The following is a 230686-nucleotide window of genomic DNA, read 5'->3' on the forward strand; positions in this document are numbered from 1 at the left end:
CCGACCATTTCGCTGATCGCCAGGCCCAGGGATTCCGGCAGGCCTTGGCCGCCGTGTTCGGCATTGTGGGCCAGGCTTGGCCAGCCGCCTTCGACGAATTGATTGTAGGCTTCCTTGAAGCCGGTAGGGGTTTTCACGCCCGACTCGCTCCAGGTGCAACCTTCCAGGTCACCCACGCGGTTCAGCGGAGCCAGGACCTGTTCACAAAACTTGGCGCCTTCTTCAAGAATGGCATCAACCATATCCTTCGTTGCGTCCTGGCAAGCCGGCAGGCTCTGATAGTGCGCTTCGTAGCCGAGCATCTCGTCACGTACGAAACGAATATCACGCAAGGGGGCCTTGTATTCAGGCATAGCGATAAACCTCTGCTGATGAATCCTGGATGGAGTGACCGCGAGAGACCGGGCAGCACTGGCTGGCATCCGATCAAACAGTTGTTTGAAACATACGTTTACGCCGAAACCTTGTCAAGCGCCGTTCGCGCAACTCATCTGGCGCAAGTCTGAAAAGCGCGCAGGCAAAGGCTCGCAGCGGGACGGCAACGATTTGATGAATACTTGAAGATTAGTCGAAGGCAGGCAGGATGAGCGCCGAGAGCGGCGCCCCCCCGAAGGATAGAGTCAACCGAATCTAGCCAACCAGATTCAGCTCCAGGAGATCCAGCTCCAGGTGAGCAGCCACCGCCTCGGGCGATACCAGCTTGAGTTTTGGCACTCGCCCCAGACAAGGTGCGGGCAGGCGTTCGGCCAGGGTGGCGAGGTTCTCTTCCAGGCGCGAAGTCCGCGCGTCGATGATGTTTGCGACCCAACCGGCCAGTTGCAGGCCGTCCTGGGCAATGGCTTCGGCGGTCAGCAAGGCATGATTGATACAACCCAGGCGCACGCCTACCACCAGAATGACCGGCAGTTGCAGGGCCATGGCCAAGTCGGACAGGTTTGCCTGGTCGGACAAGGGCACACGCCAGCCACCGGCCCCTTCGATCAGCGTGAAATCCGCGTCCCTGGCCAAGATATCGCGCATCGGCCCGAGCAAGGACTGCACGTCCAGTACCACGCCGGCCTCGCGTGCGGCCAGATGCGGCGCTATCGCCGGCTCGAAGGCGAACGGATTGACCTCTTCGTACTTCAGCTTTATCGAGCTTTCGGCCATCAGTGCCAGGGCATCGGCATTGCGCAGGCCCTTGGGGGTGACCTCGCAACCGGATGCCACAGGCTTGGCTCCGAGGGTCGCAAGACCGTTCAGCTTCGCGGCATGCAGCAGGCCTGCTGCAATCGTCGTCTTGCCGACATCAGTGTCAGTGCCTGCGATGAAGTAGGCAGCGCTCATTTCAGCCTCCTTGTTCCAGCGGCTTGTGCAATACGGCATAGACCACCTGGTAGGTCGCCGGCAACCCCTGTGGCTGCCGAAAGCCTTCATAGGCCTGCCTCAGGCCGATCATACGCGCTCTGCCGGTCAACCCGCCGGGCCTTCCCGGATTGAGGTTGTGCGCGCCAAGCGCCTTGAGTTCATGGGTCAACCCACGCAAGTCAGGGTAGTACAGAACATGCGGCCGGGATTCGAGGCTGAGCACCTGCAAACCACTGTGTTCACAAAGCCGCTGATAATCCTCCAGGCGCCGGAAGCGATTGACATGCACCATGCCGTCGACGGCCTGCCAACTCTCGCGCAGCTCATGCAGCGTGCCGACGCAGAGACTGGCAAACGCCATCACGCCGCCCGGCTGCAAGACTCGATGCCCTTCCCTGAGCACGGCTGCAAAGTCGGCACACCACTGTACGGCCAGGCTTGAGAACAGCAACTGGCAGCTCTGCCCCTGCAATGGCAGGCGCTCGGCATCGCCGGCAATGAAGTAATCCGCCCCACCCTGGGGGCGAGCGTGCTGGAGCATGCCTTCGGCGATGTCCAGCGCAATACCCTCACTGTGCGGGTACCGGTTGGCCAATACGCGACTGAAGTAACCGGTGCCACTGCCCAGGTCAAGCCAGCGCTGCGGCTGCAGGCTCTGCGGCAGACGAGCAAGCAGCTCCGTACCGACTGCCCGTTGCAATTCGGCGACGCTGTCGTAGCTGGTAGCGGCGCGGGAAAAGGACGCCGCCACCTGGCGCTTGTCGGGCAAGCTGCCGGGCAGGCCCGGCTGGGAAAGATCAGTCATCACCGGACTCATGCAAGAAGGCCTGGATGGCCGCAGCCAATTCATGGGGAGCCTCCAGAAGAAACGCGTGGGAGGCCTGCTCGATCAGGCCGACTTCGACATCCGGCAGCAGCGTCAGAAGCTCGCCGGCTACCTCGGCAGGGACCAGGCCGTCGGCGCCTGCAAACAGGTGCAGCTGCGGGCCGGCAAAGGCCTGCAATGCATGGCGGGTATCCATTTTTGCCAACAAGGCCAAACCGTGTTGCAGGCTGGCGCAAGGTGTATGCGGTGCGCCGGCGTTGAGCAGGCGCGCCAGCCCGCGGGGGTCCTGGGCACCTTGCGCGCACAGCAGGGCGAAGCGCTTGAGGGTCGTGTGCGGCTCGCTCTGGCAACCTTTCAAAAACGCATCGAAGGTTTCGCTGGCCATGGCATGAGGCCAATCGGCACGCGCGACAAAGCAGGGATTGCTCGCCATTGTAACCACGCCGCAACAGCGATCGCCCCGACGGGCCGCCAGTTCGCTGGCCAGCATCCCACCCAGCGACCAACCGCCAAGCCAGGCATCATCGGGCATCGTTGCGTCCAATTCATCGAGCCAATCCTCAAGGTCGTCGCAGGCAAGCTCCGGCAAGGGCTCGATCTCGACCCGTAGATGCTCATCCAGCCCCTGCAGCGCAGCGGCCAACGGTTCCAGCGGGGAGATGCCCAGGCCCCAGCCCGGCAGCAGGATCAGTCGATCACGCATCGCCTGGCTCCAGCAGCGGGTAACACTCGGCAAGCGCATCCAACAATAGCTGCACTTGCGTCTCGCTGTGGGCCGCCGAGAGGGTTACCCGCAGCCGGGCACTGCCCGCCGGAACTGTTGGCGGGCGAATGGCGGTGACCAGCAGGCCCCGCTCGCGGAGCATCTGCGACAGGCGCAGGGCGCGCTCACTCTCACCGATCATGATCGGCTGGATCGGTGTGAAGCTGTCCATCAGCTCGAGGCCGATCTGCTCGGCACCTGCCCGGAACTGGCGGATCAAATTCGCCAGATGCTCGCGCCGCCAATGTTCGCTGCGCAGCAATTCGAGGCTTTTCAGCGTTGCGCAGGCCAATGCCGGCGGCTGGCTGGTGGTGTAGATATAGGGGCGGGCGAACTGGATCATGCTATCGATCAAGTCGTCGCTGCCGGCCACGAAGGCACCGGCCGTACCGAAGCCCTTGCCCAACGTACCGACCAGTACCGGCACGTCGTCCTGGCTCAGCCCGAAGTGCTCGACGATCCCGCCGCCGTTAGCACCCAACGGACCGAAACCATGCGCGTCATCGACCATCAGCCAGGCGCCCCTGGCGCGAGCAACCCGGGCCAGTGCCGGAAGATTAGCCAGGTCGCCGTCCATGCTGAATACCCCGTCGGTCACCACCAGGGTATTGCCGCAGGCTTTTTCCAGACGGCTGGCGAGACTCTCGGCGTCATTGTGCAGGTAACGGCTGAAGCGCGCCCCGCTGAGCAGGCCGGCATCGAGCAGAGAGGCATGGTTGAGACGGTCTTCGAGCACCGTATCACCCTGCCCCACCAGCGCCGTCACGGCGCCCAGGTTGGCCATGTAGCCGGTGGAAAACAGCAAGGCTCGCGGGCGACCAGTGAACTCGGCCAGCGCTTCTTCCAGCGCATGGTGCGGGCCGCTATGGCCGATCACCAGGTGCGAAGCCCCACCGCCCACGCCCCAGCGCTCGGCGCCGGCACGCCAGGCCTTGATGACCTCGGGATGATTGGCCAGGCCCAGGTAATCGTTGCTGCAGAACGCCAGCAGCGGCTGACCGTCGACCACCACTTCAGGCCCCTGCGGGCTCTCGAGCAACGGCCGCTGACGGTACAGCGCGGCGGCACGACGTTCGTCCAGGCGCGCGCGGAGATTGAAGGTCATGGGCGCCTCAGGCAGAAGCGGCGTTATAGAACATCTCGCTGCTTTTCTGTTCGACCAGCGCCTGTTCGATCGCCGCCTGATGCACTTCATCGGCGTGCTCTTCGCGGGCTTCGGGCAGGATGCCCAGGCGCGAGAACAATTGCATGTCCTTGTCGGCCTGCGGGTTGGCGGTGGTCAGCAGTTTATCGCCGTAGAAAATCGAGTTGGCACCCGCGAAGAAGGCCAGCGCCTGCATCTGCTCGTTCATGGCCTCGCGGCCGGCGGACAGCCGTACGTGGGATTTGGGCATGAGGATACGCGCCACCGCGAGCATGCGGATGAAGTCGAACGGATCGACATCATCGGCGTTTTCCAGCGGCGTACCGGCGACCTTGACCAGCATGTTGATCGGCACCGACTCCGGGTGCTCCGGCAAGTTGGCCAACTGGATCAGCAGGCCTGCGCGGTCGTCCAGCGACTCGCCCATGCCAAGGATGCCACCCGAGCAGATTTTCATGCCGGCGTCGCGTACATAGGCCAGGGTCTGCAGGCGCTCGCCGTAGGTGCGAGTGGTGATGATGCTGCCGTAGAACTCGGGCGAGGTGTCGAGGTTGTGGTTGTAGTAATCCAGGCCTGCTTCGGCCAGGGCGACGGTCTGGTCCAGGTCGAGGCGGCCGAGGGTCATGCAGGTCTCAAGGCCCATGGCCTTGACGCCCTTGACCATCTCCAGCACGTAAGGCATGTCCTTGGCCGACGGGTGTTTCCAGGCCGCCCCCATGCAGAAGCGGGTCGAACCGATGGCCTTGGCGCGGGCAGCCTCTTCGAGGACCTTCTGCACTTCCATCAACTTTTCTTTTTCCAGGCCGGTGTTGTAGTGACCGGACTGCGGACAATATTTGCAATCTTCCGGGCAGGCACCGGTCTTGATCGACAGCAAAGTCGAAACCTGTACGCGGTTGGCGTCGAAATGCGCGCGGTGCACGGTCTGCGCCTGAAACAGCAAATCGTTGAAGGGCTGGACAAAGAGGGCTTTGACCTCGGCGAGGGTCCAGTCGTGACGCAGATTTGCAGTTGTGCTGGCGCTCATGGGCGATTCCTTACTTATGCTTGGACTGGCGCCAGGGGCAGGAAAGCCCACAAGCGCAACACGGATATGCGGCATATTTAAGGAAGAGCCATGCGCTGTCAACCACCACTCAACAAGCTGGTTTACATCTGTACAAAAAATAACCAAGGATGTTTATTGTGCGATGAACACACCGACAACCCTTACCCGCTCTGCGTGCCATGCGAAGCCGAGCTGCCCTGGCTGCATGACCGTTGTCAGGTCTGCGCCCTGCCCTTGCCCCTGCCGGGACTGACCTGCGGGCAATGCAGCAAGCGTCCTCCGGCCTTTGAATTGGTTGAGGTTCCCTGGCATTACGGCTTCCCCATCGATGCGCTGATCACAAGGTTCAAGCACAACAGCCGCTGGCCGATCGGCAGGCTGCTGGCCGAGTTGCTTGGCCACTGGCTTGAACATCGATTCGATGAGGGGTTGCCACGCCCCCAACGACTGCTGCCGGTGCCCATGGCCAGCAAGCGACTGCGCCAACGCGGCTTCAACCAGGCGGCCATGCTGGCGAACTGGTTGAGCGCGAGCCTGAAGCTTCCTTGTGACGAGCGTCTGTTGCTGCGCCCCCGCGAGACCCTCGCGCAACAGGAGCTGGACGCCAGGTCACGCAAGCGTAACCTGCGCAATGCCTTCGCCCTGGCGGACGACGCGCAGGTGAAGGGACAACACCTGGCGCTCGTCGACGATGTGCTGACCACGGGCGCCACGGCCCATGCCCTGGCGCGCCTGTTGATGGAGGCCGGTGCCAGGCGGGTCGATGTCTACTGCCTGGCCCGTACGCCCAAACCCGGCAGCGCTTGACTTGACCGAGGCAGGCGGGCACTTTTCAAGGCAGACACTTCTGGATCCTGCGTCAGCCCATGTCCCTGCCTGCCCTCCTGACTCAACACATCGTCCGCCGCCCGCAGCGCATTGCGCTGCTGCAGCACATCGCCGAACAAGGCTCGATCACCCGCGCCGCAAAAAGTGCAGGCCTGAGCTACAAGGCTGCCTGGGATGCCATTGAGGAACTGAACAACCTGTCGAATAAACCGCTGGTCGAGCGCAGCGTCGGGGGCCGTGGCGGCGGTGGCGCCAGGCTTTCGGCCGAAGGTGAGCGGGTGCTGAGGCTGTATCAGCGTCTGCAGGCATTGCAGACGCAAATACTCGAAGCCACCGAAGAAGCCGGCGACCTGGATCTGCTCGGTCGCTTGATGCTGCGAACCAGCGCCCGCAATCAACTGCATGGCCGGATCAGCGCAATCACCCCCCACGGCCGCAATGATCAGGTCAGGCTGGAGCTGGCGCAGGGGTTGGCCATCGAGGCGCAGATTACTCATCAGAGCACCTTGCGGCTGGAGCTCGAAATCGGTACCCAGGTGGTCGCGCTGATCAAGGCCGGCTGGTTGGAGTTGCTCGCGGCCGATGATGCCGCCAGCCCCGGCAACAACTGTTTGAGTGGGCGGGTGGAGGAGATTCTCGATGACGACGAAGGGCCCAGTGAGGTACGTATTGGCCTGGCCAATGGGCAGACATTGTGCGCGGTGAGCTCGCGGCGGTTGCAGGTGGGCGATGAGGTGAAGGTGCAGTTTGCTCCGTCCTACGTGTTGCTCGGGATTCCTGTTTAGTAGCTGATGGCCCTATCGCTGGCAAGCCAGTTCCTACAGAGTTTGCGCAAGACTCTGTAGGAGCTGGCTTGCCAGCGATAAGGCCATAACAGACAACACAAGAACTGCCATCTAACCGTCACACTTGCCGACTAAGGTGACTGCCAAAACCGCAGGGAGCCTGGCATGAACCTACTAGAAAACAACCAACCCACCGACCTCGAACAGATGGTCGGCCTCAGCCGCCGAAGCTTTATCAGTGCAGGCGCCCTCTGCGGCGCGGCCATGTTCATGGGCGGCAGCCTGCTCAGTCGCAGCGTGCTGGCAGCCAGCACCGGCGAGGTGTCCAGCCAGTTGCTGGGTTTCCAGGGGATTGCCGCCGCCACCGGCGACACCATCAGCCTGCCGCCCGGCTATAAGGCTTCGGTGCTGATCAGCTGGGGCCAACCGCTGCATCAGGACGGTCCGGCCTTCGACCCCAGCGGCAATGGCAGCGCCAAAGCCCATGAGCAACAATTCGGCGACAACAATGACGGCATGAGTCTGTTCCCCTTCCCCGGCGACAACAACCGGGCACTCATGGCCATCAACAACGAATACACCAACTATCGCTATCTGTTTGCCCACGGCGGCCAGCCGACGTCCGCCGAAGAGGTCCACAAGGCCCAGGCCAGCGAGGGCGTCTCGGTCATCGAGGTGCGGCGCAACAACGGTCAATGGCAGTTCGTCCAGGGCTCGCGCTACAACCGCAGGATTCATGGCAATACCCCAATCCGGGTCAGCGGGCCGGCGGCCGGCGATGACTTGCTCAAGACCAGCGCCGACAAGAGCGGCACCCAGGTTCTGGGCACTTTCCAGAACTGCGCCAACGGCATGACCCCGTGGGGTACTTACCTGACGTGCGAAGAAAACTTCACCGATTGTTTTGGCAGCAGCAACCCGGCACAGGTTTTCGATGCCGCACAGACGCGCTATGGCGCCTCGGTCGCCAGCAAGGAAATCGGCTGGCATCACCATGATCCGCGCTTCGACCTGGCCAGCAATCCGAACGAACTGAACCGCCATGGCTGGGTGGTGGAGATCGATCCGTTCGACCCGCAATCCAGGCCCGTCAAGCGTACCGCCCTGGGTCGCTTCAAACATGAAAACGCCGCGCTGGCCGAAACCCGCGACGGCCGGGCCGTGGTGTACATGGGCGATGATGAACGCGGAGAATTCATCTACAAGTTCATCAGCCGCGACCGCATCGACCACTCCAATCCCAAGGCCAACCGCGATCTACTCGACCATGGCACGTTATACGTGGCGCGCTTCGATGCCGGCGACGGCCACCCCGGCCAGCCAAAGGGGCAGGGCCAGTGGCTGGAACTGACCCACGGCAAACACGGGCTCGACGCCGGCAACGGCTTTGCCAGCCAGGCCCAGGTGCTGATCAATGCCCGGCTGGCCGCCAGCGTCATGCACGCTACGCGCATGGACCGCCCCGAATGGATCGTGGTCAGCCCCAAGGACGGACAGGTTTATTGCACCCTTACCAACAACGTCAAACGCGGTGAAGACGGCCAACCGGTGGGCGGCCCCAACCCTCGCGAGAAAAACCTCTATGGGCAGATCCTGCGCTGGCGCGAGAGTGGCGACGATCATGCGGCCATGACCTTTGGCTGGGACCTGTTCCTGATCGCCGGCAACCCTGGCGTGCACCCCGGCAAGCCGAAGGGTGGCTCGGCCAACATCACCCCGCAAAACATGTTCAACAGTCCCGATGGCCTGGGCTTCGACAAGGACGGCCGGCTCTGGATACAGACCGACGGCGACGCCAGCAACACCGGTGACTTCGCCGGCATGGGCAACAACCAGATGCTCTGCGCAGACCCTGCGACCGGCGAGATCCGCCGTTTCATGGTCGGCCCCGTGGGTTGCGAAGTCACCGGCATCAGCTTCGCGCCGGATCAACGCACTGTGTTCGTGGGCATTCAGCATCCCGGCGAGAGCGGCGGTTCGACCTTTCCCGAGCACTTGCCAAACGGCAAGCCGCGTTCGTCGGTGATTGCGATCAGCCGGGAGGATGGTGGGGTCATCGGTAGCTAAACAATCCCCGGCTCACCACGTAACCTGTAGCCGCTGCCGCCAGGCTGCGCTGGAGCCCCGCAGGGGCTCCCCGGCGATCTCGAGATCCTGCGCCTGCTTCGCACGCGAGCTGGTGCGCCACTGCGACAGCCTTCGGCAGCGGCTACAGGGTACAAACGCAGCAACTCCTATACCGCAGCCATCTGCGCTACCATGGGTAGCCGGACGCGGCAGCCTGCCGCGCGCAGGAGTGAGCATGTCCCACCCTTTTGAAACACTGACCCCCGATCTGGTTCTCGATGCCGTCGAAAGCATCGGCTTTCTCAGCGATGCCCGGGTAATGGCCCTCAACAGCTACGAGAACCGCGTCTATCAGGTCGGCATCGAAGACGCCGAGCCACTGATCGCCAAGTTCTATCGGCCCGGTCGCTGGACCAACGAAGCCATCCTCGAAGAGCACGCCTTCACCGCCGAACTGGCCGAGTGCGAGGTGCCGGTGGTCGCCCCCCTGATCCACAACGACGCCACCCTGTTTGAACACGAAGGCTTTCGCTTCACCCTGTTTCCAAGACGTGGCGGTCGTGCCCCGGAACCTGGCAACCTGGATCAGCTTTATCGTCTTGGACAATTGCTCGGCCGCCTGCATGCGGTAGGCTCGACCCGGCCTTTCGCACACCGCGAAGCCCTGGGCGTACAGAACTTCGGCCACGATTCGCTGAACACCTTGCTCGAAGGCGACTTCGTACCGCGCAGCCTGCTGCCGGCCTATGAATCGGTGGCGCGCGACTTGCTCAAGCGCGTCGAAGAAATTTACAAAGCCACCCCGCACCAGAACATCCGCATGCACGGCGATTGCCACCCCGGCAACATGATGTGTCGTGACGACGTGTTCCATATCGTCGACCTGGACGACTGTCGCATGGGGCCTGCGGTACAGGACCTGTGGATGATGCTTGCCGGTGATCGCCAGGAATGCCTCAGCCAGTTGTCCGAACTGATGGATGGCTACAGCGAGTTCCATGATTTCAACCCGCGCGAACTGGCCCTGATCGAACCCTTGCGCGCGCTGCGCCTGATGCACTACAGCGCCTGGCTGGCACGCCGCTGGGATGACCCGGCATTCCCGCGCAGCTTCACCTGGTTCGGTACCGAACGCTATTGGGGCGACCAGGTGCTGGCGTTGCGCGAACAACTGGCGGCCCTCAACGAAGAACCATTGAAGCTGTTCTGAGTCTCCAGAACAGCCGTAACGGTCACAGACAAGAACCACCAGCCTGCCTACAATACGCTGTATTTTTAGTTAGCTGCCTAAGCAAGGATTCTGCATGCAAGCCGCCAACCCGCGTCGCGGGTATATCCTGGGCCTTACCGCCTATATCATCTGGGGACTCTTCCCACTTTACTTCAAAGCCATCGCGGCGGTGCCGGCGGTGGAAATCATCGTCCACCGCGTACTGTGGTCGGCACTGTTCGGTTCGGTGCTGTTACTGTTCTGGAAGCATCCCGGCTGGTGGCGTGAACTGCGCGACAACCCACGGCGGTTGGCGATCCTGACCCTGAGCGGTACCCTGATCGCCAGCAACTGGCTGGTATACGTCTGGGCAGTGAATAATGGGCGCATGCTCGAGGCCAGCCTGGGCTACTACATCAACCCGTTGGTCAACGTCCTGCTTGGCATGTTGCTGCTGGGTGAACGCCTGCGGCGCCTGCAATGGGTGGCGGTTGCCTTGGCTGCTATCGGCGTGGCACAGCAGGTCTGGCAGGTTGGCAGCCTGCCCTGGGTTTCGCTGGTGCTGGCGCTGACCTTCGGCTTCTACGGCTTGATTCGCAAGCAGGCACCGGTCGCGGCGCTGCCCGGGCTGGTGGTGGAAACCTGGTTGCTGGTGCCCCTGGCCATTGGCTGGTTGCTGTTCAATCCCTTGGCTCACAGCGCGCAGGCCAGTTTCTACACCGATACACAAGCGCTGTGGCTGATCGCGGCGGGGCCGATTACGCTGGTACCGCTGGTCTGCTTCAACGCTGCCGCCCGGCATCTGCCGTATACGACACTAGGCTTCCTGCAATACCTGGCACCGACACTGGTGTTGCTGCAGGCTGTGCTGCTTTTTGATGAGCATCTGGCGTCCAGCACCCTGGTCGCCTTCATGTTCATCTGGGCGGGCCTTGCCCTTTATAGCGTCGATGCGTGGGTAAGTTTGCGTCGCCGCAGATGATCAAAAAACGTACAACACCCTGCAGGCCACGATAATCGTGGCCTGCAGAGGTGTCTCCCAAGGTTATCCACAGCTTGATCCACGCAGTTTGTGCACAAGCCCTTGAAATTGCTCGTTTTTTGCTCATATCTCGGAAAGCCGCAGCCGGCGTGCAGTTGAGCCAGGGCTCCCCAGCTTATCCACAGGCACATCCAAGTTAATAAGGGATAACTTGTTACTGCGGTTCGGTACGCAGCACCAACTCGACCATCAGATCATCGGCAAGCTCTTCCAGGCGCGCCTGCAATTGCTCCAGCGGCAAGGTCAATGGCACCGCGAGAATCGCATCGGCGTGAAACAGCGGCTCACTGCTCATCGGTGCCGGGCGAACATCGGTGGTCAATCGTTCGAGGTTCACGCCCTGCTCACTCAACACCCGGGTGATTTCGCGCACGATACCTGGCCGGTCATTGCCGACCAGTTCCATGGCGATCGGTTTCCAGGTGCAGGACGACTCCATGCCAATATCGGAGATCACTACGCGTATCCCTTGCGCCTTTAACTTTTCCAAGGCATCGACCAGTTCGTCATAGGACTCGGCCGCCACGGCCACCCGCACGATTCCGGCGAACTGACCGGCCATGCGCGAAATGCGGCTCTCCATCCAGTTGCCGTTATGCTCGGCGATGCACTGTGCAATCCGTTCGACCTGCCCGGCTTTGTCCGGGGCAAAAACTGTCAATACCAAATCATCCACGCTGCAGCCCTCGCTTGTTGCCAGCGGCAAATACGCCGGGGATCGAGAAAGTATAGGCAAGGCGCGGCAACCTGCCGCAGGCGCTCGGAAAGATAAATCGTGTACTGTTTTAAGATTTATCTGGAACAATCCCCCGCTTTTTTGAGAACATACCACTCCCCAGCGTGACCGAAGAGCTCATGCCGGTCGCGGAACGACGTATTTAGTCTAATTTTCACAACCGCACCTCATCATGTAGTATGCCGCAGCGCGGACTACATAATGTTGCATCGATGTCTGCCAAGGCGCCTGTGAAAACATGGAAACCCCGCCAGCACGCGCTGGCTGGCAAGCCCAGCCGCCCGCGAGGGCATGTTCTGGTACCGTGTTTAGAGAAGCGCTACAGGCTTTAAATAGAAGAGCTGAATAGCTGAGCAGAGTGAGGCAAGCAATGACTGAACACGTTCAAGTCGGTGGCCTTCAGGTCGCCAAAGTCCTGTTCGACTTCGTGAATAACGAAGCCATCCCTGGAACCGGTGTCAACGCCGAACAGTTCTGGGTGGGCGCGGAAAAGATCATCAACGACCTCGCTCCAAAGAACAAAGCGCTACTGGCCAAGCGTGACGACCTGCAGGCGAAAATCGACGCCTGGCACCAGGCGCGTCATGCTTCTGGGAAAGCCGAGGCTCATGACGCAACGGCCTACAAAGCCTTCTTGCAAGAAATCGGTTATCTGCTGCCAGAAGCTGCTGATTTCCAGGCGACGACGCAAAATGTCGATGACGAAATCGCGCGCATGGCCGGCCCACAGCTGGTCGTGCCGGTGATGAATGCCCGTTTTGCCCTCAACGCTTCCAATGCCCGTTGGGGTTCGCTCTACGATGCCCTGTACGGCACCGACGCCATCAGCGATGCCGGTGGCGCGGAAAAAGGCAAAGGCTACAACAAAGTCCGTGGTGACAAGGTGATCGCTTTCGCCCGCGCTTTCCTCGATGAAGCCGTACCATTGGCTGCCGGCTCCCACGTCGACTCCACCGGCTACACGGTCGTCGACGGCAAGCTGGTTGTCAGCCTCAAGGGTGGCAGCAACTCCGGCCTGCGTAACGATGCGCAACTGATCGCCTTCAAGGGCGACGCACAAGCGCCGACCGCCATCCTGCTGAAGAACAACGGCCTGCACTTCGAAATCCAGGTGGATGCCAGCAGCCCGATCGGCCAGACCGACCCGGCCGGCATCAAGGACATGCTGATGGAGGCCGCGCTGACCACCATCATGGACTGCGAAGACTCCGTTGCCGCAGTCGATGCCGACGACAAGGTGGTGATCTACCGCAACTGGCTCGGCCTGATGAAGGGCGACCTGGCCGAACAAGTGTTCAAGGCTGGCGAGACCTTCACCCGGACCATGAACCCCGATCGCAAATACATCGCGATCGACGGCAGCGAGTTGACACTGCACGGCCGTTCCCTGCTGTTCGTACGCAACGTCGGTCACCTGATGACCATCGATGCGATCCTCGACGGCCAGGGCAACCAAGTGCCCGAAGGCATCCTCGACGGTCTGGTCACCAGCCTGGCAGCGATTCACAGCCTCAATGGCAACACCGCGCGCAAGAACAGCCGCACCGGTTCGGTCTACATCGTCAAACCGAAAATGCATGGCCCGGAAGAAGCCGCGTTCACCAACGAACTGTTCGGCCGCATCGAAGAAGTCCTGGGCCTGCCGCGCAACACGCTGAAAGTCGGCATCATGGACGAGGAGCGCCGTACCACGGTCAACCTCAAGGCCTGCATCAAGGCCGCCAGCGAGCGCGTGGTGTTCATCAACACCGGTTTCCTCGACCGTACCGGCGACGAAATCCACACCTCGATGGAAGCCGGCGCCGTCGTGCGCAAGGCCGCCATGAAAGCCGAGAAGTGGATCGGTGCCTACGAGAACTGGAACGTCGACATCGGCCTGAGCACCGGCCTGCAAGGCCGCGCCCAGATTGGTAAAGGCATGTGGGCCATGCCGGACCTGATGGCCGACATGCTCGAGCAGAAAATCGCTCACCCACTGGCCGGTGCCAACACCGCCTGGGTACCGTCGCCGACTGCTGCTGCCCTGCACGCCCTGCACTACCACAAGGTCGACGTATTCGCGCGTCAGGCCGAACTGGCCAAGCGCGCCCGCGCTTCGGTCGATGACATTCTGACCATCCCTCTGGCTGCCAACACCAGCTGGTCGGCCGAAGAGATCCAGAACGAACTCGACAACAACGCCCAGGGCATCCTCGGTTACGTGGTGCGCTGGATCGACCAGGGTGTCGGCTGCTCGAAAGTGCCGGACATCAACGACGTCGGCTTGATGGAAGACCGCGCCACCCTGCGGATTTCCAGCCAGCTGCTGGCCAACTGGCTGCGTCATGGCATCGTTACCGAAGAGCAGGTTCTGCAGAGCCTCAAGCGCATGGCCCCGGTGGTCGACCGGCAGAACGCCGCCGACCCGCTGTACCGTCCGCTGGCACCTGACTTCGACAACAACATCGCCTTCCAGGCGGCGGTCGAGCTGGTGGTAGAAGGTACCAAACAGCCAAACGGCTACACCGAGCCGGTCCTGCATCGTCGTCGTCGTGAATTCAAAGCGAAGAACGGCCTGTAAGACGCAATACAAAAAGCCCCGATCGCAAGATCGGGGCTTTTTTATGCCTGGGGATCGAGGCCCAGTTCCCGGCGGGCCAATGTAATCAGCTGCTTCGAATCGATCGGTTTGAGCAGGAAGTCGACGACGCTCAAATGCATGGCCGCGATGGCATCTTTGACATCCGCATCGCCGGAAATGATCACAATAGGCAAAGCACTGCGCTCGGACTCGCGGATCTGGCGAATCAACTCCAACCCATCGAACGGCCCAATGCGCAGGTCGGTAATCAGCAGGCCAATGGATTTGTCGGCCGCGAGCGAACGCAAGGCCTGGGCGGCGCTATTGGCCGTCAGGCACTGGATGCCATGAAGCTGAAGAATTTCCGCCAGAACTTCCCGCGCCCCTTGATCGTCATCGACGATCAAGGCTTTTAGAGGTAACGCCTCGGGTTCCTGCATGACGGCATTGATTGCTTCACGCTCTTCGTCACTCAAAATATCGTGATCGGACATAACCTTCTCATCATCAATGCCCATGCTGACTACCCTGTCTATTGAGTTCAGACTGCATTGATACAGGTTTCAACCCGCCCTTCGTCGGTTTATCCATAATTCGGATCCAAAATCCGCTGGGTGCCCACGCGCCTGGAGGTTTTTTAGACTTACGTCCAATGGGCACCCCAGCGCCGGGGGTCGACCATGGCAGTTGATAAACACAATGCGGTAGTGGTCATGAGTAAAACGGACGCCTTTGCCCAGGCTGGGAAAACAGCAGTACTGCAGAATATCCACGGCACCATGCAGTTTCTGCAACGCTTTCCACCTTTCAACCAGATGGAGAATGCGCACCTGGCGTACCTGGTAGAACAATGCCAACTGCGCTTTTTTGCCGAAGGCGAAAGCATCATCAAACCTGCCGATGGCGCGGTGGAGCACTTCTATATCGTAAAACAGGGGCGCGTGGTCGGCGAACGACCGCACACCGCCAAACGCGGCACCGAAACCACCTTCGAGATTGCCACTGGTGAATGCTTCCCGCTGGCAGCATTGCTGGGCGAACGCGCGACGCGCACCGAACACCTGGCTGCCGAGGATACCTTCTGCCTGCAGTTGAACAAGCTGGCCTTCATCAAGCTATTCGCGCTCTCGGCCCCTTTCCGCGACTTCGCCCTGCGCGGCGTCAGCAGCCTGCTCGACCAGGTCAACCAGCAAGTCCAGCGCCGTGCCGTGGAAACTCTCGGTACCCAGTATTCGCTCAACACCCGCCTGGGCGAACTGGCCATGCGTCATCCAGTCACCTGCGGCCCGCAAACACCGCTGCGCGAGGCCGTGAAGCTGATGCATGAACAGCAGGTCGGCAGTATCGTGATCGTCGACCAACACAGGGCGCCCCAAGGTATCTTCACCCTGCGCGACCTGCGCCAGGTGGTTGCCGATGGCAGCGCCGACTTCAGCCAGGGCATCGAACGGCACATGACCCAGGCACCCTTCTACCTGAGCCCCGATGCCACGGCCTTCGACGCCGCCATCGCCATGACCGAGCGGCATATCGCCCACGTGTGTCTGGTCAAGGAGCAGCGACTTTGCGGCGTGGTTTCCGAGCGCGACCTGTTCTCGTTGCAGCGGGTCGATCTGGTGCACCTGGCCCGTACTATCCGCCACGCCTCGCGCATCGAGAGCCTGGTGGGCCTGCGCGGGGAGATCCGCCAGCTGGTCGACCGCATGCTGGCCCACGGCGCATCCTCGACCCAGATCACCCAGATCATCACCCTGCTCAACGATCACATGGTCTGCCGGGTCATTGAGCTGGTACTCGAAGAAAAAGGCGATCCCGGCATCCCGTTCAGCTGGCTGTGCTTCGGCAGCGAAGGGCGGCGCGAGCAAACGCTGCATACCGACCAGGACAACGGCATCATTTTCGAAGCCCGCGATGCCGCCCATGCCGCCGAGATCCGCAGTGTGCTGCTGCCGCTGGCGCAGCAGATCAATCAGGGCCTGGTGCAATGCGGCTTCACCCTGTGCAAGGGCAACATCATGGCCGGCAACCCCGAGCTGTGCCTATCCCGCGCCGAATGGGGCCGCCGTTTTGCTGCCTTTATCCGCGAGGCAACGCCGGAAAACCTGCTGGCCTCGAGCATCTATTTCGACCTGCGCGTGGTCTGGGGCGAAGAACAAAGCTGCGTGCAATTGCGCAAGGGCATCCTCGACCAGGTGGCCGACAATCGACTGTTCCAGCGCATGATGGCCAACAATGCCCTGCGCCAACGCCCACCCGTGGGACGTTTCCGTGAGTTCGTGCTGACCCGCCAGGGCAGCGACAAGGCTGCCACGCTCGACCTCAAAGTCCAGGGCCTGACACCTTTCGTCGATGGTGCCCGGCTGCTGGCGCTGGCCCATGGCATCGATGCCAACAACACTCTGGAGCGCCTGCGCCAATTGGTAGCCCGGGAAGTCATTGACCGTCTCGATGGTGCCGCCTATGAGGAGGCCTATCACTTCATCCAGCAGACCCGCATGCAACAACATCAATTGCAGAGCCGGCAGAACCTGCCCTACTCCAACCGGGTCGACCCCGACAGCCTTAACGATCTGGATCGGCGTATCCTGCGTGAATCCCTGCGCCAGGCCCAGCGCCTGCAAAGCAGCCTGACATTGCGGTATCAGCTATGAGCCTGTTTGCCTGGTTGCGGCCCAGCCCACCGCAGCTCACTGCCGAGCAGCAACAACGCGTGCAAGCATTGGCCAGCCCTGGTGCGTTGGCCGAGCACTCTCTGCGCCAGCAGCGCTGGGTAGTGCTCGATCTGGAAACCACCGGCCTGAATATCAACCGCGATCAGGTTCTGTCCATTGGCGCTGTGGTGATCGAAGACGGCGCCATCGACCTGGGGCAGCAGTTCGAGCGCACCCTGCAGCGCAGTGAACTGAAGACCGGCCCCAGCGTGCTGATTCATGGCCTGGGGCCCAGCGCCATTGCTGCTGGCAGCAAGCCCGCCGAAGCCCTGCTGGACCTGATGCAATTCATCGGCGACAGCCCGGTGCTGGCGTTTCATGCCCCCTTCGATCAACGCATGCTCAGCCGCGCGCTCAAGGACAGCCTCGGCTATCGCCTGCAGCACAGCTTTTTCGACCTGGCGGAATTGGCCCCCATGCTTTGCCCGCAAGCAACGCTGCGTGAAGCCGGGCTGGATGACTGGACCGCCTGGTTCGGCCTGCAGGCACACGCCCGCCACCATGCCAGCGCCGATGCCCTGGTCACCGCCGAGCTGGCCTTGATTCTGTTCAGCAAGGCGCGGCGCCAGCAAATCGACAGCCCCCTGCATCTGGAGCATCGCCTGAACCAGTGGCGTCGCCGTCAGCGCACCCACTCATTCTGAGCCTGGCGGTGCACCCGCTTCCCCGGAAACAACCGATGAGCGTGAATTGCGCAGAGTGAAAGGCTCTGCGACAATCGCGAATAATTCTCGTTAGTTTGAACTTTCTTTTCCGGGGAATGCCTTGTCGTCAGCCCAAAGCCCTCACAGTGAGCTGGTCGGTGCGCTGTACCGCGACCACCGCAGTTGGCTGCTCGCCTGGCTCAGGCGCAACATCGCCTGCCCGCAGCGGGCCGAGGACCTGAGCCAGGACACCTTCATGCGCCTGCTCGGCCGTGATGCGCTCACTACGCCCCGCGAGCCGCGGGCGTTTCTGGTCGCCATCGCCAAGGGTCTGCTGTTCGACCATTTCCGCCGCACGGCACTGGAACAGGCCTACCTGTCCGAGCTGATGCTGATACCGGAAGCCGAGCAGCCTTCGCCCGAAGAGCAACACCTGATCCTCGAAGACCTCAAGGCCATCGACCGCCTGCTCGGCAAGCTGTCGAGCAAGGCCCGCGCCGCTTTTCTGCACAGCCGCCTGGATGGCCTCGGCCACGCCGAGATCGCCGAGCGCCTCGGGGTGTCGGTGCCACGGGTGCGTCAATACCTGGCCCAAGGCATGCGCCAATGCTATGTGGCGCTCTATGGTGAGCCGACATGAGCCCGCTCGGTTCAATGCCGGTATCGGCACGGGTACTCGATGCCGCCATTGCCTGGCAGCTATGCCTGGACTCGGGCAATGGCAGCGTGGTCGAGCGCGCCGAGTTCAGCCAGTGGTACGCCGCCGATGAAGAGCATGCGCGCGCCTGGATGCAGTTGGGCATGCTCGACCAGCGCTTCAGTGCCGCCGCCGGCCCCGCACGCAAGGCCCTGATGCAATCGCGCACCAGCCTGCGACGGCGGGTGCGCAAACTTGGCAGCGGCATCGCCAGCGTGATGCTGGTCGGTGGCCTGGCGCTGTTTTTCGGTGATCGCCATCTGCCGCTCAATTACTGGCTGGCCGATCAACGCACGGCCACCGGCGAGCAACGCATGATGCGCCTGGCCGATGGCACGCTACTCAACCTCAACACCCACAGTGCGGTGGATGTGCGTTTCGATGACAAGCAGCGACTGATCGTGTTGCAGGAAGGTGAAATCTTCATCGAAACCGGGCACAAGGATGACCGGCCCTTCATCGTCGCCACCGCCGATGGCCGCCTGCGAGCGCTGGGCACGCGCTTTCTGGTCAAGCTCGAAGAGGACGGCACCCGCTTGAGCGTGCTGCAATCAGCGGTCGCTGCCCAGCCTGAGGACAGCCACGACGAACAGATCCTGCGCGAAGGCCAGCAAGTGCTGATGCGCCACAATGGCCTGAGCGCCACCCTCGCCCTGGCCCCCGGTGCCGACGCCTGGACCCGGGGCATGCTGGTGGTCGACAACGCTCGTCTCGGTGACCTGGTCAAGGAGCTCGGGCGTTATCGCAGTGGCTATCTGGGGGTTAGCCCGGAGGTTGCCAACCTGCACATCACCGGTAGCTTCCCGCTGACCAATACCGACCTTGCGCTGCAATCCTTGGTGCCGACGTTGCCGGTGCAGATTGAGCAGCGTGCGCCTTGGTGGGTTACGGTGGCGGCGCGCAAAGATAAGCCCTGAAGACCCTTTGGGTCTTTATCGCTGGCAAGCGGAACGCCGCCCGGCCAGCTCCCACAGGGACCTGCGCGACCCAAATATTTGGGGCAGGCAGAGGACCTTGTGGGAGCGGGCTTGCCCGCGATCGGCTGCTAAGCAGTCGTATTCTTGATTCTAAATCTAAATTATTTTCGATCAGCCCTATCACTTTCCGCTTTTCGCTCGGCACCAAGGCATTAAGCAACTTTTCCTTCTGGAGCCGCCGCATGTCCCGCCCATTCGAAACCCTTCTGCGCCCCAGCCTCATGGCCGTGGCCATCGCCCTGGCCGCACCGCTGGCGAGCAGCCCGCTGATCGCCGCCGAGCAGGCCAGCAGCGTGCGCACCTATGACCTGCCGGCGGGGCCGCTGTCGACCACCCTCAATCAAATCGCCAGCCAGGCCGGCCTGGCCCTGAGTCTGGACCCAAACCTGGCCAGTGGTCGTACCTCGGCGCCGGTCAGGGGCAAGTTCGATGCCCCTGGCGCCCTGCGCGAAGCCCTGCGCGGCACCGGCCTGCAACTGCAGCAGAGCAGTGTCGGCAGCTACAGCCTGGTTGCCATTCCCGAAGGCACCCTGGCCTTGCCCGAAACCAGCATCAACGCCCGCGAAGCTTATGAAAGCGCCTGGGGGCCGGTCACCGGTTACGTGGCCACCCGCACCGCCGCCGGGACCAAGACCGACACCCCTATCGTTGAAGCCCCGCGTTCGATTTCGGTCGTGACCCGCGAGCAGATGGACGACCGTTCGGTCCTCAACCTCAACGACGCCCTGCGCTACACCGCCGGCGTGATGAGCAGCGGCTACGGCTCGGACTCGCGTGCCGACTGGCTGCGGATTCGCGGTTTCGACCCGACCCAGTTCCTCGATGGTCTGCCACTGCCAAAAGGTTCGTTTTCCAACCCGAAAGTCGAGCCATGGAACCTGGAGCGCATCGCCGTACTGCGCGGCCCGGCTTCTTCGGTGTACGGGCAGACGCCACCAGGCGGCATGCTCGACATGGTCAGCCGTCGCCCCCAGGCCGAAAATGCCAACCAGGTTGAACTGCAGGCTGGCAGCAACGAACACAAACAGATCAATTTCGACAGCACCGGCAAGATCGACGACGAAGGTCAGTTTCTCTACCGTGTCAGTGGCGTGGTGCGTGACAGCAACTCATCGACCGACCACGTGCCGGACAAGCGCTACAACATCGCGCCCAGCCTGACCTGGAACATCAACGACGATACCCACCTGACCTTTATCTCGCAGTACACCCGCGACGATACGGGTATCAGTGGCCAGTTTCTGCCCCTGCAAGGCACCAAGCTCGATTCCCCCGCGGGCAAGATCTCGCACCACAAGAACCTGGGCGATCCGGACTGGGAGTTTTACGACCGCACTTACTACGCGCTCGGCTACGCCCTTGACCATCGCCTGAACGATGTCTGGCAGTTCCGTCAGAACCTGCGCTACACCAAGAGCGATCTGTCGTTTCAGGGCATCAACGTCGCCACCTTCAATACGGTCCAGCCCGATGGCACCGTGAACCGTGAGACCGGCATCGTCAACGAAGACATCAGCCAGTTTGCCGTAGACAACAACTTCCAGGCCGACTTCCAGACCGGAGCGCTGAGCCATACGCTGTTGCTGGGGCTGGATCACCAACGCTCCAACACCAACTACAACTGGTTATATGGCTTCCTCAACGTTCCACCCACCAATGTAAACCGACCGATCTACGGCCAGGACTTCTCCAACGTAGGCTATTTCAACTTCTACGATTACAACCAGAAAACCCGGCAAACCGGTCTGTACATACAAGACCAGATCGCCCTGGACAAATGGCGCCTGACAATCGGCGGCCGTGAAGACTGGGTGCACACCGGCACCAAGTTCTACAACAACAACGAGGCGACCAACACTCAGCGCGACAAGGCGTTCAGCGGTAACGTCGGGCTGAGCCATGTCTTCGACAATGGCATTGCCCCGTACGTCTCCTACACCGAATCGTTCCAGCCGGCCACGGGTGCCAACGTGAACGCGACCGAGTCGTTCGAGCCCACCGAAGGGCGTCAGTATGAAACCGGGATCAAGTACCAACCGCCTGGCAGCAACACCTTGCTGACAGCGGCTGTGTACGATTTGCGCCAGAAGAACGTCAAGGTCACCGAAGGCAATATCACCAGCCAGGTGGGTGAACTTCAGGTTCGCGGCCTGGAGCTCGAAGCCACCACTGAAGTCACGGATAACCTCAAACTGATCGGTTCTTACAGCTACACCGATTCGGAGATCCGCAAAGGCGCCGCCAACGAGCAAGGCAACCGCATGGCCCTGGTGCCGCGCAACCAGGCCACGCTCTGGAGCGATTACACCTGGCACAGCGGCGTGCTCGACGGCTTCGGTGTCGGCGCGGGTGTGCGCTATGTGGGCGATACCTACGGCAACACCACCAATACCGACCTGGGCCATGTCGGCTCCTACACCGTGTATGACGCCTCGGTACACTACGACCTCGGCCGCCTGAGCAACAGCCTCAAGGGTGCCTCGATCGCCGTGGATGCCAAGAACCTGTTCGACAAGGACTACCTGTCCAACTGCGACGGTTACTGGTGCTACTACGGTGACGAGCGCAACGTGGTCGCCAGCGTGAACTACAAGTGGTAAGCCGCTAGGGCCATCCCGTTGTACCAAGGGCCATTCATTGCGCAGTGGCCCTTTGCATTTGGACTGCACATGAAAAGCCAAACCATCCGTCGCTGGTCTTTTATCCACACCTGGACCAGCCTGATCTGCACCCTGTTCCTGCTGATGCTGGCCATCACCGGCTTGCCGCTGATTTTCCATCACGAGATCGAGCATCTGCTGGGCGATGCCCCCGAACTCAAGGAAATGCCCGCCGAGACCCCGCACCTGGACCTGCAGCAACTGGTCGTCAAGGCCCAGGCCCATCGCCCCGGCGAAGTCGTGCAATACCTGGGCTGGGACGAAGACGACGCTAACGGCGTGGTGGCGATCATGGCGGCCACGGCCGGTACCGAGCCCAACAGTTCGCACACCTTCATGCTCGATGCCCGCAGCGGCGAAGCGGTGGAAATGCCCTCAGCCAATGGCGGCTTCATGATGGTCATGCTGCGCCTGCATGTGGACATGTTCGCCGGGCTGCCGGGCAAGCTGTTGCTGGCCTTCATGGGCCTGCTGTTCGTCGTGGCGATCATCTCCGGCGTGGTGCTGTATGCGCCATTCATGCGGCGGATGAAGTTCGCCACCGTGCGCCACGACAAATCCACGCGCTTGCGCTGGCTGGACCTGCACAACCTGATCGGAATCGTCACCCTGAGCTGGGCGCTGGTGGTGGGTGTCACCGGCGTGATCAGCGCCTGTGCCGACCTGGTCATCGCCGCCTGGCGCAACGAAAGCCTGGCGGCAATGGTTGCGCCCTACCGCGATGCACCACCGCTACAAACCCTGGCGCCCGCCAGCAACCTGTTGAAGATCGCGGCCGAGGCAGCGCCAGGCATGCAACCGGATTTCATCGCCTTCCCCGGCACACGTTTCTCCAGCGAACACCACTACGCGGTGTTCATGAAAGGCAGCACCCACCTGACCGCTCACTTGCTGACCCCGGTGCTGATCGACGCCAGCACACTGGAAGTCACCGCCATCGGCGATCGCCCCTGGTACATGGACGCCATGGGCCTGTCGCAGCCGCTGCACTTCGGTGACTACGGCGGTCGGCCGATGCAGATTCTCTGGGCTGCGCTGGATGTGCTGACCATCATCGTGCTCGGCAGCGGGCTGTACCTGTGGTGGGTGCGGCGGCGTGTAAGCGTTTCGGCCAATGCCGGCCAGGCGGAGGTTGCGTGATGGCGAGCAAGAAGAAATCCAGCTTCTGGCCCGTATTCGGCATGCCCCTGTTGATCGCCTTCCTTGGTGCGGCGGGCTTGTTCGCCGCCTTGCTCGGGGATGGTTGGTGGGATGCGCTGGCGTGGGTGGGGCTGGCGGTGCCTGCGGTGCTCGGTTTGCGGGGCCTGGTCGCCCGTTGAAGGCCCTGCGGGCCTTGGCGTCGCAGCGGCGCACCGAGCCTGCGGCAGCGGCTACAACGCGTAGCGCTCGCCAAACTGCCTGACGCTGATTAGGCTAGACGCTCACTGCCGATGAGGGAACCCCATGTCCACCCCCAGCATGACCCTGTTCCACTCCCCCGCCTCGCCCTTCGTGCGCAAAGTCATGGTGCTGCTGCACGAAACCGGGCAACTGGACCGCGTCGCCATCAACACCATTACCCTGAGCCCGGTCAGCCCCGACAGCGGCCTTAACGAAGACAACCCGGCCGGCAAGATCCCGGCCCTGCGCCTGGCCGACGGCAGCGTTCTGCACGACAGCCGGGTGATTCTCGACTATCTGGACCACCAGCATGTCGGCAACCCGCTGATCCCGCGTGAGGGGTCTGCGCGCTGGCGGCGTCTGATGTTGGCCTCGCTGGCCGACGCCATCCTCGATGCCGCCGTGCTGATCCGCTATGAAACCTTCCTGCGCCCAGCGGATAAACACTGGGACCTGTGGCTGGACAATCAACGGGAAAAAATCGAACGGGCCCTGGCCTACCTTGAGCGCGACAGCATCGCCGAATTGAGTTCGGCCTTCGATATCGCCGCCATCAGCGTCGCCTGCGCATTGGGCTACCTGGACTTTCGCATGCCCAGTTTGGATTGGCGCGCCGCCCAGCCACAATTGGCCAAATGGTACGCCGATGTCAGACAGCGTCCGTCGCTCAAAGCCACTGAGCCGCCAACAGCCTGACGATCGATCAGCAGTCGGGTTTGCCAGCGGTGAACCGCCGCGCCGGGTTCACCGCCGCGCCGAACTCGCGCAAGGCCTTGGCGCCGATCAGCAGCGGGTAGTTGAAACTGCTGCGGTCGGTCAGGTTGACCTCGACGGTGCGCTTGACCCCGCCCAGGCACAACTCCAGGTCGACCACGGGGCGCTTGGCCACGGCCGCGCCTTCGCCGTTCTCCTCTTCCTCTTCGTCGGCACGGCTCTTGATCTTGCTGATGCGCGCGATCTTGTGCTCGTACACTTTGTCGTCGGCGTTCTTGGTCGCCAGGCGAAAGCGCACCCAGTCTTCACCATCACGGGTAAAACGTTCGATGTCCCTGGCCGACAGCGAGGCGGTCAGGGCGCCGGTGTCCATCTTGGCCTTGAGGGTCTCGCCGATTTCCGGCAAGCCGATGTATTCATAGCGCCCATAGAGGGTCGGCTCTGCTGCCATGACCGGCAAGGCCAGCAGCGTTAACAGCGCAAGAACGGATTTCACGTCGTGATTACCTCAGGTTGAATGTGAGCGCCCGACGTTAGACTGCCTTTCGCCAGACCGTCCAGAACTGGGTCAACCAGCTCTGGATGGAAAAGGACCCGCGCATCGACGCCTTGCGCGCCGAACTCAAGGGTTGCCGGTAGTCGTCCCCAGGCCCCAGGCGCTGCCCAGGCTCTGCAGCAGCGTGCCGGCGACGCCCTGTTGCCCCAGGAATTGCAGGAGCACGGGGGCGAACATGCCGATCATGCCCGTGTCCATGCCCAGGGCGGTGAACGCGTTGTTCAGGTCGTTGGTGTCTTTCACATTGCCCAAGGCATTATCCAGCGCCGTCTGGTTGCCGCTGCTATTGCCCAACAGCCCGCCCAGGCCTGTCTGCTCGCCACCGCTATTACCCAACAGCCCGCCCAGGCCTGCCTGCTCGCCACCGCTATTACCCAACAGCCCGCCCAGGCCTGTCTGCTCGCCACCGCTATTACCCAACAGTCCGCCCAAACCGCTCAAGCCGCCCAGTGCACTGACACCGGCGAGCAAATCCAGGCCCGGCACAGACTGGCTCAGTTGCGAATAGTCCGTGGGGCTCAGACGGTTCTTTGCCAGGCCCAGCAACGCACCGGTACCCCCAATGGCCTGCTCGGGCGTGATATTGAGTTGAGTGCCCAGGGTATTGAGCAGATTGCCCGCCTCCGGAGCCGCAGCCACGGTCGTATCACTGCTCTGGTTGCCACCCTGCATGGCGGAAACCGCATTGGCGGCGTCACTCAAGTTGAAGGCAAACACCGGGCTCGCGGCCAGGGTCATCAGCGTCGCCAGTGCAAAACCGCGGGAAATCTTCATTCAAACGACCTCTTGAGCCATAAAGCCACCCGAGCGTGCGGGCGGAAAGCAGCAGTTTGACTGAAATGCCGGCAGTTTGTTCCCCCACGCTGACTGTGAGGGCCTCAAGGAGGAGTGAACGCATACGTGTACTGTAATGGGGAGCCGGTTAATCAGATTGATCCTACCGGGGCTCTGACACTGAAGGGCGTTTGCGATTTTGTTAAAAGCCCCACTGCCAATAAGACAGCGGGGCTCAGCCAAAACTCGACTCCGTCAAGCCGCACTAAACAACTTATGCGGATCAATCACAAACTTCTTCGGCACGCCAGCATCAAACTCGCCATACCCTTCCGGCGCCTGATCCAGGCTGATCACCTGCACGCCCACCACTTCAGCAATATTGATCCGATCCCACATGATCGCCTGCATCAGCTGGCGGTTGTACTTCATCACTGGCGTCTGGCCGGTATGGAAGCTGTGGGACTTGGCCCAACCCAGGCCAAAGCGAATGCTCAGGCTACCCATTTTCGCGGCAGCATCGACTGCGCCCGGGTCTTCGGTCACGTAGAGGCCAGGGATACCGATCTTGCCGGCAACCCGCACCACGCCCATCAACGAGTTGAGCACGGTGGCCGGTGCTTCTTCCTTGACGCCGGCATGGCCATGGCCACGGGCTTCGAAGCCTACGGCATCGACGGCGCAATCCACTTCCGGTTCGCCCAGCAGCGCGGCGATCTGTTCGTGCAGCGGGGTGTCCTGGGACAGGTCGGCGATTTCGAAGCCCTGGGCCTTGGCGTGGGCCAGGCGCACCGGGTTGACGTCACCGACGATGACCACAGCAGCACCGAGCAGGCGCGCCGAGGCGGCAGCGGCCAGGCCGACCGGGCCGGCACCGGCGATGTAGACCGAGCTGCCGGGGCCGACGCCGGCGGTGACGGCGCCGTGGTAGCCGGTGGGGAGGATGTCGGAGAGGCAGGTCAGGTCGCGGATTTTCTCCATGGCCTTGTCGCGGTCCGGCAGTTTCAGCAGGTTGAAGTCGGCGTACGGCACCAGCACGTATTCGGCCTGGCCGCCGGTCCAGTCGCCCATGTCCACGTAACCGTAGGCACCGCCGGGACGCGCGGGGTTTACCGTCAGGCAGACGCCGGTGTGTTGCTCCTTGCACGAACGGCAACGGCCGCAGGCAACGTTGAACGGCACCGACACCAGGTCGCCGATTTTCAGGTTCTCGACATCGCTGCCCTTCTCGATCACTTCACCGGTGATCTCGTGGCCCAGTACCAGGCCGACCTGGGCGGTGGTACGGCCGCGGACCATGTGTTGGTCAGAGCCGCAGATATTGGTGGAAACCACGCGCAGGATGACACCGTGCTCGATTTTCCTGCCACGCGGGTCCTGCATTTTGGGGTAGTCGATTTTCTGGACTTCGACCTTGCCGGAGCCGAGATACACCACACCACGATTACCAGACATGCTTTCACCTCGCTGTTTGTTGTTATGTAGCGGTGCAAAGTGCGCTGCCTTGTGGGCAGCGCCTTGTTACTGGAATTCAATGAGTCAGCCCCGGCGCTATCCCTGTAGCCGCTGCCAGAGGCTGCGCTCGACCGCAGAGCGGTCGCAAAAATGTGAGACCGCAGGGAGGCCCTTCGGACCTCAGCGCAGCCTGGCGGCAGCGGCTACAGGTACGCATACCACCTCAAAGGACTACGGTACGGTTAGCGTTGAGGAACACCCGGCGCTCGATGTGGTAACCCACTGCGCGTGCCAGGGTCAGGCATTCGATGTCCCGGCCCTTGGCAATCAGGTCTTCGGGATAGTGACTGTGATCGACTGCCTCGACGCCCTGGGCAATGATCGGCCCCTCGTCGAGATCGTTGTTGATGTAGTGCGCGGTGGCGCCGACCAGTTTCACGCCCTTGTTGTACGCCTGGTGATAGGGTTTGGCGCCCTTGAAACCGGGCAGCAGGGAGTGGTGGATATTGATCGCCCAGCCATCGAGCTTGCGACACAGTTCCGGTGACAGCACTTGCATGTAGCGGGCAAGGATCACCAGCTCCGCGCCGGTCGTCTCGATCACCTCCAGCACCTTGCGCTCTTGCGCCGGCTTGTCATGGGGATCGAGCGGGAAATGGTAGTAAGGAATCTCGTGCCAGCGGGCCAGGGGTTCCAGGTCCGGGTGGTTGGAAATCACCGCGACCACGTCCATGGACAGTTGGCCGATGCGCTGACGATAAAGCAGGTCGTTCAGGCAGTGGTCGGCCTTGGAGACCATGATCACCACCTTCGGCCGGTACTTGGGCGCGGTCAGCTCGAACAGCATGCCGAAGGCATCGCTACGCTCGGTCAGGCCGGCCCGGAACGAGCTTTCGTCGAAACCATCGGGCTGGCGAAACTCGACCCGGATGAAGAAGCGTCCGGACAGCCGGTCATCGAACGAGTGGTGTTCGGTGACGTAGCAGCCTTTCTCGTACAGGTAGCGCGTTACCACGTCCACCGTACCGAGCAGGCTCGGGCAATCGGCATTCAGAATCCATGTATCCGGGGCGCGGCTCATAATTGAAGCTCCAGTTCGCCAGTCGAAGGTTAAGCCTGAATGCTCAACCCGTATTCAGCCGCTGCATCCTGCAGCCACAGCCACCAGTAGTCGGAGAAGCTGCGACGAATCAACAGCTCCCAGGTTTCATCGCCGGTACGGCGAATCACCAGTTGCGACTTGGCGAACACCGTGCCGATCGCCTTGCCCACCGGGAAGTTGTTCGGGTGCACGTCGTAGCTGGTCGATTTCATCAGTACTTCGCGGACTTTCGGCCCGCTGAGTTCCAGCAGGGTCTGGCCGCCGCTGACGTTGATCACGGCGATGTGCTGGCCGGCCAGCGCTTTGCGCAGCTTGTTCTCCACGGCCACTTCCTGGCCGCCGGGGACGATCAGCAGCCACTCGTCCGGGCCCATCCATTGCAACGACATTTCATCGTTGGCAACCACGGTCAGGGCTACGGGCAGTTCCAGGCCCAGTGCCTTGAACACGCCGCCGGCGAAGGCCTGGTCGTGGCCGTTGCCGCGCAGGGTCAGGTGGCCGAGCAGTTTTTTCTCGCGCAGGGTGACACCTGCGTTCTTGCGGCCCTTGCCGACCAGGCTGGCCAGGTCGGCATGCGCCAGTGGCGATTCGGCCTTGGCCCCGTTGGTGGGGCGTTGTTGGTAGACGTTGACTGTGGTCATTGGACACCTGTCTCTGAATTCTGTGAGCTGTCGTGTTGCCAATGCGGGCCTCTTCGCTGGCAAGCCAGCTCCCACAGGTGGCAAGTCAGACTCCCTCTGTGGGAGCTGGCTTGCCAGCGATGGGGGCACCGCAGGCCTCCTGTCGTTACACGTTCTGTTGTTCGCCTTTAGGGTCGAAGAACACCGAGGAGCAAATCTCGGCCTCGATCACGCTGCCATCGGCCAGCGGTGCGAACACACGTTCACCCATGCGCTTGAGACCACCCTTGACCACACCGAGCGCAAACGAATAACCCAACGTGGAGCTCATGTAGCTGGACGTCACATGACCGACCATGCTCATCGGGATCGCTTGGCGAGTGTCGAACACCAGCTGCGCGCCTTCAGGCAGTAACTTGGTCGGGTCGACCGGCTTGAGGCCGACCAGCTGCTTGCGGTTCTCGCGCACGCAGTCTTCGCGATTCATGCCGCGCCAGCCGATCCAGGAGAACGGTTTGGTGCGACCGACACACCAGCCCATGTTCAGGTCGTCCGGGGTCATCGAACTGTCGGTGTCCTGACCGACGATGATGAAGCCCTTCTCGGCCCGCAGTACGTGCATGGTTTCGGTGCCGTACGGGGTCAGGTTGTACTTCTTGCCCGCCTCGGCGATCTTTTCCAGCACACCCATGGCGTAGTCGGCCTGGACGTTCACTTCATAGGACAGCTCACCGGTAAAGGAGATGCGGAACACCCGCGCCGGTACGCCACCGACCTGACCTTCTTTCCAGGTCATGAACGGGAAAGCGTCCTTGTCCAGGTTGATATCGGTCACTTCACTGAGCAGCTTGCGGCTGTTGGGCCCGGACAGGGTCAGGGTCGCCCAGTGGTCGGTGACAGAGGTGAGGTACACCTTCAGGTCTGGCCATTCGGTCTGCTGATAGATTTCCAGCCACTGCAGTACGCGGGCGGCGCCACCGGTGGTGGTGGTCATGACGAAGTGGTTCTCGCCGATGCAGGCGGTCACGCCGTCGTCGAAGACCATGCCGTCTTCCTTGCACATCAGGCCGTAGCGGGCCTTGCCCACATCGAGCTTGGTCCAGGCGTTGGTGTAGATGCGGTTGAGGAACTCGCGCGCATCCGGGCCCTGGATATCGATCTTGCCCAGGGTCGACGCATCGAGCAGGCCCACGCTTTCACGCACGGCCTTGCATTCACGGGCCACGGCGGCGTGCAGGTCTTCACCGCTGCGAGGGAAGTACCAAGGGCGCTTCCACTGGCCGACATCCTCGAATTCGGCACCGTTCTTGACATGCCAGGCATGCAGCGCGGTGAAGCGCACCGGTTCGAACAGGTGACCGCAATGACGCCCGGCGACCGCGCCGAAGGTCACGGGCGTGTAGTTGGGGCGGAACATGGTGGTGCCCATCTCGGTGATCGAGATGCCACGCGACTTGGCAGCGATCGCCAGGCCGTTGATGTTGCCGAGCTTGCCCTGGTCGGTACCGAAACCCAGTGCGGTGTAGCGCTTGACGTGCTCGACCGACTCGAAGCCTTCGCGGGTTGCCAGTTCGATAGCGGCCGCGGTGACGTCGTTCTGCAAGTCGACGAACTGCTTCGGCGCCCGTGCAGTGGATTTGTCGTGGGGCACCTGGAACAGCGCGATCGTCGGCTCTTCCTGGCGCGACAGCGCCTTGGGCATTACCCCTTCGACGGCCTTGAAACCGGCTTCGGTGGCTGCGCGAGCGCCGCCTTCGAAACCATCGGCCAACGCATCAGCCAAGGCATACACACCGTTCACGCCGCCCACGCAAACGCGCTTCTGCGGGGCATCGCCCGGCACGAAGGCGAGGATATCTTCACGCCAGATCGGCTTGCCGCCCAGGTGCGAAGCCAGGTGCACTACCGGGCTGTAACCACCGGAGGTGGCAACCAGGTCGCAATCGAGCCATTCGCCCGGGCTGGTGACCTTGTGCGCCTTGACGTCGATCGCGGCCACCCGCGCCGAGGTCACGTGCTTGCTGCCACGGGTTTCGATCACGGCACTGGAGGTCAGGATGCGAATGCCCTTGGCCCGCGCTTCTTCGACCAGCGAACCGCGTGGGTTGTGCCGCGCATCGGCGACCGCCACGACTTTCAGGCCGGCATCGAGCCAGTCCAGGGCGACCCGGTAGGCGTAATCGTTGTTGGTCGACAGCACCAGCTTCTTGCCCGGTGCCACGCCGTAACGACGGACGTAGGTGGAGACCGCACCGGCGAGCATGTTGCCCGGCACATCGTTGTTGCCATAGACCAGCGGACGTTCGTGGGCACCGGTGGCCAGCACCACGCGCTTGGCGCGGATACGGTGCATGCGCTGACGCACCTGGCCGATCGGCGCGCGGTCACCGAGGTGATCGGTCAAGCGCTCGTGAATGGTCAGGAAGTTATGGTCGTGGTAGCCGTTGACCGTGGCACGCGGCAGCAGGGTCACTTCCGGCATGCTTTTGAGTTCGGCGATGACGGTGGCGACCCATTCGGCTGCTGCCTTGCCATCGAGGTTCTCGCGGCTGTCGAGCAGGCTGCCGCCGAATTCTTCCTGTTCATCGGCCAGGATCACCCGTGCACCGGTGCGTGCAGCGGCCAGGGCCGCAGCAAGACCGGCAGGGCCGGCACCGACCACCAGCACGTCACAGTGCTGGTTCAGGTAGTCGTAGGTGTCCGGATCGTTCTCGAGCGGCGAACGGCCGAGGCCTGCTGCCTTGCGGATGTACTTCTCGTAAGTCATCCAGAACGATTGCGGGTACATGAAGGTTTTGTAGTAGAAGCCCGGCGGCATCAGCTTGCCGCCGACCTTGCCGAGAATCCCCATCACGTCGGTGTTCACGCTCGGCCAGCCGTTGGTGCTGGTGGCAACCAGGCCGCCGTACAGCGCTTGCTGGGTTGCCCGCACGTTCGGGATCTGGGTGGCTTCGGTGGCACCGATCTGCAGGACGGCATTCGGCTCTTCGGCACCGGCGGCGTAGATGCCACGCGGACGCGAGTACTTGAAGCTGCGCCCGACGATATCCACACCGTTGGCCAGCAACGCGGCGGCCAGGGTGTCACCGGCATAGCCCTGATAGCTCTGGCCGTTGAAGCTGAAGCTCAGCACTTTACTGCGGTCGATACGACCGCCGTTGGACAGGCGATTGACCTGGCTCATACCTTTTCTCCCTGACCACTGACAGCCAACTGCGGGCTTGTGCTTTTGCCAGTCACTTGCGGCTTGGCGCCGATCACGTAGGTTTCCAGAATTTCGTAGGTCACGGTGTCACGCGTGGCGTTGAAGTACTGACGGCAACCGGCGGCGTGAATCCACAGCTCGTGGTGCAGCCCGCGCGGGTTGTCGCGGAAGAACATGTAGGTGCCCCACTCTTCATCGGTGCAGGCGTTCGGGTCCAGCGGCCGCGGGATGTGCGCCTGGCCCGAGGAGTGAAACTCTTCTTCGGAGCGCAGTTCGCCGCAATGGGGACAGAAGATGTGCAACATAGGGATTTCTCCTGTTAGTGGGCGACAGCGGCAGCGCCGTGTTCGTCGATCAATGCACCGTTGTAGAAACGGTCGATGGAAAAGGGTTCGGCCAGCGGGTGCATCTCGCCCTTGGCCAGGCTCGCGGCGAAGACGTTGCCCGAACCGGGGTGGCCTTGAAGCCGCCGGTGCCCCAACCGCAGTTGAAGAACATGTTCTTGACCGGGGTTTTCGAAATGATCGGGCAGGCGTCCGGCGTGGTGTCGACGATGCCGCCCCACTGACGGTTCATGCGTACGCGCGACAGGATCGGGAACATCTCGACGATCGCTTGCAGGGTGTGCTCGATCACCGGGTACGAACCGCGTTGGCCGTAGCCGACCCAGCCGTCGATACCAGCGCCGATGACCAGGTCGCCCTTGTCCGACTGGCTGATATAGCCATGCACGGCGTTGGACATGATCACGCTGTCGATGACCGGTTTGATCGGCTCCGACACCAGCGCCTGCAGTGGGTGCGATTCGATCGGCAGGCGGAAACCGGCCAGCTTGGCCATGTGCCCGGAGTTACCGGCGGTGACCACACCGACGCGCTTGGCGCCGATGAAGCCCTTGTTGGTTTCGACGCCGATGACGGTGCCGTTTTCCTTGCGGAAACCGATGACTTCGGTCTGCTGGATCAGGTCCACACCCAAGGCATCGGCGGCGCGGGCATAGCCCCAGGCCACGGCGTCGTGACGGGCTACGCCGCCGCGACGTTGCACGGTGGCGCCGATGATCGGGTAGCGGGTGTTCTTCGAGCAATCGAGGTACGGAATCTCTTCGGCGACCTGTTTGGCGTCGAGCAGCTCGCCGTCTATGCCATTGAGGCGGTTGGCGCTGACCCGACGCTCCGAGTCACGGATGTCCTGCAGCGTGTGGCAGAGGTTGTAGACCCCGCGCTGGGAAAACATCACGTTGTAGTTGATGTCCTGGGACAGACCTTCCCAGAGCTTCATCGCATGCTCGTAGAGCTGCGCCGACTCGTCCCACAGGTAGTTGGAACGCACGATGGTGGTGTTTCGCGCGGTGTTACCGCCACCCAGCCAGCCTTTCTCGACCACGGCCACGTTGGTGATGCCGTGCTCCTTGGCCAGGTAGTAGGCGGTCGCCAGACCATGCCCGCCACCGCCGACGATGACCACGTCATAGACTTTCTTCGGTGTCGGCGTGCGCCACATGCGCTGCCAGTTTTCGTGGTGGCTCAGAGAGTGTTTGAACAGGCCGAAGCCAGAGTAGCGTTGCATAGTCATTACTCCTGAAGCCGATCAGCGGTAAACCGGGAAGTCTGCACAGAGTGCGGCGACATTTTTCGCCACATCGGCCTCGACATCGGCATCGCCAAGGTTGTCGAGGATGTCGCAGATCCAACCGGCCAGCTCCGTGCACTGGGCTACGTTGAAGCCGCGGCTGGTCACCGCCGGGGTGCCGATGCGCAGGCCCGAGGTCACGAACGGCGACTGCGGGTCGTTCGGTACGGCATTCTTGTTCACGGTGATATGGGCACGACCCAGCGCGGCGTCAGCCTCTTTGCCGGTCAGGCCCTGACGGATCAGGCTGACCAGGAACAGATGGTTGTCAGTACCACCGGACACTACATCGTAGCCACGATCGATAAACACGCCAGCCATGGCCTGGGCGTTGTCGATCACTTGCTGCTGATAGGCCTTGAAGCTCGGCTCCAGCGCTTCCTTGAAGCACACGGCCTTGGCCGCGATCACGTGCATCAGCGGGCCGCCCTGGCCACCGGGGAATACAGCGGCGTTGAGTTTCTTTTCCAGCGCTTCGTTGGCCCGCGCCAGGATCAAGCCGCCACGCGGACCGCGCAGGGTCTTGTGGGTCGTAGTGGTCACGACGTCAGCGTAAGGCACTGGGTTGGGGTACAGACCTGCTGCGACCAGCCCGGCAACGTGGGCCATGTCGACGAAGAGGTAGGCGCCAACCTTGTCGGCAATCTCGCGGAAACGCGGGAAATCCAGGGTTTTCGAATAAGCCGAGAACCCGGCGATGATCATTTTCGGCTTGTGCTCGACCGCCAGGCGCTCGACTTCGTCGTAGTCGATCAGGCCGGTCTCGGTGTTGATGCCGTACTGCACCGCGTTGTAAAGCTTGCCGGAGAAGCTGACCTTGGCGCCGTGGGTCAGGTGACCGCCGTGAGCCAGGCTCATGCCCAGCACGGTATCGCCAGCCTGCAGCAGGGCCAGATAGACCGCGGCGTTGGCCTGGCTGCCGGAGTGCGGCTGGACGTTGGCGTAATCGGCACCGAACAGTTGCCTGGCACGCTCGATCGCCAGCTGCTCGACCTTGTCCACATGCTCGCAGCCACCGTAGTAACGCTTGCCGGGATAGCCCTCGGCATACTTGTTGGTCAGGCCGCTGCCCTGGGCCTCCATCACACGCTTGCTGGTGTAGTTCTCCGAGGCGATCAGTTCGATGTGATCTTCCTGGCGTTGCTCTTCGGCATTCATCGCCGCCAGCAGTGCATCGTCATAACCCTGGAGTTGGTCTTGCTTGCTGAACATCGCGGTTCTCCCAGCAGCGGCGTGGCGCCTGTCATATAGGTGAGCGGTCTGCCGTACAGGCAACGCCCTTTGATGCCGATGGTATGGCCGGCGCAGACAGGCCAAATGCCTATGGACGCCACGCAAAGGTGCGTTTACGACATACCCTGGTGCATTGGGATATTTGCGTGCGGGTAATGCCCGGCAAAAATCACCGCAAAGGCCCTAAATTAGCCTGCGCAGCCCCATCAGCAGTAAAAAGTGCAACGGGTAAATCGCGTAGGCCCAGCGACGCATGGGCGGTACGCCGACCGCCGGTGACGTTTTCAGAAGCGACAGGCCCAGCCAGGGCCCGAGCACGCAGGCAGCAATCCCGGCATAGGCCACCGGATCGCCATGCCGGGCCGATGCCAACAGCACGGGCCACACGTTACCGGCCAGGCACAACAGGCCAGGGAGGATGGCCCAATACCCCGGCCGGGACAGGGCAAGCAATGACGCCAACGGCATCAGCACCCCGGGCAGGCCAAACATCAGCTGCCGATGCAGCAGGATGGCCAGTACCAACGCCCCCATTCCAGTCCACAAGGCCTGACGGGTTTGCGCCTGCCAGGCTCTGGCCAGCAATAAGCCGAGGGCCAGCGTGGGCAATACATTCAGTGAGTCGGGTTGCGGCTGGAACAGCCTGTAAGGAATTTCCGAAAGCGCAGCGAACAACAGTAACCAGCCCAGGTAGCGCCAGTGCCGGCTATCGTCAGCCTGACGCCGTGCCAGATTGACGGCGATCGCCAGGCAGAACCAGGGAAACGCCAGGCGCCCCGGCACATAGAGCCATGGCTGCGGCCAGCCGGCATAACGCAGGTGGTCGAGCACCATGAACAGCATCGCCAACCACTTGAGCAGGTCCAGCGCCTGGTCGCGCGTGCGGGTTGTCAGGGCAGTAGCGGCTGAGTGCATACTTTCACCTTAGGTGGTGATTCTTCCTACAGACCAGGGAATTTTTCTTGGTTACAGTGCGCATCATAATCGATCACAGGACCCGGTCATGACAGAACAAAGCCAACAGTTCGCCAGCGACAACTATTCCGGAATCTGCCCTGAAGCCTGGGCGGCCATGGCCAGCGCCAATCAGGGCCACGAACGCGCCTATGGCGATGACCAGTGGACCGCGCGCGCCGCCGACTATTTCCGCAAGCTGTTCGAAACCGACTGTGAAGTATTCTTCGCCTTCAACGGCACCGCCGCCAACTCCCTGGCGCTGTCGTCGCTGTGCCAGAGTTACCACAGCGTCATCTGCTCGGAAACAGCGCACGTCGAAACCGACGAATGCGGCGCGCCGGAGTTCTTTTCCAACGGCTCGAAGTTGCTCACTGCCCGCACCGAAAGCGGCAAGCTGACGCCAGCATCGATCCGCGAAGTGGCGCTCAAGCGCCAGGATATCCACTACCCGAAACCGCGCGTGGTCACCCTGACCCAGGCCACCGAGGTCGGCAGCGTCTACCGCCCGGACGAACTCAAAGCCATCAGCGCGACCTGCAAGGAGCTGGGCCTGAACCTGCACATGGACGGCGCCCGCTTCGCCAACGCCTGCGCGTTCCTCGGCTGCTCGCCTGCCGAGTTGACCTGGAAGTCCGGGATCGATGTGCTGTGCTTCGGCGGCACCAAGAATGGCATGGCCGTGGGCGACGCGATTCTGTTCTTCAACCGCGACCTGGCGGTGGATTTCGACTACCGCTGCAAACAGGCCGGCCAACTGGCCTCGAAGATGCGCTTCCTCTCCGCGCCTTGGGTCGGGCTGCTGGAGGACAAGGCCTGGCTCAAGCACGCCGGCCATGCCAACCATTGCGCGCAATTGCTCAGCCAACTGGTCAAGGGCATCCCCGGCGTGGAGCTGATGTTCCCGGTGGAAGCCAACGGCGTGTTCCTGCAGATGTCGGAACCGGCGCTCGAAGCGCTGCGAAACAAGGGCTGGCGTTTTTACACCTTTATCGGCAGTGGTGGTGCGCGGTTCATGTGCTCGTGGGATACCGAAGAGGATCGGGTGCGGGAGTTGGCGGCGGATATTCGTGAGGTGATGGGGAGCTGACTGGACTCATCGCTGGCAAGCCAGCTCCCACAGGGGACCACAGTCAGACCACAACTCTGTGGGCGACGATTATCTCTGTGGGAGCTGGCTTGCCAGCGATGAAAGCACCACGGTTTAGAGCTTGAACCCCCCCATCTGCCGCGCCAGATCATCAGCCAACCCGCGCAACGTCTGACAATCATCCCGGCACCCCAACACCTCCCCCGCTGTCGCCCGCGCCAGGTCGGAAATACCCTGCACGTTACGGTTGATCTCTTCGGTCACCGCCGACTGCTCCTCCGTCGCGGTCGCCACTTGGCGGTTCATGTCACTGATGTGCTCGACCTGCCCGGTAATCGCCGTCAGCGAGACACCGGTGCGCTGGCTCGATTCAACACCCGTACCGGTCGCTGATTGCCCGGCCTGCATGGACTGCACGGCATTTTCCGCACCGTGCTTGAGGCGTTGAATCATCTGCTGGATCTCGTCGGTGGAAACCTGGGTGCGCCGCGCCAGGGTCCGCACCTCATCGGCGACTACCGCAAAGCCACGGCCCATTTCGCCCGCCCGCGCCGCCTCAATGGCCGCGTTCAGCGCCAGCAGGTTGGTCTGTTCGGAAATACTGCGAATCACCGCCAGCACCTGGTCGATCGAGGCAACCTCGTGGGCCAGCTCGCCCACCGCACCCGCCGCGACGCCGATTTCGGACGACATGCTCTCGATCTGCACGATGGAGCGTTGCACCACCTCGCGCGCTTGCATGGCCTCGTCCCGTGCGGTTTGCGAGGCCAACGCGGCATTGCCGGCATTCTGCGCGATGTCCTGGACCGTCAGGCCCATTTCGTGCACAGCGGTGGCGACCATATCGGTCATTTCCTGCTGCCTGCCGGCACGATCGGCGGTGTTGTCCACCACTTGTGCCACTTGGCCCACCGCCGCGCGCAGCCGCTCGCTGGTGGTCAGTACTTCACCGATCAGCTCACGCTGGCTCTGCAGGAACTGATTGAAGCCGCGCGCCAGGTCACCCAATTCATCGGCCCGTGAGTCATCGAGCCGGTGGCTCAGGTCCCCGCCCCCACTGCCGATTGCCACCAGCGCCCCCGTTACCTGGCGGATAGGTCGCACCAGCCCACGCGCCAACACGACCACCAGCAACAGGCAAACCAACGCCACGGCGCCAGCAATCAGGCTAGTCAGCCACATTGCCTGGCGCGCCTGGGCATAGATCTGCGCTTGAGGTACCTCCGCTACCAGCGTCCAGTCCAGGTCTCGCAGCGGCAGGCTGAACGCCAGAAAGGCCTCGCCATCACGCTGGAACTGGCTGCTGGCCAACCCGCCTTTATGCGCCAATACGGCTTGCGAAGCCGCTTCACCCATTTGCTCGGCCAGCTTGCGCTTGCCACTGAACCTGGCCTCAGGGTGCACCTGGATCAGGCCATCGGAACGCGCCAGGAACACCTTGCCGCGCTCGCCGAAGCTGAAGTTCTGAATCAGCTCCGACAGCTCGCGCATGCTCAGGCCCAGCCCGGCTACACCCACGGGCTTTCCCGCCTGCTCCATGCGCAGGTCGATAAACAACGTCAGCTCGCCGCTGCTGGCATCAGTGTCGATGTTCAAGGTGCGCGGTTGGCCGCTGTCGAGAAACTGATAGAACCAGGCATCCGCCGGATTGCTCCGGCTCAAGGTCCGGTCCAGACCTTTTTCGTTGTAATAGTGGCCGGTCTGGGCACCGGCGATCAGTGCAGTGAAAGCCTTGTGTTCGCTTCGCAGCGCTTCCAGATATGTCACGAATTGGGGCAACTGAGCGCTGCTTTCACCTTCGGCCAGCCATTGCCGCACCATGCTGTTGCTGGCGATGTCGGTCGCTGCCGTTACCGGCTTGACCAGAATCCGCTCGATGTCGTTGCGCATCGCCTCGATGCTGGCGGGCAAGGCAGTGTCCAGCAGATAGCGCTGGGTGAGACGGTTGACCACCGCGGTATAAATGCCGACCACGATCAGAATGCTGACCAGCAGGGCTGTGCCCATGCTCAAGATCAACTGCCATTGAATACTGCGTCGCCAGAACTGCATGGAGAACCCCGCGAGATTGATGGCGGATGGCCATAATAGCCGTGCCAATTGTATACAAGGCTATCGGCGATTGTTCGACAATCTAAAGCGCAGAGGCGTAGAAAGTCCGCCCACTGATCGGTAGACAATCAGTGGGCGAAATAAAAAGGGGGAATGCTGCAGCCGCTATCAGCTCTTGCCGATGGTCCGCGAGATCACATCAACCGTGGCGTTGACCTGCTCTTGGTAACGGTCGAGTTCTTCTTGATGGTGTTGCTTCATTTCGATCTGCTGCGAACACAGGTTCAAGGCAGCCAGCACCAGCAGCTTGTCGCCGATCAGCGTCGGGTATTTGCGCTTGGTATCGGCCAGGGTGGCATTGAGCATCCGGGTCGCGTTGAGCAAGGTCTGTTCTTCGCCAGCCGGGGCCTTGATCGAGTAATCGCTGCCCAGGATCGAGATGACGTTGATCGCCTCTCGACTACTCATGCGCTCACTGCACCGGCGCTGGCGCGCTCAACCAGGGCCTGGATACGGGCGGCGGTGGCACCCTGCTTTTCTTCCTGTTCCATCAGGGACAGTTGCAGGCTTTCGTTCTCGTCCTTGGCCTGGGTCAATTCGGCGATCAGTTGAGCGTTGGTGACGGTCAGGGCCTGGTTCTGTTGTACCAGATCACCGACAAGTTGTTCCAATTGGCTGAGGGATGTTTCCAACATGATGATTTCTCGAGGGATTTTCGAAGGGCGCACACGATAAAGAAAAGTCACCTGGCAAGCCAGGGTTATCCCGTGCATGAGGTTCAGATTGACCCTTCGACAGGCCTTGGGTTCCGCCCCTTCGTCACATCACGAAATCTCGGTTGCGCCAATCGCGGGCAAGCCCGCTCCCACAGGGTAAGTGCCACCACGGATCTCTGTGGGAGCTGGCTTGCCAGCGATGAAGGCGACCCGGTCTATCAGTACTCGATGCGCACATCCCCTTTCGGCACGCTGCAGCACGACAGGATGTACCCCTCAGCCTCATCTTCTTCGGTAATCCCGCCGTTGTGCTCCATCTCCACTTCGCCACCCAGCTTCAGCACCTTGCAGGTCCCGCAAATGCCCATGCCGCAGGCCTTGGGGATCATCAGGCCAAGCTTGGACGCCGCCGCATGCACGGTCTCGCCAGGGGCAACCCGGATGCTCTTGCCGGCGGCAGTGAACTCGACCTGGTGCAGATCGGCGGCATCGACTTGCGGCGCGTCGGCGGCCTGGTCGGCGTGCTCGATGGCGTCGGCCTTGGCCTCGGCCGGCGTCGCCCCGAACGACTCTTCGTGATAGCGGCGCATGTCAAAGCCAACGGCTTCGAGCAAACGCCTCACTGCGCTCATGTAAGGGGTCGGACCGCAGCAGAAGATCTCACGCTCCATGAAGTCCGGCGCGATCAGCTCCAGCAGTTTGTGGTTGAGGTAGCCACGGTAGCCCGCCCATGGATCACCCTGGCCGTACTTCTCGCAAATGATGTGCAGATTGAAGTTCTCGATCCGCGAGGTCATGTGCTCCAGTTCACGGCGATAGATGATGTCTTTCGGCGACCGGGCGCTGTGGACAAACACCATGTCGACATTGCCGTTGGTGTCGTAGAACCAGCGCGCCATGGACATCACCGGCGTAATGCCGACGCCGCCGCTGAGATAAAGCACTTTAGGCGCCGGGAAATCGATGGCGTTGAACAGCCCCACCGGGCCATGCACTGCCAGCTCGTGACCTTCCTGCAGGGTGTCGTGCAGCCAGTTGGAAACCTTGCCGCCCGGTACGCGCTTGATAGTCAGGGAGAAACTGTAGGGCACCGACGGCGAGCTGGAGATAGTGTAGGAACGCATCACCTGGACGCCGTCAATCTCCAGCTCCAGGGTCACGAACTGCCCGGGCTTGAAGAAGAACATGATCGGCTGGTCGGCCATAAAGCAGAAGGTGCGCACGTCCCAGGTTTCCTGGATCACCTTGACGCAACGGACAATGTGTCGGCCATTGGCCCATGTCTGGGTTGTTACCGGATTGAGGAAACTGTTCATGCTCATCTCCACGGCCGACTGTCGGCCTCATGATTGCGATTCTGCTCAAGGTGCCGTGGCCACACTTACCTATCTGCGACATTGACGTGCTTATCGCGACCAGCCGCCAGCGACAAGGGCTTGCGCGTCGGAAACGGATTCGATCATGTCGCCCACGGATAAGGCCAAACCTGCGCGCGAACGCACACTCCATCGCAAATGATCCTGCTGTTTCTTACTAGCCTTGCGTCGCACATAACAACGATTAGCCACCTTTCGCCGGCCACACTGAATGGCCCATGAGGATAAAACGATGGACGTCACCGCAACCCTGAGCCTGGGCGATCCACTGGAACCTGCACGCAAGGCTACCGCCGACATGCTGCAGACCCGCGAACGCACCTTCTCGCTGCCACAACCCTTCTACAGCGACGAGCGCCTGTTCGATATCGATATGCAGGAGATCTTCCAGAAGGAATGGCTGATCGCCGGCATGACCTGCGAGATCCCGACCAAGGGCAACTTCCTGACCCTGCAGATCGGCAAGAACCCGATCATCGTCATCCGTGGCGCCGAAGGCCAGGTGCATGCCTTCCACAACGTTTGCCGCCATCGTGGCTCACGCCTGTGCACCAGTGAGAAGGGCAAGGTCGCCAAGCTGGTCTGCCACTACCACCAGTGGACCTACGAACTGGACGGTCGCCTGCTGTTCGCCGGTACCGAAATGGGCGCCGACTTCGACATGAAGCAGTACGGCCTCAAGCCTGTGAACGTAAAGACCGCCGGCGGTTACATCTTCATCAGCCTGGCGGAAAACCCGCCGGCCATCGATGACTTCCTGTCGACGCTGAACCATTACATGGAACCCTACGACATGGAAAACACCAAGGTGGCGGTGCAAACCACCTTGATGGAGAAAGCCAACTGGAAGCTGGTGCTGGAAAACAACCGCGAGTGCTACCACTGCAACGCCTCGCACCCGGAACTGCTGAAAACCCTGCTCGAGTGGGACGACGTCACCGACCCGCGCGCCGACCAGGCCTTCAAGGATCACGTGGCAGCCTCGGCCGCTGCCTGGGAAGCCGAGAAGATCCCTTACGCCCACGCCAGCTTCGGCCTGCGTAACCGCATCGTGCGCATGCCGCTGCTCAAGGGCACCGTATCGATGACCATGGACGGCAAGCAGGGCTGCCAGAAGCTCATGGGCCGCATCAAGAACCCGGAACTGGGCTCGATGCGCATCCTGCACCTGCCGCACTCCTGGAACCACTGCATGGGCGACCACATCATCGTCTTCACCGTGTGGCCGATCAGCGCCCAGGAAACCATGGTCACCACCAAGTGGCTGGTGCACAAGGATGCGGTCGAAGGCGTCGACTACGACGTGGAGCGCATGCGCCAGGTCTGGGACGCCACCAACGACCAGGACCGTCGCCTGGCCGAAGAGAACCAGCGCGGCATCAACTCCACTGCCTATGAGCCTGGGCCGTACTCGAAGACCTATGAGTTTGGTGTGGTGAACTTCATCGACTGGTACAGCGAGCGGATGCTCAATAACCTAGGGGCGGCGCCTGCGCCTTATCTGAAGGGTGTTGCTGCGCAGTAACTGTACAAAGTTTGATCAAGGGGCGCGCAGGCCAACACCTGCGCGCCCTTTGTCGTTAAGCGAACAACTTATCCACAGAGCGACCCACAGCAATTGTGGGCAAGTACCTTTCCCGCTTTGTAGAAATTCATGAAATTCCGTGACTTATCAAAAACCCTCATTCTTGAATTTGCCTGATCAAATATTGACCACAATGCTGCATGCAGCGTAATACGTGGCCTGTAGTCGAAGGCGAACACCTTATCCACAGATGCGCCAACAGACTTTGGGGGCAACTCGAGGCATCGCTGCTCTCCCTTGTGGAAAACTGCTGAAAGCCTCGGAAAATCGTCTTTCGAGGGAAATATCCGACCTGGAAAAGTCCAATTGATCATTAATCGATCAATTGTGCCGACGCCTTGCAGGACGGGCGCTTCAGCCACACGCGAACAGATTATCCACAGAAGCGCCAACAAGGATTGTGGGCAAAGTGAGAGGACCGGTTTTTCTTATCCACACAGAAAAGCCAGTAAAAACCGCAAGTTAGCTTGATCAATTGTTGATCAATCCACTGCAAGGCACGGTTGACGTGCCTTGCAGCCAGCAGCAAACAACTTATCCACAGTCACGTCAACAGACATTGTGCGCAAGTTGCTAGCGGACCACGCCTTCTTCTATCAACAACTTCAGAATCGCCTCGGCGCCGGCCTGGGGGCTGACGTCCTTGAGCACCTGCCCACCGCCGCCGCTGGCCTTGGCGGTAGCCGCTTTCATGCGGTCGGCACCGCTCTTGGCCTTGATGACCTTGAGGCGCTTGGGCCGGGGCTTGGCCGGTTGCAGCTCGGCGCTTGTGAATAACTCGTCTTCGACGATTTCCACCTGCCGGGCAGCCAGCACGCCACGGCGAGCCGGGCCAAAGGCGCTCTGGCGCGGTTTTGGCGCGGCGTTATCCACAGTCGCCAGCAAGGGCAGGCGCACCTTCAAGCGCCGCCGCTGACCGCGTGGCAGGGCCTGGAGGACCTGGGCCACGCCGTTGCTGATGGACTCGACTTCGGCCAGGCCCACCACCAGCGGCCAGCCCAGTTGTTCTGCCAGCAAAAACGGCAGCATACCCGAGCCTTCGCCGGTTTCGGCCTGGCTGCCGGTCAACACCAGCTGGGCGCCGGCATCGCGCAAGTAGTCGCCGAGCACGCCCAGCGCATCGGCGCCGGCGGGTTGCTCGAGCACATGCAGCTGTTCCAGGCCCATGCCCAGGTAAGCGCGCAAAGCGGGCTCCTGCGAATCTCCGGCGTGCAGCACCTGCAAGTTATCCCCAGCCAGTTGCAGGCCCAGTTCGACCGCACGGGCATCCTGTTCGGCGCGCCGGGCCCGACCGGAAGTCGGGTGGGCGCCAATCGAAACCAGGCTGATGACCTTCGTGTTCATGATTCGACCCCCCAAGATTCTACTGCAGTGTTAAGCGGCATCGCGCTTGGCTTCGTTTCGGTAGGCTTCGACGGCATCAATCAGGGCCTGGAGGATCGCGGCGCTTTCGCCGATCACCGACAGGTCGGCCCGCTTGATCATGTCGCAACCCGGATCGAGGTTGATCGCCACCACCTTGTCGCAGGCGCCAATGCCCTGCAGGTGCTGGATCGCCCCGGAGATACCCACAGCCACATAAACCCTGGCCGTGACCCAGGTGCCACTGGCCCCGACCTGACGATCACGGGCCATGAAGCCATCGTCCACCGCCACCCGCGACGCGCCTTTGGTGGCACCGAGTGCGGCGGCGGTTTGATGGAACAATGCCCAATCCTTGACCCCATTGCCCCCCGAGAAGATGAACTCGGCTTCGGCCATGGGAATCGCCGCAGGGTCGACGGCCACTGCACCGAGGTCCTCGATGCGTGGCTGGCGCAGCAAGAGGGATGTGGATAACTCCACCGGCAAGACTTCGTGACGGGTGTCGCTGACCGGTTCGGCGCATTCCGCAGCAGCCAGGATCAAACGTGGCAGAGCACGGGCCAGGTCTTGCTGACCAGCACCGGCGCGGCCGATGCACTGACCGTCCTTGACCTGCCAGATTCGCGTGGCCGGCCGTTCGCCAAGGTTAGCGGCAAAGCGCCGACCCAATTCGCCACCACCGCTGCGGCTGTCTGGCAGCAGCCAGTGACGCGGGCTGAACTGGTTATCCACAGCCCGCAGGCCCTGGACTCGGTGCTCCGGTGCATAACCACTGAATTCGTCGTCTTGAAGCAGCAACAGCCGATCGACACCGGCAGTGGCGAAGGCGTTTTCCTTGTGCTCACCGAACACCACGGCCATGACCGCGCCATCCGTTCCGGCCAGGCTGTGGGCCAGGCCGAGCAGGTCACGGTCATGGCTGCTCAGGCGGCCACCGACCATGTCCGGCACAACGGCAATGTAGAAGGCCGGTTGCGGCACCTGATGCAGCGGCAACTGTACCTCGGCGGCAGCCGTGCGCTTGACCGCACCGCCCTGCTGGGCACCGCTGCGGTCGATGCGCTTGATCCCGTTGGGGCCGATGAAACCAACCGCATGGGGGTTCTTGCGAATGATACCGTTAGGGCCCATCCACGAGGTCTGGGCCGGTTGCATGGCCGCATGCAGCGGGTGCAGGCGGTTGCGGGCGATCCATTCGGCACGTGGATCGCGACGGATAATATCGCTCATCAGTGCACCTCCGCAGGCTTGCGCTTGTTGGGCGCCGGTTGACTGGCGATCACTTCCTCGACCAGCGCATCGGCCACCAGCTCGGCAATGTCCTTGATCAGCGGCCGTGGTTCGACCACCCCTTCAAGCATCGCCGTGCACTGTGGGCAACCCACGGCCACCAGCTCGGCCTGGGTCTCGCGAATGTCCTCCATGCGCATGTCGGGAATCCGCTGCTTGCCGGGAATATCGGTGATCGGCGCACCGCCGCCACCGCCACAGCAACGGGAACGGAAGCCCGAACGCTGCATCTCCCGAACCTCGATGCCGAGCGCGCTCAGCACATCGCGCGGCGCCTGGTATTCGCCGTTGTAGCGGCCCAGGTAGCACGGGTCGTGATAGGTCACGCTGCCGCCTTTATGCTGGCTCAGGTTCAATTGCTTCGAGGCAATGAGTTCGGCCATGTAGGTGCTGTGGTGCTGCACCAGGTAATTGCCGTCGAACGCGCCGTATTCGTTCTTGAGTACGTGGAAGCTGTGTGGATCGCAGGTGACGATGCGCTTGAAGCTGTACTTGCTCAGGGTCTGGATATTGCGCCGGGCCAGTAGCTGGAAGGTTGCCTCATCACCCAGGCGACGGGCCACGTCACCACTGTCGCGTTCTTCCAGGCCGAGCACGGCGAAGTCGACCTTGGCGGCTTTCAGCACTTTGACGAAGGCGCGCAGGGTGCGCTGGTTGCGCATGTCGAACGCACCATCGCCAACCCAGAACAGTACGTCGGTGGTTTTCTTGTCGCTGAGCAGGTTGAGGTTCAGGTCTGCCGCCCAGTTCATCCGCCCGCCCGGGGCAAAACCGCCCGGGTTGTCGGTGGCGATCAGGTTCTCCAGCACTTCGGCGCCCTTGTTCGGGGTCGCGCCTTTTTCCAGGGTCAGGTGCCGACGCATGTCGACGATGGCATCGACGTGCTCGATCATCATCGGGCACTCTTCCACGCAGGCGCGGCAGGTGGTGCACGACCACAGCGTTTCGGCATCGACCAGGCCGTTGACGATCGGCTGGTGCGGGTTGCCGCCGTGTTCACCAATTGGCTTGCCCCTGCCGTCAAGGGATGGGTACGGGCTGCCAGCGAAGTTTGCATCGGTGCCGCCGGCCAGGCCGACGACCATGTCCTGAATCAGTTTTTTCGGGTTCAGCGGCTGGCCTGCGGCGAAGGCCGGGCAGGCTGCTTCGCACTTGCCGCATTGCACGCAGGCGTCGAAGCCGAGCAATTGGTTCCAGGTGAAATCCTTGGGCTTTTCCACACCCAGCGGCGCCTGGGGGTCTTCCAGGTCCAGCGGCTTCAGGCCGGTCGAACGGCCACCACCAAAGCGCTCGGCACGGCGGTGCCAGGCCAGGTGCAGGGCACCGGCGAAGGCGTGCTTCATCGGCCCGCCCCAGGTCATCCCGAAAAACAGCTCCGAAACGCCCCACAGCACGCCAAGCCCAAGCAGGGCGGCCAATACCCAGCCGCCAAAATCGGCTGGCAGGATCCCGGCCACTGGCAGGGTCACCAGGAAAAAACTGACCGAAAAAGCCATCAGGCTCTTGGGCAGGCGCATCCACGGGCCTTTCGACAAGCGCGCGGGCGGGTTGCGCCGACGGGCATAAACAAACAGCGCGCCAACGAACATCAACACCGAGGCGAACAGCAAGGCATAGCCGAGGATGCGGTTATGCAGGCCAAAACCATGCACCAGAATCGCCAGCACTGCCGCCAGTACAAAGCCGCCGGCGGTAGCCACGTGGGTGTTGGCCATGTATTTGTCCCGCGCCACCACGTGGTGCAGGTCGACCATATAGCGGCGCGGCATCGCCAACAGCCCGCCGATCAGGTCGACCTTGGCCGCACGGCCCTGTCGCCACATCGAGACGCGCCGCAACGCGCCCAGGACAGCCAGGCCCAGGGCGGCGAACAGCAGGATTGGAAGAAGGGTGTTCAACATGTGAGGCTCCCAAAAGACTCATCAAGTCTTGCAAGGGTCAGGCTGTGGGAGCTGGCTTGCCAGCGATGCAGGCAACGCGGGATGTCAGGCAAATCGCGTCGTATTCATCGCTGGCAAGCCAGCTCCCACAAGGGGCGCTTCTGTGCTTTAGAAGTCTTTGCACAACCGCAGCGCGTCATAGATCGCCGCATGGGTGTTGCGCTGGGCTACGCAGTCGCCGATCCGGAACAGCAGGTAGCCGTCGCCAGGCTGGCTCAGCGAGGGTTGCGGCTTGATCGCGAACAATGCCTCGATATCGATCTGGCCCTTGTTGCGCGAACCTTCCTTGAGCGCGTAGTAGATCTCTTCATCCGGCCGCACGCCGTTCTCCACCACCACCTGATCGACTACCCGCTCCTCTTTGGCGCCGGTGTATTCGTTCTCCAGTACGGCGATCAGCTTGTCACCCTCGCGGTAGACCTTTTCCAGCATCATGTCGCCGGTCATGATCACTTCTTTGGGGTACATGCTGCGGTAGTAGGTGGGGAACGACGTACCGCCGATGGCCACGCCCGGCTTGATGTCGTCGGTGACGATCTCGACCTGGCTGCCCTTGTCGGCCAGGAAGTCGGCAACCGACATCCCGGTGAACTCGCAAATGGTGTCGTAGACCAGCACGTTCTTGCCCGGCGCAATCTTGCCGTCGAGCACGTCCCAGCTGCTGACCACCAGCCCTTCGGCGGCGCCCCAATGCTCGTTCTGCTCCAGGAACGGATGCCCGCCCACGGCCAGCACCACCACGTCCGGACGCAGATCCAGGATGGTCGCGGCATCGGCCGCGGTGCCCAGGCGCAGGTCAACTTTCAACCGAGCCAGTTCCAGCTGGAACCAGCGAGTGATACCGGCGATCTGGTCCCGCTGCGGGGCTTTCGAGGCGGTGGTGATCTGCCCGCCAATCGCGTCTTTCTTCTCGAACAGGGTCACGTCGTGGCCACGTTCGGCAGCCACGCGAGCGGCCTCCATCCCGGCCGGGCCGGCACCGACCACCACCACCTTGCGTTTCGGCCCGGTGGATTTTTCGATGATATGCGGCACGCCCATGTATTCACGGGAGGTCGCGGCGTTCTGGATGCACAGCACATCCAGGCCCTGGTACTGGCGGTCGATGCAGTAGTTGGCACCGACGCACTGCCTGATCTGGTCGACCTGGCCCATCTTGATCTTGGCGATCAGGTGCGGGTCGGCGATGTGCGCGCGGGTCATGCCGACCATGTCGACGTAACCGCCCTCGAGAATCCGCGTGGCCTGGTTCGGGTCCTTGATGTTCTGCGCGTGCAGCACGGGAACCTTGACCACTTCCTTGATGCCGGCCGCCAGGTGCAGGAACGGCTCCGGTGGATAACTCATGTTCGGGATCACGTTGGCCAGGGTGTTGTGGGTATCACAACCCGAGCCGACCACGCCGAGGAAGTCGATCATGCCGGTGGCGTCGTAGTACTTGGCGATTTCCTTCATGTCCTCGTGGCTCAAGCCATCGGGGTGGAATTCGTCGCCACAGATACGCAGGCCCACGCAGAAATCCGGGCCGACTTCCTTGCGCACGGCCTTGATCACTTCCAGGCCGAAGCGCATGCGGTTTTCAAAGCTGCCGCCCCACTCGTCGGTACGCTTGTTGACCCGCGGGCTCCAGAACTGGTCGATCATGTGCTGGTGCACGGCAGACAGTTCGACGCCATCCAGGCCACCGGCCTTGGCCCGCGCCGCGGCGCTGGCATAGTTGCCGATCACCCGCCAGATTTCCTCCGGCTCGATAGTCTTGCAGGTCGCACGGTGCACCGGCTCGCGGATGCCGGACGGCGACATCAGGGTCGGCCAGTGGTCGCCATCCCAACGCGAGCGCCGGCCCATGTGGGTAATCTGGATCATGATCTTGGCGCCATGCTTGTGCATGGCGTCGGCCAGGTTCTGGAAGTGCGGAATGATGCGATCGTCGGCCAGGTTGACCGACTTCCACCAGCCTTGCGGGCTGTCGATGGCCACGCTCGACGAACCGCCGCAAATCGCCAGGCCGATCCCGCCCTTGGCTTTCTCTTCGTAGTACTTCACATACCGATCGGTGGTCATCCCGCCGTCGGTGGCATAGACCTCGGCGTGCGCGGTGCTGAGCACACGGTTGCGGATAGTCAGTTTGCCGATCTGAATCGGTTGGAACATTGCTTCGAAAGCCATGGCGGGATCCTCGACTTACAACGGCTTGACGATGAACAGGCCGTCGTCGTGGCCTTCTTCCGATCCGCCGTAGACTTGCTCGGCGACAGTGCGGATCGAACTGCCCCGGGCGGCCAGGATCTGGTCCATGGCGCCGGCAAACCAGCCGGTGAACATGTAATCGACCTTGCGCCCGACCTTGCCATACACATAGACGAATGCCGAATGCTCGAGCTTGACGCTGGCGGTACCCTTCTCCAGATCGATGTCCTGGATCTTGAACAGGCCCCAGCCGCGTTGCGACAGACGCTTCATGTAGTGTTCGAACACCGCGACGCCTTCCAGGCCATGGCATTGGGCTTCTTTCTCGCACCAGTGCCAGGCGGACTTGTAGCCGGCCTTGTAGAGGATCTCGGCATAGGCTTCGGCGCCCAGCACTTCTTCGATGCCTATGTGGTTGTTGACGAAGAAATGGCGAGGTACGTACAGCATCGGCAAGGCGTCGGAGGTCCAGACACCGGTTTCGCTGTCGACTTCGATAGGCAATTGCGGGGCGATCTTGGCCATGGAAACTTAACTCCAGAAAATTCGTTGGCGGCCCCTGCGCGCACGGCAGGGGAAATTGGATAAGGGTTGGAGAGGCTTATTCGCCCCAGACATCCTTGAGGACGTTCACCCAGTTTTCGCCCATGATCTTGCGCACCACGCGCTCAGAGTGACCGCGCTTGAGCAGGGTCTCGGTGAGGTTGGGGAACTCGCCCACGGTGCGGATGCCCAGCGGGTTGATGATCTTGCCGAAGTTGGTCAGGCGACGGGCGTAGCCCTTGTCGTGGGTCAGGTATTCGAAGAAATCCTGGCCGTGGCCCTGGGTGAAGTCGGTACCGATACCGATCGCGTCTTCACCGACGATGTTCATGGTGTATTCGATGGCTTCGGCATAGTCGTCGATGGTCGAATCGATGCCCTTGGCCAGGAACGGCGCGAACATGGTCACGCCGACGAAACCGCCGTGATCGGCGATGAACTTCAGCTCTTCATCGGACTTGTTGCGCGGGTGCTCCTTGAGCCCCGACGGCAGGCAGTGGGAGTAGCACACTGGCTTCTTCGATTCGAGGATGACTTCCTCGGAAGTCTTGGAGCCCACGTGGGACAGGTCGCACATGACGCCTGCGCGGTTCATCTCGGCAACGATTTCGCGGCCGAAGCCCGACAGGCCGCCGTCGCGCTCGTAGCAACCGGTGCCTACCAGGTTCTGGGTGTTGTAGCACATCTGCACGATACCGACGCCCAGTTGCTTGAAGATCTCGACGTAGCCGATCTGGTCTTCGTAGGCGTGGGCATTCTGGAAGCCGAAGAGGATGCCGGTCTTGCCCAGCTCCTTGGCCTTGCGAATATCGGCGGTGGTGCGCACCGGCATCACCAGGTCGCTGTTTTCGCGGATCAGTTTCTGGCTGGCGGCGATGTTGTTGACGGTGGCCTGGAAGCCCTCCCACACCGACACGGTGCAGTTGGCAGCGGTGAGCCCGCCCTTGCGCATGTCTTCGAACAGCTCACGGTTCCACTTGGCAATGATCAGCCCGTCGATAACGATGCTGTCTGCGTGCAATTCGGCTGGGCTCATCAGGCTGTCCCCTTATTAGCGATTCATGCGCCGAATCGTCTGCCGGCGCTTTGGGGCCAGCATATGCCTGAGGGACAGGCGAGCCGGGTGCAAAAACGACAAGGGAATTGCCGAAAGCGTCAAAGGGCGACAAAGGGTGCCCTGCAGCCCACTAACTTCCAACCTGATGGGGCCTGATCGCTGGCGCGCAAACGCAGGCCGGCATCTGTTCTTTGCCCAACACCTAAGCGAGAATCCCCGCCAGGGTTTTGGACGACTGACGGGATGTCGCAAATGAGATCGATGGTAGTGGTGGTGTTGGCAGTGCTGGCGTTCGGTGCTCAGGCTGAAGAAGAAAGCACCCCTTGTGACAATGTGGAAACCACTGAGCAGAACTACGACTGCGTCGTGTTCAACAAGAAGACCGCAGAACGCGAGTTGAACGCTGCCTATGATGAGTTGCTCGACCGGGCAAAATCCCAATATACCGGTAATTCGGCGCAGCTCACCGACTTCACCGCCAGAATCAAGGCCGCCCAGCAACTCTGGATCAAATTGCGCGATGCCGATTGTGCTGTGGAAACGTTCCAGACAACGAAAGGTACCCAGGACTTTGATATGGCGCAGAACACCTGCCTGGCGCAAAGGAGTGATGAGCGGTCGGAGTATTTGCAATCGCTGGGGATGGAATGAAATAAGGCGCCAGGCAGAGCTGTCAACTATCAGAACTGACAGGTACACCTTGACCTGGCGATGAGTGAGACTAGGCTGACTATTGGCCTGCCCCACGGATCGCACTATGCAATCACTCGCCGCCGCCCCCACCTATGCACTAGTGATCTTTGCCGCCATTGTGGTGCTGCTCGAAGTCGGAAGGCGGATAGGCGAACGTCAATTGAGCCTCGACCCCGTAGGCGCCCGCACCGGTATCGGCGCGATCGAAGGCGCGGTTTTCGGCCTGCTGGCGTTGCTCATCGCATTTACCTTTTCCGGTGCAGCCAGCAGGCTGGATGACCGGCGCACCCTGATTACCGAAGAGGTCAACGCCATCGGCACTGCATGGTTGCGTCTGGACTTGCTTCCACCGGCCAACCAGCCAGCATTGCGGCAGTTGATGCGCGACTATGTCGATGCCCGAATTGCCTTCTATCAAGGCCTGACGGACAAGCAAACAGCGGCGCAGGAAAATGCGCGAGCAATGGCAGCACAACTGAATATCTGGAAACAGACTGTGGCCGCAGTACAGCAAATGCCAAGCCCGCCGCTGGGTATAAGCGTGCTACAGGCGCTCAATGAAATGATCGATATCACCACCACCCGCAGTGTGGCCCTCAAGACTCACCCGCCTTTGATTATCTACCTGATGCTCCTGGCGCTGATGCTGGTCAGCGCCCTGCTGATCGGTTTTGGCATGGCCGGCTCAGCCAGGCGTAACTGGCTGCATGGCACTGGGTATGCGCTGGTCATGGTCAGCGTGATGTATGTCATCCTGGATTTCGAATTTCCACGGCTCGGCATTATTCGTGTCGATCAGTTCGACCAAATCATGCTCAATCAACGCAAGAGTATGGATGAAGCAAACGCAATTATTCCCACTCTCATAGAACCGTCGCTCTATCGAAATATATAGTCACCGTCAGCCGTCTTATGCAGACTAAAGCTGTATTTCTGCGAGCTAACAAGGCGTTTCAATGAAAATCTGCGGCATCGAAATCAAAGGCAGCGAAGCGATCTTCGCCGTAGCGACTTTTCAGGACAAGGCGCCTGAACACCTCGCCGTTGCCACCAAAAAAATCGCTCTGGAAGACGACGATGAGGCTACGAACGTCAAAGCCTTCGCCGCACTCGTGGAGCGCTTCGTGAAGGACAACGGCATCGATCGCATCGCCATCAAGAAGCGCAGCAAGAAAGGCGAGTTCGCCGGTGGCCCGACGACCTTCAAGATCGAAGGGGTGCTGCAGCTGCTGAGCGATTGCCAGGTCATGCTGGTTTCGCCGCAAACCGTCAGCGCGCAGAGCAAGAAATTCGACTTTGCCCTGCCCGCGTCGCTGAACAAGTACCAGCATGAGGCCTATAAGACAGCCTGCGCGGTACTGATGAAAGCCTCCGCTTGAAGCACAGTCAGGCTTAAGTCTGGAAGAGTGAAACCGACGTCTGCATGGTCGCCGCCACGCTATCCAGACGCTGAGCCGCCTGCGCCAGATCGCGTGCGGCGCGGTTGTTATGCTGCGACATCTGGGCAATTTGCTCGACCCGTTGTGCCACCTCGCTGCTGGCCTTCGACTGCTCGCCTATGGTCTGGGAGATTTCATCGACCACCACCGCTGCACGCTGGGCGCCTGCGCGAATCTCACTGATTGATTCACCGGCCTGGCGCGCCAGATCGACACCATCATTGACCCGGCTGACCCCGGTTTGCATGCTGTTCACCGCCTGCTCGGTGCTACCGCGGATGCGCTGGATCATCCCGGTGATTTCCTGGGTCGATTGCGCGGTGCGCGCAGCCAGGCTGCGAACCTCATCGGCCACCACCGCGAAACCGCGTCCGGCCTCGCCTGCGCGCGCCGCTTCGATGGCCGCGTTAAGCGCCAACAGGTTGGTCTGTTCGGCGATGCTCTTGATCACCTGGATGATCGAGTAGATCTCCTCCGAGGACTGGCCGAGCGCGGTGATGGTGGACGAGGACTCGTTGACCGCGTCAGCGATCCGGTTCATGCCCTCGACCACCCCGAGAATCACCTGGCCACCACTGCCGGCCAGCTGTTCCGAATGCGCGGAAATGGTCTGTGCACTACGTGCGTGCTCGGCGATCTGGTCGATGTTGGTGATCATCTGTTCCATCGCCGCCGCCATGTTGGTGGCGCTATCGGACTGCTCGCCGGTGTCTTGCACCATGCTTTGCGAGATGTCGTTCAAGGCGTGTGCGGTGTGGCGCAACTGCTCACTTTCGGCACGGATGGTTTCGATCATCTGGCGCAGGTAATTTTGCATGTCCGCCAGCGCCTGTTGCAGATGACCAGCCTCGTCGTTGCTGTCGATGACAATGTTGTTGCTCAGGTTCCCCCGTGCAATCGAGCGAGCCACGGCGATGCTCTGCTCAAGCGGTCGCAGCACCGCCCTCATCAATTGGTGGCTCAACAGACCGAGCAGGCCGCAGACCATCAGTATGCCGATAACCAACCACCAGGCCGATTGCTCCACCGCGGCATCGCTGGCGCTGCGAGTGTGGGCGACTTGCTGTTCGATCCGAGCGCTGAGTGCCTCGTTCTTCTCTTCCAGTTCGCTGAAAACGCGCTCAAAAGCCGGCAGCTCCGCGCGCGCGCCCGTCGGGTCTTTCAGGGCCAGCTCGACAATTCGTTCGGTCTGACCGATATAGGCGGTGAGCGTTGGTTGCAATGCGCCGAGTTCACGCTTGATTTCGGCGTCGAGCGGCAGGTTGGCATTCGTATTCAACACTCGCTGAAAGCGCTCGGCATGCTCGCGCAGATCGCGGCGTACCTGCTCTGCCGAGGCAGCATCGGTATTGCCCGCAAGGAACGCGGTCAACACATCGGCACGCAGGGCGTCGTGCATCATGTCGCCTTCAAGATGGTTGCGTAGCGCGCTGGCATTGAGTTCTGTCTCGGCCAGAGCCGCAGCCAATCGAACCTGCCCCAGGTAGCCGATACCGCCGAGAGTAGCGGCGGCCAGCACACTGACAATGGCAAAACCCATCATTTTCTGGCGAAAGCTCATGAGGTTACCTTTTTTATTTTGGTTGGATGGCCATGGGCAGGCGTCGCTCTGCATGAGTTGCCCAGATTAATCATCGGCCTGCCCGGGTGTTCCTTGAGGTATTTCGTCGCCTCGACCAAGCGCAGCAAAGCCGGCTTCATTTGGGCAAAACGGCACTGTCCATCCCGTCGCGCTCCCGGTGCCGATCCTCCCGCGGGCAGCGCGCATACCGCGCGCGGTAACTGCGGGTGAAATACGACGGCGACTCAAAGCCGCAGGCGATGCTCACTTCCAGCACACTCATGTCGGTCTGGCGCAGCAGCTGTCGGGCCTTTTCCAGCCGCAGGCGCAGGTAGAAGTTGCTGGGGGTGTCCTTGAGGTGCAGGCGGAACAGTCGCTCCAGCTGACGCCGGGTCACGTTGATGGATTCGGCCAGGGCCAGGGTGCTCAAGGGCGGCTCGGTGTTGTGCTCCATCTCGCCAATGACCTGCACCAGCTTCTTGTTGCTGATGCCGTAACGAGAAGCCACCTGCATGCGCTGGTGGTCCTGGCGGGGGCGGATGCGGCCGAGCACGAATTGTTCGGAGACCTGGATCGCAAGTTCAGGGCCATGGGCCTGGGCGATCAGATCGAGCATCAGGTCGATGGAGGCGGTACCACCGGCCGAGGTGATGCGGCGGCGGTCGATTTCGAAGAGTTCCTGGGTCGCGTCCAGCTGTGGATAAGACTCCTTGAACGCATCCAGTGCTTCCCAGTGCAGGGTCATCCGGTAGCCGTCGAGCAGCCCGGCCTCGGCCAGGATGAAACTGCCGGTGTCGATACCGCCCAGCGTCACGCCTTCATGGTCGAGGCGCCGCAACCAATGGTGCAGCGTGGAAGTGAAGGCTTGCAGCGGCTCGAAGCCGGCCACCACCAGCAGGGTCGCGCCTTTGTGCAGGTTTTCCAGCGCCGCATCGGCGTTGACCGACATGCCGTTGCTTGCCAGCACTGCGCCACCATCCAGACTCAGCACATGCCAGCGGTACAGCTCGCCACGAAAGCGATTGGCCACCCGTAGCGGTTCCACGGCAGAAATGAAGCCGATGGCAGAGAAACCGGGCAACAACAAAAAGTAAAAGTCTTGAGACATGCGCTGAACTCGTCGACGACCTTGCAATAAGCACGGAATAGTCCAGTTAATAACGTGCAGGTCGCCACTGTGCAAGTGCTGGTCGCCACTGTGCGATTTTCCGAAGGTTTTACTGCGTAATTTGTCCACACGGTGCACAGACACCGCCCCCCTATAACAATTAGAACTGCCGTTAGAGGAGCCATCATGAAAAGACTGATCAGCTGCTGTCTGCTGATGCTCACCGGTACCACGATGCTCAGCAACAGCGCCGTCGCCGCCGAACCCGCCGAATGCAAAAACGTACGCCTTGGCGTGGTGAACTGGACCGACGTGATCGCCACCAGCGCCATGACCCAAGTGCTACTCGACGGCCTGGGCTACAAGACCAAACAAACCAGCGCTTCCCAACAGATCATTTTCGCCGGCATCCGCGACCAGCGCCTGGACATGTTCCTGGGCTACTGGAACCCGCTGATGACCCAGACCATCACCCCCTTCGTGGAGCAACAACAAGTCAAGGTGCTGGCCGAACCCAGCCTCAAGGACGCACGGGCAACCCTGGCAGTGCCGAGCTACCTGGCTGACAAGGGCCTGAAAACCTTCGCCGACATCGCCAGGTTCGAAAAGGAGCTGGACGGCAAGATCTATGGCATCGAGCCCGGCTCGGGCGCCAATACCCAGATCAAGGAAATGATCGCGAAAAACCAGTTTGGCCTGGGCAAGTTCCAGCTCGTCGAATCCAGTGAAGCCGGCATGCTCTCGGCGGTAACACGCGCCGTGAAGCGCAACGAAGCGATCGTGTTCTTCGGCTGGGCGCCGCACCCGATGAACGTCAACCAGAAAATGACCTACCTCACCGGCAGCGATGACGCCCTGGGCCCGAACGAAGGCATGGCCACGGTCTGGACCGTGACCGCGCCGGACTATGCCAGCCGCTGCCCGAACGTGAGCAAGCTGCTGAGCAACCTGACCTTCAGCGCCGAAGACGAGAGCCGGATGATGCAGCCGCTGCTCGACCACAAGGACGCACTGGAGTCGGCCCGGCAGTGGCTCAAGGACCACCCTCAGGACAAGCAGCGCTGGCTTGACGGCGTGACCACCTTCGATGGCAAGCCTGCGGCCGAAAACCTGAACCTGACCAGCAACAACTAACCCCCATGTAGCCGCTGCCGCAGGCTGCGCTCGCGTGCGAAGCAGGCGCAGGATTTCGAGATCGCCGGGGAGCCCCTGCGGGACTCCAGCGCAGCCTGGCGGCAGCGGCTACAAAACCCCATTCGCCATCTGCGCAGCCTCTTGAGGCTGTGCAACGAACAACAACGCCTGAAGGAACCCAACCATGAACCACGACGTCATCATCACCTGCGCACTCACCGGTGCTGGCGACACCACGGGCAAAAGCCACCTTGTCCCGGTCACCCCCAAACAAATCGCCGCCGCCGCGGTGGAAGCAGCCAAGGCCGGCGCCACCGTGGTGCACTGCCATGTCCGCGACCCCGAGACCGGCAAGTTCAGCCGCGACGTCGCCCTCTATCGCGAAGTCATGGAGCGTATTCGTGAGTCCGACGTGGACATCATCGTCAACCTTACTGCCGGCATGGGCGGCGACCTGGAGATCGGCCCGGGCGAGAGCCCCATGGAATTCGGCCCGAACACCGACCTGGTCGGCCCGCTGACCCGCCTGGCCCACGTCGAAGAACTGCTCCCGGAAATCTGCACCCTGGACTGCGGCACCCTGAATTTCGGCGACGGCGACACCATTTACGTCTCCACCCCGGCACAACTGCGTGCCGGCGCCAAGCGCATCACCGAACTGGGCGTGAAAGCCGAGCTGGAAATCTTCGACACCGGTCATTTGTGGTTCGCCAAACAAATGATCAAGGAAGGCCTGCTCGACGACCCGCTGTTCCAGCTGTGCCTGGGCATCCCATGGGGCGCGCCGGCCGACACCACCACCATGAAGGCCATGGTCGACAACCTGCCTGCGGGCGCGACCTGGGCCGGCTTCGGCATCGGCCGCATGCAAATGCCGATGGCCGCTCAAGCGGTGCTGCTCGGCGGTAACGTGCGGGTCGGCCTGGAAGACAACCTGTGGCTCGATCGCGGCGTGCTGGCCAGCAACGGCCAATTGGTCGAACGCGCCACGGAGATCCTCAGCCGCCTGGGTGCCCGCGTACTGACGCCCGCCGAAGGCCGCGCCAAGATGAACCTGACCCGCCGCTGATCCCGTCACCCACTCATTCAGGAATTCATAATGACTTTTATCACCGAGATCAAAACCTTCGCAGCCTTGGGCAGTGGCGTAATCGGCAGCGGCTGGGTATCTCGCGCCCTCGCCCACGGCCTGGACGTGGTGGCCTGGGACCCGGCGCCCGGCGCGGAAGCGGCGTTGCGCAAGCGCGTTGCCAACGCCTGGGGTGCACTGGAGAAACAGGGCCTGGCACCCGGCGCATCGCAAGATCGCCTGCGCTTTGTCGCGACCATTGAAGAGTGCGTGAAAGACGCTGACTTCATCCAGGAAAGTGCGCCAGAGCGCCTGGAGCTGAAACTGGAACTGCACAGCAAGATCAGCGCCGCGGCCAAGCCCAATGCACTGATCGGCTCGAGCACCTCCGGGCTGTTGCCCAGTGAGTTCTACGAGGGCTCGACTCACCCGGAGCGTTGTGTGGTCGGCCATCCGTTCAACCCTGTCTATCTGTTGCCCTTGGTCGAAGTGGTCGGCGGTAACCAGACCGCGCCCGAAGCGATCCAGGCGGCCATCAAGGTCTACGAATCGCTGGGCATGCGCCCACTCCATGTGCGCAAGGAAGTCCCTGGTTTCATCGCCGACCGTCTGCTCGAAGCGCTCTGGCGCGAAGCGCTGCACCTGGTCAACGACGGAGTCGCAACCACAGGCGAGATCGATGATGCGATCCGTTTCGGCGCAGGCTTGCGCTGGTCGTTCATGGGCACCTTCCTGACCTACACCCTGGCCGGGGGCGACGCCGGCATGCGCCACTTCATGGCCCAGTTCGGCCCGGCACTGCAGTTGCCCTGGACCTACCTGCCCGCGCCGGAACTGACCGACAAGTTGATCGATGACGTGGTCGACGGCACCAGCGATCAGCTAGGCTCGCACAGCATCAGCGCCCTGGAACGCTACCGCGACGATTGCCTGCTGGCCGTGCTCGAAGCAGTCAAAACCACCAAGGCCAAGCACGGCATGACCTTCAGCGAATAAGGCGGACCTCACATGCCAGCACTGATCACCTACAACACCCCAGTCCTGGAGGACTGGGTCGACTACAACGGGCATCTGCGCGATGCCTTTTACCTGCTGATCTTCAGCTACGCCACCGACGCACTCATGGACCAAATCGGCCTGAACAGTGACAACCGCACCGCCACCGGTAACTCGCTGTTCACGCTGGAGTGTCACCTCAATTACCTGCATGAAGTGAAGCTAGGCTCGGAGGTCGAAGTGCGTACGCAGATCATCGGCCATGATCGCAAGCGCCTGCACCTGTATCACAGCCTGCACCTTAAAAACTTCGACGAGCCGCTGGCCGCCAACGAACAGATGCTGCTGCACGTGGACCTCGCCGGGCCACGTTCGGCGCCTTTCAGCGAAGCGGTGCTCAACCGCCTGGCGGCGATCACCGCCGAACAAGTTGATCTTCCAGCCCCCGAATACATTGGGCGCGTTATCGGCCTGCCGACCTGACGACCGCGATGAGTTGCTGTCGCGGATATTGGTACTTCAGCGCTAGGCCTTCTCTCACACTCTCACGCTGCGCGTTAACTAGTGACGCGCAGCGTGAGGACGAAAAAATCAAAGTTCAGTCAGAAGAGCTTCTTTGCGCACCTTCAAGCAACGCATCGATCAACCAGCGATTCAGGCGACGCGGTTTATCTGACTGCCCCGTCGAGGCCTGTGCCAAATTACAGACAAAAAAAGACCCCGGTTAAGCCGTGACAAAACCGAGGCCGAGGTGTGAGCAATTCACGTCGTATAGAGAGGGTGACCAAACCGTCTCAACACATGCTGGATACCAGTGTGCACACTCCTCGTCCTTTCAATTTAGTCGAAAACGACCTGTTCATAGGTATTCGGGCCATTGCGACAATTCGCCCTTGCCGACGTCGTCGGGCGCCACCAGAATCGAGGCACGATCACGACCCTGAATCAGGACAAAAGCCATGATGCATGCGGATTTGATAGACCAGGAAGACCTGCTGGGACAACTGCGAGCCCTGGGTTTCGAGATGCCGGCCGGCGCCACTGCCGATCAGGCGTGCGAATGCGCCGTGCGCGGCTTGAGCGAGGCACGGGCCAAAGCGCTCAAGGGCATGGTCGAGCAGATGCTCACCGGTAACGCGACGATCCTGCCAGTGGTGCGTCAGGCCATTGATAAGCAGCTTTTGCCGGCGCTGGCGCTGTACAGCCAGAAGCACGCCTGACCTGGAGCACTGACGACACCGTGGGAGCGGCCGGGGCCGCTCCCACAGGCTATTTACAGACGCACGCTGGCGAAGGTCGACTCGTTGCGCGCCTGGCTCAAGGCCGACAATGGCCCTGACAGCGGCGACAGCACCAACGCCTGCGGAATCGGCATCATCGCCACCTGTTGCGCGGTGTTCGAACCAACACGCTCGTCACGCGGTGGAATACCGAAGTACTCGCGGTAGCACTTGGAGAAGTGCGGCGTGGAGACGAAGCCACATACCGACGCCACTTCGATGATCGACATCGGCGTTTGCTTGAGCAACTGCCGCGCACGGATCAGGCGCAGTTTCAGGTAGTAACGCGATGGCGAGCAGTGCAGGTACTTCTGGAACAGGCGCTCAAGCTGCCGACGAGAGACTGCGACGTACACCGCCAGCTCGTCCAGGTCGATCGGTTCTTCCAGGTTGGCTTCCATCAAGGCCACGATTTCCTGCAGCTTTGGCTGGTTGGTGCCAAGCATGTGCTTGAGTGGAACACGCTGGTGGTCCTGCTCGTTGCGGATGCGCTCGTAGACGAACATTTCCGAGATCGCCGCCGACAGTTCACGGCCGTGATCGCGACTGATCAGGTGCAGCATCATGTCCAGTGGTGCAGTGCCGCCAGAGCTGGTGAAACGGTTGCGGTCGAGGGTGAACAGCCGGGTACTCATGGCCACCCGCGGGAAAGCCTCCTGCATGGCCGCCAGGCATTCCCAGTGCACGCTGCAATCGAAACCGTCGAGCAGGCCGGCGCAGGCCAATGCCCAGCTGCCGGTGCACACTGCGCCCAGGCGGCGCGACTGACGCGCCTGGCTTTGCAGCCAAGTCACATGTTCGCGTGTCACGGTGCGTTGAATGCCGATACCACCACAGACAATCACGGTGTCCATGGCCGGTGCTTTGTGCATGGACGCGTCCGGGGTGATCTGCAAACCATCACTGGCCCAGACTTGACCGCCGTCCACGCTGAGGGTGGTCCAGCGGTATAGCTCACGGCCGGACAACTGGTTGGCCATACGCAGCGGCTCGACCGCCGAGGCCAGGGAAATCAGCGTGAAATTATCCAGCAGCAGAAAGCCGATGGATTGTGGCGTGCGGTTCTGGGGTTGGGCCCCGGAGTTGTACGACGTCATCGCGGTATCTCCTCACACAAAGCGGGTGATGGCCTCAGGCGGAGGCTCTTGTTATTGCCCCCATTGAAAGGGGGGCTTTGCAAACACAACGCAAATGCCATGCCTAAATTTGAATGGGCATTCAACAAATCCTGAAAACGACGTCGCGCGGTGTCTATATGGCCGCGACATTGGATGTCGCTTCTCTGCGCAAAGGCGCGAGCCAGTCGGCTTGCTTAGGGGAAGTGAGCACTTCGGTAGCACTTGTGTGTACGATGCCAAGAAACGACATGTAGGAGTGTCACCTCAAGCACAGGGGATCAACGGTCAGCCGCACTGTAGGCGGCCGACCGCTTGGGGAATGTCTCAACCGATCAAGCGCGCCAAAAGGCAGCGAGAGAACCCATCGATGGGCAAAAAAGGCGCAGCAGCGTTGATGTGAGTTTCAGCACTCGATGGCGCTGACAGCCAAGCCACCGCGTGAGGTTTCCTTGTATTTGTCGTGCATGTCGGCGCCGGTATCGCGCATGGTGCGAATCACCCGGTCCAGCGAGATGAAGTGATTGCCGTCGCCGCGCAAGGCCATCTGCGCCGCGTTGATAGCCTTGACCGCTGCGATCGCATTGCGTTCGATGCACGGCACCTGCACCAGGCCGCCCACCGGGTCGCATGTCAGCCCAAGGTTGTGTTCCAGACCGATTTCGGCTGCGTTTTCCAGTTGCTCGGGCGTGGCTCCGAGCACCTCGGCCAGACCGGCAGCGGCCATGGCACACGCCGAGCCGACTTCGCCCTGACACCCCACTTCTGCCCCGGAAATCGATGCATTCTTCTTGCAGAGAATGCCCACTGCCGCCGCACCGAGAAAGAAGTCGACGACATTGGCTTCGCTGACCTCGTCGCTGAACTTCATGTAGTAGTGCAGCACTGCCGGGATGATGCCCGCCGCGCCATTGGTGGGTGCGGTGACCATGCGCCCGCCGGCGGCGTTTTCTTCATTGACGGCCAGGGCGAACAGGTTGACCCACTCCATCGCGCTGAGGGTCGAGCCGATCACATTGGGCTTGTTCAGCTCCTGCAGGCTGCGGTGCAATTTCGCCGCGCGGCGCCGCACATGCAACCCGCCTGGCAGGATGCCCTCGTGCTTGAGGCCTTGCTCGACGCAGTCCTGCATGGCCCGCCAGAGCGTCATCAAGCCCGCGCGAATTTCCGCCTCGCTGCGCCAGACTTTTTCATTGGCCAGCATGAGTTCCGAAACGCGCAGGTTGTGGCGTTGGCACAACTCGAGCAACTCGACTGCGCTGTTGAAATCGTAGGGCAGCTGGGTGTTGTCCATGTCCAGCACGCCGCTGGCAGCCTGGGCGGCATCGACGACGAAACCACCACCGACGGAGTAATAGGTATCGCGGTGAAGCTCACCGTTGTCGCCTTCGGCGATCAGGGTCATGGCATTGGGATGGTAGGGCAGGTTCTCGTCGATCAGCAGCATGTCGCGCTGCCAGATGAAGGGCACCGGCAGCCGGCCGTCGAGCTGCAGGGTGTCGGTTTCACGCAGGGTCGCGATGTGCAGGTCGATCTGCGTTGGGTCGATCGAATCGGGCCACTCGCCCATCAGGCCCATGATTACGGCGTTGTCGCTGCCATGGCCGATACCGGTGGCCGACAGCGAGCCATACAGGCGCACTTCGATGCGCCGCACCCGCGTCAGCTCATCCCGTTCACGCAACCCCTGGACGAACAATGCAGCGGCGCGCATGGGCCCGACGGTGTGAGAGCTGGAGGGGCCGATACCGATCTTGAACAGGTCAAACACACTAATGGCCATTGTCGCAAACCTCCTGAATGAGCAGACGCCCGGCGCCAAAACGCCCGGTGACGGAGCTGCTACGCTGAAAGTGCAATCCGCCGGAATGCGCGCATCATCTGCCTTTTGCCAAGGCCTCTTACGTCTGCAACCGACCCACTCTTGCCCACTAACGTCGCCCTGCTGTCGCGGCGTTTTTTGGCCGCTTTCAAACGGTGCAGATAGCCCGAAATCGCATTTGAAGCCTGCAAAAATGCTGTAAACGACCTCATCGACACTGGATGCGACTCTGTCTGTACTGGATACGACGCACCCTGTAGGCGTTTGATTTTCGCTGTTACATGATCAGTCTCGACTCGATTGCAAGGCACTCGTGCTGCGCGGTTGCCCGACCGCCCCGCTGCGCCTCCAACCGCAACCAATAAAAGTGCGGCAGCCCTCGGGACAGCCGCCAAGAAAACACCAGGAGTCCATCCATGAAAGGTTCACCCTCGTTGTTGTTGGCCGCCATGCTGAGCTTGCCGATGCTGGCTCAGGCTGCGGAGCCCGAGTCGTGTCACACCGTCAATTTCTCCGATGTGGGCTGGACCGACATCACCGTCACCACTGCGGTGACCAGCGCCGTTCTCCAGTCGCTGGGCTACAAGACCCGCACCACCATGATTTCCGTGCCGGTGACCTACAAGTCCCTGGCAGACGGCAAGAATATGGACGTATTCCTCGGCAACTGGATGCCGACCATGGAAAACGACATCAAGCCTTATCGTGATGCCGGCACCGTGGAAACCGTTCGTGCGAACCTTGAGAACGCCAAGTACACCCTTGCCGTTCCCGAAGCACTGTATGACAAGGGCCTGAAAGATTTCGCCGACATTGCCAAATTCAAGAAGGAGCTTGACGGCAAGATCTACGGCATCGAACCGGGCAACGACGGCAACCGCATGATCCAGTCGATGATCGACAAGAACGCCTTTGGCTTGAAGGACGCCGGCTTCAAGGTCGTCGAGTCCAGCGAAGCCGGCATGCTTTCCCAGGTCGATCGTGCCCAACGGCGCGAAACCGATGTGGTCTTCCTTGGCTGGGAGCCGCATCCGATGAATACCCGCTTCAAGATGAAATACCTGTCCGGGGGCGATGAGTTTTTCGGCCCCAACTATGGCCAGGCCACCATCTACACCAACACCCGCAAGGGCTACACAGAGCAGTGCAGCAACGTTGGCCAGTTGCTGAAAAACCTGTCGTTCACCCTGAACATGGAAAGCACCCTGATGGGTAATGTCCTGGACGACAAGATGAAACCCGATGCAGCAGCCAAGGCCTGGCTGAAACAGAACCCGCAGGTACTCGATACCTGGTTGGCGGGCGTAATGACCGTTGATGGCAAGCCGGGTCTGGAGGCCGCCAAAGCCAAGCTCACGCAGTAATCACTGACTCCAGGCGGTTCGCCCGCCTGGATCCGTAATCATTTCCTCGCATGTGGACGTTCACTATCATGCTGATCGATCAAAAAATACCTTTGGGCCAGTACATCGCTGGATTCGTTGAATGGTTGACGCAACACGGCGCCAACTACTTCGATGCCTTCGCCGAAGCACTGGAGTTAATGATTCATGGCGTGACCGGCGCCCTGACCTGGTTCAACCCTTTCGTCCTGATCGGCCTGATCGCGGTGATCGCCCACCTGATTCAGCGCAAATGGAGCCTGACGGCTTTCTGCGTGCTGTCGTTTCTGCTGATCTTCAACTTGGGGTATTGGCAGGAAACCATGGAGACCCTGGCCCAGGTGCTGTTTGCGACCATGGTCTGCGTCGCCATTGGCGTCCCGCTGGGCATCGTCGCGGCGCACAAGCCGATGTTCTACACCATGCTGCGTCCGGTCCTGGACCTGATGCAGACCGTCCCTACCTTCGTCTACCTGATCCCGACCCTGACGCTGTTCGGTCTGGGTGTGGTGCCCGGTCTGATCTCGACGGTGGTCTTCGCCATCGCCGCACCGATCCGGCTGACGTACCTGGGTATCTGTGACGTGCCGCAGGAGTTGTTGGATGCCGGCAAGGCATTCGGCTGCTCGCGTCGGCAACTGCTGTCCCGTATCGAACTGCCCCATGCCATGCCAAGCATCGCTGCCGGTGTCACGCAATGCATTATGCTCTCGCTGTCGATGGTGGTGATCGCAGCGCTGGTGGGTGCCGATGGTCTGGGTAAACCCGTGGTCAACGCACTGAACACTGCCGATATTGCTCTGGGCTTCGAAGCAGGCCTGGCGATCGTACTGCTGGCGATCATGCTCGACCGTATTTGCAAACAACCCGATGTGCCAGTAAGGGGTGACGCATGAGCATTATCCGCTTCGACAAGGTAGACGTAATCTTCTCCAAATCCCCGCGTGAGGCCCTCAGCCTGCTGGACCAGGGCCTTACGCGTGAACAGATCCTGAAGAAGACCGGCTTGGTGGTTGGCGTGGAAAAAGCCAGCCTGGATATCAACAAAGGTGAAATCTGCGTGCTGATGGGCTTGTCCGGCTCAGGCAAGTCGAGCTTGTTGCGCTGCATCAATGGCTTGAACACGGTCAGCCGCGGCAAGCTGTTCGTCGAACACGAAGGCTCGCAGATCGACATCGCTTCGTGCACGCCGGCAGAGCTCAAAATGATGCGCACCAAGCGCATCGCCATGGTTTTCCAGAAGTTCGCCCTGATGCCCTGGCTGACCGTGCGCGAGAACATCAGCTTCGGTCTGGAAATGCAGGGCCGCCCTGCCGATGAACGACGTCGGCTGGTGGATGAAAAACTCGAACTGGTCGGCTTGACCCAGTGGCGCAACAAGAAACCCGATGAGCTGTCCGGCGGCATGCAGCAGCGGGTCGGCCTGGCGCGCGCGCTGGCGATGGATGCCGACATCCTGTTGATGGATGAACCCTTCTCGGCACTCGACCCACTGATCCGTCAGGGTCTGCAGGACGAACTTCTGGAACTGCAACGCAAGCTGCACAAGACCATCGTCTTCGTCAGCCATGACCTCGATGAAGCCCTGAAACTGGGTAGCCGTATCGCCATCATGAAAGACGGCCGGATCATCCAGTACAGCAAGCCAGAAGAAATCGTGCTCAACCCGGCCGATGACTATGTCCGCACCTTCGTTGCCCATACCAACCCATTGAACGTGCTATGCGGTCGCAGCCTGATGCGCACGCTGGACAAGTGCAAACGCATCAACGGTTCGGTCTGCATCGACCCGGGCGGCGACTCCTGGCTGGACCTGGCCGAAGGCAACACCATCAAGGGTGCGCGCCAGGGTGCCAGTAGCCTCGTGATGCAAAACTGGGTACCTGGCCAGGCCGTCGAAGGCCTCGGTCGCCATCCGACCCTGGTGGACTCCAACATCGGCATGCGCGAAGCGCTGCAGATTCGCTACCAGACCGGCAACAAGCTGGTGCTGCAAGACAACAACCGCGTGGTCGGGATACTTGGCGACAGCGAGCTGTATCACGCGTTGCTGGGCAAGAACCTCGGTTGATCCAACCAAAGGCAAAGGGGATCGCAAGAGATTGCGATCCCCTTTTTTTTGTGCCCGGGATTTGTACACGACTCAAGACTGCAGGAAGGTCCTGCGGACCTTGGCGCAGGCTATGCCAGCGGCTACAGATACACCGCAGACCATGTAGCCGCTGCCGCCAGGCTGCGCTCGAGCGCGAAGCGGTCGCAGGATTCAAGATTGCAGGAAGGTCCTGCGGACCTTGGCGCAGGCTATGCCAGCGGCTACAGAAGATTGCGCCAGGCACACAAACAAAAAGGGCCCTGCCGATAATCGACAGAGCCCCTTTCACTCTATTAGCAGCTATCAGCTGTAAACCCGGCCAAGAAGCTGCCGATGGCTTTCGAACTGATCGAGCACGTCACGGGTAATCTGCTCTGGCGTGAAACCCATCAGGTCGTACTCCTGACTGCCGTTGTGCAGGTAGACCTCGGCGCGATAGAACCGCGGGCGCACTTCACTCGAATCGGCACCTGCGCTCGGCGCCGCCAGGTAGCCATCCAGGCAGACCTCGTAAACGAACGGGTTCCCCTCTTCCATCTCGATGCGCAGGCCCATGTTCGAGCGCGATTGGCCCAGACGGCTCTGCACTTCAAGCCCCAGGTGACGCAATTGCACCGCAGCTTCTTGCAGGGCCGGGCTGATCTGCTTGTCCATGAAGCGCTGAACGGTTGCCTGGGTGGGTTGCAGGTCCAGTTGGCTCAGGCGCTCGCTGAAACCATGACGACCGCGCGCGGCCAGCTCAGCCTGTTCCTGCTCGATCTGGGTGTCCTGCTTCATGGCCTTGTACAGACCGAACATGAACACGATCAGCACCACCGAGAAAGGCAGGCCTGCCAGCACCACCATGGTTTGCATGGCCGCGAAGTTACCGGCGAACAACAGACCGATGGTCACCAGGGTGATCACCGCCGACCAGAGGATCCGCAGCCAGTGCGGGGCGTCTTCATCGACCTGGCCGCCTTTGCAGGAAAGGTTGGCCATCATCACCGCGCCCGAATCCGCCGGCGTCAGGAACAGCACGAAACCAACGAAAATCGCCACACCGACCACGATCTTCGACGCCGGGTAGTGTTCGAGCAGCTGGTAAATCGACATCGACGGTTGTTCCAGCGCCGTTCGACCCAACTCAACGGCGCCCTGGTTCATTACCAGATCCAGCGCGGTGTTGCCGAAAATCGACAGCCACGCCAGGGTAAAGCCCAACGGAATCAGCAACACGCCGGCCACAAGCTCGCGCACGGTACGCCCACGGGAAATCCGCGCGATGAACATGCCGACAAAAGGTGCCCAGGAAATCCACCAGGCCCAGTAGAACACGGTCCACAGGCCCAGCCAGCGCTCGGACTTGGCGTTGTCGCCCTCATAGACGTACAGGTCGAAGGTCTTCAGCACCGCGCCGTTGAGGTAGTCACCGATGTTCTGGATAAAGCTGTTGAGCAGGTACAGGGTCGGGCCGTTGAGCAGCACGAACAGCAGCAGGCCGCTGAACAGGAGGATGTTCAGGTTGGACAGGCGGCGGATGCCGTTCTCCACGCCCGACACCGCAGCGATGGTCGCGACCGTGCTCATCACCAGAATCACGATCAGCAGGTTGGTATTGCTGTGCTCCATGCCGAACAGGTATTCCAGGCCGGAAGACACTTGCATCGCGCCAATGCCCAGGTTGGTTACCAGGCCCAGCAGGGTCACGAACATGCCGAAACCATCGACGGCGTGCCCGGCCGCGCCCTTGACCCAACGCTCCCCGACCAACGGATACAGCGCCGAGCGCAAGGCCAGCGGCTGGTTGTGGCGATAAGCGAAGTAAGCGACGGCCAGGCCGACCAACGCATAGATCGCCCAGCCGTGCAGGCCCCAGTGCAGGAACGTCAGCTGCAGGCCCTGGCGTGCCGCCAGGTTGGTCGCCGACGCGCCTTCAGGCGGGTTGAAGTAATGGTCCAGTGGCTCGGAAGCGCCGAAATACAGCAACGAAATACCGATGCCGGAGGAGAACAGCATCCCAGCCCAGGCGCCGTAACTGAAGTCCGGGGTGTCGTCCTTGCCGCCCAGCTTGAGCTTGCCGTAGGACGAAAACGCCAGTGCCAGGACGAACAGCAGGTAGCTGCCGATCGCCAGCATGTAATACCAGCCGAAACTGCGCGACAGCCAGGCCTGGGCCTGGCCCAGTACTTCGCCAGCCGTATCGGGCACTGCAATCAGCAACGCAGTCAGCAACAAAATCAACGCGGTCGATGTATAGAACACGACCCCATTGAGCCGGACCCTCTCGGGAGGGGTCTTCATCAGGGAGGCAGAACTCATTGCACAGATGCTCCAGGCAGTGCGAGAGAAAGACACAATCAAACGCATCACCCGCGCAAATGGTGCAATAGCCACACAGCCACGAGTGATATAAAAGCACCTCGAGAGCCCGCGATCCCAGATAATCAGTGGGTTACGAACGTTTTCGGGTGCCAATTGGTGCCAGCTGAACGCGCCCAAAAGCATGTCAATGGCACAATTTGTCGCAGAGCTTATTCTTTGTTGATTGAACGTTCAATCAAAACAAAATAGACTGGCTTACGCCGGGTCGTCGTTGCGACGACTGGTCGCAGGCCTGAGGAGATTTGCAAGATGCCCAAGGTCGGTATGCAACCCATACGCCGCCAGCAATTGATCGAAGCCACGTTGATGGCCGTCGACCAGGTCGGATTGGGGGATGCCAGCATTGCGCTGATCGCCCGGTTGGCCGGCGTGTCGAACGGCATCATCAGTCACTACTTTCAGGACAAGAACGGCCTGATCGCAGCGACCATGCGTTACCTGATGAATGCACTGACTGAAAACGTCGCCGCGCGCAGACTGGCGCTGCGAGACAACAGCCCGCGGGCTCACCTGCAGGTAATCATCGAAGGCAACTTCGATGCGAGCCAGGTCAATGGCCCGGCAATGAAAACCTGGTTGGCCTTCTGGGCCTCCAGCATGCACCAGCCGTCACTGCACCGGTTGCAGCGGATCAACGATCACCGCTTGTACTCCAACCTGTGCTGCGAGTTCCGCCGTGTCCTGCCGTTGCACGAAGCGCGCAGCGCGGCGCGCGGCCTGGCGGCGTTGATTGATGGTTTGTGGTTGCGCGGTGCGCTGTCGGGAGATGCTTTCGACACCGACCAGGCGCAGCAAATCGCTTACGAATACATGGATCTACAACTGGCAAAACAGGCGAGCCCAGGCATACAGAGCCAAGCCCCTGAACAGCCGCGCGCAAAGGTAGCCGAACAGATATAGGCATCGATGCGGCGGTAACCGCCCACCACAATGCACTTGCGAGGACACTATGGCCCGTTTCGAACTGCAAAAACTCTACATCGATGGTGGTTACGTGGACGCGACCAGCGACGCCACGTTTGAAGCCATCAACCCGGCCAACGGCGAAGTCCTTGCACTGGTGCAACGTGCATCGAAAGAAGACGTCGAGCGCGCTGTCGCCAGCGCCGAAAAAGGCCAGAAAGTCTGGGCCGCGATGACCGCCATGCAGCGTTCGCGCATCCTGCGCCGCGCCGTGGAAATCCTCCGCGAGCGCAACGACGAGCTGGCCGCGCTGGAAACCCTGGACACCGGCAAGTCCTACTCCGAAACCCGTTACGTGGACATCGTTACCGGTGCCGACGTGCTGGAATACTACGCAGGCCTGGTACCGGCCATCGAAGGCGAGCAGATCCCGCTGCGCCAGACCTCGTTCGTCTACACCCGTCGCGAGCCACTGGGCGTGACCGTCGGTATCGGCGCCTGGAACTACCCGATCCAGATCGCCCTGTGGAAATCCGCTCCAGCCCTGGCCGCTGGCAACGCGATGATCTTCAAGCCGAGCGAAGTCACCTCGCTGACCACCCTGAAACTGGCCGAGATCTACACCGAAGCCGGCCTGCCCGATGGCGTGTTCAACGTCCTGACCGGCAGCGGCCGCGAAGTCGGCACCTGGCTGACCGAGCACCCGCGCATCGAAAAAATCTCCTTCACCGGCGGTACCGATACCGGCAAGAAGGTCATGGCCAGCGCCTCGAGTTCTTCGCTCAAGGAAGTCACCATGGAACTGGGCGGCAAGTCGCCGCTGATCATCTTCGAAGACGCCGACCTCGATCGCGCCGCCGACATCGCCATGATGGCCAACTTCTACAGCTCCGGCCAGGTCTGCACCAACGGTACTCGCGTATTCGTTCCGACCGCACTCAAGGCCGCGCTGGAAGCCAGGATCGCCGAGCGCGTAGCACGCATCCGCATTGGCAACCCGCAGGACGAGAACACCAACTTCGGCCCGCTGGTCAGCTTCGCCCACATGGAAAACGTGCTGGGCTACATTGCCAAGGGCAAGGAAGAAGGCGCACGCGTACTGTGCGGCGGCGAGCGCCTGACCGAAGGTGAATTGGCCAAGGGCGCCTTCGTCGCGCCGACCGTCTTCACCGACTGCACCGACGACATGACCATCGTGCGCGAAGAAATCTTCGGCCCGGTCATGAGCATCCTCAGCTACGACAGCGAGGAAGAAGTCATCCGTCGCGCCAACGACACCGAGTTCGGCCTGGCCGCCGGTATCGTCACCAACGACCTGACCCGCGCTCACCGCGTTATCCATCAACTGGAAGCCGGTATCTGCTGGATCAACGCCTGGGGCGAGTCGCCGGCGGAAATGCCGGTCGGCGGTTACAAGCAGTCCGGTGTCGGCCGCGAGAACGGCATCAGCTCGCTGGCTCAGTACACTCGCATCAAATCGGTACAGGTTGAGCTGGGCAATTACGGTTCGGTTTTCTAAGAAAGCCTTTCGTCGCCTGCGAAGCCGTCTTCGCGGGCAAGCCCGCTCCCACAGGGTATGCAACACCAACTCACTGTGGGAGCTGGCTTGCCAGCGATCGAGTGCAAAGCACTCGCAACGGCCCGACCTGACCACATTTCAAGAGGGTGCATTCAATGTCCCAAGAATTCGATTACATCATCGTCGGTGCCGGCTCTGCCGGTAACACCCTGGCGACCCGCCTGACTGAAGACGCAGGCGTCACTGTTCTGCTGCTCGAAGCCGGCGGCCCCGACTACCGCCTGGACTTCCGCACCCAGATGCCCGCTGCACTGGCGTTCCCCCTGCAAGGCCGACGCTACAACTGGGCCTACGAGACCGACCCGGAGCCGTACATGGACGGCCGTCGGATGGAGTGCGGTCGCGGCAAGGGCCTCGGTGGCTCCTCGCTGATCAACGGCATGTGCTACATCCGTGGCAACGCCATGGACTATGACGGCTGGGCGAAGTTGCCAGGCCTGGAAGACTGGAGCTACCTGGACTGCCTGCCGTATTTCCGCAAGGCGGAAACCCGCGACATCGGCGCGAACGACTATCACGGCGGCGAAGGCCCGGTCAGCGTGACCACGCCCAAGGCCGGCAACAACCCGCTGTTCCACGCCATGGTCGAAGCCGGCGTGCAGGCCGGGTACCCTCGTACCGTGGACCTGAACGGCTATCAGCAGGAAGGTTTCGGTCCGATGGACCGTACTGTGACGCCTAAAGGCCGTCGCTCCAGCACTGCCCGTGGCTACCTGGATCAGGCCAGACAGCGTTCGAACCTGACCATCGTCACCCATGCCCTGACCGATCGCATCCTGTTCGACGGCAAGCGCGCGGTCGGCGTAGCCTATCTGGTCGGCGACAGCGACACTCGCATCCAGGCCAAGGCGCGCAAGGAAGTCCTGGTCTGCAGCGGCGCGATCGCCTCCCCGCAACTACTCCAGCGTTCCGGCGTCGGTCCGGCCAAACTGCTCAAAGAACTCGACATCCCGGTCGTTCACGACTTGCCGGGCGTCGGCGAAAACCTGCAGGACCACCTCGAGCTGTACCTGCAGTACGCCTGCACCCAGCCTGTGTCGCTGTATCCGTCGCTTTTGCTGCACAACCAGCCGGCCATCGGTGCCGAGTGGCTGTTCCTCGGTACTGGCATCGGTGCCAGCAACCAGTTCGAAGCCGGTGGTTTCATCCGTACGCGTCCGGAGTTCGAGTGGCCGAACATCCAGTACCACTTCCTGCCGGTCGCGATCAATTACAACGGCAGTAACGGCGTCAAGGAGCACGGCTTCCAGGCACACATGGGCTCCATGCGTTCGCCGAGCCGGGGTCGCATCCAGGCCAAGTCCAAGGACCCGCGCCAGCACCCGAGCATCCTGTTCAACTACATGGCTACCGAGCAGGACTGGCAGGAATTCCGTGACGGTATCCGCCTGACCCGCGAGATCATGGCGCAGCCGGCACTGGACGCCTACCGTGGTCGCGAGATCAGCCCGGGCATCGAGGTGCAGACGGACGAGCAACTGGACACGTTCATTCGCGAGCACGCCGAAACCGCGTTCCATCCGTCCTGCTCGTGCAAGATGGGTACCGACGAAATGGCCGTGGTCGATGGCGAAGGTCGCGTGCATGGCATGCAGGGCCTGCGTGTGGTCGATGCCTCGATCATGCCGATCATCACTACCGGCAACCTGAATGCGCCGACGATCATGATGGCCGAGAAAATCGCCGACAAGATCCGTGGCCGCAAGCCCCTGTCGCGCAGCACCGCCAAGTACTACGTCGCCAATGGCGCGCCGGTCAAAGGCAAGCCGCTGCGTGAAGTGAGCAAAGCCGCGCAGTAATCTGCTACACCGCAATATCTGTAGCCGCTGCCGCCAGGCTGCGCTCGCCCTTGCAAAGGGCGCTCGATCCCGAGATCGCAGAGAGGTCCTGCCGGACCTCAGCGCAGCCTTCGGCAGCGGCTACGGGCTTGCTCACCTGCCCGCCACAAGCCTAAGCTAGACCTTCCCCGCCCCCATCCGACACGCTGGCGCTCGCCGGCTTTGAGGCTTACTCATGTTTGATGTCGTTTCTTCGAGCAAATGGCCGACCGGCTACCTGATCAATCCCAACGCCGAACCCCTCGATCCCAAATGGCTGAAGGAATTCAGCAAGATCCCCGCCGCTGCCGTCAGCGATTGTCTGGGCCGCAATGTCGGCGGTCTTGGCCTCAAGCCCTTCCACGGTAGCGCGCCGATGCTCGGCAGTGCCCTGACCGTGCGGGTTCGCCCTGGCGACAACCTGATGATTCTCAAGGCCATGCAGATGGCCCGCCCCGGCGACGTGCTGGTGATCGACGGCAGCGCCGACCTGACCCGCGCCGTTTTCGGCGGGATCATGCGCGCCATGGCGCTCAAGGCCGGGATTGTCGGCGTGGTCATCAACGGCGCCCTGCGCGACCTCGACGAATGGCAGAGCGGCGAACTGCCGGCCTATGCCATCGGCAGCGTGCATCGCGGCCCGAGCACCGATGGCGGCGGCGAAATCAACGTGCCGATTTCCTGCGCCGGCATGCTGGTGATGCCCGGTGACCTGATGATCGGCGACGGTGACGGCGTGGTCGCTGCCGCCCGGTCGGAATTGCCGGAGTTGCTGGTGCGTTGCCACGACCTGCTGGCGCGGGAGAAGGCGACCCTGGAGGCCATTGAGGCCGGGACGCTGGATCCGGATCGGTTTGATGCGATTTTGCGTAGCAAGGGTTGCCCGATTTAACTTTTACGCTTGCGGGCCTCATCGCTGGCACTCACAAGGAGGTTCGCATGTTCGACACCACCGCCCTGCTCAAGCAACGCTTCGCCGCCCTGCGCAGCCGTGCCGAGTTTTTCTCGCTGCGCCATGTTCGTCAGTCCAGCCAGCACCTGTCGGTACGCAAGAACGTCGCCGAACCGCCAAGCCTGAGCCTCGACGAAGGGGCGATGCTGACCGTGCGGTTCAACGGTGTCGAAGCCTACGCAGCCACCGGCGACCTCTCGCAACAGGGCCTTCAGCTGGCCTTGCAGCAAGCCGAAGACCTGGCCGAGCGCATCAGCGCTCATGCACTGCTCGACCTGCGCAATCAGCCAGTGGCCCAGAGCCACGCCGATTACTATTCGCCTAACCTCGACCAGCCTTTCCCGTTGCTGGGCGATTGCCATGCAATGCTCGGCCAGGAATCGGCAGCCGTACCCAAGGACGACCGACTGGTGAATTGGCAAGTCAGCCTGGGCGTCAGCACCGTCGAGCAAATTTACCTGAACACCGCCGGCGCCCAGATCCGCCAAGCCCAACGCTTTGTTTTTCCAGGCCTGAGCGTTACCGCCTACGATGGCCAGGACAGCCAGACCCGCAGCCTGGGCCGGGAAAACTTCGGCCAACAGGGTGGTGCCGATGTGATCGGCCGCTGCGGCTTGATCGGCGCGGGCGCGCAGATCGCCGACCAGGCGCTGCAATTGCTTCTGGCGCCGAACACGCCCCAGGGCACTCGCGATCTATTGCTGATGCCGGATCAGATGATGCTGCAGATCCACGAATCCATTGGCCACCCGCTGGAGCTGGACCGCATCCTCGGCGATGAGCGCAACTATGCCGGTACCAGCTTCGTCAAGGAAGCCGACTTCGGCACGCTTCAGTACGGTTCGAAACTGCTCAACGTCACCTTCGACCCGGAGATTCCCGAGCAACTGGCCAGCTACGCCCATGACGATGACGGCACCCCGGCACACAAGCAGCTCCTGATCCGCGACGGGCTGTTGATCCGCCCGCTGGGGGGCGCCCTCTCGCAGTTTCGCTCAGGGCTGGACGGCGTCGCCAACAGCCGCGCCTGCAGCTGGAACCGTGCCCCGATCGACCGCATGGCCAATCTCAACATCGAGCCGGGCGATCAAAGCCTGACACAGCTGATCGGCGGCATCGAACGCGGCATTCTGATGGCGACGAACCGCTCGTGGTCCATCGACGATGCCCGCAACAAGTTCCAGTTTGGCTGCGAATGGGGGCAATTGATCGAGAACGGAGAGCTCAAGGGCGTGGTGAAGAATCCGAACTATCGCGGCATTTCTGCAGGCTTCTGGCGCAACCTCAGCGCCGTGGGCGATGCCAGCACCTTCCAGGTCCTGGGCACACCCAATTGCGGCAAGGGCGAACCCAACCAGGTGGTTCGCGTAGGCCACGCCTCACCGGCCTGCGTCTTCAGCCAGATCGACGTTTTCGGGGGAGATGCCTGATGCCTGCCGCCATCAATAGCGTGGAAACCTTCCGGGCCCTGGTCGACGAGTTGTTCGGCGCGGTCAGCGAACCTGAACACTTCACCTTGAGTTACAACGCCGAAGCGTCGCACTTCATTCGCTTCAACCATGCCAAGGTCCGTCAGGCCGGGCAGGTGCAGCAAGCCCATGCCACGCTCAAGCTGATCCACGAGGGCCGCCAGGCCGATTTGCAACTGACCCTGAGCGGTGAGTACGAAGTGGATCGGCAACGGCTGACCGACGGTCTGCAGCAGCTACGCGAAATCCTGCCACTCGTTGCGCCGGATCCATACCTGCAACTCAACACCGAACCTTGGCGCAGTGCCACGGTGCAGGACCAGCCGCTGCCAGACAGTGCTCACGTGCTCGAGCAGATCGGCCGTGGCACGCAAGGCCTGGACCTGGTCGGGATCTATGCCGCAGGCCCGATCAGCCGCGGCTTTGCCAGCTCATGGGGGGCGTTCGGCTGGCACCAGGCCAACAGCTTCAATCTCGACTGGAGCCTGTTTCACGCCAACGGGCAAGCGGTCAAGGCCAACTACGCCGGCCAGGACTGGAGCGATGAAGTCTTCGCCCTGCGGCTAGCCAATGCCAACGAGCAACTGGCTTTCCTTGGCCGCCCACTGAAAACCCTGGCGCCCGGGCATTACCGCGCCTATCTGGCCCCCGCTGCGCTGGACGAAATCATCGGCATGCTCTGCTGGGGCGGTTTCTCCGCGCAATCGCTCGCCAGCAAGGACAGCCCGCTGCAACGCCTGTACAGCGACGATGCCCGCCTCAACCCACGGGTGACCATGGCCGAGCAGGTCAGCGGCTCCCTCAGCCCGGCATTTTCCGAGGAAGGTTATCCACGCACCGACCTGACCCTCATCAGTGCCGGCAAGGCCCAGGACCGGCTGATCAACTCACGCAGCGCCGCCGAGTACGGCCTGACCGGTAACGGCGCCAACAGCGGCGAATCGCCCAGCGCCCTGAGCATGGCCCCAGGCGACCTGCCCCGGACCGAGATCCTCGACCGGCTCGGCACCGGCCTGTACATCAGCAACCTGTGGTACTTGAACTACTCCGATCAACCGGCGGCACGCATGACCGGCCTGACACGCTTCGCCACCTTCTGGGTGGAGAACGGCCAGATCCAGGCGCCGGTCAGCACCATGCGCTTCGATGACAGCGTGTACAACCTGTTGGGCATGCATCTGGAGGCGTTGACCCAGGATCGCGAGTTGATTCTGTCGACCGGCACCTACAGCGAGCGGCAGACGTCCTCGACGCAATTGCCCGGGGCGTTGATCAGTCGTTTGACGCTTACGTTGTAGACCGCGACGCAGCTATCGCTTGCCAGCGATAAAGGCGACACGGAATACCTGACAACACAAGGACCCCCATGCCCAACCGCCTACCCCTCGATGCCACCACCGCACGCTGGATACCCTGGGTGGTGGCCATTGCCTTCTTCATGCAATCGCTCGACGGCACCATCCTCAACACCGCCCTGCCCGCCATGGCCCTGGACCTGGCTGAAAACCCACTGCGCATGCAGTCGGTGATCATCGCCTACATGCTCACCGTGGCGCTGCTGATCCCGGCCTCGGGCTGGATTGCCGACCGCTTCGGCACCAAAAATATTTTCTTCGGCGCCATTTTGCTGTTCAGCCTGGGCTCGCTGCTTTGCGCCCTGTCCAACAGCTTGAACATGCTGATTGCGGCGCGCGTCGTCCAGGGCCTGGGCGGTGCGCTGATGCTCCCGGTCGGCAGGCTGGTGGTGCTACGCGCCTATCCACGTTCGGAGCTGGTGCGCATCATGAGCTTCATCACCGTGCCCGGCATGTTGGGGCCGTTGCTGGGGCCGACCATGGGTGGCTGGCTGGTGCAGTACCTGAGCTGGCACTGGATCTTCCTGCTTAACTTGCCGGTCGGACTGGTCGGCTGTTATGCCGTCTGGCGATTCATCCCGGACCTGCGCGGCAGCGAACGGACCCGTTTCGACGGCCTCGGCTTTGTGCTGTTCGGGGCGGCGATGATCCTGATCACCATCGCCATGGAGGGGCTTGGCGAACTGCACCTGCCACATTTGCGCGTCATGCTTCTGCTGTTTGCCGGCATGGCCTGCCTGGCGGCGTATTGGCTACGGGCGGGGCAGGTCGACAACACCTTGTTCTCGCCTCGCCTGTTCCGCACCCGCAGCTTTGCCGTGGGCATCCTTGGCAACCTGTTCTCGCGCCTGGGCAGCGGCGCACTGCCATTTCTGGTGCCTTTGCTGCTACAGGTAGCCCTGGGCTATTCACCGTCCCAGGCCGGCATGAGCATGATTCCGCTGGCCGCTGCGGCCATGTTCGCCAAGTCGGTCGCTCGCCCGCTCATCGAACGTTTCGGCTATCGCAACATTCTCACCGCCAACACCCTGCTATTGGGGCTGCTGCTGGCCAGCCTGGGCCTGGTCGACCAAAACACGCCGTACGCTTTGCTGCTGTTTCAGCTGGGCCTGCTGGGGGCGGTCAACTCGATGCAGTTCACGGCCATGAACACCGTGACCCTGATCGACCTCGACGACGCCAGCGCCAGCAGCGGCAACAGCCTGCTCTCGGTGGTCGCGCAGCTGTCCCTGAGCCTTGGCGTCGCCTGTGCAGGAGCCTTGCTCGGCGGCTTTACCGCGGCGGGTGCAAGCGAAGGCGTGAGCACGACGCTGGAGGCCTTCAAACTGACCTTTTTCACCATTGGCGTCATGACCATGCTGGCGGCGGCGATCTTCATGCAGCTGTCCAGGGCAGACGGAAGGCGTGCCCTTCGTCCGGAACCCAAGATCGAGTCTTAGGGCTAATAGCCATGAGGCTGGTACACTGCGCGACATTTTGTTTTGCAGGCCAGTCTCGTGACCACCATTGCCACCGCTTTTAACACTCTGCCGCTGTCCGCCGCCATGCTGGCTAACCTCGACTCCCTCGGTTATGCCCAGATGACGCCGATCCAGGCGCAGAGCTTGCCGGTGATCCTCAAGGGCATGGACCTGATCGCCCAGGCCAAGACCGGCAGCGGCAAGACCGCTGCCTTCGGTATCGGCCTGCTGAACCCGATCAACCCGCGCTTTTTCGGCTGCCAGGCACTGGTCCTGTGCCCGACGCGCGAGCTGGCCGACCAGGTGGCCAAGGAAATCCGCCGGCTGGCCCGCGCCGAAGACAACATCAAGGTCCTGACCCTGTGCGGCGGCGTATCGCTCGGCCCGCAGATCGGCTCGCTGGAACATGGCGCGCACATCATCGTCGGCACCCCGGGGCGCATTCAGCAGCACCTGCGCAAAGGCTCGCTGGTACTCGACGGCCTGAACACCCTGGTACTCGATGAAGCCGACCGCATGCTCGACATGGGTTTCTACGACGCCATCGCCGACATCATCGAGCAGACCCCGGAGCGCCGTCAGACCCTGCTGTTCTCCGCCACTTACCCGGTGGGCATCAAGCAGCTGTCCTCGAAATTCATGCGCAACCCCCAGCAGGTGAAAGCCGAAGCGCTGCATGACGACACCCAGATCGAACAACGTTTCTACGAGATCGATCCAGAGCTGCGCATGGAAGCGGTGGTGAAAACCCTCGCGCATTTCCGTCCGCAGTCCTGCGTGGCGTTCTGCTTCACCAAGCAGCAATGCCAGGAAGTGGTCGATCATCTGGTCGCCAAAGGCATTTCGGCAGTGGCCCTGCATGGCGACCTGGAACAACGCGACCGCGACCAGGTCCTGGCCATGTTTGCCAACCGCAGCACCTCGGTACTGGTTGCCACCGACGTAGCGGCGCGCGGTCTGGATATCGACGCGCTGGACATGGTTATCAACGTGGAACTGGCCCGCGACTCGGAAATCCACGTGCACCGCGTTGGCCGTACCGGCCGCGCCGGCGAGAAAGGCTTGGCCGTCAGCCTGGTCGCGCCGTCCGAAGGCCACCGCGCCCAGGCCATCGAAGACTTGCAGAAATCACCGCTCAAGTGGGAGCAGATGGATTCGTTGAGCGCCCAGGGCGGTGCCCCCCTGCTGCCACCAATGAGCACCCTGTGCATTGGCGCCGGGCGCAAGGACAAGGTCCGCCCGGGTGACATCCTCGGCGCACTGACCGGTGAAGCCGGCATTCCTGGCGCGCAGGTCGGCAAGATCGCGATTTTCGACTTCCAGGCCTATGTTGCAGTCGAGCGCGGGATCGCCAAGCAGGCGCTGCAGCGCTTGAACAGCGGCAAGATCAAGGGGCGTTCGTTGCGGGTGCGGATTCTCTAATCTGGATCACCACCGCTCACCTATAGCCGCTGGCGTAGCCTGCGCCCGCCCGTGAAACGGGCGCATGATCCCAAGATCGCCGGGAGGTCCTGACGGACCTCAGCGCAGGCTTCGCCAGCGGCTACAGGGTTACAGGCTGCTCACCCTATTCCGAGGAAATTGTTTTGCGCTCTACCGACGTAATCATCATTGGCGCTGGCGCCGCTGGCTTGATGTGCGCCCTCACCGCCGCCGGTCGCGGCCGCAAGGTGATGCTGATCGACCATGCGAACAAGCCCGGCAAAAAAATCCTGATGTCCGGCGGTGGCCGCTGCAATTTCACCAATATGTACGCAGAACCGAGCAATTTTCTCTCGCAGAACCCGCATTTCTGCAAATCGGCCCTGGCGCGTTACACCCAGTGGGATTTTATCGAGCTGGTGAGCAAGCACGGCGTGCCCTACCACGAGAAAAAACTCGGCCAGTTGTTCTGCGATAACAAATCCAGCGACATCCTCGGCCTGCTGCTGGCCGAATGCGAACAGGTCCAGGTCGACCTGCGCATGGAAACCTCGATGACCCATATCGAAAAGCTGGAAGCCGGCTACCTGCTGCAGACCAGCCTTGGCCAGGTGCAATGCGAGTCGCTGGTGATCGCTACCGGCGGCCTGTCGATTCCGACCCTTGGCGCGACCGGTTTCGGCTATCAGATCGCCCGGCAGTTCGGCCACAGTGTCCTGCCGACCCGCGCAGGGCTGGTGCCGTTCACCATTACCGACCAGCTCAAGGAACTGTGCACCGAGCTGTCCGGCACCTCGGTCGATAGCCTGGTCAGCTGCAACGGGCAAAGCTTTCGCGAGAACATCCTGTTCACCCATCGCGGCCTCAGCGGCCCGGCGATCCTGCAGATTTCCTCGTTCTGGGAACCGGGTGACAGCGTCGAAATCAACCTGCTGCCCGACCATGACGCCCTGAGCTGGCTGCAACAGCAGCAGGCTGAAAGGCCGAACAGCGAGTTGAAGACCCTGCTTGGAGAAATCTTTACCAGGAAGATGGCCAACCTGCTGGCCGAACAGTGGTTCGTATCCAAGCCAATGAAGCAATACACCCCGGCCGAACTCGACGACGTCGCGGGCAAGCTCGCCAGCTGGCAAGTGGTACCGGCCGGCACCGAAGGCTATCGCACGGCAGAAGTCACCCTGGGCGGGGTCGATACCCGAGAAGTCTCGTCCAAGACCATGGAATCGCTGAAGAGCCCAGGCTTGTACTTCATCGGCGAAGTGCTGGACGTCAGCGGTCATCTGGGCGGTTTCAACTTCCAGTGGGCCTGGGCCAGCGCATACGCAGCAGCGCAATTCGCATAATTGGCAGGTACTATCGGCGCATCACGGAACAGATTTTGCTTTGTATTGATAAAGAGCGATAAAGAGCGATGAGGAGCGGTGAACAGCCGCCTTGCACCGCCGTCAATACTGGCTCAATTTAGATAATCGCCCAGCAGGCCTGCCCTTACATGTCATCGACTTCGTTTCGTCACTCCCTGCGGCGCTTATGGGCGCTGGACAAGTTCAGCTACAGCTTGCGGGTGTTCATCGCCCTGACCGGCAGCATGGCGTTGTGTTGGTTCCAGGATGAAATGGCCCTGTTGATCCCGCTGTTTCTGGGGATCATCGCCTGCGCCTTGGCCGAGACCGACGACAGTTGGCAAGGCCGGATCAACGCGCTGGCGGTGACGCTGGTGTGTTTCACCGTCGCCGCGCTTTCGGTGGAGCTGCTGTTCCCCTATCCCCTTGTGTTCGTCTGCGCCCTGGCGCTGGCCAGCTTCGGCCTGACCATGCTCGGCGCCCTGGGAGAGCGCTACGGTGCGATTGCTTCGGCCACGTTGATTCTCTCGGTCTACACCATGATCGGCGTAGACCAGCGCGGCGGCGAAGTCACCGATTTCTGGCACGAACCGATCCTGCTGGTGGCCGGTGCGGCCTGGTACGGCTTGCTGTCGGTGCTGTGGCAAGTAATGTTTTCCAACCAGCCGGTGCAACAGAGCCTGGCGAGTCTTTATCGCGAGCTGGGCTACTACCTCAAGCTCAAGGCCACCCTGTTCGAACCCATCCGCCAGCTTGACGTCGAAGCCCGGCGCCTGGAGCTGGCGCAGCAAAACGGTCGCGTGGTGGCCGCGCTCAATGCCGCCAAGGAAATCATCCTGCACCGGGTCGGCAACGGTCGTCCTGGCTCCAAGGTCAGTCGCTACCTGAAGCTGTATTTTCTTGCCCAGGATATTCACGAACGCGCCAGCTCGTCTCACTACCCCTACAACGCGCTGACCGAAGCCTTCTTTCACAGTGACGTGCTGTTCCGCTGCCAACGCCTGCTGCGCCAGCAAGGAGCGGCCTGTCGGCGTCTGTCAGAGTCAATCCAGTTACGCCAGCCCTTTACCTATGACGCCAGTTCTGCCCAGGCGATGAGCGATCTGGATGCCTCCCTGGAACATCTGCGCATCCAGAGCAACCCGGCCTGGCGCGGCCTGCTGCGTTCATTACGGGCACTGGCCGCCAACCTTGCCACCCTCGACCGCCTGCTCAACGACGCCAGCAACCCGGACACCCTCGCCGATGCCACCGACAGCAGCCTGCTCGACCGCTCCCCACGCACTCTGGCGGATGTCTGGAATCGCCTGCGGCAACACTTGACCCCGACTTCACTGCTGTTTCGCCACGCCCTGCGCCTGCCGCTGGCACTGTCGATCGGCTATGGCATGGTGCACCTGATCCACCCGACCCAGGGCTACTGGATCATGCTCACCACCCTGTTCGTCTGCCAGCCCAACTATGGCGCGACGCGGCGCAAACTGGTGCAGCGGATCATCGGCACGGCCATTGGCCTGACCGTGGGCTGGGCCTTGTTCGACCTGTTCCCCAGCGCAATCATCCAATCGATGTTCGCTGTGGCTGCAGGAGTGGTGTTCTTCGTCTACCGCACTAGCCGCTATACCCTGGCCACCGCTGCAATCACCCTGATGGTGCTGTTCTGCTTCAACCAGGTCGGCGACGGCTATGGGCTGTTCCTGCCACGCCTGTTCGATACCCTGATCGGCAGCCTGATCGCGGGCCTGGCGGTATTCCTGTTCCTGCCCGACTGGCAGGGCCGGCGCTTGAACAAGGTGCTGGCCACGACCCTGAGCTGCAACAGCATCTACCTGCGCCAGATCATGCAACAGTACGCCCATGGCAAACGCGACGACCTGGCCTACCGGTTGGCCAGGCGCAACGCCCACAACGCCGATGCGGCGCTCTCGACCACATTGGCCAATATGCTGATGGAGCCCGGCCACTTTCGAAAGGAAGCGGACGTGGGCTTTCGCTTCCTGGTGCTGTCGCACACCTTGCTCAGTTACCTGTCAGGCCTGGGTGCCCACCGGGAAACGCCCCTGCCCGCCCCCGTGCGCGAGCAACTGATCGACGGCGCTGGAGAAAGCCTGGCCTGCAGTATCGACGAGATCGCTGCCGGCCTGTCGAGCAAACTGCCGGTGGCCATTCACAGCGATGACGAAGAGGCACTGGCCAGCGCCCTCGAGCAGATGCCTGAAGAGGTCGATGAGGATCAGCGCCTTGTGCAGACCCAACTGGCATTGATCTGCCGGCAGTTGGGGCCATTGCGGACCCTGGCGGCGCATTTGATCAAGGACGCGCCGGCCTGATCACATGCCATGCTGCTTGAGCAGGTGTTCATAAGTACCGTCCGCCTTCATCAAACGTTTTCTAGAATTGGAGAGAGAAAAGGGATTCAATTGATTTCAACGGCGCGACAACCTCCGATCTCGCTTTATGATCGATGCATCCTTCAGTTCCGTCATTTACTCAGGAAACCATCATGTCCATCGACTGGGTCTGCAAACATCACGAGGATCTTGGCAAGGAGCAGCTCTACGCCATTCTGAAACTGCGCACGGAAGTGTTCGTGGTCGAACAGAATTGCCCTTATCAGGATGTCGACGGCCAGGATCTGGGGGGCGATACCTGCCATTTGATGGGCTGGGAAGGGGACGAGCTGGTGGCCTACCTGCGCTTGCTGGATCCCGAAACCCAGGGCGGTGACGTGGTGATCGGCCGTGTCGTGGTCGCACCTGCCGCGCGCGGCCGCAAGCTGGGTCATGCACTGATGGAACAGGGCTTGAAACAGGCTGAGAAACGCTGGCCCGGGCTACCCGTCTACCTGTCGGCCCAGGCTCACTTGCAGGGTTACTATGCCGGTTACGGCTTTGAAGTGGCTGGCGAACAGTACCTGGAGGATAACATCCCGCATATCGGCATGCGCCGCAGCAGCGGCCGTCAAGGGTAACCCAGTACCTCTTTGATCCGCTCCAGGTGCTGGGCGATCCAGCGCTTGTCGATTGCCCCCCAGTCGCGAATTCGATAGTGCCCGGCGTGGTTGCGAGCCCCATCCTGCTGTTCGAATTCGCAGACGATATCCAGATCGGCCAGTGCGGCGATGGTGTCCTGGGCCGTACGTCGCGGCATGCCAGTGACGTCCATCAAGGCCGGGACGCTGGCAGCGACCTGGCTGTCGATCAGCCAGGCTACGTACAAGCGACGGTAGAAGCTGCTCTTGGTCTTGCTGACATCCATCGGAAAATCCTTGTCGGTCACGGCGCGCAATGTGCGACGCCGGGCAGGTCACGGTAAGTCAGGTAGACGCGCAAGTCGAACTCCAACTGGTGATAACCAGGCTGCATGTATTCACAGAGCTGGTAGAACGCCTTGTTGTGGTCCGACTCCTTCAAGTGCGCCAACTCGTGCACCACGATCATTCTCAAGAACTGCGGCGCCGCCTCCTTGAACAGAGAGGCGATGCGAATTTCCTTCTTGGCCTTGAGCTTGCCACCCTGCACCCGGGAAATGGCGGTGTGCAGGCCCAGCGCTCGATGCGTCAGGTCGAGGCGGTTGTCGAACAGCACCTTGTCCAGGTTCGGCGCATTGCGCAGATGCTCCTGCTTCAACACCAGCGCATAGGCATAGAGCGCCTTGTCGCTCTGGACGGCATGGCGATCGGGATAGCGCTGTTGCAGGTACTCGCCCAGGCGCTCCTGCATGATCATCTGGCGCACCTGATCTTGCAGGTACTGGGGGTAGGCTTGCAGGTACTTGAGCGCGGTCATGGCCGGTGAACGAAATGATGGAACCGGCAGTGTAACGAACTAGCCCCAGTCAAATCGAGCTGGAAAACGACTGGCATCTTCAGCGGTCATTGGCTTGGCAACCAGGAAACCTTGCACGAACTCGCAGCCATTGGCCATCAACCATCGGGATTGCTTCGCGGTTTCGACTCCTTGGGCAATTACGCTCACCTCATAGCACCGACACAGTTCCAGGATACTGCGCACCAGCGCCTGGTCACGTTGCGAGTGGGTTATCCGGGCGACCAGGTGCCGGTCGAGCTTGAGCGTGTCGATCGACAGGTCACGCAGCATTTTCAGGGAGCAATCGCCAGCGCCAAAGTCATCAAGGGCGATGCGCACGCCCAACTCACGCAGGCGCAACAATTGTTTACCCGCCTCTTCGAGGTTATGCATCAAGGACGTTTCGGCGACTTCGATTTCCAGCTGCCGGGGTTGGAGGTCATTGGCATCAATGGCGTGCTGCAATTGGGCGACCAGATCGGGCATGGCGAATTGGGCATTGCTCAGACTCACGCTCAACACCAGGTCTGGCGAGAAGCTCTCCTTCCAGGCCCTGCGCTGGCATGCGCCTTGTTGATAGATCCAGCAGGTCAACCGATGGATCAGGCGAGCTTCTTCGAGCAAGGGAATGAACAGGCCGGGCGAGACATCACCGACGCTGGGATGCCGCCAGCGCAGCAATGCCTCGAAACCTCGCAGGCGGCCGCCGTCGAACGCCACCTGAGGCTGGTACACCATCGTGAAGTCCTTGTCCTCGATTGCGGCGCGCACGCTGCTTTCGAGCATGAGGCGTGAACGCGCCCGCCCATTGAGGTCCTGATCATAGAAGCGATACTGCTGCCGACCGGCCTGTTTGGCGGCATACATGGCGACGTCGGCGGCGCGTAGCAAGCCATCGAGCGTAACGCTGCACTCGGGGTAGATGGCGATACCGATACTGACGCCAAGGGTGACATCCAGCCCGTCGATCTGCTGGCAGATCGACATGCGCTCAATGACCTTTTCCGCGACCTTGGCCGCTTGCTCGGGGTACTCCAGCGAGTCGAGCAAGACGGTGAACTCATCCCCGCCCATACGCGCCACGACATCATAGGGACGCAGACAATCCTTGAGTTGCTCGGCCACCCAGCGCAGCACCCGATCGCCCGCATCGTGCCCATGGGTGTCGTTGATACGCTTGAAACCGTCGAGGTCCAGATACAGCAGGGCCTGCACATTGTCCGAACGCTCGTTGCGCACCAGTGTGCTTTCCACGGTCTGATAGAAGCCTCGGCGGTTGAGCAGCCCGGTCAAGGGATCGGTCACTGCCTGGTGCTCGAGCTGCTGATGCAGATTGCGCACCACCGACATATCCAGGACAGTCACCACCATGGCGCGCTGCTCACAAGGCAGCGGCGCGCAGGACAAGGCCACCGGCAAAGACTGGCCGGGCGCGGTACGCAGCACCGCGTCATGAATCCGGTAGGTGTCGCGGTGGACATAGGCCCGGTAGAACACCGACTCGCGCCAGTTGGTAACGGGCGGCGACTGGATGAACCGCAACAGGTCCACCCCTTGCAACTCTTGCAAGGTAGCACTGAGCAATCGTGAAACAGCCGGGTTGGCGAAACTGATCTGACCGGCTTCATCGACCACCAGAATACCTTCAGCGGCATTCTCCAGCACCGAAGCGTTGAAAGCCCTGGCCGTCTCCAGGTCCCGGGTCAGGCGTTGCAGGGCTCGGCGGTCGCGCTGATGTTCGAGCAGGGCCTGGACTTTGGGTTTGAGAATCTGGGGGTCGAATGGCTTGAACAGGTAGTCCACTGCACCGCAGGCATAGCCCTTGAGTACGGCGGCCTGGGACTGTTCGTTGGCCGTCAGGAAGATGATAGGGGTCATGCTGGTGCGCTGGCTGCCGCGCATCAGTCGTGCCACCTCGAACCCGTCCATGCCGGGCATCTGGACGTCGAGCAATACCAGATCGACTTCATGCTCCAGCAACTTTCCCAGTGCCTCGACCCCCGAGCCAGCCGTCAGCACCTTCCAGTCATGGCGCTCGAGCAGGGCCCGCATGCTGATCAGGTTTTCCACGTAATCATCAACGACCAGCAAGACTGAGCTGCCGTCATCAGACTGGGGTGGCAGGCATTCCATGGCGCCTCTCTTATAGCATCGACATGCCGGAGTTCGACTGAAACTAACTCTAGACGTGGATCCAACAAACCTGAAGGAAGCCTATTGCCATCATCCCTTGAAATCAGCCGCAAGCCGACTAACGGTCACTTCGCGCAAGGCACCGCCCGCCTGGTCCTCTGCGCGCGACCCTGGCCGTGAACCAGGTACCGTCCTCCGGCAAGATCGTCATCGGCCAGATCCACGCCTATGAAAGTACCAAGCCACTGCTGAAGCTGGAGTACCAGTACAAAAGCAGCAAGAAGACCGGCAACATCGTCGCCAAGGTCCGGATCAGGCCCGACGACGATGAGGGGCGGGTCATCATCATTGCCGAGAACGTGGCGCTCAATAAGCAGTTTTCCTACTTGATTCACCTGAGCCCGGGCGGAGCATTGGGCGTCGGTGCGGCCGGCTCTCACTGGGACAGTCCGATCAGTAAAACCTGGAGCAAAAAGCCGTTGTATTTCAAGGCCGGGGTTTATACCCAGGACAATACCGGCTACACCACCGAGGGTGGAAAAGCGGCCTTCTACAAGCTGGACATCGATCACGACAAGACTTGAAGCCGACTTCCAGGGCAAAAAAAACCCGCATCGCTGCGGGTTTTTTCATTTCAGGTCGAACTCAGTTGACCTTGGCGTTCAGCTCACCCTTGAGGTAACGCTGGAACATGCCTTCCAGGGAGATCGCCTTGATCTTCGAGGCGTTGCCGGCAGTGCCGAAGGCTTCGTAGCGAGCGATGCACACGTCGCGCATGGCGGTGACGGTGGCGCCGAAGAATTTACGTGGGTCGAACTCGCTCGGGTTGGTGGCCATCAGACGACGCATGGCACCGGTGGAAGCCAGGCGCAGGTCGGTGTCGATGTTGACCTTGCGCACGCCGTGCTTGATGCCTTCGACGATTTCTTCAACCGGTACGCCGTAGGTCTCCTTGATGTCGCCGCCGTACTGGTTGATGATTGCCAGCCACTCTTGCGGGACCGAAGAAGAACCGTGCATCACCAGGTGAGTATTGGGGATGCGCTTGTGGATTTCCTTGATACGGTCGATGGCCAGCACGTCGCCGGTAGGCGGCTTGGTGAACTTGTAGGCGCCGTGGCTGGTGCCGATGGCGATGGCCAGGGCGTCGACCTGGGTGCGTTTGACGAAGTCAGCGGCTTCTTCCGGGTCAGTCAGCATTTGGCTGTGATCGAGCACGCCTTCGGCGCCGATGCCGTCTTCTTCACCGGCCATGCCGGTTTCCAGCGAGCCCAGGCAGCCCAGCTCGCCTTCTACCGAAACGCCACAGGCGTGAGCCATGGCGACGGTTTGCTGGGTAACACGGACGTTGTAGTCGTAGTCGGTCGGGGTCTTGCCGTCTTCGCCGAGCGAGCCGTCCATCATCACCGAGCTGAAGCCCAGCTGGATCGAACGCTGGCAGACGTCAGGGCTGGTGCCGTGGTCCTGGTGCATGCACACCGGGATATGCGGGAACTCTTCGATCGCTGCCAGGATCAGGTGACGCAGGAAAGGTGCACCGGCGTATTTGCGCGCGCCGGCCGAAGCCTGGACGATCACCGGGGAGTCAGTCTTGTCAGCGGCTTCCATAATGGCGCGCATCTGCTCAAGGTTGTTGACGTTGAAAGCTGGAACGCCGTAGCCGAATTCAGCGGCGTGGTCCAACATCTGGCGCATGCTAATGAGTGCCATTGTGTGTATCTCTCCCGGACGAGGGTCGTTAATCGTGCAAGCCTGCCGTAGCGGCGGCTGCTATTCAAGTAGTGTGGACCGGCGCAGGCCGATCCGGCCAGTCACGGTGCCTTGCAGCCCCGGCCTATCAAATCGTTGGTGGCGACCCAGTACACCAGGCCTTCATCACCTTTGGTGTGGAACGCCAGGACGCCATCGCTGTACAGCGCTCCCGATGCACCCGGCTCAGACTTCAGACGATACACCTGATCACCGCCACCCAGGCGTACATCGACTGCCTGACGGTCAGTATCGGCGAAACGCCAGAGCACTTCGGTCTGGGTATCGCAGACCCAGCGCGTCCAGTTATCCGGTGCCGGAGCCTGGACGCTTGCGCATCCGCCAAGCACTGCAAATACCAGCGGGGCAAGAGCTCCCTTCATTGCACTTCCTCAATCTGCAGTGCCAGGCTGCCAACCGCAAGGCCAGCCGACCATGACACTTATGCGACTCACAATCCTGTGAGTGGTTGCGACCTCTGGTCGAGTAACAGGCCAAAGATCGCGATCAGAGCAGCCGCCTTGATCGCTCAAGGACAGCCATGGGCTTGTTGCTGTTGCTCGGGCTCGTATTTTTCCAAGCCCTCCGAGCCCGACCGTTTGTTGATCACCGGTACCGTTTCCGCCTGCCACTCGGACTGATAGCAACCACCTTGCGGCTGGCCCGGTGCCTTTTCGGACGCCGGCTCAGGCGAACTGGCGCAGCCGGCAATCAGGCCCACGATTAACAGCGGCAATGCCTTGAACATCAGGACTCTCCCTTTGCCGAGCTCGCGACGAATCAGGCTTTGGCCCGCTGCTCCAACACTTCGACAGCAGGCAGTACCTTGCCTTCGACGAACTCGAGGAAAGCGCCACCACCGGTAGAAATGTAGGAGATATCGGAGGCAACGCCATACTTGTCGATGGCTGCCAGGGTGTCACCACCACCGGCGATGGAGAATGCCGGGCTTTCGGCGATGGCCTTGGCCAGCACCTTGGTACCGTTGCCGAACTGGTCGAACTCGAAGACGCCGACCGGGCCGTTCCACAGGATCGTTTTCGACGACTTCAGCAGTTCGGCGAAGTGCGCGGCGGTCTGTGGACCGATGTCCAGGATCATGTCGTCATCGGCTACGTCAGCGATCAGCTTGACGGTAGCAGCGGCGCTTTCGGCAAATTCCTTGGCAACCACAACGTCGACCGGCAACGGCACGCTGACCTTGGCCGCAATGGCGCGGGCGGTATCGAGCAGATCAGGTTCGTACAAGGACTTGCCAACCTTGTGCCCGGCTGCCGCCAGGAAGGTGTTGGCAATGCCGCCGCCAACGATCAGCTGGTCGCAGATCTGGCTCAGGCTGTTGAGCACGTCAAGCTTGGTCGACACCTTGGAGCCAGCAACGATGGCAGCCATAGGCTTGGCCGGTGCGCCCAGGGCCTTGCCCAGTGCATCCAGTTCAGCGGCCAACAAAGGGCCGGCTGCGGCGATTTTGGCGAACTTGGCCACGCCGTGGGTCGAACCCTCGGCACGGTGAGCGGTGCCGAAGGCATCCATGACGAACACGTCGCACAGCGCTGCGTATTTGTGCGCCAGGTCGTCGGCGTTCTTCTTCTCGCCTTTGTTGAAACGCACGTTTTCGAACAGGACGATGTCACCGGCCTTCACGTCGACGCCGTCGAGATAATCGGTAACCAGCGGGACTTCGCGACCCAATGCCTTGCTCAAGTAGTCGGCAACAGGCACCAGGCTGTTCTCGGCAGAGAATTCACCCTCGGTCGGACGCCCCAGGTGCGAGCACACCATCACGGCCGCGCCCTTCTCCAGCGCCAGCTTGATGGTCGGCAGCGAGGCAAGGATACGCGCGTCGCTGGTGACCACACCGTCCTTCACAGGGACGTTGAGGTCTTCGCGGATCAGTACGCGTTTACCTTGCAGATCGAGGTCGGTCATCTTCAACACGGTCATGAATGCAGTCCTTCAGGGCTGTTTACTGTTTTTTGCAAGCTGGATTGGTGTAAGACGTGCAGATAGTGCTCTGCAACATCGAGCATGCGATTGGCAAAACCCCATTCGTTGTCGAACCAGGCCAGCAGGTTCACCAGCCGAGGGCCGGAAACACGGGTCTGACTCGCATCGACAATCGCCGAATGAGGATCATGGTTGAAATCACAACTGGCGTGCGGCAACTCAGTGTAAGCCAGCAAGCCTTGCAACGGGCCGCTCAACGCAGCGTCGCGCAGGACCCGGTTGACTTCCGCCGCGTCGGTATCGCGAGCGGTCTGCAAGGTTATGTCCAGGCATGACACATTGACCGTCGGCACGCGCACTGCTTTGGCCTGAATTCGCCCCGCAAGTTCCGGCAGCAAGCGTTCGATACCCCGGGCAAGGCCCGTGGACACCGGAATCACTGATTGAAACGCCGAACGGGTACGGCGCAGGTCTTCATGGTGATAGGCATCGATTACCGGCTGATCGTTCATCGCCGAGTGAATCGTGGTGATCGACACGTACTCGAGACCGAACGCCTGATCGAGCAGGCGCAACAGCGGAACTCCGCAGTTGGTGGTGCAGGAGGCGTTGGAGACCAGGCGCTCGCTGCCGGTCAGGCAGTGCTGGTTGATGCCGTAGACAATCGTGGCATCGACATCCGCTTCACTGGCCATCGGCTGCGAGAACAACACCCGAGGCGCACCGGCGTCGAGAAAACGCTGCCCATCTTCGCGGGTGTTGTAGGCACCCGAGCATTCCAGCACCAGATCGACGCCCAACGCGGACCAATCGATGCCTTCAGGCGTAGCGCTGCGCAGAACCTTCACGCAGTCGCCATTGATATTCAGACAATCGCCGTCGACTTTCACTTCACCGGGAAAGCGCCCGTGGGTGGAGTCGAAGCGCGTCAGGTATTCGATGCTGGCCATATCGGCCAGATCGTTGATCGCGACAACTTCAAAACCGGCCTTCGCCCCTCGCTCGAACAACGCTCGCAAGACGCAACGACCAATGCGGCCGTAGCCGTTGAGTGCAACTTTGTAGGGACGCGGTTGGGGCATGGAGTTCTCGAATTGTTATAAGCGCGAACAACACAAAACCCTGTAGCCGCTGCCGCAGGCTGCGCTCGACCGCATCGCGGTCGCTATCCAGGCACCTCGGTCCCAGCTGAGACTTGAGGGGTGGCATTTACGACCGCTTCGCGGCCGAGCGCAGCCTAGCGGCAGCGGCTACAGGCGGTGGCCTGTTGCCACCGCTTTGCATCAGTCTTCCAGCAGCTCTTCGGCAGTACCCAGGACATTGTCCAGGGTGAAGCCGAACTCTTCGAACAACGCCGCCGCAGGCGCCGACTCGCCGAAGGTGGTCATGCCGATGACGCGGCCTTCCAGGCCCACGTACTTGTACCAGTAGTCGGCATGAGCGGCTTCGATGGCAATACGCGCGCTGACCTGCAGCGGCAGGACCGACTGCTTGTAACCGGCATCCTGGGCATCGAACACCGAGGTGCATGGCATGGAAACCACGCGCACCTTGCGACCTTGCTCGGTCAGTTTGTCGTAGGCCTGAACGGCCAGGCCGACTTCCGAACCGGTTGCGATCAGGATCAGCTCCGGCTCGCCAGCGCAGTCCTTGAGTACATAGCCACCGCGGGCAATGTCGCCCAACTGCAGTGCGTTACGGGTCTGGTGCTGCAGGTTCTGGCGGGAGAACACCAGCGCCGACGGGCCGTCGTCACGCTCGATGGCATATTTCCAGGCCACGGCAGATTCAACCGCATCGGCTGGACGCCAGGTGTCGAGGTTCGGTGTGCAGCGCAGGCTGGCCAGCTGTTCGATCGGCTGGTGCGTCGGGCCGTCTTCGCCCAGACCGATGGAGTCGTGGGTGAACACATACAGCACCCGCGCTTTGATCAGTGCAGACATGCGCACGGCGTTACTGGCGTATTCCATGAAGATCAGGAAGGTTGCGCCGTACGGTACGAAACCACCGTGCAGGGCCACACCGTTCATGATCGCGCTCATGCCGAACTCGCGCACGCCGTAGTACATGTAGTTGCCGCTGGCATCTGCAGCGCTGACGCCCTTGCAGCCTTTCCACAGGGTCAGGTTGGAGCCGGCCAGGTCAGCCGAACCACCGAGGAATTCCGGCAGCAGCGGGCCGAATGCGTTCAGGGCATTCTGGCTGGCTTTGCGGCTGGCGATGGATTCGCCCTTGGCAGCGACTTCAGCGATATACGCGGTGGCTTTCTCGGAGAAGTCAGCCGGCAGCTCACCGCTCAGACGACGGATCAGCTCATTGGCCAGTTCCGGGTATGCAGCGGAGTAGGCAGCGAAACGCTGATCCCAGTCGGCTTCGGCAGCGGCGCCGGCTTCCTTGGCGCTCCACTCGGCGTAGATATCGGCAGGGATTTCGAACGGCCCGTGGTTCCACTTCAACGCAGCGCGGGTCAGGGCGATTTCCTCGGCACCCAGTGGCGCGCCGTGGCAGTCTTCCTTGCCTTGCTTGTTGGGCGAGCCGAAACCGATGGTGGTCTTGCAGCAGATCAGCGTCGGTTGCTCGCTTTTGCGTGCGGTTTCGATCGCCGTCTTGATTTCATCGGGGTCGTGGCCGTCGACATTGCGGATCACCTGCCAGTTGTAGGCTTCGAAACGCTTGGGGGTGTCGTCGGTGAACCAGCCTTCGACTTCGCCGTCGATGGAGATGCCGTTGTCATCGTAGAAGGCGATCAGTTTGCCCAGGCCCAGGGTACCGGCCAGGGAGCAGACTTCGTGGGAAATACCTTCCATCATGCAACCATCACCCAGGAACACATAGGTGTGGTGATCGACGATGTTGTGGCCTTCGCGGTTGAACTGGGCCGCCAGCACTTTTTCCGCCAGGGCGAAGCCCACGGCGTTGGCCAGGCCCTGGCCCAGCGGGCCGGTGGTGGTCTCGACACCTGGGGTGTAGCCGTATTCCGGGTGACCCGGGGTGCGGCTGTGCAGCTGACGGAAGTTCTTCAGGTCGTCGATCGACAGGTCGTAACCGGTCAGGTGCAACAACGAATAGATCAACATCGAGCCGTGACCGTTGGACATGATGAAGCGGTCACGGTCGGCGAACGCCGGGTTGCTCGGGTTGTGCTTCAAGAAATCACGCCAAAGTACTTCGGCGATATCCGCCATACCCATTGGGGCACCGGGATGGCCGCTGTTGGCTTTTTGCACGGCATCCATGCTGAGGGCACGAATGGCGTTGGCACGCTCACGACGGCTGGGCATCGCTTATCTCCTGGGGCTTAATTAGAACGAACGGAAAAAAGATGGGCATTTTCCCCTAGGCGCATGCCTCTGGGCAATGACAGATGGTCGTTGATCGCATTTTTCCTGTCATTGCGCGGGCAAACCCAAGGCAACGCCTGATTATTGAGCGCTTAACAGGCATTTCGACTCCGCTCATCGAGCAATATCAAAACTTTTTGATATTGCCCTTGCAGGCACCGCCATCGCTCACTAGACTGCCGCCCATGAACTTGCGCGTGCCAACCATCGGCCATGAACACTGCGACGAACTGGCTGCCCTGTGCAAAGCCGGCGGCGACCCGTTGCGGTTGAATGTATTGCGCGTCCTGACCAATGATTCGTTCGGCGTGCTGGAGCTGGCGCAGATCTTTGCCATCGGCCAGTCCGGCATGAGCCACCACTTGAAGGTCCTGGCCCAGGCCGACCTGGTGGCGACCCGGCGCGAAGGCAATGCGATCTTCTACCGGCGCGCCCTGCCCAATGCCACCCATGTGGGTGGTCGGTTGCATGCGGCGCTGCTCGAAGAAGTCGATGGCCTGGAGTTACCTGTCGAGGTGCAAGTGCGCATCGGCCAGGTCCAGCAACAACGCGCCGCCGCCAGCCAGGACTTCTTTTCCCGGGTCGAGGAGAAATTCCGCGCCCAACAGGATTTGATTGCCGGCCTTGCGCAATACCGCGAAAGCCTGCTGACCCTGCTCGACAAGCTCAGTTTCGGCAGTCAGGCCAGCGCTCTGGAAGTCGGCCCGGGTGATGGTGAATTCCTCCCCGATCTGGCCCGACGCTTCGCGCAGGTAACGGCGCTGGACAACAGCCCGGCGATGCTCGAGTTGGCGCGCAAGGTTTGCCTGCGTGAAGGCCTGGCTAACGTAACCTTGCAATTGGCCGATGCATTGAGCGAACTCGGCAGCCAGGCCGATTGTGTCGTGTTGAATATGGTACTGCACCATTTCACCGCACCGGCCGACGCCCTCAAGCAATTGTCCGCACGGGTGAAACCGGGTGGTAGCTTGTTGGTGACAGAGTTGTGTAGCCACGACCAGAGTTGGGCCAAGGAGGCCTGCGGTGATCTCTGGCTGGGTTTTGAACAGGATGATTTGGCCCGTTGGGCCACCGCTGCGGGACTCGCTCCCGGGGACAGCCTCTATGTAGGCTTACGTAATGGTTTCCAGATTCAGGTCCGCCATTTTCAGCGACCGGCTGGCGACACTCACCATCGGTAAATTTAGGAAACCGTCGAGATGAGCGAATACTCCATTTTCACCTCCGAGTCCGTGTCTGAAGGGCATCCGGACAAAATCGCCGACCAGATTTCCGACGCGGTGCTGGACGCCATCATTGCTGAAGACAAGTTCGCCCGTGTGGCGTGCGAAACGCTGGTGAAAACGGGCGTTGCGATCATCGCCGGCGAAGTCACCACCTCGGCCTGGGTCGACCTGGAAGACATCGTCCGCAAGGTCATCGTCGATATCGGCTACAACAGCTCCAACGTCGGCTTCGACGGCGCCACCTGCGCCGTCATGAACATCATCGGCAAGCAGTCGGTAGACATCGCCCAGGGCGTTGACCGCAGCAAGCCGGAAGATCAGGGCGCTGGCGACCAGGGCCTGATGTTCGGCTACGCCAGCAACGAAACCGACGTGCTGATGCCTGCGCCGATCTGCTTCTCCCACCGTCTGGTGGAGCGTCAGGCCGAAGCACGCAAATCCGGCCTGCTGCCGTGGCTGCGCCCGGACGCCAAGTCTCAGGTAACCTGCCGTTACGAGAATGGTCGCGTTGTGGGCATCGACGCCGTTGTTCTGTCGACCCAGCACAACCCCGAAGTCTCCTACAAAGACCTGCGCGAAGGCGTGATGGAGCTGATCGTCAAGCACGTGCTGCCAGCCGAGCTGCTGCACAAGGACACCCAGTTCCACATCAACCCGACCGGCAACTTCATCATCGGTGGTCCGGTAGGCGACTGCGGCCTGACCGGCCGCAAGATCATCGTCGACACCTACGGCGGCATGGCCCGTCACGGTGGTGGCGCATTCTCCGGCAAGGATCCATCGAAGGTTGACCGTTCCGCCGCCTACGCCGGCCGTTACGTTGCCAAGAACATCGTTGCCTCGGGACTCGCCGACCGCTGCGAGATTCAGGTTTCCTACGCTATCGGCGTCGCTCAACCGACTTCGATCTCGCTGAACACCTTCGGCACCGGCAAGCTGGCAGATGAGAAGATCATCCAGCTGGTTCGCGAGCACTTCGATCTGCGTCCGTACGCGATCACCAAAATGCTCGACCTGCTGCACCCGATGTACCAGGAAACCGCAGCCTACGGCCACTTCGGCCGTACGCCAGCCCTGAAGACCGTCGGCGACGACACCTTCACCACGTTTACCTGGGAACTTACCGACCGCGCCGACGCACTACGCGCAGCTGCCGGCCTGTAATCGACCTGCAGTGAAAAGCCCCAGCCGGGTAACCGGCTGGGGCTTTTTTGTTTGAACCCCACAGGACATATCCCCTTAAAGAACTCACCCTCGTCGGCACTCATTTATTCCTAGGCTCTGGACTCCTCTCATTGAGCAAGGATGCTCCAGATGCCAACGCCACTTAAAATCCTGCCCCTATTGCTGGCCCTGTCGAGCGCCGCGCAAGCCCACGCCACCCCTTGCCCCGACTGGTCGGCGGCCCACGCCCAAAGCGAAATCGACAATTTGGCGCAACATCTTGCTACCTGGGACGACCACTACCATCGCCAAGGCATTTCCCTGGTCGCCGACGAGCTCTACGAACAGAGCCGCGCCCGGCTCCAGGAATTGCGCCGGTGCTTCGCACAGCCCGCCAATACCGTCGACAATCCGCTGAAAAGCGCCGGTGGTCCACTCCTGCATCCCATACCGCACACCGGCCTGGACAAGCTGGCCGACGGCAAGGCGGTCGAGTCCTGGATGAGCGGGCGCAGCGACCTGTGGATTCAGCCCAAGGTCGATGGCGTAGCGGTGAGCCTGGTTTATCGCAAGGGGCGTCTGACCCAACTGATCAGTCGTGGTGACGGCATACGAGGGCATGACTGGAGTCGCCATATTCCCGCGCTCGGCAGGCTTGTCCGGCAACTGCCCGAGCCCATCGACCTGCTGCTGCAAGGCGAACTCTACTGGCATCTGGGCAACCATGTGCAGGCTGAAGCCGGCAGCCTCAATGCCCGCAGCAAAGTGGCCGGGTTAATGGCCCGCCGCCAACTCGGCGCTGCCGACGGCGCCGGTATCGGCCTGTTCGCCTGGGATTGGCCACACGGCCCGGCCACCCAGGTCGCACGCTTGGCCGGGCTCGCAGCGCTGGGTTTCCCTGAACCCGCCCGATACAGCGCTCAAGTGCACAATTTTGCCGAGGCCGCGCACTGGAGAGAGCAGTGGTATCGCTCCCCACTGCCGTTTGCCAGTGATGGCATCGTGCTCCGCCAGAGCCAGCGGCCCAAGGCCGAACGCTGGCAAGCCAGGACACCCTACTGGATCGTTGCCTGGAAATACCCGTTGGCCCAGGCATTGGCCACGGTGCGCCAGGTCGCCTTCAACATTGGCCGTAGCGGTCGAGTCACGCCGGTGCTGACGCTCGACCCTGTGCAGCTGGATGATCGCCTGATCAAACAGGTCAGTGTCGGCTCGTTTCAACGCTGGAAAAATCTCGATATCAGGCCTGGCGACCAGGTCGCCATCAGCCTTGCAGGCCTGACCATTGCCCGACTGGATGAGGTGGTCATGCGAAGCATAGGAAGAGCCGAGGTCAATCCGCCTGCCATGGGTGCCTATCACGCGCTCAGTTGCTGGCAACCCACGCCCGGCTGCGAGGGCCAGTTCCTGGCCCGCCTGAACTGGCTTGGCGGCAAGCAGGGTCTGGCGTTGCCACACGTGGGCCCGGGCACCTGGCAAAAGTTGATCGACAACCGGCGGATCAACGGGCTGGTCGATTGGCTGGATCTGCAAAGCGAAGACCTGGCAAACATTCCCGGGCTTGGCGAACGCAGCAGCGCTAAACTGCTCGACAGTTTTCGCACGGCTCCAAGCCTGCCCTTTCGGGTCTGGCTGACAGCGCTCGGCCTGCCTGCCCCCAAAGACCTTGATCTTGATGGTTCATGGCAAACACTGGCCGCACGCAGCGAAGCGCAATGGCAAGCTGAGCCCGGTATAGGGCCTGGGCGCGCCGCGCAGTTAAGCGCGTTTTTTCGCCACCCACAGGTGACGGCATTGAGCGATAAACTGCGCGCGGCCGAAATCGAGGGTTTCTAATTTCTCCGGATCACGGCAGGATTCGGGCATGGAAAACCGGTCAACGGCGATCGGTCTGACTGAACAACCACAAGAGGCGAGCATCCAGCGCTGTCTTGTGCATACGGAGCTCTTATGAATCTGCTTTCTCGTCTGGCCTTGATCACTGTTTGTGGGTTACTGGCATCGCCGCTCATGGCGGCAGAAGAGCAGCCCAGCCTCACTGGCTGCGCCGCCAAGCGTCAGGCCATCAGCGAACAGATCGAGCAGGCGCGTGCCAACGGCAACAGCGACCAGCAAGCGGGCCTGGAAAAAGCCCTGAGTGAAGTCACGGCCAACTGCACCGAAGCGTCCTTGAAAAAGGAGCGCGAAAACAAGGTGCTCGAGGCCAAGCATGAAGTACGCGAACGCCAGTCCGACCTGGACAAGGCCATGAAAAAAGGCGATCCGGAGAAGATCAACAAGCGCAAGGACAAACTGGCCGAGTCACGCAAAGAGCTGCAAGAGGCACTGGACGAATTGGATAAATGATCCTGTAGCCGCTGGTTCGGCGTACCACGGTCGGCGTAGCCGCTGCCGCAGGCTGCGCTGGAGCCCCGCAGGGGCTCCCCGGCGATCTTGAGATCTTGCGCGTACTTCGTAAGCGAGCGTCGCAGCAGCTACAAAATCAGTGATCACGAAACTCGGTATGACAGGCTTTGCAGCTGTCCTCGACCTTCTGCATCGGCGCACTCAAGGCAGGTGCCTGCAGCGGCTGTGCACGCGTGGCGACGACCAGCTCCCCGGTCGCCGACTCCAGTGCGCGGGCCAGCTCCTGGAAACGTGCCTGCTTCTGCCAGACATCCGCCCTGGCGCTGGTATCGTCTTCTTCCTTGACCTGTGGAAAATGCTTCCATGGCTCGCGGGAAAGACTGTCGAGCTTGACGGCGCCATCAGCAAACTTCTGCCCGTCGAACGGCAGGCGCCCGCGCAGCATGCCGCCCAGGTCTTCGCTGGTCTTGAGCATTTGTTTGAAAATGGCCTTGCGCTGACCCAGCGGCGAATTCGGATCGACCCCGCCACAGGCGGACAGGGACAGACAGGCCAGCAATACAACGGAAAATCTTTTAAGAGTCATGATGGCTTCAGGTCACGGGAAAACGGCGGCCAGTATCCTCGCGTCATCGGCAAAGACCAATAGCCCCATTAATAATGCGGGTTGCACGGCCCCTGAAAGCCTGGCAACCCACTAAGGAACGATCGCTTGAACACCCTTATCAAACAGTGGCGCTGGGCCCTTCCCCTGGTAGCCCTGCTCGCCGGCTGCAACGGCAGCAAAGACGACAAGCCCCAGACTCACGCAGTGGCCACCTATGCCGTCGCCAGCTGGGACGCCCTGCCCGCGGTCTCCGACAGCGACCTGCTGGCCGGCTTCGCCTCCTGGCGCGGCGCCTGCGATCGACTCAAGAGCGATGCCAACTGGGCGCCGACCTGCAGCGCAGCGGCCAACGTGGCGCAGACGTCCCCTGCCATCCGCGGTTTTCTCCAGGAACACCTGGATGTCTATGGCCTGCGTTCGGCCAATGGCACGCCAAACGGCCTGATAACCGGCTATTACGAACCGGTCTATCCCGGCAGCCTTGCGCAAACCGGCGATAACACCATTCCGGTTTATGGCGTACCCGAGGACCTGATCGTGGTGTCGCTCGACAGCGTCTACCCGGAGCTCAAGGGCAAGCGCCTGCGCGGCCGGCTCGAAGGCCGCACCCTGAAACCCTACGATGTCGCCGGCGTGATCAACAGCCAGGGCGTCAAGGCACCGGTGCTCGCCTGGCTGACGGACCCGATGGACCTGCAATTTCTGCAAATCCAGGGTTCGGGCCGCATTCAGCTCGACGACGGGCGCCAACTGCGAATCGGCTATGCCGATCAGAATGGCCATCCGTATCGGCCCATTGGCCGCTGGCTGGTCGAGCAAGGCGAGTTAAAAAAGGAAGACGTCACCATGGGCAGCATCGACGCCTGGGCCAAGGCAAACCCGACGCGGATTCCCGAACTGTTGGCGAGCAATCCCAGCTACGTGTTCTTCAGCACGCGCCCGGACAGCAACGAAGGCCCGCGGGGCTCGCTCAACGTCCCCCTGACCGCAGGTTACAGCGTCGCGGTGGACCGCAAAGTGGTGCCTCTCGGCAGCCTGCTGTGGCTCTCGACCACCCGGCCCGATGGCAGTGCCCTGGCGCGCCCGGTGGCCGCCCAGGATACCGGTGGTGCAATCACCGGCGAAGTGCGCGCCGATCTGTTCTGGGGGACCGGCGACGAGGCCGGAAAACTGGCCGGGGACATGAAGCAGCAAGGCCAGATCTGGATGCTGTGGCCCAAGAACGTCGCGCTGCCCCAGGTTCCCCAGGTCGCCAACGCCCCCTGATGCTCAAATAGAAACGAAGAAGAAGCTGGCGACAATGCCCATGCTGACAAACCATACCAGTGAGCGCAATGTCGCCCAGTCCGCCAGGTAGCAAATGATGTAGAGCAGCCGACTGGTGATGAACAGTACCGCCAGTACATTGATCGTCACCAGGTCCGCGCCTTCGCTGATGTAGGCAATGATCACCGCCGCGGCAAACGCGGGGGTGATTTCGAAGCTGTTCAACTGCGCCGAATGGGCACGCCGGGCAAAACCTTCGAGGGTCTCGAGGAACGCGCGCGGGTCATGGTTATCGCGCAGCCCAAACCCACCGCCGAACTTGGCAACGTAGGTACACAGGTAGGGCAGAAAGATGGCGATCAATACACACCAGAAGGCGACGATCATTGGCAATTCCCTATTAGAGTTTCATCACAAGCATGCCGACCAGGACCAGCCCGCACGCTAAAAGTCGAGGCCGACCAAAAGGTTCCTTGAGGTAGCGCATGCCCAGCAGCACCACCAGAATCACGCTGATTTCGCGCAATGCCGCCGCTTCGGCGATCGAGCCCAACTGCATCGCCCAGAGCACCAGAGCGTAGCTGAACAATACACAGAAACCGACGCTCAGGCCCAGTCGCCATTGCGTGCGCCAGAACAAGGTGAACGCCGGCCGCTTGCGGGTCAGCGCCAGCAAAGGGAACGGCCAGGCGCTGATCAGCGTCAGCCACACCAGGTAATCCAGAGGATGTGCCCAGCGCCGCAGGGCCTGCCCGTCCAGGAAGGTGTAACAGCCAATGCACAAGCCGATCAGCACCACCACCGGCAGCATCGACCAGGGCAAGCGATCGCCGCCGCCACCGTGCCAAAGCAGGCAGAGCATGCCGCAGGGAATCAACAGGATGCCAATGATCTGCTGCGTGCTGAGCACCTCACCGGCAAAGATCAGGGTCAAAGCCAGCACCACCAGGGGTGAAAGCCCACGCATCAGGGGGTAGACCAGCCCCAGGTCACCGACCCGATAGGCTTTGATCAGCAAGTAGCGATAAAGCAATTCGAATACCGCCGAGGCAATGATCCACGGCCAGATTTCGCTCGGCGGGAACGAGACGAACCCCAGCATCGGCACCACGAGGAGCAATGCAACCGCATCCATGCAGGCCACGACCAGCAGGCGTTCCGCGCTGAACTTGATCAAGGTATTCCAGGCGGCGTGCAGCAGCGCCGCCACTAACACCAGAGCTGTCGCCAGCACGGTCCACTCCTTGTCCGGGTTGACTGAATTGATACGCCTTGTGTCCGTAGTCGTATGGGCTTACTGGCCAACCCCTCGAACGGGCTCATAGTACTCCAGAGCGACTCATCTTATGGGAGCACCCTCAAAACTGTACTCATAAAAAACATTGGTCACCGCAAAACCAAACCGATCATACAAAGGCTCGCCCATATCGGTTGCGTAAAGCACCGCACAGGGGGTGCCTTTTGCTTTGGCGACATCCAGGACGGTTCCCAGCACAGCACTCGCAAGCCCTTTACGACGAAACTCGGATCGGGTTGACATCGTATAGATGCCGACTTCGAACTTCCCGATGCACATCAGTGCCGTGGCTGCCGGCACCCCCTCATAACAGGCCAGGAAAGGCTGGCAGCCTGCATGCCTGATGACTGGATAGAAAAAATCCCGAAAGCGGGTGAGATCGAACCCAAAGGTATCTGCGGCGATTATCGACCAGACATCCAGCTGCGCATCGGAAATGACTTCTTCTACCGTTATTTTTGAGGGGTAGCTGCGTGAGTGATAAGTATCCAAAGACAGCAACATCTCGGGAAACTCCGAGGCTTCCTTGAAGCCATAGCCTTCAAGGCCAGATGGGCGGCCTTCAGCAAGCCAGCAGTAGGGTTTTCCCGCGTAAAAACGTCGTACGGCTTTGACAGCCTCAACGCTCGGGATGCCCCAGACCATATTTACGAAGGGGATATCTCCAGGCGCCTTGAGCGCCATCACCCTTTCTAATTCCAGGATTTCCCAGCCGGCAACCGATGACATTCGCTGGAGAACTTCCAGAAAATTGCCTTGCTGGGTGCGTGCCAGGCTCATTCGCTGGACTCCCTTGCTTCACGAGGCGCTGCATAGCAGCGCGCCTCACTCCACTTTGTCAGCGTCGTACTGATCCTTGATGTATTTGATCTCGGTCCTGCCATGGGGCGCGGGCAAACCGTCTTCGCCCAGATTGACGAACACCAGCTTGTCGATCGTAAGGATGCTCTTGCGTGTAATTTTATTGCGCACTTCGCACTGCAGCGTAATGGAGGTACGACCAAACTCGGTGGCGGTGATCCCCAGTTCGATGATGTCGCCCTGACGCGAAGCACTGACGAAATTGATTTCGGAAATGTACTTGGTCACCACGCGCTGGTTGCCCAGCTGGACGATGGCGTAGATTGCCGCTTCTTCGTCGATCCAGCGCAGCAGGCTGCCGCCGAACAGGGTGCCATTGGGGTTGAGGTCTTCGGGTTTTACCCATTTGCGGGTGTGAAAATTCATGCTCGCTCCTGAACGCCCTGCCGATTGGTACAACCATAATGGCAGACCCACAGGCCGAGCTGTATCGGACAATGGCTATGGCCTCGATTAACCGTTCGAACATCGGCCGACGGAAACCCTTGGGCGAACGCGCCAGCACGGCTATAATCGCCACCGCTTCAAAACGGTCATCTTCACCAGCTACCGTTTTCCCGCCACCTGTCCGAGGGGCGCTGCAGCAGGATTGTCCTGTCAGGCTCGGATGGGGCGTTGTTTGTACAGGGTTCCCTGCACAGGCACTAAACGCACAACGGCGCCCATTCGCACACTACGAATGGAGGCTCTTTCATGAGCGCAGTAATCACGCCTGCAGATTTTACCGACTACAAAGTCGCCGACATGTCCCTGGCTGCCTGGGGCCGTCGCGAAACCATCATCGCCGAATCGGAAATGCCGGCCCTGATGGGTCTGCGCCGCAAGTACGCTGGTGAGCAGCCGCTCAAGGGCGCAAAAATCCTCGGCTGCATCCACATGACCATCCAGACTGCCGTGCTGATCGAAACCCTGGTTGCCCTGGGCGCCGAAGTACGCTGGTCGTCCTGCAACATTTTCTCGACCCAGGACCAGGCTGCTGCCGCTATCGCCGCTGCCGGCATCCCGGTATTCGCCTGGAAAGGCGAGACGGAAGAAGAGTACGAGTGGTGCATCGAGCAGACCATCCTCAAGGATGGCCAGCCTTGGGATGCCAACATGATCCTCGACGATGGCGGCGATCTGACCGAAATTCTTCACAAGAAATACCCGGGCATGCTGGACAGGATCCACGGCGTGACCGAAGAGACCACCACCGGCGTACACCGCCTGCTGGATATGCTCGCCAAGGGCGAACTCAAAATCCCGGCCATCAACGTCAACGACTCGGTCACCAAGAGCAAGAACGACAACAAGTACGGCTGCCGTCATAGCCTGAACGATGCGATCAAGCGCGGTACCGACCATCTGCTGTCCGGCAAGCAAGCGCTGGTGATCGGCTACGGTGACGTGGGCAAGGGCTCGGCCCAGTCCCTGCGCCAGGAAGGCATGATCGTCAAGGTCTCCGAAGTCGACCCGATCTGCGCCATGCAAGCCTGCATGGACGGTTTCGAACTGGTTTCGCCGTTCATCGATGGCAATAACGACGGCACCGAAGCCAGCATCGACAAGGCACTGCTGGGCAAGATCGACCTGATCGTGACCACCACCGGCAACGTCAATGTTTGCGACGCGAACATGCTCAAGGCCCTGAAAAAGCGTGCTGTTGTCTGCAACATCGGTCACTTCGACAACGAAATCGACACGGTTTTCATGCGCAAGAACTGGGCATGGGAAGAAGTGAAGCCACAAGTACACAAGATCCACCGTACCGGCCCAGGCGATTTCGACGCACAGAACGACGACTACCTGATCCTGCTGGCCGAAGGCCGTCTGGTTAACCTGGGCAACGCCACGGGTCACCCAAGCCGGATCATGGACGGCTCGTTCGCCAACCAGGTACTGGCACAGATCTTCCTGTTCGCCCAGAAGTACGCCGACCTGTCGCCAGCCCAGAAAGCCGAGCGCCTGACCGTTGAAGTACTGCCCAAGAAGCTCGACGAAGAAGTGGCCCTGGAAATGGTCCGCGGCTTCGGTGGCGTGGTCACCAAACTGACCAAGCAACAGGCTGAATACATCGGCGTTACCGTCGAAGGCCCGTTCAAGCCCCACGCCTACCGCTACTGATCGGCCGGGGCGCCCGCTCCCCCTGTGGGATTGGCGTTGCCCCATAAACGATTGGCGATAGGGCCGGCCTGCACCGGCCCTTTGAGCTCCCAAGGATACGACCATGTCCCAAGAACGCCGCTACAGCTTCGAGTTCTTCCCGACCAAGACCGATGCTGGGCATGAAAAACTGCTCGCCACTGCCCGTCAGCTGGCCAGCTACAACCCGGACTTCTTCTCCTGCACTTACGGTGCGGGCGGATCGACCCGCGATCGCACCCTCAACACCGTGCTGCAGTTGGAAAGCGAAGTGAAAATCCCTGCCGCACCGCACCTCTCGTGCGTGGGCGACAGCAAGGCCGATCTGCGCTCCCTGCTGGCCCAATACAAGGCTGCCGGCATCAAACGCATCGTCGCCCTGCGTGGCGACCTGCCCTCGGGCATGGGGATAGCCAGTGGCGAGTTGCGTCATGCCAACGACCTGGTTGACTTCATTCGTGAAGAAACGGGTAATCATTTCCACATCGAAGTCGCCGCTTACCCGGAAATGCACCCGCAAGCGCGAAATTTCGAAGACGATCTGACCAACTTCGTGCGCAAGGCCAATGCCGGTGCCGACAGTGCGATCACCCAGTACTTCTTCAACGCCGACAGCTACTTCTACTTTGTCGAGCGCGTGCAGAAACTGGGTGTGAACATCCCGATCGTGCCCGGCATCATGCCAATCACCAACTACAGCAAGCTGGCACGTTTCTCCGACGCCTGCGGCGCAGAGATCCCACGCTGGATTCGCAAGCAACTGGAAGCCTACGGCGATGACGTGCAAAGCATCCAGGCGTTTGGCGAGCAGATCATCAGTGAAATGTGTGAGCGGTTGTTACAAGGCGGCGCGCCAGGGCTGCACTTCTATACCCTGAATCAGGCGGATCCAAGCCTGGCGATCTGGAACAACCTCCAGCTGCCACGCTGATCCCTAACACTTGACTACACTTGTGTAGCACCCTGGAAACAGGCCTTGGTGTAAGCTCAAGGCCTTTTTCTTGGTCCCACTCAGGATACTCGCCGCTACATGCTTTCGACTCCCGCCTGCACTGCCCCTCAACTGGTCTACCTGGTTTTCGGAAAGGGACACCTACCATCAGGAGGCGGTATTCAGTATCGCCAGCGCCCTTGCCGGCATGCGCGAAACACCGGACGAGCCTCTGGAGATTCAGGTCTTCAGCGACAATCCCGAGCCTTACCGCCAGTTGCCGGTGCGCGTTCGCCCTCTGGATACGGCAACGCGCCAATCCTGGAGCGCCCCCCACGGTTATCACTTTCGAGCCAAGCCCGTCGCCCTGCGCAAAGTGCTGGAGGAGTCGTCGCTGGCCCTGCTGATCGACACCGATACCTTTTTCAATGCATCGCCCCTGGAACTATTTCGCCGCATAGAGCCCGGCACCCTGCTCTGCAATGCCTTCGGCTCGCATTTTGGCGCCGACAAGCAAGCCCCCCTCTACCGTAACCTGGCAGCCATGCTCAACGCCCGAGGCCTGGCCGATGAGCAGATGCCCTTGCTCAACTCAGGGGTCATCGGCCTTCACCAGAGTGATGGCCACGTGCTTGACCACACCATCGACCTGATCGACGAATGCTTTGCGATGGCCGAAGGGGCGTACACGCTCGAAGAATTCTGCCTGTCCGTCGCCGCCTACCGGTCCTTTCAGGTGCGCGAATGTCCGGATCTGATCCACCATTACTGGAGCCGAAAACAGCTGTTCCGGGCAAAAGTACAGGCCTGGCTGCGCAAACATGCACATGCCCCGATCACGGAGCAGGCCCTGAACGATACCCGTCTGGTCACCGCGCACTTGCCTCGGCCCCCGGCACTCCAGCGCCTGGCCTACAAATGCCTGACCCTGGCAATGCCGGCACCACAACGCCAATTCTCCCTTGAGATCCTCTACGGCTGCTACCGCCACGACAACGAGTTCGATCAGGCCTGTGCCCCGGTCTGGTGGGAAAAGGCCCGGGCAAACACGGAGAAGCGCCTTCGCAGGCCGCTGGCCCCCCCTGCAGCTCAAGCGCTGGCTTGATCAACCCGGCCTGCGCCTGATGCTCGGTTCAAAACGCAAAGCGATCTATCGGCACCTGATACACAAGCAAGTCGGTTGAAGGCCAGGACCAGAGCATTGCACCTCCAGCCCGGGCATCGTACTCTCCAACCATGCCTTCATTCGTCCAGCTTCTGACAGCCTTGCTTATCACTTGCTTGAGCTTCTCCGCTCATAGCGAGAAGCTGCGCATTGTCACCGAACCCTGGGCGCCCTATGTGTATCTGGAAAACGGCAAGCCCATGGGCCTCGACTACGAGGCCACAGCGCTGGTGTTCCAGCGCCTGGGCATCGAAGTCGAGTGGCAGTTTCTGCCATGGAAGCGCTGCCTGGCGATGGTCGAACAAGGTCAGGCCGATGGCATCCTGGATATTTTCCAGACCGCGGAGCGTGACAGCCAACTTTACTATCCCAGCGAGCCGCTTTCGGAAGTGGAGTTCGTGCTGTTCTACGCCAATGCCCGCCCGCGCCCGTTCCAGAGCCTCGACGATCTGCGCGGCCTGACCATCGGCGTCTCGCCCGGCTATACCTACAGCGAGGCATTCAGGAACTCCAGCGCATTCAAACGCGAGCCTGCTCCTACCCATGAAGCCAATTTCGGCAAACTGTCCAAAGGCAGGATCGACCTGGTAATTACCGACCGCAGAGTCGGCCAACATGTCATCAAGTCCCTGGGGCTGGAAAACCAGATCAGCGAACTGCCTATGGTGATCAGTCGCCAAAAGCAGTATCTGGCCGTGCGCCGCAACGTTGGCATGGACCTGCTGGCACAGCGTTTTGCCGCCGAGCTCAAACGCTTCAAGCGTGAGCCCGCCTACGCACAGCTCAGTGCCCGGTATGCCAATCAGGACATCACCAACCTGCTGCCTCATACGAACCTCCCCGCAGCCGGCGACCTTGACGCTCGGCAAACCGTTGAGCAGCAGGAAAGCAGCACGCCGTGATTGCTCTGTTATACTCGGGCATTCCCGCCAGGCTTACGCCCGGACGCTCGGCCTCGCAAAAGGCATTCCGACCAGCAGGACAGTGCGGCTAACGCCTCTCTGAATGCCTTCGAATGCGCATTGGGGACCCAGCAGGACCGGACGCGATAGCATCACAAGATGCCAGTCGCGCCAGGCAAGATCATCCCATTGGGCCAGGCCCTCACTAGAACAGGATTACTCATGTCCTTTGCTTCCCTCGGTCTCTCCGAGGCTCTAGTCCGCGCCATCGAGGCAGCGGGCTACACCCAGCCTACTCCGGTGCAACAGCGGGCTATTCCCGCCGTGTTGCAAGGTCGCGACCTGATGGTTGCGGCACAGACAGGTACAGGTAAAACCGGCGGCTTCGCCCTTCCGATCCTGGAACGGTTGTTCCCCAACGGTCATCCGGACAAATCCCAACGTCATGGCCCGCGCCAACCGCGCGTACTGGTCCTGACCCCAACCCGCGAACTGGCGGCCCAGGTCCACGACAGCTTCAAGGTCTATGCCCGTGACCTGAAGTTCGTCAGTGCCTGTATCTTCGGTGGCGTGGGCATGAACCCCCAGGTTCAGGCCATGGCCCGGGGCGTCGATGTACTGGTGGCCTGCCCTGGTCGCCTGCTCGACCTGGCCGGCCAAGGCAGCGTCGACCTCTCTCACGTCGAGATCCTGGTACTGGACGAAGCAGACCGCATGCTCGACATGGGCTTTGTCCATGACGTGAAGAAGGTCCTGGCACGCTTGCCAGCCAAGCGTCAGAACCTTCTGTTCTCGGCCACCTTCTCCAAGGACATCACGGACCTTGCCGGCAAGCTGCTGCACAATCCCGAGCGCATCGAAGTCACGCCGCCGAACACCACCGTCGAGCGGATCGAGCAGCGGGTGTTTCGCCTGGCTGCCAGCCACAAGCGCGCATTGCTGGCACACCTGATCACCGCCGGTGCCTGGGAACAGGTTCTGGTTTTCACTCGTACCAAGCACGGCGCCAACCGCCTGGCTGAATACCTGGAAAAGCATGGCCTCAGCGCTGTGGCAATCCACGGTAACAAGAGCCAGAACGCACGGACCAAAGCCCTGGCCGACTTCAAGGCAGGTTCCGTGCGGATCATGGTCGCCACCGACATCGCCGCGCGCGGCCTGGATATCGACCAGCTGCCGCATGTGGTCAACTTCGAACTGCCTAACGTCGAAGAAGACTACGTGCACCGTATCGGTCGCACCGGTCGTGCCGGACGCAGCGGCGAGGCGATCTCGCTGGTTGCGCCCGACGAAGAAAAACTGCTCAAGGGCATTGAGCGCATGACTCGCCAGAAGATCCCGGACGGTGATCTGCTCGGTTTTGATGCCAGTGCCGTTGAAGCCGAGAAGCCCGACGTCCGTGAGCGTCCTCAAGCCAATGCTCCACGCAACGCCCGTGGCCCTCGCGCTGACGGCGCGAACGCCCATGGCGGTGGCCGTAAGGACAAAGGCAAGGATAAAGGCAAGGAAAAGCCCGCCGGGGCGCGTCAAGAACGCCAACCCCGTGACCAGAAGCCACGTCAGGCCCAGGATGCTCAGCCGGCCGCGCCAGCGGTTCGCGCCAATCGTGCACCCGATGAGTTTCTGGATGATGAGGTCGACAATTTTGGTAACCGCGCCGACTACGTCAGCCCGTACCAGAACAAGAATCAGGGTCGCAACCGTCGTCCGGGCGCTCCGGCCCAGGCCGGCGCTGGTGGTGCAGGGCAAGCCCCGCGCAACCAGGGCCGCAGCAATCCGCGCAGCGGCGGCGCCAGCACTGGCGACTCGGCCGGCAAGCGCAGCGGGCCACGCAATGGAGCTCCGCGTGATGGGGCTGCACGTGACGGCCAGCCACGTCGTGAAGGCGGCGCGCGCAATCGTCGCCCGGCGCGTGAAGAGTCGGCACGGCAGGAACCGGCGGTGAAAAATCCTCGTGAAAGCCAGAACCAGCCGAAAATCATGCACAAGGAATCGAAAGTCGATCGCTTCCCGACGCCTGAGCAACTGGATCAACTGCCAAGCCGCCCACGCGGTGAGAAACCAGCGCTGCTGACCCGCAACCGTTGATTTCGGCAGTTTTCTGGCCATAAAAAAACGCCGCCCATCAGGGCGGCGTTTTTGTTCACGCGTTACAGCGAATTTACTTCTGCTGAACACCTTCGAAGGAGATGTTCAGAACCAGAGTCTGCGAAGCAGGACCTGGCCCCTTGATATCGAAGTCGCTCAGCTGCAGGGTCGTAGTGCCCTCGAAACCGGCACGGTAGCCGCCCCATGGATCCTTGCCTTCACCGACGAAGGTCGTCTTGAAGACGACTGGCTTGGTGACGCCGCGAAGGGTCAAGTCACCGGTAACGTCTGCAGTTTTGTCACCAGTGGGCTTGACGCTGGTGGAGACGAATTTTGCTTCCGGGTACTTTTTCACATCCAGGAAATCAGCGCTGGCGATGTGCTTGTCACGCTCGGCATGGTTCGAGAACAGGCTGGCAGTTTTCAGCTCGATATTGATTTTGCTGGCTTCAGGCTTGGCAGCATCGAAGCTGAACGTCCCGTCCCATTCCTTGAAAGTGCCGTAGATGAAGCTGTAACCCAGGTGGCTGATTTTCCAGTCGACGAAGGCATGCTGGCCTTCCTTGTCGATCTTGTAGTCAGCGGCCATCGCCTGGCCAGCAGACAGCACTGCAGTACCGAGAGCCAGAGCGGCGAGAGTCTTTTTCAACATGCGTGTTGTTCCTTTGGAGTTGAGGTTGAGAATCAGGCTTTGCGCCCCAGCATTCGCGCAAGGGTCGCGTCACGGTCAATGAAGTGATGTTTCAAGGCAGCCAATGCATGGATACCGGCAAAAATCACCAGTGCCCAGGCCACGTAGAAATGGATGACACCCGCCACATCGGCCTGATCAGGAATGCTGCTGATCAACGCCGGCACTTCGAACAGTCCGAATACCGGAATACCAACGCCATCGGCGGTCGAAATCAGGTAACCGGAAATCATCACGGCGAAAAGGCCGAGATACAGCAGCCCATGACCGAACCTGGCCCCCAGACGCGTCACGGGGCCATGGTTGGCCGGGGAAGGCGGCGGGGGACTGACGCAACGCCACAACAGGCGTAGCAACATCAGTGCAAAAAGCGTCAGGCCGATGCTTTTGTGCAGGTCCGGAGCGTCCTTGCGCCACGGGCTGTAGTAGTCGAGACCGACCATCCACAGGCCCAGAGCGAACAGGCCGAACACTACAAGGGCGATGCCCCAGTGCAGCGCAATGCTGACCAGGCCATATCGAGAGGTAGAGTTATGCAGTTGCATTGCGGCTTTCCTGTAAGAACTGTGCTCATGACTATCTATTTGTCTATCGAGTTAAAGCGGAAAATTTCGCTTTGAAATATCGAGAAATATGATCAGTAGTCTCGGACGAGTGCGTTAAGGAAACATTAACAGCCGCTTCAGTACAACAGTTTGATGGCAGAACCGGCCCTTGTTCAGTGGCCGGTTCAGGCATGGCGCGATTGGACAATCGCGCCTGAGGAGGTGACGAAGGGCGTTATCAAGTCTTGGCGTCAGCTACTGACGCAGGCTTGGTTGCCGTCTTTTTGGCTGTTTCAGCCTTGGCCGGTGCTTTCTTCACTGGCACGGTGGTTTTCTTCGCCGCTGCGGTTTTTGCGTCCGGCTTTTTAACGGGCTGGGCTTTTACCGGCGCCTTTTTGATCGGCGCCGCCTTTACCGGCTCAATTCTGGCCTGCGGTGCAACGGGTGCAGCCACCGGTGTCGGTGCCACGGCCGCTGGTGGCACAGTCGGTTGTGGCGTTGCTTCTACGGCTTTCTCGACCGGTTTGCTGGCAGGTTTGTCCGAGCCGCCGAACAGGCTGGAGAAGAACCCCCCCTTGCTTTCCTTGGCCCCGACCGCAGCTGCGGCAGCAGCAGCTGGCGCAACCTTGGCCAGATCAGAGGATTTGCCTGCGGCCAGGTCCTGGACCTGACCAGCCGCCCGTTGACCACTGCGCAGCGCGCCTTCCAGCGTACCCGGGTACAGCGCGTCGGTATGCTCACCGGCGAAGACTACCCGTTGCACCGGGCGCTCCCACAGACGCCAGTATTTGCTGATCTGGCCAGGACCGAAGGCCAGATAGGCGCCACCGGTAGTCGGGTCGGTGCTGTACCGGCGGATCTCATAGCCGGTGAAGGCACCCCGCGCCTGCGGGTAAAAGGCGTGCAGGCGGATCAGCACCTGGTCAACCATCTGCTTGTCGCCAAAGGCCTGCAACAGACGGGCGTTATCGCCGGACAGGTTGATCACCACATTGGCCCCGCCCTTGAGGGCCGGCTCGATCCAGAGCATGCCCAGACCGGTGTTGCTGTAGATCTCGCCGGACAGGCGCGCCTTGCTTTCCCAGACCGGCGTCTTGAACTTGAGCATCACTTGATCGCGCCAGCCGTAGTTGGTGCCTTTGATTGCATTGAGGTGCAGCGTGTCCAGAGCCGGTGTCAGTTGAATCTTGTTCAAGGCACGCAGCGGCACCGCCAGCACGACGTAGTCGGCCTGATAGGCGACCGCGCCGACCTTCACGGTTACACCGTCCTTGTCCTGGGTAATCGCCGAGACCGGCGAGCTGGTCTTGATGGTTTTCAACTGCTTGACGAAGGCCTGGGCCAGCACCGGACTACCGCCAGGCAATCGCGCCGCACGCAGGTCTCGGTCGCTGATACCACGGTAGACTCGGGTCTGCTGTGCAAAGTACAGCAGCGACAGGCGCGAAGGTTCATCATAGCGAGTACGAATCTGCTGGTTGATCAGCTGGCGTGCCGTTTTCGGCAACTGCAGCTTCTCCAGCCAGGTCGACACGTTGATCTGGTCAAGGGCGAACAGGGTGCTGTTGGCTGCCGGATTCTCCGGGTCGCTGATGGAGCGGGCCAGGTCGTCCAGCGTCTGTTCGTAGCGTTTGAGTGCTTCGGCGGTAGCCGGCTGCCTGGTTGCCAGATCTGCGGCAGTGAAATGTTCACCATCGATCAGATAACTGTGAACCCGGACAAATTCCGGCGCCGGCAGGGTCGTCAGCTTGAACGTGTCCAGGTACTTGTTGAGGATCGGTTGGGCCTTGCTGTTGCCGATCCATTCGCTGGTGGCCAGCCCCGAGCGCCCACCCAGGCTCGTCCTGGCTTCAAGCAGCGTCACTTGCCAGCCTTTGTTCTGCAGCTCGTAGGCCGCCGTCAGTCCCGACAAACCACCACCGACAACGATTGCCGTCGGTTGTTGGTCCTTGCCCAGCGCCGCAACGCTGAACAGCCCTATCATCACCAGCGCACAGGCGCGCAGCCAACCAGCAGACATTTGGCGAACTCCGGATCAAGGGGAAAATTCCCCCGAAAGGTCAAATAATCGCGCAGGATACGCCACGCTCCGAGGCCCTGCCAGCAGTGAACTCAGGGCGTTCGCAAAGCATAGTTTGGTATTGGTGGGTTGTCCCGTGGCCGGGCATTGCATAGGCTTGCGCCATCGTTTGCCGAGCACGTCCAACCGTTGCTGCCAGGAGAGAAAAAATGGGCCTCAATAACCAGTGGATGCAACGCGACCTCGCGGTCCTGTGGCACCCCTGCACCCAGATGAAAGACCACGAACAACTGCCGCTGATCCCCATCAAGCGCGGCGAAGGCGTCTGGCTCGAAGACTTCGAGGGCAAGCGCTACCTCGATGCCGTCAGCTCCTGGTGGGTCAATGTGTTCGGCCATGCCAACCCGCGCATCAACCAGCGGATCAAGGATCAGGTCGATCAACTCGAGCATGTCATCCTGGCCGGTTTCAGCCATCAACCGGTGATCGAACTGTCCGAACGCCTGGTGAAGTTGACGCCCGAAGGGCTGACCCGGTGCTTCTACGCCGATAACGGCTCATCGTGCATTGAAGTCGCGCTGAAAATGAGCTTTCACTATTGGGTCAACCGCGGCCAGCCGGACAAGAAGCGCTTCGTCACCCTGACCAACAGCTACCACGGCGAAACCATCGCCGCGATGTCGGTGGGTGACGTGCCCTTGTTCACCGAAACCTACAAGGCGCTGCTGCTCGATACCATCAAGGTACCCAGCCCCGATTGTTACCTGCGCCCCGAGGGCATGGGCTGGGAAGAGCACTCGCGGAACATGTTCGTGGCCATGGAGCAGACCCTGGCCGACCATCACGCCAGTATCGCCGCGGTGATCGTCGAACCCCTTATCCAGGGTGCCGGTGGCATGCGCATGTACCACCCGGTTTACCTCAAGCTGCTGCGCGAGGCCTGCGACCGGTATGGCGTGCACCTGATCCACGACGAAATCGCGGTAGGCTTTGGCCGTACCGGCACGATGTTCGCCTGCGAACAGGCCGGTATCCGCCCTGACTTCCTTTGCCTGTCCAAGGCACTCACCGGCGGTTACTTGCCACTGGCGGCCTGCCTGACCACTGACGAGGTTTATAGCGCCTTCTACGACGATTATCCGACCCTGCGCGCCTTCCTGCATTCGCACAGCTATACCGGCAACCCGCTGGCCTGCGCGGCGGCCCTGGCGACCCTGGATATCTTTGAACAAGACAACGTCATCGAAAACAACAAGGCCCTGGCCCAGCGCATGGCCAGCGCCACCGCGCACCTGGCCGACCATCCGAACGTTGCCGAAATTCGTCAGACCGGTATGGTCCTGGCCATCGAGATGGTCCAGGACAAGGCCAGCAAGACCGCCTATCCGTGGCAAGAGCGACGCGGCCTGAAAGTCTTCCAGCACGCGCTGGAGCGCGGCGCCCTGCTTCGCCCCCTGGGCAGCGTGGTGTACTTCCTGCCGCCTTACGTGATTACCCCTGAGCAGATTGATTTCCTCGCCGAAGTCGCCAGCGAAGGCATCGACATCGCCACCCGCTCGGACCTCAGCGTGGCGGTCAATGCCCAGTTCCATCCGGGCTTCCGCGATCCAGGCTAACCCCATTTCAGGGCGCAGCGATGCGCCCACCTTTTTTTACAGAGTCAGACCATGAGATTGTCCCGCTTTTTCATCGATGCCCACCTGAGCCTGGGTGAACAGGAACTGCCCGAAGCCCAGGCCCACTATATCGGCCGGGTGTTGCGCATGGCCGAAGGCGATGCCGTGCAATTGTTCGACGGCAGCGGCCAGGAATACCGAGGCCAATTGCTGGAGGTCGGCAAGAAACGTGTGCGGGTTCAGCTCAGTGAGCAATTCGCGGGTCAGGTTGAATCGCCCTTGCACATTCATCTCGGCCAGGGCCTGTCCCGTGGCGAGCGGATGGACTGGGCGATTCAGAAGGCCACGGAGCTGGGTGTCAATGAAATCACCCCGATCGTCAGCGAACGCTGCGAGGTTCGCCTCAAGGACGAGCGCGCAGACAAACGCCTGGCCCACTGGCGGCAGATTGCGATCAGCGCCTGCGAACAGTGTGGTCGCTCAAAAGTACCGGTGATCCATGCCCCCTTGATCCTGAGCGACTGGCTCAAGCAGAGCGATGCCGAGCTGAAACTGGTTCTGCACCCAGTGGCCGAGCCGCTGGTCAGCCATGCGAAACCCGCGAGCCTGGCTTTTTTGATCGGCCCCGAAGGTGGCTTGACCGATAACGAAGTGGACCAGGCCAAGGCGGCCGGATTCCACGCCGCTCGCCTGGGCCCGCGCGTATTGCGCACCGAAACCGCTCCGGTGGTCGCGCTGGCGGTTGCCCAGCAACTCTGGGGGGATTTCTAAAGCACGTAAAAAAAAATCGCCACGAAGTGCAGCAGGCTCCCGGCGATGACAAACAAGTGCCAAATGCCATGCCAATGCCGGAAACGGCTGTCATAGGCAAAAAAGATAATACCGACGGTGTAGAACACCCCGCCCGCGGCCAACCAGGTGAACCCTGCCAGGCCAAGGGCGGCCAGCAGCGGCTTGACCGCAACCAATACGATCCAGCCCATCAGCGCATAGATGATGATCGACAACACCCGCGCTTCAGAGCGCGGCTTGATTTCCTGAAGCATGCCGATCAACGCCAATCCCCAAACCACCCCGAACAAACTCCAGCCCCAGGGGCCACGGAGCGTGACCAGGCAGAACGGCGTGTAACTACCGGCAATCAACAAATAGATCGACAGATGATCGAGCTTGCGCATGATCACCTTCGCTCGCCCCTGCAAGCTGTGATAGACCGTGGAAATGCTGTAGAGCACCAGCAAGGTAACGCCATAGATCGCCATGCTGACGATCTTCCATGGATCCCCTTGCAGGCTCACCGCCACCAGCAGCCAGACAACCCCGATAAAAGCCAGCACGGCACCCACCAGGTGGGTCCAGGCGTTGAAACGCTCGCCGTGGTACATGCGGTCATGTCCTCCTGAGTATGCCTCTCGCGTTCCCGTGCTCCGCGTGGGAACGAGGTTCAAGCCAGCCCCGCTTCCACCAGCAACTGCTCCAGGGCAACCAGATCCGGCACCCTGGCCACCTGCTCGCCGACTTGCACGGCTGCCCGCTCCAGCGGTTGCAGCGGCACATCTACATAGTTCAATTGGCTATCGAGCTTGCACGAGCGAGGAATACCCTGGAGCAACAAGGCGATGAAGCGCAGCGGGCTCCCGCCCAAGGCGTTGAGCACGACGATGCGCGCCCGCTCGCCGATCACCGCCTGCCCCGTACAGGTTGCCTCGAAGCTGATCAGGGGCACCTGCTGGTTGCGCCAGCTGATCCATCCAAGACACCAGGCGTGTTCGGACGGCCCCGCCGTGGCGGCCTGGTAGCCGATCAGCTCGGCGACGGCAACGTTCGGCAACAGCAGACAGCGGTCGGCAAGTGGCAACAGCAACCCGGTCAAACTGCTGCGCGTTGCCCCCGACAGATGATCAAGCATGGCTTCTGCTCCACTGGGCGATGCTCTCGAGCAGCACCGACTCCTGGTAGGGTTTGCCCAGGTAGTCGTTGACACCGACGGCCATGGCCCGGTCCCGGTGTTTCTGTCCGGTACGCGAGGTGATCATGATAATCGGCAAGTCCTTCAGCCGAGCATCGCGACGCACCTGCGCCGCCACTTCAAAGCCGTCCATGCGCGGCATCTCGATGTCCAGCAGCAGGATGTCCGGGATGTGTTCCTGCAGCAAGGCCATGGCATCGACACCATCCTTTGCAGTCAGTACGTTCATGCCATGGCGTTCGAGCAGCCGGCTGGTCACCTTGCGCACCGTTACCGAGTCGTCGACCACCAGTACCAGCAAAGGCCTTGGCTGTTCGAGATCGGCAACACGTGTCGGCACAGATTCACCGCGCGACAAGACCTGTGCACCATGCCGGGCCTGATGCACACGAATCTGGGCGAGCAGATCGAGAATCAGCACGACGCCCCCATCGCCCAGGATGGTTGCGCCGGAGAGCCCCTGCACGGCGGCGAATTGCGGCCCCAGGCTTTTGACCACGATCTCGCGCGAGCCAGCTACCGCATCGACCTGGACCGCAAACTGTTGGTCATGGGAATGCACCAGCAGCACTGGCAGCGGCAAGCTCTGGCCGAGCAATCCGGGTTGGCGGGTGCCTTGCAACAACTCTCCCAGGTACCGCAGTTCATAGCTGTTGCCGGCGTACTCATAGCGCGGGGGATCGAGCTGGTAGTACCCCTCGAGTTCGGCCGGCAGCACCCTGACGATGCCTTCGATGGTGTTCAAGGGAATGGCGTATTGCTCTTCACTGCACTGCACCATCAAGGCGCGGTTGACCGAGACGGTGAACGGCAGACGAATCAGGAAGCGTGCACCCTTGCCCGGGACCGAGTCGATGACCATCGAGCCACCCAGTTGCTTGACCTCCTCGGCGACGACGTCCATGCCCACGCCGCGGCCGGATATCTGCGTTATCTTCGGCGCCGTGGAAAAACCCGGCTGGAGGATGAACTGCATCACGTCGTAGTCGCTGATTTCAACCGAGGGGTCGAGCAAACCCCGCTCGATCGCCTTGCGCCGAACGGCCTGCAGCGGCACACCGGCACCGTCATCGGTCATTTCGACGACAATGTCGGCGCCCTCATGCAGCAGGTTCAGGGTTATCAGGCCCTGCTCCGGCTTGCCAGCGGCCAGACGCACCTCGCTCGACTCCAGCCCATGATCGACGGCGTTACGCAGCATGTGTTCGAGCGGAGCGATCATGCGCTCGAGAACGCTGCGATCGATCTCGCCTTCGACGTTGCCGACCACGAACTCGACCTGCTTGCCCAACTCGCTGGACACCTGCCGGACGATACGCTGCAGGCGCGGCACCAGACGCCCGAAGGGCACCATGCGCGTACGCATCAGGCCTTCCTGCAGTTGCGTGTTGACCCGTGCCTGCTGCGCCAGCAAGGCCTGGGCTTCCTGGCTGCGTGCGGCCAGGGTTTCCTTCAGGTCAAGCAGATCGGAGGCTGACTCGAACAGGGCCCGCGAGAGTTGCTGCAGCTGCGAGTGGCGGTCCATTTCCAAGGGGTCGAATTCTTCATAACCCAGACGCTCGGCATCGACCCGCTGGTGACTGAGAATCCGCCCCTGGGTCTCGGTGTCGAGCCGGCGCAATTGATCGCGCATCCGTTCGATGGTGGTTTCCATCTCGTTCAAGACAACCTGCGCATCATTGACCTGCTGCTCGATCCGCCCCCGGAAGATCGAGGTCTCTCCCGCCAGGTTACCCAGGTCGTCGAGCAAGTCGGCCGCGACCTTGACGATGTCCGTCTGCCCTCGCTCCGGCGCCGCGGCGCTGTCCTGCGCGGCAGGCGCAGGCTCGGCCAGGGGTTGCGCTTCTGACGCGGCCGGGCTGCTGAAGCTGCGGATACAGTCGATCAACGCCGTGGCGGCAATCACCGGCTGACGCAGGCGCACCGCATCGAGCATATGGGCCAGCCGGTCATGGCAATTCTGCAGCAAGCTGAACAGCTCCGCGCTGGGCTGCAAGCGCCCGGCCGAAAGGCTTTCGTAAAGAAACTCCAACTCGTGGGCGAGATCGCCGATGGGGGCGATTTCGACCATCCGCGCCCCGCCCTTGAGGGTGTGCAGGTCACGCAGCAGGTTTTCCACTTCCAGGCTGTTACGCGGCTCGGCCTGCCAGCGCAGCAACGCAGCACCGGCGCTTTCGACTATCTCGAAACCTTCCTCGAGGAAGATATCCAGCAATTCATTGTCACTCGACGACCCACCACTTTCGCTCGCTGCCGGCCCTGCGCCCGACGCCGGTGGCCTGGCCTGCGCAGGTGGCGACTGGTTGTCCCCCTGGCGAAATGCCCGGATCGCCTCGATCAACGCGGCCGGCTCGCTCAATGGCTGGCGGTTCTGCAGTTGATCAAGCATCTGCGCCAATCGGTCGTGGCTGTTCCGCAGCAAGTGGGCCAGTTCGCCCGAATGACTATAGCGCCGGTCGACAAGGCCCTCGTAGAGGCTCTCCAGTTCATGACCAAGATCACCGACCGGGCCGATTTCAGCCATTCGCGCACCGCCCTTGAGCGTGTGCAGGTCTCGCTGCAATGCAGACAGCGGCACCGCGTTATCCGGGTCCAGCAACCAGCGCTGCAGGGCCTGGCCTGCGTTTTCAAGAATATCCACGGCCTCTTCGAGGAAGATCGAAACAATCTCGTCGTTGATTTCGGCGCTCGACACATCGCCGCCAGCAAGGCCGGCAGTGGCCGTGGACAGTTCGGTAATCGTCACGGCCTGCTCGCCGTTGCGCTGAATCAGGCCGGTGGCCGAAGGATGCAAGCCCTCTTCAAGCAGATCGCGCAAGGCATTGACCCGATCGGGCCGGGCATCGACTTCCTGGCCCGCCGCCAGTTGATCAAGCATGTCGATCAAGGCTTCGTGGGCACTTTCGGCTTCATGGAAGAAGCGCTCGCTGACGGCCAGGCTGCTTTCTTCCACCGCACCGTAAAGGTCCAGCAATCCCTCGCACAACTCATCGACCTGGGCCAGGTCGGCCAGATGAGCAGCCTCGCCCAGGGTAGTCAACTCGTCGAGCAGGGCTGTCAATTCCTGACGCTCGCCCGGATGCTGCTGCCAGCGGCGCAGTAATGAGTCGGCATCGAGCAGGATATCCATGCCTTGGGCAAGAAATCCGGCGATCAATTGCGGATCACGCTTGAGGCGCAGGCTGCTGCTCGGTGCATTCAAGAGGGCGTCGAGGCGTGAGGCTACTCTTTGCTCGATCCGCTCGATCAGCGCCGACGCGCCGTCGATGGGGGTCAACGGGTCGCTGGACAGTTGGCCAAGGCCCTGGCGCAGCAGGAGCTCGGCCGCTTGCAGCAATGAGATCTCTTCGCTTTCGAAAGCGATCATATGGGCCTTGAACTCTCTTGCCAGCCTGTCGAGCGCCGTGGCCAGCTCGGCAATCGGCAGCACGCCGGCCATGTAGGCGCTGCCCTTGAGCGTGTGCAAGGCACGCTGCAAAGGGTCGCTGACCATCAACGGCAACTGCGCTGGTGTCACATGCAGGTAGCGGTCTAGGCTGGCCAGATGGCCAAGCGCCTCGTTGCGGAAAATTTCCAGGAGTTGCGGATCGATCGCGCCCTTGGCTGCTGGCGCCTGGGCCAGCGCCGCTGGTGCAAGCGGCTCACCCTTGGCCAGAGCGTGAGCGCGCGCCGCCAGCAGGTCGACGTCATCACGCTGACGTTGAATGGGGATCTCAAGCTCGACGGGCTCATAGCCCAGGTCGGCCAGCCCCTGCTCGGCGACATCGAGAACCTGCTCGCCCGATGACTCAGGATCGTCGCTCAAGCGCTCCAGATAATATTCGATGCCGGTGATCGCATCGGCCAGGCTTTCGAGCTCGGCCCCTGCCGGCCGCCCCTTGCCGGTCAGCAGGTGAGCCTGGATATAGTCATTGCAGGTTCGCAAGAGTGCGGCTGCACGATGCAGTGGAATCATCGCCAGTGCGCCGCGAATCTGCGTGAGCAGTTCCGGCAGCGGCAACAGGCGCTGTCGATCCCAGCCCGAATCGATGTAGTCGACAATCAAATCCTTGGCTTGCTGCAGGCCAAAGCGCGCCTCCTTGATAACCAACTGATATATCAAGGTCATATCGGTGGTCGGCAGCTGGCTTTGCTCCCGACTGGCCTGCTCGCTAAGCCCCACCATGCCCGCCAGCGTCGCCTCGACATAGAGCAAGGCACCGGCAACATCCATCAATACCGAATCGCTGGGCTCGCGGTGCCCCTGGGCCAGGCCCTGAACCACCGCCAGCTGATCGATGATGACCTTGCGCGGCTGGCCGAAGCCCAGCACCGCCAGGGTATCGGCGATTTGTCGTAGCGGCGGCAGCAGATTGACCAGCTCGCCGGTGTGTTGACGGTCACTGCGTACGAACAGGTCCAGGTGCTCCTTGACCCTGACCAGCTCCTCGCAGAGGGCGGCCAGCACCGAACGCATCGCATCACGGTCAGGCCCCTGCAAACGAGCATGCTCATCATCGACGACCGTGGGTTGGACCAGTAATGGCGGCGGCCCCATTTCAGCGAGTTGACTGGCACCTGAATCCGACGGGGTCAGCATCGTCAGACTGAAAAGGCTGGCCTGCGAAAGCGGTATTTCGCCCCGGGCACTACGCAACTCATTGAGCAAAGGCAGCACTACCAGCGGCAAGTCGCGTCGGGCGCTCTGTACCTGCTCCAGGTAGTCAGGCAGTTGCACCATGGCCTTGAGCAGCCATCTCATCGCTTCAGCCTGCCGTGACACCTTGCCATGACTCAGCGCCTGAGCCAGCTTTTCCATTTCCTCGGCAAGCAGGGCCGCACCATAGAACTCGACGATCTGCAGGCTGCCATGGACTTGATGCAGGAAATCGAGGCACTGCCCGATCCCGTCTGGAGCCTGAGCGTCAGCGGCATAGGCTTCCAGCCCCTGGCGGGCCAGTTTCAGCGTTTCGGCAATCTCGCCTTTGACCCACTCCAGGGCGACATAGTCGTGCCGATCAGCCATAACGACTCCAGTAATGATTCATACCTGCTCCCACCGCGCGCCGATCAGCGCGCGTCCTGAGCCTGTGGCAAGGTGAAACCGGACACCGAACGGCGCATTTCGCTGGCCATTTGTGCCAGGTTGCCAATGCTTTCCGCCGTTGCCGTCGAACCGGACGAGGTCTGCGTAGTGATCTGCTGGATCACTGTCATGGTATGAGAGATCTGTCCCGCCGAGGAGGTTTGCTGCTGTGCGGCATTGGAGATGCGCTGAATGAGCTCGGCCAGGTTCTGCGAGACGCCCTCGATTTCTTCCAGTGCGACACCGGCATCCTGGGCCAGGCGCGCACCGCGAACGACTTCGGCGGTGGTCTGTTCCATGGAAATCACCGCCTCATTGGTATCGGCCTGGATCGCCCGCACCAGGGTTTCGATTTGCCGCGTTGCCGAAGAAGAGCGTTCTGCCAGGCGTTGAACTTCGTCAGCGACCACCGCAAAGCCTCGCCCGGCCTCCCCGGCCATGGATGCCTGAATAGCCGCGTTGAGGGCCAGGATGTTGGTCTGGTCGGCAATATCGTCGATCAGGCTGATGATATCGCCGATTTCCTGAGAGGACTCGCCCAGGCGCTTGATCCGCTTGGCGGTATCCTGAATCTGCTCGCGAATGTTGTCCATGCCGTGAATGGTGTTGTGCACCACTTCATTGCCTTTGTTGGCGATGGTGACCGAGCGCTCGGCAACCTTGGCCGACTCATAGGCATTGGCCGAAACCCGGTCGATCGATTGAGCCATGTCGCTGATAGCCATCGACGCTTCGCTGATTTGCTGAGCCTGATGCTCCGATGCGCGCTCCAGTTGCCTGGCCGTCGCTTCGGTATCCTGTACTGCAGCGGCCACTTCTTCGGCGCTGAGGTTGATGGTCGCCACCAGGTCGCGCAACTGGTCGATGGAATAATTGATCGAATCGGCGATAGCACCGGTGAAATCCTCGGTAACCGAGGCCGTCACCGTCAGGTCACCATCGGCAAGCTCCCCGATCTCATCGAGCAAACGCATGATCGCGTGCTGGTTGCGTTCGTTCTTCTGGGCGGTTTCACGCAACTGCCGATGGGTCTCGCGGACCATGACCAGGCCGATCATGATGATCGACGCCAGCGCCACCAAGCCGAGGATATAACCACTGATGGTGTCCAGTGAGCGCCCGCTGGCGAGGTTCTCGAAACTGTTGGCCAGGTGCGAGGCTTCGTCGAGCAGGGTCTGCGAGAGGCTGAAAATGTTGCTGGCCGATTCGCGAACCTGGAACAGCTCCGGCGAGGTCTCGAGGATTTCGTCCACGGAACCCGAGACAAACTGGAACAGTTCGGCAATCTCAGCCAGGCGCGCCCTGGCGTCAGGGTCCTGAACCTGCGTGACCTTGATCGCCGGATTCCCGCCCAGCATGCCATCGAGTACCTGGCCGAACCGGGCTGCGTCGCGACCGAAGGCATCAGCAGCCTGGACGGCTGTTTCATCCCCTGACAGAACGGTATTCACCGAGCCCAGGATGCGTTCGGCCAACAGCGCCTGGCGTTGTGCCACCACCACTTGGGCTGCCGGTGCGCCCCGTTGCAGCAGGATTTCGACCACTTTCTCGTATTCTATCTGCAGCTGCGGCACGGTTTCGGCCAGCGTTGCAGCGACCTGATGCAGCGACAATACGGTCTGTTCGCTTGCCAGAATCACGTCGGTGTTCTTGCGCAGGCTTTCCCAGTCGCGCTGAACGGCGCGCATTTCCTCGCGTACCGGCTCCGGGGCAGGCGGCAGGCCAGTGCTCGGGTCACCTTTTTTCAGGTAGCCCCAGCGTTGCTCGAAATCGTTTCGCGCATCGCTCAGTAGCTTGAATGCCTGGGCCTTGCCGGCCGCCGCCTCCGTGGCATTCTTGGCAATGCGCTGTGACAGCACGCGCAGTTCACCGGCATGGCCGATGTATTGCTTGTCGTAGTTGGACTGGGTGTTGAGCCAGGCAAAATTGGCGAACAGCAGAATGATGGAAATGATCAGGGCGATGAACAACCCTGCGATCTGCATGCTACTGCGCGAGCCTTGCCACGGTGTGCCGGTCTTTGCCTTGATCATTACCTTTCTCACGACTCTTAGCTTGCCACATCGAGGAACCCCGGCGCCTGCACCAGGGCGAACAGACTGAATACGCCCCAGGTCCGGTCCCGCTGAAAATGCCCTTGAACGAAGGGTGCCATGCCTGCCTGTACCGTAGCTGGCGGCGAGAGGTCCAGGCCGTGCAGCGCAAAGTGCTGCAGGCCGAGGACTTCATCAACCATCAGGCCGGCGAAGATTTCGCCATGATCGACCACCAGAACGCGTCGCTGCTTGCGCAACACCGATAACTCATGGCCAAAAAAACCGCACAGGTCCATGACCGGCAACAATCGCCCACGCAGATTGGCCACGCCCATCACCCAAGGCTTGACCCCGGGAATAGAGCTCAAGCGTGGCTCATGCAACACTTCGGCAACTTCACCCATGGGCGCCACATACCAATGGTCGGCGATGCGAAAACCGATGCCGCTCCAGGTTTCCAGGCGCGATTCCTGCGAAGGCAGGTCCGCCGCCAGCAAACGGCAGCGTCGGTCGATGTCCAGCAGCAGCTCGAAGGCAGTCTGCGAAGGCCCCATCGGCAGCGCCGTCAGCCTGCCAGCACTGCATTGAGGGTCGTGACCAGGGTCTCTTCCTCGACCGGTTTGGTCAGATAACCCTTGGCACCCTGGCGCGTTCCCCAGACCTTGTCGGTTTCCTGGTCTTTGGTGGTGATGATGATCACCGGGATCGAGCTGGTCTGCGGGTCCTTGGTCAATTGGCGAGTGGCCTGGAAGCCATTGAGGCCAGGCATGACGATATCCATCAGCACCGCATCGGGCTTTTCCTGCCTGGCCAGAGCCACGCCATCGGCACCGTTCTCGGCCTTGAGGACCTGATGCCCGTGTTTCTCGAGCATTGCAGTCAATTTGTACATTTCAGTCGGCGAATCATCGACGATCAGAATTCGAGCCATGCTGTTCCCCATACGGAAAAGACGCGGCGACCTGGTCGCCATACGTCAAGGTGCGTGTTGTTCTTCTGCGACGAACCCTGGCACATGGGCCTTGATTGCGCCAAGCAGTTCTTCCTTGCTGAAAGGCTTGGTCAAAAACTGATCAGAGCCCACTATTCGGCCCTTGGCCTTGTCGAACAAACCATCGCGCGAAGACAGCATGATCACCGGGGTCGCCTTGAAGGCACTGTTGTTCTTGATCAAGGCGCAGGTCTGATAACCATCGAGCCGCGGCATCATGATGTCGACAAAAATGATTCCAGGGTGATTATCGGCGATCTTGGCCAGGGCATCGAAACCATCGATGGCCGTGATGACCTCACACCCGACGTTTTTCAACAGCATCTGCGCAGTGCGGCGAATCGTCTTCGAGTCGTCGATCACCATCACCTTCAAGGCTGTGGAATGCTGTTCCATGATTGATCTACCATCGCCTGAGGAGCGGGGCTTGCCCGCGATAGGCCGGGGTCGCGTTCGACCAACGGGAACACCCCGACTGGCCAGGTTTGCGGTTGCATCAAAACGTGTGCGCAGAGTGCTTGCCGAGCCTTTTTAGCACACTCTCCCGGTGCATTCCATCAACCCGGAATCAACGCCTGCAGCGCATCCGGCGGCCCAAGCGGGGCTTGCGGTTTTTCCTTGACCGCAAGCCAGCCGAGCGCCACCCTGACGCCACTTTTATTCGAGTCACTTTTTGTTCTTGCCACTGTGGCCTTGCCAACGAGAGGAATTACCCCATGAGCGTTCGCCTCGGGATTGTCATGGACCCCATTGCGCGCATCTCCTACAAGAAGGATAGCTCGCTTGCCATGTTGCTCGCCGCCCAGGAGCGCGGCTGGTCGCTGTTCTACATGGAAATGCAGGATCTTTACCAAAGCGCCGGCCAGGCACGCGCGCGGATGCGCCCACTGAAAGTCTTCGCCGATCCGGAGTACTGGTTCGAGCTGGAAGCCGAAAGCGACGCCGCCCTGGGCGACCTGGACGTGATCCTGATGCGCAAGGATCCACCCTTCGATCTGGAATTCGTCTACGCCACTTACCTGCTCGAGCAGGCCGAGGCCGCAGGCGCGCTGGTGGTCAACCGGCCGCAGAGCCTGCGCGACTGCAATGAAAAGCTGTTCGCCACCCTGTTCCCGCAGTGCACCCCGCCGACCGTGGTCAGCCGTCGCGCAGACATCCTGCGCGAATTCGCCGCCCAGCAAGGCGATGTGATCCTCAAGCCGCTGAACGGCATGGGCGGGGCATCGATCTTTCGTCATCGCCCGGGCGATCCGAACCTTTCAGTGATTCTCGAGACGCTCACCGCCCATGGCACCCAACAGATCATGGCCCAGGGCTACCTGCCGGCGATCAAGGATGGCGACAAGCGCATCCTGATGATTGATGGCGAGCCGGTGCCTTATTGCCTGGCGCGCATTCCGGCGGCCGGAGAGACCCGCGGCAACCTGGCAGCCGGTGGCCGCGGCGAAGCACGCCCACTCACCGACCGCGATCGCTGGATCGCCGAGCAAGTCGGCCCGGCGCTGCGTGAAAAAGGCTTGCTGTTCGTCGGCCTGGACGTGATTGGCGAGCATTTGACCGAAATCAATGTCACCAGCCCGACCTGCATACGCGAGATCGACAATGCCTTCGGCACCCGAATCGGCGTGCAGCTGATGGATGCCATTGATCGCAAGCTCAAGGCCCGCTGACGCACGACACAGGGAAAGACCGCGCAGTGCGCTATCATGCACGCCCTTTTCAACTGGGGCGTGTGCGCTGCCGGCTTTCCCTGGCTGCATGGCTGCTGGATATTCAATGACTCTTTCTGCCGACCTTCCTCCCGAACTCTCCCACGCTGGCGTGCGCCCGGCGGATCGGCTCGGTTTTGCCCTGTTCATCGCCGCCTTGCTGCACCTGGCGCTGATCCTGGGTGTGAGCTTCTCCTTGCACACGCCCAAGGAAATCAGCAAGACCCTGGAAATCACCCTGGCGACCTTCAAGAGCGAAACCGCGCCGAAGAAGGCGGACTTCCTGGCCCAGGAAAACCAGCAAGGCAGCGGCACCCTGGACAAGAAGGCCCTGCCGAAAACCACGGAAGTGGCGCCTTTTCAGGACAGCAAGATCAACAAGGTGACGCCTCCCCCTGCCGCCAGGCCTGAACCTGAAGTGCAACCGCAGAAACCCAAGGCTGCGGTCGCCACCAAAACGCCGAAGCCGCAGAAAGTCGAAACCAGGCCCAGGCAGGACGTCAAGCCGGTTGAGAAGCCCAAGGCTGTAACGCCGGACTTCGACAGCTCGCAGCTCTCCAGCGAAATTGCCAGCCTTGAAGCCGAGCTGTCCAATGAACAACAGCTTTACGCCAAGCGCCCGCGCATTCACCGCCTGAGTGCAGCCTCGACCATGCGCGACAAGGGCGCCTGGTACAAGGACGAATGGCGCAAGAAAGTCGAACGCATCGGCAACCTCAACTACCCCGACGAAGCCCGCCGCCAGCAAATCTACGGCAGCCTGCGCCTGATGGTCTCGATCAACCGCGATGGTTCCTTGTACGAAGTACTGGTGCTGGAATCTTCCGGGCAACCGCTGCTGGACCAGGCCGCCCAACGTATCGTACGGCTGGCAGCGCCCTTCGCGCCCTTTACCGGCGATCTGGCCGATATCGATCGCCTGGAAATCATTCGGACCTGGCGCTTTGCGCGCGGGGACCGGCTTTCGAGCAATTGAGAGAAATAAATCAGCTATTTCCTCGCTTGTCAGGCTGCCTGCCCGAAGCCACACTAGTAAGCATGAAGAACGTCAGCCCAAGCTACCTCAAGCATCAATTCCTGATAGCCATGCCGCACATGGCTGATCCGCATTTTGCGCAAACCTTGACCTACATCGTCGAGCACACTGCCAATGGCGCCATGGGGCTGGTGGTCAATCGCCCCCAGGAGCTGAACCTGGCGGATATCCTTGAGCAACTGCGGCCAGATATCGAGCCTCCCGCGCGCTGCCTGGATGTACCGATCTACATCGGCGGCCCGGTGCAGACCGATCGCGGCTTCGTCCTGCACTCCAGCGGCCAGACCTTTCAAGCCACCATCGATCTGGGTGGCTTGTCGCTGTCGACCTCGCAAGACGTACTGTTCGCCATCGCCGATGGCGTCGGCCCCGAGAAAAGCCTGATCACCCTCGGCTACGCTGGATGGGAAGCCGGGCAACTGGAAGCCGAGCTGGCCGACAACGCCTGGCTCACTTGCCCGTTCGCCCCCGAGATCATCTTCGATATGGCCAGCGACCAGCGCCTTGATGCGGCTGCCAAGCGATTGGGCATCCAGCTGAGCCTTCTCACCAGCCAGGCGGGTCACGCTTGATGGCAGAGTTGCGGTTATTACTGGGTTTCGATTACGGCACCAAACAAATCGGCGTGGCAGTTGGCCAGGTCATTACCGGGCAGGCCCGCGAGCTTTGCACGCTCAAGGCCCAGAACGGCGTGCCCGACTGGAACCAGGTCGAGGCGCTGATCAAGGAATGGCAACCCGATGCCATCGTGGTCGGCCTGCCCTTGAACATGGACGGCACTCCCAGCGAGATGAGCGCCCGCGCAGAGAAATTCGCCCGGCGCCTCAATGGCCGTTACAACATCTCCGTCCATACCCACGACGAGCGCCTGACCACCTTTGAAGCCAAGGGTGAGCGCATGAACCGTGGCGGCCAGCGCGGCAGCTACCGCGACAACCCCGTCGATGCCATCGCCGCGGCGCTGCTGCTGCAGGGCTGGCTGGAAGCCAATGCCGGGCAGTTCACTTCCTGACATACGATTTTCAAACCGGGCGTGATTCGGCGCCCGGCCTTCCGAGGAGCTAGCATGAGCCTACCCAATCCCGCTGACCTGATCAGTCAGATGGCCACTGACCTCAACGCCTATCTGGCCCGTCGCAGCATCACCGAGCCACGCTATATCGGTATCCGGACCGGCGGCGTATGGGTTGCCCAGGCCCTGCTTGAAGCGCTCGGCAGCGACTCGCCGCTGGGTACGCTGGATGTCTCCTTCTACCGTGATGATTTCAGCCAGAATGGCTTGCACCCTCAGGTCCGCCCTTCTGAGCTGCCCTTCGAGATCGAAGGCCAGCATCTGGTCCTGGTCGACGATGTGCTGATGAGCGGCCGGACCATTCGCGCAGCGCTCAACGAACTGTTCGATTACGGCCGCCCGGCCAGCGTCACGCTGGTCTGCCTGCTGGACCTGGACGCGGGCGAACTGCCGATCCGGCCAAATGTCGTCGGCGCCATGCTGTCACTGCCAGCCAACCAGCGGGTAAAATTGTCCGGCCCCGCGCCGTTCCAACTTGAAATCCAAGACCTCGCCCTTTAAGAGTCCATTGCGATGACGCCTATCGACGCCAAGCGCCCGCTGCAGCTCAATGATCAGGGCCAGCTGCGCCACTTTCTCTCGCTCGACGGTTTGCCCCGCGAGCTGCTCACCGAAATCCTCGACACCGCAGACTCGTTCCTCGAAGTCGGCGCCCGGGCGGTGAAAAAAGTCCCGTTGCTGCGCGGCAAGACCGTCTGCAATGTGTTCTTCGAGAACTCCACCCGCACTCGAACCACTTTCGAACTGGCCGCCCAACGGCTGTCGGCCGATGTGATCACCCTGAACGTTTCGACCTCCTCGACGAGCAAGGGTGAAACCCTCTTCGACACCTTGCGCAACCTTGAAGCCATGGCGGCGGACATGTTTGTGGTACGTCACGGCGATTCAGGCGCGGCGCACTTCATCGCCGAGCACGTGTGCCCGGAGGTGGCGATCATCAACGGCGGCGACGGCCGCCATGCACACCCGACCCAGGGCATGCTCGACATGCTGACCATTCGCCGGCACAAAGGCAGCTTCGAGAACCTTTCGGTGGCGATCGTCGGCGATATCCTGCACTCGCGGGTGGCACGCTCGAACATGCTGGCACTCAAGACCCTTGGCTGCCCGGATATCCGCGTGATCGCCCCGAAAACCCTGCTGCCGATCGGTATCGAGCAATATGGGGTCAAGGTCTACACCGACCTGGAACAAGGCCTGAAGGATGTCGACGTGGTCATCATGCTGCGCCTGCAGCGTGAACGCATGCAGGGTGGCCTGCTGCCGAGCGAGGGTGAGTTCTACCGCCTGTTCGGCCTGACCACCGCGCGCCTGGCCGGGGCCAAGCCCGACGCCATCGTCATGCATCCGGGGCCGATCAACCGTGGCGTCGAAATCGAGTCGGCAGTGGCCGACGGCGCCCACTCGGTCATTCTCAACCAGGTTACCTATGGCATCGCGGTCCGCATGGCCGTACTGTCCATGGCCATGAGCGGCCAGACCGCGCAACGTCAATTCGAGCAGGAGAACGCCCAGTGAGTCTCAGCATTCTCGGCGCCCGCGTCATCGACCCCGCCAGCGGCCTGGACAAAATCAGCGACCTGCATGTCAGCGAAGGCAAGATCGTCGCCATCGGCGCCGCACCGGCCGGTTTCAGCCCTAGCCAGACCCTCGAAGCCCACGGGCTGGTGGCTGCACCCGGCCTGGTCGACCTGAGCGCCGCGCTGCGCGAACCCGGCTACAGCCGCAAGGGCACCATCGCCAGTGAAACCCGCGCGGCCGCCGCCGGTGGCGTCACCAGCCTGTGCTGCCCACCACGGACCAGGCCGGTGCTGGACACCTCCGCCGTGGCCGAACTGATACTCGACCGCGCCCGCGAGGCCGGTCACTGCAAAGTGTTCCCGATCGGCGCCCTGAGCAAGGGCCTGGAAGGCGAACAGCTGGCCGAACTGGTCGCCCTTCGTGACGCCGGCTGCGTCGCCTTCGGCAATGGCCTGAACAGCTTCCAGAACACCCGCACCCTGTGCCGGGCCCTGGAGTACGCCGCAACCTTCGACCTGACCGTGATATTCCACTCCCAGGACCGCGACCTAGCCCAGGGTGGCCTGGCCCATGAAGGCCCCACCGCAAGTTTCCTCGGCCTGCCGGGTATCCCCGAGACCGCTGAAACCGTGGCCCTGGCCCGCGATCTGTTGCTGGTCGAGCAGAGCGGGGTGCGCGCGCACTTCAGCCAGCTGACCAGTTTCCGCGGCGTTCAATTGATCGAACAGGCCCAGGCCCGTGGCTTGCCGGTTACCGCCGATGTGGCGCTGTACCAGTTGATCCTCACCGACGAAGCCCTGACCGGCTTCTCCAGCCTCTATCACGTCCAGCCGCCCCTGCGCACCCACGCAGACCGCGAAGGGCTGCGCGCAGCGGTGAAATCAGGCGTGGTCCAGGCGATCGCCAGCCATCACCAGCCGCACGAGCGCGATGCCAAGCTTGCCCCGTTTGGCGCCACGGAGCCTGGCATCAGCAGTGTCGAGCTGCTCCTGCCGCTGGCTTTGACCCTCGTGGAAGACGGCCTGCTCGACCTGCCAACCCTGCTGGCGCGCCTGAGCAGCGGTCCGGCTGCCGCCCTGCGCTTGCCTGCCGGCCAATTGAAAGTGGGTGCTGCTGCCGACCTGGTGCTGTTCGACCCGGCGGTTTCGACGGTTGCCGGTGAGCAGTGGCTGTCCAAGGGTGAGAACTGTCCGTTCCTCGGGCATACGTTGCCGGGGGCGGTGCGTTATACCTTGGTGGATGGACATATCAGTCATACCAGCTGAAGGCCCTTCGGGCCTTAATCGCTGGCAAGCCAGCTCCCACAACGCCGAACCCCGTGGGAGCTGGCTTGCCAGCGATCGAGCGCGCAAGCGCTTGCAACATCAACGACGCTGGGCGTTCTTCAATGACACCTGATCATTGAGCGTCCAGAAGTCATACAAAACCCCCACCAGAAACAACCCGCCCGTCAGCAGGTAGATGATCCCGCTGATCCACTTGCCCTGGTACATCCGGTGCACGCCGAAAAGCCCCAGGAAGGTCAGCAGAATCCAGGCCACGTTGTAATCGGTTGGCCCTGCGTTAAAACGCAGGTCCGCTTCACGATCCATCGCCGGAATCAGGAACAAGTCGATCAGCCAGCCAATGCCGAGCAGGCCCAGGGTGAAGAACCAGAGGGTCCCGGTCACCGGCCTGCCATAGTAGAAGCGGTGAGCGCCGGTAAAGCCAAAAATCCATAGCAAATACCCTATGACCTTGCTGTGCGTGTCCTGCAATCTGACGTCCTGTTGATAACCGTTCATTTCCAGCCCCTGCGGTTTATAGAGAAATTTTCTAAAGAAATATGTGACTTTTGTGTGGCGAGCCGACGTGTGGTCCTCGGAGCCTTCGATCCGCGCAAACGCTTGTCCTGCCTGACTTGCACGCTGAATCGGCCCCTGATACAGGCACCTTGATCACTTTTCGCCACCCATTCGAAACGACAGACGGAACAAAAAGTGACCACAAAGCTGATATAAAGTTTCGCGCCAACCAACATGAGCCCTGCCTAATGCGTCCATTTTTCAAGACATGGCTAACTATTTGCCTATTATTGCCCCTGGCCGCCCACGCCACTAATCGTGAGCAACGCTTACCCACCGGCTTCAGCGGCTACACCGCAAAAACCAATGCTGCGTACACCTATAAAAAGAGCACCAGCACCGCGGTCAAGAATGCCCCGCGCGCCACTGCCCCCGGCACTGTCGCACAGATGTCGGCCAAACAGAGCAGCAACGTACTGAGCCGCGCCGTGAACGTGCTCGGCACCCCCTATCGTTGGGGCGGCAGCAGCCCAAGCAAGGGCTTCGACTGCAGTGGGCTGGTGAAATACGCCTTCCACAACATCGACGAAGTGGACCTTCCGCGCACCTCCAATGCCATGGCCAGCGGCCACGGCCTGAAGGTCGATCGCAAGGACCTCAAGCCAGGCGACCTGCTGTTTTTCAACATCAAGAGCCGCCGCGTCAATCATGTGGCTATTTACCTGGGCAATGATCGCTTCATCCATGCACCGCGTCGGGGCAAGTCGGTGACCATCGACACCCTGAACAAGCCGTACTGGAAGAGCCACTACGTGGTTGCCAAACGCGTGCTGCCGACCGAAGAGAAAACCCTGCGCCTGAGCCAGCGCTGATCGCCCCACCCCGAGCCGAACGCCCAGCGCAGAAAGGCCAGGCGTCAGAAACCCTCTGGCGACCTGGCCTTTTCCATTGCGCTGTCACGCGCAATCACACCCTTGGCGAGCAGATCCTTGAGGCTCATATCCAGCGTCCGCATGCCCAATGCTCCGCCGGTCTGGATCGAGGAATACATCTGCGCGACCTTGTCTTCGCGTATCAGGTTTCGAATCGCCGACGTGCCCAGCATGATTTCGTGAGCGGCGACCCGGCCGCCCCCCATCTTCCTGACGAGCACCTGGGAAACCACCGCCTGCAAGGATTCCGACAACATCGAACGAACCATGGATTTTTCCTCGGCGGGAAAAACGTCCACAACCCGGTCGATGGTTTTCGACGCCGAGGTGGTGTGTAGCGTACCGAACACCAGATGCCCGGTTTCTGCCGCTGTCAGCGCCAGGCGAATGGTTTCCAGGTCACGCATTTCGCCAACCAGGATGACATCCGGGTCCTCACGCAGCGCCGAACGCAGTGCATTGCCGAAGCCCAGGGTATCGCAGTGCACTTCGCGCTGATTGATCAAGCATTTGCGCGATTCGTGAACAAATTCGATCGGGTCTTCGATGGTCAGAATATGCCGATGCCTGGTGTTATTGAGGTAATCGACCATGGCTGCCAACGTCGTCGACTTACCGGAGCCGGTAGGACCGGTGACCAACACCAACCCCCTGGGCATGTCGGCAATCCTGCGAAACACATCTCCCATGCCAAGGTCCTCCATGCTCAGGACCTTGGCCGGAATGGTTCGAAACACGGCACCGGCGCCCCGACTCTGATGGAAGGCATTGACCCGAAAGCGCGCCACATCCGGGATTTCGAAGGAAAAGTCGATCTCCAGACAGGCTTCGAAGTTCTTGCGCTGTTTTTCGTTCATGATGGCGTCAATCAGCTCGTGGACCTGTTCGTGGTCCAGGGCCGGAAGATTGATGCGACGCATATCACCGTCTACCCGGATCATCGGCGGCAGCCCTGCCGAAAGGTGCAGGTCGGAGGCGCCTTGCCTGGCGCCGAAGGCCAGCAGCTCGGTAACGTCCATGAGTCTCCCCAAATACAGACAAGCAGGTAGAATGCCGCAGACCCAAGACCCGCTGGCGCACATTAATGTCCACGATAGCAGACAACGTTTTGACGGTAAGTGCCCGAATTAGTGCCGCAGCACGAGCCGCCGGCCGCGATGAGGCGAGCATCGGCCTGCTGGCCGTGAGCAAGACCAAACCCGCTGCGGCCGTGCGCGAAGCATTCGCTGCCGGCATCCGTGACTTTGGCGAAAACTACCTTCAGGAAGCCCTGGGCAAGCAGCTTGAGCTGACCGACCTGCCCTTGACTTGGCACTTCATCGGCCCCATTCAGTCGAACAAGACGCGTGCAATCGCCGAAAATTTCGCCTGGGTACATTCCGTGGATCGTCTGAAAATTGCCCAACGCCTGTCCGAGCAGCGCCCCGAGGGCCTGCCGCCGCTCAATATCTGTATCCAGGTCAATGTCAGCGGCGAAGCGAGCAAGTCCGGTTGCAGCGCTGCCGACCTGCCGGCCCTGGCTGCTGCGATCTCAAGCTTGCCGCGACTCAAACTGCGCGGCCTGATGGCGATTCCAGAACCGACCGAGGACCGCGCAGCACAAGACGCGGCCTTTGCGACCGTTCGAACACTGCAAGACAGCCTGAACCTGCCGCTAGACACACTTTCGATGGGCATGAGTCACGACCTGGAGTCGGCAATCGCACAAGGTGCGACCTGGGTCCGGATCGGCACAGCACTGTTTGGCGCGCGTGACTATGGCCAGCCCTAGCCGCGTACCGTTACCGCTTCTTTATAAGGATTTTTCATGAGCAAGACTCGCATTGCCTTTATAGGTGCCGGAAACATGGCTGCCAGCCTGATCGGTGGCTTGCGCGCCCAAGGCCTGGAAGCATCGCAGATTCGTGCCAGCGATCCTGGCGCCGAACAGCGTGCCAAGGTTCATGCCGAGCACGGCATTGAACTGTTCGCCGACAATGCCCAGGCCATCGATGGCGCTGATGTGGTGGTCCTGGCGGTCAAGCCGCAAGCCATGAAAGCCGTTTGTGAAGCGCTGCGCCCCAGCCTCAAGCCGCAGCAGCTGGTGGTCTCCATCGCCGCCGGGATTACCTGCGCGAGCATGAACAACTGGCTCGGCGCACAACCGATCGTGCGTTGCATGCCCAATACCCCGGCGCTGCTGCGTCAAGGCGTCAGCGGATTGTATGCCACCGAGCAAGTGTCGCCAGAACAACGCCAACAGGCCGAGCAGCTGCTGTCCGCCGTCGGCATCGCCCTGTGGCTGGACCAGGAGCAACAACTCGATGCCGTCACCGCCGTGTCCGGCAGCGGTCCTGCGTACTTCTTCCTGCTGATCGAGGCCATGACCGCCGCCGGCGAGAAACTTGGCCTGCCACGTGAAACCGCTGCCCGCCTGACCCTGCAAACCGCCCTGGGCGCTGCGCACATGGCCGTTTCCAGCGATGTCGATGCCGCCGAGCTGCGCCGCCGGGTGACCTCGCCCGCAGGCACCACGGAAGCTGCCATCAAGTCGTTCCAGGCCGATGGTTTCGAGGCGTTGGTAGAGAAAGCGCTGAACGCTGCTGCACACCGGTCGGCCGAGATGGCCGAGCAACTGGGCAAATAAGGAGCCGAAGATGATTGGACTCAGCACCGCAGCTATTTATGTACTGCAAACCCTCGGCAGCCTGTTTCTGCTGATCGTGCTCCTGCGCTTCGTACTGCAGCTGGTACGCGCGGACTTCTACAACCCGCTCAGCCAGTTTGCCGTGCGGGCGACCCAGCCCCTGCTCAAACCGCTGCGCCGGATCATTCCGAGCCTGTTCGGCCTGGACATGTCTTCACTGTTACTGGCCATCATCATTCAGATGCTGATGATGGTCGCGACCCTGCTACTGGCCTATGGCACAACGGGCAACCCGCTACAACTGCTGATCTGGTCGATCATCGGGGTCACCGGACTGTTCCTGAACATTTTTTTCTATGCCCTGATCATCAGCGTGATCCTTTCCTGGGTCGCACCCGGCAGCCACAACCCTGGCGCCGAGCTGGTCAACCAGATCTGCGAACCGGCCCTGGTGCCGTTCCGGCGCATCCTGCCGAACCTGGGCGGCCTGGATATCTCGCCGATCCTCGCGTTCATGGTGCTCAAGCTGCTGGACATGCTGGTCATCACCAATCTCGCAGCCATGACCGGCATGCCTGAAATCCTTCGCATGCTGGCCTGATGAGCTATTTCCGCTGGGACGGCGAGGACCTGATCCTCGATTGCCACCTGCAACCGAAGGCCAGCAGCGACGAGTTCGCCGGCCTTCATGGTGATCGCCTGAAGATCCGCCTCACTGCCCCGCCGGTCGAAGGCAAGGCCAATGCGCACCTGATTGCGTTTTTGGCCAATGCTTTTGGGACTTCCAAGAGCCAGGTGTGCCTGATCAGTGGTGAGTTGAATCGGCAGAAGCGGGTGCGGATACAGCGGCCCGGTAAACTTCCGGATTTACCGGGGCTATCCAGATAGTCATCGCGGGCAAGCCCGCTCCTGCAAGGACTGCGTTGCACCTGTAGAAGCGGGCTTGCCCGCGATAGGCCCCTGAGCCCACCACATTGCTTGCTGCCTGCCCCCACCCTCTTTAGACTTACGCCTCATTTAAGCGAGAGCAGGGTCGATGTCCACTGTCTTTCCCCCCGATTCAGTAGGTCTGGTCACACCGCAACTGGCACATTTCAGCGAACCACTGGCCCTGGCCTGTGGCCGCTCGATCGCGGCCTATGATCTGGTTTTCGAAACCTACGGCACGCTCAACGCCAGCGCCAGCAACGCCGTGCTCATCTGCCACGCCTTGTCCGGCCATCATCATGCCGCTGGCTATCATAGTGTCGATGAGCGCAAGCCCGGCTGGTGGGACAGCTGCATCGGCCCCGGCAAGCCGATCGATACCAAAAAGTTCTTCGTGGTCAGCCTGAACAACCTCGGCGGTTGCAACGGCTCGACTGGCCCCAGCAGCATCAATCCGGCCACCAGCAAACCTTTCGGCGCCGAGTTTCCGGTGCTGACCGTCGAAGACTGGGTGCACAGCCAGGCCCGCCTGGCCGATCACCTGGGCATCGGCCAGTGGGCCGCCGTGGTAGGCGGCAGCCTGGGCGGCATGCAGGCCCTGCAGTGGACGATCAGCTACCCGAACCGGGTCCGCCACTGTCTGGCCATCGCTTCGGCGCCCAAGCTCTCGGCGCAGAACATCGCCTTTAACGAAGTCGCCCGTCAGGCGATTCTCTCCGACCCGGAGTTCCATGGCGGTTATTTCCAGGAACAAGGCGTGATTCCCAAGCGGGGGTTGATGCTGGCGCGCATGGTCGGCCACATCACCTACCTGTCGGACGATTCCATGGGCGAGAAATTCGGCCGTGGCCTCAAGAGCGAGAAGCTCAACTACGACTTCCACAGCGTCGAATTCCAGGTCGAAAGCTACCTGCGCTATCAGGGTGAGGAGTTCTCCGGCCGTTTCGACGCCAACACCTACCTGCTGATGACCAAGGCCCTGGACTACTTCGACCCGGCCGCCAACTGTGACGATAACCTGGCCAAGACCCTTGCCCACGTCACCGCCGACTTTTGCGTGATGTCGTTCACCACCGACTGGCGCTTCTCCCCGGCCCGCTCGCGGGAACTGGTCGATGCCCTGATGGCGGCGAAAAAGAACGTCTGCTACCTCGAGATCGATGCACCGCAGGGCCACGACGCCTTCCTGATTCCGATCCCGCGTTACTTGCAGGCCTTCAGCAGCTACATGAACCGTATTGCACTCTGAGGACTCCATGAGAGCCGACCTGGAAATCATCCAAGACTGGATCCCCGCCGGCAGCCGGGTACTCGACCTCGGTTGCGGCAATGGCGAGCTACTGACCTGGTTGCGCGACCACAAGCAGGTCAGCGGCTATGGCCTGGAAATCGACCCGGACAATATTGCCGAATGTGTCGCCAAGGGCGTCAATGTCATCGAGCAGGACCTGGACGAGGGTCTGGGCAATTTCGCCAGCAACAGCTTCGATATCGTGGTCATGACCCAGGCCCTGCAGGCCGTCGACTATCCGGACCGGATCCTCGACGAAATGCTGCGCGTCGGCCGCGAGTGCATCATCACCTTCCCCAACTTCGGTCACTGGCGCTGCCGCTGGTACCTTGCAAGCAAAGGCCGGATGCCCGTATCGGAGTTCCTGCCGTACACTTGGTACAACACGCCGAACATTCACTTCTGCACCTTCGAGGACTTCGAGGAGTTGTGCCGTGAGCGTCGCGCCCAGGTTCTGAACCGGCTGGCCGTCGATCACGAGCACCGGCACGGGTGGGCAAGCAAGCTATGGCCTAATCTTTTAGGGGAGATCGGTATTTACCGAGTCAGTAGCCCTGGCCTGCTGGATCACCAGGTAGCGGTGTAGCCCTGTTAATTCGAGGAGAACGAACATGCGTCGCATAGCTCTGTTTCTGATCAGCCTGTGCCTGGCCATTCCAGCCATGGCGGCCGACCCTGCCAAGGCCGAGCGCAAGGAAGTCTTCGGTGACGTCACGGTGCACTACAGCACATTTGCATCTACCTTCCTGCAACCGGATATCGCCAAGGCGACCGACCTGGTGCGCAGTAAAAACCAGGGCGTGCTGAACGTTGCCATCCTCAAGGAAGGAAAACCCAAGACCGCAGCCGTCAGTGGCATGGTCAGGGACCTGACCGGGCGCAGCCAGTCACTCAAATTCAAGCAGGTCACCGAACAAGGCTCGGTGTATTACCTGGCGCAGTACAAGGTCGACCTGCAAGAAACCGTTACCTTCACAGTTAATGTCCAGACTGAGGGCGGTACCCCGAACACCTTCAGTTTCCAGCAGGAAGTCTTTCCAGGCGAATGATGAATTTCAAGCAAATCGTGTTGGCCAGCCATAACGCCGGCAAACTCAAAGAACTCCAGGCTATGCTTGGCGAATCCGTGCATCTGCGCTCCATTGGCGAGTTCAGCAACGTGGAGCCTGAAGAAACCGGTTTGTCGTTCGTCGAGAACGCCATCCTCAAGGCCCGCAACGCCTCGCGGATTTCCGGCTTGCCGGCGCTGGCCGATGACTCGGGCCTGGCCGTGGACTTTCTCGGTGGCGCGCCGGGCATCTATTCGGCGCGTTATGCCGACGGCCAGGGCGATGCCGCCAACAACGCCAAATTGCTCGACGTCCTCAGTGGCGTGCCAGAAGATCAAAGAGGTGCACAGTTCGTCTGCGTGCTGGCGCTGGTCCGACATGCCGATGACCCACTGCCGATCCTCTGTGAAGGTCTGTGGCATGGCCGCATCCTCACTCAGGCCAGCGGCGAACATGGCTTTGGCTACGACCCGCTGTTCTGGGTACCGGAGCGCGATTGCTCCAGCGCCGAACTGAGCCCGAGCGAGAAGAACCAACTCAGCCACCGCGCCCGCGCCGTGGCCTTGTTGCGGCAACGCCTGGGCCTGACATGACCGGTCACGCGCCCGCACAGCCGCTGCACCTGGGCGAGGCTGGCTTTTCATCCGAAGCTCCTCGGGCGGGCCTCGCGCAGCTTCCGCCCCTGTCGCTGTACATCCACATCCCCTGGTGCGTGCGCAAGTGCCCCTACTGCGACTTCAATTCCCATGCCGCCAGCCCCGTGCTGCCGGAGCAGGAATACGTCGATGCGTTGCTGGCCGACCTCGACCAGGACCTGCCGGCTGTCTATGGCCGTGAGCTGAGTACGATCTTTTTCGGTGGCGGCACGCCCAGCCTGTTCAGCGCGCAAGCCCTTGGCCGCCTGCTGGCCGGCGTACAACAGCGAATCCCCTTCGCACCTGACATCGAAATCACCCTGGAAGCCAACCCCGGAACCTTCGAGCAGGAAAAATTCGTGGCCTATCGGCAATTGGGCATCAATCGCCTGTCGATCGGCATCCAGAGCTTCCAGGAAGCCAAGCTGACGGCCCTGGGCCGCATCCATACGGGTAACGAAGCGGTTCGCGCAGCCGACATGGCGCGCCAGGCCGGCTTCGACAACTTCAACCTGGACTTGATGCACGGTTTGCCTGATCAGTCCCTGGACGATGCCTTGGGCGACATGCGCCAGGCCATTGCGCTGGCACCGACGCACCTGTCCTGGTACCAGCTGACGCTGGAGCCCAACACGGTGTTCTGGAACCAGCCGCCGCTGCTGCCCGAGGACGATATCCTCTGGGACATTCAGGAAGCCGGCCAGGCCCTGCTGGCCAGCCACGGCTACGCCCAATACGAAGTATCGGCCTACGCCCAGCCTGGGCGCGCAGCACGCCATAACCTCAATTACTGGAGTTTCGGTGACTTCATTGGCATCGGCGCCGGTGCCCACGGCAAGCTGAGCCATCCGGATGGCCGCATCGTACGGACCTGGAAGACCCGCCTGCCCAAGGACTACCTGAACCCGGCCAAGGCTTTCAAGGCGGGTGAAAAACCGCTGGCCACCGAAGAATTGCCCTTCGAGTTCCTGATGAACGCCCTGCGCCTGACCGAGGGCGTCGACGCTGCGCTGTTCAGCCAGCGCACCGGCCTGAGCCTGGAAACCCTGGCCACGGCCCGCCGCGAGGCCGAACAAAAGGGGCTTTTGCAAGTCGAACCGTCACGACTGGTCGCCACCGCTCGCGGCCAATTGTTCCTCAATGACCTGCTGCAGTATTTCTTGATCTAAGGACTCTGAATGGATTTAGTACTCGATCTGCTCGCAACCGTTTCGCGCTGGAGCCGCGGCAACCTCTCGGAAATCGCCCTGGCGTTGGTAGGTTGCGCGCTGGTGCTGTTCGGCGCCGATATCAAGGGTTGGCTCGAACAACGCCTGGGCGGCCTTGCCGGTGCCTTGCGCGTGCCATTCATGGCGCTGCTGTGCATGGTGGGGAGTGGTGCGGCGTTGATTTATGCGACGCCTTGGGTGGTGAAGGGGCTGAGTCAGTTCAACAACTACAGCCTGGCGCCGGTGTTGTTGGTGGTGCTGGTGTTGATTGGGGTTGTAGCAGATCGGCGTTAACCTTTAGGGCCCTATCGCGGGCAAGCCCGCTCCCACAGTGGTTAGCGGTGAACCTTGTGGGAGCTGGCTTGCCAGCGATCGACCGCATAGCGGTCGCAGAATCTCAAGCCAGCTTTTCGAACTTCAGGTCCCACACCCCATGCCCAAGCCGTTCGCCACGGCGTTCGAACTTGGTAATCGGGCGCTCGGCCGGGCGTGGCACACAGCGGCCATTTTCGGCCAAATTGCGGTAGCCCGGCGCGACATTCATCACTTCCAGCATGTATTCGGCATAGGGTTCCCAATCGGTTGCCATGTGCAGGACGCCACCGACCTTCAGCTTGCTGCGTACCAGTTCAGCGAATGCTGGCTGAACGATGCGCCGCTTGTGGTGACGGCTCTTGTGCCAAGGGTCCGGGAAGAACAGCAACACGCGATCCAGGCTGTTGTCGGCTACGCACTTGTTGAGCACCTCGATCGCGTCGCAATCGTAGACCCGCAAATTGCGCAGCCCCTGGGTCAGCACGCCATTGAGCAGCGCGCCAACGCCTGGCCGGTGCACTTCCACACCGATGAAATCCTGCTCCGGGGCTGCCGCAGCCATTTCCAGCAGCGAATGGCCCATGCCGAAGCCGATTTCGAGGGTGCGCGGTGCCGTACGGCCAAAAACCTGGTCGAAATCGACCGTGCTCTCGCTCAATGGCAGGACAAACAGCGGTGCGCCCTGGTCCAGGCCGCGCTGCTGGCCTTCGGTCATGCGACCGGCGCGCATCACGAAACTCTTGATGCGGCGGTGCTGGCGTTCTTCGCCGTCAGCGGAAATCGGCGATTCTTGCGATTCAGTCATCAGGGGCTCTTACTTGATCAGACCATCCAGCGGCGACGATGCGCTGGCATAGAGTTTTTTCGGCATGCGCCCGGCCAGATACGCCAGGCGGCCGGCGACGATGGCGTGCTTCATCGCCTCGGCCATCATGATCGGCTGCTGGGCATGGGCGATGGCGGAGTTCATCAGCACGGCTTCACAACCCAATTCCATGGCAATGGTGGCATCGGAGGCGGTACCGACACCGGCATCGACCAGCACCGGCACTTTGGCTTCTTCGAGGATGATCTGCAGGTTGTACGGGTTGCAGATACCCAGGCCGGTGCCGATCAGGCCTGCCAACGGCATGACCGCGATGCAGCCGGCTTCGGCCAGCTGACGGGCGATGATCGGGTCGTCACTGGTGTAGACCATCACGTCGAAACCGTCCTTGACCAGCACTTCGGCGGCCTTGAGGGTCTCGATCACGTTCGGGAACAGGGTCTTCTGGTCAGCCAGGACTTCCAGCTTGACCAGATTGTGACCATCGAGCAGTTCACGGGCCAGGCGGCAGGTGCGCACGGCTTCGACAGCATCATAGCAACCGGCGGTGTTTGGCAGGATGGTATAGCGATCCGGCGGCAGCACGTCGAGCAGGTTCGGCTCACCGGGGTTTTGCCCGATGTTGGTCCGGCGCACGGCAACGGTGACGATTTCGGCGCCCGAGGCTTCGATGGCCAGGCGGGTTTCTTCCATGTCACGGTACTTGCCGGTGCCTACCAGCAAACGCGACTGGAAGGTACGGCCGGCCAGCGTGAAGGGCTTGTCGCTACGAACGTTGCTCATCGGAAATCCTCTTCAGGGTTGAAGTGCTTGCAGGTAGAACACGGTTGCCGTCAACCGCCGCCAATGGCGTGTACGACTTCAACCTGGTCGCCTTCGCGCAGCGCGGTGGCAGCGTGCTGGCTGCGCGGCACGATGTCCAGGTTCAGTTCGACCGCGACCCGGCGACCGGTCAGGTCAAGCCGGGTCAACAATGCCGCAACGGTCTCGCCGTCGGGCAGTTCAAAGGAGTCACCGTTCAATTGAATGCGCATGCGGACAGCAGCCATCATTTTTAGGGGTCAGCATTCTAGCCCGATCAGCCGGTATGACCAAGGCAAAGCGGCGCCATTCGTCTCGATCTGGACTGACGGGTCAAGTCAATCGCCAGGCAGCCACCCCCAGGCACAGCCAACCCGCCAGAAAGGCCAACCCGCCGAAGGGGGTAATGATGCCCAGCTTGCTCACGCCCGTCAGGGTCAACAGGTAGAGACTACCGGAGAACAGCAGGATACCCACGCAGAACAGACCGCCGGCCCAAGTGACCAGGCGCCCCGGCAGCTGCGTGGCCAACAGCGCGATTGCCAGCAATGCCAGCGTGTGTACCAGCTGATAATTGACGCCGGTATGGAAGATCGCCAAATACTCACTGCTCAAACGATTCTTCAAGCCATGGGCGGCGAATGCGCCAAGCGCCACACCGGTAAAGCCGAAGAAGGCAGCCAGCATTAAAAAGCTACGAAGCATGGGGCGAACTCCACTCAGAAGCGTTTGATTGCGCAGGGTCTGTATAATGGCGCGCTCAACCGGTTCGGCCAAGCCATCTATGCTGCGTTCATACTTCCGCCTCTTCACGAAAGCCCTGCTCTGGTTCGCGGCTGGCAGCGCTTTGCTGGTGCTGATTTTTCGCTGGGTGCCACCTCCGGGCACGACCCTGATGGTCGAACGCAAGGTCGAATCCTGGTTCGATGGCGAGCCGATCGACCTGCAGCGCAGCTGGCGCCCCTGGGACGATATCTCCGATGAGCTCAAAATTGCCGTGATCGCTGGCGAAGACCAGAAGTTTGCCGAGCATTGGGGCTTCGATGTGCGAGCGATCCAGGCCGCCTTCGCCCACAACGAGCTTGGCGGCAAACTTCGCGGCGCCAGCACCCTGAGCCAGCAAGTCTCGAAAAACCTGTTCCTGTGGTCCGGCCGCAGCTGGCTGCGCAAAGGCCTGGAGGCCTGGTTCACCGCCTTGATCGAAGTGCTCTGGCCAAAGCAGCGCATTCTCGAGGTGTATCTCAACAGCGCCGAATGGGACAAGGGCGTGTTCGGCGCCGAAGCCGCCGCACAGCATCATTTCGGGGTAACTGCTGGCAGACTTTCACGCCAACAGGCAAGCCTGCTGGCGGCAGTGCTGCCCAACCCTCGGCAATGGGACGCCAGCCGTCCGAGTGCCTACATTGCCCGGCGGGCGAGCTGGATTCGACAACAGATGCGTCAGCTCGGTGGCAGCAGCTATCTGGTGCAGATGGATTCGGTGCGTAAGTCGCCCTGGGCGCAGTGAACACGGTTTTGTAGGGGCTTTGAGGGCCTCATCGCTGGCAAGCCAGCTCCCACAGGAGTGGACAGCGCCGACCCTGTGGGAGCTGGCTTGCCAGCGATGAGGCCGACACTGCAAATCGGCATAGGGGACGGCCTTCACAGGCCGCTCCCCTGCCACACCACCCGGCATGCGGGTCCGCACCGGGCGGTTCGAGAGATTGAGGTTATGAGAGGCGCACTAATCCCAGCCTGTCGAACCACGCAATATTAAGCACGCGATTCAGCTCCAAACGACTGTTACGCCACCAGCGACAGGTGTTTCCAGCCACTTTTTGCGCCACTTGCCGGGTCGCGCCAAGCGCTCGCAGCTCCCGATAGGTCGTCGTTCCCCGCTTCCACTGCTTGAGCTGGATCGCTCGCAGCCGGTGTCGTATCCATTCGTCCAGCTCACGCCAGACGGCTGGGGTTTGCGACAAGCCGAAGTAAGTTTTCCACCCCAGAATGTAAGGTCGCAGATCATCGACGATCTGTTGCAGGCTACGACCGCATGAGCGCCGGGTGTACCAGCGTATCCGCTGCTTGAACTGCTTCTGCGCTTTGTAGGATGAAGCACGTTTGACTTCGCCTCGGGCTATCCACAACTCATAGCCTAGAAACTTGCGACCAAACGCACTCGTCACTGCACTTTTGCTCTCGTTGACACTCAAGTGCAGCTTTTCATACAGACGCCTCAGCAAAGCCATTACCCGGTGCCCCGCCTTCTGACTGCGAACATAGACATTCGCATCGTCGGCATAGCGCACGAAGCAATGACCTCGGCGTTCAAGCTCCCGATCCACTTCATCCAGCAGCACATTCGCCAGCAACGGCGACAGCGGGCCGCCTTGCGGCGCCCCGCAAAGACTGTTTTCGAGCACGCCATTAATCAGCGTTCCCGCACCCAGATACGCCCGAATCAGCCGGATAACCGCCCGATCCGAAATCCGTTTACGTAGACGATCCATCAGAATGTCGTGATCGACCCGGTCGAAGAATTTCTCCAGATCCACATCCACCACCACTTTTCGACCCGAGGACACGTAGCACTGAGCCGCCAAGACGGCCCCCTGTGCACAACGCCCCGGACGGAAGCCGTAGCTGTGCTCACTGAAAGTGGGATCGAGTAGCGGCTGCAAAATTTGCAGCAACGCTTGTTGGATCAGACGGTCGGTGACCGTCGGAATACCCAGCTCGCGCTGACCGCCGTCGGGCTTGGGGATGGCCACACGTCGTACCGGACTAGGCCGATAGACACCGGACACAAGCTGTTCACGAATCACAACCCATTGGCTCAGCAGATGTTCGGCCGTCTGATCTATATCCAGACCGTCGACCCCTGCTGCACCTTTATTGGCCTTGACCCGTTTCCACGCCCGTTTCAGGTTTTCTCTCGCAAAGGCGCGTTCCAGCAGCCCTTGCCCTGCGTAGTCGGATTCATCTTGCGGGCAATTGACCTCGTCGCTGACGGGACTTCTCACGACTTCACCGCTCGTTATCTCCATCCGCCCCGCGTTTGGCAGGCATCTGACTTCCGGTCTTTCGCATCAACATGACCTATAACGCTTTCTCTCGTTCAGCCCTTCGTCAAAAAAAAGACTACTACGGCCTCTGCTGACTTCTCGCTCCGGCTCGCGCCGTCGCCCTTTCAGGCATGAGGCGAGATCTCCCCAGGTAAGAACGCAATCCTTCACCACACAACCGCCGGATTTACGCTGCCTGATCTTTGACCACAAGAGCTTCGCGGTTTTGTGCCCGCTCACCCTGATCGGCTTCGCCTTTTATCCGGTTCTTGTACATCGGCTCATGGCTTCGATTCACGCTTCCTCCCCACACTCGGTCACCCTCATGCAGTTGCGCTTCACTTCGTTCGCTGTGGTCAGCTCACGGCGGGACTTTCACCCACAAGATTGCGCCCATGCTGGGCGCACACAAAAAAGCCCCGATCAAATCGGGGCTTTTATTATAAGAACATCAAACTCAAGCAGCTATCGAAACCTTGAGTTTGTTCATCGCGTTCTTCTCCAGCTGGCGAATACGCTCTGCCGACACGTTGTACTTCTGCGCCAGGTCATGCAGCGTGGCCTTCTCTTCTGCCAGCCAGCGCTGATAGAGGATATCGCGGCTACGCTCGTCCAGCACTTCCAGCGCTTCATGCAGGTTGCTGGTGGAGTTGTCGCTCCAGTCCGCATCCTCCAGTTGACGCGCCGGATCGTAACGGTGGTCTTCGAGGTAGTTGACCGGCGACTGGAAGGCGCTGTCGTCATCGGCTTCGGCCGCAGGGTCGAAGGCCATGTCCTGACCGGTCAGGCGGCTTTCCATTTCGCGGACTTCACGCGGCTCCACACCCAGGCTTTCGGCCACGCGATGGACTTCTTCGTTGTTCAGCCAGGCCAGACGCTTCTTCTGGCTGCGCAGGTTGAAGAACAACTTGCGCTGGGCCTTGGTCGTGGCGACCTTGACGATGCGCCAGTTGCGCAGGATGAATTCGTGGATTTCCGCCTTGATCCAGTGCACGGCGAATGATACCAGGCGCACACCCATTTCCGGGTTGAAGCGCTTCACGGCCTTCATCAGGCCGACGTTACCTTCCTGGATCAGGTCAGCCTGAGCCAGCCCATAGCCGGAATAGCTACGGGCGATATGTACAACGAAACGCAGGTGGGCGAGCACCATCTGCCGAGCCGCCCCAAGATCCTGCTCATAGTAGAGACTCTCGGCCAGTTCACGCTCCTGCTCCGGAGTCAGCAACGGGATGCTGTTCACCGTGTGCACATAGGCCTCCAGGTTCGCACCCGGGACCAGAGCATATGCAGGTTGCAAAGAAGTGGTCATACGAAAAAACCTCCGACTCACCAAACTCGTGCATTTCAGCACTGCGAAATTGACCGGAAACCGGAAAACAAGTTCCCTAAAACGCTGAAAAGGTCAATACAAGCAAAAAGACATTATCGCGGTGCAAGCTCGCTTAAATGACGGGCGACCGCAATCCAAGCACCGATATACCCTAACAGGACCGCACCAAGCAAGAGCGACAGACCATCGGCCATCGGCACTCCTGCCAACGCGAAGTCGCTGCCGTACAGCTCGGAAAGCCCGACAACCGCGTCGTTCAGCCAGTCCAGCCCGAAAGCCAGCACGCCCCAGGAAAGTACGCCCGCGCCCAAGCCATAAAGCGCACCCATGTAGAGAAAAGGCCTACGCACGTAGCTATCAGTACCGCCCACCAGCTTGATCACCTCGATTTCCGTACGACGGTTCTCGATGTGCAGGCGAATAGTGTTACCAATTACGAGCAGAAGCGCTGAAACCAGCAAAACAGTCAGGCCGAAGACGAAACGGTCCCCCAGCTTCAAAATGGCCGCAAGACGCTCCACCCAGACCAGATCGAGCTGGGCCTGCTCAACCCGGGGCAACTCGGCCAGCCGCTGGCGCAACGTTTCAAGCGCCGCCTTGTCGACTTCGTCCGGGGTGACCACGACCACGCCAGGCAGTGGGTTTTCCGGCAATTCGCGCAAGGCCTCGCCCAGCCCGGATTGCTTCTGGAACTCATCGAGCGCCTGCTCACGGCTGACGTACTCGGCTTCTGCCACACCCGGCAGCGCCTTGATCTGGTCGCGCAAGGCTTCGCCATCACGGCTGCTGGTGTCCAGTTGCAGGTACAGCGAAATCTGCGCCGCACGCTGCCAGGAGCCGCCCAGACGCTCGACGTTACTGAGCAACAGCGACAAGCCCATGGGAAGGCTCAAGGCGATCGCCATCACCAGGCAGGTGAAGAAGCTGCCGATCGGTTGCTTGCCCAGCCGTCGCAGGCTGTCGAGCAGGCTCGAACGATGGCTTTCCAGCCAGGCATGCAACAGGGTGCTGAAATCCGGACCGTCATCCTCATCACGGATTTTCTTTTTCTTTTCCGGCTGCGGATCGGCCGCCTTTGGCGCTACCCGGTCGGAAACCTTCGGACTACGTGTGGCACTCATTGCGCGGCCTCCCCATCACCGATCAAGCGGCCGCGTTGCAGGGTCAGCATGCGATGGCGCATGCGCGCAATCAGAGCCAGGTCGTGACTGGCGATCAGTACGCTGGTGCCCAGGCGGTTGATATCTTCGAAAACACCCATGATTTCCGCAGCCAGGCGCGGATCGAGGTTGCCGGTCGGTTCATCGGCCAGCAAAAGTGCCGGGCGGTGAACGATGGCGCGGGCAATGCCGACACGCTGCTGCTGACCGGTCGACAGATCGCCCGGGTAAAGTTCGGCCTTGTCCGACAGGGCAACCCGCTCAAGCGCCGAATCCACCCGTTTGGCGATTTCGGGTTTGGACAGGCCGAGAATCTGCAACGGCAGGGCGACGTTATTGAACACCGTGCGGTCGAAGAGCAACTGGTGGTTCTGGAACACAACGCCGATCTGCCGACGCAGGAAGGGAATTTGCGCGTTGCTGATCTGTCCCAGATCCTGGCCGGCCAGCAGCAGCTTGCCGGTGGTCGGGCGCTCCATCGCCAGCAACAGGCGCAGCAAGGTACTTTTCCCGGCACCGGAGTGGCCGGTGACAAACAAGAACTCTCCCCGACGCACTCGAAAGCTCAGCTCATGCAAGCCGACGTGACCGTTCGGATAGCGTTTACCGACCTGTTCGAATCGAATCATGGGCGCTCCCGCTCGGCAAATAGTGCTTTGACGAAGTTATCCGCTTCAAAAGTCCGCAGGTCGTCAATACCTTCACCAACACCAATATAGCGAATCGGCAGATTGAACTGCTTGGCCAGGGCAAAAATTACCCCACCCTTGGCCGTACCATCGAGCTTGGTCAGGGCAAGGCCTGTCAATTCGACGGTCTGGTTGAATTGCTTGGCCTGGTTGATGGCGTTCTGACCGGTACCGGCATCGAGCACCAGCAGCACCTCATGCGGCGCATCGGCATCGAGCTTGCCGATCACTCGGCGAACCTTTTTCAGTTCTTCCATCAAATTGTCTTTGGTGTGCAGGCGACCGGCGGTATCGGCGATCAACACATCGATGCCGCGGGCCTTGGCCGCCTGTACGGCGTCAAAGATCACCGAAGCCGAATCGGCGCCGGTGTGCTGGGCGATCACCGGGATCTGGTTACGCTCGCCCCAGACCTGCAGCTGCTCGACAGCCGCGGCGCGGAAGGTGTCGCCGGCCGCCAGCATGACTTTCTTGCCTTCGAGTTGAAGCTTCTTGGCCAGTTTGCCGATGGTGGTGGTTTTCCCGGCACCGTTGACGCCGACTACCAGGATCACGAACGGCTTGTTCTCTGAATGGATCTTCAGCGGGCGCTCGACCGGCTTGAGCATGTCGGCCAGTTCGCCCTGCAACGACTTGTACAGCGCATCGGCGTCGGCCAGCTGCTTGCGGGCGACCTTCTGGGTCAGGCTCTGGACGATGACCGAAGTCGCATCGACGCCCACGTCGGCAGTGAGCAAGCGCGTTTCGATTTCATCGAGCAGGTCGTCATCGATAATCTTCTTGCCCAGGAACAGGCTGGCCATGCCTTCGCCAATGCTGGCGCTGGTTTTCGACAACCCCTGCTTGAGGCGGGCGAAGAAACCGACCTTGGACTCTTCGCCCGGCGCAGGCGCTGCGGTGGGTGCGGACAGTTCCGGGGCAGGGACAGGGACAGGGACAGGGACTTGTGCGACAGGTGCGACAGGTGCAGGTGCAGGTGCAGGTGCAGGTGCAGGCTCAGCGACACGGGCCACGGGCTCAACCAGCACCGGCGCGGGTTCGGGGGCGACCTGCGTTGGCTGCGGTGGCTGCGGTGGTTGCGGTGGTTGCGGTGGTTGCTGCGGATACTGCGGATACTGCGGTTGCTGCGGCGCAAACGAAACCACCGGTTCGTGGTTGTACTGAGGCCGCGACGGGATCGGCGGGGGCTGATGCGGCTCCAGGTTCGCGACCAGGGCCACCGGCTCCTCGGGCACTGGCAGAACCAGCCCGACGGGCGGTACGACTGGCGCAGGTGCAACCTCAGGCGTAACCTCGGCCGGGGTGCCGATGACCGTTTGTGGCGCAGCAGTCTGTACCGGGGCGATCGGCTCCGGTGCTGCGGGCGCAGGTGTCTGTGGCTGCTCGGCAACGGTTTCCTGCGTTTTTTTACGCAGCCATCCGAACAGGCTTTTCTTTTCTCCAGCCGGGGCCGGGGTCTTTTTGTCGTCGTTGGAACCAAACATGGAAGACGGCTATCTCAAGGTAGCGACGCGCCAATGCGGCGCCTCAGAAAATTCTAATAACGCAGAACAGACTATTTTTTGTCCGGCTCGTTCATGCGTAACATTTAGTAGAGATACCCAAGGGGCTCTCCTCAACCAGGCATGGTCGCCAGTTAACCGGATCAGTATCCTAGCACCTCCTCGCCCGCAGACGCTAAGACCACGCGGGCAGTCCTACAGGTTAAAAAACGAATGAATGCTCTAGCCCGCCGCGCCGCTGGCCTGTTGCTCAGCACTGTTTGTCTGCCGTTTGCAGTCTTTGCCGCCGATCCTCAACCCACCCACGAGTTCATCCTCGACAATGGCCTGAAGGTTGTCGTGCGTGAAGATCACCGTGCGCCGGTAGTGGTTTCCCAGGTCTGGTACAAGGTTGGCTCCAGCTACGAGACGCCGGGGCAGACCGGTTTGTCCCACGCCCTGGAGCACATGATGTTCAAGGGCAGCGAGAAGATAGGCCCGGGCGAAGCCTCGCGCATCCTTCGCGATCTTGGCGCCGAAGAGAACGCCTTCACCAGCGACGACTACACCGGCTATTACCAGGTGCTGGCCCGCGACCGCCTGGGCGTCGCCCTGGAGCTGGAAGCCGACCGCATGGCCAGCCTGCGCCTGCCGGCCGATGAGTTCAGTCGCGAAATCGAAGTCATCAAGGAAGAGCGCCGCCTGCGTACCGACGACAATCCCAGCTCCAAGGCCTACGAACTGTTCAAGGCCATGGCCTACCCGGCCAGCGGCTATCACACCCCGACCATCGGCTGGATGGCCGACCTCGAGCGCATGAAAGTCGAAGAGCTGCGCCACTGGTATCAATCCTGGTACGTGCCGAACAATGCCACCCTGGTGGTGGTTGGCGATGTCACCCCGGAGGAAGTGAAAGCCCTCGCCCAGCGCTATTTCGGCGCCATTCCCAAGCGCCCGACGCCGGCCGCGAAGTTGCCGCTGGAGCTGGCAAAACCCGGCCTGCGCCAGCTGACCCTGCGCGTACGCACGCAACTGCCCAGCGTGATCTACGGCTTCAACGTGCCTAGCCTCGCCACGGCCAAGGACCCGCGCCAGGTGCACGCCCTGCGCCTGATCGCAGCCTTGCTCGATGGCGGCTACAGTGCCCGTTTCGCCACCCGGTTGGAGCGCGACCAGGAACTGGTCTCCGGCGCCTCGGCCAGCTACAACGCCTTCACCCGCGGCGACAGCCTGTTCACGCTCTCGGCAACGCCCAACACCCAGAAAAACAAGACCCTGGATGAAGTCGAAAAAGGCTTCTGGCAATTGCTCGAAGAACTGAAAAGCGCCCCGCCTTCGGCCGAGGAACTGGAGCGCGTGCGCGCCCAGGTCATCGCCGGGCTGGTCTATGACCGCGACTCGATCAGCAGCCAGGCGACCACTATCGGCCAGCTGGAAACCGTCGGCCTGTCGTGGAAACTCATCGACCACGAGCTGGACGAGCTGAAAAGCGTGACCCCGGCCGACATCCAGAAGGCCGCCAGCACCTTCTTCACCCGCGAACGTCTCAGTATCGCCCATGTATTGCCCGAGGAAACAGCTCATGAGTGAGCGTAATACGCCCCGCTACGCCTTGATCGGCCTGGGCATCCTGCTACTGGTCGTGTTGCTCGGGGTATTCGTCGCCCGCCCGATGCTGTCCGGGAATACCGCAAAAGCAGACGCGGGTACCGCCGCAGCCAGGTCGGCCAATACGCTTCAGTCACTGGCTGAACTGGACGGCAGGGCACCGAGCCGCCGACACCTGAACATCCAGACCTGGAGCACCGCCGAAGGCGCCAAGGTGCTGTTCGTCGAAGCACGCGAGCTACCGATGTTCGACCTGCGCCTGACCTTCGCCGCCGGCAGCAGCCAGGACGAAGATGCGCCTGGCCTGGCCACCCTGACCAACGCCATGCTCAACGAAGGCGTGGCCGGCAAGGATGTCAGCGCGATCGCCGCGGGTTTTGAAGGGCTGGGCGCGGATTTTGGCAACGGTGCCTACCGCGACATGGCCGTCGCCTCCCTGCGCAGCCTGAGCGCCGTGGACAAGCGTGAACCCGCCCTGTCGCTGTTCGCTGAGGTTGTCGGCAAACCGACCTTCCCGGCCGACGCGATGACCCGCATCAAAAACCAGTTGCTGGCCGGTTTCGAGTACCAGAAACAGAATCCCGGCAAACTGGCGGGCCTTGAGCTGTTCAAGCGCCTGTACGGAACACACCCGTATGCCCACTCCAGCGACGGCGATGCGCAAAGCATTCCGGGTATCACCCTGGAGCAGCTGCGCGCTTTCCACGGCAAGGCCTACGCCGCCGGTAATGCGGTCATCGCCCTGGTCGGCGACCTGTCCCGCGCTGAAGCCCAAAGCATCGCCGCGCAGGTTTCCTCCGTACTGCCCAAAGGCCCGGCCCTGGCCAAGGTCGCAGAGCCGACCGAACCCAAGCCCGGTGTCAACCATATCGACTTCCCGTCCAAGCAGACTCACTTGATGCTCGCGCAACTGGGCATCGCGCGTAACGATCCTGACTGGGCCGCACTATCGCTGGGCAACCAGATCCTGGGCGGTGGCAGCTTCGGCACGCGACTGATGAGCGAAGTCAGAGAAAAACGCGGCCTGACCTATGGCGTTTACTCGGGCTTCAGCCCCATGCAGGCCCGCGGCCCGTTCATGATCAACCTGCAGACCCGTGCCGAACTCAGCGATGGCACCCTGCAGCTGGTCCAGGACCTGCTGCGCGATTACCTCAAGAGCGGCCCGACCCAGCAGGAACTGGACGACGCCAAGCGCGAGCTGACCGGCAGCTTCCCGCTGTCCAATGCCAGCAATGCGAGCATCGTCGGCCAACTGGGCGCCATTGGTTTCTATAATCTGCCGTTGAGCTATCTGGAAGACTTCATGGAACAGTCCCAGAACCTGACCGTCGAGCAAGTCAGAAGCGCAATGAACAAGCATCTGACCGCCGACAAAATGGTGATCGTCACGGCCGGGCCAACGGTGGCGCAGAAGCCGTTGCCGCCACCCACAGACAAACCTGCCGAGCAACCGCTCGGCGTCCCGGAGCATTGATGGCCAGTCCAACCGCAAAACCGAACAAGACCCATGGCGGCCAGGGCCAGCTGCGCATTATCGGCGGCGAGTGGCGCAGCCGCCGCCTGACCTTTCCCGACGGCCCCGGGCTGCGGCCAACCCCGGACCGGGTCCGCGAGACGCTGTTCAACTGGCTTGCGCCCTATGTCGCAGGGGCAAAAGTGCTCGACGCCTTCGCCGGCAGCGGGGCTTTGTATCTGGAGGCCTTGTCTCGCGGCGCGGTAACGGCCGTGGCGCTGGACAGCAATCCGGTCGCCATCGCCAGCCTGAAGCAGAACCTGGAAACCCTTCGCTGCGCCAATGGCCAGGTCCTGCAGAGCGACGCCCTGCGCTACCTGAACAATCCTGCATCGACCGCCTTTGATCTGGTGTTCCTCGATCCGCCCTTCCACCAGAACCTGCTGGTAGAAACCTGCGCGCTGCTCGAAGAATGCCAGTGGCTGGCCGAAAACGCCTGGATCTACACCGAAAGCGAAACCGCCCCATCCTCCCTGCAGCTTCCGCCCAACTGGCGCCTGCATCGTGAGAAGAAGGCGGGTCAGGTGTATTACGCACTTTGGCAGCGGAGCTGAAAGGCTCGCTGCCAAGTGCAGCAAAGACCTGAGCAAGCCGACGTGACAAGCACCCGTTCCCGGCCCAGACTCTTACAAGAACGACCTGTTGCCGGAATCATGACCACCGACGCCACCAAGCGCGCCCAGCGCGCCAGTCCACCCGCCGTGTTCACCCCCGGCTGGGGACTGGCCAATCCTCACCTGCAAACGCTATGGGGACCGCTCTGCCGAAAAAAGGTCATCTTGCAGCATCAGCGTGAACGGATCTGGCTCACGGACGGTGATTTTCTCGACCTCGACTGGCATGGCCCGCATCAGGCCAACGCACCACTGGTGCTGGTCCTGCACGGACTGACCGGTTCCTCCGCTTCGCACTATGTCAGTGGATTGCAGGCCGCGCTGTCGCGCCAGGGCTGGGCCAGCGTCGCGTTGAACTGGCGCGGGTGCTCGGGCGAGCCGAATCTGCTGCCACGCAGCTACCACTCCGGCGCCAGCGAAGACCTGGCCGAAGCCATCGACCACCTACGGGCTACCCGCCCGCAGGCACCACTGTATGCCGTGGGTTATTCACTGGGCGGCAATGTCCTGCTCAAGCACCTGGGCGAGGTCGGCTCGGCCAGCCAGTTGCAGGCAGCGGTCGCGGTTTCGGTGCCGTTTCGCCTGGACCAATGCGCCGACCGTATCGGCATGGGCTTTTCGCGGATTTACCAGGCGCATTTCATGCGCGAGATGCTCGCCTATGTCAAAGACAAGCAACGACGCTTCCAGCACGAAGGGCACAGCGAGGGGCTGGCCGCCCTGAGCCGGCTGGGGCCGTTGAAAAACATGCGGACATTCTGGGAGTTCGACGGCCGCGTCACCGCTCCGCTCAATGGTTTTGCCGATGCCCATGATTATTATCGCCGTGCTTCAAGCCGCTACTACCTGGGCGAGAACAAGACGCGGACGCTGATCATCCAGTCCACCGACGATCCTTTCGTGTTCGCCCATAGCGTTCCCGGTGCAAACGAACTGCCCGCCAGCACCCACCTGGAACTGCACGCCAAGGGCGGGCATGTGGGCTTTGTCGAGGGTTCATTGAGTAAACCGGGTTATTACCTGGAACGCCGAATCCCCCAATGGCTGGACGGTGCAAGCGGATGAATGGCGGCGAACGTAAACCTGCACAAAGTCGTTCAAGACAGCCTTGAGCCGAGTGACTAACATGCGCCTCTCAAGGAGAGTCTCATGTCCCGTCAACAACTGTATTCCCGAGGCGTACGCGACAGCTCGGCGATGGCCGTGGGCATTATCCCGTTCGGCCTGATCTTCGGCACCCTGGCGGGCGCCGCCCACTTGTCACTGTGGCAGGCCGTCGGCATGTCACTGTTCGTCTATGCCGGTTCCGCCCAGTTCATCGTCATCAGCCTGTTCGGCGCAGGCGCCAGCACCGTGGTCATCCTGCTGACGACCTTTATCGTCAACCTGCGTCACGTGCTCTACAGCGCCACGCTGCAACCCCATGTCAGCCAGTTGCCGCAGCGCTGGCGCGTGCTGCTGGCCTTCTGGCTGACCGATGAAACCTTTGCCGTGGTCCAGCGCTTCTATCTGGTGCATGGCGACAAGCCGTTGGCCCATTGGTATTGGCTGGGCGTGACGACTTCGCTGTATCTGTGCTGGGTATCCAGCTCGCTGGTGGGAGTGCTGTTCGGCCAGGCCGTGCCGGATCTGGCCAGCTGGGGGCTGGAGTTCGCCATGCTGGCGACGTTCATCGGTATCGTCGTGCCCTTGCTGCGCAACTACCCACAGATCGCCGCCGCGCTGGTCGCCGGCGCTGTCGCCCTGGCTACCCATGCCCTACCCTACAAACTGGGCTTGATGGCGGCGGCCTTCAGCGGCATCGCTACGGGGGTAGTGCTGGAACGACGCCAGCTCGGAAAACAGGCCCGCGGGGTGCACTCATGAGTTACTGGTGGCTGATCCTGGGCATGACCGCGATCACCTTCGCCCTGCGCTACAGCTTGTTCGCCTTTCCGCAACTGCGCTTTGCCCCGGTGGTCCGCCAGGGCCTGCACTATGTGCCGACCTCCGTACTGACCGCCATCGTGGTGCCCGGCATGCTTGTGCCCGATGGCGAACACTGGGCCTTGAGCTTCGACAACGCCTACCTGACGGCAGGCCTGGCAACCATCGCCATCGCCGCCGTGACCCGCCATTTGCTGGCGACCATCGGCGGCGGTTTGCTGGTGTTCTTCCTGCTGCGCTGGGCGCTGGGCCAGCTACCGCTCTGACCCGGTTCAGCCCTGGTCGCCGGTGGCAACCTCACGCTGCGGGTTGGTGATCCACTCACTCCAGGAACCCGCGTACAAGTGGGCCAGGGGGTAGCCGGCCAGGGACATTGCGAACAGGTTGTGGCACGCCGTCACCCCGGAACCGCAATATGACACGGCATCACTGGGCGAGCGCTCGCCCAGCTTGGCAGCGAAACGCTGCTTGAGCTGCTCGGCAGGCAGGAAGCGCCCGTCGGTGCCAAGGTTTTCGGTGAAGGCTGCGCATTGAGCGCCAGGGATATGGCCAGCGACCGGGTCGATCGGCTCGACTTCACCGCGAAAGCGCGGCAGAGCGCGTGCGTCGAGCAAGGTCAAGCAAGGATCGCCCAGTCGCTCATGCAGGTGTTGCGCGGTGATCAGCATGTGTGGATCCGGTTTGCCACTGAAATGTCCCACCTCCGTGGGTGCCGGGTCCAGGCTCAGCGGCAGGCCCGCGGCATGCCAGGCCTTGAGCCCGCCATTGAGCAGGTAGACGCCGTTGCGCTTGCCCAGCCAGGCCAGCAACCACCAGGCACGGGCGGCAAACGCGCCAGGACCGTCGTCGTACAGCACCACTTCACTGTCGGCATTGATGCCCCAGTTCTGCAGGCGCTCGATCAGCCGCCCCGGTGGCGGCAGCGGATGGCGACCGGTTACGCCCTTGACCACGTGCCCACTGAGGTCGCGCTCGAGGTCCGCGAAGTGGGCTCCGGCAATATGCCCCTCGGCATAACTGCGCCGGCCGTATTCGATATCTTCCAGGGCAAAACGACAATCCAGAATGACCAGCCCCGGCTCTTCGAGACGAGCATAGAGCTGCTGGGGTTCTATCAGTTGCGCAATGGGCATGGCAGCCTCCCGAGTCAATGACAATCAGTGAACACTGCACGCACGACCTGGGCGGCTTACTGCTCCAGGGCGCGGTTCAGTGGGACATAAAGCTCTTCGCACAAGGCATCGACAGCCGCCCGGGCCTGGCCGGTGACGAAGCCCAATTCCAGTACCAGCACCTGATAGACACCACGCTTGATCGCCTCTTCGCTCAAGTGCGCGGAGTTTTCCCGCGTGGTGCAGAGAAAGCGCACCCAGGACGTCAGGATGATCCAGGCATTGAGCGTGAGCGATTCGATCTGGACCGGGTCCATGTTCAGGATATTCGCGTCAACGAAGCCACGGTAAATCGCCTGCCCCTGAATCAGGCAACGCTGGGAGAAGCGCCGGTAGCGCTCGGCCAACTCCGCATCGTTGTCGAGCAGGTGTTCCAGGTCCCGGTGCAGGAAACGGTAGTTCCACATCGCCGCCAGCAGCTCCTTCAGATAGAAGCGCTTGTCTTCGACGGTCGCCAGGCGTCCTTGCGGCGGGCGCAAGAAGCTGTCGACCAGGCTCTCGTACTCGCTGAACAGGACCGCGATGATCTCTTGCTTGTTGGCAAAATGGTAATACAGGTTGCCGGGCGAGATCTCCATATGCGCGGCGATATGGTTGGTACTGACGCTACGCTCACCTTGCTGGTTAAACAGTTCGAGGCTGTTTTGCACGATGCGCTCGCGGGTTTTTATTCGCGGGGCCATGATCGATTCCAGGGCATGAGCTTGAATTGATGCTGTCATCTTACGGTTTATGCGCCGATGAATGCATCGGCCTTTTACGTAAAAGACTCGCACATCCAGATTACTAGAGTATATGCTCTATTTCAAGATCAATCCTTCGCCGTGGAGCCCGTCATGACTGCCGATGTCGCTTACCTTCAAGGGTCGCAATCCTCGCTCAGCGAACTTGAGCAACTGTTTGCGGCTCAACGCCAGGCCTTTGCGGCGAATCCCATGCCCACGGCCGCGCAGCGCCGCCAGTGGCTCAAGACCTTGCATGAGCTACTGATCAATGAACAAACAGCCCTGATCAAGGCCATCAGCCGCGATTTCAGCCAACGCAGCGCCGACGAAACCCTGTTGGCGGAACTGATGCCCAGCGTGCAGGGGATCCATTACGCCAGCAAGCACCTCAAGGGCTGGATGAAAGCCTCGCGGCGCAAGGTCGGCCTGGCCTTCCAGCCCGCTGCAGCCAAGGTGGTCTATCAGCCATTGGGTGTTGTCGGGGTCATCGTGCCGTGGAACTACCCGCTGTTCCTGGCCATGGGGCCATTGACCGGCGCCCTGGCGGCCGGCAACCGGGTCATGCTCAAGCTCAGCGAGGCGACACCGGCGACCGGGCAATTGCTCAAGACCCTGCTCGAACGTGTATTCCCTCAGGATCTGATTACAGTAGTGCTCGGCGAGGCCGACGTCGGCGTGGCGTTCTCGAAACTGCCATTCGACCATCTGCTGTTCACCGGCGCTACCAGCGTTGGCCGACATGTCATGCGCGCCGCGGCAGAGAACCTGACACCGGTCACCCTCGAGCTGGGCGGCAAGTCGCCTGCGATCGTATCGACAGATGTACCGTTGAAGGACGCTGCCGAACGGATCGCCTTCGGCAAGACCCTCAACGCCGGTCAGACCTGCGTCGCCCCCGATTATGTGCTGGTGCCGCAAGAGCGCGTCGAAGGCTTCGTCGAGGCCTACCGCCAGGTGGTGAACGATTTCTACCCCAACCTGGCGAACAACCCGGATTACACCGCGATCATCAACGAACGGCACCTGGCCCGGCTCGATGGCTACCTGGACGACGCCCGGCGCAAAGGCGCCAAGATCATCGACCTGTACCCACAGGAACAACGCCAGGGCCGCGCCATGAAGCCGCACCTGCTGCTCGACGTGAACGACGATATGCGGGTCATGCAGGATGAAATTTTCGGTCCGCTGTTGCCGATCGTGCCCTACAGCCAGATCGAAGAAGCCTTCGACTACATCAACCAGCGTCCTCGGCCACTGGCGCTGTATTACTTCGGCTATGACAAGGCCGAGCAGCAGCGGGTACTCGACCACACCCATTCCGGCGGTGCCTGCATGAACGATACGCTGCTGCATGTGGCACAGGACGACCTGCCGTTCGGCGGCATCGGTGCCTCGGGGATGGGCCACTATCACGGCCATGAAGGGTTCCTGACCTTCAGCAAGGCCAAGAGCGTATTGATCAAACAGCGCTTCAATGCCGCACGCCTGATCTATCCACCCTATGGCAAAGCCCTGAAAAAGCTGGTGTTCAAGCTGTTCATTCGCTAATCAGAGATCGACCCTGGCGCAAGCGCAGCAGATGATCGACAACCTGAGCCTGGAGCTGTACCGCACTCGCCTGGGCAGCGCCCATGTCATGGGCGGTTGCGCCATGGGCGAGGACCCGAATCGGGCGGTGACCGACAGCCTCGGCCGCCACCACCAACTGCAAAATCTGTCGATCCATGACGGCTCGTTGTTCCCGACCAGCATCGGCGCCAACCCGCAGTTGTCGGTCTATGGCTTGAGCGCGCAACTGGCCACGGCCCTGGCACAAAGGCTGCGTACAGCCTGATGACAAGGATTGTTCGCCTTGTCTATAGTCCGATCTACCGTATCGCGCGACTTGGCCGACCGTTCATGCTGCGATACCATCCGAATCCCCAACGCACTCCCGCCAGGACGACGCGATGAACCGAGTGTTGTACCCAGGTACCTTCGACCCTATTACCAAGGGCCATGGCGATCTGGTCGAACGCGCCTCGCGCCTGTTCGACCACGTGATCATTGCGGTCGCCGCCAGCCCGAAGAAAAACCCGCTTTTCCCTCTGGAACAGCGTGTAGAACTGGCTCGCGAGGTCACCAAGCACCTGCCCAATGTCGAAGTGGTCGGCTTTTCCACGCTGCTTGCACATTTCGCCAAGGAGCAGAATGCCAATGTGTTCCTGCGTGGCCTGCGCGCCGTCTCCGACTTCGAGTACGAGTTTCAACTGGCCAACATGAACCGCCAGCTGGCACCGGACGTCGAAAGCCTGTTCCTGACGCCGTCGGAGCGTTACTCGTTCATTTCCTCGACGTTGGTCCGCGAAATAGCGGCATTGGGCGGCGATATCACCAAATTCGTCCACCCTATCGTGGCCGATGCCCTGACCGAGCGCTTCAAGCGCTGACATCCGACGCATGAAAGCCGCGCCCGCGTGCACTGCGGGCGCTAATGCGGCACAATTGTACGCATTAGTTTTCATATGCCTGGGCCTTGAACCCTGGCCGGAGTCCCCATGTCCCTGATCATCACCGACGACTGCATCAACTGCGACGTCTGCGAACCCGAGTGCCCGAACGCTGCCATCTCCCAGGGCGAAGAGATCTACGTGATCGACCCTAACCTTTGCACCCAATGCGTCGGCCACTACGACGAGCCGCAATGCCAGCAGGTATGCCCGGTCGACTGCATCCCACTCGATGAAGCCCATCCGGAAACTCAAGAAGAGCTGATGGCCAAATACCGGAAAATCACCGGCAAGGCATAAGCCCAGATCCAGGGAAGGAGCGTTGGATGCGCCAGGCGTTGAGCTTTCGTTCACTGCTGCCTGGTCTCCTGCTGGCGCTGTGCACCGTCGCTGCCCAGGCACAGACGCCCGGGCAGGTCGCCGAGCATGGCGTAGGCGGGAGGATTCTGGAGCTGGTAGGCGGGATCGCCACTGCCGCTTTGGGCGACGTCGGCCTGCACAGGCAAGAGCTGCAGGCTCACACACAAAGCCATGATGATCGAGAGCGTGCGTAACGGGTTCATGCAGGATCCTTCTGCCGATAGCGTGAAACAGTGTCGTTTCACTCTATCAGCTCAGGGCCGTTTGTCAGGCTCGCGGCGGTGTGGCGCCGCTACCGGATGTGTCGGCCAGGACTATTTCTGGCAGCGCGGGCAATACACGCTGGCGCGCTGGCCCAGTTTGACTTCACGCAAGGTACTGCCACAAACCTTGCACATTTCCTCACCACGCCCGTAGACGAACAGTTCCTGCTGGAAATACCCGGGCTGACCATCGCCGCCGATAAAGTCGCGCAAGGTGGTGCCGCCACGCTCGATGGCATGGGCCAGGATGCGCTTGATCTCGACCGCCAGCTTAAGGTAGCGCGCACGGGAAATGCTCCCCGCCTCGCGACGCGGATCGATACCGGCGGCAAACAGGGCTTCGGTCGCATAAATATTGCCGACACCGACCACCACCGCGTTATCCATGATGAACGGCTTGACCGCCATGACCCGCCCCCGCGAAAGCTGGAACAGACGCTCGCCATCGAACAGCTCGGTCAACGGCTCCGGCCCGAGCTTGAGCAACAGTTCATGATGGAGCGGGTCGAGGCTCCAGAGCATCGCGCCGAAACGCCGGGGGTCGGTGTAGCGCAGGGCCAGGCCGGACTCCAGTTCAATATCCACATGCTCGTGCTTGAGTGCCGGCAACCCCACCTCGACCAGCCGCAGATTGCCGGACATGCCCAGGTGGCTGATCAACGTGCCTACCTCGGCATTGATCAACAGGTATTTGGCCCGACGCTCCACGCTGACGATGCGCTGCCCGGACAGGCGCACATCGAGGTCTTCCGGGATCGGCCAGCGCAGGCGCCGGTCACGGACGATCACGCGATTGACGCGCTGGCCTTCGAGATAGGGCGCAATGCCGCGCCGCGTGGTTTCGACTTCTGGTAATTCAGGCATGGGAAATCAGTGGCTACCCGATTCTTGGATGGTTGCCTTGAGGTTCTCGAAGTCGTAGTCCGACAGACCGACGTAATCGAGCACCCAATGGCCAATGCTGTTCCACTCATGGTCATCGGTCTGGTTGCCGAGTACCCGGTAGGAGGAACCAATGTGCTCCGCCATCTTCAGGATCGCCAGCAGATTTTTCAGCTGGCCGTTAGCCGTGGTCTCGTCGCTGAAAATCGCCTTGGCATTGTGGTGATTGGCGATGGCGTTGCTCAGGTGTTCAGGCAGGCGCCACGACTTGGCCGTGTAATAGCCGACAACCGCATGGTTGGTACTGAACAGCTGGTTTTCGGTATCCACTACTCGCTTGTCCGGGCCGGCATCGGCGTATGCCTTTTCCAGCACACTCATGTAATCGGGAAAGCGCTTGAGCATCAGCGGCACGCCGCAATCGTGGAACAAGCCCAGCGCATAGGCTTCGTCGACGGCCTGAAAGCCGATGTGCCTGGCCAGGGTCAGGCAGGTCATTGCCACATCCTGAGCCGTATCCCAAAAGCGGTTGAGGGTAACGATGGTCTCGTCGGTCATCTCGCCCTTGATCGACTGGGCGTTGATCAGGTTGATGATCGAGCCACTACCGAGCAGGTTCACCGCGCGCTGTATCGACGTGATCTTGTTGCCCAAGCCGTAGCCGGGCGAGTTGACGAGCTTCAACAAGGCCCCGGAAAGCCCCGGATCCTGCGAGATCAAGCGGGCGATCACCTCCAGATCAGGGTCGGGCATGTATTGCTCCATCTGCAGATCCACCATGATCTGCGGTTGAGGCGGCACACTGATGCCTTGCAAAGCCTGCTGAATCTGTTCGGCGGAAAGCGCTTGGGACATGACGGGACACTCGGGGCTGAACGGCGATTTTAACCCTGCAAGGGGCGGATCGGACAATAACTATGCCCTGTGCAAGGAACTTTATCGTCCTGCCGGGTCCGACTATGCAAATGTTTGTTAATGTGGAGACCCCCATGACCCAACCATTGAACGGCAAACGCGTTGCCATTCTGGTCACAGATGGCTTCGAGCAAGTGGAATTGACGGGGCCCAAGGCGGCCCTGGAAAAAAGCGGTGTCAAAGTCGACATCCTTTCCCAGAACGCCGGCAAGGTCAAAGGCTGGAATCACGACAAACCGGCCGACGATTTCAATGTCGACAAGACCTTTGAAGCCGCGAACATCGATGAATACGACGCGATCGTTCTGCCTGGCGGCGTGCAGAACTCCGACACGATCCGCTGCATCCCGGCTGCACAGGAACTGATCAAGGCGCACAACTCCGAAGGCAAGCCCATCGCGGTGATCTGCCATGGCGGCTGGCTGCTGGTGTCTGCTGGCCTGGTCAAGGGCAAGACCATGACCAGCTATAAAACCCTCAAGGATGACATTACCAATGCCGGGGGGTTCTGGGTCGACCAGGAAGTCGTCACCGACGGCAACCTGATCAGCAGCCGAAAGCCCGCTGACATTCCGGCCTTCAGCAAGCAACTGATCGAAGCCATGGGCGGCTGAACCTGCTATTTGTCGTCGGCCGGGCCGGCAACCCGGCTGACGCGCTATAATCTCGCTCTTTTTTCCGGAGCGACTTCATGTCCCTGCCCAGCCTTCGCCTCAAAGCCAATGCCGATCGCCGCCTGCGCGCTGGTCACCTGTGGGTCTACAGTAACGAGATCGACGTAGCCGCCACCCCACTGCATGGCTTCAAGGCTGGCGACCAGGCGGTGCTCGAAGCCGCCGGCGGCAAGCCGCTGGGCATCGTCGCCATGAGCCCGAACAACCTGATCTGCGCACGCCTGCTGTCGCGCGACATCAAAGTGCCACTGGACAAGTCGCTGCTGGTTCACCGCCTCAACGTCGCCCTGTCACTGCGCGAGCGCCTGTTCGACAAGCCGTACTATCGGCTGGTCTTTGGTGATTCCGACCTGCTGCCGGGCCTGGTCGTCGACCGCTTCGGCGACATTCTCGTGGTGCAACTGGCGTCGGCCACCATGGAGCAACACCGCGATGACGTGCTGGCTGCCCTGATCCAGGTGCTCAAGCCCAGCGGCATCCTGTTCAAGAACGACTCCGCCGCGCGCGATGCCGAAGGCCTCAATCGCTACGTCGAGACCGCCTTCGGCCTGGTGCCGGAGTGGGTCGCACTCGAAGAAAACGGCGTGAAGTTCGAAGCGCCGGTCATGGAAGGCCAGAAGACCGGCTGGTTCTACGACCACCGCATGAACCGCGCGCGCCTGGCGCCCTACGTCAAGGGCAAGCGGGTACTCGACCTGTTCAGCTACATCGGTGGCTGGGGTGTGCAGGCCGGTGCCTTCGGCGCCAGCGAAGTCTTCTGCGTCGACGCCTCGGCTTTCGCCCTCGACGGCGTGGAGCGCAACGCCGCGCTGAACGGCTTCGCCGAGAAAGTCACCTGCGTCGAAGGTGATGTGTTCGAAGCCTTGAAGGAACTCAAAGCCGCCGAAGAGCGCTTCGACGTGATCGTCGCCGACCCGCCCGCCTTCATCAAGCGCAAGAAAGACCTGAAAAACGGCGAAGCTGCCTACCGCCGCCTGAACGAACAAGCCATGCGCCTGCTCAGCAAGGACGGCATCCTGGTCAGCGCATCCTGCTCGATGCACCTGCCCGAAGACGACCTGCAGAACATTCTGCTGACCAGCGCCCGCCACCTGGACCGCAACATCCAGCTGCTCGAACGCGGCGGCCAGGGCCCGGACCATCCGGTGCACCCGGCGATTCCAGAGACTCGCTATATCAAGAGCATTACCTGCCGGTTGTTGCCCAACAGCTAAGAGCGAAGGCCCTTCGGGCCTGACGCAGCCTTCGGCAGCTGTTACAGGCCCATACCCCCCGACCTCTGTAGCAGCTGCCGCCAGGCTGTCGCCGAAGAAGCCTTAACACATGCCTCGGCACTTCTAGGCTACGCAGAAGCCACAGCCTGGGAAGCGGCCGACAGTTTGAGCTTGAATGACAAGGCTCTGGTGCTGGGAACGATCCAGCAGATCGAAATAGTTCGCGCCTTGATCGACTCGTTGCTTGAGGGGCCCGAAAGAACTCCCCTGACTGAATCAAGAATTTCCAATCCCCTCTCGCGTTAATAAATCTCGCGATGAGTGGACACAAACGAGCAGATCAGCAAGCAACATTCAACACTATCCAGTCCTGCTCAACAGCATCCACTCCCGGAAATATCCTACATGACGCCAGGAAATTTCCACCTGTACAGCTAATTGTTGCAGACTATTCTTCAGTGGCCACTACAACAGTGGCAATCAAAACTAAAACTGAGGAATCAAAAATGAAAACCATCATTATGGAATCCAAAAAAATCGCCAACCTGCACTGCTTGGTGCGTTCTAAATAAGCATTGAAAAATAGATGAGCTGGGAGTGCCGGCTACCAGCCCATCTTAACAGTCTGATCAAAGAGGCTTTCAATGCACATAAATCCCTTTCTATTTATCCTTCCACGCTCACCCGCAACGATCCTATGGGATTATAAAAACCATCAGCAATTCGAGTTAACCCCCCGTTATCAAAATCGCTTTTTCAGGCTCGTAAAGGACATTTCAATCTTCGATGACACAAATGAAATCGATGCGGCTCTCTTGAAATACGGCGTACTTATTAAAGATACGGGGCGTTACACTGACTGGGGCTGGGACATCCTGTCAAAAATATATCACATAGGCACTAAGGACATCCCATACGAAAACACCCCCATCGACGAAAATGAATGGGCAACACACTACCTTGCACACTGCGACGAAGTTCTTTCGACTAGCGTGCCTTGCGAAAACTTCGATACAATTCAATCACCCCTACTAAAATTGCCTCTGCCGTCAAACTCTCTTTGCCATTTGAACCTTACAGACGCACTGACGCAAAGAGCTACCCGCAGGGTCTTCCTCAACAGGCCAGTGACTCTGGAAAATATAAGTACATTGCTGTACTTTTCATTGGGCTACCTGAAAGAAAGAAACCAAAGCGGAAACCATCTACTACCAGCGGACTTGTGTTTGCGTCGTAGTAGCCCTTCGGGCGGTGGTTTAAACTCAGCGGAAGGTTACCTGTATGCGCGCAACGTCGAGGGACTCAAACCCGGTGTCTATTACTACAACCCCAAGTCTCACGCTTTAAGTCTTCTGAACTGCTCAAATCAGGTTCATCTCGGAGAGCTACTCTCAGGGCAGCATTTTAGCAACAATCTTCCATTCGGAATATTTCTGACCTCCAGATTTGACAAAATGTGGTGGAAGTACGAGCACTCTCGTGCTTACCGAATGGCCTTGATAGAAGTTGGCCATATTTCTCAGACATTTCAGCTAGTAGCCACTGCTCTGGGGCTTAGCACTTGGCTAACAGGAGCAATAAACGAAAGCAGTGTTGAAAAAATCATCCCTCTGCCCAACCCATCCGAACAATTGCTTTTTTTTCGTAGCTGCCGGATACAGCAATGGTGAAATTATTTCCGAAAAGCTCAAGTCCCTCCTAAAAACACAAGAGCAGTGCCATGAAGACACATAAACATAATGTTTCTGCGGACCAGCGGCAGACTTTACCATCCACGTTAGGTGACTGGGATCAGAGCTCCTCGGTGCGCTCACGCCCCAACGCATACGATATTCATGCACTGACCGATGCCGAAATCATGAAAAAAGATTGGTTCCCGCCTGCCATGCTCACTTATTTACAGCATCCTTTTTTCAAAAGCGCCGACCCCGACAGCATCCGGAAGCTACTTGCCAGTCACCTGGTCTATTTTTTGGATTACACCACCATCCTTGAGCACAAAATAGTCAATCGGGCCGTTGAAATAGTCGTACATGACTCACTCGGTATAATACCGCCCTTAGAAATGAGAGCGGCAGGACTTCAGCTTTACACCGATGAAGGTTACCACGCGCTCTTCTCTGATCAACTCGCCGAGCAAGTGGCTAAGCGCTATGCATACAAGCGCTTTATTTCATCTCCTGCACGAATTGACGCTATTTTTGAGCTCATCAACACCGTCGACGCGAAAAACATTGATCTCGTTTACTTTCTCGCAGGTTTCGTTTCCGAAACCATCATAGCCAAGGAACTTTCATCCATCACCAACGACCAACTGGTCACACCTGTCTATATGATGTTCCGCGATCACTTATACGACGAAGCGAAGCACTGTCGTTATTTTACAATAGTCTTCATGCACTTCTGGCAGAACATGACAAGCGAGCAAAGAGATTTTACAGCGCTTACGCTTCCAAAAATAATAAAAATATATTTTAAAACAGACATCCCCTGGCTAGAAAAAAGTCTTTTAATTGCCGGTGTACCTGTAGGCGTAACCACAGAAATCCTGGGACACTTAAGCGACAACAAAATTACTTCCAAGGCCATACAAAGCGGAGCCACATCAACAATTTTGGCCATCAAAAAGTCTGGGATGTTGGACAGCAACCACTATAGAAATATTTTTATCGCGGAAGGAATCATCGATGAATGAAAACTCCCTCGAAATGAGAACGTCGAAAACCTGCACCTTGAAATTCTTTGCACTAGCATTGCTTCTTATGATGTCACTACTCGGTGTATTTCCACTTGACGTAATACTGCCCTCATTCCCCGCAATTTCCGCGCACTTCAGCACGCCCCTACCAAACATCGCCCTCTCCGTCAGCCTGTTTGCAATTGGCGTCTCGCTATCCCAGTTGATTCTGGGACCTATTTCGGATGCCATAGGTCGCAAAGGTCTGTTGTTGACGGGCTTGATCGTCTCAATTCTTGGCGCAATTGGCTGTATTTATGCCTCGACGTTCTCTTTCTTTGTCCTTTCAAGATTCTTGCAAGCCATAGGCTGCGGCTGCTTCGTTCTGACGCACGCATTGGTCCAGGATATGTTCAACGACCAAGAGAGAACCCAAGTACGGATTTTACTCACCACCGCCAGCGGCATTTTTATCTCGACGTCGCCATTGGCAGGCGCCTATTTACAACAAGTGCTCAACTGGCAAGGGAGCTTCTACATTTTCATAGCTATCGCCGCCATCATTTTTGCTATGGCCTATTTGTTTCTGAACAGTCCATTACCGAAAAAAACAAATAGCAAATGTAATCCGCTCAACTCCTACAAAACCATTGCTACGAATAAGTACTTTTTAGCTTACTCACTCCTATCAGCCATTGCCTTCTCCTGTCACTTTTCATTCATCGTCATTTCACCCATCTTGCTGATAAAGCACCTCGGATTGTCCCAGTACGAATTCTCCCTGGCACTGTTGATCTATGGGGCCGCTTACGTCGTAGGTGGCATCTGCGCCGGTTTGCTCCACCGCCACATCAAGTCCACGGCACAAATCATCATTGGCTTGAGCTTGATCAACGTTGCCGGTGTTGTCGTGCTTGCTCTTAACACCCTTCTTCATCTGTCGCTGATCACCATTTTACTGCCGATGATCATCTGCACAGTCGGCACTACCATCGTCCGCCCAGCTGCAACCTCCGGCGCCATGGACATATTTCCCCATAACGCGGGCGCGGCCGCGTCCCTGAGCAACACAATCCTGTTCATTTTCGGCGGAATTATCAGTGCAGTGGTCACCATTGCGAGCGACAACCTGGATCAAAATCTAGGGGTTGGATTGACCATTCTGGGCCTGGCCGGATTGCTCCTGACTTTTCGCATACTGTCCGGAAACAGCGACATTCCGCGCTCCTGATCGGCAGCACCATTCCTTCCCGCCTCCAGCCGTGTAGAATCGGCCCCATTCATCGCCAATCATCCCCCGGCGGGTTTATGAGCTCTGGCCGAGCGCGCGGCGATCCCGTAGCGTCACCGGCTTCATCCGCACCCGCGAGCACCTGTCGCCCGTGCAAAGGACAAGAGAAGCTCACTCCCTTACGAATACTGATTAGCCGCCCGGAGTGCTACATGCCTGATTACCGCTCGAAAACGTCGACCCACGGCCGCAACATGGCCGGCGCGCGCGCCCTGTGGCGTGCCACCGGGATGAAAGACGACGACTTCAAAAAGCCGATCATCGCCATCGCCAACTCGTTCACCCAGTTCGTACCCGGCCACGTCCACCTCAAGGACCTGGGCCAACTGGTCGCCCGCGAAATCGAGCGCGCCGGCGGCGTGGCCAAGGAATTCAACACCATCGCGGTCGATGACGGCATCGCCATGGGCCATGACGGCATGCTCTATTCGCTGCCGAGCCGCGAGATCATCGCCGACTCCGTCGAGTACATGGTCAACGCCCACTGCGCCGACGCGATCGTCTGCATTTCCAACTGCGACAAGATCACCCCCGGCATGCTGATGGCCGCCCTGCGCCTGAACATCCCGGTGATCTTCGTTTCCGGCGGCCCGATGGAAGCCGGCAAGACCAAGCTGGCCAGCCACGGCCTGGACCTGGTCGACGCCATGGTCATCGCCGCCGACTCCAGCGCTTCCGACGAGAAAGTCGCCGAATACGAGCGCAGCGCCTGCCCGACTTGCGGTTCGTGCTCCGGCATGTTCACCGCCAACTCGATGAACTGCCTGACCGAAGCCCTGGGCCTGGCCCTGCCGGGCAACGGTTCGACCCTGGCCACCCACAGCGACCGCGAAGAGCTGTTCCTGCAAGCCGGCCGCACCATCGTCGAGCTGTGCAAGCGCTACTACGGCGAGAACGACGCGTCCGTATTGCCGCGCAACATCGCTAACTTCAAGGCGTTCGAGAACGCCATGATGCTCGACATCGCCATGGGCGGTTCGACCAACACCATCCTGCACTTGCTGGCCGCCGCCCAGGAAGCCGAGATCGACTTCGACCTGCGCGACATCGATCGTCTCTCGCGCAGCGTGCCGCAGCTATGCAAAGTGGCGCCGAACATCCAGAAGTACCACATGGAAGACGTGCACCGCGCCGGCGGCATCTTCAGCATCCTCGGCTCGCTGGCCCGTGGCGGCCTGCTGCACACCGACCTGCCGACCGTGCACAGCCGCAGCATGGAAGAAGCCATCGCCAAGTGGGACATCACCCAGACCGACGACGAGGCGGTGCACCACTTCTTCAAGGCAGGCCCGGCCGGTATCCCTACCCAGACCGCGTTCAGCCAGTCGACTCGTTGGGAAACCCTCGACGACGACCGTGAGAACGGCTGCATCCGTAGCTTCGAGCACGCCTATTCGCAAGAAGGCGGCCTGGCCGTGCTCTACGGCAACATTGCCCTGGATGGCTGCGTGGTGAAAACCGCCGGCGTCGACGAGTCGATCCACGTGTTCGAAGGCAACGCGAAGATCTTCGAAAGCCAGGACAGCGCCGTGCGCGGGATCCTCGCCGACGAAGTGAAGGAAGGCGACATCGTCATCATCCGCTACGAAGGCCCGAAAGGCGGCCCGGGCATGCAGGAAATGCTCTACCCGACTTCCTACCTGAAGTCCAAGGGCCTGGGCAAAGCCTGCGCCCTGCTCACCGACGGACGTTTCTCCGGCGGTACCTCGGGCCTGTCCATCGGCCATGCTTCGCCAGAAGCGGCTGCCGGCGGTGCGATCGGCCTGGTGCAAGATGGCGACAAGGTGTTGATCGACATCCCGAACCGCTCGATCAACCTGCTGGTCAGCGACGAAGAACTCGCCGCCCGCCGTGTCGAGCAGGACAAGAAGGGCTGGAAGCCGGTTGAAGTGCGTCCGCGTAAAGTGACCACTGCGCTGAAGGCCTACGCCCTGCTGGCGACCAGTGCCGACAAGGGTGCTGTGCGTAACAAGGCGATGCTCGACGGGCTGTAAGTCGTTACGGCAATGAAGAACCGGCGCTCAGGCGCCGGTTTTTTTATGGCTCCCGAAATATGCAGACGGACCCTGTAGCCGCTGCCGAAGGCTGCGCTGGGGCCGAAAGGCCCCCGGCGATCTTGAGATCCTGCGCCTGTTTCACAGGCGAGCGTCGCAGCGGCGCACCGAGCCTGCGGCAGCGGCTACAGGAATTTGTGAACGGCGCTCAGACTTGCATACCATCGAGTACGGCATCAACCAAGGCTTTGGCCATTTCGGCATTGTGAAGGCTGGACCAAAGCAAGCCGTTTTGCTCAAGGCGGCTGGCTTGTTGGCAACAGGCACTGGTGGTGTCGCAGACGCCACGTAACAGCAACGAAGCATGAATCAGCGCATCTTCAGCCGCAATGCCATCGCGTACCGCGAACAATGGCGCGTGGCCGGCGTCGCAGGTGCCGAATGGGGTGGTGGTGGTTTTGCCGAGGGTGAACGGTGGGTCGGGGACAATTTTCTTCATGTACAGGTTCTCCACGTTTGATAGGTACTGCCACCCTCCTTCTCACGGGAATGGGTGGCAGCCATGCGCGGGGTGAGAACCGATGAACGTGGAAACCGGCCAGGCGCGAACCTGCCCGCGCAGAGCTGCCATAACGGCGCTATTGCACGCCACGATCACCGGGTTCTCACGCCCGATCGCTGGGTTCAGCGACTGAGCGAAGGTAGCCCCGTGACGTGGATCGGACAATCATCCGCAGGCGACAGCTTGCGCAGGATAGTTCCTAGGACGTATTTCTGGAAGGCCAGGAGGGGCCTCTTCGAGGCCCAATCGCGGGCAAGCCCGCTCCCACATTGCGTAACTCTGTGGAAGCGCGATCGTGACCTTGAGTTCGGCCCGCGCTGATCGTGCTGCCGGCCATGGGTTTGCCGGTTTTACGCCCGCTGCCAGACCTCGAAATTGTAGGCCGGGGCCTCGGCAGTCGCCGGGTTTTCCACGGTCGAGGTCAGCTTCCACTGGCTTTCATCGAACTCGGGGAACCAGGCGTCCCCCTCCGGCCTCAGGCCCACGCGAGTCAGGTACAAGCGATCGGCCTGCTCCAGCGCCTGCGCATACAACTGCGCGCCGCCAATCAGCATCAGCTCATCGACGCCTTGCTCACGTGCCCAGGCTTCGGCCCGGACGATGGCTGCATCCAGGGACGAGAACACTTCGGCACCTTCGAGCTGCAACCCCGGCTGGCGACTGACCACCAGGTTGAGGCGGCCCGGCAGTGGCCGGCCAAGCGAATCCCAGGTCTTGCGACCCATGATGATCGGCTTGCCGAGGGTCGTGGCCTTGAAGTATTTGAAATCCCCCGGCAGGTGCCAGGGCATGCGGTTGTCGATGCCGATCACGCGGTTTTCAGCGAGTGCCGCGATCAGGCTCAGGGGCAGGGATGTCTTCATGTGCGCGAGGATACCAGAGCATCGCCTCTCGATCAGCCCGCGCCTGGGTTATGCTCTGGGCTGACTCGATCAATGGATGCTCGCGACTGCAATGACTGCCCTGGAAAAACTCTGGCTGACCGAAGCAGTGCGCCTGCGTGAAGAACACGCCGGCCCCCTCGAAGACCTTGAAGCCAACCGCCGCGCCCGCAACCTGGGCGGCGACCTGACAACCCGCATCGAAAACCGTGCCCTCTGGCTGGCCGAGCGCGACGGTTTGCTCGCCGGGCTCACCCACTGGAAACAAGGCGCGCGCCTGGCGCTGATGGTGTTGTTGGCCCTGGCCGTTTTCAGCGGCGCCGGGCTCGCCTTCGCTGCCCTGGGCAACCAACCGGTCAATGTGTTCTGGGCCCTGGGCAGCCTGCTCGGGTTGAACCTGCTGTTACTGCTCGGCTGGGCGCTGGGCCTGCTGATGGCCGGCGAACACGCTGCCAGCCTCGGGCGCCTGTGGTTGTGGCTCAGCGAGAAACTCGCGCGCGATGCTCAGGCTGCACACCTGGCGCCAGCCATGGTGCTGCTGTTGCAACGCCAGCGGCTCAACCGCTGGCTGCTGGGCACTCTCGTTCACCTGCTCTGGTTACTGGCCTTGAGCAGTGCGCTGGTGGTCCTGCTGATGCTGCTGGCCACCCGGCGTTACGGGTTCGTCTGGGAAACTACCATCCTGGGTGCCGACACCTTCGTCCACCTGACCCAGGCCCTGGGCGCCCTGCCCGCCCTGCTCGGCTTCAGTGTCCCGGACGAGAGCATGATCCGCGCCAGCGGCGACAGTGCCCTGGCAGTCGAAAACGCCCGGCAGGCCTGGGCTGCCTGGCTGGTCGGAGTGCTGGTGGTGTACGGCATCCTGCCGCGACTGCTGCTCGCCGCTTTTTGCTTCTGGCGCTGGCAGCGTGGTCGCGCCCGCCTCGGCCTGGACTTGAAGCTGCCGAGTTACAGCCAACTGCGCGAACCGTTGATGCCCAGCAGTGAACGCCTTGGCGTCAACGATGAAGCACCTGAGCAGTTGCATCAAGTGACCAGCACCGTGGCCCAGGGCGAGAGCGCCGGTGCCTTGCTGGTCGGTCTGGAGCTGGACGATCAACGCCCCTGGCCGCCGCAGCTGCCCGACAGCGTGATGAACGCCGGCGTCCTGGACAGTCGCGAGTCCCGGCACAAGCTGCTCGAACAAATGACCCGCTTCCCACCCGCGCGACTTGTGGTTGCCTGTGACCCGCGACGCTCCCCTGATCGCGGCAGCCTGGCACTGCTGGCCGAGCTGGCGCGCTACGCCGGGGCCACGCGGATCTGGCTGTTGCAAGCCCCCGTGGGCCAGGCACTGGACGCCGAACGCCTGGGGGACTGGCATGACGCCCTGCAGAAGCTGGAACTGACCTTCGCCGACACGGCTCCCCTGACCTGGCTGGAGAGCGGGCATGACTAACCCCTTGAAGCTTGCAGTGGTGGGCCACACCAATGTCGGCAAGACCTCGCTGTTGCGCACCCTGACCCGCGATGTCGGCTTCGGTGAGGTGTCCCATCGGCCGAGCACCACCCGGCATGTCGAAGGCGCACGTTTGTCAGTCGATGGCCAGGCCCTGCTGGAACTCTACGACACCCCCGGCCTTGAAGACGCCATTGCCTTGCTCGACTACCTCGAACGCCTGGAGCGACCCGGCGAACGGCTGGACGGCCCGGCGCGGCTGGAGCGATTTCTCCAGGGCAGCGAGGCCCGGCAACGTTTCGAGCAGGAGGCCAAGGTCTTGCGGCAACTGCTCGCCTCCAATGTCGGCCTGTATGTGATCGATGCGCGTGAACCGGTGCTGGCCAAGTACCGGGATGAACTGGAGGTGCTGGCGAGCTGCGGCAAACCGCTGTTGCCGGTGCTCAACTTTGTTGCCAGCGACGACCATCGTGAGGGTGACTGGCGCGAAGCCCTGGCCCGCCTCGGGCTGCATGCACTGGTGCGTTTCGACAGCGTGGCACCGCCCGAAGATGGCGAGCGGCGTCTTTACGAAAGCCTGGCCTTGCTCCTGGAAAATTCCCGCCCCGCGCTGCAACGGTTGATCGACGACCAGCAGGCCCAGCGCGAGGCCCGCCTGCAGAGCGCACGGCGCATAATCGCCGAACTGTTGCTCGATTGCGCGGCCTACCGGCGCAGCGTGGTCGCCGAGCTGGATCAGGAAATCGCTGCCATCAACACGCTGCGCCAGGACATCCGCCAGCGCGAGCAACGCTGTGTCGAAGCCTTGCTCAAACTCTATGCGTTTCGCCAACAGGATGCTGCCACCAGCGACCTGCCCTTGCTCGATGGCCGCTGGGGCGACGATCTGTTCAACCCCGAGACGCTCAAGCAATTGGGTGTGCGGGTCGGTGGTGGTATAGCAGCGGGTGCGGCAGCCGGTGCCGGGGTCGACTTGCTGGTGGGTGGCCTGACGCTGGGCGCGGCTGCACTGGCCGGAGCATTGGCCGGCGGTGCCCTGCAGACCGCGCGCAGCTATGGTTCGCGCCTGCTCGGCAAGCTCAAGGGCCAGCGGGAGTTGACGGTCGACGACAGCGTGCTGCGCCTGCTCGCCCTGCGCCAACGGCAATTGCTTGAGGCGCTGAACGTGCGTCGCCATGCGGCCATGGATAGCATCAAGGTGGCTACGCCGCAGGATAAAAGCTGGCGCGAGGGTAAATTGCCCGAGGCGTTGAGCAAGGCTCGGGCGCATCCACAGTGGTCTTCGCTTAATCCGCAGGTGCGCTTGAGCCAGGCGGAGCGGCAGGAGCAGCTCGAAGCTCTGGCGCAAGAGCTTTAGGCCGCCATCGCTGGCAAGCCAGCTCCCACAGGAGATAGCGACAACGCGGACTATCTCTGTGGGAGCGGGCTTGCCCGCGATGAGGCCCAACCTGACAACAAAAAAATCTAATTCAACAAACGCTCAGCTTTGTCCCTGAGCACATGCAAATCAATAACCGGCACCGCCATCTCCTTGGCCCTCTCATCCCACTGCCGCATACGCAAGCTCACCTCACACAGCGGATCCTGCTCAAACGCTGCCGCCTCATCAGGCGTCATCACCCCACCCTGATACCCCAAGGTACGCCGACTGGCCTCGCTAAGCCGCTCGTAATAGCCCGGCTCCTTCAGCGTCAGATAGCGCTTGGCCTGAACGTGATACTCCACCAGCCGCACCATGCGTTCGCTGAAACCGCAACGACGCAGATAATCAGCGCCAACCCGCTCATGGCTGACTACGCCATAGCCGCCCATGCCGCCTTCATCGCTCTCGCAAATGTGTCCGATATCGTGGAAAAACGCTGCCAACACCACTTCATCGTCGTAGCCTTCGGCCAACGCCAGCTGCGCGGCCTGGGACATATGCTCGAGTTGCGATACCGGCTCGCCAATGTAGTCGGCATCACCATGCCGCTGGTACAGGGCAAACACTTCGTCGACGATCTGCGAGGGGGTTCTTATCATCAGGTTCTCTCTTATTGTTTGTCTGTTTCACCGAGCAAACGGGCGATGTGCTGTTCGGCCAACGCCGGGCCGACGCTCATGCCCACGCCAGTGTGCATCAACGCCGCATTCAAGCCAGGGGCGACCTGCAGCAACGAGAACGGCCCCGGCCCCCTTGCACCGTAGACGCCCTGCCAGCGTTCCACCACCTTGATGCGGCCACCCAGGGTCTGCTCGGCCAGTGCGATCATCCACTCATCGACCTGCTCGGCATTGAAGGGCGAGGCATCCTGGCCATAGTCGTGGGAGTCGCCGATGATCAGGTCGCCGTGGGGTGTCGGGCTGATCAACAGGTGAATGCCATGTGCCAGCAAATGCGGGCTGTGCGCCTGGATTTGCGCCTGCAGGGCCTTGGCCTCGGGTAGATCTGCGAACGCGCCGTAATGGACGCAACTCAGACCGGTGAGCAGAGCATGCTGAAGGTCCAGTTCGAACTCGGGACGCGCACGCAGCATCTGCAAGCGGCAAATCTGCGGCTCCAGTTGCGCCAGTGGTTCGGCCAAAAGTGTTTGGTAATCATGCCCGGAACAAACCACGACCTGCTTGCCAGTAAAGGTTCCAGCGGTGCTGATCACACGCCCTGGCTCGACTTCGCGCACCAGCGTGGAAAAGTGAAACTCGACCGCCAACTCCTTTTGCAGATAGCGGATGAGCGCCGGAATCGCTTCGCGTGAATACAGCTGTTGATCGTCCAGCCCGCGCAGGGCTGCACGGTGATGACGGAACCGGCCGCCGTAGAGATCGTTGAGCGCGGCGCCCTGCAACAGCTCCACACGGTATCCATGTTCGATCGCTCGGCCTGCGCAGAACGCCTCCAGCAATGTTTCTTCTTCCTCTGTACGGGCGAACAGAATCGAACCGTTGCGCTTGAGTTTGAAGTTTGCCTGTTGCGCCCATTGTGCCCATATCGGGCGGCTGGCCTTGGCCAGTTCGAGCATTTGCCCAGGGGGTTGGCCGGTGACCAGGGCCTGGCCGAAGTTGCGGACCGAGGCGCCCAGGGGTGTGGCGCTGCGCTCGAACACCCGAACGCGCAGGCCACGGCGTGCGGCGGCGTAGGCGTGAGACAGGCCGAGGATGCCTGCGCCGACGATGAGAATGTCGCTTTGGTTGGTCATCAGAATGTCCTGATATTGTGCAACGCCCTATCGCTGGCAAGCCAGCTCCCACAGGGGCAGGCGTCGCACATACCTGTGGGAGCTGGCTTGCCAGCGATAGGGCGTTGCAGGGATTTACTGTTGAGCCACCTTCTCGGACTTGCCGTCATAGCGCTTGCGCCACTCGGCCAGGATGTTGTCGCGGTTCTTCGACGCCCAGGCAAAGTCGTTCTTGATCAGGCGCTGTTCGTAGTCGGCCGGCAGTTCGGTCTGCGGCTTGGCGATGCCCGGCTGGGCCAACACGGCGAAGTTTTCCTTGTACAGGTCCATCGCAGCCGGGCTTGCCGAGAAGTCCGCCAGGCGCTTGGCAGCGTCTTCGTGCGGCGTGCCTTTGATCACGGCGGTGGCTTCGATTTCCCAGCCCAGGCCTTCCTTCGGCAGGACGATGTCCAGCGGTGCGCCCTGGCGCTTTAGCTGCACGGCCGGGTACTCGAAGGAGATACCGATCGGGAATTCCCCTGCCGCTGCCAACTTGCACGGCTTGGAACCCGAGTGCACGTACTGGCCGATGTTCTGGTGCAATTGATCCATGTACTGCCAGCCCTGCTTCTCGCCGAAGGTCTGCAGCCAGGCACTCACGTCGAGAAAGCCGGTGCCCGAGGACGCCGGGTTGGGCATGACGATCTTGCCCTTGTACTCAGGCTTGGTCAGGTCCTGCCAGCTCACCGGTTTGGTCAGGCCCTGCTTCTCGGCTTCGATGGTGTTGAAGCAGATGGTCGCTGCCCAGACGTCCATGCCGACCCAGGCAGGCGGGTTGGCGGCGTCGCGGTAGTTGCCACCGATCTGGGCGAGGTCCTTGGGGGCGTAACTTTGCAGCATGCCCTGTTGGTCGAGAATCGCCAGGCTCGACGCCGCCAGGCCCCAGACCGCATCGGCTTGCGGGCGGTCTTTCTCGGCCAGCAGCTTGGCGGTGATGATGCCGGTGGAGTCGCGCACCCACTTGATCTCGATATCCGGGTTGGCCGCTTCGAAGGCCTGCTTGTAGCGCTTGAGCTGTTCAGCCTCGAGGGCTGTGTAGACCGTCAACCGGGTGTCGGCCGCATGGGCCTGCAGACTGAAAGCAGTGAGCACAGCAGCGGCAAGAGCAAGTGGCTTGAACATGGTGCAGTTCCTTGATCAGTACAGGTGGGTAAAGGTTTATTGACCTGGCGCGGTCTGGCGCCAGGCTTGGGAACGGCGCAGCAGGCCGCGCGAGGCGCCGGCCAGCAGCAGCGAGACGGTTGCAGACGTCAGCAGGATCAGGGTCGACATGGCCGCCGCGCCCCCCACGTTGCCGGCGTCGTCCATGTTCAGGACGGCTACCGCCGCAAGAATCGTGTCGGGGCTGTAGAGGAAGATCGCCGCCGACACCGTGGTCATCGCCGAGACGAACAGGTAGCGGATGATGTCCAGCAATGCCGGCAGGCAGATCGGCACGGTTACACGCAGGTAGTGCCGGTACAGCGGCGCCTTGAGCGACAGGGCGGCAGCTTCGAACTCGCCATCGAGCTGACGCAGCGCCGTGGTCGCGGTCATTTGTGCCGTGGTCAGGTAGTGGGCGATGGTGCACACCACCAGCAGCGTCATGCTGCCGTAGAACACATGCAGCGGGTTGCCGGTCAGGTTGAAGAAAAAGACATAGCCCAGGCCCAACACCAGCCCTGGCACCGCCATCGGCACGAAGCTGAGCATGCGCAGCACCAGGTTGAGCCCGCGCAGGCCTGAGGTTTTTTCCATCAGGTAGGCACCGGTAAAGATCACCACGCTGCCGATCAGGGCGCTGCCCACGGCCATGGTCAAGCTGTTGCTATAGGCCAGCCAACCACCGCCGGCGGTTTCATCGAACTGGTAATGGTCGAGCGACAGGGACAGGTTGTATGGCCAGAATTTGACCAGCGACGAGTACACCGCCATGCCGAACACCAGCAACAACACCGCACAGACCAGCAACACGAAGGCCATGTAGCCGCTATCGCGCAGACGCGAAGGCACCGGCTGGAAAACCTGGGCGCGGCCGCTCATGGAATCGCCCTGACGACGGCGCAGCCAGGCATCGACAGCGAAACTGAACAGCGCTGGCAGCAGCAAGACCATGCCGATCAAGGCCCCGCGACCGAACTGCTGCTGGCCAACCACCGCCTTGTAGGCTTCCAGCGCCAGCACCTGGTAATCACCACCCACCACCACGGGCACGCCGAAGTCGGTGATGGTCAGGGTGAACACCAGGCAGAAGGCAGCGAACACCGCCTGCCGGGTTGCCGGCCAGGTAATGCTGCGAAATGCTCGCCAGGGCCCTGCGCCCATGCTCGATGCGGCGTCGAACAAGCGCGCATCGGCCAGCGACAAGGCCGACAGCAGGATCATCAATGCATGGGGGAAGGTGTAGATCACCTCGCCGAGGACAATGCCCCAGAAGCCGTAGATATTTTCATCGAACAACCCGCGCAGCAGGCCCTGGTTGCCAAACCAATACACCAGCGCGATACCCGGCAACATCGATGGCGCCAGCAGTGGCAGCAGGGAAATCCCGCGCCAGACGGTCTTGCCCGGTATCAGCGTGCGTTGCAGGGCGTAGGCGAACAGATAGGCCACGGGCACGACGATGGCCGCGACGCTGAAGGAAACTTTCAGGCTGTTGCCCAGCAACCAGTGGAAGTTGGCGCTGGTCACCAGTTCGCGGGCGGCGGCCCATCCGCCACCTTGCCCATCCTCGGCGCTGAAGCCGCGCCAGAAGATCGCCAGCAAGGGCATCAGCACCGCGACACAGAGCAACACCAGCAACAGTACTTTGCCGCCCACCACGAACAGCCTATCCCCCAGGGACGTCCGGCTTTTTTGCGCTACGACCTTGCCTGCGACCGGTGCGACGATTTGCCCGGCCATCTCAGGCAAACATCTGCAGGCTGCGCGGAGGCAAGGCGACCCAGATATCCTGGGAGCCCAGATGCGGCATCGATTCGGGCGTCACTTCGGCCAATAGTGCATGACCCGGCAATTGATTGAGCTCGAAGCTCATGCGGCAGCGATTCCCGAGGAAAGTGATCTCGCGAACCCGCGCCGGGAACAGGTTTTCCTCGTGTACCTGCGGGTTGACGCTGATTGCCTCGGGGCGGCAAAACAAGCGGCCTCTGGCAGCAGGCCCTGTGCCGGGGGCCAGGCGCATGTTCATCGCACCGACTTGCGCGTGGCTGTCACCACTGCGCTGGAACGGCAACCAGTTGCCCTGGCCGACGAATTCCGCCACGAAGGGCGTGGCCGGCTTGTCATAGATTTCTTGCGGGGTAGCGTACTGCTCGACCTGGCCGTTGTTCATCACCGCAATGCGGTCGGCCATCAGCATGGCCTCGTCCTGGTTGTGGGTCACCATCAGGGTGGTGATGCCCAACTGGCGCTGCAGTTGGCGCAGCTCGGTGCACAGGTGCTCGCGAACCCGGGCATCGAGTGCCGACATCGGCTCGTCGAGCAATAACAAAGAGGGTGCCGGCGCCAAGGCACGGGCCAGGGCGACGCGTTGCTGCTGGCCACCGGAAAGCTGGCCGGGGAATTTTTTCTCGCTGCCGGACAGACCGACCAGTTCGAGCATCTGCCCGACGCGCTGGCGGACTTCGTCGCGACCGCTGCCGGACAGGCCGTAGGCGATGTTGGCTTCGACCGTCAGGTTGGGAAACAACGCGTAGGACTGAAACAGAATCCCGTAGTCGCGTGCCTGAGGCGGCAAGGTGGAAATGTCGCGTTCGCCGATATACAGCTCGCCCCGGTCCTGCCGCTCGAGCCCGGCGATGCAGCGCAGCAAGGTGGTCTTGCCACAACCGGACGGCCCCAGCAGGCACACCAGCTCACCGGCGGCCACATCGAGGGAGACGTCATTGAGGGCGGTGAATGCACCGAAGCGCTTGTGGATGCCGCGCACTTTCATGTGTGCGCCAGGGTTTGCGATCGCGTTGTTCATGGGTAGACCTCACCGAGCAGATGAGGGCCATCCTAGAGCGTGATTGCGTACGTCCTGTGGCAGTGGGGCAAAAGCTGCCGATAGTGGTATTGGCAGATTTTGGGTATGAGAAAGTCTTGAGGGCCTCATCGCTGGCAAGCCAGCTCCCACAGGGATGAGCGGTGTTCCCAAATGGTATGTCTGGCACTAAACCCTTGTGGGAGCTGGCTTGCCAGCGATGCAGGCAACGCGGTCTGTGATCAGGACTCCAGCGCCAAAACCTCCTGCGCAAGGCCAAGAAACGCCGCCGGCAACCGCGCCTGCCGCCGCTCTTTCAAGCAATACAAATACTCATAAATCCGTGGAGCACCTTCGAGCGTCAGCACCCGCAACTCCGGATTGTGCGGCACCTCATGCCGGGCAATGATGCTGATACCGATATTGCGCAACACCGCCTCGCGAATCGATTCGCGACTGCCGATTTCCAGCAGCGCACCTACCGATACCCCGGCGTCACGGAGCATCTCTTCGGTCAACTTGCGTGTCGTCGAGCCAGGTTCACGCATTAACAGACAGTGACCAGCCAGCGCGGTGATCGGCACCGACGCTTGCGCCGCCAGCGGGTGATTGCGGTGCACCGCCAGCACCAGCGGATCGGTACCCAGTACCCGACGCACTAACCGGGCATCATCGAGCAGTTGCGAGGATGCCGCCAAGTCGACCCGGTAATCCTCCAGCGATTCGAGCACTTGCTGCGAATTGCCGATCTCCACCGACACTTCGATCTGCGGCAGGCGCTCGCGAAATATCTTCACCAGATCGAGTATGTAATACGGGGCAGTCGCAGCAATGCGCAAGGCGCCCTGCCCTTGGCCACTGTTGCGCAAAAAGAACTCGATATCAGCTTCCTGCTGTAACAGTACCTTGACCATCGGCAGCAGGCGCGCGCCGTCGTCGCTGAGGGTCAGGCGACGCCCGCCGCGATAGAATAACTCCACCGAGTACTGGCTCTCCAGGTTACGAATCTGGGTGGTCACCGTCGGTTGGCTCAGGCCGAGTTTCTTCGCTGCCAGGGTAATACTGCCCAAGCGGGCAACCATGTAGAACGCCTTCAACTCGGCACTAGGGCGTGTCATCAATGAGTTCCTGACTTGCGTTGTCGCCTGAGCGCGTGCCAGGCAAGGCGCAGACCGTAGCCAATGGTCATTCCATTGGCAAGGGCTGCAACGCCGCATGGCGCGCGCTCAGGCACAACCCGGAGGGCCGGGCCTGTTTTTGCGCAGGGCTGCGTTACTCGTCGTTCATTTGGAATGACCAAATTTCTCTCCTCGCGCCTTGCCCTGCGCAAAAACAGGCGCCGGCGCAAGCCAGGAACTCATTGATGACACGCCCTGCATCGCATCCTCTATTTTCTCAGCAGTCGCAGTCCATTGAAGACCACCAACAGACTCACGCCCATATCGGCAAAGACCGCCATCCACATGGTCGCCATCCCTGCAAAGGTAATCCCGAGGAATACCGCCTTGGTCGCCAAGGCCAGCACGATGTTCTGCATCAGAATCGCTGCGGTCTGGCGCGAGAGCCTGACGAACGCCGGGATTTTGCGCAAGTCGTCATCCATCAGCGCCACGTCGGCGGTCTCGATAGCGGTGTCGGTGCCTGCCGCCGCCATGGCGAAACCAATCTCGGCACGGGCCAGGGCCGGCGCGTCGTTGATGCCGTCACCGACCATGCCGACCCGGTGGCCTTTGGCGTACAGCGCTTCGATCGCCTGCAGCTTGCCGCTGGGCAACAGGTTGCCCTGGGCCTGATCGATACCGACCTGAGCGGCAATGGCCTCGGCTGTATGCGGGTTGTCACCGGTCAGCATCAAGGTCTTGATGCCCAGCTCATGCAATTGGCTGATGGCTTCGCGGCTGGATGCCTTGAGCGTGTCGGCCACGGCGAACAGTGCCAGCGGCCCGGCCTTGTCCAGCAGCAGCACCACCGTCTTGCCCTGACGCTCGAGCCGATCGAGTTGCGCTTCCAACTGCGGCGAGCACAGCCCCAACTCCTCCACCAGACGATGATTGCCCAGGTGATAAAGCTCGCCCATGACTTCACCGCGCACACCCCGTCCGGCCAACGCCTCGAAGGCCTCGACCTGGCGCAGCACCACGTTTTGCTCTTCAGCCTTTTGCGCAATGGCCAGGGAAACGGGATGGTCAGAGCGGCTACCCAGGCTGGCAGCGACGGCTACCGCCATGTCCTCCACCAGCGGATCGAGCGCCAGGAAGTCGGTTTGCACCGGCTTGCCATGGGTGATGGTGCCGGTCTTGTCCAGGGCCAGATAATCTAGCTTGTGCCCGCTCTCCAGATACACCCCGCCCTTGATCAGGATTCCCTTGCGCGCGGCTGCGGCCAGGCCACTGACGATGGTTACCGGTGTCGAGATAACCAGTGCACAGGGGCAAGCCACCACCAGCAAGACCAGCGCCCGGTATATCCAGTCGAACCAGATGCCGCCCATGAACAGCGGTGGTATCACCGCAACGGCCATGGCCAGGGCAAACACCGCCGGAGTGTAGATTCGCGAGAAGCTGTCGACGAAGCGCTGGGTCGGTGCCCGAGCGCCCTGGGCCTGCTCCACCGCGTGGATGATCCGCGCCAGGGTCGAGTTGTTCGCCGCCGCCGTGACGCGGTATTCGAGCGAGCCGGCCTGATTGATGGTCCCGGCAAAGACCTTGTCGCCCGCCCCCTTCTCTACTGGCAAACTTTCGCCGGTGATCGGCGCCTGGTCGATGGTCGACTGCCCGGATACCACCTCGCCGTCCAGCCCGATGCGCTCGCCGGGGCGCACGCGCACCAGGGCGCCGAGGGCGATCTCTTTGACGTCCAGTGCACGCCACTGTCCATCGGCCTGCTGCACGGTGGCCACGTCCGGGGTCAGCTGCATCAAACCGCCGATGGCGTTACGGGCCCGGTCCAGCGATCGCGCCTCGATCAGTTCGGCCAGGGTGAAGAGGAACATCACCATTGCCGCTTCCGGCCATTGCCCGATCAGCACGGCGCCGGTCACGGCAATGCTCATCAATGCATTGATGTTGAGGTTGCGGTTCTTCAGGGCGATCCAGCCCTTCTTGTAGGTGCCCAGGCCACCACTCAAAATCGCCAGCAGGGCAACCAGCGCTACCACCCAGGTCGGCGCCAACTCGGCGAAATGGATAACTTCCGCCGTAACCGCCGCCACACCGGACAAGGCCAGCGGCCACCAGTGTTTCTTCACTGGCGCTGGCGTGACGTCTGCAGCCTGCCCTTCGACAATCGGTTCGGCTTTCATGCCCAGCGAAGCAATTGCCTCTTCGATGGCACCGGTATCGGCCAAGGCATGGCGTACGCCCAACACCCGGTTGATCAGGTTGAATTCCAGTTGCTCGACCCCGGCCAGCTTGGCCAGCTTATTCTGGATAAGGGTCTGCTCGGTCGGGCAATCCATGGCCTCGATGCGAAAATTGCTCAAGCGCGAACCGGCACTCGCCGCCTCGGTCAGCTGGATCAACGCCGGCGCATGTGACGCTGAACAGCAGGCGTGGTCGTGATTGTGCCCGGCACCCTGTACCGGGACTGCTACAGGCGTGAATTTCGAGTGGTCGTGGCTTGAGGTTGGCTGGTTCATGAGGTTCATCCCTAAATGTCCTGTTGCCAAGTGAACACCCTGTAGCCACTATAGGGTCAAGCACTCAAGGGAGGGATTTCAGATGAAAATCGGAGAGCTGGCGAAATCGACCGATTGCCAGGTCGAGACCATTCGCTATTACGAGCGGGAAAACCTGCTGCCGGCGCCAGCGCGCAGCGAAGGCAACTATCGGCTGTACACCCAGGCCCATGTCGAGCGCCTGACCTTCATCCGCAACTGCCGCACCCTGGACATGACCCTGGAGGAAATCCGCAGCCTGCTGAACCTGCGCGACAGCCCCCTGGACCCGTGCGAAAGCGTCAATGCCCTTATCGACGAGCATATCCTGCACGTCAAGACTCGCATCGACGGCCTGCTGGCCTTGCAGGAACAACTGGTGGAATTGCGCCAACGCTGCAACGACCAGACCCATGTCGATCAATGCGCGATCTTGCAGCAGTTGGAAGTCAACGGCGGAGTGTCGGCGCCGGAAGGCGAACACTCCCATGTGGGGAGGAGCCACGGGCATTGACCCGTGGCTTGCAGGGGAAGTCAGACCGCCATGGGCGCCGTCATTGGCGCATGGTGCTCGTAGCCTTCGAGGCTGAAGTCGCTTGGCTCGATCAGTTCCAGCCACTCGGGCTGGTAGACGCCGGTCTTGGCAAACTCTGGAACGCGGTCGGAAATCACCAGCTTCGGCGCAGGCAATGGCTCGCGCTTGAGCTGTTCGTTGAGCATGTCCAAGTGGTTTTCGTAGACGTGCGCATCACCAATGAAATAGGTGAACCAGCGCGGCGTGTAGCCGGTCAGGCGGCCGATCAGCGACAGCAGTGCCGCGCCTTCGGTCAGGTTGAACGGCGTGCCCAGGCCAAGGTCATTGGAGCGGATGTACAAGGTCAGGGAAATTTCCCTGGTCTCGACATTCGGGTGGAACTGGTACAGCAAGTGGCAGGGCGGCAGGGCCATTTCATCGAGCTGGGCGCAGTTCCAGCCGTGGAACAGGATGCGGCGGCTGCCCGGGTCCTTGATGATGGTGTCGACGCATTGGCGGATCTGGTCGATGGCCTTGTACAGCACCACGTAGGCCTGGCCGTCTTCTTCACCTTCGGCAATCTGCCGATAGCCCTGGCTGAGTGCCAGTTCGATCGCGGCCTGGTTGCCGGTGTCGATTTGCTTGTACGCCGGCCATTTGCGCCATTGCACACCGTAGACTTCGCCCAGGTCGTCGGTGCCCTGGCGGAAGGGGTTGGCCAGCCACTGGGCGTTTTCGTTGGCGTTCTGGTCCCAGACCTTGCAGCCCAATGCGCGGAACTCGGCGGCGCTTTTCACGCCACGCAGAAAACCGACCATCTCGCCGATCGCCGACTTGAAGGCCAGTTTGCGCGTAGTGATAGCCGGGAAACCTTCCTGCAAGTCGTAACGCAGCATCGCCCCGGGGAAACTGATAGTCCGCACACCGGTGCGGTTCTCTTGCAGGGTGCCGTTCTTGATCACATGCGCGACCAGTTCTAGATATTGCTTCATGACTTACCTGTATCGATGAAGGCAGGGGAACAACCCCTGCCATTCGTATTAGAGCGCAGCGCCTTTGGCCGACGGTGTGCGGTGATAGGCCCACCAGAGCAAGCCCAGGCCACCGAGGATCATTGGCAGGCAGAGCACCTGGCCCATGGTCAGCCAGCCGAAGGCCAGGTAGCCAAGCTGGGCATCCGGAACTCGCACGAATTCGACGGCGAATCTGAAAATCCCGTAGAACAGCGCGAACATGCCGGAAATCGCCATGGTTGGCCGCGGCTTGCGCGAGAACAGCCAAAGGATAACGAAAAGCGCGACGCCTTCGAGCGCGAACTGATAAAGCTGCGACGGATGGCGGGCCAATTGCGCCGGGTCAGTGGGGAAAATCATGGCCCACGGCAGATCGGTCGGCTTGCCCCACAGCTCGGCATTGATGAAGTTGCCGATGCGCCCGGCGCCCAGGCCGATCGGTACCAGCGGGGCAATGAAGTCCATCAGTTCGAAGAACGACTTGCCGTTGCGCTGGCCGAACCACAAGGTCGCCAGCATCACGCCGATAAAGCCGCCGTGGAACGACATACCGCCCTTCCAGACTTCGAAGATCAAGGCCGGGTTGGCGAGGTAGGCTTCCAGGTCATAGAACAGCACATAACCCAGGCGCCCGCCGACAATGACGCCCATGGCAACCCAGAAGACCATGTCGGACAGTTTCTCCCTGGTCCAGGTCGGGTCGAAAACGTGCAGGCGACGGGAGGCCAGAAACCAGGCACTGCCGATGCCGATCAGGTACATCAGGCCGTACCAATGGATTTTCAGCGGGCCGATAGCCAAGGCCACTGGATCGATCTGCGGGTAAGGCAGCATGATGACTCCTTTGTCAGAGCAGGAAACTCAAGCCGACACTGAACAGCAGTGCGGCGAACAGCCGTTTCAGCAACCGCGGCGACAATCTGTGCGCCAGGCGAGCACCGTAACGGGCGAAAAACATGCTGGTCAGGGCAATCCCCAGCAATGCCGGTAAATAGATGAAGCCAAGGCTGTGCGCCGGCAACAAGGGGTCATGCCAGCCCAGAACCATGAAACTCAGGGCACTGGCCACCGCAATCGGAAAACCGCAAGCCGACGAGGTTGCTACCGCCTGTTGCATCGGCAGGCTGCGCCAGGTCAGGAACGGCACGGTCAGCGAACCGCCACCGATCCCGAAAATCGCCGATGCCCAGCCAATGACCGTGCCGGTCAGGGTCAGGCTTCCCTTGCCAGGCACACCGCGACTGGCCTTGGGCTTGAGGTCCAGGGCCATTTGCAGGGCGATGACCAGGGCAAACACGCCGATGATCTTCTGCAGGAGCGGCCCCTGGATCGCCGAAGCGGTCTTGGCACCCAAACCTGCGCCGATCAGGATGCCCAGGGTCATCCAGACAAAGATCGGCCACTGCACCGCACGCTTCGAATGATGTTCGCGAATCGCATTGATCGAGGTGAACACGATGGTTGCCAGGGAGGTTCCGACCGCCAGGTGGGTCAATATCGACGCATCGAACCCCTGCAGGGTGAAACTGAACACCAGCACCGGCACAATGATTATGCCACCGCCCACGCCAAACAGTCCGGCCAGCACGCCTGCACAAGCGCCCAGCACCAGATAGAGCAGAAATTCCATTGTCGCCCCCCAAATCAGTCCGGCATGGTAACGGAAGGCGGGCCTTCGGCTCTACTGGATGCGATGGATACCCGACCGATCTCTGCGTAGAGTGAGCGGAAAACACAGGGAAGCACCTATGTGTCTAATTGTTTTTGCCTGGCGACCGGGTCATGCCCAGCCGCTGATCGTCGCGGCCAACCGCGATGAATTCTATGCCCGCCCCAGCCAGCCGCTGGGTCAATGGCAGGATTTTGCAGGCGTGTATGCCGGGCGCGATCTGGAAGCCGGGGGCACCTGGCTGGGCGTTGGCCCCGGGGGACGGTTTGCGGCGCTGACCAATATCCGCAACCCCGGGCAGCCGCTCGGCCGCCGCTCGCGCGGTGAGCTGGTGGCGCAGTTTCTGTGCGGGGAATTCTCGGTAGAGCAGTATTTGGCCGAAATAGCCCAACGGTCGGATGAGTACTCTGGGTTTAACCTGCTGGTCGGCAACGCGCAGCAGCTGGCTTACCTCAACGCTACAGACCCGACGCCACGAATGCTCGGGCATGGGGTTTACGGGCTGGCCAATGCCGGGCTCGATACGCCCTGGCCGAAAGTGCTCAAGGCCAGGGCTGCGCTAACCGAGCAATTGAACGATCCGCAGCCCGAGGGGTTGCTGGCGCTGCTCAGTGATCCGCAAACGGCACCGTTCGCCGAGCTGCCCGATACCGGGGTGGGGTTGGCTACCGAAAGCCTGCTGTCGAGTGTGTTTATTGCCAGCCAGAGTTATGGGACGCGTGCCAGTACCGTGCTGATCGTCAACGCCGATGGTTCGCGGCGGTTGGTTGAGCGCAGTTTTGGGCCGTATGGCGGGCATTTGGGGGAGGTGGAGCTGGATTTGTAGTGATTTTGAGGGCCTCATCGCGGGCAAGCCCGCTCCCACAAGGGCCGCGTAATCTTGTGGGAGCTGGCTTGCCAGCGATGGGCGCGAAGCGCCCTAATCCCTAGAGGGTCTTGGGCGTAGCCGGATTGATCATCCGCGCCAAGCCGAGGTTCTTCAGCGCCAACTGCAGCGAGCTGTGGATAACTTGCGGGTTGTCGATGGTCATCAGCTGCCCGAGCAGGTCCCTGGCCTTGCTCATGCTGATCTGGCGCAGCATCCACTTCACCTTCGGCAAGTTGGTGGCGTTCATCGATAGGCTGTCGAAACCCATCGCCATCAACAACACAGCCGCCGCCGGGTCGCCGGCCATTTCGCCGCAGATACTCACCGGCTTGCCTTCGGCATGGGCATCCCTGACCACGGTCTGCAAGGCTTGCAGCACGGCAGGGTGCATATAGTCATAGAGATCGGCCACCCGCGGGTTGTTGCGGTCCACGGCCAGCAGGTACTGGGTCAGGTCGTTGGAGCCGACCGACAGAAAGTCGACCTGCCGCGCCAGCTCCTTGGTCTGATAGACCGCTGCCGGAATCTCGACCATGACCCCGACCGGTGGCATCGGTACATCGGTGCCTTCATCGCGCACTTCGCCCCAGGCCCGGTGAATCAGGTGCAGGGCTTCTTCGAGCTCGTGGATGCCGGAAATCATCGGCAGCAGAATACGCAGGTTGTTCAGGCCTTCGCTGGCCTTGAGCATGGCCCGGGTCTGCACCAGGAAGATTTCCGGGTGGTCGAGGGTCACGCGAATACCGCGCCACCCCAGGAAAGGGTTGTCTTCCTTGATCGGGAAGTAGGACAGCGCCTTGTCACCACCAATGTCCAGGCTGCGCATGGTCACCGGCAGCGGGTGGAAGGCTGCCAGCTGCTCACGGTAGATTGCCAGTTGCTCCTTCTCGCTGGGGAAGCGCTGGTTGATCATGAACGGGACTTCGGTGCGGTACAGGCCCACCCCTTCGGCGCCGCGCTGCTGGGCACGCGCCACATCGGCGAGCAAGCCGGTGTTGACCCACAACGGCATGCGGTGGCCATCCAGGGTGACGCAGGGCAGTTCGCGCAGGGCATCGAGCCCTTGGGCCAACTGGCGCTCCTCCTCCACGATTTCGGCAAATTGCTTGCTGAGAATATCGCTGGGGTTGGTGTAGACCTCGCCGTGGTAACCATCAACGATCATCTTGATGCCGTCGACCTTGGAGTACGGCAGATCGACCAGGCCCATCACCGTCGGAATACCCATGGCCCGGGCCAGGATCGCGACGTGGGAGTTGCCCGAGCCCAATACCGAGACCAGACCGACCAGCTTGCCTTCCGGCACCTCGCCGAGCATGGCCGGCGTCAGTTCTTCGCTGATCAGAATGGAGTTGTCGGGGTAGACCAGTGTCTGTTGACGAGCTTCCTGCAGGTAGGCCAGCAGCCGGCGGCCGAGGTCTTTCACGTCCGATGCGCGCTCGCGCAGGTAGGCATCGTCCATCAATTCGAAGCGGTTGACGTGCTCGGTGACGACCTGGCGCAGGGAGCCCTGGGCCCATTGGCCGGTTTTGATCACCTTGGTCACTTCGCCGCCCAGTGCGGCGTCGTCGAGCATCATCAGGTAAACGTCGAACAGCGCCCGTTCTTCAGGCCGCAACTGCGTCGCCAGCTTGGCCGACAGGGTACGCATATCGCTGCGCACGCCTTCGAGGGCATTATTGAACAGCTGAAGTTCGGCCTCGATATCAGTGACAGCCTTGTCCGGCACCACATCCAGATCGGCTGGAGGCAACATCACCACGGCCGTACCGACGGCTGCCCCCGGAGACCCCGGTACCCCGATGAACTTGGCTTCCTGGATGCCCTTGCCCTGACGGCCCAGGCCGCGAATCGAACCCGTCGCCTCGGCATGGGCGATAACCCCGGCCAATTGAGCGCTCATGGTCACCAGGAAGGCTTCTTCGCCCTCGTCGAACTGGCGCCGCTCCTTTTGCTGGATGACCAATACGCCGACCACGCGCCGGTGGTGAATGATCGGTGCACCGAGAAACGAGGCATAACGCTCTTCGCCGGTTTCGGCGAAGTAGCGGTAACGGGGGTGGTCGGCGGCGTTCTCGAGGTTGAGGGGTTCTTCGCGAGTTCCCACCAGGCCCACCAGGCCCTCGTTGGGGGCCATGCTGACCTTGCCGATCGAGCGCTTGTTCAAGCCCTCGGTGGCCATCAGGACAAACCGGTTGGTCTCGGGGTCCAGCAGATAGACCGAGCAGACCTGGCTGCCCATGGCCTCTTTGACGCGCAACACAATGATCCCCAACGCCGTCTTGAGATCCTTGGCGGAGTTAACTTCCTGGACGATCTTGCGCAGCGTATTGAGCATGGCTCGGGGTCGAACTCCGTCGTCAGTCGCGCGCTAGCAGGCGCGGGGCAAGCTCTTTGAGAGCGCGGCGGTAAACCTCGCGCTTGAATGTCACCACCTGGCCCAACGGATACCAATAGCTGACCCAGCGCCAGCCATCGAATTCCGGTTTACCGGTCAAATCCATCCGCACCCGCTGCTCATTGGAAACCAGGCGCAGGAGAAACCATTTCTGTTTCTGGCCGATACACAGCGGTTGGCTGTGAGTACGGACCAGGCGTTGGGGTAAACGATAACGCAACCAGCCACGGGTGCAGGCAAGAATTTCAACATCTTGCCGCTCCAGGCCAACTTCTTCATTCAGCTCGCGGTACAAGGCATCTTCCGGCGTCTCCTGGGGGTTGATACCTCCCTGCGGAAACTGCCAGGCATCCTGATTGATACGACGAGCCCATAGCACCTGACCGGCATCATTCGTCAGAATAATCCCGACATTGGGGCGAAAACCATCGGGGTCGATCACGGCGGCAACCTCGCAAACGCATGTCCCCGCATTGTTCCACAAAGGTCGTGAATGCAGCAACGAGGCTGCATACCTTATGTGCACTGTTGTGAAAAGTCCGTATTCTGTGGGCCTTTTCCAGTTTTTCAGCGAGTAACTTCATGCGCCTGGCTTTATTCGATCTCGACAACACGCTGCTTGGCGGCGACAGCGACCACGCCTGGGGCGATTATCTCTGCGCCCGCGGCATTCTCGACGAGGCTACCTATAAAGCCCGCAACGATGAGTTCTACCAGGATTACCTGGCCGGTAAGCTGAACCTCACCGACTACCTGAACTTCTGCCTGGAAATCCTCGCCACCACCGACATGGCGCAGCTGGCGCAATGGCACCGTGATTTCATGCGCGACTGCATCGAACCCATCGTGCTGCCCAAGGGCCTCGAGTTGCTGGCCAAACACCGGGCAGCAGGCGACAAGCTGGTAATCATCACCGCAACCAACCGCTTCGTCACCGGCCCCATCGCCGAGCGACTGGGCGTGCAGACTTTGCTGGCCACCGAGTGCGAAATGCAGGACGGCCGCTACACCGGTCGCAGTACCGATATACCTTGCTTCCGTGAAGGCAAGGTGACGCGACTCAATCGCTGGCTGGAAGAGAATGGCTTCAGCCTTGAGGACAGCTACTTCTACAGCGACTCGATGAACGACCTGCCGTTGCTGGAACAAGTCACCCATCCAGTGGCCGTGGACCCGGACGAGAACCTGCGGGCCGAGGCGGCCAGACGCGGCTGGCCGGTGATCACGCTACGCACGTAACCCCCCACGCTCCCGCGCTCCGTGTGGGGGCGCGGTTCAAGCTCAGACTGGCTTGACCACCATCAACGCCAGAATCCCCAGGAACACCCCCGCCCCCAGCACCGCCAGTATCAAGGCAGTCCTGGGCGTAGTGCCGCCTTCACCCGCCGCCACGCGCAGCCGATTAAGCCGGCCCAGCAGCAACAGCCAGATAACGCACCCCAGCAGATACAGTAGCGCCGCCCCCAGCAGCCAGGTCTGGCCCAACGACCAACCCGCCATGTGCACCAGCCACCAACCGCTGATTGGCAGGCTCAGCAGGCCGAGGCCCATCAGCAGCCAGACGAACAGCCAGGGCCGCTGCAGGTTGCGCGCATAAACCGCGGTATCTCCGCTACGCCGCACCCGCCAGGTCCAGATGGCGACCGCCAGAGCGCTGCCAAACAGCAGCAGCGTTCCCACGTGATGCACCAGTTTCAGAGCAGTGAAGGTTTCCATTGGGCAAAGTCCGTGTCATTCAATCCATGGGCTTGAGCGTAGCAGCCAACGGCTCGCCAACGCTCAACCAAGAAACAACTGATACGCCGGGTTATCGCTTTCATCCCAGTACGGATAACCGATCGCCGCCAAGGCCTCCGGCACCAGGTGGCGCTCATCGGCGGGGACTTGCAGGCCCGCGACCACGCGGCCATCGGCAGCGCCGTGATTGCGATAGTGGAACATCGAGATATTCCAGCGCCCCCCCAACTTATTGAGGAAGTTGAACAGCGCCCCCGGACGCTCGGGGAACTCGAAGCGAAACACCACTTCGTCGCTGACCCTCACCGCGTGCCCGCCCACCATGTGGCGGATGTGCAGCTTGGCCAGTTCATTGTCGGTCAGGTCCAGCACCGGAAATCCCTGCTCGGTCAGACTGCTGAGCAAGGCACTGCGCGGGTCACTCTCGGGATGCGTCTGCACACCGACGAAAATGTGCGCTTCGCGGTCCGTGTGATAGCGGTAGTTGAATTCGGTGAGCTGGCGCTTGCCGATGGCTTCGCAGAAGGCCTTGAAGCTGCCGGCCTTCTCTGGAATGGTCACGGCGATAATCGCCTCGCGACCTTCGCCCAGCTCCGCTCGCTCGGCCACATGCCGCAGACGATCGAAATTCACGTTGGCGCCCGAGTCGATGGCAACCAGTGTCTGCCCGGCAGCACCGGTCATTTCCACATATTTCTTGATCCCGGCGACGCCCAGGGCTCCCGCAGGTTCGGTGATCGAACGGGTGTCGTCGTAGATATCCTTGATCGCCGCGCAGATCTCGTCACTGCTGACGGTGATGACCTCGTCGACGTAATGCTTGCAGATATCGAAGGTGTGCTGGCCGATCTGGGCCACCGCCACGCCATCGGCGAACAGGCCGACCTGGCCCAGCACCACCCGCTCCCCCGCCGCCATGGCCGCCTGCAGGCAATTGGAATCATCGGGCTCGACGCCAATGACCTTGACCTCCGGACGCAGGTATTTCACATAAGCCGCGATACCCGCGATCAAGCCACCGCCGCCGACCGGCACGAAAATCGCGTCCAGCTGGCCTGGATGTTGACGCAGGATTTCCATGGCCACGGTGCCCTGGCCGGCGATAGTGTCCGGGTCATCGTAGGGGTGGATATAGACGTAGCCCTTTTCGTCCACCAGTTTGAGCGAGTAGGCCAACGCTTCCGGGAAGGAATCCCCGTGCAGCACGACCTTGCCGCCGCGCGAGCGAACGCCTTCGACTTTGATTTCCGGCGTGGTCTTGGGCATGACGATGGTCGCCTTGATACCCAGCTCCCTCGCTGCCAGAGCCACGCCCTGGGCATGGTTGCCCGCCGAGGCCGTGACCACGCCACGCGCCAGTTCCACCGGGCTCAATTGCGCCATCTTGTTGTACGCGCCGCGAATCTTGAAGGAGAACACCGGCTGCAAGTCTTCACGCTTGAGCAGGACGTTGTTGTTCAGCCGCTTGGAGAGCTGGCCAGCGGCCTGCAAGGGGGTTTCAACGGCAACGTCGTAAACGCGCGAGGTGAGGATCTTCTTGACGTACTGTTCGAGCATCGGGAAAGCATCGCTGGCGGTGAGGGGCAAGACCCCGGAGTCTAACCCACCGCCGCGCCGGGCGACCACCGCAAGACCAAGGATTTGCCCGCACATGCCGCTATACTGGGAGCCTTTCAGACTTCCCTGCCCGCTCCGGAGCCCGCATGACCCAGGACCAACTCAAACAGGCCGTCGCCCAGGCCGCTGTTGATTTCATTCTGCCCAAACTCGACGACAAGAGCATTGTCGGTGTAGGGACTGGCTCGACCGCCAACTGCTTCATCGACGCGCTGGCCCAGCACAAGGGCGCCTTCGACGGCGCAGTGGCCAGCTCCGAAGCCACTGCGGCACGCCTCAAGGGTCACGGGATTCCGGTATACGAACTCAATACCGTCAGCGAGCTGGAGTTCTACGTCGACGGCGCCGACGAAACCAACGAACACCTGGCATTGATCAAGGGCGGCGGCGCAGCCCTGACCCGGGAGAAGATCGTCGCAGCAGTCGCCAAGACCTTCATCTGCATCGCCGACGGCAGCAAGCTGGTGCCTGTGCTCGGCGCGTTCCCGCTGCCCGTGGAGGTCATCCCGATGGCCCGCAGCCACGTGGCCCGGCAACTGGTGAAACTGGGCGGCGACCCGGTTTACCGTGAAGGCGTGATTACCGATAACGGCAATATCATTCTGGACGTGCACAACCTGCAGATTACCAATCCGGTGGAGCTGGAAAGCCAGATCAATGCCATCGTGGGCGTGGTGACGAACGGTCTGTTTGCGGCGCGTCCGGCGGATTTGCTGTTGCTGGGGACTGCTGAAGGCGTGAAGACACTGCGTAATTAAGCTTTGTAAGCGGCGACCGCTCTGCGGTCGATCGCGGGCAAGCGGAACGCCGCCCGGCCCGCTCCCACAATGGATGGGGCAGACCTACAGTCTCTGTGGGAGCGGGCCGGGGGCGTTCCGCTTGCCAGCGATGAGGCCTTCAGATCCTTGCGATCTCAATCCGGCCTGCGAAAGACGTAAAACAGGTTGGGCTCACTAACCAGATAAATCGCCCCCTCATCATCCATGGCGATCCCCTCTGCCTGCGGCACGCTCTTGCTCAAGCCCTGAAACCCCTTGCGCAGTGACATGCTGCTGATCGGTCGGCCATCCACATCGAGCTCCAGCACCAGCTGCGACTCATCGGAAAGCGCCAGTAAGTGGCCGCTGCGTTCATCGAACTGCAAGCTGGAAAGATCGCGCACAAACAGCCGGGCATCACGGCGCTGGTTCTGAACCACATGCACCGAGTAGTGCCGTTCTTCCTTGTAGTGTGGAAAACCATGCACCTCATAGATCAGCATCGGGTCGCGCTCCTTGGCCACGAACAGGCGCTTACCCGCCGAATCGTAAGCCAGGCCCTCGAACCCCTTGTTGCCGTTCAGCCCGATACCCAGCGTCAGTTGCTCGGCATCCTGGGCATCGAGAAACCGGGTGTCGTCATCCAGATGCACCTTGATCAGGCGCTGCTCGCGTTCGTCGGTGATGACATAAGTGTCCGGGGCAATATATTCCACCGCCTCCGGGTCGCCGAAACCGATGAGGGCGATACGACGCAGAATGCGCCCGTCGAGCGACAGTTCGATCAATTCCGAACGCTGGTTGGTGACCGTGAACAAGCTGTTGCGGTCAGGATCGAAGGTCAGTGCCGAAATATCGTCATCGAGCCCTTCGATGACCTTCGCCTCAAGCACCACCTGGTAGCGATCCAGACCAATGGCCTGCTCGGCCGGATGCAACCAGACCTTCATGTTGAACCATGCGCGTTCGAACAGCCGATAGTGCTGACCCGCCAGCCCGAGCAAGAGCAGACCAAGGAGGCTGACAATCAGAAGAACGATGGGGAGGCGTAAGGAACGACGCATTCAAGGCTGACCCTGGAAAAGTAAGCCTGAATATAAGCACAGGCAGCTGAAGCCAAACTTAATGGCGCGCAAAAAAACGTTGCGCACCAGAAGTTCGGCCTGCATCAGGGTTTGCGCAAGCGGTAGAACAGGTCCGGCTCGCTCACGATGTACACCGTACCTTGCTCGTCCATGGCCACGCCTTCCGCGCGCGGGATGGTTTTTTTCAGGCCGTTGAATCCACCCAGCAGGCTGATGAAGCTGACTTGCTCACCCTTTTCATCGAGCTCCAGCAGCATGTGCGAGTCTGCCGAAAGCGCCAGGGTGTGGCCGGTGCGGGGATCGATGCCCAGGGCAGAAAGGTTACGCATATCGAGCGTTTCAGAGGGTACGCTCTGCTTTTCACCCGACAACTGGCCATTGCCGTCGCTTTTCCAGGCAAACAAGGCCGGCGGACGCTCTTCACCCAACAGCAGGTGGCCGGCACGCGGGTCCCAGGCGACCGCTTCGAAAGCCTTGTTCTGATTTGCCGATGAACCCAGGTCATATTGGGGGAAATCGGCAATGTTCAGCGTCTGGGTATCGGCGCTGACGGTAACGATTACCAGCGAGTGGTTGCGCTCGTCGACAATCGCCAAACGCCCGTTCTCGAGCACGGTGACTCCCTCGGGATTGCTCCAGCCGACCAGCGGTATCTTGCGCAGGACATCGCCGTCCAGGGTCAACTCGACCAGAAAGGGGTTGCTCCCCATCACCGAGAACAAGGTTTTGCTTTTTGGGCTGTAAGCAAGGTCCGATGCCTCGTCGTCCTCCATGCCTGGCAGCACCTTGGCATCGATATCGAAGCGATAGTCCGGCAGCCAGATGCTCGCCTCACGCTTGGGCATGCTTTCGAGGCGTTCCTGGAGCCAGAGCCGGCCGCGGTCATCCCAATGCATGGCGATGGCGACCCCGTAGCCCAGCACGCCGGCCAACAACAGCCACCCATACCAAGGCAGGAAGAAGCGGCGCTTGCGAGGGCTCGAAGCGTTATGGACCGGGCTTGAAGGGGTGGACATCTATGATTTTTTCCTGATTTTTTAACGCCTAATAACACAAATACCGGCGCAGGCCATGAGGCATTATCCGAATCACGTGTGAAAAAACGGTAAAACCAGGAAAAAGACTGAAGGCGCCGCCAGCACCCAAGAGCGCTGGCGGCAACGTCATCAGAGCACGCGGCTCTCGAAGCGACTGACGCCCGGCAGCTCGAGCACCAGCTCATCGCCCGGGCTGAGCGGGCCGACCCCGGCAGGGGTGCCGGTCAGGATCACATCACCGGCCTGCAGCGAAAACTGCGCGGCCATGTGCTGGATCATCGGCACGATCGGGTTGAGCATCAACGCGCTGTTGCCGTCCTGGCGAACCTCGCCATTGATGGTCAAGCGGATGCCGATATCGCCCGGATCGTTAAAGCTGCTGCCGGCCACGAACGGCGGCAGGACACAGGCACCATCGAACGACTTGGCCAGCTCCCACGGCAAGCCCTTTTCCTTCAGCCTTGCCTGCAAGTCACGCAGGGTCAGGTCCAGGGCCGGGGCATAACCGGAAATGGCGTCGAGCACCTCTTCCTTGCTCGGGTTGGTCGACAATGGCTTGCCGAGCAACACAGCAATTTCCGCTTCGTAGTGCACCGAGCCACGCTCGGTCGGGATCTTGAAGCCACCGTCCAGCGACACCACGCAGCTACCGGGCTTGATGAACAGCAGGGGCTCGGTCGGCACCGGATTATTCAGCTCTTTCGCGTGTTCGGCGTAGTTGCGCCCGATGCAGACCACTTTTCCCAGCGGAAAGTGGATGCGCGTTCCATCGACATACTGGTGCTGATAGCTCATTCCCGACTCCTGGATCTATTGAGTGCTGATGCGTGTAGCCAAGCGGATCACTCGACGGCGAAGATCTTGCCCGGGTTCATGATCCCGTTCGGGTCGAACGCCGCCTTCACTGCCTTCATGTACTCGATTTCAACCGGCGAACGGCTGTAGGTCAGGTAATCGCGCTTGGTCATACCGACGCCGTGTTCCGCCGAAATCGAGCCGTTGTACTTCTGTACGGTCTCGAACACCCACTTGTTGACCGTGGCGCACTTGGCGAAGAACTCGTCCTTGCTCAGGTTTTCCGGCTTGAGAATGTTCAGGTGCAGGTTGCCGTCACCGATGTGGCCGAACCAGACGATTTCGAAGTCCGGGTAGTGTTCGCCGACGATGGCATCAATATCCTTCAAGAACGCCGGCACTTTCGAGACAGTGACCGAAATGTCGTTCTTGTACGGGGTCCAGTGGGAAATGGTTTCGGAGATGTACTCGCGCAACTTCCACAGGTTCTGCAACTGCTGCTCGCTCTGGCTCATGACGCCATCGACCACCCAGCCCTGCTCCACGCAGTGCTCGAAGGTGGCCAGAGCATCGTTGGCCACCTCTTCGGTGGTCGCTTCGAATTCCAGCAGCGCGTAGAACGGGCAGTCGGACTCGAACGGTGCAGGCACGTCGCCACGCGCCAACACCTTGGCCAGGGCCTTGTCGGAGAAAAACTCGAAGGCCGTCAGGTCGAGCTTGTTCTGGAAGGCGTGCAACACCGGCATGATCGAGTCGAAATCGCTGGTGCCCAGGACCATCGCGGTCAGGTTCTTCGGTGCGCGATCCAGGCGCATGGTGGCCTCGACCACAAAACCCAGCGTACCTTCGGCACCGATGAACAACTGGCGCAGGTCATAGCCGGTCGCGTTCTTGATCAGATCCTTGTTCAGTTCAAGCAGGTCGCCCTTGCCGGTCACCACTTTCATGCCAGCGACCCAGTTGCGAGTCATGCCGTAGCGAATAACCTTGATCCCGCCGGCATTGGTGCCGATATTGCCGCCAATCTGGCTGGAACCAGCAGAAGCGAAGTCAACCGGGTAGTACAAGCCCTTTTCTTCGGCCAGGTTCTGCAGCTGCTCGGTCACGACGCCTGGCTGGCAGACCGCGGTGCGATCCACGGCATTGAATTCCAGCACCTGATTCATGTAGTCGAACGACACCACGACCTCGCCGTTGGCCGCCACCGCCGCCGCTGAGAGGCCGGTACGACCGCCCGAAGGAACCAGCGCGACCATGTGCTGGTTGGCCCAGCGTACAATGGCCTGGACCTGCTCAGTTGTTTTCGGGAAGACGATCGCCAGCGGTGCCGGGGCGAAATGCCTGGTCCAATCCTTGCCGTAAGCATCGAGGGAGTTGGCGTCGGTCAACACCTTGCCAGGCTCAACCAGGGTCTTCAGTTCATCAATCAGGGCAGGATTGGTCATCAGGAGAACTCTCGAACTATTCATAGTCACCCTGAGCACTCTTCACGTGCCAGGGATGGGCGTATCAAGGGGTGCATATGCTAGCATACGCACCCCGCTAATCGTGCTTCAGGCCGATCCGCGAGAGCTCCACTTCCTGCCATTTTTCTCCGGGACACAGGTTTACGCAGATGAGCAAGACTTCTCTCGATAAGAGCAAGATCAAGTTCCTTCTTCTCGAAGGCGTCCACCAATCCGCCGTGGACGTCCTCAAGGCCGCCGGGTACACCAGCATCGAGTACCTCACCGGTTCTCTGCCGGAAGCCGAGCTGAAGGAAAAGATCGCCGATGCCCACTTCATCGGCATTCGCTCGCGCACCCAACTGACCGAAGAGGTTTTCGACTGCGCCAAGAAACTGGTCGCTGTCGGCTGTTTCTGCATCGGTACCAACCAGGTCGACCTCGCCGCTGCTCGCGAACGCGGCATCGCGGTGTTCAACGCACCGTACTCCAACACCCGTTCGGTCGCCGAGCTGGTATTGGCAGAAGCCATCCTGCTGCTGCGCGGCATTCCTGAGAAGAACGCTTCCTGCCACCGTGGCGGCTGGATCAAAAGCGCGGCCAACTCCTTCGAAATCCGCGGCAAAAAGCTGGGTATCGTCGGTTATGGCTCGATCGGCACGCAATTGTCGGTGCTGGCCGAAGGCCTGGGGATGCAGGTGTACTTCTATGACACCATCACCAAGCTGCCGCTGGGCAATGCCACTCAAGTGGCCAGCCTGACCGAGCTGCTGGGCATGTCCGACATCGTCTCCCTGCACGTACCGGAAACCGCTGCCACCCAGTGGATGATCGGCGAGAAGGAAATCCGCGCCATCAAGAAGGGCGGCATTCTGATCAACGCCGCTCGCGGCACCGTGGTCGAGCTCGACGCCCTGGCCAACGCCATCAAGGACAAGCACCTGATCGGCGCAGCCATCGACGTATTCCCGGTCGAGCCACGCTCGAACGACGAAGAGTTCGAAAGCCCGCTGCGTGGCCTGGACAACGTGATCCTGACCCCGCACATCGGCGGCTCGACTGCAGAAGCCCAGGCCAACATCGGCCTGGAAGTTGCCGAGAAGCTGGTCAAGTACAGCGACAACGGTACGTCGGTGTCTTCGGTCAACTTCCCGGAAGTGGCGCTGCCGGCTCACCCTGGCAAGCACCGCCTGCTGCACATCCACGAGAACATCCCGGGTGTGTTGAGCGAGATCAACAAGGTCTTCGCCGAAAACAGCATCAACATCTCCGGTCAGTTCCTGCAGACCAACGAGAAGGTCGGCTACGTGGTGATCGACGTCGACGCCGAGTACTCAGACCTGGCGCAAGAAAAACTGCAGCACATCAAGGGCACTATCCGTTCCCGCGTATTGTTCTGAGTTTTTTCGCGAAATGAAAAAGGGAGGCCTGCAGGCTGCAGGTCTCCCTTTTTTGTGCGCCACTGTTTGTTCGACGGTGACGGTAATCTTCTGCGACTCGACGCCCGGTTTGAATGGCACGTGATACTTGTCACCCAATACCAGCTGCAAGGTGTGCTTGCCTGGGGTGAGGGTCAGTTGGGTTTCGGTCTGGGCCTTGCCGAAATGGATGATATGGTCGGTGACCGGCAAAGGCTGGTTTGCAACTGGCTCGTCGGTGACATCGACAAACAGGTGGTGGTGACCGCTATTAGGGGTCTGGTCTCCGGCAGGCTTGAGTTCCATGCCTTCAATGGCGAATCTGACGGTGAAGGTTTTGTCTACCGTGTCACCGTCTTCGGCGAGACGATGAACACTTTGGCACCCGCCGGAGCCTCCTGGCTTTGCAGGCCTTCGGCTGCAGCCAAGGCCGATACCCCAATCAGCAGGCCGGCAAGGGCAACACGCGATACTAGACGCTTCATTCGTTTCTCCTGTGATTCACTATTAATTAGTGGTCCTATAAAACTGGATTCAGACAACCCGTTGCCATAGTTCAATTGCTTCAGAACATGTTCAGCAATGAATTGCAGCGAGCGCTCGCCCTACAAAAATATTTAAAATCATCGGCTAACAACTATCCTGCGGCGTGGTCTTAAGCAACATTCGACCGCGACATCCAAAAAAGTCGAGGCGACGTAAATTTAATGCCAGGAAAAGGGGCGGAGATGCGTTTTACCATAGGGATACTGCTTACAGCCCTCTTGAGCCCATTGGCTCACGCCGAATTGATCGATGATGTAAATGATCGTGGCGAACTGCGTATTGCCATAGAAACCGACGCTCCCCCGTTCAGCTACAAGGAAAACGGCGAGTGGATGGGTTTCGAGATCGAGCTGGGGAACATGCTGGCTCGTGAACTGGACGTCAATCCCTCGTTCATCGAGACCGACTCGACCGATCTACTGACTGGGGTGGAAAGCGGCAAGTACGACATCGCCCTGAACCATATCTCGGCGACGCCCGAGCTGATGAATCAAGTGGACGTCAGTGAGCCTTACTACTCCAATGCGCTGACGATCGTACGCAAGGAAGAAAAACGCCCAATAGGCCCGGACGAACACCTCAAGGGGTTGATCCTGAGCGCAGCCCAGCCCAGCCAGTTCGCCGAGCAGGTGCAGGTCATCCCCAACGCGACTCACGACAGCAAACTACCCGCTGAGGAAGAGGCGCAGGTTGGTCCGAAAAAGAGTCTGGTGATCCCCTTCCAGAAAGGTAACCCAGCCTTTGCCGGCGCCCTGGATAGAGCCCTTGATCGCATCAAGGCCGATGGTCGCCTGGATGCGCTTTCGAAGAAGTGGTTCAGCCCCGAGCCGGACAAGAAGCCGAAGCCCTAGGATTCCAGTCTGGCCAATGCCAGTGCAGCGGCCGGAAGCTCCAGCTCACTGAAAACCTCAAGCCCTTCACGCCGAAGCAAGGCAGCGGTAACGCCCTCACCGCTGACCTTGGTCCCGCTGAAAGTGCCGTCATAGATCAGCAAATTGCCGCACGAAGGGCTGCCGGACTTGAGGATGGCAATGTGGATGCCGTGCTGGCGCACCAACCGCAGCGCCTGCTCGGCGCCAGCAAGAAAAGCGCCGCTGACGTCTTCACCGGCCACTGTCAGGACCCGCGCCTGCCCATCGAGGACTTCACTGCCCTGCCCGCCCGCAATCTCCGCCGGTGGACGTGGCGTCGGCAACCCGCCGGCAACCTCGGGGCACAGCAACACCAGTCGCCCCTCCTGCTGCCAGGCCGTCAACTGGTCGAAAGGCCCGCCACCCTTGCCGTCATAACGCACGGGATGGCCCAGCAGGCAAGCACTGACCAATAGCTTATGCATGATCAGAAGGGCTCGTTGCCACGGCGACGGAACCAGCCGGTCAACGAGAGTCGATCCCGGCTGGCTGGCAGCACCTCGTGCGGGACCTCCCCGGAAAGAAACACCACCAGGCAGCCCCCGGTCGGGGTCACGTCGTATTCCACCCCGTCTTTCAAATACATGCGCAATTGACCGCCATGTTCGGGCAGCCAGGCCTGGTTGAGGTAGATCACCGCTGAAACCATGCGCCGGTCGTCGTCACGAAAACGGTCGACATGCTTGCGATAGAAAGCACCCGGCGGGTACAGCGCAAAATGGCTCTCGTAATCTTCCAGCCCCAGGAACAGCCCGCGATTGAGGGCTTCGCGCAGACTGTCCATCAACCCCAGATAGCGGTCACAAGGCTCGGACTGACCAGGCTCGAGCCACTGAATATGGTCGCCACGGATACCTTCGCGAACCTCCTGGGCAGGACCTCGACCGACCGCCGCGGGCGCCAGCTCGCCTTCGGCCCCACGTTGACGGCACTCAGCCGCCAGTTCCAGGGTCAGAGACTCTGGAAGAAAGATGTTTTGTTGCGACCAGCCGCGTGCAGCCAGATCGTCGACAATACGTAACAGCAGCGGATGATCAGAGGATATTTGCATGACGCGCATAGTATCCATACGTCCATAAAACCGACAGAGCCACTTGGCTGGCGACGATATCTCGACAAAGCCCCGTCGGGCCACGGACAATAGCGGCCTGCCGACAGGAGCCCCTATGCGTCGCTTGCTATTCCTACTCATGATGTTCTGCACCCTGCCGGCCTGGTCAGACAGCCTTGACCAGCTATATAAGGTGGCCGGCTGGCCAGAACAACGTGCGCATTTCACCGATGCCCTCGATGCGGCCCAGCAACGCTATCGCGATAGCCTGCCGCCTGCGGTGTTCCAGGCCTTGGTCAACAACAGCAACCAGCGTTTCGCGCCCAAGGCCATGGACAAACGCGCCGAGGAACACCTGCGCAAAAACCTCGCCGACCCGGCACCCGCCTTGCAGTTCTTCCAGTCGCCGCTGGGTCGCAAGATCGTCGCCGCCGAATTGCTGGCGACCCGGCGTGATCAATTGGCAAAAAATGCCCAGGGCTTGCCGCAGATCCAGGCCAGCGCCACCCGCGCCCTGCTGATCCGGCACCTGGCCCAGGCCTTGCCTGCTCGTGAGGCGGGTGCCGAAGTCAGCCTGGCAATCGCCGGTGTGGCCGCTGACAGTCTCAGTCAGATGATCCCTGGCCTGCTGGGCGGCGCCCAGGCCCAGGGCATGCTCGATGGTCAGCGCGCACGGTTGATGGAGCAGATCGGCAACGACCTGGACAACACCCTGCTGTATGTCTATCGCGACCTGTCCGACCCGGAACTGGAAGAGTTCGCCAATTTTGCCGAATCCCCCGAAGGCAAGGCTTACTACAAGGCAGCGCTGGCGGCCATTCGCGCCGGTCTCGCCGTCGGGCAAAGCACTTCGAGCCTGAATCAGTCAGGCAACTGACGCTCAACCGAAGTGTTGGTCGAGGAAGTCGAAATAACGCGCCCGGATCGCCGGCAGCTCATTGGCCAGGTGATGTCGCGCCTCGGGTAACAGCAAGACCTGCGGATTGGCGAACTTGTGCTTGAGCACACTCAGGTTGTGCGGCCAGTCCACGGTCATGTCCGCCTGGCCTTGAACGATCAACGGCGTACGCAAACTGCCGGGCGCCGCCTCGATGCAACCGACCCATTTGATCAGCGCCCCGACCCAGGCGGTCGGCAGGCGTTGCGGTTGCAGCGGATCGGCCTGCAGAAATGGCAAAAAAGTCGGGTCGTTGGTGTTCTCGCTGAAGCGTCGGGCGATGCCTTTTACGAACGGCTTGAGCAGCCGGTAACTGAGCTTGGACCAGGCCCAGGCACGCGGCCTGACCAGCGGCGCCAGCAGGATCACCTGCCCCTGCGCCGGGCTATCCTGCCCCTTGTTGAGTAGATGATCGACCACAATGGCGCCACCGGTACTTTGCCCGAGCAGATGCCAGGGTTGGGGCAGATCCAACGACCTGACTTCGCTGAACAAGGCCTCCAGCACTCGCTGATAATGGGCGAAGTCCAGGATGCTGGCGCGCTCGCCACTCGACAGGCCATGGCCGGGCAGGTCGCAGGAAACCACGGCAAACCCGCGCTCCAGTGCCCAATCGACCACATGCCGGTACAGGCCCATATGGTCGTAGAAGCCATGCAACAAAAACAACGTCGCAATGGGGGCTCGCGGGCGCCAGACCTGGCCGACCACCTCATACCCTGCGACATCGAAGCGGCCAAGCCAACTCTGAGCCCTGACTTTACACTCTGGCAGGTCCAACCCATAAAAGCGCTGATAGGCCTGCCCCTGTTGCGACAGCGGCTGCATGGCAGCCAACGGCGCCAGGCTGGCGCGCAAGGTGTCGGGCTGGAACGTCACATACATATAGGCTTCCAATCCATGGCGCAGGGCGCCCGATTCAAGGGACAGTCCTGTGATATTCATCTGTCCGCGCAAGCATGGCAAGCTAGTCGCCCCGTTCCGGATCGACAGCGCATGCCCCTGCCCCGCCGCAAGACCTTTATCGCCAGCCTGTTCGCCCTGCTTTGCGCCACTGGGCTATGGGCCGCCTACGATTGGTTCCAGAGCCGCTATATCCGCCCCTTCGACAATCAGACGGCGCTGTTTTCCGGCGACATGCTCAGCCTGCCCGCCGAGCTGGCCGGGCCAGGGCCGATCCGGCTTGTGCATTTCTGGGACCCGGCCTGCCCCTGCAACGTCGGCAACCAGCAGCACCTGGGTAAGCTGATCGAGCATTTCGCCCCACAAGGCGTGGCCTTCTATGCCGTGCAAAAGCCGGGTACTCACGGCCAGCTGCCTGCCAACCTCGGCACGCTCAAGCCCCTGCCCGGCCTGCCCGGCTCAGAACACCTGCCCGCCAGCCCCGCAGTCGCCATCTGGGACCGCAATGGCCGGCTGGCGTACTTCGGCCCCTACAGCGAAGGGGCGACCTGTAACTCCAGCAATAGCTTTATCGAGCCGATCCTGCAGGCGCTCAGCGAAGGGCGCCCGGTCAATGCTACCCACACATTGGCAGTGGGTTGCTATTGTCCTTGGCAAACCAAGTGACAAGGAGTTCAAATGAAGCGCCGGTTGACCGCTCTCGTCATCGTCACAGCGGCCATCGCCGCCGGCGGAGTTACCTGGTATGTGCAAAGCAAACTGCCCACCCGCGACGGCGAAGTGGTCATTGCTCAGTTGCAGGCACCGGTCAGCGTGCGCTACGACGCCCGCGGCGTGCCGCATATCCAGGCGCAGAACGAGGCTGACCTGTATCGCGCGCTCGGTTATGTGCATGCCCAGGACCGTTTGTTCCAGATGGAGGTCATGCGCCGCCTGGCCCGTGGTGAGCTGGCCGAGGTGCTGGGCGCCAGGATGGTCGACACCGACCGATTGTTCCGCAGCCTGCGCATCCGCGAACAGGCAAAGGTTGTTGCCGACCGTCAGGTCAAGCAATCCCCGGCCTGGAAGGCGCTGCAAGCCTATCTGGAGGGCGTGAACGCCTGGCAGGACACGCATCCCCGGCCGCTGGAGTTCGATGCCCTCTGTATCCCCAGCCGGCCTTTCACCGCCGAAGACACCATCAGCATCGCCGGCTACATGGCCTACAGCTTTGCTGCTGCCTTTCGCACAGAACCCCTGCTGACTTACATCCGCGACCAGCTGGGCGCCGATTACCTGAAAGTCTTCGACCTGGATTGGCACCCACTAGGCGTCCTGCAATCGGCCGTCAGCTTGAGCGCAAGCGACTGGAGAAGCCTGAATGCCCTTGCCCATCTGAGCGAGCAGGCCATGATCGAGGCCGGCTTGCCGCAATTCGAAGGCAGCAATGCCTGGGCTGTCTCGGGCAGCCGTACTCGCAGTGGCAAGCCATTGCTGGCCGGTGACCCGCACATCCGATTTGCCGTGCCTGCGATCTGGTACGAGGCCCGATTGTCGGCACCCGGCTTCGAGCTGTATGGCTATCACCAGGCGCTCAACCCGTTCGCGTCACTGGGGCACAACCTGGACTTTGGCTGGAGCCTGACCATGTTCCAGAACGACGACGTCGATTTGATTGCCGAAAAGGTCAACCCGGAAAATCCCGAACAGGTCTGGTATCACGGCCAATGGGTTGACATGACCCACAGCGAACAGCAGATCCTGGTGAAGAACGCCGACCCCGTCACCGTTACCCTGCGTCGGTCCCCTCACGGCCCGATCGTCAATGACGTGGTGGGGCCCAATGCCGGGACCACGCCGATCGCCCTGTGGTGGTCGTTCCTGGAAACCGAGAACCCGATCCTCGACGGTTTTTACCAGATCAACCGCGCCGACAGCCTGGAGAAAATGCGCGATGCAGCGGCGAAGGTCCAGTCGCCCGGCCTGAACCTGGTCTGGGCCAATGCCCGTGGCGACATCGGCTGGTGGGCCGCGGCGCAGTTGCCGATCCGTCCGGCCGGCGTCAACCCGGCATTCATCCTCGACGGCAGTACGTCTGACGCGGATAAACAAGGCTTCTACCCGTTCAGCGCCAACCCCCAGGAAGAAAACCCCGCACGCGGCTACATCGTTTCGGCAAATTTCCAGCCTGTGTCGCCTACTGGCATGGAGATCCCGGGCTATTACAACCTGGCAGATCGCGGCCAACAACTGAATCAGCAACTGGGCGACAGCAGCGTGAAGTGGGACCTGCAAAACAGCCAGCAACTGCAACTGGGGACGCTCTCCGCCTATGGCCCGAGAACCCTTGCGCCACTGCTGCCGGTATTGCGTGAAGTGGTGCAAGAACCCGCCGAGAAAGAGCTTCTGGAGCAACTGGTGGCCTGGCAAGGCGACTACCCGCTGGACTCGGTGAGCGCAACCCTGTTCAACCAGTTCCTTTTTGCATTGAGCCGGGCGGCGATGCGCGACGAACTGGGCGATGCGCTTTTCGAAACGCTGCTTTCGACCCGTGCGATCGATGCGGCCCTGCCACGCCTGGCGGCAGATGCCAGCTCACCCTGGTGGGATGAGCACGGCTCGCCGAGACACGGAAACCGCGCCGAGGCAGTCAAGCGCGCCTGGAAAGACAGCATCGCTCACTTGAACAAAACCCTGGGCAAGAATCCTGCCGACTGGAAATGGGGCAAGGCCCATACCCTGACCCACAACCACCCGCTGGGCACCCAGAAGCCACTGAACCTGTTGTTCGACGTCGGGCCATTCGCAGCGCCGGGCAGCCATGAAGTACCGAACAACCTGTCGGCCAGGATCGGTCCGGCCCCCTGGCCTGTGACCTATGGGCCATCGGCACGCAGGCTGATCGACTTCGCCGACCCGGCGCATGCCTTGACCATCAATCCGGTGGGGCAAAGCGGGGTGCGCTTCGACCGGCATTATGCCGATCAGGCGCGGATGTATATCGAAGGGGAGTATCAGCGGGCGCTGATGGAGGAGGCGGATGTGGCTGCGGGTACGGTGAGCACTTTGAAGTTAGTGCCTGGTCAGTGATACCGCTACCGCGGGCAAGCGGAACGCCGCCCGGCCCTCTCCTACAAAGGATCACGCAGTCCCTGTAGGAGAGGGCCGGGCGGCGTTCCGCTTGCCCGCGATGAGGCCCGAAAACTTTACACCGACACAGGCGCCGCAGCCCGACGCGCATCCGGTTGCTTCCACGAATCGGCAGCGCTTTCTTCGATCGCCTGCTGGATAGCGCGACGACGACGCTCTTCGGCCTGACGGCTGAAGTACCAGACCAGGAAGGTGACGAAGGAAACCGCCAGCAGGATCAAACTGGCCACCGCGTTGATCTCCGGCTTCACACCCAACCGCACGGCCGAGAAGACTTCCATCGGCAAGGTGGTCGAGCCCGGCCCGGAAACGAAGCTGGCCAACACCAGGTCGTCCAGTGACAGGGCAAAGGACATCATGCCACCGGCCGCCAGCGACGGCGCGATCATCGGGATGGTGATCAAGAAGAACACCTTCCACGGCCGCGCGCCGAGATCCATGGCCGCCTCTTCGATGGACAGGTCCAGCTCACGCAGACGCGCCGAGACCACCACCGCCACATAAGCGGCACAGAACGTGGTGTGCGCGATCCAGATCGTGACGATGCCGCGCTCCTGCGGCCAGCCGATCATCTGCGCCATGGCCACGAACAACAGCAACAGCGACAGACCGGTGATCACCTCGGGCATGACCAGGGGCGCGGTGACCAGGCCACCGAACAGCGTGCGGCCCTTGAAGCGGGTCACCCGGGTCAGGACGAAGGCGGCCAGCGTGCCCAGCGCCACGGCCGCAATGGCCGTGTAGCAGGCGATTTCCAGCGAGCGAACCACCGAGCCCATCAGTTGGCTGTTGTCGAGCAGGCCGACATACCACTTCACCGACCAGCCGCCCCAGACCGTCACCAGCTTGGAAGCGTTGAACGAGTAGATCACCAGGATCAGCATCGGCAGGTAAATGAACAACAACCCCAGCACCAGCATCAGGTTGGAGAAACTGAAACGCTTCATGCCCTGCCCTCCATCTCTTTGGCCTGACTACGGTTGAAGAGCAGGATCGGCACGATCAGAATCGCCAGCATCACCACCGCCAGGGCAGACGCCACCGGCCAGTCACGGTTGTTGAAGAACTCTTGCCACAACACTTTACCGATCATCAGGGTTTCCGGACCGCCGAGCAGTTCCGGGATAACGAACTCACCCACCACCGGAATGAATACCAGCATGCAGCCGGCAATGATGCCGTTCCTGGACAGCGGCACGGTGATCTTCCAGAAACTGTTGAAGGTGCTTGAGCCCAGGTCCGACGCCGCTTCGAGCAGGCTCTGGTCATGCTTGACCAGGTTGGCGTACAGCGGCAGGATCATGAACGGCAGGTAGGAATAGACCACGCCGATATAGACCGCCAGGTTGGTGTTGAGGATCTGCAAGGGCTGATCGATCAACCCCAGCCACATCAGGAAAGCATTGAGCAGGCCGTTATTGCTGAGGATCCCCATCCAGGCGTACACGCGAATCAGGATGGCCGTCCAGGTCGGCATCATGATCAGCAGCAGCAGGACTGTCTGCCGTTCCGGGCGCGCCCTGGCAATGGCGTAAGCCATCGGATAGCCGATCAACAGGCACAAGATGGTGCTGAAGAAGGCCATATTCAACGAGCCGAGGTACGCCGAGATATACAGCTCGTCGTCGCCCAGCAGCGCGTAGTTGGCCAGGTTGAGCACCAGCTCGACTTTCTGTTCGACGTAGCTGTAGATCTCGGTGTACGGCGGAATGGCCACGTCGGCTTCGGCGAAGCTGATCTTCAGGACAATGAAGAACGGCAACATGAAGAACATGAACAGCCAGAGAAATGGCACGCCGATCACAAATTGGCGCCCGCCGGGCGTTATTCGTTCCAACGCACGTTTGAGTTTTCGAATTTTCATGAGCGCAGCACCACGCCGCTGTCGTCTTCCCACCAAACATAGACCTGATCGTCCCAGGTAGGACGGGTACCACGGCGCTCGGCGTTGGCCACGAAGGACTGCACCAGCTTGCCGCATGGCAACTCGACGTGGAACACCGAGTGACCGCCCAGGTAGGCGATATCGTGAACCTTGCCGCGCGACCAGTTGTGTTCGGTGGTGGGCTGCTCGGTGGTCACCAGCAGTTTTTCCGGACGGATCGCGTAGGTGATCTTCTTGTCCTGCACCGATGTGCTCACGCCGTGGCCGACGTAGATATTGCGCTCCAGCTCAGGGCTGGCGATCAGTGCATGGCCTTCGGCATCGTCGACCACTTCGCCGTCGAACAGGTTGACGTTACCGATGAATTCGCAGACCAGGCGGCTGGTCGGGGTTTCGTAGATATCAATGGGGCTGCCGATCTGGGCGATCCAGCCCAGGTGCATGATGGCGATGCGCTGGGCCATGGTCATGGCCTCTTCCTGGTCGTGGGTCACCATCACGCAGGTCACACCGACCCGCTCGATGATTTCGACTAGTTCCAGCTGCATCTGCGAGCGCAGCTTCTTGTCCAGGGCACCCATCGGCTCGTCGAGCAGCAACAGCTTCGGACGCTTGGCCAACGAGCGGGCCAGGGCCACACGCTGACGCTGGCCACCGGAGAGCTGGTGCGGCTTGCGCTTGGCGTACTGGCTCATCTGTACCAGCTTGAGCATCTCGGCCACGCGTGCATCGACTTCGGCTGCCGGAATCTTGTCCTGCTTGAGGCCGAAGGCAATGTTCTGCGCCACGGTCATGTGTGGAAACAGCGCATAGGACTGGAACATCATGTTGATCGGCCGCTCGTAAGGCGGCATATCGGTGATGTCTACGCCATCGAGGAAGATTCGGCCTTCGGTTGGCCGCTCGAAACCGGCCAGCATGCGCAGCAAGGTGGATTTACCCGAGCCGGAGCCGCCGAGCAGGGCGAAGATCTCACCCTTGTTGATTTGCAGGGACACATCGTCCACGGCAATCGTCTCGTCGAACTTCTTCGTGACCCGGTCGATTTTGACCAGCACCTGTTTAGGTTGCTGGTCGCCCTCGAGGGCTTTCTTATAGGCGCCGGAGGCAACTGCCATTAACGAAACTCCCAACAAATTTGCAGCCCGCCCAACAGGGGCGGACCTTGGATATTTATTTGCCCGACTTGACCTTGGTCCAGCTGCGGGTCATTAAGCGCTGCACCTTGGGTGGCAATTCAGAGTTGACGTAGAGCTTGTCCAGCACCTCTTGCGGCGGGTACACCGCTTTGTCGGTCCGTACCGTCTGATCCATCAGTTCGCCAGCCTTTGGGTTGGGGTTGGCATAACCGACATAGTCGCTGACCTTGGCGATCACCTCAGGCTGCAGCAGATAGTTGATGAAGGCATGGGCCTCTTTGACATTGCTGGCGTCACGCGGAATCGCCAGCGTGTCGAACCAGAGGTTGCCGCCCTCCTTGGGAATCACATACGCCACAGTCACGCCCTTGCCGGCTTCGGCAGCGCGCGCCCTGGCCTGGAATACATCGCCGGAAAAACCGGCGGCCACGCAGATATCGCCATTGGCCAGGTCGGTGATGTATTTGGATGAACTGAAGTAGGTGACGTAAGGCCGCACAGCCAGGAGCTTGGCCTCGGCTTTCTTGTAGTCCACTTCGTTCGTACTGTTGGGATCAAGCCCCATGTAGTTGAGCACGGCCGGTAGCATCTCATCGCCGGAGTCCAGGAAGGCAACCCCGCACTTGGAGAGCTTCTTGATGTTCTCCGGCTCGAAGAGCATGGCCCAGGAGTCGATCTTGTCGGTGCCCAGCACGGCCTTGACCTTCTCGACGTTGTAGCCGATGCCGTTGCTGCCCCACAGATAAGGCACGGCGTACTGATTACCCGGATCGTTCCTTTCCAGGCGCTTGAGTAGCGCCGGGTCGAGGTTCTGCCAGTTGGGCAGCTGCGACTTGTCGAGCTTCTGGAAGGCACCCGCCTTGATCTGCTTTCCCAGGAAATGGTTGGAAGGCACCACCACGTCATACCCGGTATGACCGGCGAGCAACTTGCCTTCCAGGGTTTCATTGGAGTCGAAAACGTCATACACCGGCTTGGTGCCCGTGGCCTTCTGGAAATCCGCGAGCGTGGTCTCTCCGATGTAATCGGACCAGTTATAAATATGCACGGTAGGCGCGGCTTGCACGGCGACTGCCAGTGTCAGACCCGCGCCAGCCAGCATGGCCTTGCGAAACAAAAAAATGAACACGTGGGAGGTCCTCTCAATAGTGCCCGTGTCAGACGGCAGCAGAACTGCCGGACAACAAAACCGGCGCGCAACTTACCTTCGACAAACCCATCCAGCAAAACTTTCTGTCATTTAACTTCCTGTAACCCTTGCCGCAGACCATCTCAGGCCCGCGTTGCGGGCCAACTGGTGCGCCATTGCGACAGCCTGACGGCAGGGGCTACAGGTTGCGCACTTACTTACCCGATTTGATCTTGGTCCAGCTGCGGGTCAGGATCCGCTGGGTAGCGGCCGGCAAATCGGCGATCGCATACAGCTTGGCCTGCACGTCCGCTGGCGGATAAACGCCCGGGTCGCTGGTGATATCCTTGCTCACCAACGGCGTCGCCGCCGCGTTGCCATTCGGGAAACGCACTTCGTTGGTGATCTCGGCCATGATTTCCGGCTTCATCAGGAAGTTCATCCACTTGTAGGCGCCTTCGACGTTCTCGGCATCCTTGGGGATGGCGACCATGTCGTAGAAGCTGCCCGCACCTTCCTTCGGAATGTTGTAGCTGACCTTCACCTTGTCACCGGCTTCTTCTGCGCGGGACTTGGCCTGATAGATGTCACCCGAATAACCGATGGCTACGCAGATGTTGCCGTTGGCCAGGTCCGAAATGTACTTCGAGGAGTGGAAGTAGCCGATCGAAGGACGGACTTTCAGGAACAGCGCTTCGGCTTCAGCCAGCTGCTTCTTGTCTTGCGAATCGGTCGGGTAGCCCAGGTAGTGCAACGCGGCCGGAATCATCTCGGTCGGCGAATCGAGGAAGCTGATGCCGCAAGACTTCAGCTTCTCTGCGTTTTCCGGCTTGAACACCAGGTCCCAGGAATTGACCGGTGCATCGGCGCCCAGGGCGGCCTTGACCTTCTCGGCGTTGTAGCCGATACCGATCGAACCCCACATGTACGGGAAAGCGTGCTCGTTACCCGGGTCGCTGACCGACACTGCCTTGAGCAGCGATTCATTCAGGTTCTTCCAGTTCGGCAGCTTGGATTTGTCCAGCTTCTGATAAACGCCAGCCTTGATCTGCTTGGCCAGGAAGTTGTTGGACGGCACAACGACGTCGTAGCCCGATTTACCTGCCAGCAGCTTGGCTTCCAGGGTTTCGTTACTGTCGAAGACGTCGTAGACAACCTTGATCCCCGACTCCGCCTCGAACTTCTTCACGGTATCCGGCGCGATATAGTCCGACCAGTTGTACACATGCAGTACTTTGTCGTCTGCCTGAACAGCACCGGCCATTGCCCCCAACAGCGACATGGCGAGGAGAGTCTTGCCCGTTATCTTCATGCGTAATGCTCCGATTATTTTTTTTACCTGTTCCATTGCCGCTTCTTTGTCATCCAAGAGCCGGGCGACTGAAACAATTGATAGTCTGGCAAGATCCAAGGTGCCCTTTCAAGGAAAGAGCAACCTTGTTACAACACCTTATCCACCGCTGAGACTAGCACTTAGCCGTTCAATGCTTCCAAGGTCAGGTCCAGGCACTTGCGTGCCTTGGTCACCAGCTCGTCGATCTCCGCATGGGTGATCACCAACGGTGGTGCAATGATCATGGTGTCGCCCACGGCGCGCATGACCAGCCCGTTGTCGAAACAGAACTGGCGGCAGATCATTCCGACGCCCTTGTCGACATAACGCTCGCGGGTTTCCTTGTTCTTGACCAGTTCGATTGCCCCCAGCAGCCCCAGCCCGCGAACTTCGCCCACCAACGGGTGGTCGTTCAGCTCCCGCAGACGTTTCTGCAAATAGGGTGCCGTGTCGGCTTTGACCCGCTCGATAATTTTCTCGTCGCGCAGGATGCGGATGTTTTCCAGGCCCACGGCGGCGGCTACCGGGTGGCCGGAGTAGGTGAAACCGTGGTTGAAGTCGCCCCCTTCGTTGAGCACCTCGACCACGGTGTCACGTACGATCACACCTCCCATCGGGATGTAACCGCTGGTCAATCCCTTGGCGATGGTCATCAGGTCCGGTTTCAAATCGTAGTAGTCGCTACCGAACCACTCACCGGTGCGACCGAAACCACAAATCACCTCATCGGCCACGAACAGGATGTCGTACCTGGCCAGGATCTCCTTGACCTTCGGCCAGTAGGTGTCCGGTGGAATGATCACGCCGCCGGCGCCCTGGATCGGCTCGGCAATGAACGCCGCGACATTGTCTTCGCCAACTTCGAGAATCTTCTTCTCCAGTTGCTCGGCCGCCCACACCCCAAACTCGTCCGGGGTCATGTCGCCGCCTTCGCCGAACCAGTATGGCTGCGGGATGTGCACGATGCCCGGGATGGGCAGGTCGCCCTGTTCATGCATGCCGACCATGCCGCCCAGGCTGGCGCCGGCCACGGTGGAGCCGTGATAGCCGTTGATGCGGCCGATGATGACTTTCTTCTGCGGCTTGCCCTTGAGCTTCCAGTAATGACGAACCATGCGCAGCACGGTGTCGTTGCCTTCGGAACCGGAGCCGGTGAAGAACACATGGGTCATGCCGGCCGGCGCCACATCGGCAACGGCCTTGGACAGCTCCAGCACCGGTGGGTGCGCGGTCATGAAGAAGGTGTTGTAGAACGGCAGTTCCTTCATCTGCTTGCTGGCAGCCTGCACCAGCTCGTCACGGCCGTAGCCAACGGCCACGCACCACAGGCCGGCCATGCCGTCGAGGATCTTGTTGCCTTCGCTGTCCCACAGGTGAACGCCCTCGGCCTTGGTGATGATCCGCGGGCCCTTTTGCTTCAGCTGCTTATAGTCGCTGAACGGGGCCAGGTGATGCTCGCGGCTCAGGGCTTGCCACTCGAGAGTTTGCGGGTTCTTGACGCTCATGTGCTTCTCCGTTTCCAAGGGGCCGTGCAATCGCTGCGGCCCCGTGTTGATCAGACCGCGAACAGCAGGAATTCACGTTCCCAGGAGCTGATTACGCGTTTGAAGTTTTCATGCTCGGCACGCTTGACCGCCACGTAGCCGACAATGAATTTTTTACCCAGGTACTGTTCCAGGGCCACGCATCGTTCCATGCGTTCGAGGGCATCTTCGATCGTCAATGGCAGGCGCAGATTGCGCCGCTCATAGCCGCGCCCCTTGACGGGTGCACTCGGGTTGATACCTTCGACCATGCCGATGTAACCGCACAGTAGGCTGGCAGCGATTGCGAGGTAAGGATTTGCGTCAGCGCCTGGCAGACGGTTTTCGACCCGGCGGTTCTGCGGCCCCGCATCCGGCACCCGCAGGCCCACGGTGCGGTTCTCTTCGCCCCATTCCACGTTAACCGGTGCGGAGGTATCGGGCAGGAAGCGGCGGAACGAGTTGACGTTGGGCGCGAACAGCGGCAACAACTCGGGAATGAACTTCTGCAGGCCACCTACGTGGTGCAGGAACAGTTCGCTCATGGTGCCGTCTTCATTGGAGAAGATGTTCTTGCCGGTGTGAATGTCGACGATGCTCTGGTGCAAGTGCATGGCGCTGCCCGGCTCGCCGGTCATGGGCTTGGCCATGAAGGTGGCGGCGACATTGTGCTTGAGCGCCGCTTCACGCATGGTCCGCTTGAACACCAGGATCTGGTCGGCCAGCGACAACGCGTCGCCGTGACGGAAGTTGATCTCCATCTGCGCCGTGCCATCTTCGTGGATCAGGGTGTCCAGGTCCAGGTTCTGCAGCTCGCACCAGTCATAGACGTCTTCGAACAGCGGATCGAATTCGTTGGCCGCTTCGATAGAGAAGGACTGGCGCCCGGTTTCCGGGCGACCGGAGCGGCCAATGGGCGGCTGCAAGGGGAAGTCAGGGTCTTCGCAGCGCCTGGTCAGGTAAAACTCCATCTCCGGCGCCACGATCGGCTGCCAGCCCCTGTCGGCATAGAGCTTCAAGACCTTCTTGAGAACGTTGCGCGGCGACAGCTCGATCGGATTGCCTTGCTTGTCGTAGGTATCGTGGATCACTTGCGCGGTAGGCTCGATGGCCCAGGGTACAAGAAACACCGCTTTCTCGTCGGGACGGCAGAACATGTCGATGTCGGCCGGGTCCAGCAATTCGTAATAGATGTCATCTTCTACGTAGTCGCCGGTGACCGTCTGCAGCAAAACACTCTCGGGCAAGCGCATGCCCTTTTCGGCAATGAACTTGTTGGTTGGGGAAATCTTGCCGCGAGTGATCCCGGTGAGGTCGCCGATCATGCATTCGACTTCGGTGATCTTGTGCGCTTTCAACCAATCGGTGAGCTGGTCGAGGTTGGTACTCATAAATACCTCAGGAGGTAAAACCTGCCTCTAACAAGAGTCAGGCGCTTTTTGACGCATCTGCGTCGCGTTGTATTGCCCGTTTTCGGCAGGCATCGCCAAATCCCTGGAAAACATCAAGGTACTGGAGTTTTTCGCGCACTTGCCACCCTGCAGGCATGCCAATGGCCACCGCCGGGCGAATCAGCGGTAAAGTAGTGCGGACATGTTCGGAATCATGAACTGTACCCAGCGCGCTCGCAGGGCCACTATAGTGATAGGGTTCGATGTTCGGCGAGCCGGCGAGCGAAGGCAGGCTCAGCTGCACGCCACTGGCTGTTGCCGCTGCAGTGCGGACGCACGGGGCGCCACTGCTGTGGTGGGCATGTAAACCGATCTGCCTGGAGCAGGTGGTCACGCCGATTGTCGGCAGGCGAGACATGGAACCCCCGGTATTATTGCTGTTATGGGTTGCAATCGAGCTTAGCCTTGTTCATTTTTTTACACAACACCCCCGTAAAAAATAGAACACGGCCCGCTCAAGCCTGCAGTCGCCAAGGCGGCAAATGCGATTTGAGCGCCCTAAATTGCGGCAAAAGTGCCTTTTCAGCGCTTTTTCAGGGCAAAACAGGGCTCTCTTGACTTCAAGGTGGCTTTCGGATTGACTGAAACAGCAAAGAGCCAATTGATTGATATTTTTAACAACAAAGGTGTTGCATCATGTCGGTACCCCCGCGTGCCGTTCAGCTTAACGAAGCGAACGCATTCCTTAAGGAACATCCTGAGGTTCTGTACGTTGACCTTCTGATTGCAGATATGAATGGTGTGGTGCGTGGCAAACGCATCGAACGCACCAGCCTCCATAAGGTTTACGAGAAAGGCATCAACCTGCCGGCCTCCCTATTCGCCCTGGATATCAACGGTTCGACGGTGGAAAGCACCGGTCTGGGCCTGGACATCGGTGATGCTGACCGGATCTGTTATCCCATTCCTGACACCCTGTGCAACGAGCCTTGGCAGAAGCGCCCTACCGCGCAACTGTTGATGACCATGCACGAACTTGAAGGTGACCCTTTCTTCGCCGACCCACGCGAAGTGCTCCGCCAGGTCGTCACCAAGTTCGATGAACTCGGCCTGACCATCTGCGCCGCCTTCGAGCTGGAGTTCTACCTGATCGACCAGGAGAACGTGAACGGCCGGCCTCAACCGCCACGCTCGCCGATTTCCGGCAAGCGCCCGCACTCGACCCAGGTCTACCTGATCGACGACCTCGACGAATACGTCGACTGCCTCCAGGACATCCTCGAAGGTGCCAAAGAGCAGGGCATCCCGGCCGACGCCATCGTCAAGGAAAGTGCCCCGGCGCAATTCGAAGTGAACCTGCACCACGTTGCCGACCCGATCAAGGCCTGCGATTACGCGGTACTGCTCAAGCGCCTGATCAAGAACATCGCCTACGACCATGAGATGGACACCACCTTCATGGCCAAGCCTTATCCTGGCCAGGCAGGCAATGGTCTGCACGTGCACATCTCGATACTCGACAAGGAAGGCAAGAACATCTTTGCCAGCGAGGATCCCGAGCAGAACGCCGCGCTGCGTCACGCGATCGGCGGTGTGCTCGAGACCCTGCCGGCGCAGATGGCCTTCCTCTGCCCGAACGTCAACTCCTACCGCCGTTTCGGCGCACAGTTCTACGTGCCGAACTCGCCGAGCTGGGGCCTGGACAACCGCACGGTCGCGATTCGCGTGCCGACCGGTTCCGCGGACTCGGTGCGCATCGAACACCGCGTCGCCGGTGCCGATGCCAACCCGTACCTGCTGATGGCCTCGGTCCTGGCCGGGGTGCACAACGGCCTGATCAACAAGATCGAGCCAGGCGCGCCGGTAGAAGGCAACTCTTACGAGCAGAACGAACAGAGCCTGCCGAACAACCTGCGCGATGCCCTGCGCGAGCTGGACGACAGTGAGGTCATGGCCAAGTACATCGATCCTAAATACATCGATATCTTCGTGGCCTGTAAAGAGAGCGAGCTGGAGGAGTTCGAACACTCCATCTCGGACCTTGAGTACAACTGGTATCTGCATACCGTTTAAGCGGGTGCAGTAGAAAGAAAAGCCGTCGGCCACAAGCCGGCGGTTTTTTTTGAGTTCTATGTTGCCTGGCAGGGCCCCATCGCTGGCAAGCCAGCTCCCACAAGGATAGTGGACACCCCGCAAATCCCTGTGGGAGCTGGCTTGCCAGCGATGAGGCCCTGCAGTCTTGCCCCCCGCTCGGATACAATGCCTCCAGCCCCGCACTGGAGACCACCATGACGCGCCTCGCCACGCCCCGCAAACCACGCGCCCGCAGCCAGGCCCGGATCGACTCGATACTCGACGCCGCCCGTACCCTGCTGGCCAGCGAAGGAGTGGCCAGCCTGTCGATCTACAGCGTGGCCGAACGCGCGCAGATCCCGCCGTCGTCGGTCTACCACTTCTTCGCCAACGTACCGGCGTTGCTCGAGGCATTGACCGCCGATGTCCATAGCGCTTTCCGAGCCTGCCTGCTGGCCCCCATCGAGCACGCCAGCCTGACGCAATGGCGCGACCTGTCGCGACTGGTCGAGCAACGCATGCTGGTGATTTACAACCAGGACGCCGCCGCCCGCCAGTTGATCCTCGCCCAGCACGGCTTGAGCGAAGTGACCCAGGCCGACCGCCAGCACGACATCGAGCTGGGCGATCTGATGCACAAGCTGTTCGATCACCATTTCCAACTGCCGGCCCTGCCCTCGGACGTCGATGTCTTTGCGCTGGCCATGGAGTTGGGCGACCGGGTATATGCGCGCTCGGTGCAACTGCATGATCAGATCACCCCGCGCATGGCCGAGGAAGGCATGCGGGTGTTCGACGCCTATCTGGGCCTGTACCTTCCGCCCTATCTGCCTAAACGCGATGCCCCTGCAATGCAGCTAATCCGGACATGATGAGCCAGGAACCGCAAACGACTTAACCCCGGAGGGCGGGCCCATCCGGGGTTATCCACAGCCCTTCTCCATTACAGTTTGGCGATCGACACCTCGGTGGATTTCACGAATGCGATCACTTCGCTGCCAATGGTCAACTCCAGCTCCTTGACCGAGCGCGTGGTGATCACCGACGTGACGATGCCCGAGGCGGTCTGCACATCGATTTCCGAAAGTACCGGACCTTCGAGGATTTCTTTCACGGTGCCCTTGAACTGGTTACGGACGTTGATTGCTTTGATAGTCATGGCTTGCTTCCTTCGTTGGGTAGAGATCAATGAGCCAGCGCAATTGCGTAGGCAAAGGTGCTACGGGTTCTGGCTCGGGCGCGCTGCCCGGGGCCGACAACACTCGGTTGAGTACTTGTGCTTCCAGCGCCGCCAGACGGTGTGAACCGCGCGCCCGCGGCCGCGGCAACTCGACCTGCAGGTCCAGGCCCACCTGGCCTTCTTCGATCAGGATCACCCTATCGGCAACGGCTACCGCTTCGCTGACGTCATGGGTCACCAGCAGCACGGTGAAGCCGTGTTGCTGCCAGAGCCGCTCGATCAGTTGCTGCATCTCGATCCGGGTCAGTGCATCCAGTGCGCCCAATGGCTCATCGAGCAACAGCAGGCGTGGCTTGTGAATCAGGGCTCGGGCCAGGGCAACGCGTTGCTTTTGCCCTCCCGACAATGCCGCCGGCCATTCATCGGCACGTTCGGCCAGCCCCACGGCTTCCAGCGCTTCGAGCGCCTGCGCCCGCCAGTTACCCTGCAGCCCGAGGCCGACGTTATCGATGACTTTTTTCCAGGGCAGCAAACGGGCCTCCTGGAACATCAGCCGGGTATCTTCACGCGCCTCGTTCAAGGGCGCCGAACCGGCCAGCAATTGCCCTTCGGTGGGCCGGTCGAGACCGGCGAGCAGGCGCAGCAAGGTGCTCTTGCCGCAGCCGCTGCGCCCGACGATGGCGATGAACTGCCCCGCCGGAATGTGCAGATCGATATCGCGCAACACCTGCCGCTCACCGAAGGCCTTGCGCAACTGGCGCACTGCCAGGGGAATTCCGCGCAGCAGCCGTGCCGGTTGTTCTTGAAGAATGGTCATGCCGCGCCCCCCTTGGCCACTTGATAGGCCGGGTGCCAACGCAACCAGACACGCTCGAGACCGCGCGCGGCGAGGTCGGCCAGCTTGCCGAGCACGGCGTACAGCAAGATCGCCAGGACCACGACATCGGTCTGCAGAAACTCACGGGCATTCATCGCCAGATAACCAATGCCGGAGCTGGCGGAAATGGTTTCGGCGACGATCAAAGTCAGCCACATGAAGCCCAAGGCAAAACGCACCCCGACCAGAATCGATGGCAAGGCGCCGGGCAGGATCACTTGCCGAAACAGGCTGAAGCCCGACAACCCGTAGCTGCGCGCCATCTCCACCAACGCCGGGTCGACGTTGCGAATGCCGTGATAGGTATTCAGGTAAATCGGGAACAAGGTGCCCAGAGCAACCAGGAAAATCTTCGCCGACTCATCGATGCCGAACCAGAGGATCACCAACGGAATCAACGCCAAGTGCGGCACGTTGCGGATCATTTGCACGGAACTGTCGAGCAGGCGCTCACCCCATTTCGACAGGCCAGTGATAAAGCCCAGGCTCAGGCCGATACCGCCACCGATCAAAAAGCCGATGCCGGCGCGCCAGCCGCTGATTGCCAGGTGTGTCCAGATCTCGCCGCTGCGCACCAGCGCGACCCCGGCTTCGGTCACCGCACTGGGTGCCGGCAGAATCCGCGTCGACAGCCAGCCAGTGCTGACCGCCAGTTGCCAGACGGCCAACAGCAGTACCGGCAGCGCCCAGGGCGACAGCTTGAAGATGATTGTGTCCGACGTGCGACTCATGCTCGTGTCCTCAGCTCTGCACAGCGGCTTTGGGCAGGATGTCGTTGGCGACCATCTCGCCGAACGGGCTGACGTAATTGGCGCCTTGGGGCTGCTCTGGTCGTTGCACGTCCAGGTGCGGGAACAGCAACTCGGCAACGCGATACGACTCTTCCAGGTGTGGATAACCGGAGAAGATGAAGGTGTCGATGCCGAGCTCCGCGTACTCCTTGACCCGCGCCGCCACCGTCGGGCCGTCGCCGACCAGTGCAGTACCGGCACCACCGCGCACCAGGCCGACACCGGCCCACAGGTTCGGGCTGACTTCCAGGTTGTCGCGGTTGCCGCCATGCAACGCCGCCATGCGCTGCTGGCCGACCGAGTCGAAGCGCGCCAGTGAGGCCTGGGCCCTGGCAATGGTGTCATCGGCCAGGTGCGAGATCAGCCGCTCGGCGGCTTGCCAGGCTTCGGCGTTGGTTTCACGCACGATCACATGCAGGCGGATACCGAAGCGCACAGTGCGACCCAGTTTGGCCGCCTTGGCCCGGACTTCTTCGATCTTCTGCGCTACTGCCTCCGGAGGTTCGCCCCAGGTCAGGTACAACTCGACCTGCTCGGCCGCCAGGTCCTGGGCCGCTTCGGAAGAGCCGCCGAAATACAGCGGCGGACGCGGTTGCTGGACGGGTGGGTAAAGTAGCTTGGCGCCCTTCACGGTGATGTGCTGGCCGTCGTAATCCACCGTCTCGCCTTCGAGAACGCGACGCCAGATGCGGGTGAACTCGACCGATGCCTGATAGCGTTCTTCATGGCTGAGAAACAGACCGTCGCCCGAAAGCTCTTCCGGATCGCCGCCGGTGACCAGGTTGAACAAGGCGCGCCCGCCGGACAGGCGATCGAGGGTTGCCGCCTGCCGCGCCGCGACCGTCGGCGAAATTATCCCCGGGCGCAGCGCCACAAGAAACTTCAGCCGCTGGGTAACCGGAATCAGCGAGGCCGCCACCAGCCAGGAATCTTCGCAGGAGCGCCCGGTGGGGATCAGTACCCCGCCGAAGCCGAGGCGATCGGCAGCCTGGGCAATTTGTTGCAGATAGCCGTGATCGACCGCACGGGCACCTTCGGCAGTGCCAAGGTAATGGCCGTCACCGTGGGTTGGAAGAAACCAGAAAATATTCAGGCTCATGGAGTTGTCTCCTAAGGGTGGCTCAAGCCGGAGCGGCGCCCCGGCTCGTACGAATCGTTACTGGGCAGTTGCGACTTTGGCCGGCGGCGTCCAGATCACATCCTTGATGCTCAGCGGCTTTGGAATCAGCTTGAGTTGGTAGAAGCTGTCGGCGATTTTCTGCTGCGCGCTGATCACTTCAGGCGTGAGGAAAGCCGCGCCATAGCCCTGGCGCTTGACTGAGGCAAGGGTGATATCGGCGGGCAGGCCGAGCAGCGGCGCGACTTGATCGGTCACTTCCTGCGGGTTGGCTTTGGACCACTCGCCAATGGCGCGGACCTCATCAACCAGCGTCGCGATCACTTGCGGATGCTGCTGGGCGTAGGGCTTGGTCGCCAGGTAGAACTGATGGTTGTCGACGATGCCTTTGCCGTCGCGCAGCGTTCGCGCCTGCAGTTGTTTTTCGGCGGCGGCCTGGTACGGGTCCCAGATGACCCAGGCATCCACGCTGCCACGCTCGAAGGCGGCACGCGCATCGGCCGGCGGCAGGAAGACAGTCTGGATGTCGCTGTATTTGAGGCCGGCATCTTCCAGCGCACGCACCAGCAGGTAGTGCACGTTGGAGCCCTTGTTGAGCACGACTTTCTTGCCCTTGAGGTCCTTCACCGAATTGATCGGCGAGTCCTTGGGCACCAGGATCGCTTCGCTGGTCGGCGCGGGCGGCTCGTAGGCAACATAGAGCAAATCGGCGCCGGCGGCCTGGGCAAACACCGGGGGTGTCTCGCCGGTAACGCCGAAATCGATCGAGCCGACATTCAGCCCTTCAAGCAGCTGCGGGCCACCTGGAAACTCGGTCCACTGCACTTGCACGCCCTGCTCAGCCAGGCGCTTTTCCAGCGAGCCCTTGGCCTTGAGCAGCACCAGGGTGCCGTATTTCTGATAACCGATACGCAGGCTTTGTGCCTGAGCTTGAGTAATGGCGCCGAAGGACACAGCCGCAGCAAACAGAGCGACCAGACCACGACGCAAAATGACAGTGCGCATAGCGCTCTCCTTTTGCGGTTGGGTTCAGGCTGCACCTGCTTGCCCGTTGGCGGGCGAGTAAGGCGAGTACTTCTAAAGCGTGGGTTACAGCGGCTCAGATACTCCAGCGAGCACTGAGCAGACGTTCATTCAACAGTCGCGGGTCCAGCGGTTTCGGCCGCCTGGCCAAGGCACTGTGAAACTGCTCCAGGGCCTCGTTCAAACGCTCCTGCAGCGCCGGCGCCAACTGCGCGGCGGCGGTGCCATGGCCGTAGGCGATCTGACTGTCGTCAGCAAAGATCCCCTGCAGCGTTTCCTGCGCCTTGAGCGCCGCCAATACCGGCTTGAGCGCAAAATCGATTGCCAACATATGGGCGATGCTGCCACCGGTTGCGATGGGCAATACCACCTTGTGACTCAGTGCCCGCTCGGGCAACAGATCGAGCAGGGTCTTCAGTGCACCGGAGAACGACGCCTTGTACACCGGCGTCGCCACCACCAGGCCGTCGGCCTGCTCCACCAGTTCCAGAAAATTCAAAACATGCGGGCTGTCGAAGCGTGCATGCAGCAAATCCTCGGCGGCAAAATCACGCACCTGAAACGTCACCACCTCCACGCCCTGTCCTTGCAGCCAGTGCTTGCAACGCTCCAGCAACACGCCGGAGCGAGAGCGAAGACTGGGGCTACCACCGATAGAGATGACCAGCATTCAAACGTTTCCTTGTCAGGGTCAACGGGGTGTTGCGAGGTGGGTATCTCGCTGGGAATGGGGAGACATTAACAGTTGTTTTATATATCCATAAATCATATTTTTTCATTTGTTTATTCTTTTATTGAATATAAAAATATCCCGTTACCAGTGCCGATCTTTCAGTAAAACGTCCTAGGAACTATCCTGCGCACGCTGTCGCCTCTGGCTGATTGTCCGATCCAGGTCGCGGGACTAACTTCGCTCAGTCGCTGAAACCAGCGGCCGGGTGTGAGAACCCGAGTGGCATCCGCTGCAGCCCTTTCATAGCGCCAAGCGTTATGGCAGCTGTGCGCGGGCAGGCTTCGGCCTGGCCGGGTTCCTATGCCCTCGGTTTCTCACCCCGCGTACGGCTGCCACCCTAATCCCGTGAGAAGGACGGGTGACGGCTCCATCGTCATAGGAGTTGTCCCATGAAAAAAATTGTCCCCGACCCACCTTTCACCCTCGGCAAAACCACCACCACCCCATTCGGCACCTGCGATGCCGGCCACGCTCCGTTGTTCGCTGTACGCGATGGCATTGCAGCCGAAGATGCGCTGATCCACGCATCATTGCTGTTACGCGGCGTGTGCGACACCACCAGCGCCTGCTGCCAGCAAGCCAGCCGCCTTGAGCAAAACGGCCTGCTCTGGTCCAGCCTGCACAGCGCTGAGATGGCCAAGGCCTTGGTCGATGCAGTGCTCGATGGCATGCAGGTCTGAGCCATAAAGCAAAAAATCATTGTGGACTAATGCCCAGCCTTCATCCCAGCAGGCTGGCTGCCACCGAATTACTGACCTTCCATGAAAGCGAATCCGATCCAAGTGGACACACTTCTCATAAGGGCAGTTAGGTCTAAGTGCTGCTAACGCTTGATCACTTCGGAAATTTCCTGCGCAAATCAAAGACAAAGGCCGCATACAAAATGTGTTGACTCCACCAGTCTTGACCGCCTGCACCCCTGCCAAACCTGCTTGCCATACGAAAAGGAGTGGTATTTATGGCGATTCACAGTTACATGTCCATTAAAGGCAAAATACAAGGCTTGATTTCCGCTGGTTGTTCCGCTCAAAACTCCATTGGAAACAAGTGTCAGGCTGGTCACGAAGACGAAATCATGGTGCTGGCTTACTCGCATAACATGGCCTCTGGCAACAACGGAACCTTTTCTGGTGGGCGTGGCAAACACATGCCAGTCGTTATCACCAAAAATATTGATAAATCCACACCTTTGTTGGCCAGCGCTCTTCATGATGGAGAGGAGATCGATTGTAAAATCGATTTTTATCGGATTTCATCTTATGGCCGCCAGGAAAAATATTTTACTGTGACGTTAAGTGGTGGTCGCATTGCCAATTTAAGCGTTCAGGTTCCGCATGCCATTAACATGGGCGATGCGCAGCCACAGGAAATCATGGCCATTAGATACAGGGATATTAGCTGGGTACACCATCCCGCAAGTACAAGCGCCTACCGCTCTTGGGGTAACGAAGGTGAATGAGCAATCATGTGATATTCATGACGTGGTTAAATCCGCCTCTGACCTGGTTGCATTAGGGTGTACGGCAGGCGCTACGAATTTCCATGACGGCATCACGCAGATTCAGTTCAACTCAATCGTCTCTAATTATGTAAACGAAGTTATAAATGACGTTAACGACGGGGTAATAAGTGCTTGGGAGGGAGTGCAAGAGATTAGAGAGGAGCATGCTGAGCTAGAAGCTAAGGTACTTTTTTATGCTGGAAATGGCGTCGGTATTGTTGCTGGGGTTATACAAGTTGAAGTAGGTCTTGCAGCTTCGGCGGGTACAGGTGGACTTGCCACTGGCGGCGGCTTGGCTCTTGTCGCGCACGGGGTTAACAATATCTATGAAAGTGCAACAAATATCTACAATGGCCCTGCTGCGCTCGGCACGACTGGGCCTGTGAGGCGATTTTATCAAATATTCTCAAGGGGGAGTTATGAAGGCAACATGGCGTATTACTCGATGGACTTGATTTTGTCGGGTTTCGGTATGATTAGGCCCGTCCGCAAGCCGGATTCTGTGCAACTTTTTAATCATGACCCTATCAACCATGAAATGGCCTACCGACAAGCGAGCAAATTGGCCTTATACTTCGAAGCGTTAGTCGACTCGCTTACGATTAACGCAATGATAAAAGAAGAGGAGCCTAAAGCGGAAGCAAAGTAAGCTTCCCCACTTTCAGCCCCCTTGACGAATACGCCTAAAATAAACCAGATGACTAACGGCAAACGTCATGAATACAACGCCAGATACAATTCGAAAGCCCCACCCTTCCAGCACAACAAAATCCTCTAACCAAACCATAACAACGGCTGTGAAGAATGCAGCGGATACGATGGTCCCCAAGTAAAAAGCGAGTATATTAGAGCGTTTTTTATGATCAATTTTGCCGCCTCGCGCGGTGTACCGTAACATAGGCACGTAATAGCCAACACCAATCACCATGAGAACAACAAATATAACACCGTAGATCACTCGATAATGAGCACCATCCAAAGAGAAAATCTCAATTAAACCCCATGTAAAAAAAGCCGTGTAAATCACACATGAAGGTATAACCAAAAAATAAGGCCTAACGAAATCAATAAAACCTCTACCAGCCATTACTTTACCCGCGCACTATTCGAAATAAAAAATATTGCCAACCATGAATAAATTTACGCCACACCACGCATTCTTGGAATACAAACGCAAGCCAAAAACAACGAGAGCGATGTACGTGGCAATATAGGCGACTCGTAAAATACCTCCTTCTAAGGAGAACAACTCCTTTAGCGGCCACACAACAATTCCCATAATAGGGATTGCGCAACCGAAAACCAAACAAGACACAGAAAAATAGTATCTAACATTTGCTAAATTCATCTTTATTTCATACCCTGTCGATATACAAATTAGAATTATTATATGTGGAATACGCGATTCTTTCTACTGGTGTGAGCAACACTTTTGAATCCATAAATATATACCGCTAGCGTCCGCTGCGGACAGGTCAATACTGCGCCCAAGGACCCCAACGGTCGTTGGTTCCAGTCTGCTTTTGTGCAAATATCCATTTCTATAGCAGCGTGCCCATACAACAATGAGCGTATAAGGAATCGCACAACCAAAACAAGTGAGCACACCGATAAATAGTAACTAAATCTTTCCATATTCATGAGCTTGAATATTCCGAGCGCGCTAAACCACTCCACGCAACACTGAGGATAATGCAACAGTGAACAGTCCAACATGGTGGATCGCATTTCTACTCATAAGCATACTACTCTACCTGCCTTCATTTTGGGCCAGGCTTGCATTTTCAGGCCACAACTACACCACTTTTAAATCTGGAGCAGTCACCGTATACAATGTTGCTTTTAGCTACATCCACCTCTCTTTCGTAGAAACAAGCAGCCTTCCGTTTATAGGAGAGTGGGACGACGCATTGCTCCGATTATTTTCATTTTTTATGGTTCTTGCTTATTTACTGTCATTCCCAACAAGCGACGAAAGGAGACACTGGTTCTCAAAAAAGAAAAATCGGCTTGAATTCATGCCTGCGCGAGACAAAAAAACTAGATTTTTCGCTTATCCGAAAACCTCACACATCTTTTCTTTAACAACAAAGCTAATCTTCACTATATTTATTTACGCACTCACAATAGCCTGCGCAGTTTTCTATACGGCAGTTATTATGTCGATAGCGAACTATTTTTTAGATCTAGAACGCACGACTTCCAGGGCTGCTACGGCTGTGTGTTTTGTTATCCTTTCGGGTTGTTTTTTAAAAGTCCTCCCCGAGGAATTCAGGAAACACATTGGACCCTATTAAATAGGCTTGAACCGAAGACCAAACAACGCAATGCAATTTGCAAGCCGTAAAATTAGAGCTAAATGAACGCCTACATCAATTTTGTAAGCTCACAGAACACCCTGATGGACCTGATCTATTACCTTGAGCCTGGGGCCAATACTTCCGTCGAAGGGATCACCGAGACGGTCAAGAAACGACTTACCGGGTTTTAAATCGGACTTCTGAATATTAATCGCTCTCAGGCGGTAGCCGATTTATTTTCGCCTGGCTGTAGGAGCAGGCTTGCCTGCGATGTTGGCGACGCGGTCTGTCTGTAACACGGCGGTGTTGCCATCGCAGGCAAGCCTGCTCCTACACGGGGCAAGCGCCGCAATCCACAATAACGTCGATACCCATGCTCTCAAAAAATGGGCCGTAAAACGGCCCAAAACCCTGCCGAGGCTAAACCGCTTGATCAACGATTCGGCTGCGGCGTCAATCGCAGATAAGGCTTCACCGCCCGATACCCCTTGGGAAAGCGCTGCTGAATCTCGGCCTCGTCCTTGAGCGACGGCACGATCACCACTTCATCACCGTCCTGCCAGTTGGCTGGGGTGGCGACCTTGTGGTTGTCGGTCAGTTGCAGCGAGTCGATGACCCGTAGAATTTCGTGGAAGTTGCGCCCGGTACTGGCCGGGTAGGTGATGGTCAGGCGGATCTTCTTGTTCGGATCGATCACGAACAGGGAGCGGACTGTCAGGGTGTCGTTGGCGTTGGGATGAATCAGGTCATACAGGTCGGAAACCTTGCGATCGGCGTCGGCCAGGATCGGGAAGTTGACGAGGGTGTCCTGGGTTTCGTTGATGTCTTCGATCCACTTGTGGTGCGAGTCCACCGGGTCTACCGACAGGGCAATGGCCTTGACTCATGGTGCGGCTCCTGTGGATGAGTGCTGTGGTGCTCACTGTGCAGGGATCGGGTGCAAATTAAAAAGAATATATATTGATTTATTTAGACCCATAAGGAATATAAAGATACGCACAAAACAAAGCCCGCACTGCAATGCGCCGGGCGGGCTTGATTTACGGAACCTTAAAGGAGGGGGATGGAGTAGCTGAGGATCAAACGGTTCTCATCTTGATCCTTGGTGTTCGCGATATCGCTACGCCACATGGCGTTTTTCCACATAATGCCCAGACCTTTCAGCGAGCCTGACTGTACGACATACGCCAGAGTCAGGTCACGCTCCCACTCAGTGCGCTCACCGATCGTACTGTCGATATTGTCACCTTTGAGATAGACAACAACTGCGGTAGCGCCTGGCAAACCGACCTTGGCGAAGTCATAACCATAACGCGCTTGCCAGGTACGCTCACCGGCGCGGCCGAATTTCTGAATTTGCGAGTCAGTGATGGTGTAGTTCGACGAGCCATCGCCCTGGTTCAGCCAAGGGAAATCGCTGTCACCATCGCTTACCTGGTAGCCGCCACCGAAGGTGTGGCCCGCGACGCTATAGAGGAACAGGGCACTGTATAGATCGTTGTCGACCTTACCTTTTGTGACGCCACCGTCGTAGAAGCCCGTGGTGAAATACCGTGGGTCGTTACCATTGGCGCCGTCATCGGAGCTGTTGAAGTAACGCAGATCAGTCTTCAATACACCCGGCCCAATCGACCAGTTGTGCACCAGTCCCAGGAAGTGCTGCTTATAGAAGTCATCCAGGTTGCCGTAGTAGTACTGCAGCAGCAGATCTTTGGTCAGCTTGTAGTCAGCCCCCGCGTAAAGGAACTTGTTGCTGAACTGGCCGGTGCGGGCATTATTGGCGCCTGCAATGGACATTTCTTCGTCATTGGAGGAGTTGCGGCCTTTGACATGCTCGATCTGACCACCAATCAAGGTGAGGTCCTTGATCTCGTTCGAAGTGATCTGGCCACCTTCGAACGTCTGCGGCAGCAAGCGGCCATCGTTGTAGGAAATTACCGGCAGTTTCGGCAGCAATGTGCCGTAACGCAGCTCTGTCTGTGAGAATTTGGCTTTGGCAGTCGCGCCAAGACTGGAAAAATCACTGACCGCGCGGCCATCACTGTCAGTCGGGAATACGGTACCGCCATAGCTGGCACTGGTTGGGTTGCCATGACGACCTTTACCCGAATCCAGACGCACGCCCAACAAGCCAATGGCATCGACACCAAAGCCCACAGGGCCTTGGGTGAATCCCGACGTGTAATCAAGCTGGAAGCCCTGGCCCCACTCCTCTTGATAGTTGCGGGCCGCACCGTGGTTGCGGTTGTCGTTGTTGATGTAAAAGTTACGCAGCTTCAACGTAGCCTTGCTGTCCTCAATAAAACCAGC

209 protein-coding genes, 9 pseudogenes and 1 riboswitch (2 of these 219 only partly in view) are annotated in these 230686 nt (G+C 60.8%); of the genes and pseudogenes, 102 read left to right on the forward strand and 116 right to left on the reverse strand.

Annotation, left to right across the window (positions count from 1 at the left end):
* The 6 genes from NVV94_RS24565 to bioB all read right to left on the reverse strand — a co-directional run.
* Positions 1–353, reverse strand: partial view of a phenylacyl-CoA dehydrogenase gene (locus NVV94_RS24565; RefSeq protein ID WP_258444878.1) — the beginning only. The gene continues 1453 nt to the left of window position 1, outside the view; only the first 353 of its 1806 coding nucleotides appear in the window; it begins with the start codon at positions 351–353; the stop codon falls past the left edge of the window.
* Between the two features lie 277 nt (positions 354–630).
* Positions 631–1326, reverse strand: coding sequence for a dethiobiotin synthase (gene bioD, locus NVV94_RS24570; RefSeq protein ID WP_258444879.1), 696 nt, complete (start codon positions 1324–1326; stop codon positions 631–633).
* 1 nt (position 1327) lies between these two features.
* Positions 1328–2152, reverse strand: coding sequence for a malonyl-ACP O-methyltransferase BioC (gene bioC, locus NVV94_RS24575; protein WP_258444880.1), 825 nt, complete (start codon positions 2150–2152; stop codon positions 1328–1330).
* On the reverse strand, positions 2145–2876 hold the full coding sequence (locus tag NVV94_RS24580; protein ID WP_258444881.1) for an alpha/beta fold hydrolase: 732 nt from the start codon (positions 2874–2876) through the stop codon (positions 2145–2147). The genes bioC and NVV94_RS24580 overlap by 8 nt, the downstream gene beginning before the upstream one ends.
* A complete protein-coding gene (bioF, locus tag NVV94_RS24585; RefSeq protein WP_258444882.1) occupies positions 2869–4041 on the reverse strand; it encodes an 8-amino-7-oxononanoate synthase in 1173 nt (390 codons plus the stop codon). The genes NVV94_RS24580 and bioF overlap by 8 nt, the downstream gene beginning before the upstream one ends.
* Positions 4042–4048: 7 nt before the next feature.
* Complete coding sequence (gene bioB, locus NVV94_RS24590) at positions 4049–5107, reverse strand: biotin synthase BioB (RefSeq protein ID WP_258444883.1); 1059 nt, start codon at positions 5105–5107, stop codon at positions 4049–4051.
* 90 nt (positions 5108–5197) lie between these two features.
* Here bioB and NVV94_RS24595 point away from each other — a divergent pair, with 90 nt between their 5' ends.
* The 5 genes from NVV94_RS24595 to rarD all read left to right on the forward strand — a co-directional run bounded on the left by NVV94_RS24595 (position 5198) and on the right by rarD (position 11000).
* Positions 5198–5935, forward strand: a complete 738-nt coding sequence (locus NVV94_RS24595) for a ComF family protein (RefSeq protein WP_258444884.1) — start codon at positions 5198–5200, stop codon at positions 5933–5935.
* A gap of 59 nt (positions 5936–5994) precedes the next feature.
* A complete protein-coding gene (locus NVV94_RS24600) occupies positions 5995–6741 on the forward strand; it encodes a TOBE domain-containing protein (protein ID WP_258444885.1) in 747 nt (248 codons plus the stop codon).
* Positions 6742–6906: 165 nt separating this feature from the next.
* The gene (locus NVV94_RS24605; RefSeq protein WP_258444886.1) at positions 6907–8808 is read left to right on the forward strand and encodes a PhoX family phosphatase; all 1902 of its coding nucleotides are present in this window, start codon (positions 6907–6909) and stop codon (positions 8806–8808) included.
* A 235-nt stretch (positions 8809–9043) separates the two neighbouring features.
* Positions 9044–10018 (forward strand): serine/threonine protein kinase, encoded by a 975-nt coding sequence (locus NVV94_RS24610; RefSeq protein ID WP_258444887.1) that lies wholly within the window; start codon positions 9044–9046, stop codon positions 10016–10018.
* A 94-nt stretch (positions 10019–10112) separates the two neighbouring features.
* Positions 10113–11000, forward strand: coding sequence for an EamA family transporter RarD (gene rarD / locus NVV94_RS24615; protein ID WP_258444888.1), 888 nt, complete (start codon positions 10113–10115; stop codon positions 10998–11000).
* 214 nt (positions 11001–11214) lie between these two features.
* On the opposite strand, the gene NVV94_RS24620 is transcribed toward rarD, so the two are convergent.
* Positions 11215–11736 carry a glycine cleavage system protein R gene (locus NVV94_RS24620; RefSeq protein WP_258444889.1) on the reverse strand — a complete coding sequence of 174 codons (522 nt, stop codon included), beginning with the start codon at positions 11734–11736 and terminating at the stop codon, positions 11215–11217.
* 430 nt (positions 11737–12166) lie between these two features.
* Here NVV94_RS24620 and NVV94_RS24625 point away from each other — a divergent pair, with 430 nt between their 5' ends.
* Positions 12167–14356, forward strand: coding sequence for a malate synthase G (locus NVV94_RS24625; protein WP_258444890.1), 2190 nt, complete (start codon positions 12167–12169; stop codon positions 14354–14356).
* Between the two features lie 41 nt (positions 14357–14397).
* Here NVV94_RS24625 and NVV94_RS24630 read toward each other — a convergent pair whose 3' ends face one another.
* The gene (locus NVV94_RS24630; protein WP_258447815.1) at positions 14398–14850 is read right to left on the reverse strand and encodes a response regulator; all 453 of its coding nucleotides are present in this window, start codon (positions 14848–14850) and stop codon (positions 14398–14400) included.
* 219 nt (positions 14851–15069) lie between these two features.
* Between NVV94_RS24630 and NVV94_RS24635 the strand changes: the two genes are divergently transcribed.
* From NVV94_RS24635 to NVV94_RS24670, 8 genes are all read left to right on the forward strand, one after another.
* Positions 15070–17007, forward strand: a complete 1938-nt coding sequence (locus tag NVV94_RS24635) for a DUF294 nucleotidyltransferase-like domain-containing protein (protein WP_309304302.1) — start codon at positions 15070–15072, stop codon at positions 17005–17007.
* Positions 17004–17711, forward strand: coding sequence for a PolC-type DNA polymerase III (locus NVV94_RS24640; RefSeq protein ID WP_258444891.1), 708 nt, complete (start codon positions 17004–17006; stop codon positions 17709–17711). Before NVV94_RS24635 ends, NVV94_RS24640 begins: the two co-directional genes overlap by 4 nt.
* A gap of 121 nt (positions 17712–17832) precedes the next feature.
* Positions 17833–18351 (forward strand): RNA polymerase sigma factor, encoded by a 519-nt coding sequence (locus NVV94_RS24645; RefSeq protein WP_258444892.1) that lies wholly within the window; start codon positions 17833–17835, stop codon positions 18349–18351.
* Positions 18348–19325 (forward strand): FecR domain-containing protein, encoded by a 978-nt coding sequence (locus NVV94_RS24650; protein WP_258444893.1) that lies wholly within the window; start codon positions 18348–18350, stop codon positions 19323–19325. The genes NVV94_RS24645 and NVV94_RS24650 overlap by 4 nt, the downstream gene beginning before the upstream one ends.
* 242 nt (positions 19326–19567) lie before the next feature.
* Positions 19568–21985: a TonB-dependent siderophore receptor gene (locus NVV94_RS24655; protein ID WP_258444894.1), complete on the forward strand. Its 2418-nt coding sequence runs from the start codon at positions 19568–19570 to the stop codon at positions 21983–21985.
* Positions 21986–22054: 69 nt separating this feature from the next.
* Entirely contained in the window at positions 22055–23185 is a 1131-nt protein-coding gene (locus NVV94_RS24660) for a PepSY domain-containing protein (RefSeq protein ID WP_258444895.1), read from the forward strand.
* On the forward strand, positions 23185–23364 hold the full coding sequence (locus tag NVV94_RS24665) for a hypothetical protein (RefSeq protein ID WP_258444896.1): 180 nt from the start codon (positions 23185–23187) through the stop codon (positions 23362–23364). Before NVV94_RS24660 ends, NVV94_RS24665 begins: the two co-directional genes overlap by 1 nt.
* Positions 23365–23488: 124 nt before the next feature.
* Entirely contained in the window at positions 23489–24121 is a 633-nt protein-coding gene (locus tag NVV94_RS24670; protein WP_258444897.1) for a glutathione S-transferase N-terminal domain-containing protein, read from the forward strand.
* A 7-nt stretch (positions 24122–24128) separates the two neighbouring features.
* Here the strand turns inward: NVV94_RS24670 and NVV94_RS24675 are convergent, their stop codons facing one another.
* From NVV94_RS24675 to NVV94_RS24720, 10 genes and pseudogenes are all read right to left on the reverse strand, one after another.
* The gene (locus tag NVV94_RS24675) at positions 24129–24635 is read right to left on the reverse strand and encodes an ATP-dependent zinc protease (protein ID WP_258444898.1); all 507 of its coding nucleotides are present in this window, start codon (positions 24633–24635) and stop codon (positions 24129–24131) included.
* Positions 24636–24761: 126 nt separating this feature from the next.
* Positions 24762–25469 (reverse strand): DUF2780 domain-containing protein, encoded by a 708-nt coding sequence (locus tag NVV94_RS24680; protein ID WP_258444899.1) that lies wholly within the window; start codon positions 25467–25469, stop codon positions 24762–24764.
* A 255-nt stretch (positions 25470–25724) separates the two neighbouring features.
* Complete coding sequence (gene fdhA, locus NVV94_RS24685) at positions 25725–26924, reverse strand: formaldehyde dehydrogenase, glutathione-independent (protein ID WP_258444900.1); 1200 nt, start codon at positions 26922–26924, stop codon at positions 25725–25727.
* 223 nt (positions 26925–27147) lie between these two features.
* Positions 27148–28005, reverse strand: coding sequence for a formyltetrahydrofolate deformylase (gene purU, locus NVV94_RS24690; RefSeq protein WP_258444901.1), 858 nt, complete (start codon positions 28003–28005; stop codon positions 27148–27150).
* 29 nt (positions 28006–28034) lie between these two features.
* Positions 28035–28667, reverse strand: coding sequence for a sarcosine oxidase subunit gamma (locus NVV94_RS24695; protein WP_258444902.1), 633 nt, complete (start codon positions 28665–28667; stop codon positions 28035–28037).
* A gap of 145 nt (positions 28668–28812) precedes the next feature.
* Complete coding sequence (locus tag NVV94_RS24700; protein ID WP_258442907.1) at positions 28813–31830, reverse strand: sarcosine oxidase subunit alpha; 3018 nt, start codon at positions 31828–31830, stop codon at positions 28813–28815.
* Positions 31827–32156 carry a sarcosine oxidase subunit delta gene (locus NVV94_RS24705; RefSeq protein ID WP_258442909.1) on the reverse strand — a complete coding sequence of 110 codons (330 nt, stop codon included), beginning with the start codon at positions 32154–32156 and terminating at the stop codon, positions 31827–31829. The genes NVV94_RS24700 and NVV94_RS24705 overlap by 4 nt, the downstream gene beginning before the upstream one ends.
* A gap of 14 nt (positions 32157–32170) precedes the next feature.
* Positions 32171–33420 (reverse strand): annotated as a pseudogene (locus NVV94_RS24710) (sarcosine oxidase subunit beta family protein).
* 21 nt (positions 33421–33441) lie between these two features.
* On the reverse strand, positions 33442–34695 hold the full coding sequence (gene glyA, locus NVV94_RS24715; protein ID WP_258444903.1) for a serine hydroxymethyltransferase: 1254 nt from the start codon (positions 34693–34695) through the stop codon (positions 33442–33444).
* 204 nt (positions 34696–34899) lie between these two features.
* On the reverse strand, positions 34900–35631 hold the full coding sequence (locus NVV94_RS24720; RefSeq protein ID WP_258444904.1) for a conjugal transfer protein TraX: 732 nt from the start codon (positions 35629–35631) through the stop codon (positions 34900–34902).
* An 88-nt stretch (positions 35632–35719) separates the two neighbouring features.
* On the opposite strand from NVV94_RS24720, the gene NVV94_RS24725 reads away from it, so the two are divergent.
* On the forward strand, positions 35720–36760 hold the full coding sequence (locus tag NVV94_RS24725; protein ID WP_258444905.1) for a low specificity L-threonine aldolase: 1041 nt from the start codon (positions 35720–35722) through the stop codon (positions 36758–36760).
* 114 nt (positions 36761–36874) lie between these two features.
* On the opposite strand, the gene NVV94_RS27035 is transcribed toward NVV94_RS24725, so the two are convergent.
* The 5 genes and pseudogenes from NVV94_RS27035 to gbcB all read right to left on the reverse strand — a co-directional run bounded on the left by NVV94_RS27035 (position 36875) and on the right by gbcB (position 40844).
* On the reverse strand, positions 36875–37612 hold the full coding sequence (locus NVV94_RS27035; protein WP_408733527.1) for a methyl-accepting chemotaxis protein: 738 nt from the start codon (positions 37610–37612) through the stop codon (positions 36875–36877).
* A 171-nt stretch (positions 37613–37783) separates the two neighbouring features.
* Positions 37784–38812: pseudogene (locus tag NVV94_RS27040) on the reverse strand (cache domain-containing protein); the annotation flags it as partial.
* Between the two features lie 168 nt (positions 38813–38980).
* The gene (locus NVV94_RS24735) at positions 38981–39280 is read right to left on the reverse strand and encodes a cell division protein ZapA (protein ID WP_258444907.1); all 300 of its coding nucleotides are present in this window, start codon (positions 39278–39280) and stop codon (positions 38981–38983) included.
* Positions 39277–39507 carry a hypothetical protein gene (locus NVV94_RS24740; RefSeq protein ID WP_258444908.1) on the reverse strand — a complete coding sequence of 77 codons (231 nt, stop codon included), beginning with the start codon at positions 39505–39507 and terminating at the stop codon, positions 39277–39279. The genes NVV94_RS24735 and NVV94_RS24740 overlap by 4 nt, the downstream gene beginning before the upstream one ends.
* A 239-nt stretch (positions 39508–39746) precedes the next feature.
* Positions 39747–40844 (reverse strand): glycine-betaine demethylase subunit GbcB, encoded by a 1098-nt coding sequence (gbcB, locus tag NVV94_RS24745; RefSeq protein ID WP_408733436.1) that lies wholly within the window; start codon positions 40842–40844, stop codon positions 39747–39749.
* Between the two features lie 292 nt (positions 40845–41136).
* Here gbcB and gbcA point away from each other — a divergent pair, with 292 nt between their 5' ends.
* Positions 41137–42429 carry a glycine-betaine demethylase subunit GbcA gene (gene gbcA / locus NVV94_RS24750; RefSeq protein ID WP_258444910.1) on the forward strand — a complete coding sequence of 431 codons (1293 nt, stop codon included), beginning with the start codon at positions 41137–41139 and terminating at the stop codon, positions 42427–42429.
* Positions 42430–43062: 633 nt separating this feature from the next.
* Here the strand turns inward: gbcA and NVV94_RS24755 are convergent.
* From NVV94_RS24755 to NVV94_RS24780, 6 genes are all read right to left on the reverse strand, one after another.
* Positions 43063–43833: an electron transfer flavoprotein subunit beta gene (locus NVV94_RS24755; RefSeq protein WP_258444911.1), complete on the reverse strand. Its 771-nt coding sequence runs from the start codon at positions 43831–43833 to the stop codon at positions 43063–43065.
* Positions 43834–43863: 30 nt separating this feature from the next.
* Positions 43864–45084: an electron transfer flavoprotein subunit alpha/FixB family protein gene (locus NVV94_RS24760; protein ID WP_258444912.1), complete on the reverse strand. Its 1221-nt coding sequence runs from the start codon at positions 45082–45084 to the stop codon at positions 43864–43866.
* The gene (gene dgcB / locus NVV94_RS24765) at positions 45084–47045 is read right to left on the reverse strand and encodes a dimethylglycine demethylation protein DgcB (protein ID WP_258444913.1); all 1962 of its coding nucleotides are present in this window, start codon (positions 47043–47045) and stop codon (positions 45084–45086) included. Before dgcB ends, NVV94_RS24760 begins: the two co-directional genes overlap by 1 nt.
* A 147-nt stretch (positions 47046–47192) precedes the next feature.
* Positions 47193–49253: a dimethylglycine demethylation protein DgcA gene (dgcA, locus tag NVV94_RS24770; protein ID WP_258444914.1), complete on the reverse strand. Its 2061-nt coding sequence runs from the start codon at positions 49251–49253 to the stop codon at positions 47193–47195.
* A gap of 15 nt (positions 49254–49268) precedes the next feature.
* A complete protein-coding gene (locus tag NVV94_RS24775; protein WP_258444915.1) occupies positions 49269–49799 on the reverse strand; it encodes a DUF5943 domain-containing protein in 531 nt (176 codons plus the stop codon).
* 76 nt (positions 49800–49875) lie between these two features.
* Complete coding sequence (locus NVV94_RS24780; RefSeq protein WP_258444916.1) at positions 49876–50853, reverse strand: dipeptidase; 978 nt, start codon at positions 50851–50853, stop codon at positions 49876–49878.
* Between the two features lie 273 nt (positions 50854–51126).
* Here NVV94_RS24780 and NVV94_RS24785 point away from each other — a divergent pair, with 273 nt between their 5' ends.
* The 3 genes from NVV94_RS24785 (at position 51127) to NVV94_RS24795 (ending at position 52946) form a co-directional block, all read left to right on the forward strand.
* Positions 51127–51525 (forward strand): lysozyme inhibitor LprI family protein, encoded by a 399-nt coding sequence (locus NVV94_RS24785; RefSeq protein WP_258444917.1) that lies wholly within the window; start codon positions 51127–51129, stop codon positions 51523–51525.
* Between the two features lie 82 nt (positions 51526–51607).
* Entirely contained in the window at positions 51608–52462 is an 855-nt protein-coding gene (locus NVV94_RS24790; RefSeq protein ID WP_258444918.1) for a DUF4239 domain-containing protein, read from the forward strand.
* 61 nt (positions 52463–52523) lie between these two features.
* On the forward strand, positions 52524–52946 hold the full coding sequence (locus NVV94_RS24795) for a DUF3010 family protein (RefSeq protein WP_258444919.1): 423 nt from the start codon (positions 52524–52526) through the stop codon (positions 52944–52946).
* 13 nt (positions 52947–52959) lie between these two features.
* On the opposite strand, the gene NVV94_RS27045 is transcribed toward NVV94_RS24795, so the two are convergent.
* The 3 genes and pseudogenes from NVV94_RS27045 to NVV94_RS24805 form a co-directional block, all read right to left on the reverse strand.
* Positions 52960–53823, reverse strand: coding sequence for a methyl-accepting chemotaxis protein (locus tag NVV94_RS27045; RefSeq protein WP_408733528.1), 864 nt, complete (start codon positions 53821–53823; stop codon positions 52960–52962).
* A gap of 39 nt (positions 53824–53862) precedes the next feature.
* Positions 53863–54621: pseudogene (locus tag NVV94_RS27050) on the reverse strand (methyl-accepting chemotaxis protein); the annotation flags it as partial.
* Between the two features lie 82 nt (positions 54622–54703).
* A complete protein-coding gene (locus NVV94_RS24805) occupies positions 54704–55675 on the reverse strand; it encodes a GlxA family transcriptional regulator (protein ID WP_258444921.1) in 972 nt (323 codons plus the stop codon).
* A 186-nt stretch (positions 55676–55861) separates the two neighbouring features.
* On the opposite strand from NVV94_RS24805, the gene choX reads away from it, so the two are divergent.
* The 5 genes from choX (at position 55862) to NVV94_RS24830 (ending at position 60094) form a co-directional block, all read left to right on the forward strand.
* Positions 55862–56809 (forward strand): choline ABC transporter substrate-binding protein, encoded by a 948-nt coding sequence (gene choX / locus NVV94_RS24810; RefSeq protein WP_258444922.1) that lies wholly within the window; start codon positions 55862–55864, stop codon positions 56807–56809.
* A gap of 184 nt (positions 56810–56993) precedes the next feature.
* Positions 56994–57878, forward strand: a complete 885-nt coding sequence (locus tag NVV94_RS24815; protein ID WP_258444923.1) for a 3-keto-5-aminohexanoate cleavage protein — start codon at positions 56994–56996, stop codon at positions 57876–57878.
* A 30-nt stretch (positions 57879–57908) separates the two neighbouring features.
* Positions 57909–58874 carry an L-carnitine dehydrogenase gene (locus NVV94_RS24820; protein WP_258444924.1) on the forward strand — a complete coding sequence of 322 codons (966 nt, stop codon included), beginning with the start codon at positions 57909–57911 and terminating at the stop codon, positions 58872–58874.
* Positions 58875–58886: 12 nt separating this feature from the next.
* Positions 58887–59357, forward strand: a complete 471-nt coding sequence (locus tag NVV94_RS24825; RefSeq protein WP_258444925.1) for a thioesterase family protein — start codon at positions 58887–58889, stop codon at positions 59355–59357.
* Between the two features lie 476 nt (positions 59358–59833).
* Positions 59834–60094, forward strand: coding sequence for a hypothetical protein (locus tag NVV94_RS24830; protein WP_258444926.1), 261 nt, complete (start codon positions 59834–59836; stop codon positions 60092–60094).
* A 53-nt stretch (positions 60095–60147) separates the two neighbouring features.
* Here the strand turns inward: NVV94_RS24830 and NVV94_RS24835 are convergent, their stop codons facing one another.
* Both NVV94_RS24835 and NVV94_RS24840 read right to left on the reverse strand, forming a co-directional pair.
* On the reverse strand, positions 60148–61251 hold the full coding sequence (locus tag NVV94_RS24835) for a GlxA family transcriptional regulator (protein ID WP_258444927.1): 1104 nt from the start codon (positions 61249–61251) through the stop codon (positions 60148–60150).
* Positions 61252–61675: 424 nt separating this feature from the next.
* A complete protein-coding gene (locus tag NVV94_RS24840; RefSeq protein ID WP_258444928.1) occupies positions 61676–63052 on the reverse strand; it encodes an L-serine ammonia-lyase in 1377 nt (458 codons plus the stop codon).
* Between the two features lie 455 nt (positions 63053–63507).
* Here NVV94_RS24840 and NVV94_RS24845 point away from each other — a divergent pair, with 455 nt between their 5' ends.
* The 3 genes from NVV94_RS24845 to choV all read left to right on the forward strand — a co-directional run bounded on the left by NVV94_RS24845 (position 63508) and on the right by choV (position 66544).
* Positions 63508–64455 (forward strand): choline ABC transporter substrate-binding protein, encoded by a 948-nt coding sequence (locus tag NVV94_RS24845; protein ID WP_258444929.1) that lies wholly within the window; start codon positions 63508–63510, stop codon positions 64453–64455.
* A gap of 65 nt (positions 64456–64520) precedes the next feature.
* Entirely contained in the window at positions 64521–65369 is an 849-nt protein-coding gene (choW, locus tag NVV94_RS24850) for a choline ABC transporter permease subunit (protein ID WP_258447817.1), read from the forward strand.
* Positions 65366–66544: a choline ABC transporter ATP-binding protein gene (gene choV / locus NVV94_RS24855; protein ID WP_258444930.1), complete on the forward strand. Its 1179-nt coding sequence runs from the start codon at positions 65366–65368 to the stop codon at positions 66542–66544. Before choW ends, choV begins: the two co-directional genes overlap by 4 nt.
* Before the next feature lie 324 nt (positions 66545–66868).
* On the opposite strand, the gene NVV94_RS24865 is transcribed toward choV, so the two are convergent.
* The gene (locus NVV94_RS24865; RefSeq protein ID WP_408733529.1) at positions 66869–68809 is read right to left on the reverse strand and encodes a BCCT family transporter; all 1941 of its coding nucleotides are present in this window, start codon (positions 68807–68809) and stop codon (positions 66869–66871) included.
* A gap of 369 nt (positions 68810–69178) precedes the next feature.
* On the opposite strand from NVV94_RS24865, the gene betI reads away from it, so the two are divergent.
* From betI to NVV94_RS24920, 11 genes are all read left to right on the forward strand, one after another.
* Positions 69179–69829 carry a transcriptional regulator BetI gene (gene betI / locus NVV94_RS24870; protein WP_258444932.1) on the forward strand — a complete coding sequence of 217 codons (651 nt, stop codon included), beginning with the start codon at positions 69179–69181 and terminating at the stop codon, positions 69827–69829.
* Positions 69830–69878: 49 nt separating this feature from the next.
* Positions 69879–71351, forward strand: a complete 1473-nt coding sequence (gene betB / locus NVV94_RS24875; RefSeq protein WP_258444933.1) for a betaine-aldehyde dehydrogenase — start codon at positions 69879–69881, stop codon at positions 71349–71351.
* Positions 71352–71506: 155 nt separating this feature from the next.
* Complete coding sequence (betA, locus tag NVV94_RS24880) at positions 71507–73210, forward strand: choline dehydrogenase (RefSeq protein WP_258444934.1); 1704 nt, start codon at positions 71507–71509, stop codon at positions 73208–73210.
* Between the two features lie 214 nt (positions 73211–73424).
* A complete protein-coding gene (locus NVV94_RS24885) occupies positions 73425–74120 on the forward strand; it encodes an RraA family protein (RefSeq protein WP_258444935.1) in 696 nt (231 codons plus the stop codon).
* Between the two features lie 47 nt (positions 74121–74167).
* Positions 74168–75610, forward strand: coding sequence for a TldD/PmbA family protein (locus tag NVV94_RS24890; protein ID WP_258444936.1), 1443 nt, complete (start codon positions 74168–74170; stop codon positions 75608–75610).
* Positions 75610–76947: a TldD/PmbA family protein gene (locus NVV94_RS24895; RefSeq protein ID WP_258444937.1), complete on the forward strand. Its 1338-nt coding sequence runs from the start codon at positions 75610–75612 to the stop codon at positions 76945–76947. Before NVV94_RS24890 ends, NVV94_RS24895 begins: the two co-directional genes overlap by 1 nt.
* Positions 76948–77015: 68 nt before the next feature.
* Positions 77016–78443 carry a multidrug transporter subunit MdtD gene (gene mdtD, locus NVV94_RS24900; RefSeq protein WP_258444938.1) on the forward strand — a complete coding sequence of 476 codons (1428 nt, stop codon included), beginning with the start codon at positions 77016–77018 and terminating at the stop codon, positions 78441–78443.
* Between the two features lie 105 nt (positions 78444–78548).
* Positions 78549–79886, forward strand: a complete 1338-nt coding sequence (gene dbpA / locus NVV94_RS24905) for an ATP-dependent RNA helicase DbpA (RefSeq protein ID WP_258447818.1) — start codon at positions 78549–78551, stop codon at positions 79884–79886.
* A 164-nt stretch (positions 79887–80050) separates the two neighbouring features.
* A complete protein-coding gene (locus NVV94_RS24910; RefSeq protein ID WP_258444939.1) occupies positions 80051–81229 on the forward strand; it encodes an NAD(P)/FAD-dependent oxidoreductase in 1179 nt (392 codons plus the stop codon).
* A gap of 149 nt (positions 81230–81378) precedes the next feature.
* Positions 81379–83559, forward strand: coding sequence for a YccS family putative transporter (gene yccS / locus NVV94_RS24915; RefSeq protein WP_258444940.1), 2181 nt, complete (start codon positions 81379–81381; stop codon positions 83557–83559).
* Between the two features lie 173 nt (positions 83560–83732).
* Positions 83733–84200, forward strand: coding sequence for a GNAT family N-acetyltransferase (locus NVV94_RS24920; RefSeq protein ID WP_258444941.1), 468 nt, complete (start codon positions 83733–83735; stop codon positions 84198–84200).
* Here NVV94_RS24920 and NVV94_RS24925 read toward each other — a convergent pair.
* The 3 genes from NVV94_RS24925 to NVV94_RS24935 are packed head-to-tail and all read right to left on the reverse strand — an operon-like array spanning position 84191 to position 87171.
* A complete protein-coding gene (locus NVV94_RS24925; protein ID WP_258444942.1) occupies positions 84191–84487 on the reverse strand; it encodes a winged helix-turn-helix domain-containing protein in 297 nt (98 codons plus the stop codon). The two genes, NVV94_RS24920 and NVV94_RS24925, sit on opposite strands and share 10 nt — an antisense overlap.
* 17 nt (positions 84488–84504) lie before the next feature.
* Positions 84505–85017, reverse strand: coding sequence for a M48 family metallopeptidase (locus NVV94_RS24930; protein ID WP_258444943.1), 513 nt, complete (start codon positions 85015–85017; stop codon positions 84505–84507).
* A 39-nt stretch (positions 85018–85056) separates the two neighbouring features.
* On the reverse strand, positions 85057–87171 hold the full coding sequence (locus NVV94_RS24935; protein WP_258444944.1) for a bifunctional diguanylate cyclase/phosphodiesterase: 2115 nt from the start codon (positions 87169–87171) through the stop codon (positions 85057–85059).
* Between the two features lie 158 nt (positions 87172–87329).
* Between NVV94_RS24935 and NVV94_RS24940 the strand changes: the two are divergent.
* Positions 87330–87755: pseudogene (locus NVV94_RS24940) on the forward strand (polysaccharide lyase family 7 protein); the annotation flags it as partial.
* A gap of 61 nt (positions 87756–87816) precedes the next feature.
* Here NVV94_RS24940 and fba read toward each other — a convergent pair.
* The 6 genes from fba to tkt form a co-directional block, all read right to left on the reverse strand.
* Positions 87817–88881 (reverse strand): class II fructose-bisphosphate aldolase, encoded by a 1065-nt coding sequence (gene fba, locus NVV94_RS24945; RefSeq protein ID WP_216744059.1) that lies wholly within the window; start codon positions 88879–88881, stop codon positions 87817–87819.
* A 101-nt stretch (positions 88882–88982) separates the two neighbouring features.
* The gene (locus tag NVV94_RS24950; RefSeq protein WP_258444945.1) at positions 88983–89303 is read right to left on the reverse strand and encodes an MliC family protein; all 321 of its coding nucleotides are present in this window, start codon (positions 89301–89303) and stop codon (positions 88983–88985) included.
* 146 nt (positions 89304–89449) lie between these two features.
* Complete coding sequence (locus tag NVV94_RS24955; RefSeq protein WP_258444946.1) at positions 89450–89668, reverse strand: hypothetical protein; 219 nt, start codon at positions 89666–89668, stop codon at positions 89450–89452.
* Between the two features lie 32 nt (positions 89669–89700).
* Entirely contained in the window at positions 89701–90864 is a 1164-nt protein-coding gene (locus NVV94_RS24960; RefSeq protein WP_258444947.1) for a phosphoglycerate kinase, read from the reverse strand.
* Positions 90861–91949 (reverse strand): erythrose-4-phosphate dehydrogenase, encoded by a 1089-nt coding sequence (gene epd, locus NVV94_RS24965; RefSeq protein WP_258444948.1) that lies wholly within the window; start codon positions 91947–91949, stop codon positions 90861–90863. The genes NVV94_RS24960 and epd overlap by 4 nt, the downstream gene beginning before the upstream one ends.
* Positions 91950–92150: 201 nt before the next feature.
* Positions 92151–94148, reverse strand: coding sequence for a transketolase (tkt, locus tag NVV94_RS24970; RefSeq protein WP_258444949.1), 1998 nt, complete (start codon positions 94146–94148; stop codon positions 92151–92153).
* Between the two features lie 245 nt (positions 94149–94393).
* Here tkt and NVV94_RS24975 point away from each other — a divergent pair, with 245 nt between their 5' ends.
* The 4 genes from NVV94_RS24975 to NVV94_RS24990 all read left to right on the forward strand — a co-directional run bounded on the left by NVV94_RS24975 (position 94394) and on the right by NVV94_RS24990 (position 98944).
* Positions 94394–95389: a metalloregulator ArsR/SmtB family transcription factor gene (locus NVV94_RS24975; protein WP_258444950.1), complete on the forward strand. Its 996-nt coding sequence runs from the start codon at positions 94394–94396 to the stop codon at positions 95387–95389.
* 18 nt (positions 95390–95407) lie between these two features.
* Positions 95408–96598 (forward strand): methionine adenosyltransferase, encoded by a 1191-nt coding sequence (gene metK, locus NVV94_RS24980; protein WP_258444951.1) that lies wholly within the window; start codon positions 95408–95410, stop codon positions 96596–96598.
* 150 nt (positions 96599–96748) lie between these two features.
* Complete coding sequence (gene ligB / locus NVV94_RS24985) at positions 96749–98434, forward strand: NAD-dependent DNA ligase LigB (RefSeq protein WP_258444952.1); 1686 nt, start codon at positions 96749–96751, stop codon at positions 98432–98434.
* Positions 98435–98548: 114 nt separating this feature from the next.
* On the forward strand, positions 98549–98944 hold the full coding sequence (locus tag NVV94_RS24990; RefSeq protein WP_258444953.1) for a DUF1090 domain-containing protein: 396 nt from the start codon (positions 98549–98551) through the stop codon (positions 98942–98944).
* A gap of 136 nt (positions 98945–99080) precedes the next feature.
* On the opposite strand, the gene NVV94_RS24995 is transcribed toward NVV94_RS24990, so the two are convergent.
* Positions 99081–99530, reverse strand: coding sequence for a cytochrome c (locus NVV94_RS24995; protein WP_258444954.1), 450 nt, complete (start codon positions 99528–99530; stop codon positions 99081–99083).
* A gap of 126 nt (positions 99531–99656) precedes the next feature.
* Here NVV94_RS24995 and NVV94_RS25000 point away from each other — a divergent pair, with 126 nt between their 5' ends.
* Positions 99657–100817 carry a murein transglycosylase A gene (locus NVV94_RS25000; RefSeq protein ID WP_258444955.1) on the forward strand — a complete coding sequence of 387 codons (1161 nt, stop codon included), beginning with the start codon at positions 99657–99659 and terminating at the stop codon, positions 100815–100817.
* A 3-nt stretch (positions 100818–100820) separates the two neighbouring features.
* On the opposite strand, the gene NVV94_RS25005 is transcribed toward NVV94_RS25000, so the two are convergent.
* The 4 genes from NVV94_RS25005 to NVV94_RS25020 form a co-directional block, all read right to left on the reverse strand.
* Entirely contained in the window at positions 100821–101204 is a 384-nt protein-coding gene (locus tag NVV94_RS25005) for an MAPEG family protein (RefSeq protein ID WP_258444956.1), read from the reverse strand.
* Between the two features lie 13 nt (positions 101205–101217).
* On the reverse strand, positions 101218–102051 hold the full coding sequence (locus NVV94_RS25010) for a DMT family transporter (RefSeq protein WP_258444957.1): 834 nt from the start codon (positions 102049–102051) through the stop codon (positions 101218–101220).
* A gap of 105 nt (positions 102052–102156) precedes the next feature.
* Entirely contained in the window at positions 102157–102894 is a 738-nt protein-coding gene (locus tag NVV94_RS25015; protein WP_258444958.1) for a GNAT family N-acetyltransferase, read from the reverse strand.
* Positions 102895–102939: 45 nt separating this feature from the next.
* On the reverse strand, positions 102940–103341 hold the full coding sequence (locus NVV94_RS25020; RefSeq protein WP_309304274.1) for a hotdog domain-containing protein: 402 nt from the start codon (positions 103339–103341) through the stop codon (positions 102940–102942).
* Positions 103342–103539: 198 nt separating this feature from the next.
* Positions 103540–103646, forward strand: a riboswitch (S-adenosyl-L-homocysteine riboswitch).
* Between the two features lie 22 nt (positions 103647–103668).
* Between NVV94_RS25020 and ahcY the strand changes: the two genes are divergently transcribed.
* The 5 genes and pseudogenes from ahcY to NVV94_RS25045 all read left to right on the forward strand — a co-directional run bounded on the left by ahcY (position 103669) and on the right by NVV94_RS25045 (position 110182).
* Complete coding sequence (ahcY, locus tag NVV94_RS25025; protein WP_258444959.1) at positions 103669–105078, forward strand: adenosylhomocysteinase; 1410 nt, start codon at positions 103669–103671, stop codon at positions 105076–105078.
* A gap of 103 nt (positions 105079–105181) precedes the next feature.
* Complete coding sequence (gene metF, locus NVV94_RS25030; protein WP_258444960.1) at positions 105182–106027, forward strand: methylenetetrahydrofolate reductase [NAD(P)H]; 846 nt, start codon at positions 105182–105184, stop codon at positions 106025–106027.
* Positions 106028–106126: 99 nt separating this feature from the next.
* Positions 106127–107211: pseudogene (locus tag NVV94_RS25035) on the forward strand (hypothetical protein).
* A 52-nt stretch (positions 107212–107263) separates the two neighbouring features.
* The gene (locus NVV94_RS25040; RefSeq protein ID WP_258444961.1) at positions 107264–108094 is read left to right on the forward strand and encodes an ABC transporter substrate-binding protein; all 831 of its coding nucleotides are present in this window, start codon (positions 107264–107266) and stop codon (positions 108092–108094) included.
* 222 nt (positions 108095–108316) lie between these two features.
* Positions 108317–110182 (forward strand): DEAD/DEAH box helicase, encoded by a 1866-nt coding sequence (locus NVV94_RS25045; protein ID WP_258444962.1) that lies wholly within the window; start codon positions 108317–108319, stop codon positions 110180–110182.
* Between the two features lie 73 nt (positions 110183–110255).
* Here the strand turns inward: NVV94_RS25045 and NVV94_RS25050 are convergent, their stop codons facing one another.
* The 3 genes from NVV94_RS25050 to NVV94_RS25060 form a co-directional block, all read right to left on the reverse strand.
* Positions 110256–110834, reverse strand: coding sequence for a YceI family protein (locus tag NVV94_RS25050; RefSeq protein WP_258444963.1), 579 nt, complete (start codon positions 110832–110834; stop codon positions 110256–110258).
* 32 nt (positions 110835–110866) lie between these two features.
* Positions 110867–111418 carry a cytochrome b gene (locus NVV94_RS25055; protein WP_258444964.1) on the reverse strand — a complete coding sequence of 184 codons (552 nt, stop codon included), beginning with the start codon at positions 111416–111418 and terminating at the stop codon, positions 110867–110869.
* A 238-nt stretch (positions 111419–111656) separates the two neighbouring features.
* Positions 111657–113438 carry a flavin monoamine oxidase family protein gene (locus NVV94_RS25060; protein WP_258444965.1) on the reverse strand — a complete coding sequence of 594 codons (1782 nt, stop codon included), beginning with the start codon at positions 113436–113438 and terminating at the stop codon, positions 111657–111659.
* Positions 113439–113647: 209 nt separating this feature from the next.
* On the opposite strand from NVV94_RS25060, the gene NVV94_RS25065 reads away from it, so the two are divergent.
* Together NVV94_RS25065 and NVV94_RS25070 are read left to right on the forward strand one after the other, a co-directional pair.
* Positions 113648–115054, forward strand: coding sequence for an adenosylmethionine--8-amino-7-oxononanoate transaminase (locus NVV94_RS25065; RefSeq protein WP_258444966.1), 1407 nt, complete (start codon positions 113648–113650; stop codon positions 115052–115054).
* Between the two features lie 51 nt (positions 115055–115105).
* Positions 115106–115825: a 16S rRNA (uracil(1498)-N(3))-methyltransferase gene (locus tag NVV94_RS25070; RefSeq protein WP_258444967.1), complete on the forward strand. Its 720-nt coding sequence runs from the start codon at positions 115106–115108 to the stop codon at positions 115823–115825.
* Here the strand turns inward: NVV94_RS25070 and NVV94_RS25075 are convergent.
* From NVV94_RS25075 to pilG, 7 genes are read right to left on the reverse strand one after another with little or no spacing between them, the layout of a single operon-like run.
* Positions 115822–116439: a hemolysin III family protein gene (locus NVV94_RS25075; protein WP_258444968.1), complete on the reverse strand. Its 618-nt coding sequence runs from the start codon at positions 116437–116439 to the stop codon at positions 115822–115824. The two genes, NVV94_RS25070 and NVV94_RS25075, sit on opposite strands and share 4 nt — an antisense overlap.
* Positions 116440–116498: 59 nt before the next feature.
* Positions 116499–116963 (reverse strand): chemotaxis protein CheW, encoded by a 465-nt coding sequence (locus NVV94_RS25080; protein WP_258444969.1) that lies wholly within the window; start codon positions 116961–116963, stop codon positions 116499–116501.
* A complete protein-coding gene (locus tag NVV94_RS25085) occupies positions 116956–122028 on the reverse strand; it encodes an Hpt domain-containing protein (protein WP_258444970.1) in 5073 nt (1690 codons plus the stop codon). Before NVV94_RS25085 ends, NVV94_RS25080 begins: the two co-directional genes overlap by 8 nt.
* A 44-nt stretch (positions 122029–122072) precedes the next feature.
* The gene (locus NVV94_RS25090; protein WP_258444971.1) at positions 122073–124121 is read right to left on the reverse strand and encodes a methyl-accepting chemotaxis protein; all 2049 of its coding nucleotides are present in this window, start codon (positions 124119–124121) and stop codon (positions 122073–122075) included.
* A 17-nt stretch (positions 124122–124138) separates the two neighbouring features.
* The gene (locus tag NVV94_RS25095; protein WP_408733437.1) at positions 124139–124678 is read right to left on the reverse strand and encodes a chemotaxis protein CheW; all 540 of its coding nucleotides are present in this window, start codon (positions 124676–124678) and stop codon (positions 124139–124141) included.
* Between the two features lie 11 nt (positions 124679–124689).
* Entirely contained in the window at positions 124690–125055 is a 366-nt protein-coding gene (gene pilH / locus NVV94_RS25100) for a twitching motility response regulator PilH (protein WP_258444972.1), read from the reverse strand.
* A gap of 45 nt (positions 125056–125100) precedes the next feature.
* A complete protein-coding gene (gene pilG, locus NVV94_RS25105; protein WP_258444973.1) occupies positions 125101–125511 on the reverse strand; it encodes a twitching motility response regulator PilG in 411 nt (136 codons plus the stop codon).
* 320 nt (positions 125512–125831) lie between these two features.
* Between pilG and gshB the strand changes: the two genes are divergently transcribed.
* The 7 genes from gshB to NVV94_RS25140 all read left to right on the forward strand — a co-directional run bounded on the left by gshB (position 125832) and on the right by NVV94_RS25140 (position 131718).
* Complete coding sequence (gshB, locus tag NVV94_RS25110) at positions 125832–126785, forward strand: glutathione synthase (protein WP_258444974.1); 954 nt, start codon at positions 125832–125834, stop codon at positions 126783–126785.
* A 106-nt stretch (positions 126786–126891) separates the two neighbouring features.
* The gene (locus NVV94_RS25115) at positions 126892–127800 is read left to right on the forward strand and encodes an energy transducer TonB (RefSeq protein WP_258444975.1); all 909 of its coding nucleotides are present in this window, start codon (positions 126892–126894) and stop codon (positions 127798–127800) included.
* Between the two features lie 62 nt (positions 127801–127862).
* Complete coding sequence (locus NVV94_RS25120; protein WP_258444976.1) at positions 127863–128432, forward strand: YqgE/AlgH family protein; 570 nt, start codon at positions 127863–127865, stop codon at positions 128430–128432.
* The gene (gene ruvX / locus NVV94_RS25125; protein WP_258444977.1) at positions 128432–128872 is read left to right on the forward strand and encodes a Holliday junction resolvase RuvX; all 441 of its coding nucleotides are present in this window, start codon (positions 128432–128434) and stop codon (positions 128870–128872) included. Before NVV94_RS25120 ends, ruvX begins: the two co-directional genes overlap by 1 nt.
* Before the next feature lie 54 nt (positions 128873–128926).
* Positions 128927–129433 carry a bifunctional pyr operon transcriptional regulator/uracil phosphoribosyltransferase PyrR gene (gene pyrR / locus NVV94_RS25130; RefSeq protein WP_258444978.1) on the forward strand — a complete coding sequence of 169 codons (507 nt, stop codon included), beginning with the start codon at positions 128927–128929 and terminating at the stop codon, positions 129431–129433.
* Between the two features lie 12 nt (positions 129434–129445).
* Entirely contained in the window at positions 129446–130450 is a 1005-nt protein-coding gene (locus NVV94_RS25135; RefSeq protein ID WP_166361351.1) for an aspartate carbamoyltransferase catalytic subunit, read from the forward strand.
* A complete protein-coding gene (locus NVV94_RS25140) occupies positions 130447–131718 on the forward strand; it encodes a dihydroorotase (protein ID WP_258444979.1) in 1272 nt (423 codons plus the stop codon). Before NVV94_RS25135 ends, NVV94_RS25140 begins: the two co-directional genes overlap by 4 nt.
* Before the next feature lie 99 nt (positions 131719–131817).
* On the opposite strand, the gene NVV94_RS25145 is transcribed toward NVV94_RS25140, so the two are convergent.
* Positions 131818–132237, reverse strand: a complete 420-nt coding sequence (locus tag NVV94_RS25145; protein WP_258444980.1) for a TM2 domain-containing protein — start codon at positions 132235–132237, stop codon at positions 131818–131820.
* 248 nt (positions 132238–132485) lie between these two features.
* Between NVV94_RS25145 and NVV94_RS25150 the strand changes: the two genes are divergently transcribed.
* Positions 132486–133109 (forward strand): C40 family peptidase, encoded by a 624-nt coding sequence (locus tag NVV94_RS25150; protein ID WP_258444981.1) that lies wholly within the window; start codon positions 132486–132488, stop codon positions 133107–133109.
* A 44-nt stretch (positions 133110–133153) separates the two neighbouring features.
* On the opposite strand, the gene NVV94_RS25155 is transcribed toward NVV94_RS25150, so the two are convergent.
* Complete coding sequence (locus NVV94_RS25155; RefSeq protein WP_258444982.1) at positions 133154–134188, reverse strand: type IV pilus twitching motility protein PilT; 1035 nt, start codon at positions 134186–134188, stop codon at positions 133154–133156.
* A gap of 65 nt (positions 134189–134253) precedes the next feature.
* Between NVV94_RS25155 and NVV94_RS25160 the strand changes: the two genes are divergently transcribed.
* The 10 genes from NVV94_RS25160 (at position 134254) to NVV94_RS25205 (ending at position 141199) form a co-directional block, all read left to right on the forward strand.
* Complete coding sequence (locus NVV94_RS25160) at positions 134254–134940, forward strand: YggS family pyridoxal phosphate-dependent enzyme (RefSeq protein ID WP_258444983.1); 687 nt, start codon at positions 134254–134256, stop codon at positions 134938–134940.
* 36 nt (positions 134941–134976) lie between these two features.
* Positions 134977–135795, forward strand: a complete 819-nt coding sequence (gene proC / locus NVV94_RS25165) for a pyrroline-5-carboxylate reductase (RefSeq protein ID WP_258444984.1) — start codon at positions 134977–134979, stop codon at positions 135793–135795.
* Between the two features lie 10 nt (positions 135796–135805).
* On the forward strand, positions 135806–136396 hold the full coding sequence (locus tag NVV94_RS25170) for a YggT family protein (protein ID WP_258444985.1): 591 nt from the start codon (positions 135806–135808) through the stop codon (positions 136394–136396).
* A complete protein-coding gene (locus NVV94_RS25175; RefSeq protein ID WP_258444986.1) occupies positions 136396–136683 on the forward strand; it encodes a DUF167 domain-containing protein in 288 nt (95 codons plus the stop codon). Before NVV94_RS25170 ends, NVV94_RS25175 begins: the two co-directional genes overlap by 1 nt.
* A 148-nt stretch (positions 136684–136831) precedes the next feature.
* Positions 136832–137971: a homoserine O-acetyltransferase gene (locus NVV94_RS25180; RefSeq protein WP_258444987.1), complete on the forward strand. Its 1140-nt coding sequence runs from the start codon at positions 136832–136834 to the stop codon at positions 137969–137971.
* Positions 137972–137978: 7 nt separating this feature from the next.
* Entirely contained in the window at positions 137979–138599 is a 621-nt protein-coding gene (gene metW / locus NVV94_RS25185) for a methionine biosynthesis protein MetW (RefSeq protein WP_258444988.1), read from the forward strand.
* 25 nt (positions 138600–138624) lie between these two features.
* A complete protein-coding gene (locus NVV94_RS25190) occupies positions 138625–139062 on the forward strand; it encodes a DUF4426 domain-containing protein (protein ID WP_258444989.1) in 438 nt (145 codons plus the stop codon).
* Positions 139059–139655, forward strand: coding sequence for an RdgB/HAM1 family non-canonical purine NTP pyrophosphatase (gene rdgB, locus NVV94_RS25195; protein WP_258444990.1), 597 nt, complete (start codon positions 139059–139061; stop codon positions 139653–139655). Before NVV94_RS25190 ends, rdgB begins: the two co-directional genes overlap by 4 nt.
* Positions 139652–140866, forward strand: coding sequence for a radical SAM family heme chaperone HemW (hemW, locus tag NVV94_RS25200; RefSeq protein ID WP_258444991.1), 1215 nt, complete (start codon positions 139652–139654; stop codon positions 140864–140866). The genes rdgB and hemW overlap by 4 nt, the downstream gene beginning before the upstream one ends.
* Positions 140867–140875: 9 nt before the next feature.
* Entirely contained in the window at positions 140876–141199 is a 324-nt protein-coding gene (locus NVV94_RS25205; RefSeq protein ID WP_258444992.1) for a DUF3392 domain-containing protein, read from the forward strand.
* 103 nt (positions 141200–141302) lie between these two features.
* On the opposite strand, the gene trmB is transcribed toward NVV94_RS25205, so the two are convergent.
* From trmB to NVV94_RS25225, 4 genes are all read right to left on the reverse strand, one after another.
* Positions 141303–142025, reverse strand: a complete 723-nt coding sequence (trmB, locus tag NVV94_RS25210; protein WP_258444993.1) for a tRNA (guanosine(46)-N7)-methyltransferase TrmB — start codon at positions 142023–142025, stop codon at positions 141303–141305.
* Between the two features lie 9 nt (positions 142026–142034).
* Positions 142035–142829, reverse strand: coding sequence for a thiazole synthase (locus tag NVV94_RS25215; RefSeq protein WP_065758185.1), 795 nt, complete (start codon positions 142827–142829; stop codon positions 142035–142037).
* Between the two features lie 50 nt (positions 142830–142879).
* On the reverse strand, positions 142880–143080 hold the full coding sequence (gene thiS / locus NVV94_RS25220; RefSeq protein ID WP_258444994.1) for a sulfur carrier protein ThiS: 201 nt from the start codon (positions 143078–143080) through the stop codon (positions 142880–142882).
* Between the two features lie 100 nt (positions 143081–143180).
* Entirely contained in the window at positions 143181–143552 is a 372-nt protein-coding gene (locus NVV94_RS25225; RefSeq protein WP_258444995.1) for a DUF423 domain-containing protein, read from the reverse strand.
* 79 nt (positions 143553–143631) lie between these two features.
* Between NVV94_RS25225 and mtgA the strand changes: the two genes are divergently transcribed.
* Positions 143632–144354, forward strand: coding sequence for a monofunctional biosynthetic peptidoglycan transglycosylase (mtgA, locus tag NVV94_RS25230; protein ID WP_258447820.1), 723 nt, complete (start codon positions 143632–143634; stop codon positions 144352–144354).
* A 202-nt stretch (positions 144355–144556) separates the two neighbouring features.
* On the opposite strand, the gene ltrA is transcribed toward mtgA, so the two are convergent.
* The 5 genes from ltrA to ftsY form a co-directional block, all read right to left on the reverse strand.
* Positions 144557–145873, reverse strand: a complete 1317-nt coding sequence (ltrA, locus tag NVV94_RS25235; protein ID WP_258444342.1) for a group II intron reverse transcriptase/maturase — start codon at positions 145871–145873, stop codon at positions 144557–144559.
* Positions 145874–146348: 475 nt separating this feature from the next.
* Positions 146349–147203: an RNA polymerase sigma factor RpoH gene (gene rpoH / locus NVV94_RS25240; RefSeq protein WP_258444996.1), complete on the reverse strand. Its 855-nt coding sequence runs from the start codon at positions 147201–147203 to the stop codon at positions 146349–146351.
* A 113-nt stretch (positions 147204–147316) separates the two neighbouring features.
* Positions 147317–148345 (reverse strand): permease-like cell division protein FtsX, encoded by a 1029-nt coding sequence (gene ftsX, locus NVV94_RS25245; RefSeq protein ID WP_258444997.1) that lies wholly within the window; start codon positions 148343–148345, stop codon positions 147317–147319.
* Positions 148342–149013: a cell division ATP-binding protein FtsE gene (gene ftsE / locus NVV94_RS25250; RefSeq protein WP_258444998.1), complete on the reverse strand. Its 672-nt coding sequence runs from the start codon at positions 149011–149013 to the stop codon at positions 148342–148344. The genes ftsX and ftsE overlap by 4 nt, the downstream gene beginning before the upstream one ends.
* Positions 149010–150557, reverse strand: coding sequence for a signal recognition particle-docking protein FtsY (gene ftsY / locus NVV94_RS25255; RefSeq protein ID WP_258444999.1), 1548 nt, complete (start codon positions 150555–150557; stop codon positions 149010–149012). The genes ftsE and ftsY overlap by 4 nt, the downstream gene beginning before the upstream one ends.
* Before the next feature lie 231 nt (positions 150558–150788).
* Here ftsY and NVV94_RS25260 point away from each other — a divergent pair, with 231 nt between their 5' ends.
* The 6 genes from NVV94_RS25260 (at position 150789) to NVV94_RS25285 (ending at position 156484) form a co-directional block, all read left to right on the forward strand.
* A complete protein-coding gene (locus NVV94_RS25260; RefSeq protein WP_258445000.1) occupies positions 150789–152144 on the forward strand; it encodes a pitrilysin family protein in 1356 nt (451 codons plus the stop codon).
* The gene (locus NVV94_RS25265; protein ID WP_258445001.1) at positions 152137–153639 is read left to right on the forward strand and encodes a pitrilysin family protein; all 1503 of its coding nucleotides are present in this window, start codon (positions 152137–152139) and stop codon (positions 153637–153639) included. Before NVV94_RS25260 ends, NVV94_RS25265 begins: the two co-directional genes overlap by 8 nt.
* A complete protein-coding gene (rsmD, locus tag NVV94_RS25270) occupies positions 153639–154232 on the forward strand; it encodes a 16S rRNA (guanine(966)-N(2))-methyltransferase RsmD (protein WP_258445002.1) in 594 nt (197 codons plus the stop codon). Before NVV94_RS25265 ends, rsmD begins: the two co-directional genes overlap by 1 nt.
* 99 nt (positions 154233–154331) lie before the next feature.
* Entirely contained in the window at positions 154332–155357 is a 1026-nt protein-coding gene (locus tag NVV94_RS25275; RefSeq protein ID WP_258445003.1) for a hydrolase, read from the forward strand.
* 84 nt (positions 155358–155441) lie between these two features.
* Complete coding sequence (locus NVV94_RS25280) at positions 155442–156158, forward strand: AzlC family ABC transporter permease (protein ID WP_258445004.1); 717 nt, start codon at positions 155442–155444, stop codon at positions 156156–156158.
* Entirely contained in the window at positions 156155–156484 is a 330-nt protein-coding gene (locus NVV94_RS25285; RefSeq protein WP_258445005.1) for an AzlD domain-containing protein, read from the forward strand. Before NVV94_RS25280 ends, NVV94_RS25285 begins: the two co-directional genes overlap by 4 nt.
* Positions 156485–156490: 6 nt before the next feature.
* On the opposite strand, the gene NVV94_RS25290 is transcribed toward NVV94_RS25285, so the two are convergent.
* Positions 156491–157351, reverse strand: coding sequence for a sulfurtransferase (locus tag NVV94_RS25290; protein ID WP_258445006.1), 861 nt, complete (start codon positions 157349–157351; stop codon positions 156491–156493).
* Positions 157352–157407: 56 nt separating this feature from the next.
* A complete protein-coding gene (locus NVV94_RS25295; RefSeq protein WP_258445007.1) occupies positions 157408–158073 on the reverse strand; it encodes a TetR/AcrR family transcriptional regulator in 666 nt (221 codons plus the stop codon).
* A gap of 153 nt (positions 158074–158226) precedes the next feature.
* On the opposite strand from NVV94_RS25295, the gene NVV94_RS25300 reads away from it, so the two are divergent.
* The 4 genes and pseudogenes from NVV94_RS25300 (at position 158227) to NVV94_RS25315 (ending at position 160904) form a co-directional block, all read left to right on the forward strand.
* Entirely contained in the window at positions 158227–159663 is a 1437-nt protein-coding gene (locus NVV94_RS25300; protein WP_258445008.1) for a coniferyl aldehyde dehydrogenase, read from the forward strand.
* A gap of 28 nt (positions 159664–159691) precedes the next feature.
* Positions 159692–159949, forward strand: a pseudogene (locus tag NVV94_RS25305) (GMC family oxidoreductase); the annotation flags it as partial.
* Positions 159950–160064: 115 nt separating this feature from the next.
* Entirely contained in the window at positions 160065–160544 is a 480-nt protein-coding gene (gene coaD, locus NVV94_RS25310) for a pantetheine-phosphate adenylyltransferase (RefSeq protein ID WP_258445009.1), read from the forward strand.
* A gap of 108 nt (positions 160545–160652) precedes the next feature.
* Positions 160653–160904, forward strand: coding sequence for a YfhL family 4Fe-4S dicluster ferredoxin (locus NVV94_RS25315; protein ID WP_054058398.1), 252 nt, complete (start codon positions 160653–160655; stop codon positions 160902–160904).
* Between the two features lie 50 nt (positions 160905–160954).
* Here the strand turns inward: NVV94_RS25315 and NVV94_RS25320 are convergent, their stop codons facing one another.
* The 3 genes from NVV94_RS25320 to NVV94_RS25330 all read right to left on the reverse strand — a co-directional run bounded on the left by NVV94_RS25320 (position 160955) and on the right by NVV94_RS25330 (position 162910).
* Positions 160955–161167, reverse strand: coding sequence for a hypothetical protein (locus NVV94_RS25320; protein ID WP_258445010.1), 213 nt, complete (start codon positions 161165–161167; stop codon positions 160955–160957).
* Positions 161168–161278: 111 nt separating this feature from the next.
* The gene (gene mutM / locus NVV94_RS25325) at positions 161279–162091 is read right to left on the reverse strand and encodes a bifunctional DNA-formamidopyrimidine glycosylase/DNA-(apurinic or apyrimidinic site) lyase (protein WP_258445011.1); all 813 of its coding nucleotides are present in this window, start codon (positions 162089–162091) and stop codon (positions 161279–161281) included.
* 6 nt (positions 162092–162097) lie between these two features.
* Complete coding sequence (locus tag NVV94_RS25330; protein ID WP_258447821.1) at positions 162098–162910, reverse strand: HDOD domain-containing protein; 813 nt, start codon at positions 162908–162910, stop codon at positions 162098–162100.
* A 188-nt stretch (positions 162911–163098) separates the two neighbouring features.
* Between NVV94_RS25330 and NVV94_RS25335 the strand changes: the two genes are divergently transcribed.
* The 6 genes from NVV94_RS25335 (at position 163099) to ilvD (ending at position 170874) form a co-directional block, all read left to right on the forward strand.
* Positions 163099–163638 carry a type 1 glutamine amidotransferase domain-containing protein gene (locus NVV94_RS25335; RefSeq protein WP_258445012.1) on the forward strand — a complete coding sequence of 180 codons (540 nt, stop codon included), beginning with the start codon at positions 163099–163101 and terminating at the stop codon, positions 163636–163638.
* Between the two features lie 77 nt (positions 163639–163715).
* Positions 163716–164912: a class I SAM-dependent rRNA methyltransferase gene (locus NVV94_RS25340; protein WP_258445013.1), complete on the forward strand. Its 1197-nt coding sequence runs from the start codon at positions 163716–163718 to the stop codon at positions 164910–164912.
* A 644-nt stretch (positions 164913–165556) separates the two neighbouring features.
* Positions 165557–166582, forward strand: coding sequence for a SagB/ThcOx family dehydrogenase (locus NVV94_RS25345; protein WP_309304275.1), 1026 nt, complete (start codon positions 165557–165559; stop codon positions 166580–166582).
* 50 nt (positions 166583–166632) lie between these two features.
* Entirely contained in the window at positions 166633–167607 is a 975-nt protein-coding gene (locus tag NVV94_RS25350; RefSeq protein ID WP_258445014.1) for a diiron oxygenase, read from the forward strand.
* Complete coding sequence (locus NVV94_RS25355) at positions 167600–168820, forward strand: Bcr/CflA family efflux MFS transporter (RefSeq protein ID WP_258445015.1); 1221 nt, start codon at positions 167600–167602, stop codon at positions 168818–168820. Before NVV94_RS25350 ends, NVV94_RS25355 begins: the two co-directional genes overlap by 8 nt.
* Before the next feature lie 212 nt (positions 168821–169032).
* Complete coding sequence (gene ilvD / locus NVV94_RS25360) at positions 169033–170874, forward strand: dihydroxy-acid dehydratase (RefSeq protein ID WP_258445016.1); 1842 nt, start codon at positions 169033–169035, stop codon at positions 170872–170874.
* 208 nt (positions 170875–171082) lie between these two features.
* Here the strand turns inward: ilvD and NVV94_RS25365 are convergent, their stop codons facing one another.
* On the reverse strand, positions 171083–171373 hold the full coding sequence (locus tag NVV94_RS25365) for a DUF3077 domain-containing protein (protein WP_258445017.1): 291 nt from the start codon (positions 171371–171373) through the stop codon (positions 171083–171085).
* Positions 171374–171786: 413 nt separating this feature from the next.
* The gene (locus NVV94_RS25370; protein ID WP_258445018.1) at positions 171787–172299 is read right to left on the reverse strand and encodes a dihydrofolate reductase; all 513 of its coding nucleotides are present in this window, start codon (positions 172297–172299) and stop codon (positions 171787–171789) included.
* A 91-nt stretch (positions 172300–172390) separates the two neighbouring features.
* Here NVV94_RS25370 and NVV94_RS25375 point away from each other — a divergent pair, with 91 nt between their 5' ends.
* Positions 172391–173755 carry a DUF2868 domain-containing protein gene (locus NVV94_RS25375; RefSeq protein ID WP_258447822.1) on the forward strand — a complete coding sequence of 455 codons (1365 nt, stop codon included), beginning with the start codon at positions 172391–172393 and terminating at the stop codon, positions 173753–173755.
* On the forward strand, positions 173748–175112 hold the full coding sequence (locus tag NVV94_RS25380; RefSeq protein WP_258445019.1) for a GTPase/DUF3482 domain-containing protein: 1365 nt from the start codon (positions 173748–173750) through the stop codon (positions 175110–175112). Before NVV94_RS25375 ends, NVV94_RS25380 begins: the two co-directional genes overlap by 8 nt.
* 107 nt (positions 175113–175219) lie before the next feature.
* Here the strand turns inward: NVV94_RS25380 and NVV94_RS25385 are convergent, their stop codons facing one another.
* The 7 genes from NVV94_RS25385 to NVV94_RS25415 all read right to left on the reverse strand — a co-directional run bounded on the left by NVV94_RS25385 (position 175220) and on the right by NVV94_RS25415 (position 184532).
* The gene (locus tag NVV94_RS25385; RefSeq protein WP_258445020.1) at positions 175220–175777 is read right to left on the reverse strand and encodes a phosphonate degradation HD-domain oxygenase; all 558 of its coding nucleotides are present in this window, start codon (positions 175775–175777) and stop codon (positions 175220–175222) included.
* 11 nt (positions 175778–175788) lie between these two features.
* Complete coding sequence (locus NVV94_RS25390; protein ID WP_258445021.1) at positions 175789–176931, reverse strand: TIGR03364 family FAD-dependent oxidoreductase; 1143 nt, start codon at positions 176929–176931, stop codon at positions 175789–175791.
* Between the two features lie 114 nt (positions 176932–177045).
* Positions 177046–178071, reverse strand: coding sequence for a putative 2-aminoethylphosphonate ABC transporter substrate-binding protein (locus tag NVV94_RS25395; RefSeq protein ID WP_258445022.1), 1026 nt, complete (start codon positions 178069–178071; stop codon positions 177046–177048).
* A gap of 36 nt (positions 178072–178107) precedes the next feature.
* Positions 178108–179832, reverse strand: coding sequence for a putative 2-aminoethylphosphonate ABC transporter permease subunit (locus NVV94_RS25400; RefSeq protein ID WP_258445023.1), 1725 nt, complete (start codon positions 179830–179832; stop codon positions 178108–178110).
* 1 nt (position 179833) lies between these two features.
* Complete coding sequence (locus tag NVV94_RS25405; protein WP_258445024.1) at positions 179834–180898, reverse strand: putative 2-aminoethylphosphonate ABC transporter ATP-binding protein; 1065 nt, start codon at positions 180896–180898, stop codon at positions 179834–179836.
* A 239-nt stretch (positions 180899–181137) separates the two neighbouring features.
* Positions 181138–182013 carry a LysR family transcriptional regulator gene (locus NVV94_RS25410; protein WP_258445025.1) on the reverse strand — a complete coding sequence of 292 codons (876 nt, stop codon included), beginning with the start codon at positions 182011–182013 and terminating at the stop codon, positions 181138–181140.
* A gap of 269 nt (positions 182014–182282) precedes the next feature.
* Positions 182283–184532: a heavy metal translocating P-type ATPase gene (locus NVV94_RS25415; protein WP_258445026.1), complete on the reverse strand. Its 2250-nt coding sequence runs from the start codon at positions 184530–184532 to the stop codon at positions 182283–182285.
* An 82-nt stretch (positions 184533–184614) separates the two neighbouring features.
* On the opposite strand from NVV94_RS25415, the gene cadR reads away from it, so the two are divergent.
* Positions 184615–185064 (forward strand): Cd(II)/Pb(II)-responsive transcriptional regulator, encoded by a 450-nt coding sequence (gene cadR / locus NVV94_RS25420; protein WP_258445027.1) that lies wholly within the window; start codon positions 184615–184617, stop codon positions 185062–185064.
* Positions 185065–185084: 20 nt separating this feature from the next.
* On the opposite strand, the gene NVV94_RS25425 is transcribed toward cadR, so the two are convergent.
* From NVV94_RS25425 to NVV94_RS25435, 3 genes are read right to left on the reverse strand one after another with little or no spacing between them, the layout of a single operon-like run.
* Positions 185085–186056, reverse strand: coding sequence for a thymidylate synthase (locus NVV94_RS25425; RefSeq protein ID WP_258445028.1), 972 nt, complete (start codon positions 186054–186056; stop codon positions 185085–185087).
* Between the two features lie 48 nt (positions 186057–186104).
* A complete protein-coding gene (lgt, locus tag NVV94_RS25430; RefSeq protein WP_258445029.1) occupies positions 186105–186911 on the reverse strand; it encodes a prolipoprotein diacylglyceryl transferase in 807 nt (268 codons plus the stop codon).
* A 13-nt stretch (positions 186912–186924) separates the two neighbouring features.
* Positions 186925–187707: a sulfite exporter TauE/SafE family protein gene (locus NVV94_RS25435; protein ID WP_258445030.1), complete on the reverse strand. Its 783-nt coding sequence runs from the start codon at positions 187705–187707 to the stop codon at positions 186925–186927.
* Positions 187708–187825: 118 nt separating this feature from the next.
* Between NVV94_RS25435 and NVV94_RS25440 the strand changes: the two genes are divergently transcribed.
* Positions 187826–188572 carry an NRDE family protein gene (locus NVV94_RS25440; RefSeq protein ID WP_258445031.1) on the forward strand — a complete coding sequence of 249 codons (747 nt, stop codon included), beginning with the start codon at positions 187826–187828 and terminating at the stop codon, positions 188570–188572.
* A 100-nt stretch (positions 188573–188672) separates the two neighbouring features.
* Here NVV94_RS25440 and ptsP read toward each other — a convergent pair whose 3' ends face one another.
* Complete coding sequence (gene ptsP, locus NVV94_RS25445) at positions 188673–190952, reverse strand: phosphoenolpyruvate--protein phosphotransferase (protein ID WP_258445032.1); 2280 nt, start codon at positions 190950–190952, stop codon at positions 188673–188675.
* Between the two features lie 22 nt (positions 190953–190974).
* On the reverse strand, positions 190975–191454 hold the full coding sequence (locus NVV94_RS25450) for an RNA pyrophosphohydrolase (protein WP_166358248.1): 480 nt from the start codon (positions 191452–191454) through the stop codon (positions 190975–190977).
* Between the two features lie 140 nt (positions 191455–191594).
* On the opposite strand from NVV94_RS25450, the gene NVV94_RS25455 reads away from it, so the two are divergent.
* A complete protein-coding gene (locus NVV94_RS25455) occupies positions 191595–192251 on the forward strand; it encodes an HAD family phosphatase (RefSeq protein WP_258445033.1) in 657 nt (218 codons plus the stop codon).
* A 42-nt stretch (positions 192252–192293) separates the two neighbouring features.
* Here the strand turns inward: NVV94_RS25455 and NVV94_RS25460 are convergent, their stop codons facing one another.
* A complete protein-coding gene (locus tag NVV94_RS25460; RefSeq protein WP_258445034.1) occupies positions 192294–192728 on the reverse strand; it encodes a DUF2269 domain-containing protein in 435 nt (144 codons plus the stop codon).
* A 63-nt stretch (positions 192729–192791) separates the two neighbouring features.
* Positions 192792–194306 carry a threonine ammonia-lyase, biosynthetic gene (gene ilvA / locus NVV94_RS25465; RefSeq protein WP_258447823.1) on the reverse strand — a complete coding sequence of 505 codons (1515 nt, stop codon included), beginning with the start codon at positions 194304–194306 and terminating at the stop codon, positions 192792–192794.
* Between the two features lie 146 nt (positions 194307–194452).
* On the opposite strand from ilvA, the gene rpiA reads away from it, so the two are divergent.
* Positions 194453–195124, forward strand: coding sequence for a ribose-5-phosphate isomerase RpiA (gene rpiA, locus NVV94_RS25470; protein WP_258445035.1), 672 nt, complete (start codon positions 194453–194455; stop codon positions 195122–195124).
* Between the two features lie 155 nt (positions 195125–195279).
* Here rpiA and NVV94_RS25475 read toward each other — a convergent pair whose 3' ends face one another.
* The 4 genes from NVV94_RS25475 to NVV94_RS25490 all read right to left on the reverse strand — a co-directional run bounded on the left by NVV94_RS25475 (position 195280) and on the right by NVV94_RS25490 (position 199486).
* Positions 195280–196188, reverse strand: coding sequence for an SdiA-regulated domain-containing protein (locus NVV94_RS25475; protein ID WP_258445036.1), 909 nt, complete (start codon positions 196186–196188; stop codon positions 195280–195282).
* 104 nt (positions 196189–196292) lie between these two features.
* Complete coding sequence (locus NVV94_RS25480) at positions 196293–197225, reverse strand: SdiA-regulated domain-containing protein (RefSeq protein WP_258445037.1); 933 nt, start codon at positions 197223–197225, stop codon at positions 196293–196295.
* A 150-nt stretch (positions 197226–197375) separates the two neighbouring features.
* On the reverse strand, positions 197376–198041 hold the full coding sequence (locus NVV94_RS25485) for a fumarylacetoacetate hydrolase family protein (protein WP_258445038.1): 666 nt from the start codon (positions 198039–198041) through the stop codon (positions 197376–197378).
* Positions 198042–198088: 47 nt separating this feature from the next.
* Entirely contained in the window at positions 198089–199486 is a 1398-nt protein-coding gene (locus tag NVV94_RS25490; RefSeq protein WP_258445039.1) for an FAD-binding oxidoreductase, read from the reverse strand.
* A gap of 170 nt (positions 199487–199656) precedes the next feature.
* Between NVV94_RS25490 and serA the strand changes: the two genes are divergently transcribed.
* Positions 199657–200886, forward strand: coding sequence for a phosphoglycerate dehydrogenase (gene serA, locus NVV94_RS25495; protein WP_258445040.1), 1230 nt, complete (start codon positions 199657–199659; stop codon positions 200884–200886).
* 69 nt (positions 200887–200955) lie between these two features.
* Here serA and NVV94_RS25500 read toward each other — a convergent pair.
* Positions 200956–201389, reverse strand: a pseudogene (locus tag NVV94_RS25500) (DUF4399 domain-containing protein); the annotation flags it as partial.
* Positions 201390–201632: 243 nt separating this feature from the next.
* Between NVV94_RS25500 and NVV94_RS25505 the strand changes: the two are divergent.
* Positions 201633–202301, forward strand: a complete 669-nt coding sequence (locus NVV94_RS25505; protein ID WP_258445041.1) for a transporter substrate-binding domain-containing protein — start codon at positions 201633–201635, stop codon at positions 202299–202301.
* Here NVV94_RS25505 and NVV94_RS25510 read toward each other — a convergent pair.
* Together NVV94_RS25510 and NVV94_RS25515 are read right to left on the reverse strand one after the other, a co-directional pair.
* On the reverse strand, positions 202298–202786 hold the full coding sequence (locus NVV94_RS25510; protein WP_258445042.1) for a DUF523 domain-containing protein: 489 nt from the start codon (positions 202784–202786) through the stop codon (positions 202298–202300). The genes NVV94_RS25505 and NVV94_RS25510 overlap by 4 nt on opposite strands.
* Positions 202787–202788: 2 nt before the next feature.
* Complete coding sequence (locus NVV94_RS25515; protein WP_258445043.1) at positions 202789–203421, reverse strand: 2OG-Fe(II) oxygenase; 633 nt, start codon at positions 203419–203421, stop codon at positions 202789–202791.
* A 106-nt stretch (positions 203422–203527) separates the two neighbouring features.
* On the opposite strand from NVV94_RS25515, the gene NVV94_RS25520 reads away from it, so the two are divergent.
* The gene (locus NVV94_RS25520) at positions 203528–204289 is read left to right on the forward strand and encodes a DUF2059 domain-containing protein (protein WP_258445044.1); all 762 of its coding nucleotides are present in this window, start codon (positions 203528–203530) and stop codon (positions 204287–204289) included.
* 3 nt (positions 204290–204292) lie between these two features.
* Here the strand turns inward: NVV94_RS25520 and NVV94_RS25525 are convergent, their stop codons facing one another.
* Positions 204293–205234: an alpha/beta hydrolase gene (locus NVV94_RS25525; RefSeq protein ID WP_258447824.1), complete on the reverse strand. Its 942-nt coding sequence runs from the start codon at positions 205232–205234 to the stop codon at positions 204293–204295.
* Positions 205235–205345: 111 nt separating this feature from the next.
* On the opposite strand from NVV94_RS25525, the gene NVV94_RS25530 reads away from it, so the two are divergent.
* Both NVV94_RS25530 and NVV94_RS25535 read left to right on the forward strand, forming a co-directional pair.
* Entirely contained in the window at positions 205346–205918 is a 573-nt protein-coding gene (locus NVV94_RS25530; RefSeq protein WP_258445045.1) for a DUF6436 domain-containing protein, read from the forward strand.
* A 12-nt stretch (positions 205919–205930) separates the two neighbouring features.
* Entirely contained in the window at positions 205931–208321 is a 2391-nt protein-coding gene (locus tag NVV94_RS25535) for a penicillin acylase family protein (protein WP_258445046.1), read from the forward strand.
* Positions 208322–208437: 116 nt separating this feature from the next.
* Here the strand turns inward: NVV94_RS25535 and NVV94_RS25540 are convergent, their stop codons facing one another.
* From NVV94_RS25540 to NVV94_RS25575, 8 genes and pseudogenes are all read right to left on the reverse strand, one after another.
* On the reverse strand, positions 208438–209328 hold the full coding sequence (locus NVV94_RS25540) for an ABC transporter permease subunit (protein ID WP_258445047.1): 891 nt from the start codon (positions 209326–209328) through the stop codon (positions 208438–208440).
* Entirely contained in the window at positions 209325–210245 is a 921-nt protein-coding gene (locus tag NVV94_RS25545; protein WP_258445048.1) for an ABC transporter permease subunit, read from the reverse strand. The genes NVV94_RS25540 and NVV94_RS25545 overlap by 4 nt, the downstream gene beginning before the upstream one ends.
* Positions 210242–211384 (reverse strand): polyamine ABC transporter ATP-binding protein, encoded by a 1143-nt coding sequence (potA, locus tag NVV94_RS25550; protein ID WP_258445049.1) that lies wholly within the window; start codon positions 211382–211384, stop codon positions 210242–210244. Before potA ends, NVV94_RS25545 begins: the two co-directional genes overlap by 4 nt.
* Before the next feature lie 55 nt (positions 211385–211439).
* A complete protein-coding gene (locus NVV94_RS25555) occupies positions 211440–212534 on the reverse strand; it encodes a polyamine ABC transporter substrate-binding protein (RefSeq protein ID WP_309304276.1) in 1095 nt (364 codons plus the stop codon).
* Positions 212535–212748: 214 nt separating this feature from the next.
* Positions 212749–213846: a polyamine ABC transporter substrate-binding protein gene (locus tag NVV94_RS25560; RefSeq protein ID WP_258445050.1), complete on the reverse strand. Its 1098-nt coding sequence runs from the start codon at positions 213844–213846 to the stop codon at positions 212749–212751.
* Between the two features lie 161 nt (positions 213847–214007).
* Positions 214008–215372 carry an aspartate aminotransferase family protein gene (locus NVV94_RS25565; protein WP_258445051.1) on the reverse strand — a complete coding sequence of 455 codons (1365 nt, stop codon included), beginning with the start codon at positions 215370–215372 and terminating at the stop codon, positions 214008–214010.
* 50 nt (positions 215373–215422) lie between these two features.
* Positions 215423–216781, reverse strand: a complete 1359-nt coding sequence (locus NVV94_RS25570) for a glutamine synthetase family protein (RefSeq protein ID WP_258445052.1) — start codon at positions 216779–216781, stop codon at positions 215423–215425.
* Between the two features lie 151 nt (positions 216782–216932).
* Positions 216933–217199: pseudogene (locus NVV94_RS25575) on the reverse strand (gamma-glutamyl-gamma-aminobutyrate hydrolase family protein); the annotation flags it as partial.
* 278 nt (positions 217200–217477) lie between these two features.
* On the opposite strand from NVV94_RS25575, the gene NVV94_RS25580 reads away from it, so the two are divergent.
* Both NVV94_RS25580 and NVV94_RS25585 read left to right on the forward strand, forming a co-directional pair.
* Positions 217478–218854 (forward strand): glutamine synthetase family protein, encoded by a 1377-nt coding sequence (locus NVV94_RS25580; protein ID WP_258445054.1) that lies wholly within the window; start codon positions 217478–217480, stop codon positions 218852–218854.
* A gap of 215 nt (positions 218855–219069) precedes the next feature.
* Positions 219070–219726 carry a TetR/AcrR family transcriptional regulator gene (locus NVV94_RS25585; RefSeq protein ID WP_258445055.1) on the forward strand — a complete coding sequence of 219 codons (657 nt, stop codon included), beginning with the start codon at positions 219070–219072 and terminating at the stop codon, positions 219724–219726.
* A gap of 71 nt (positions 219727–219797) precedes the next feature.
* On the opposite strand, the gene NVV94_RS25590 is transcribed toward NVV94_RS25585, so the two are convergent.
* From NVV94_RS25590 to ssuE, 6 genes are all read right to left on the reverse strand, one after another.
* Complete coding sequence (locus NVV94_RS25590) at positions 219798–220013, reverse strand: molybdopterin-binding protein (protein WP_009400132.1); 216 nt, start codon at positions 220011–220013, stop codon at positions 219798–219800.
* Positions 219985–220851, reverse strand: coding sequence for an aliphatic sulfonates ABC transporter ATP-binding protein (gene ssuB / locus NVV94_RS25595; RefSeq protein WP_258445056.1), 867 nt, complete (start codon positions 220849–220851; stop codon positions 219985–219987). The genes NVV94_RS25590 and ssuB overlap by 29 nt, the downstream gene beginning before the upstream one ends.
* Positions 220848–221642, reverse strand: coding sequence for an aliphatic sulfonate ABC transporter permease SsuC (gene ssuC, locus NVV94_RS25600; protein ID WP_258445057.1), 795 nt, complete (start codon positions 221640–221642; stop codon positions 220848–220850). Before ssuC ends, ssuB begins: the two co-directional genes overlap by 4 nt.
* 10 nt (positions 221643–221652) lie before the next feature.
* Complete coding sequence (gene ssuD / locus NVV94_RS25605; protein WP_258445058.1) at positions 221653–222801, reverse strand: FMNH2-dependent alkanesulfonate monooxygenase; 1149 nt, start codon at positions 222799–222801, stop codon at positions 221653–221655.
* A gap of 57 nt (positions 222802–222858) precedes the next feature.
* The gene (locus tag NVV94_RS25610) at positions 222859–223824 is read right to left on the reverse strand and encodes a sulfonate ABC transporter substrate-binding protein (RefSeq protein ID WP_258445059.1); all 966 of its coding nucleotides are present in this window, start codon (positions 223822–223824) and stop codon (positions 222859–222861) included.
* Between the two features lie 94 nt (positions 223825–223918).
* On the reverse strand, positions 223919–224512 hold the full coding sequence (ssuE, locus tag NVV94_RS25615; RefSeq protein WP_258445060.1) for an NADPH-dependent FMN reductase: 594 nt from the start codon (positions 224510–224512) through the stop codon (positions 223919–223921).
* A gap of 452 nt (positions 224513–224964) precedes the next feature.
* Between ssuE and NVV94_RS25620 the strand changes: the two genes are divergently transcribed.
* The 3 genes from NVV94_RS25620 to NVV94_RS25630 all read left to right on the forward strand — a co-directional run bounded on the left by NVV94_RS25620 (position 224965) and on the right by NVV94_RS25630 (position 226725).
* Complete coding sequence (locus NVV94_RS25620) at positions 224965–225255, forward strand: DUF3077 domain-containing protein (protein ID WP_258445061.1); 291 nt, start codon at positions 224965–224967, stop codon at positions 225253–225255.
* Between the two features lie 278 nt (positions 225256–225533).
* Positions 225534–226034 carry an Hcp family type VI secretion system effector gene (locus NVV94_RS25625; RefSeq protein ID WP_258445062.1) on the forward strand — a complete coding sequence of 167 codons (501 nt, stop codon included), beginning with the start codon at positions 225534–225536 and terminating at the stop codon, positions 226032–226034.
* Complete coding sequence (locus NVV94_RS25630) at positions 226027–226725, forward strand: DUF4225 domain-containing protein (RefSeq protein ID WP_258445063.1); 699 nt, start codon at positions 226027–226029, stop codon at positions 226723–226725. Before NVV94_RS25625 ends, NVV94_RS25630 begins: the two co-directional genes overlap by 8 nt.
* Before the next feature lie 12 nt (positions 226726–226737).
* On the opposite strand, the gene NVV94_RS25635 is transcribed toward NVV94_RS25630, so the two are convergent.
* From NVV94_RS25635 to NVV94_RS25645, 3 genes and pseudogenes are all read right to left on the reverse strand, one after another.
* Positions 226738–227163 carry a hypothetical protein gene (locus tag NVV94_RS25635; protein WP_258445064.1) on the reverse strand — a complete coding sequence of 142 codons (426 nt, stop codon included), beginning with the start codon at positions 227161–227163 and terminating at the stop codon, positions 226738–226740.
* 1646 nt (positions 227164–228809) lie between these two features.
* Positions 228810–229259, reverse strand: a pseudogene (locus tag NVV94_RS25640) (redoxin domain-containing protein); the annotation flags it as partial.
* Between the two features lie 167 nt (positions 229260–229426).
* A protein-coding gene (locus NVV94_RS25645) for an OprD family porin (RefSeq protein WP_258445065.1) crosses the window boundary here: on the reverse strand, positions 229427–230686 show its 3' portion. Its footprint extends 63 nt past the window's final position; only the last 1260 of its 1323 coding nucleotides appear in the window; its start codon lies beyond the right edge, outside the window; the stop codon is at positions 229427–229429.

It is taken from the genome of Pseudomonas sp. LS1212 (assembly GCF_024741815.1).
GTDB lineage: Bacteria > Pseudomonadota > Gammaproteobacteria > Pseudomonadales > Pseudomonadaceae > Aquipseudomonas.

Excerpts from the sequence above, each read along its gene's own strand:
- bioD (WP_258444879.1), bottom strand. The coding sequence starts at position 1,326 with ATGAGCGCTGCCTACTTCATCGCAGGCACTGACACTGATGTCGGCAAG.
- bioC (WP_258444880.1), bottom strand. The coding sequence starts at position 2,152 with ATGACTGATCTTTCCCAGCCGGGCCTGCCCGGCAGCTTGCCCGACAAG.
- NVV94_RS24580 (WP_258444881.1), bottom strand. The coding sequence starts at position 2,876 with ATGCGTGATCGACTGATCCTGCTGCCGGGCTGGGGCCTGGGCATCTCC.
- bioF (WP_258444882.1), bottom strand. The coding sequence starts at position 4,041 with ATGACCTTCAATCTCCGCGCGCGCCTGGACGAACGTCGTGCCGCCGCG.
- bioB (WP_258444883.1), bottom strand. The coding sequence starts at position 5,107 with ATGAGCGCCAGCACAACTGCAAATCTGCGTCACGACTGGACCCTCGCC.
- NVV94_RS24595 (WP_258444884.1), top strand. The coding sequence starts at position 5,198 with ATGCGCTGTCAACCACCACTCAACAAGCTGGTTTACATCTGTACAAAA.
- NVV94_RS24600 (WP_258444885.1), top strand. The coding sequence starts at position 5,995 with ATGTCCCTGCCTGCCCTCCTGACTCAACACATCGTCCGCCGCCCGCAG.
- NVV94_RS24605 (WP_258444886.1), top strand. The coding sequence starts at position 6,907 with ATGAACCTACTAGAAAACAACCAACCCACCGACCTCGAACAGATGGTC.
- NVV94_RS24610 (WP_258444887.1), top strand. The coding sequence starts at position 9,044 with ATGTCCCACCCTTTTGAAACACTGACCCCCGATCTGGTTCTCGATGCC.
- rarD (WP_258444888.1), top strand. The coding sequence starts at position 10,113 with ATGCAAGCCGCCAACCCGCGTCGCGGGTATATCCTGGGCCTTACCGCC.
- NVV94_RS24625 (WP_258444890.1), top strand. The coding sequence starts at position 12,167 with ATGACTGAACACGTTCAAGTCGGTGGCCTTCAGGTCGCCAAAGTCCTG.
- NVV94_RS24630 (WP_258447815.1), bottom strand. The coding sequence starts at position 14,850 with ATGTCCGATCACGATATTTTGAGTGACGAAGAGCGTGAAGCAATCAAT.
- NVV94_RS24635 (WP_309304302.1), top strand. The coding sequence starts at position 15,070 with ATGAGTAAAACGGACGCCTTTGCCCAGGCTGGGAAAACAGCAGTACTG.
- NVV94_RS24640 (WP_258444891.1), top strand. The coding sequence starts at position 17,004 with ATGAGCCTGTTTGCCTGGTTGCGGCCCAGCCCACCGCAGCTCACTGCC.
- NVV94_RS24650 (WP_258444893.1), top strand. The coding sequence starts at position 18,348 with ATGAGCCCGCTCGGTTCAATGCCGGTATCGGCACGGGTACTCGATGCC.
- NVV94_RS24655 (WP_258444894.1), top strand. The coding sequence starts at position 19,568 with ATGTCCCGCCCATTCGAAACCCTTCTGCGCCCCAGCCTCATGGCCGTG.
- NVV94_RS24660 (WP_258444895.1), top strand. The coding sequence starts at position 22,055 with ATGAAAAGCCAAACCATCCGTCGCTGGTCTTTTATCCACACCTGGACC.
- NVV94_RS24665 (WP_258444896.1), top strand. The coding sequence starts at position 23,185 with ATGGCGAGCAAGAAGAAATCCAGCTTCTGGCCCGTATTCGGCATGCCC.
- NVV94_RS24670 (WP_258444897.1), top strand. The coding sequence starts at position 23,489 with ATGTCCACCCCCAGCATGACCCTGTTCCACTCCCCCGCCTCGCCCTTC.
- NVV94_RS24680 (WP_258444899.1), bottom strand. The coding sequence starts at position 25,469 with ATGAAGATTTCCCGCGGTTTTGCACTGGCGACGCTGATGACCCTGGCC.
- fdhA (WP_258444900.1), bottom strand. The coding sequence starts at position 26,924 with ATGTCTGGTAATCGTGGTGTGGTGTATCTCGGCTCCGGCAAGGTCGAA.
- purU (WP_258444901.1), bottom strand. The coding sequence starts at position 28,005 with ATGAGCCGCGCCCCGGATACATGGATTCTGAATGCCGATTGCCCGAGC.
- NVV94_RS24695 (WP_258444902.1), bottom strand. The coding sequence starts at position 28,667 with ATGACCACAGTCAACGTCTACCAACAACGCCCCACCAACGGGGCCAAG.
- NVV94_RS24700 (WP_258442907.1), bottom strand. The coding sequence starts at position 31,830 with ATGAGCCAGGTCAATCGCCTGTCCAACGGCGGTCGTATCGACCGCAGT.
- NVV94_RS24705 (WP_258442909.1), bottom strand. The coding sequence starts at position 32,156 with ATGTTGCACATCTTCTGTCCCCATTGCGGCGAACTGCGCTCCGAAGAA.
- glyA (WP_258444903.1), bottom strand. The coding sequence starts at position 34,695 with ATGTTCAGCAAGCAAGACCAACTCCAGGGTTATGACGATGCACTGCTG.
- NVV94_RS24720 (WP_258444904.1), bottom strand. The coding sequence starts at position 35,631 with ATGCACTCAGCCGCTACTGCCCTGACAACCCGCACGCGCGACCAGGCG.
- NVV94_RS24725 (WP_258444905.1), top strand. The coding sequence starts at position 35,720 with ATGACAGAACAAAGCCAACAGTTCGCCAGCGACAACTATTCCGGAATC.
- NVV94_RS27035 (WP_408733527.1), bottom strand. The coding sequence starts at position 37,612 with ATGACCGATATGGTCGCCACCGCTGTGCACGAAATGGGCCTGACGGTC.
- NVV94_RS24735 (WP_258444907.1), bottom strand. The coding sequence starts at position 39,280 with ATGAGTAGTCGAGAGGCGATCAACGTCATCTCGATCCTGGGCAGCGAT.
- NVV94_RS24740 (WP_258444908.1), bottom strand. The coding sequence starts at position 39,507 with ATGTTGGAAACATCCCTCAGCCAATTGGAACAACTTGTCGGTGATCTG.
- gbcB (WP_408733436.1), bottom strand. The coding sequence starts at position 40,844 with ATGAACAGTTTCCTCAATCCGGTAACAACCCAGACATGGGCCAATGGC.
- gbcA (WP_258444910.1), top strand. The coding sequence starts at position 41,137 with ATGGACGTCACCGCAACCCTGAGCCTGGGCGATCCACTGGAACCTGCA.
- NVV94_RS24755 (WP_258444911.1), bottom strand. The coding sequence starts at position 43,833 with ATGAACACGAAGGTCATCAGCCTGGTTTCGATTGGCGCCCACCCGACT.
- NVV94_RS24760 (WP_258444912.1), bottom strand. The coding sequence starts at position 45,084 with ATGAGCGATATTATCCGTCGCGATCCACGTGCCGAATGGATCGCCCGC.
- dgcB (WP_258444913.1), bottom strand. The coding sequence starts at position 47,045 with ATGTTGAACACCCTTCTTCCAATCCTGCTGTTCGCCGCCCTGGGCCTG.
- dgcA (WP_258444914.1), bottom strand. The coding sequence starts at position 49,253 with ATGGCTTTCGAAGCAATGTTCCAACCGATTCAGATCGGCAAACTGACT.
- NVV94_RS24775 (WP_258444915.1), bottom strand. The coding sequence starts at position 49,799 with ATGGCCAAGATCGCCCCGCAATTGCCTATCGAAGTCGACAGCGAAACC.
- NVV94_RS24780 (WP_258444916.1), bottom strand. The coding sequence starts at position 50,853 with ATGAGCCCAGCCGAATTGCACGCAGACAGCATCGTTATCGACGGGCTG.
- NVV94_RS24785 (WP_258444917.1), top strand. The coding sequence starts at position 51,127 with ATGAGATCGATGGTAGTGGTGGTGTTGGCAGTGCTGGCGTTCGGTGCT.
- NVV94_RS24795 (WP_258444919.1), top strand. The coding sequence starts at position 52,524 with ATGAAAATCTGCGGCATCGAAATCAAAGGCAGCGAAGCGATCTTCGCC.
- NVV94_RS27045 (WP_408733528.1), bottom strand. The coding sequence starts at position 53,823 with ATGCAAAATTACCTGCGCCAGATGATCGAAACCATCCGTGCCGAAAGT.
- NVV94_RS24805 (WP_258444921.1), bottom strand. The coding sequence starts at position 55,675 with ATGTCTCAAGACTTTTACTTTTTGTTGTTGCCCGGTTTCTCTGCCATC.
- choX (WP_258444922.1), top strand. The coding sequence starts at position 55,862 with ATGAAAAGACTGATCAGCTGCTGTCTGCTGATGCTCACCGGTACCACG.
- NVV94_RS24815 (WP_258444923.1), top strand. The coding sequence starts at position 56,994 with ATGAACCACGACGTCATCATCACCTGCGCACTCACCGGTGCTGGCGAC.
- NVV94_RS24820 (WP_258444924.1), top strand. The coding sequence starts at position 57,909 with ATGACTTTTATCACCGAGATCAAAACCTTCGCAGCCTTGGGCAGTGGC.
- NVV94_RS24825 (WP_258444925.1), top strand. The coding sequence starts at position 58,887 with ATGCCAGCACTGATCACCTACAACACCCCAGTCCTGGAGGACTGGGTC.
- NVV94_RS24830 (WP_258444926.1), top strand. The coding sequence starts at position 59,834 with ATGATGCATGCGGATTTGATAGACCAGGAAGACCTGCTGGGACAACTG.
- NVV94_RS24835 (WP_258444927.1), bottom strand. The coding sequence starts at position 61,251 with ATGACGTCGTACAACTCCGGGGCCCAACCCCAGAACCGCACGCCACAA.
- NVV94_RS24840 (WP_258444928.1), bottom strand. The coding sequence starts at position 63,052 with ATGGCCATTAGTGTGTTTGACCTGTTCAAGATCGGTATCGGCCCCTCC.
- NVV94_RS24845 (WP_258444929.1), top strand. The coding sequence starts at position 63,508 with ATGAAAGGTTCACCCTCGTTGTTGTTGGCCGCCATGCTGAGCTTGCCG.
- choV (WP_258444930.1), top strand. The coding sequence starts at position 65,366 with ATGAGCATTATCCGCTTCGACAAGGTAGACGTAATCTTCTCCAAATCC.
- betI (WP_258444932.1), top strand. The coding sequence starts at position 69,179 with ATGCCCAAGGTCGGTATGCAACCCATACGCCGCCAGCAATTGATCGAA.
- betB (WP_258444933.1), top strand. The coding sequence starts at position 69,879 with ATGGCCCGTTTCGAACTGCAAAAACTCTACATCGATGGTGGTTACGTG.
- betA (WP_258444934.1), top strand. The coding sequence starts at position 71,507 with ATGTCCCAAGAATTCGATTACATCATCGTCGGTGCCGGCTCTGCCGGT.
- NVV94_RS24885 (WP_258444935.1), top strand. The coding sequence starts at position 73,425 with ATGTTTGATGTCGTTTCTTCGAGCAAATGGCCGACCGGCTACCTGATC.
- NVV94_RS24890 (WP_258444936.1), top strand. The coding sequence starts at position 74,168 with ATGTTCGACACCACCGCCCTGCTCAAGCAACGCTTCGCCGCCCTGCGC.
- NVV94_RS24895 (WP_258444937.1), top strand. The coding sequence starts at position 75,610 with ATGCCTGCCGCCATCAATAGCGTGGAAACCTTCCGGGCCCTGGTCGAC.
- mdtD (WP_258444938.1), top strand. The coding sequence starts at position 77,016 with ATGCCCAACCGCCTACCCCTCGATGCCACCACCGCACGCTGGATACCC.
- dbpA (WP_258447818.1), top strand. The coding sequence starts at position 78,549 with ATGCTGGCTAACCTCGACTCCCTCGGTTATGCCCAGATGACGCCGATC.
- yccS (WP_258444940.1), top strand. The coding sequence starts at position 81,379 with ATGTCATCGACTTCGTTTCGTCACTCCCTGCGGCGCTTATGGGCGCTG.
- NVV94_RS24920 (WP_258444941.1), top strand. The coding sequence starts at position 83,733 with ATGTCCATCGACTGGGTCTGCAAACATCACGAGGATCTTGGCAAGGAG.
- NVV94_RS24925 (WP_258444942.1), bottom strand. The coding sequence starts at position 84,487 with ATGGATGTCAGCAAGACCAAGAGCAGCTTCTACCGTCGCTTGTACGTA.
- NVV94_RS24930 (WP_258444943.1), bottom strand. The coding sequence starts at position 85,017 with ATGACCGCGCTCAAGTACCTGCAAGCCTACCCCCAGTACCTGCAAGAT.
- NVV94_RS24935 (WP_258444944.1), bottom strand. The coding sequence starts at position 87,171 with ATGGAATGCCTGCCACCCCAGTCTGATGACGGCAGCTCAGTCTTGCTG.
- fba (WP_216744059.1), bottom strand. The coding sequence starts at position 88,881 with ATGGCACTCATTAGCATGCGCCAGATGTTGGACCACGCCGCTGAATTC.
- NVV94_RS24950 (WP_258444945.1), bottom strand. The coding sequence starts at position 89,303 with ATGAAGGGAGCTCTTGCCCCGCTGGTATTTGCAGTGCTTGGCGGATGC.
- NVV94_RS24955 (WP_258444946.1), bottom strand. The coding sequence starts at position 89,668 with ATGTTCAAGGCATTGCCGCTGTTAATCGTGGGCCTGATTGCCGGCTGC.
- NVV94_RS24960 (WP_258444947.1), bottom strand. The coding sequence starts at position 90,864 with ATGACCGTGTTGAAGATGACCGACCTCGATCTGCAAGGTAAACGCGTA.
- epd (WP_258444948.1), bottom strand. The coding sequence starts at position 91,949 with ATGCCCCAACCGCGTCCCTACAAAGTTGCACTCAACGGCTACGGCCGC.
- tkt (WP_258444949.1), bottom strand. The coding sequence starts at position 94,148 with ATGCCCAGCCGTCGTGAGCGTGCCAACGCCATTCGTGCCCTCAGCATG.
- NVV94_RS24975 (WP_258444950.1), top strand. The coding sequence starts at position 94,394 with ATGAACTTGCGCGTGCCAACCATCGGCCATGAACACTGCGACGAACTG.
- metK (WP_258444951.1), top strand. The coding sequence starts at position 95,408 with ATGAGCGAATACTCCATTTTCACCTCCGAGTCCGTGTCTGAAGGGCAT.
- ligB (WP_258444952.1), top strand. The coding sequence starts at position 96,749 with ATGCCAACGCCACTTAAAATCCTGCCCCTATTGCTGGCCCTGTCGAGC.
- NVV94_RS24990 (WP_258444953.1), top strand. The coding sequence starts at position 98,549 with ATGAATCTGCTTTCTCGTCTGGCCTTGATCACTGTTTGTGGGTTACTG.
- NVV94_RS24995 (WP_258444954.1), bottom strand. The coding sequence starts at position 99,530 with ATGACTCTTAAAAGATTTTCCGTTGTATTGCTGGCCTGTCTGTCCCTG.
- NVV94_RS25005 (WP_258444956.1), bottom strand. The coding sequence starts at position 101,204 with ATGATCGTCGCCTTCTGGTGTGTATTGATCGCCATCTTTCTGCCCTAC.
- NVV94_RS25015 (WP_258444958.1), bottom strand. The coding sequence starts at position 102,894 with ATGAGCCTGGCACGCACCCAGCAAGGCAATTTTCTGGAAGTTCTCCAG.
- NVV94_RS25020 (WP_309304274.1), bottom strand. The coding sequence starts at position 103,341 with ATGAATTTTCACACCCGCAAATGGGTAAAACCCGAAGACCTCAACCCC.
- ahcY (WP_258444959.1), top strand. The coding sequence starts at position 103,669 with ATGAGCGCAGTAATCACGCCTGCAGATTTTACCGACTACAAAGTCGCC.
- metF (WP_258444960.1), top strand. The coding sequence starts at position 105,182 with ATGTCCCAAGAACGCCGCTACAGCTTCGAGTTCTTCCCGACCAAGACC.
- NVV94_RS25040 (WP_258444961.1), top strand. The coding sequence starts at position 107,264 with ATGCCTTCATTCGTCCAGCTTCTGACAGCCTTGCTTATCACTTGCTTG.
- NVV94_RS25045 (WP_258444962.1), top strand. The coding sequence starts at position 108,317 with ATGTCCTTTGCTTCCCTCGGTCTCTCCGAGGCTCTAGTCCGCGCCATC.
- NVV94_RS25050 (WP_258444963.1), bottom strand. The coding sequence starts at position 110,834 with ATGTTGAAAAAGACTCTCGCCGCTCTGGCTCTCGGTACTGCAGTGCTG.
- NVV94_RS25055 (WP_258444964.1), bottom strand. The coding sequence starts at position 111,418 with ATGCAACTGCATAACTCTACCTCTCGATATGGCCTGGTCAGCATTGCG.
- NVV94_RS25060 (WP_258444965.1), bottom strand. The coding sequence starts at position 113,438 with ATGTCTGCTGGTTGGCTGCGCGCCTGTGCGCTGGTGATGATAGGGCTG.
- NVV94_RS25065 (WP_258444966.1), top strand. The coding sequence starts at position 113,648 with ATGGGCCTCAATAACCAGTGGATGCAACGCGACCTCGCGGTCCTGTGG.
- NVV94_RS25070 (WP_258444967.1), top strand. The coding sequence starts at position 115,106 with ATGAGATTGTCCCGCTTTTTCATCGATGCCCACCTGAGCCTGGGTGAA.
- NVV94_RS25075 (WP_258444968.1), bottom strand. The coding sequence starts at position 116,439 with ATGTACCACGGCGAGCGTTTCAACGCCTGGACCCACCTGGTGGGTGCC.
- NVV94_RS25080 (WP_258444969.1), bottom strand. The coding sequence starts at position 116,963 with ATGCTTGATCATCTGTCGGGGGCAACGCGCAGCAGTTTGACCGGGTTG.
- NVV94_RS25085 (WP_258444970.1), bottom strand. The coding sequence starts at position 122,028 with ATGGCTGATCGGCACGACTATGTCGCCCTGGAGTGGGTCAAAGGCGAG.
- NVV94_RS25090 (WP_258444971.1), bottom strand. The coding sequence starts at position 124,121 with ATGATCAAGGCAAAGACCGGCACACCGTGGCAAGGCTCGCGCAGTAGC.
- NVV94_RS25095 (WP_408733437.1), bottom strand. The coding sequence starts at position 124,678 with ATGGGGCCTTCGCAGACTGCCTTCGAGCTGCTGCTGGACATCGACCGA.
- pilH (WP_258444972.1), bottom strand. The coding sequence starts at position 125,055 with ATGGCTCGAATTCTGATCGTCGATGATTCGCCGACTGAAATGTACAAA.
- pilG (WP_258444973.1), bottom strand. The coding sequence starts at position 125,511 with ATGGAACAGCATTCCACAGCCTTGAAGGTGATGGTGATCGACGACTCG.
- gshB (WP_258444974.1), top strand. The coding sequence starts at position 125,832 with ATGAGCGTTCGCCTCGGGATTGTCATGGACCCCATTGCGCGCATCTCC.
- NVV94_RS25115 (WP_258444975.1), top strand. The coding sequence starts at position 126,892 with ATGACTCTTTCTGCCGACCTTCCTCCCGAACTCTCCCACGCTGGCGTG.
- NVV94_RS25120 (WP_258444976.1), top strand. The coding sequence starts at position 127,863 with ATGAAGAACGTCAGCCCAAGCTACCTCAAGCATCAATTCCTGATAGCC.
- ruvX (WP_258444977.1), top strand. The coding sequence starts at position 128,432 with ATGGCAGAGTTGCGGTTATTACTGGGTTTCGATTACGGCACCAAACAA.
- pyrR (WP_258444978.1), top strand. The coding sequence starts at position 128,927 with ATGAGCCTACCCAATCCCGCTGACCTGATCAGTCAGATGGCCACTGAC.
- NVV94_RS25135 (WP_166361351.1), top strand. The coding sequence starts at position 129,446 with ATGACGCCTATCGACGCCAAGCGCCCGCTGCAGCTCAATGATCAGGGC.
- NVV94_RS25145 (WP_258444980.1), bottom strand. The coding sequence starts at position 132,237 with ATGAACGGTTATCAACAGGACGTCAGATTGCAGGACACGCACAGCAAG.
- NVV94_RS25150 (WP_258444981.1), top strand. The coding sequence starts at position 132,486 with ATGCGTCCATTTTTCAAGACATGGCTAACTATTTGCCTATTATTGCCC.
- NVV94_RS25155 (WP_258444982.1), bottom strand. The coding sequence starts at position 134,188 with ATGGACGTTACCGAGCTGCTGGCCTTCGGCGCCAGGCAAGGCGCCTCC.
- NVV94_RS25160 (WP_258444983.1), top strand. The coding sequence starts at position 134,254 with ATGTCCACGATAGCAGACAACGTTTTGACGGTAAGTGCCCGAATTAGT.
- proC (WP_258444984.1), top strand. The coding sequence starts at position 134,977 with ATGAGCAAGACTCGCATTGCCTTTATAGGTGCCGGAAACATGGCTGCC.
- NVV94_RS25170 (WP_258444985.1), top strand. The coding sequence starts at position 135,806 with ATGATTGGACTCAGCACCGCAGCTATTTATGTACTGCAAACCCTCGGC.
- NVV94_RS25175 (WP_258444986.1), top strand. The coding sequence starts at position 136,396 with ATGAGCTATTTCCGCTGGGACGGCGAGGACCTGATCCTCGATTGCCAC.
- NVV94_RS25180 (WP_258444987.1), top strand. The coding sequence starts at position 136,832 with ATGTCCACTGTCTTTCCCCCCGATTCAGTAGGTCTGGTCACACCGCAA.
- metW (WP_258444988.1), top strand. The coding sequence starts at position 137,979 with ATGAGAGCCGACCTGGAAATCATCCAAGACTGGATCCCCGCCGGCAGC.
- NVV94_RS25190 (WP_258444989.1), top strand. The coding sequence starts at position 138,625 with ATGCGTCGCATAGCTCTGTTTCTGATCAGCCTGTGCCTGGCCATTCCA.
- rdgB (WP_258444990.1), top strand. The coding sequence starts at position 139,059 with ATGATGAATTTCAAGCAAATCGTGTTGGCCAGCCATAACGCCGGCAAA.
- hemW (WP_258444991.1), top strand. The coding sequence starts at position 139,652 with ATGACCGGTCACGCGCCCGCACAGCCGCTGCACCTGGGCGAGGCTGGC.
- NVV94_RS25205 (WP_258444992.1), top strand. The coding sequence starts at position 140,876 with ATGGATTTAGTACTCGATCTGCTCGCAACCGTTTCGCGCTGGAGCCGC.
- trmB (WP_258444993.1), bottom strand. The coding sequence starts at position 142,025 with ATGACTGAATCGCAAGAATCGCCGATTTCCGCTGACGGCGAAGAACGC.
- NVV94_RS25215 (WP_065758185.1), bottom strand. The coding sequence starts at position 142,829 with ATGAGCAACGTTCGTAGCGACAAGCCCTTCACGCTGGCCGGCCGTACC.
- thiS (WP_258444994.1), bottom strand. The coding sequence starts at position 143,080 with ATGCGCATTCAATTGAACGGTGACTCCTTTGAACTGCCCGACGGCGAG.
- NVV94_RS25225 (WP_258444995.1), bottom strand. The coding sequence starts at position 143,552 with ATGCTTCGTAGCTTTTTAATGCTGGCTGCCTTCTTCGGCTTTACCGGT.
- mtgA (WP_258447820.1), top strand. The coding sequence starts at position 143,632 with ATGCTGCGTTCATACTTCCGCCTCTTCACGAAAGCCCTGCTCTGGTTC.
- ltrA (WP_258444342.1), bottom strand. The coding sequence starts at position 145,873 with ATGGAGATAACGAGCGGTGAAGTCGTGAGAAGTCCCGTCAGCGACGAG.
- rpoH (WP_258444996.1), bottom strand. The coding sequence starts at position 147,203 with ATGACCACTTCTTTGCAACCTGCATATGCTCTGGTCCCGGGTGCGAAC.
- ftsX (WP_258444997.1), bottom strand. The coding sequence starts at position 148,345 with ATGAGTGCCACACGTAGTCCGAAGGTTTCCGACCGGGTAGCGCCAAAG.
- ftsE (WP_258444998.1), bottom strand. The coding sequence starts at position 149,013 with ATGATTCGATTCGAACAGGTCGGTAAACGCTATCCGAACGGTCACGTC.
- ftsY (WP_258444999.1), bottom strand. The coding sequence starts at position 150,557 with ATGTTTGGTTCCAACGACGACAAAAAGACCCCGGCCCCGGCTGGAGAA.
- NVV94_RS25260 (WP_258445000.1), top strand. The coding sequence starts at position 150,789 with ATGAATGCTCTAGCCCGCCGCGCCGCTGGCCTGTTGCTCAGCACTGTT.
- NVV94_RS25265 (WP_258445001.1), top strand. The coding sequence starts at position 152,137 with ATGAGTGAGCGTAATACGCCCCGCTACGCCTTGATCGGCCTGGGCATC.
- rsmD (WP_258445002.1), top strand. The coding sequence starts at position 153,639 with ATGGCCAGTCCAACCGCAAAACCGAACAAGACCCATGGCGGCCAGGGC.
- NVV94_RS25275 (WP_258445003.1), top strand. The coding sequence starts at position 154,332 with ATGACCACCGACGCCACCAAGCGCGCCCAGCGCGCCAGTCCACCCGCC.
- NVV94_RS25280 (WP_258445004.1), top strand. The coding sequence starts at position 155,442 with ATGTCCCGTCAACAACTGTATTCCCGAGGCGTACGCGACAGCTCGGCG.
- NVV94_RS25285 (WP_258445005.1), top strand. The coding sequence starts at position 156,155 with ATGAGTTACTGGTGGCTGATCCTGGGCATGACCGCGATCACCTTCGCC.
- NVV94_RS25290 (WP_258445006.1), bottom strand. The coding sequence starts at position 157,351 with ATGCCCATTGCGCAACTGATAGAACCCCAGCAGCTCTATGCTCGTCTC.
- NVV94_RS25295 (WP_258445007.1), bottom strand. The coding sequence starts at position 158,073 with ATGGCCCCGCGAATAAAAACCCGCGAGCGCATCGTGCAAAACAGCCTC.
- NVV94_RS25300 (WP_258445008.1), top strand. The coding sequence starts at position 158,227 with ATGACTGCCGATGTCGCTTACCTTCAAGGGTCGCAATCCTCGCTCAGC.
- coaD (WP_258445009.1), top strand. The coding sequence starts at position 160,065 with ATGAACCGAGTGTTGTACCCAGGTACCTTCGACCCTATTACCAAGGGC.
- NVV94_RS25315 (WP_054058398.1), top strand. The coding sequence starts at position 160,653 with ATGTCCCTGATCATCACCGACGACTGCATCAACTGCGACGTCTGCGAA.
- NVV94_RS25320 (WP_258445010.1), bottom strand. The coding sequence starts at position 161,167 with ATGAACCCGTTACGCACGCTCTCGATCATCATGGCTTTGTGTGTGAGC.
- mutM (WP_258445011.1), bottom strand. The coding sequence starts at position 162,091 with ATGCCTGAATTACCAGAAGTCGAAACCACGCGGCGCGGCATTGCGCCC.
- NVV94_RS25335 (WP_258445012.1), top strand. The coding sequence starts at position 163,099 with ATGACCCAACCATTGAACGGCAAACGCGTTGCCATTCTGGTCACAGAT.
- NVV94_RS25340 (WP_258445013.1), top strand. The coding sequence starts at position 163,716 with ATGTCCCTGCCCAGCCTTCGCCTCAAAGCCAATGCCGATCGCCGCCTG.
- NVV94_RS25345 (WP_309304275.1), top strand. The coding sequence starts at position 165,557 with ATGCACATAAATCCCTTTCTATTTATCCTTCCACGCTCACCCGCAACG.
- NVV94_RS25350 (WP_258445014.1), top strand. The coding sequence starts at position 166,633 with ATGAAGACACATAAACATAATGTTTCTGCGGACCAGCGGCAGACTTTA.
- NVV94_RS25355 (WP_258445015.1), top strand. The coding sequence starts at position 167,600 with ATGAATGAAAACTCCCTCGAAATGAGAACGTCGAAAACCTGCACCTTG.
- ilvD (WP_258445016.1), top strand. The coding sequence starts at position 169,033 with ATGCCTGATTACCGCTCGAAAACGTCGACCCACGGCCGCAACATGGCC.
- NVV94_RS25365 (WP_258445017.1), bottom strand. The coding sequence starts at position 171,373 with ATGAAGAAAATTGTCCCCGACCCACCGTTCACCCTCGGCAAAACCACC.
- NVV94_RS25370 (WP_258445018.1), bottom strand. The coding sequence starts at position 172,299 with ATGAAGACATCCCTGCCCCTGAGCCTGATCGCGGCACTCGCTGAAAAC.
- NVV94_RS25375 (WP_258447822.1), top strand. The coding sequence starts at position 172,391 with ATGACTGCCCTGGAAAAACTCTGGCTGACCGAAGCAGTGCGCCTGCGT.
- NVV94_RS25380 (WP_258445019.1), top strand. The coding sequence starts at position 173,748 with ATGACTAACCCCTTGAAGCTTGCAGTGGTGGGCCACACCAATGTCGGC.
- NVV94_RS25385 (WP_258445020.1), bottom strand. The coding sequence starts at position 175,777 with ATGATAAGAACCCCCTCGCAGATCGTCGACGAAGTGTTTGCCCTGTAC.
- NVV94_RS25390 (WP_258445021.1), bottom strand. The coding sequence starts at position 176,931 with ATGACCAACCAAAGCGACATTCTCATCGTCGGCGCAGGCATCCTCGGC.
- NVV94_RS25395 (WP_258445022.1), bottom strand. The coding sequence starts at position 178,071 with ATGTTCAAGCCACTTGCTCTTGCCGCTGCTGTGCTCACTGCTTTCAGT.
- NVV94_RS25400 (WP_258445023.1), bottom strand. The coding sequence starts at position 179,832 with ATGGCCGGGCAAATCGTCGCACCGGTCGCAGGCAAGGTCGTAGCGCAA.
- NVV94_RS25405 (WP_258445024.1), bottom strand. The coding sequence starts at position 180,898 with ATGAACAACGCGATCGCAAACCCTGGCGCACACATGAAAGTGCGCGGC.
- NVV94_RS25410 (WP_258445025.1), bottom strand. The coding sequence starts at position 182,013 with ATGACACGCCCTAGTGCCGAGTTGAAGGCGTTCTACATGGTTGCCCGC.
- NVV94_RS25415 (WP_258445026.1), bottom strand. The coding sequence starts at position 184,532 with ATGAACCAGCCAACCTCAAGCCACGACCACTCGAAATTCACGCCTGTA.
- cadR (WP_258445027.1), top strand. The coding sequence starts at position 184,615 with ATGAAAATCGGAGAGCTGGCGAAATCGACCGATTGCCAGGTCGAGACC.
- NVV94_RS25425 (WP_258445028.1), bottom strand. The coding sequence starts at position 186,056 with ATGAAGCAATATCTAGAACTGGTCGCGCATGTGATCAAGAACGGCACC.
- lgt (WP_258445029.1), bottom strand. The coding sequence starts at position 186,911 with ATGCTGCCTTACCCGCAGATCGATCCAGTGGCCTTGGCTATCGGCCCG.
- NVV94_RS25435 (WP_258445030.1), bottom strand. The coding sequence starts at position 187,707 with ATGGAATTTCTGCTCTATCTGGTGCTGGGCGCTTGTGCAGGCGTGCTG.
- NVV94_RS25440 (WP_258445031.1), top strand. The coding sequence starts at position 187,826 with ATGTGTCTAATTGTTTTTGCCTGGCGACCGGGTCATGCCCAGCCGCTG.
- ptsP (WP_258445032.1), bottom strand. The coding sequence starts at position 190,952 with ATGCTCAATACGCTGCGCAAGATCGTCCAGGAAGTTAACTCCGCCAAG.
- NVV94_RS25455 (WP_258445033.1), top strand. The coding sequence starts at position 191,595 with ATGCGCCTGGCTTTATTCGATCTCGACAACACGCTGCTTGGCGGCGAC.
- NVV94_RS25460 (WP_258445034.1), bottom strand. The coding sequence starts at position 192,728 with ATGGAAACCTTCACTGCTCTGAAACTGGTGCATCACGTGGGAACGCTG.
- ilvA (WP_258447823.1), bottom strand. The coding sequence starts at position 194,306 with ATGCTCGAACAGTACGTCAAGAAGATCCTCACCTCGCGCGTTTACGAC.
- rpiA (WP_258445035.1), top strand. The coding sequence starts at position 194,453 with ATGACCCAGGACCAACTCAAACAGGCCGTCGCCCAGGCCGCTGTTGAT.
- NVV94_RS25475 (WP_258445036.1), bottom strand. The coding sequence starts at position 196,188 with ATGCGTCGTTCCTTACGCCTCCCCATCGTTCTTCTGATTGTCAGCCTC.
- NVV94_RS25480 (WP_258445037.1), bottom strand. The coding sequence starts at position 197,225 with ATGTCCACCCCTTCAAGCCCGGTCCATAACGCTTCGAGCCCTCGCAAG.
- NVV94_RS25485 (WP_258445038.1), bottom strand. The coding sequence starts at position 198,041 with ATGAGCTATCAGCACCAGTATGTCGATGGAACGCGCATCCACTTTCCG.
- NVV94_RS25490 (WP_258445039.1), bottom strand. The coding sequence starts at position 199,486 with ATGACCAATCCTGCCCTGATTGATGAACTGAAGACCCTGGTTGAGCCT.
- serA (WP_258445040.1), top strand. The coding sequence starts at position 199,657 with ATGAGCAAGACTTCTCTCGATAAGAGCAAGATCAAGTTCCTTCTTCTC.
- NVV94_RS25505 (WP_258445041.1), top strand. The coding sequence starts at position 201,633 with ATGCGTTTTACCATAGGGATACTGCTTACAGCCCTCTTGAGCCCATTG.
- NVV94_RS25510 (WP_258445042.1), bottom strand. The coding sequence starts at position 202,786 with ATGCATAAGCTATTGGTCAGTGCTTGCCTGCTGGGCCATCCCGTGCGT.
- NVV94_RS25515 (WP_258445043.1), bottom strand. The coding sequence starts at position 203,421 with ATGCGCGTCATGCAAATATCCTCTGATCATCCGCTGCTGTTACGTATT.
- NVV94_RS25520 (WP_258445044.1), top strand. The coding sequence starts at position 203,528 with ATGCGTCGCTTGCTATTCCTACTCATGATGTTCTGCACCCTGCCGGCC.
- NVV94_RS25525 (WP_258447824.1), bottom strand. The coding sequence starts at position 205,234 with ATGTATGTGACGTTCCAGCCCGACACCTTGCGCGCCAGCCTGGCGCCG.
- NVV94_RS25530 (WP_258445045.1), top strand. The coding sequence starts at position 205,346 with ATGCCCCTGCCCCGCCGCAAGACCTTTATCGCCAGCCTGTTCGCCCTG.
- NVV94_RS25535 (WP_258445046.1), top strand. The coding sequence starts at position 205,931 with ATGAAGCGCCGGTTGACCGCTCTCGTCATCGTCACAGCGGCCATCGCC.
- NVV94_RS25540 (WP_258445047.1), bottom strand. The coding sequence starts at position 209,328 with ATGAAGCGTTTCAGTTTCTCCAACCTGATGCTGGTGCTGGGGTTGTTG.
- NVV94_RS25545 (WP_258445048.1), bottom strand. The coding sequence starts at position 210,245 with ATGAAAATTCGAAAACTCAAACGTGCGTTGGAACGAATAACGCCCGGC.
- potA (WP_258445049.1), bottom strand. The coding sequence starts at position 211,384 with ATGGCAGTTGCCTCCGGCGCCTATAAGAAAGCCCTCGAGGGCGACCAG.
- NVV94_RS25560 (WP_258445050.1), bottom strand. The coding sequence starts at position 213,846 with ATGAAGATAACGGGCAAGACTCTCCTCGCCATGTCGCTGTTGGGGGCA.
- NVV94_RS25565 (WP_258445051.1), bottom strand. The coding sequence starts at position 215,372 with ATGAGCGTCAAGAACCCGCAAACTCTCGAGTGGCAAGCCCTGAGCCGC.
- NVV94_RS25570 (WP_258445052.1), bottom strand. The coding sequence starts at position 216,781 with ATGAGTACCAACCTCGACCAGCTCACCGATTGGTTGAAAGCGCACAAG.
- NVV94_RS25580 (WP_258445054.1), top strand. The coding sequence starts at position 217,478 with ATGTCGGTACCCCCGCGTGCCGTTCAGCTTAACGAAGCGAACGCATTC.
- NVV94_RS25585 (WP_258445055.1), top strand. The coding sequence starts at position 219,070 with ATGACGCGCCTCGCCACGCCCCGCAAACCACGCGCCCGCAGCCAGGCC.
- NVV94_RS25590 (WP_009400132.1), bottom strand. The coding sequence starts at position 220,013 with ATGACTATCAAAGCAATCAACGTCCGTAACCAGTTCAAGGGCACCGTG.
- ssuB (WP_258445056.1), bottom strand. The coding sequence starts at position 220,851 with ATGACCATTCTTCAAGAACAACCGGCACGGCTGCTGCGCGGAATTCCC.
- ssuC (WP_258445057.1), bottom strand. The coding sequence starts at position 221,642 with ATGAGTCGCACGTCGGACACAATCATCTTCAAGCTGTCGCCCTGGGCG.
- ssuD (WP_258445058.1), bottom strand. The coding sequence starts at position 222,801 with ATGAGCCTGAATATTTTCTGGTTTCTTCCAACCCACGGTGACGGCCAT.
- NVV94_RS25610 (WP_258445059.1), bottom strand. The coding sequence starts at position 223,824 with ATGCGCACTGTCATTTTGCGTCGTGGTCTGGTCGCTCTGTTTGCTGCG.
- ssuE (WP_258445060.1), bottom strand. The coding sequence starts at position 224,512 with ATGCTGGTCATCTCTATCGGTGGTAGCCCCAGTCTTCGCTCTCGCTCC.
- NVV94_RS25620 (WP_258445061.1), top strand. The coding sequence starts at position 224,965 with ATGAAAAAAATTGTCCCCGACCCACCTTTCACCCTCGGCAAAACCACC.
- NVV94_RS25625 (WP_258445062.1), top strand. The coding sequence starts at position 225,534 with ATGGCGATTCACAGTTACATGTCCATTAAAGGCAAAATACAAGGCTTG.
- NVV94_RS25635 (WP_258445064.1), bottom strand. The coding sequence starts at position 227,163 with ATGGCTGGTAGAGGTTTTATTGATTTCGTTAGGCCTTATTTTTTGGTT.